Raw genomic sequence first — 230,686 nt, forward strand, 5'->3', positions numbered from 1 at the left:
CCGGACGCACCTTACCAAACTTACTGTGATCGACCACCAGAACGTGATGCTGCGCCATCGACATCGCCCAATGTTTCACCGGCAGCTCTTCCAGGTTAAAACAGGTCGCGCCTTTCTCAATGTGAACGCCCGCAGCGGAATAAAAAGCGATATCCGGACACAGGTTATTTAGCGTTTCCTGGAAATCAAGCGGTTTAAAAATGGCATTGCTGGCATGGAATTCGCCACCACACAGAATGACGCGGCACTGCGGCTTTTCCTGCAGCACCAGAAATGTATTTAGCGAGTAGCAGATTGCGGTAAAAGGCAATTCATTGTCGATAGCTTCAATGATCCACGGCGTGGTGGTACCACAGTCGAAAAAGAGGGTCTGGTGCGCCTGCACGAGGCTTGCGGCCAACTGAGCGGCGCGGCGTTTTTCATCAACCAGCCGGGATTTTTGATCGCTGATTAAATAGTGATTTGCGCTGCGGGGTTCCAGAACAATATAGCCCCCGAGTAGTACGACGGGAGCGTCGTTATTATTCAGATCGCGACGAATGGTCATCTCAGATACGCCCAGCAGCGTCGCGGCTTCTTTTAGATGTAGTTTATCGCTGCGTTTCAGCGCCTGCAGTAATTGACCAATACGCTCGTCGCGTCGAGTTTCCATAGTTCCCCTGGAGAGTAGAATAAGTGCTCAGTGCCGCGCTTAATACTACTCTTTTTACCGTGGGTTAGTCACGCACCCAGCCTTTACGGATAGGTAACGCGAAACAGATGCGATAGCAATTCTGCAAGCCGAGGTACAGGGTTTCGCCAAACCGTTGCCAGATCATCTGGGCGCTCAGGCAACCGATCAGTCCGGCAAGTAAGCCTCCCAGCATATCCAGCGGCCAGTGTACGCCAAGGTAAACTCGCGACCAGGCAATCGCCACGGCAACGACCATCAGTAGAGCGCCCGTCCACAGGCGATGCCAGAACAGGAAAGCCAGTGCAAAAGTAAAGATAACCGTACCATGATCGCTCGGGAAAGAGTCATCTGCCGCATGATGCAGGAAGTTGTAACCGATGTGGTTTACAAACGGGCGATCGTGAGGGAACAGATGTCCCATCAGCCAGGAAATAGTCAGGCCGACCGCCAGCGCAATCGCCATTTTTATGACCAACTGACGCTGGAGGGTAACCTGGGCGCGAGGCCCCCAAAGCCAGAGCACAACGGCTAACAGCGGTACGATGTTAATCAGATCTTTGGCAATGAAAATGGCAAGCGATATCATCCATTGTGCAGAGTCCGGCGTGGCATTGATGAGATAAAAAAGTGAGTTGTTCAGATTTTCCAGCATAACGTCCAGACTCAGCGTAATGGTTAAAAAGGCCCATGGGAGCGAGAGCATAAAATTGCTTTCACGGGATAAAAAGCGGTCTTGTCTTATTTGTCTGCTAAATGACTATTTTTGAGACAATTAATGAGACTTATTGAGCATGATAGCGACCACAACTTAAATTAACCTTAAAGCAAAATCTTCTTGAGCAAATGAATGTAAAAATGTGCGCATTTTGCTTTCAAAACACATAATTCACTATCACCAGTACGGCGCATTTATTACACTTTGCGCGATTTTTCTATAGCTAAGAGACTGCATGCAGAACCGTTTATCTTCAGGCGCCCGTTTGGGGCGTCAGGCATTACTTTTCCCTCTCTGTCTGGTGCTTTACGAATTCTCTACTTATATCGGCAACGATATGATCCAGCCTGGAATGTTGGCGGTGGTGGAGCAATACAATGCAGGATTAGATTGGGTACCCACATCCATGACCGCCTATCTGGCTGGCGGCATGTTTTTACAGTGGCTGTTAGGACCGCTATCGGATCGTGTTGGGCGTCGTCCGGTGATGCTAACCGGCGTGCTCTGGTTCATTGTGACCTGCCTTGCGACCCTGCTTGCGCAGAATATTGAACAGTTTACTTTCCTGCGTTTTTTACAAGGGATAAGCCTGTGCTTCATTGGCGCAGTGGGCTACGCCGCCATACAGGAGTCGTTTGAAGAAGCGGTCTGCATAAAAATTACCGCGCTGATGGCAAACGTGGCGCTAATTGCACCGCTGCTGGGACCATTAGTTGGCGCAGCCTGGGTGCATGTTCTGCCGTGGGAAGGCATGTTTATCTTGTTTGCAGCTCTTGCGGCCATCTCCTTTTTTGGTTTGCAACGTGCGATGCCGGAAACAGCAACCCGGATGGGCGAAAAGCTGTCCATTAAAGAGCTGGGTAAAGATTATAAACTGGTGCTCAGAAACGTACGTTTTGTTGCAGGTGCGCTGGCACTGGGTTTTGTCAGTCTGCCGTTATTGGCCTGGATTGCGCAATCCCCAATTATTATCATTAGCGGTGAACACCTCAGCAGTTACGAATATGGTCTGTTGCAGGTGCCGATTTTTGGTGCGCTGATTGCCGGTAACCTGGTGCTGGCTCGTTTGACCTCGCGAAAAACGGTGCGTTCGCTGATTATTATGGGTGGCTGGCCAATCGCTGTCGGGCTGATTATTGCCGCTGCGGCCACGGTGGTGTCATCCCATGCATATCTTTGGATGACGGCGGGTTTGAGCATCTATGCGTTTGGTATTGGCGTGGCGAATGCGGGGCTGGTCCGTCTGACGTTGTTTGCCAGTGAAATGAGTAAAGGAACAGTTTCTGCCGCCATGGGCATGCTGCAGATGCTGATTTTTACCGTCGGTATTGAACTAAGTAAACACGCTTATCTGTTGGGAGGCAACGGCTTGTTCAGCCTGTTCAATCTGGCAAGCGGCGTGCTATGGCTGATTCTGATGGTTATCTTCCTGAAAGATAAATGGGTAGGGGATTCCCGGGAAGGCTAAAGCCCGGTTGTCCGGGCCTGGCAGAAACTTAGTGGTGATCGTCAATCTGATGTTCGATAACCATACCTTCACCGACGCTGGCAACATGTCGCGCATAAGGATGTGCGCGATAAACAGGCACCGGGGCAGGTGGCGGGGCGACATACACCGTTTGTGGCGTGGTAGCCACGCTGACCGCCTGCGGCACGCTGACGGAAGAGGGCACGACCACCACTTTATAACCGCTTGGTACATCAACGGTAACGCTTTGCGCGAATGCTGTTCCCGCAAAACCCAGCAACAATGTTGCTAACAGTACACTTTTTTTCATAATCCGCTCGCCTGAAATATTCACTGGAAGTAATAATCCAGCGGGTTAACTTGAGGCGGATTATGAATAGATCATGCCATCATTTTGTTGCCGTCTGTGCTGAGGTGTTAATGCGTAAATGGTGCTTCATTGTTTAACACGCGGTCGATAATATCCAGGACGCCCTCTTCGTTGTTCGATCCCGCGCGATATTTCGCCGCCTGGATAACCGGTTCATGGGCGTTCGCCATTGCAAAACTAAACCCTGCCTGGCGCAGCATCTCGATATCATTTCCGCCATCGCCAAACACGACAACCTCATCGTCGGTAATATTCCAGCGTTGTTGCAGCAGACGCAGACCGTTTGCTTTATGCACGCCGGGAATAATTAAATCGATGCTGCCGTAGCCGGTATGTACCGGAACCATAATATCGCCAATCGCCTCATGAAGATCTGCCTGCACCTGTGGAATGCGATCGTCGGAGATATTCAGGCCAAATTTGAAGAATACATCGTTGATGTTGTCGAAGTTATCGACAAATTCAAGACGATGATAGTACATGGCGGAAACAGCCTTATGTTCATCGCTGTACTGCTTCAGCGTATAAGCGCTGCTTTTACCGCAGGCGATAATATCAATGTCCGTACGTGTCAGCAGATGTTCCACGATGGCCTGAAAATCGTCTTTTGCCAGTTCGCCGTTAAAGACATCTTCCCCTTCACTGACCACCCAACCGCCGTTTTCGGCAACAAAGGAGATTTCACTGGCCAGCTCGGGGAAAAAGGAGATGAGCTGGTAATACTGGTTGCCGCTGGCGACCACAAAGCGGATGCCTTGTTCTTTCATCTGGCGGTATTGCGCCATAAACCGTTCACGATTATAGGTTTTTTGATCGCTTAAAAATGTGCCGTCCATGTCGACCGCAATTAACTTAATAGCCATTAGCTGTTCTCCATCACAGTGGTATTTTTGAGATCGGGTTTCGCCACCGCTTTTGCGACGATGGCGGCAACAAGCACCAGCGTCAGCACCACCAACATAGCGCTGCGCAGGCCGTAGTGTTCACCAAGGTATCCCAGCAGCGGCGGTCCAACCAGGAACGCCAGATAGCCGGTGGTTGCGACAACGCTGACGCGGGTTGGCGCATCAGGGCCAGTGTCGCTGGCAGCCGAAATGGTCAGTGGGAAGCCGAGCGACGCGCCGAGCCCCCACAGAATAACGGAAACTCCGGCCACCCATGTACTGTCGACAAAAATAATCAGGCTAATCCCGAGTGCGCCCATTAGCGCACTGGCGCGTACCACCGTGACGCGGCTGTAACGGTCGATGAACCAGCCGCCGGTAAATCGGCCAACCGTCATGCCCAGCGTAAATCCGGCATAAATAAGCGAGCCTGATGTCGGGCTAAACCCGTGTCCGTCCACCATCAGCAGTGGAAGCCAGTCGTTGGCGGAACCTTCAGCAAATGCCATTGCGAGCACCACGACGCCAATCAGCAATAACTGGATATCGCGATAAAAAGGCAGTCCTTTTTCACCGGAGGGAGAACCATCAGCGGCATTTTTACCCGTGCCGTCAGGAATCGCTTTGATGGCGATAAAGATAGGAGTGATAGCTACCAGCGCCGCCAGCAGAATATGCGCGGTTGCCGGGACGCTGAAGGCGGTAAGCATCATCCCGACTCCTGCGCCCGCCAGCGTTCCCAGGCTGTAAAAACCATGCATCATCGGCAGCACGGTTTTATTCATTTCGCGTTCAACCGCCGCACCTTCGACGTTGATGGCCACTTCTGCTGCGCCAAAACTGGCGCCAAACACGGCCAGACCAAATGCGAAAAGCCAGGCGGAATGCAGCCAGAGCGCCACGCTGAGGATAGCCATTCCAATGACCGCACATGACATGGTAGTGCGGATCACTTTGCGCGTGCCAAATCGTTTCACCAGCCAGGCCGAACAAAGAATGCCACTCATCGAACCAATAGAGAGTCCAAACAGCACCGCGCCCATTTCGGCGGTAGAGATGGAGAGAATATCTCTGATGGCAGGGGTACGCGTTGCCCAGGAGGCCATTAATAATCCTGGTAAAAAGAAGAACGTGAACAGCGCCCAGGTGCGACGTCTTAAGGCTTTGCGTGATGAGATGCCAGTCATGAATTCGAGCCAAAGAAAAGAGGAAAGAAGACAACATTAGCAAGGTTGTGTACATTTGTACACAAATGCAAGAAGAGGAAATGCAGTGCGACGTGCAAACGATCCGCAGCGGCGGGAAAAAATAGTTCAGGCCACCCTTAAGGCGATAGTAATCCATGGTATTCATGGGGTTACACACCGTAAAATCGCTATGATTGCCGAGGTGCCACTGGGCTCAATGACCTATTATTTTGCGGGAATAGATGATCTGCTGTTGGAGGCATTCAGCTGTTTTACGCATACTATGTCTCAGCAGTACCAGGATTTTTTTGCCGACGTTGCTGATGCGCAGGCGGCCTGCCATGCGATTACCGATATGATTTACGGCTCCCAGGTCACAACGCCTGATAATATGGAGCTTATGTATCAGCTGTATGCTTTCGCCAGCCGTAATCCAGCGTTGAAAACGGTGATGCAGAACTGGATGCTACGCAGCCAACAAACGTTAGAGCAGTGGTTTGATCCGGTTACGGCGCGGGCGCTGGATGCGTTTATTGAAGGAATGACGCTGCATTTTGTCACGGATAAAAAACCGCTGCAGCGAGAAGATATTCTGATGATGGTGGAGCGTATTGCCGAATTGCCGCAAAGATAAAATCCTCAAAATGGTTTGTCGAGGCGGGTAACGGCCTGACGTAAAAAATCAATGACTTTTACCGCCTCTGGCGTCAACGGTCGGGCGGCTATTTTTACCGTCCCGACATCCATATAAGTAATAAAATCATCAATCGTTCTGTGCATGACGCGCAGACCATCCAGTGACCACGGGCGATACACCAGGTCGGATAAAATGGTTATCCCTCTGCCTTTTGCAACCAGACTTCTTATTGCTTCAAAAGAGTTGCTGCGAAAACTGATATTGGGCGTATAGCCACGCTGCTGCCAGTAATCGATGATTACGTCAGGGTACTTATCGGTTTCCAGTAGTAAAAATGGTAGTTTCTCGACGTCTATTAAACGGATCGATGCCTGGCTCTGTAGCGGATGCCCAATAGACGTCCACAGGCGGCGCTGTGAACGAATAAATGTTTCGATCTCCAGGTCGTTATCATGGTTGATATTTGAGGTCAGAAGCAGGCAAAAATCGACCTTTTGTTCCCGTAGCGCCTGTACCAGTTCCGGTGCAGTAGCTTCATAAAACACGATCTCCAGCAAAGGGAAACGTCGTTCAATATCGTTGAGTATATCCGGGATAAGATAGGCAGAGAGCGTTTCAGCAATGCCTATGCGCACCGTGCCGGTGAGAATTTCGCTCCTGTCATGCAGGGCACCAATAGCCGAGTGGCTACTGTTGATGATGTTGCAGGCATGTGCCAGAAAGCGCTCGCCCTCAGCGGTGAGCTTCACACCTTTGGGATAACGTACAAATAGCTGCACGTCTAATGCTTCTTCCAGGTTCCGCATGGCAATGGTCATTGATGACTGAGAAATATGACAGCGTGCAGCAGCTTTGGAAATTTGTAATGTTTCTGCAAGCGCGATGTAAAACTCAAGTTGCCTTAGCGTAAATTTCATAGTTTTAATCTATGCAGATGGATAAAAACGTTATATTAGCATTCATTCTCACGCCGCCGTAGCCTTGTGGTCATACCGTACAACTGACAATAAGGCGCAAATATGCCCTATCTTTTACTCAGTCTGGCTGCCTGTTTTTGGGGTGGGAATTATGTGATTGGTCATCTCTTGGTCGCTGAAGTTAATCCCATCGTTTTATCAGCGGCACGCTGGGTATTTACCGCGTTATTATTGATGACGCTCTATTTTCGTCAGGTCACAGAGCAATGGCCGGTGATGAAAAAATCCTTTGGTACTATCGTCTTCCTTGCGCTTTGTGGTCAGGTTCTTTTCCCCTTAACGTTGTATATCGGCTTGCAATATACAACCTCGCTTAATGCCGCGATTTATATGTCCACCACCCCGGCGCTCGTACTGTTAATCAATAAGTTCTTTTTTAAAGAGCGGATTTCTGCGCGAAATATAGCTGGTGTGATCCTGAGTACTGTTGGTGTTATATGGCTGGTGTCGCAGGGTGATATGATAAATGCGCGGGTATTTGCGCATCTGAATCAGGGCGATTTCTGGACCATGGGGTCAGCGTTAAGTTGGGCCGTCTATTGTGCTTTTTTACGCATTAAACCGCGTGAGGTAAAGGGAAACGCCTTTGTCGCAGTGAGCGCGCTGTTAGGTGCGATTGTACTTATTCCGGTACTGGCTTTGGAGTTGATACGCAATGGTATGCCGGGATGGAATAGCTATGCCAATACAGGCTTTGTGACTGGGCTGGCATATCTTGTTATTTTTCCTTCGTGGCTGTCATATCTATTATGGAACAAAGGGATTAGCGCCATTGGCGCAACGCGTGGAGAGATCTATTCACACTTGATCCCATTGAGTGGCGGATTATTTAGTGTGATGTTTTTGCACGTCACTCTGCATTCATATCATCTGGTGAGCGCGTTGGTTATTATGTGCGGTATAGCATTGTGTTCCCGTCCGAGTGCAAAAAAAGGCTCGCAGCAGCGCGTGGCGTGAAAAGCGGGTAAATTAGCTTATGGTGGCGCCCCCGGTAATATTTACCACTGTGGCGGTCATGGCGCTGGCATGGTCTGAAGCGAGAAAGGTTGTAACCTCAGCGATTTGTGCAAGCGTAGGCAGGCGCGCGAGCATGGTACTTTGCGCCGCCCCCCCTAACCATTGATCGACGGTTAAACCCATTGACTGTGCTTTAGCGGTGAAAATTTCTCCGGTATAGGAGCCAGTCGCTACAGCATCCACAATCGCATGCGACCGCACGCCGACGACACGAATGTTTATTGGTCCCGTCTCGCTGGCGAGCGCCTTAATAAAAGCCTCTGTTCCTGCACAGCCGACGATATGGCCGAGATGCCCGGGCATCGCCATCGGGGCTGCGGGCGCAACGATGGTGAGAATAACGCCTGCTCGATTGCCGCCCATGTGCGGCGTTACGGCTTTTGCGATATTGAACTGCGCCGCAAGAAAAGGGGTGATACCGCTCATAAACTCAGAGAGGGATAATGCATCGATGCGCTTGCCCTGTTCGTGCATAAATCCCGTTGCGTTAACCACCACATCTATTCCACCGGTTTGCTGTACAAGGCGGGTAACTTCCTTCGATGCGTTGTGCTCGTCGAGTACATCGGTGATAAAGGTTTCGACTGTACCACCCGCCGTTCGGATGCCACTGGCGGTCCAATCCAGCTTTTCCTGACGGCGCGCGCCCAGATACACATGGGCCCCTTCGCGCGCCATAGTATGCGCAACTGCACTACCAATAGCGCCGCTGCCACCGAAGATCACTGCGACTTTGCCTGAGAGTAACATAGCAACCCCATCACCATTTAGCACCGAGTAAAGTATGTGCCATAACGGGTATGCTGCAAATTTGAGAAAGCGTTTCCGGGGAACCTCACTCAGCGATGAAAATCAGGTTATGTCGGGGACATTGCTGCTATAGATCTTATAGCAGCAATGTCTATCAGCTCATTTTAACGTCGATAAGTGACTGTAAGTGTTTGATATTTCTTTAACATGTATATCATTATCAAAATTATCAAAAGCAAGTACATCATCCAGATGCTGGTATTTAGCTCAATTAAAAAACTACCGACACCTCCGATGACTGACGGAATAACCAGCGAGGCGGCTCCCATCAACGCAGAGGTCGCTCCCAGGTTGGTGCGCTGGCTGGACATGGTCAGGTAGGTATAGAGTGATTCGAACATCCCTCCAGCAAACATCAGGATAATAAAGAAGAATATAAAAATATTGACGTGATAACTAAGTATTATTAATGGAATACACAGTACAATAAATGAGGCGATGATTTTCAGCCACGAATTCAAAATTTGCGGCGCAGACCTTTTCTTAAGAAGTTTACCTGATAATGCAGCCCCCAGCAGTAGGAAGCCTCCAATAATTGATGAAAGCACACCAAATTGCGTTGATGAGTATCCAAACGTAACCATAAAAATAAATGGGGAGGCTGTGACATAGCAATAAATCAGCGAAAATGACAGACCAAGAGACAGACAAGGTAGATAAAATCGAGGTTGTTTGCTGATCTCTTTATACGTATTAAATGATGATTTTAATGAATAGGCAACCCTTCTCTCATGGCTGAGTGTTTCAGGGAAGTTAAAATAAACGTATATTAACGTTATAATAGCATAGCCACATATCATTAAAAAAATTGCGCGCCATCCCCATAAGTCATTAATTACCCCTCCCAGCAGGGGCGAAGCAATGGGAACGACACCTTCGATAGTGATGATGATGGCATACAGCGTCGCGGCCACTGAACCACGAGTTACATCTCGAACTGCGCTGATTGCTGTAACCAGCGTTATTGATATAGAAAGACCTTGTATGACACGGATCGCCAGAAACATAACCAGACCGGTTGAGAGCGTGAGACAATATGTTGTCACGCCATAAATAACCGCACCTGTAAGCATAATTTTTCGCCGGCCAATAGCATCAGATAATGGACCAAAAATTAGCTGTCCAAAACCAATGCATAGGGTATAAACCATAATCGACAACTGCGTGGTTGAGACATTTTTTTCAAATTCTTTTGCGATGTCGGGAATTGAAGGTAAATAAGTGTCCACTCCCAGAATTCCCATTATCGTCAACATGGCCAGGCCGACAGTAAAGTAAATTATGTTCTTTCTATGAATAACAGTTTGCAGCTTCATTACTTATCACCATGAGTAAATTAAAAGCATGAAAAAGTTCACTATTTAAATAGAGATGTTGTGGATAATTATCGTGTAGGCAATAAAACAGAGTTGAAATGAACTGTCAAACTTTTGACTCAAAAAATTGAGATATGAGTCACAGGTATATAGCCATAATTTTCGATGGTAGGGTTCCAGTTAAATTTAATTGTGTTTGATTGCCAGGCAGCACGAGGAACCATAAGTACACTGACTTCGAATACGGGCATACTGCTGGTGTTGGTGTTGGTGTTGGTGTTGGTGTTGGTGTTGGTGTTGGTGTTGGTGTTGGTGTTGGTGTTGGCGTTGGTGTTGGTGTTGGTGTACGTGATTGATTTTTTCAGTAGTAAATTTCAGACAACAAAAAACCCATCAACCTTGAACCAAAACGGCGGGGTTGATGGGCTCCACAAATTGGGGACATCAAAGAAAAGCAGTGGCAATAGTTATGACTGACGCCTTGAAGAAAAGTTCTGCTTAACTGCAAAAATTTTTCGTTTAAGGGTAAATTTCAGCGCTAACCAAGGCCGGGCCAGACAATGACGATCAGCGTCCCCGCTAATGTCAGCAGCACGTTGGCGATTGCGTAGGTCCCGGCATAACCTAATGCGGGGATATTGCTGCGTGCCGTATCGCTGATGATTTCCATTGCCGGAGCGCAGGTTCGTGCCCCCATCATGGCGCCAAACAACAGAGCGCGGTTCATACGTAATACGTAAGCACCGAACAAGAAACAGATGACAACCGGCACCAGGCTGACAACCAGACCGGCAATCAACATTTGGCCACCGACGACACCAAGGCCATTGCCAATGCCGCTGCCCGCGCTTAAACCGACACCTGCCATAAAGACCATCAGGCCAAACTCTTTCACCATGTTCAGCGCACCCTGTGGGATGTAGCCAAACGTTGGGTGGTTGGCACGCAGGAAGCCCAGCATGATCCCCGCGAACAGCAGTCCAGCCGCATTCCCGATGCCGAAGCTGAAATTACTGAACTGGAAGGTGATCATCCCGATCATCAGACCGATGATAAAGAAAGCGCAGAAGGCCAGCAGATCGGTCACCTGACTGTGAATCGAAATGAAGCCGATACGATCGGCAATGGTTTTCACGCGGCGAGCATCTCCGCTGACCTGCAATACGTCACCTTTATTGAGCACGACGTTGTCATCAATCGGCATTTCAATCTGGCTACGGATCACGCGGTTGAGGAAACAACCGTGATCGGTCAATTTCAACTGTGCCAGGCGACGACCAACGGCATTATGGTTTTTCACTACAATTTCTTCAGTGACGATGCGCATATCGAGCAGATCGCGATCGAACACCTCTTTACCGTTACGGAAGCTGGGATCGAGGCGGGCATGTGCGTCCGGATAACCCACCAGGGCTATCTCATCGCCCATTTGCAGCACTGCATCACCATCCGGATTCGCCAGGATGCCGTTGCGACGGATACGTTCAATGTAACAACCGGTCTGACGATAAATACCCAGTTCGCGCAGATTTTTACCATCGGCCCATGCCACCAGCTCCGGGCCTACGCGATAGGCGCGAATGACCGGCAGATAAACCTTACGCGTGGCGTCGGTGTCCAGACCGCGTTCGCGTGCGATTTGTTGGGCGCTGGTTTGTAGATCCTGATGCTGAAGTTTTGGCAGGTAGCGGGCGCCGACAATCAGGCTGACCAGACCAATCAAATAGGTGAGCGCATAACCGAGACTTAGGTTGTCGAGAGCGGTCGACAGTTGTGTTCCTGTCATCCCCGAGTGGCGCAAGGTGTCACCTGCGCCGACCAGCACTGGCGTTGAGGTCATTGAGCCGGCCAGCATACCTGCCGTCAGGCCGATGTCCCAGCCAAATAGCTTACCCAGCCCCAGGGCGATCAGCATTGCGCTGCCGACCATCACCAGAGCAAGCATTAGATAATTTTTCCCATCGCGAAAAAAAATCGAAAAAAAGTTGGGGCCGGCTTCGACGCCGACACAAAAAATAAACAGCATAAAGCCGAGATTTAATGCATCGGTGTTAATACTAAAGTGCTGCTGGCCTAATAATAGGGACACCACTAAAACGCCAATGGAATTACCGAGTTGGACTGAACCCAGGCGCAATTTACCCAGACATAAGCCCAGAGCCAGGACCACAAATAATAACAGGATGTAATTCCCATTTAACAAATCTGCGACGTTTATATTCACGGAGGCTAACTTCTTGTTTACTAGTAAGCTATTGAAAGAAATGGCAATTTACGCTAATGTTTTTGCCAGAAATTAAGGGGGCGACAGCGTCATACACAGCCCCGAATAATGCAGCGTAACAATATATGCGGCTAGTTTAATCTCATTACGTATCAACGGCTATAAGAATCGTGTGAGTGTGTTTTTGGCATGGAATGCCAGGTTACTTTATCTGACTGGACGCCTGTAGGCGAAAAGAGTGTTCGATAGAGAATGTGTCAGGAGGAACGATTGAAACATAAGCAAAGTTGGGCGGGTGCGGTCTGTTGCTTTGTGCTCTTTATTGTAGTGTGTCTTTCGTTAACGCTGAACGTGAAAGGGGCATTCAGAGCGGCAGGGCATCCTGAGGTCGGATTATTATTTTTCATCCTGCCTGGTGCTGCAGCAAGCTTTTTCTCCCATCGTCGGGAGGTGCTCAAACCCCTTCTTGGTGCAATGTTGGCGGCGCCGTGCTGTCTGTTACTGATGCGGTTCGTTTTTATGCCGACGCGTTCATTGTGGCAAGAGCTGGCGTGGTTGTTTAGTGCAGTGTTTTGGTGCGCGCTTGGCGCATTATGTTTTTTGTTTATCAGCAGCTTGTTCACTCAGCATCAACGACGGAAAAAGAACTAATAACGCCCTCCAGCGGAGGGCGTAGAAACAGCTATCAGGCGAACAGATTCATGTTCTCTTTTGCCCACGCTTCAAAATCCGTGCAGCCGCCGATGTGTTTTTGATCAACAAAAATCTGCGGTACGGTTTCAACTGGCTTACCTACCGTCTTTTCCAGATCGGCCTTCGTAATACCTTCGGCATGGATATCAATGTAGCGGAAGTTAAAATCGTCATGCTCATTGCTTAATTTTTCTGCTAATTCTTTTGCGCGCACGCAATATGGGCACCCCGGACGACCAAAAATAACGGCAAACATCTCTCTCTCCTCGAACTTATCAGGCCGGATGGCAATACTTGTTATGATGCCGCGATTTGTGACGGATGGAAAGCAGGTTCAGCCTGTTGCTTTGATATCCTCAAGCTATAACTGTTAAACACGACAAGGTGGAACGTTTTATAATGAAAGCCATTTCGCCGGGAGGCCGCTTATGCGCACAATTGGTGTATTACCCAAAAGCGTATTGATGCTGGAAATAATAGGGATGGTTTTGTTATCGCTGGCGCTGCTATCGCTTAACGATTACCTCTCCTTACCCGCACCGCTTAACAGCCCGTTAGCCTGTGTGGTAATGATATTTCTGGGCGTGCTGCTGATGCTTCCCGCCGCGGTGGGATTAACGTGGCGTATTGCTAAGATGCTGGCGCCGCAGCTGATGTCACAAGCCCCCGGCGATTCTTCCCGTTCAGACAGAGATAAAAGAGATGACGCCAACCATTGATTTATTACGTAGCCACCGTTCCATTCGCCATTTCACCGATGATGCTATTTCGGATGCACAGCGAGAGGCGATCATTGCCGCCGCTCAGGGGACGTCAAGCTCGAGTTTTTTGCAGTGCACGACCATCGTTCGCATCACGGACAAAGCCCTGCGCGAATCACTGGCTACCTTATCCGGCGGACAAAAACATGTGGCGCGGGCTGCGGAGTTCTGGGTGTTTTGCGCTGATTTTAATCGGCATCTGCAGATTTGTCCTGACGCGCAACTTGGGCTGGCGGAACAACTGCTGCTGGGTGTGGTTGATACTGCGATGATGGCGCAAAATGCGTTAACAGCGGCAGAATCGTTGGGACTTGGCGGTGTGTTTATTGGCGGTTTGCGTAACAATATTGAACCGGTTACCGAACTGCTGAAGCTTCCGCAACACGTTCTGCCGTTGTTTGGCTTGTGCCTGGGCTGGCCTGCGGATAACCCGGATATCAAGCCGCGTCTGCCGGCGTCGCTGGTGGTGCACGAAAACCAGTATCAGCCACTCAACAGCGAGGTTTTGTCGCAATATGATGAGCAGCTTGCGCAGTATTATCTGACTCGTGCTAGCAATGCGCGTCGCGATACCTGGAGCGATCATATTCGCCGTACCATTATCAAAGAAAGTCGCCCCTTTATCCTGGAATATTTGCATAAACAGGGATGGGCCACGCGCTAAAGATTTTAACCCAGTGTATGATATGCCAGCTTCAACCAGGTCATTCAGAGAGGTACAGGGTGAAAATTGCCATTTTGTCCCGGGACGGAACGCTCTATTCTTGTAAGCGCCTGCGCGAAGCGGCGATGCAGCGCGGTCACCTGGTAGAAATTATCGATCCCCTTTCTTGCTATATGAACATTAGCCCGGCGGCGTCCTCAATTCATTACAAGGGCCGTCAGCTTCCCCATTTCGACGCGGTGATCCCAAGGATTGGTTCGGCGATTACCTTTTATGGTACGGCGGCGTTGCGCCAGTTTGAGATGTTAGGTAGCTATCCGCTGAATGAGTCGGTAGCGATTACGCGGGCGCGCGATAAGCTGCGTTCGCTGCAGTTGCTGGCGCGTCAGGGGATTGATTTGCCCATCACCGGAATAGCTCACTCTCCGGATGATACCAGCGACATGATTGACATGGTTGGTGGTGCGCCGCTGGTGGTGAAACTCGTTGAAGGCACGCAGGGGATTGGCGTGGTCCTGGCGGAAACTCGGCAGGCCGCAGAAAGCGTAGTGGATGCTTTTCGTGGGTTGAATGCCCATATCCTGGTTCAGGAATATATCAAAGAAGCGAAAGGACGAGATATTCGCTGTTTTGTGGTGGGTGACGAGGTGGTGGCCGCCATTGAACGCCGGGCGAAAGAGGGCGATTTTCGGTCTAATCTCCATCGTGGCGGGGTCGCCACGATTGCGAATATCACGCCTCGTGAAAGAGAAATTGCGCTCAAAGCCGCGCAGACTATGGGTCTGGACGTTGCAGGCGTTGATATTCTGCGCGCTGAACGTGGGCCGCTGGTCATGGAAGTCAACGCGTCTCCTGGACTGGAAGGGGTGGAGAAAACTACCGGAATAGACATTGCCTGCAAGATGATCCAGTGGATCGAGCGTCACGCTACTCCTGAATTTTGCCTTAAAATCGGCGGCTAAGCACAATATCGATTGCTGTCGTAGTATGACACGCGCTTTTTGCGTAAGCTGTGCCGGTATTTTTTTCATCAATTGAGGTCGCACATTATTATGACATCACTGGTCGTTCCCACTCTGGATACGTTGCGTCAATGGCTCGACGACCTGGGCATGAGTTTTTTTGAATGCGATACCTGTCAGGCACTGCATTTACCGCACATGCAGAATTTTGACGGCATCTTTGATGCAAAAGTTGATTTGGTTGATAACGTCATTCTGTTTTCCGCGATGGCAGAAGTCAGACCTTCTGCTCTGCTGCCCCTGGCCGCCGATCTGTCCGCGATTAACGCCAGTTCACTAACGGTGAAAGCCTTTCTGGATATGCAGGATGATAATCTGCCAAAGCTGGTGGTTTGCCAGTCTTTATCCGTTATGCCGGGCGTGACGTTTGAGCAGTTTGAATATTTTATTCGCCAGAGCGAAGAACAAATATCGATGGTGATCCTCGAAGCTGGCGCGCATCAACTGTTATTTAACGCTGAAGAAGATGGGCAAAACAGCAGCGCTGAAGTTCATTTCCTCCATTAATTCTTCCTGCATCAGGACATATATTGCGCAGCCGCTGCCAGAGCGGTTGCGTATTGCCATTTTTTATTCTGTATTTAACCTTTCGTTAAAGAATTATTCACCTGTGTTCGACGCCTTCCGCTTTACGTCATAGACAATTCCTGCATAAAAAATTGATAAAAGACGTTTTTTAATCTGGGCTATATCCACAAATCCTGGCTAAAGTTATTCTTGCAAAGCGTATCAACCCCCTCATTCAAACAGCCCCTTGTGACCTGACCTGCGGGCGCAATGCATGTTGAATGCATGGGCAGATACCAGCGCGCAATGGCGGCGTGAGGAGAGGCCTCTCTTTTCATAGGTGCCGCATGAAAGAATATGCACGTTTCTTGCATATCATTAGAGTGTGACATTTTTGTTCGTTTGTTAACGAACTTTCAGAAGGAAAGAGATTATGACCGCCTTAAATAAAAAATGGTTATCAGGCCTGGTTGCGGGTGCTCTGATGGCCATCTCTGCCGGCACGCTCGCTGCTGAACAAAAAACGCTGCATATTTATAACTGGTCTGATTATATTGCCCCGGATACGGTGGCTAATTTCGAAAAAGAGACCGGAATTAAAGTTATCTATGACGTATTTGATTCTAATGAAGTACTGGAAGGTAAGCTCATGGCTGGCAGCACCGGCTTTGATCTTGTCGTTCCATCCGCCAGTTTCCTTGAGCGTCAACTGACCGCAGGCGTCTTCCAGCCGCTGGATAAGAGCAAATTGCCGGGCTGGAAAAACCTCGATCCAGAACTGCTGAAGCTGGTGGGCAAACACGATCCGGACAACAAGTTCGCGATGCCGTATATGTGGGCAACCACCGGCATTGGTTATAACGTCGATAAAGTCAAAGAGGTGCTGGGGCCGGATGCGCCGGTCAATAGCTGGGATTTGATCCTCAAACCAGAAAACCTGGAAAAACTCAAAAGCTGCGGTGTCTCCTTCCTCGATGCCCCCGAGGAAGTGTTTGCCACCGTGCTGAATTATTTGGGCAAAGATCCAAACAGTACTAAAGCGGATGATTACACCGGACCAGCAACAGAGCTGCTGTTGAAACTGCGTCCGAATATTCGCTACTTCCACTCTTCACAGTACATTAACGACCTGGCAAACGGTGATACCTGTGTGGCGATTGGCTGGGCGGGTGACGTATGGCAGGCGGCAAACCGTGCGAAAGAAGCGAAAAATGGCGTCAATATTTCTTTCTCAATTCCGAAGGAAGGTGCGATGGCCTTCTTTGACGTGTTCGCGATGCCAGCCGATGCGAAAAACAAAGACGAAGCCTATCAGTTCCTTAACTACCTGTTGCGTCCTGATGTGATTGCGCATATTTCCGACCACGTGTTCTATGCCAATGCCAACAAAGAAGCGACAGCACTGGTTAGCCAGGAAGTTCGCGACAATCCTGGTATTTACCCGCCTGCGGATGTCCGCGACAAGCTGTTCACGTTGAAAGTTCAGGATCCGAAGATCGATCGTGTCCGTACTCGCGCCTGGACGAAGGTAAAAAGCGGGAAATAACCCGATGTACGGGACGTGACCTGGCAGGATTTACGCCTGCCGGGCAGTGCCGATCCCGGACACACAAAACCCGGCAATACGCACCACCGTGGTGCGTTATTTGCACCGTTTATTTGTTTTATGCCGGAGAGCACCAGAGTGAATGATGCAACCCCACGCCCACAGGCGAAAATCCGCAAGGCGCTGACCCCGCTGCTCGAAATTCGCAACCTGACCAAGTCATTTGACGGTCAGCATGTCGTCGATGACGTCAATCTTACTATCTATAAAGGTGAAATATTTGCGCTGCTCGGTGCGTCCGGCTGTGGTAAATCGACCCTGCTGCGGATGCTGGCGGGATTTGAGCTGCCGACAACCGGGCAAATTATGCTTGATGGCGTCGATTTAGCGCATGTCCCGCCTTATCTGCGCCCGATTAATATGATGTTTCAGTCTTATGCCTTGTTTCCGCACATGACGGTAGAACAGAACATTGCCTTTGGCCTCAAGCAGGACAAACTGCCAAAGGCTGAAATCGCCAGTCGGGTGAATGAGATGTTGGGCCTGGTGCATATGCAAGAGTTTGCCAAACGTAAGCCGCATCAGCTTTCTGGCGGTCAACGCCAGCGTGTGGCGTTGGCGCGTAGCCTGGCGAAACGCCCGAAACTGCTGCTGTTGGATGAACCGATGGGAGCGCTGGATAAAAAGCTCCGTGACCGCATGCAACTGGAAGTGGTGGATATCCTTGAGCGCGTCGGCGTGACCTGCGTGATGGTGACGCACGATCAGGAAGAAGCCATGACCATGGCAGGGCGCATTGCGATCATGAACCGTGGAAAATTTGTGCAGATCGGCGAGCCGGAAGAGATCTACGAGCACCCGACCACGCGTTACAGCGCAGAATTTATCGGTTCGGTGAACGTCTTTGAGGGGTTGCTGAAAGAACGTCAGGAAGATGGTTTGATTATTGAGTCTCCAGGCCTGATGCATCCGCTGAAAGTGGACGCCGATGCTTCTGTTGTCGATAACGTTCCGGTGTATGTTGCGCTGCGTCCGGAAAAAATCATGCTCTGCGAAGCCACTCCGCCAGAAGGATACAACTTCGCGGTAGGTGAAGTGGCGCACATTGCCTATCTGGGCGATTTGTCGGTGTACCACGTGCGTTTGAAAAGCGGCCAGATGCTGAGCGCCCAGCTACAAAATGAACATCGTTATCGTAAAGGCTTACCCACCTGGGGTGACGAAGTCCGTTTATGTTGGGATGCGGACAGCTGTGTGGTGTTGACGGTTTAAGGAGCGAAGATGAGTACACTTGAACCTCCGGCTCGCGTGGATAAAGCGGGGCGATTCACGCTGTTTATGTCGCGGCTGCAAATGAAGCACGGGCGCAAGCTGGTGATCGCGCTGCCGTATGTGTGGCTATTGCTGCTGTTTCTGCTGCCGTTTTTGATCGTCTTCAAAATCAGTTTGGCTGAAATGGCACGTGCTATTCCGCCGTATACCGACCTCGTTTCATGGGCTGACGATCAGCTATCCATCACGCTCAACTTAGGTAATTTCCTGCAACTGACGGACGATCCGCTCTATTTTGATGCGTACCTGCAATCTTTGCAGGTGGCGGGGATTTCGACGCTATTTTGCCTGCTACTGGGATATCCGCTGGCATGGGCGGTGGCGCACAGCAAACCCTCAACGCGTAATATCCTGTTGCTGCTGGTGATCCTACCGTCCTGGACCTCGTTTTTGATTCGCGTGTACGCCTGGATGGGGATCCTGAAAAATAACGGCGTACTGAACAACTTCCTGCTGTGGCTGGGGGTTATCGATCAACCATTGACGATTCTGCACACCAATCTGGCGGTCTATATCGGAATTGTTTACGCCTATTTGCCTTTTATGGTGCTGCCGATTTATACCGCGTTGACGCGGATCGATTATTCGCTGGTGGAAGCGGCGCTGGATTTAGGTGCCCGGCCGTTGAAAACCTTCTTTAGCGTGATCGTGCCGTTGACTAAGGGCGGGATTATTGCCGGATCAATGCTGGTGTTTATTCCGGCTGTTGGGGAGTTCGTGATCCCTGAACTGTTGGGTGGCCCGGACAGCATCATGATTGGTCGTGTACTTTGGCAGGAGTTTTTCAATAACCGCGACTGGCCGGTGGCTTCTGCTGTCGCCATTATTATGCTGCTGTTACTGATTGTGCCGATCATGTGGTTCCACAAATATCAGCAAAAAAGCGTAGGGGAACACGGATGAATAACTTACCTGTCGTTCGCTCACCGTGGCGTATCTTTATTCTGGTGCTGGGTTTTACCTTTCTGTACGCGCCGATGTTGATGTTGGTTATCTATTCGTTTAACAGCTCCAAGCTGGTGACGGTGTGGGCGGGATGGTCAACGCGTTGGTATGGTGAACTTTTCCACGATAGCGCGATGATAAGCGCCGTCGGGATGAGCTTAACGATTGCTGCTGGTGCTGCGACGATGGCAGCAATCCTCGGCACCATAGCTGCCGTAGTGATGGTGCGCTTTGGTCGTTTTCGCGGTTCCAATGGCTTCGCCTTTATGATCACCGCGCCGCTGGTTATGCCGGATGTCATTACCGGTTTGTCGCTGTTGCTGCTGTTTGTGGCTTTGGCGCACGCCATCGGCTGGCCAGCGGATCGCGGTATGTTGACCATCTGGTTGGCGCACGTCACTTTCTGTACAGCGTACGTGGCGGTCGTTATCTCTTCACGTTTGCGCGAACTGGATCATTCCATTGAGGAAGCGGCGATGGATCTTGGCGCCACGCCGCTGAAGGTCTTTTTCGTCATCACGCTACCGATGATTATGCCAGCAGTGATCTCCGGGTGGTTACTGGCCTTTACGCTGTCGCTCGATGACCTGGTTATTGCCAGCTTTGTCTCTGGTCCCGGTGCTACAACATTACCCATGCTGGTGTTTTCCAGCGTACGTATGGGGGTTAATCCGGAGATCAACGCACTGGCGACGCTGATACTTGGCGTGGTAGGAATTATCGGATTTATCGCGTGGTATCTGATGGCGCGAACAGAAAAACAACGGATTCGCGATATCCAACGTGCAAGACGTGGCTGAAAAAACTAAAATCTGCCAACCTGTCTATTCGGCGCAGCTGTGGTGGCTACGCCGTTTTCATGGAAGACGACGCGTTGGGATTTTTTAAGAAATCATCCACATCACATGCCCGCTTAAACGTCCCTGCTTTGGTGCAGGTGGCGGCGCTGGCTATTATCATGATCCGCTGTCTCGATCTGTTGATGATTTTTAATACGCTCGGGTTGCGTGGAACCAGTGAGTTTATTCATCGTAGCGTACAGACCTGGAATTTAACGCTGGTGTTTCTGGCTAGCCTGGTGATGCTGTTTATCGAAATTTACTGCGCATTTTCGTTGGTAAAAGGTCGGAACTGGGCACGCTGGATTTATCTGCTGACCCAGATTATCGCCAGTGTCTATCTGTGGGCAGCCTCGTTGGGCTACGGATATCCGGAACTGTTCAGTATTGCGGGAGAGTCTAAACGTGAAATCCTGCATACCCTGGTGATGCAAAAACTGCCCGATATGTTGGTGTTGCTGCTGCTTTTTGTTCCTGCATCCAGCAGGCGGTTCTTCCGCTTGCAATAACGTGTATAATTTTGGCCCCCGGTTAATTTGTAGGTTTTTGTATGCAGTGCGCACTTTATGACGCCGAACGCTGTCGCTCCTGTCAGTGGATAACACAGCCAGTCGCCGATCAACTCTTCGCCAAAACAGCCGATCTGCAAAATCTGCTGGCCGATAATCCGGTCGGTGAATGGTGCGCGCCAGTCAGCGGCCCGGAAAGCGCTTTTCGTAATAAAGCAAAAATGGTGGTTAGCGGCAGCGTAGAGAAACCGCTGTTGGGAATGCTGCATCGTGACGGTATACCTGAGGATTTGTGCGACTGTCCGCTTTATCCTGAGTCTTTTGCGCCCGTGTTTGCCACACTCAAACCGTTTATCGCCCGTGCGGGATTAACGCCCTATAACGTGGCGCGAAAACGCGGGGAGCTGAAGTATCTGCTGTTAACAGAAAGCCGGTTCGATGGCGGCATGATGCTGCGTTTTGTCCTGCGTTCCGACGCGAAACTGGCACAACTGCGCGCGGCGCTACCATGGCTGCAGGCACAGCTTCCGCAGTTAAAAGTGATCACTGCCAATATACAGCCTGTGCATATGGCAATTATGGAAGGGGAGAGTGAAATCTACCTGACGGAACAACAGGCGCTGGCGGAGCGTTTTAACGATGTACCGTTGTGGATTCGCCCGCAGAGCTTCTTCCAGACCAACCCGGTAGTGGCGGGGCAGTTGTATGCCACGGCGCGCGACTGGGTGCGTCAGCTTCCGGTTAATCACATGTGGGATCTGTTTTGCGGTGTTGGGGGCTTTGGTCTGCACTGCGCCACGCCGCAGATGAAACTGACGGGGATTGAAATCGCGCCAGAGGCGATTGCCTGTGCGAAACAGTCTGCGCAGGAGCTTGGGTTACAAAATCTGCATTTTCAGGCCCTGGATTCGACTCAGTTTGCCACCGCCCAGGGCGAAGTACCGGACCTGGTGCTGGTGAATCCGCCGCGTCGGGGAATTGGCAAACCGCTGTGTGATTTTCTTTCTCACATGGCACCGCGTTTTATCATTTATTCCAGCTGTAATGCGCAAACCATGGCGAAGGATATTCGTGAGTTACCAGGGTATCGCATTGAGCGCGTCCAGCTTTTCGATATGTTCCCACACACCGCGCATTATGAGGTTTTAACGCTGCTCAGCCGACAATAACGACCATGCCTGATGGCGCTTCGCTTAACAGGCCGAGCTGCCGGAATGCCGCATCCTGCAAACAGGCCCGTGATTTTGATCGTGATCGGCAGTGCAATGGTGTAGTCAGCCAGTGGTAAGGTCTGACATCCGGAAAGCATTGCTAATGTGCATGTTATCGCGCTGTGGATGGCGGGCTTTCCGTGCGTGAAAGGCATGATATTGCAGTCGCGTTGCGCGAGGCTGTAATGGAAGAAAAATACATACTGGACGTGATAACTCATCATTGATTCGTATCAGGGGGAAGGTCAAGCTTTTAATTCACTGGCTATCGCTGTAGTGAATTTAGTTATGTGCGAGCGTAGGGAAGTTTGTAATCTTGCCAGCAACCGAATGAGATAATTATGAGTGATATCCAAGAGGTAACTCCTGATAGCGGTTGGGTGATAAAAATAATGCTTTCTGACGTTATTTTTTAGGACTATCCGGGATAGTACTTTGCTGTAAGGCATCGCTCCCTCAAAATAGTTCACAGAGGTATTCACTGACAACTATGTGTTTCTATATACGCAGGGTTAAATACTGAAATGTTACCTAAAAGCGGCCTCTCGGGACTTTTTTCTGGCGAGTAACTGAGCGCCAATATACGCACGAATGCACTGCGTATCTCTGAATTTATCCCCACTACTTATCCATGCTATTGGATGAGTGACTGTGCCTTTGGAGTTAAAGAAAAATTTTAATGCGACAGAATTATCGGTAGATTTCATTATTGCCTGGTTTTCTTTTTAATTAATGGAAATGAATGTAATGTTTATTTTGCTAAGAATTTTTAGGGGGTATTTTGTGTTTTTATTTTAAATATCCATGCTTGGTGTTTTATTTTAAGGTGATTTTAATATTTTGCATTATAAAAAAGCAGTATCATGTCCCAGGGGGAAGTTATAATGCGCTATAGCTATCATTACATAATACGCTCAGGCGTAATTCTGTCATGATGGCTAAAAAAAGGGAGTCGCAGGCGACTCCCACCAGAAAGAAAATAAAACATAAAGGTCTTTAAAAACCTCATAGTTAGCGCGGTCAGTTATGCCATATTAGTCGATAGTGCAAAACTGATCTGCATCAACAATTAACGTTATTGTCATCTGGTCGGTGGAGTGGGTTTTTGATGTGGCCCCAGTCTGGTGCTGTACCGCTTAGAAAACGCCAGTTCCGGGCCGGCAGTCATGCTCGCCAGGTTGTCCGGGGCATCACTTTCCGCCATCATAGTTATTGTGCAGGCCTGACCACCTGGCTGAAGGTCTAAGTTGTGGTGGTACGGGATAAGAGCGCATGACGCCACCCCGAGCCTGAAATACGGCGGTTCCTGCACGGTCATGTCGATTGTGATGACCTGACCGGTATGTGCCGGTACAGGATGCACGATCGAAGGTTTCACCTCTTAAAAACCAGAAGGAGTCATTCCTATGACACGACGTCGTTTTCTAACCGCCCGGGAGGTTACGGGCATGATGGAGGCCGTCCGCAACGGCAATAACGGAGCCCGGGACTACTGCCTTATTCTCATGGCATTTCGTCATGGTATGCGTATCAGTGAGTTATTAGGTCTACGATACAGAGATATGGATCTCGAGGCCGGACGAATGAGCGTTAACCGTCTGAAGAACGGATTTTCTACGGTACACCCGCTGATAGATGATGAACTGGATGCGATCCGCACATGGACACGGGTACGCAGCACCTGGAGGCATGCTGCCAGTACGGATACTGTTTTTATTTCACGAAAGGGAACGATGCTTTCGAGGCAACAGGCCTACCGTATCATTCGCGCTGCTGGAGAGTTGGCAGGTGCCGTTACCTGCACCACGCCGCATATGTTGCGTCATGCCTGCGGGTATGAACTGGCGGAACGGGGCACGGATACGCGTCTGATTCAGGATTATCTGGGGCATCGGAATATTCGTCACACTGTACGCTATACGGCCAGCAATGCAGCGCGATTCAATGGGTTGTGGGAACGCGAAAGAATCAGTAGAGATGATATTGGAAAGCGAATTAAAACTGGTCAATTGGGACCAATTTGTGCACATCTTAATAGCAAGACTATTTGCAAGGCAATCCCTCAGCCAGTTTTTTTCTAAAAAAAACCTCAATTAATTGATTTTAAATATTTTATTTATTTAGTCACAGTTTTATCTCGCCCATCAGATACCACTTCCTTGTGGAATATTATTTAACACTCTAAATAAAAACGCAAAATACTATCATTTAAAATCAGGTGTAAATTCTGATTTTATCTGTTATTGCGTCTGTGTAAGGTGTTATATCCTTTTTTTTGTCTAATTTTAAGTGATATATGCCAATGAGTCAAAATGGTCCCAACTGTTCCTATTTTAGGTCAAAAAAACATCGCTGTGAGGGTTTGAAAGGAAGGGGATAAGCAAAATGATTGAAAATTAAAATTTTACGGTTTGTAAAATTTGTGCGGTAGCTTTGTATTTATTCAAGTAAGAGTCCATCAGTAATCCTGTTAATTAATAATAGAGTTGCTGATGGTTTCTTCCATCGAAAAATACATCGCAAATAATATCAAAAAGCATGCTTAATATCAGCATCCTAATAAGGAATATGAAATGAAAAAATTACTGAAGGTCTCCACACTGACTCTGGCGGTATTATCGGGATCAGCGTTTGCAGCACCAAATAGTGGTGATGTCCAGTTTATTGGAGCTGTTGTTGACACAACTTGCGACATTGTGCCGCTTGCAGATACTGGTGCAGTAAGTAGCGTTGTTCAATTGGGTAATGTTACAACTTCTACAAAAGCGGCTGGTTCTGGTTCTAACCAAAGTCCGGTAGTGAATTTTTCTCTGAAACCGAAGGCGGGCACTACCTGTAATCCAGTTGCTATGAGTAATGCCTCTTTTGCATTTTCTGGACCTCTGGAAGCCTCTGGACTGGTACCTCAAAGCGGAACAGCAACCGATGCCATCGTAAAATTGCGTGCAGTAAATGCAGTTGGAGGTGCTCATGATATCGATAAAACCCGCACGACATCAGATGTAACATTGACTGATTTGAATGACCCTGCCAAAGGCGCGCAATTTACTGCGCAACTGATAGGTGGTACCCAGGCAGGCGATTACCGCTCTGCTCTTGCTTACGTAGTTTCTTACAACTAAGTCATTTCAATCCCTGCCCGTACTAAGCGGTATAAGTACGAGGCAGGGTCTTCCTCTATTAAAGCAATTTTATTCTTGTTCTTCTCTTTTGCTCTGAAGGCAGGTCTGTGTGAGTACAAAATATAACATAGCAAGAAAACAACCTGCGCTGTCTCTTCTGGCACTAAGCATTTGTTCTTCCTTTGCATCTGCCACCGAACTGAATATGGCATTTCTACAGGGAATCACAGATGTGCCCTCTGTTCTGAAAGACGGTGTAAAATACCCTGCAGGTCAATACTACGTCGACGTTTCTCTCAACGGATCCCGCACCGGACGAATGCCATTTGAGATTAGCGCGGAAGATGAGCAGGCTGGACAACCCTGCTTCAGCCCGGAATGGCTCCACAGTGCGGGTATCTTTTTTAAACCGGAAGCTTACCAGGATACATTTGATTCCATTCGCGGCTGTTATTCAATTGGAAAGAAAATGGCCTCTAAAGTCAATTTTGACCTTGGAGCTCAATCTCTGGATTTCAGTATCCCTCAGGCGTGGATGACAGAAAAAAATGATGCTACGCGCTGGGACTATGGCATAAATGGTCTGCGTCTGAAGTACAGTGGTAACTTTAATCAAAACGTTCAAAATAAGAATAATAGCTACAGCAATGATTCGATCAATGCTTATGGTAGTTTCAATTCGAGCCTCAATATTGGCCGCTGGATTTTATCCAGCGACATGAATGCTAAACGCAATTTGTGGGGAAATGAATTCGCCACGAATAATCTTACCCTTTCCACCGCTATTAGCCAGGTTAAAGGAGATTTACTGCTCGGGCGTTCACAGACAAGAACTGAGTTATTCAGCGACTTTAGTTTTTATGGAATATCATTGCGTTCTAATAGCAACATGCGCTCATGGCTCACCCGCGGCTATGCCCCAGTTATCTCCGGAGTAGCCTCTACCACATCAAGAATTACAGTGACTCAGGGTGGGTATACAATTTATTCTCGCGTGATACCTCCAGGTCCATATCGTCTCGATGACATCAATTCTACCAGTAACGGAAATATGGTTGTAACAGTAGAGGATAATAGTGGTCGTAAAACTGTAACTGAATATCCTGTAGCAACCCTGCCTTCGCTTCTACGTCCTGGAGAATATAATTACAATTTTGCTGTTGGACAGCGTAACGACTCTAATCGTTTAGGGGATGCTTTCTCCTCAGGGTATGGCACTTTTGGCCTGGCCAGCTTCGACTGGGGGTTACCAACGACCACGCTTAATATCGCTACTCTGCTGCATAACAGTTATCAGGCTGCCGGAGTTGGGCTTACGCAATCAATGGGAGAACTCGGCGCTGTCGCGTTAAGTGTAAATGGGGCGCGGGCTGAGTATGATAATAACTCTCAACGCCAGGGAATAAGCGCAACATTAAAATATGCAAAAAGTTTCACTAACCAGACAGATATTCAGTTACTGACGTACAGGTATCAGAGCCCTGGATATACCGAATTTGTGAACTGGAATCCTAAGGACGAAATAGGACGAAAGATTTATGATCCGGATGGCCTGGGCTTTAATGAACACTACATTTGGTTTGATGGCAAAGAGAAGGCGCGATATGAAGCCCGACTGTCCCATCGGATAGATAACATTTATATTAACAGCGCGTTCTGGCAGCAATCTTACTGGAATCGTAACACCGATGCTATTGGAGCATCATTGTCCGTCAACACCACAATACTTGACGGGGTATCGCTCTACATTAACGGAAACTATTCACGTAATGCATGGTCAACTACAGATGAGTATTCAGGTGCCCTGGGTGTAAGCATCCCGTTTACGCTGGGAGGTATTCGTCATAACAGCAGTAATTCAGTCGGCTATAGCCGATACAATGGTACCTCTTTTAATACCAACATATCGGCCGCTCTGGACGAACGCCTTAGTTACAGTGTTAATGCTGGAATGGATGAACACAGTAATAATACAGTTGGTGCATCGGCTAGTTATGCCTTTGACCGAATTCAGACTAACTTAGCAGTTTCACAAAGCCGAGATGCAACCACTTTATCCGGAAATCTCTCTGGTACAGCCATTGCCACGAGGCAAACGGGTCTACTGCTCACAAGAGAATCTTCAGACACTGTAGCCGTTGTCAGAATTAGAGATACACCAGGAGTGACATTCAATGGTTCACTTCCAACTAACAGCAGCGGAAATACTGTGCTTTACCTGACAGGATATAACCCTACAACGATAAGCATTAATCCGGAAAACGTACCGGAAAGCGCTGAGTTGCTCAATACTTCCTATAATGTTGTTCCAACAGAAAAAGCAATTATCTACCGCGAATTTGATTTCCAGAAAGTGCGGCGTTATATCGTTCGGTTACGTGATATGCAGGGTAATGAAATTACTGGTGGAAACGCAACCACGGAGCAGGGGCTGGATGCTGGTTTTGTCACGCGTAATGGCGTTTTGCTGATGAATCTGCTCTCCGCCCCGAAAACTATTACAGTAAGTCAAAGTACTGGAAAAATATGTCGATTTAGTGCGGTAGGGTTGAAGGAAAATATAGGAACAGTTCAGGAGGTTCGTTGTGAATAGTATTAAGAAGTTTTTTAAGTTAGCAGTCATGACGACGTCTATGACATTATTTTTTGCTGGTTATGCCATAGCTGCTTTTACTCTTAATGGAACTCGTTTTATTTATGAAGAAGGGAAGAAAAATATTTCCTTTGAAGTAAGTAGCAGCTCAGATGATATCTATGGAGCTCAGGTGTGGATTGAAAATATATCGCAGAGTAAAGCGGATGTTTTTATAGTACCGTCTCCACCATTTTTTAGGATTGGGCCGAGAGGTAAACAGATAGTACGATTAATGAATGTAAACCCGACTTTGCCGTCAGATAAGGAATCTTTATTTCGTCTTAATGTTCAAGAGATTCCGCCAAAACCCAAAGAAACTGATGGTAGCGTGATCGCCATAGCAATGAATACCCAGGTTAAGCTGATTTACCGCCCAAAAGCTCTGGCTGAAGGACGTAAAAATGCAGAAAAACAGCTGGTTTTGTCGAATCGGGATGGAAGGGTCTGGATAAAGAACCCGACACCCTACTATTTTGCGGTCACGAAACTGAAAAGCCAGGGGAAAGAGATCGAGCTAAATGCGGATGTGCAGCGTGCACTTGCACAACTGGCCCCGTACTCAGAAGTGAATACCGGGCACACAAATCTTAAAGACGTAAGTGTTATAGCCCTTAACGATTGGGGCGGCGCGGTGAAATATGATATTAAATAACCAACTGTTTAACATATTTATGTGTATCATCCTGCTCTCGGTCTTTAATTCCGCGAACGCTGTCACTACCAGTAACCGGGTTACTGTTACGGCAAGATTCACCACACCTCCGTGTACATTGACAATGCCTGATCGTGTAAACCTGGGGGCGATTTTACCCGGTGCGCAGAGTTATCCCCCATTCATTATCCGGCTGGATTGTCCACTGCCAGCAGCTATAACTGCGTTATATGCTGAAATTGTTCAGGGAAGTCTGAGCGCGGGGAGCAATAATCGCGTTGATATGACCGGGCCAGCAGGAAGTTCCGGAACCCCCGTAAAACTGTGGTTGACAGATAATGATGGGAAAGAAGTCATGCTGGACGGGAGTGGTTCCTCTGAAGAGAGTGGTCGCTTTTGCTCAGGCACAGGAAGTCGCAACTGTACTATCACGCCAAATACGGAAGTAGAAATAGATACCCCACGTGGCCTAACCAGCGCCATGTTAAGATTCAATGTTATTGTTCCATAGAAAAATTATGACTAATCTATATATTGTGTTTGTTATATAAAATTAATTTTATGTTTTTTAAAATAATCGTGTTGAGTGTGATATGAATAATAAAATAATGGCATTTCTGAGCCTGATATCAATTATTGGATTCAAAACATATGCGGCTACTTATACCTATTTTTCACCTGTTGGACGGCTGGTGGGACCTACAATAACTGCGAAAGCCCAGCAGAAAATATATCCTAATGATGTGAATGCAATATTAGCTTATGTTAAGAGAACGCCAACTATCACAATGAATATTGGAAGTGGAAGGGATGTTCGCATGATATCTGGTTTTCCTGATAAGGTTGGGTTGTTATGGAACAATACCAATGCAGCATTTGCTATCTGTGATGTTGGTAGTGATGGCGCGGCAATAGAAAGTAGTTGTACTTCTGAAATTTCGTCAATTTACCATATCACAAATTATAACGATTATCTTTTGCCAAGGGTTAATTTCCCACCAGGTTTGAAAACAGGTGACACATATACGCTTACTCCTTTTTTTGAATGGACGGTAGCTAAAAATATGACAATAGAGACTGATGATAATCCCGGTGAGAAAAGTGTTGATGTCATCATGACACTGACAGATATGAATACCCTGGCGCGTTCACCTTGCGGGATAACATGCGCAAGTAATACGGTGAGCGGGGGGGCGTTAGGCGGAGGGGAAATAGTTGCTCCTCCTTTGGTCCCGGTTCAGGCATCATTGTCAATTACGGGGCCGACATCTTTAAACTGTTCTGCAATATTGCCTTCATCCTGTGTTGTAACTGGCGATTTCAGTATAAGTACCGCCGTTCCGGCCAGGTTTAGTGTCCAGAATGACTCAGATAAATGTGGTGAAAATCCAGTATCAGTTCAGGCTAAAAGTGGTGGGCAGGAGATATCGGTTGGATTTTCTGATGGGTACAAAACCAAATCGGCAAGCACTGAAAAGATACAACTCGAGTATGTAATAAAGCCAACGCAAAATACGCTGCCAGGTGAAGTTTGTCAGGTTGCTTCTACGCTAATATTAACCACTGACTAGTATTGAAGTATGTCTGCATTTGAATAAAATTTTAATGATGGTATGGATACTAAAGAAATTGATCATCTCAACTAAAGATGATGGATTTAAAATATTATTAATTATAATTATTAACACCATTCTATAATGGTTTTTATTAATCAAGGAGTTTGGGTGGGATTGTAATTAAATTTTTGTTTTGTGCATATGATTAATGTGGAACAGCATTTTGAACATCGCTGTCCTTTTTAGATTGATTGGTAATAAGTATTGAGTGTGAAGTGCTTAAGAGGGGAGATAAAAGTAGTAGTGAATGATATGCGTGAGTTAATGATTTTTATCTTTAAGATTACTTAGCGAAATGTTGTGACTGAATGATGGTGTTATATTGATATAAGCTTGTTGCTATCAATTTTCATTAAGGTGTCAATTATTGTTGGTTTATAATTTACTGAATAGTTAACAGGAGGTATAAATGATTCATGTTATTACGAAGGATAACTATTTTTTTTTAGGAATACAAGCTGCGATCGGTGATGAAGAAATTAATCTCATAAATAGCATTGAATGTTTAGCTGATACAGAGTTGCCTCGAGATGTTCTTGTTATTGATACCTTTCTTACCGGGAGTTTTACACCGGATAGCTTAAAGAAACTATGCAAATTAAAATTCCAACGTATTGTTTTTTTCTCCATGTTAAAAGTTACTTGCCTGCCATTATTATCTACTGTTTATTTTGTTTCAAGAAATACAAGCCCTTCAAAGGTAATTGATCTGCTGATGCGAGAAGTTAACAGAACATTCAACGAGTTGCCCTCTTACAGTATGAGACAGCTCATAGTGGCCCAATTATGCCTTGGAAATATGGAACAGAGACAGGCTTTGGATATGTTAGGTATATCGAGTAAAACGTATGAAGCAGACAAGTATCGGTTGATGTTGCAGATGAGAATACGAAAATGGTATCACATCGTGAAACTACCTATTTTCAATCATTTAAGTACTCTTACTATACTGCTGTCATTATCACAATGACAGCTACTATATTTGAAGATCTTTTCTAAAAGATAGTAAGATAGTTGGTATTAACTATTTGTCATATACTTCTATTATATATAATACATCTTAATGTCCAGAATTTGAAATTGTAATGATTCAAAATGACGCCTGAATCGAAATTTTTAAAGCTGCACGCCATTGTTTTAAATATATTATTAATTTTGTGCTGAATATTTTACTCCAGAATTATTACTTTAACGTTGTTACAGTTTGTAAAAGACGTTAGCCATACTCGAGTGTCATTTAATGTAATTCATATGTTTTGGATACCAATATCTAATTTTTCAGCTCGTTCAGAAAAGCCTGGCCTGAGTATCTCATCTCCCGCCAGTTATGGTGAGTGGGCATATTCAAATATGCAGGACAGAGCAGGTGCTAAGCTATAAGCAGATTATACAGTACTGCTTTGGGAGAGAGTTTATTATATCTGTTGAAAATCAAAACCCCTGTCCTTATTCAGACACACAGATCATAACTGGTGATGTTGGGGAGTTAAATAACCAAGTATTCTTATTTATTTTTTTTATAATGATATAATCACTGCTTTTGGAGGCGGCATTCAGATTTATATCGTCATTATGAAACTCATTCATGTCATCCCGTAAAAGTATTTTCATGTTTTGTGACTTAACTTTGAACATACCTTTTTGGATATCTATAACGTCGTAAGTAAATTCAATCTCCCTGTTTATAATATAATACTTTTTTTCAGTTACTATCTTTCCCGTGATATTAGCCACCCCCGTATAATCACTGAAAAAATGTACGGAAATGGTACCTGCAGCATGATTCCCTGATGCTGTGTTTTTTTCAAATGTTGACTGGCACTGTAGATCCGTACCAGACTGATGACGAATAAACCACCAGGTTAGACCTGCCAGCATAAAAAGAATGACAAGACTGATTATGATTTTTTTCATCCGGCCACGTCCACTCTGTTATGACAATGAGTAAAATAGTCAGGTTTTTCTTTTTCACACGAAACAATAAGTTTGTCCTCTTTTTTCCCAGCATGGTTAAAAATGAATACATCCTGATTCTTATTGCAGCTTTCTGCAACGAACTCAATAGGTGGAGCCTTTATTGAAGGATTTCCGGATAACATATATACATTACATTCAGGCGGATATCCGGAAATTTTAATCAGTGGTGCAGACGCTGTAATGGTATCGCTGAAGTAAATGAGGTAAGTTGCTAAGCCAAGAGATATAACAAATAAAATGTATATCGGATAATATAAGTGACTGTTAAAAAAATCATTAAATAAACTTTTTATTCTGCTGTTTTTTTTTCCGGCAAAACTGACATATGTCTTGACGTCGATAACAGGGTTAAACATAAAACCGATTTTTGGGATAGTAATGATCGCATCATCGGGTAATCCTGCCTGTACAAGAGTTTTTCTTAAGATGCTGATGTACTGGTTTAAATTACTGTGAGAAGAACGCAGTCCATGTTCATCCCAGACGGTCCTGAAAAGATAGTCTCGCTCCACGGGGCTTCCGCGTTCAGTGATGAGAACCAAAAGTAATCTGCGAGCTGGTGCCGCCATCAAAACGGAAACATTAAGTGACGGGTTTTCCAGATACCCGTCTTCTTCATTAAAAGTCACTTCTTTATTAATAATGAACATATTTCCAGAGAACCTGACGATGTAAAGGAATACCAGGAACATAGCTTACCGCCAGAAGCGGTAGTCGCCATTAACATGCAATTCCGTTCTGGATTGGTTGTAAAGGTTCCGTTTTGCTTTCTGAAAAATGAGTATGTGCTATAGGTGAAAATTTGTATACCCCTTGCTGATAAAAATTTATACCAGAATAAAAATATAAATTACGGCAATAAAAAAGATAAAAATGTTGTATATTTCATTATTGCGGAATTATGTGTTAATTGTGGAATTGTTTAATTACCATATTGACTCCGAAAATAACTTCTGGATTTTTTAATGAAAACAAGGCGCTATATCACACAGGAAGAATGGAATGCAGTAATGAGTGTTATTCCTGAATACAATGATTATGTCAGGGACAGATGTATACTGATTATGATGTATATCCATGGGCTCAGGGTGAGTGAACTTGCAAACATACAGCTTTCAAGTCTCTCTCTGGAAAGTAGCGAGATCTATATCCGGAGAATAAAGAATGGGTTCTCAACAACACATCCTGTTCAGAAAGAAGAGAAAATATGGTTATTACGATGGCTAGATATACGAAAAACGAAACTGAATGGTAAGGATTTGCCCTGGCTTTTTATTTCGTCCAGAAGAAGCAGAATATCTCGTCAGCAGGTATACTCGCTGGTCAGATACTATGGCGAGCTGGCTGGTTTACCTATTAAATTGCATCCTCATGTACTCAGGCACTCATGTGGTTATGCCCTGGCTAATCAAGGCCTGGATACCCGACTGATTCAGGACTATTTAGGGCACCGGAATATTCGTCATACCGTGCATTATACCGCTGCTAACTGTAAGCGCTTTTCACGTGTCTGGTCACTGGGGAGCGAAGATATTTTTTAATGACCGTGGCATCAGTATATTGATAATTTTCATTAAAATATCAATGTGATTAGTTATGGTTTTTATCTTTGAGCAGGTAGATCCCTTTTTCATTGTTGTGTGGAGCTGTGAGTGTCTGATGTGTATGTCTATACTAAAAGTATTGTCTTTTTCGCGTCAGAGAATACAGAGTCTTTTTCTGTATAAACTAGTTTTAAATTAGCTGGCTTTATTTTAGTGTCAAATGTTAATTGATTCAGGGGAGGTAGCTTAATTGCTATAGAACGAATTGAATCAAAAATAAAACAGGAAAACGTGATGTGTGAATTATTGTATCCTAGTAATGAACTATTATCGGGAATTCGTTTACCAGAAAGTGCCATGATTGCGGGAGAAGAACATTTAGCATTACGTTTCCTGGAAGGAATGAAAGCGGAGCCCCTGATCAGTTTCCATTCTGGTCAAATTACGGGATACGAATTTCTTAGTCAGCTTTCTGCTGGTATCTGTAGTGAGACTTTTTTTCGCCAACAGTCTGCAGGTTCACTGGCAGAGTTATTTTTACTTCAGCTACGCCTGAGTTCAGGTTTGACTACCAAAAAACGTTTTTTGAATCTCCCTGTCAGGGTGCTTGTCAGGAGATCTTTGTGTGAGATTATTTGTCGCAATAATCTGAATGGTATTGTCGTGGAGATCCAGGATCCTGAACATTTGACAGACCTCTGCTCTGAGGAACAGGATTATTTGCGTCAAAACCTGAATCACTTACTGTTTGCAGGTGCTGAAGTTTATGCTGACGATGTCAGCCCGGCATGGATGAAAACACTGTTCGGGAGGAAATTACCCCTGTCGGGTATGAAAGTCTCACGACAACAGTTTCTGTCTCAAATAGATAACTATACGTTCTCTCACCCGAGGCTTCATCCATCGAGTGATTCAGCCACTTGTCTGGTGGCAGAAGGCATCGAAACACCAGAGCAGTGCATGCTGGCTATTATGCTTGGTTTTACTCATGGTCAGGGATGGCTCTGGCCGGTAAATGTATGGCGCTTTGTGCTGGAGCGGTCATCTTAGCTATATTCTCTTTCTCAGGGCGATCACAGATCCCTCATTGTGTCCGTCCGGAAAGAGTCAAATTTGCTGCAGAAGTGGATGAAAGCCGGACTTTTTTCACCGTTGAAATAAGTTCTCAATAAACTGGGAAAAGAACACATCAGAAAAAGAATATACGCAGGCAAAACCAATTTTACGTCTTAAGTGATTAATTTTGAAATGAATGTGGCGGTGAGGGGCGCCGCGTTCGCAGTCTGTCCAACTGGCTGCGCCAGTAGTCGAACCCCGGTCCGGGCTTCTCATCCCCGCCAGGCTGTGCATTATGCGAAAAAAAAGCCCGTACTTGCGTACGAGCTCTTCTTTAAATATGGCGGTGAGGCGGGGATTCGAACCCCGGATACGTTGCCGTATACACACTTTCCAGGCGTGCTCCTTCAGCCACTCGGACACCTCACCATATTGTATTGCTGCCTGACCGCTTGGGGGGCAACGGGGCGCTACTATAGGGAGTTGCGCTAAAACGGTCAAGCAGAATTTACGTGTTCACTCTCGTTTGGTTACGCAATGTACATATTCCTCCGCCCGGGCAGGCGCGGAGGATAAGATTAGCGCTTAGAGTCCAGTTTTTCGCCGTTAGTCACAACTTCCTGGGCTTTGCTGTAACTCTCGATCAGCAACTGATAAGCCGGGAAGATCTTGGTATACACTTCCGCCCATTCAGCGGCGTCTTCACGGTTCCATGTCCCCTGAATTTCAGACGCGACGGCGGCGGTATCCATCGGGACGACGCCAGTCTGAACAACACGAGCCAGGGTGATTTCCTGCGCCATTTTGCTGTAAGTACCGGAAGCGTCGATCACTGCGAAAACTTTGTAGCCTTCCGCAACCGCGCTGATGGCCGGGAAAGCCATGCACACGCTGGTGATCGTACCGGCGATGATCAGCGTCTTACGACCCGTTGCTTTGACGGCTTTCACGAAGTCTTCGTTATCCCAGGCGTTGATTTCACCTTTACGCGCTACGTATTGGGCATGTGGCGCATTGGCGTGGATCTCTGGGATCAACGGACCGTTAGGCCCCTGTGGTACAGATGCCGTGGTAATCACCGGCATCTTCGCCAGCGTTGCCATTTTAGCCAGCGCGGCGGCACGCGCACGCAGTTCTGGCATGGGCATATCGCCGACGGTCTGGAACAGCCCGCTTTGATGATCAATAAGCAGCATGACGGAATCATTCACATCGATGACCGGACGTGAGCCATTAAAGTTTGCAGGACTGGACATATTCTTCTCCTTCGATTCAGATTTGGCCAAAGCGGCCTGAGTTAAAATCGCGTACGGCTTCGGCGATTTCTTGCTTCGTGTTCATTACAAATGGACCGTAACCCACAATCGGCTCGTTCAACGGTTCGCCAGACAGCAGCAGCACGCAGGCATCGCTGGTGGCTTCAATGTGTAGCGTTTTCCCCTGCTGGCTGAACACCACCAGTTGCGCTTCGCCGGCAGGCGTGGTGCCGTTCACAGTGATATTCCCTTTCAGTACCACCAGAGCGGTACTCCATCCTTCCGGTTGGGAAAACGTAAGTTGATGATTACGTTGCAGGCGCATATCCCATACATTCAGTGGTGAAAAGGTATGTGCCGGGCCTTTTGTCTCTTGATAGTTACCTGCAATCACGCGCACGCTGCCTGCGTCATCTGGCAGGGCGACTGCGGGAATAACATCGCTACTGATGCCCTGATAGCCGGGCACGGCCATTTTGTCTTTTGCCGGAAGATTGACCCACAGCTGCACCATTTCCAGTTCGCCACCCTGGCGGGTAAATTCAGGTGAGTGGAACTCTTCGTGCAATATCCCTGCACCCGCGGTCATCCACTGCACGTCGCCGGGGCCGATAATGCCGCCGCGACCGGTTGAATCACGGTGTTCAACTTCGCCGCTGTAAACGATGGTCACCGTCTCAAAACCACGGTGAGGGTGCTCGCCTACGCCGCGTTTTTCATTACCTGGCGCGAATGTATGTGGACCGGCGTAATCCAGCAGCAGGAACGGACTTAACTGTTCTGCATGAGACTGGTAAGAGAACATCGAGCGAACCGGAAATCCATCGCCCACCCAGTGCGGGCGAGGTGCGGTGTAGACGCCTGTGACTTGTTTCATATATGTCTCCTCGGTGGCGTTGTCTTGATGTTAATAAGCTTATATTCGTGACAGCGAGCTGAGTAGTCGCTAAAATAGTCCTCACTGTCTCATAAATAGGACAATAAGATGACAAAGCCGGATCTCAATGATTTTGCATGGTTTGTACATGTTGTAGAGGAAGGGGGATTCGCGGCGGCGGGTCGGGCGCTTGATGAACCGAAATCAAAACTGAGCCGACGGATAGCGCAACTGGAAGAGCGGTTGGGGGTACGACTGATTCAGCGAACCACCCGGCAGTTTAACGTGACTGAAGTTGGGCAAACCTTTTACGAACATTGTAAGGCGATGCTGGTGGAAGCGCAGGCGGCACAGGATGCCATTGCCGCGCTGCAGGTTGAACCTCGTGGGATTGTGAAGCTGACGTGCCCGGTTACGTTGCTGCATGTGCATATCGGACCAATGCTTGCCCGCTTTATGGCGCGTTATCCTGACGTATCAGTGCAACTGGAGGCCACGAACCGCCGTGTTGATGTGGTTGGAGAAGGTCTGGACGTGGCGATTCGCGTCAGGCCTCGACCATTAGAAGATAGCGATCTGGTGATGCGAGTTCTGGCGGACAGGGGGCATCGTTTGTATGCCAGTCCGCAGCTAATCGAGAAAATGGGAGCGCTACATTCTCCGGCTGAATTGACTCGCTGGCCGGGTCTGAGCCTGGCCTCCGGTAAACATGTGCATCGTTGGGAGTTATTTGGCCCGCAGGAAGCACGTGCGGAGGTACACTTCGCGCCACGAATGATCACCACCGATATGCTTGCGCTACGTGAAGCTGCTGTTGCCGGTGTAGGGGTTGTGCAACTTCCTCAGTTGATGGTAAAAGATCAATTAGCTGCAGGCGAGCTGGTGGCATTACTCGACGGCTGGGAACCGAAGCGAGAAATTATTCACGCAGTCTTTCCATCACGCAGGGGATTATTGCCGTCAGTGCGCGCATTAGTCGATTTCTTAACGGAAGAATATGCGCGGATGATTGAGGATTAAATACCTGGCCTCAGCCCACAAAAAAGGCCGGTTAAACCGACCTTTTATTATCTGGACGCCGTTCAGGCGTTAAAAACAATCAGCGACTACGGAAGACAATGCGGCCTTTGCTCAGGTCGTACGGGGTCAGCTCAACAGTCACTTTGTCGCCCGTCAGGATGCGGATATAGTTTTTACGCATTTTACCGGAGATGTGTGCAGTAACCACGTGACCGTTTTCTAACTCTACGCGGAACATGGTATTAGGTAACGTATCGAGAACGGTACCCTGCATTTCAATATTGTCTTCTTTGGCCATCTAATCCTCTGGGGTATCACTACCGTAATTTGAACCGGCAAGATAATGCCGAAGTTCTTTTAATAAGTAAAGATTTGTGCGTTTAAAACACAGCAAATCGGGTTTGGCGCATTACTCTAACCACACACGGCAAAGCCGCACTTAAAGCGCAACGTGTAAGGGAACGAGGAGATAAACGATAGGCGTTGCCTGACGCGAACTGTTCCTTAACGGCGGCGGGGTAATGGGCTAAACCAACTCTGCGCGACAATTATAACACCCCGACAAAAAATGTGCCGAAAACATTCACTTCTGAGGCGAAAATAACGTCCTGGGAACCCAGAAATGGCTCGGTAGCCGCTGCTGGCGCAGTCTGCTCAGGTGTTCAAGGTACTCCCGACGCGGCGTTTCGACGGCGCCCAGCGAGGCTGTGTGGCTATTTAATACCTGGCAGTCGATTAATTTTCCGCCCTGATTTACAAATTCAGCGCAAAAAACGAGCAGTGCTATTTTGGACGCATTTTCCTGACGGCTGAACATCGATTCGCCACAAAACAACGTACCTTGTGCCACGCCATACATACCGCCCACTAATTCATTTTGTCGCCACACTTCGATTGAGTGCGCATGCCCCAGTTCGTGCAGGCGGTGGTATGCGTCCACCACATCATGCGTAATCCAGGTACCTTCTTCCCGGTCATTCGCACAGCCTTCAATCACCTGCCCAAACGCGTAATTGAGCGTCACGCGATAAGGCGAATTTTTATGAAAGCGCTTCATGCTGCGGCTGAGGTGAAATTTGTCGGGCCAAAGAACAGCGCGCGGATCGGGCGACCACCAAAGGATAGGGTCGCCAGGCGAAAACCACGGGAAAATACCGCGCTGGTAGGCCATCAGCAGACGGGCAGGGCAAAGGTCACCGCCAAGCGCCAACAAGCCATTAGGCTCGCGTAAAGCGCCTTCCGGTGACGGGAAGGCTATAGAATGTCGGGACAGTTGCACCAGGCGCATGACAGCGAAACTCCACTACGCGAGTTTGATCGTTCAATAATAGCTTACAGACGTTGCTTAAACTGGTAATAACGCCCCTGCCTGGCTAACAGATCTGCGTGATTACCTTGCTCAATAATTTGTCCGTTGTCCATTACTATTATTTGATCAAAACGCGACAGCCCGCGCAGTCGGTGTGTAACCATCAGGACGGTTTTATCGCGCATCACATCGCTAATTAATTCAAGCATTTGGCTCTCTGTGGTGGCATCAAGCCCTTCGGTGGGTTCATCCAGCAGCATCAGCGGAGCATCGTGCAATAAGGCGCGGGCGATAGCCAGACGACGGAGCTCGCCGCCTGAAAGTTGACGACCGCCTTCGCCCAGCCAGGCGTTAAGGCCATCACCTTCAAGCAGTTTCTCCAGCCCGACGCGGCGCAATACTGCGGACAATGCGTCGTCGCTGGCGTGTGGTGCTGCCAGCAGCAGATTGTCGCGAAGCGTCGCGCTGAACAGGTGTACGCGCTGTGGCACGACGCTGATGCTCTGGCGCAGCGCGGTTTCAGTGAGGGCTGCAATCGGCTGTTCATTAATCAGGATTTCGCCGCACTGCGGATCCCATGCGCGGGTCAGCAATTGTAGCAGCGTTGATTTACCACAGCCGGTACGACCGAGAATCGCAATGTGTTCACCGGGCGTGGCCTGCAGGGAAAGGGTATCGAGCGCTTTTTGCGCCTGTCCCGGGTAGCTGAATGATACGTCGCGTAGCGTAAGAGTCACCTGCCCGGAAATCGTCGAGCCGGTATCCGGGAAGGCGACTTCCGGCTGCTGTTCAGTCAGTTCGGTGATGCGCAGCGCAGAGGCAATAACCTGGCCGAGATGCTGAAACGCGCCGGTTACTGGTGCTAACGCTTCGAACGCAGCAAGCGCACAGAAGACAAAGAGTGCGATCAGCGCGCCGGGTTGGGTATTGCCGCCCACGCCACCGGAGGCCATCCATAGCATCATAATCACCGCCAGCGCACCGACTAACAGCATCACCGCTTGTGATAATGCCGTTAATTCAGACTGACGTCGCTGGGCTTCATGCCACTGCAACTCAGTCGCTTCCATTTGCGCGCGATAACGTTCACTGGCACCAAAAATGGTCAATTCAGCCTGGCCCTGTAGCCAGGATGTTAACTGCTGACGATATTGCCCACGCAGATGCGTCAGACTTTGTCCGGTGCTTTTGCCTGCCTGATAAAAGAGCGGTGGCAGGATAAATAAGGTCAGCAGCATAATGCCACCGAGGGTGACAGCCAGCGTGAAATCGAGAACGCTTAACCCCAGCGTAACCACCATGATGACGACAAAAGCGCCCACCAGTGGGGAGATCACGCGTAAGTACAGATGATCGAGCGTGTCGACGTCAGCCACCACGCGGTTGAGCAATTCACCCTGTCCATAACGGGACAGGCCAGCAGGGGAGAGCGGCAGTAGTTTGCTGAAGGTATAAATACGCAAATGTTGCAACACGCGGAATGTCGCATCGTGGCTGACCAGACGCTCGAAATAACGACCCGCGGTACGGGTGATCGCCGCACCGCGTACGCCTGCGGCAGGGAGCATATAGTTAAAGCTGTAAATCCCGGTGACGCCAACCACTGCCGAAGCGGACAGGAACCAACCTGAAAGCGTCAGCAAGCCAATGCTTGCCAGCAGCGTGACGATGGCCAGAACGATCCCTAACGTTAACATCCATTTGTGACGTTTATACAGCGTCAGATAAGGTAGCAAAGCGCGCATTCAGATGTCCTCCTGACGATGAGCCAGTAATGTCGCAAACGCCCCGTTGGCTGCGCCCAGTTCGGTCCAGGTACCTTGTTCAACGATCTGCCCATCCTGCATCACCCAGATAACGTTCCAGTCGGCAAGATCTTCCAACTGATGCGTCACCATCAGCGTGGTCTGGCGGCGCGATGCCGCGTTCAACGCTTGCATCACGCGTTGTTCGCTGTGTGCATCAAGGCTGGCGGCGGGTTCGTCCAGCAGCAGTAACTGACACGGATTGAGTAAGGCGCGAGCCACGGCAACGCGCTGTGCTTGTCCAACGGAAAGTCGAGCCGCCTGATCGCCCACTGGCGTATCCACACCCTGCGGCAGCAGCGGTAAAAACTCGCTGACCCAGGCGCTGTCGAGTGCAGCTTGCAGCTGTTCTTCGCTGGCATCTGGGCGAGCCAGTAGCACGTTTTCACGTAACGTGGAGGCAGGAAGCTGAGGGTTTTGCCCGACCCATGACAGTTGTTTGCGCCAAGAGTCAGGCGACAGGTCGCGCAGTTCAAAGCCGTTAATTCGCAGCGAACCTTGATAAGAGAGGAAACCGGACAGGACATTGAGCAGAGAACTTTTGCCGGAGCCGCTGCGTCCAACCAGCACCGCGCGTTGACCAGCCGCCAACGCAAAATTGAGCGGACCGGCCAGCACTTTGCCTTCCGGCGAGGTGATGACCAGATCTCGTGCTTCAATTGACACGGCGTCTTTTGTCGCCAGCTCAATATCGCCACGTTCAGGATGAGCCAACGGGGTTTCCATAAAGGTTTTCAGGCTGTCCGCAGCCCCCACTGCTTGCGCTTTAGCGTGATAAAACGTGCCCAGATCGCGCAAGGGCTGGAAAAACTCCGGAGCCAGAATGAGCGCGAGGAAGCCTGCCGCCAGCGTGACGCCCGTCCCGTAGTGGCCGAAATCAAGTTCTCCAAGGTAGGAAAAACCAAAGTAAACCGCGACAAGCGCAATAGAAAGCGAGGTAAAGAATTCAAGGACACCGGATGACAGGAACGCCAGGCGCAGCACTTCCATGGTGCGTTGGCGGAAATCTTGCGACGCAGCACGGATGCTTTCCGTTTCGGCTTCACCGCGACCAAATATTCTTAGCGTCTCCATGCCCCGCAAGCGATCGAGGAAATGACCGCTGAGGCGGGCAAGAGCCTGAAAATTGCGGCGGTTAGCATCGGCTGCGCCCATACCGACCATTGCCATGAACAATGGGATCAACGGGGCAGTTCCAAGCAGAATAAGAGCGGCCACCCAGTTTGAGGGGAATACCGCCGCCACAATTAATAAGGGGACGCACACAGCCAGCGCCATTTGCGGCAGATAACGCGCATAGTAATCATGCATATCGTCAATCTGCTCCAGGATCAACGTGGCCCAACTCCCGGCCGGTTTGCCTTGTATCCAGGCCGGACCTGCCTGTTGTAGACGGTCAAGCACCTGGCGGCGAATTTCAAAGCGAATATGCTGCCCTGCGTGAAACCCGACCCGTTCGCGTAACCAGACGACCCATGCCCGCAGGATGAAAATCAATACCAGTACGATGAAAGGAAGCAGAAGCGCTTCTCGGGGAATATTGGCCATGATCATATGGTCCAGAATTCGGGCCATGAGCCAGGCCTGAGCGACGATTAACAGTCCGCTCACGAACCCCAACAGGCGCGAAATGTTCAGCCATCGTTGGGAAATTACACTTTGCTGTTTTAACCAGCGGGTCAGCTCTTTTTGACGGGTTTTATTCATTGCACGCTTAGCAGGTGAGTTATTGGAATTTTTGGGCAGGGCAATGTTACAACGAGGCAAAAATAAAGGCGACTTATAGTCGCCTTTTTTACTTTTGTTACTGATTTGTAAAACTTATTTGTTAGCGTCCGCAAGTCCGTCGAGATAACGTTCTGCATCAAGTGCGGCCATACAGCCCGTGCCCGCAGAGGTAATCGCCTGGCGATAAATATGGTCCATCACATCACCAGCTGCGAAAACACCCGGAATGCTGGTTTGGGTGACATTGCCATGAATACCGGACTGAACTTTGATGTAGCCGTTTTCTAGTTCAAGCTGACCGTCGAAAATAGCGGTATTCGGGCTGTGGCCGATAGCGACAAACAGCCCGGCAACGTCCAGTGATTCCACGTTGTCAGTGTTTTGCGTATCGCGCAGGCGCAGTCCGGTTACGCCCATTTGATCGCCGGTCACTTCTTCCAGCGTACGGTGGGTGTGCAGCACAATGTTGCCGTTCTCAACTTTATCCATCAAACGTTTGATGAGAATTTTCTCCGCGCGGAAGCTGTCGCGACGGTGAATCAAATGCACTTCAGATGCGATATTCGCCAGATACAGCGCTTCTTCAACAGCAGTGTTGCCGCCGCCGATCACCGCAACTTTTTGGTTACGATAGAAGAAACCGTCGCAGGTCGCGCAGGCGGAAACGCCACGGCCTTTAAATGCTTCTTCTGAAGGCAGACCCAGGTAACGTGCTGAAGCGCCGGTGGCGATGATCAGTGCGTCACAGGTGTATTCACCACTGTCGCCGGTCAGACGGAAAGGACGGTTTTGCAGATCAACTTTGCTGATGTGATCAAAAATGATTTCAGTGTCAAATTTGGTTGCATGTTCGTGCATACGCTCCATCAGCAGTGGGCCAGTAAGATCGTGCGGATCGCCAGGCCAGTTTTCCACTTCTGTTGTTGTGGTCAACTGACCACCTTTTTCCATACCGGTAATCAGGACCGGTTGCAGGTTAGCGCGTGCAGCGTAGACCGCAGCGGTATATCCCGCAGGGCCTGAGCCCAGAATAAGAAGTTTACTGTGTTTGGTTGCGCCCATGAGATCCCCATAGTTGTTGGCAGGCAATGAGCAGGATTGTAGGGAATTTACAGACGTAAAAAAAGAGTATGGCGATTTTGTTAACAATATGTGTAATAGCAGAAACCGATGAGCGGGGGTAATTATCCGTAATACTATAACGATTTCTACTTAAAATCGGTCAGTTATAAGGTGATAAAATGACGATTTTCCATCACTGCGAATGAATAACTGGCATGTTGTACTAAAAATCGATGTTTTGCTTTGACAATCACCTGCTGTTTTGCGAAAACATTCAAGGAAGAAAAAAACTGTGTCATGTATGTGCTGCATAATCATGCATGTAGATACCATGTTTACCGTGTTAGCGAAATCTACGCATGGTGTGGACAGATGCCATTCGTGATGTCGATAGCCGCCGACAGGCAACGGTCTTCTCACCATAAACCCAGGCATTGCGAACCGAAAATCCCTCTGGGTTGCGGTTAATTTTGATGGGTAGCGACTCTGAACAGTGATGTTAGTAGAGTCAGGCAGGAGTAGGGAAGGAATACAGAGAGACAATAATAATGGTAGATAGTAAGAAGCGCCCTGGCAAAGATCTCGACCGTATTGATCGTAACATTCTTAATGAGCTGCAAAAGGATGGGCGTATTTCTAACGTCGAGCTTTCTAAACGTGTGGGACTTTCACCAACGCCCTGCCTTGAGCGTGTGCGTCGGTTGGAAAGACAGGGTTTTATTCAGGGCTATACAGCGCTGTTAAACCCGCATTATCTGGATGCATCACTTCTGGTTTTTGTTGAGATTACTCTGAATCGTGGCGCCCCGGATGTGTTTGAACAATTTAACTCTGCAGTACAAAAACTTGAAGAAATTCAAGAGTGTCATTTGGTTTCCGGTGATTTCGACTATTTGCTGAAAACACGCGTACCGGATATGTCGGCATACCGTAAGCTGTTGGGGGAAACCCTGCTGCGTCTGCCTGGCGTGAATGACACACGTACTTATGTAGTAATGGAAGAAGTCAAACAGAGCAATCGTCTGGTAATTAAGACGCGCTAACACGGAACAGGTGCAAAATCGACGTAGTTTGATTACACTCCTGTTAATCCATACAGCAACAGTGCCGGGGTAACCCGGTGCTGTTGTCCGTTTTAGCATCGGGCAGGAAAAGCCTAAAACCTGGAGAGCCGTTTTTGAGCCAGGAATACACTGAAGACAAAGACGTCACATTGACGAAGTTAAGCAGCGGGCGCCGACTTCTGGAAGCGCTACTGATCCTTATTGCCCTTTTTGCCGTCTGGTTGATGGCAGCCTTACTCAGCTTTAATCCTTCGGATCCCAGTTGGTCGCAAACGGCGTGGCATGAACCAATTCATAATCTGGGCGGAATACCCGGCGCATGGCTGGCAGACACGCTGTTCTTTATTTTTGGCATCATGGCCTACACCATTCCCGTCATCATTGTTGGCGGCTGTTGGTTTGCATGGCGACACCAGGCCAGCGACGAATACGTCGATTATTTTGCCGTTTCGCTGCGCATTATTGGCGTTTTGGCGCTGATTCTCACATCCTGCGGACTTGCCGCAATCAATGCCGATGACATCTGGTATTTCGCCTCTGGCGGCGTGATTGGCAGCTTGCTCAGTACTACCCTGCAACCATTACTGCACAGCAGCGGCGGTACGTTGACGTTATTGTGCATTTGGGCTGCTGGATTAACGCTATTTACCGGTTGGTCGTGGGTTAGCATTGCGGAAAAACTGGGCGGTTGGTTACTCAATATCCTGACGTTTGCCAGCAACCGTACCCGCCGTGACGATACCTGGGTCGATGACGAAGAATATGAAGATGAAGACGAATCTATCGACGCCGCTGATGGTAAACCTCATGAATCGCGCCGGGCTCGTATTCTTCGTGGTGCGTTAGCGCGCCGTAAGCGTCTGGCAGAGAAGTTTACCAACCCACTGGGCCGTCATACTGATGCCGCGCTGTTCTCCGGCAAACGCATGGATGATGAAGACGAAATTGAATACAGCGCCCGCGGTGTTGTGGCCGATCCTAACGATGTGCTGTTTTCCGGCAATCGCGCGACGTTGCCTGAATATGACGAACTGGACCCGCTGCTGAATGGTCATTCGGTAACAGAGCCTGTGGCCGCCGCAGCTGCAGCAACAACGGCTGCGCAGGCCTGGAGCGCGCCGGTTGATCCGCTGCTGCAAACGTCGCCAGTGACCAACCCCGTTATGGAACAAGCGGCCCCAGCTGTAGCCTGGCAATCCGCGCCAGGCGCGCAAACCGGGGATGCGGTGATTGCGCCAGCACCTGAAGGTTATCCGCAGCCAACCCAGTACGCGCAGCCACCGGTACAGCAACAGTATGAACCCTGGCAGCAGCCGGTAGTGGAGCAGAGTCCTCAGCCACAATATTATGCGCCACAGACCGCGGAACCCACATATGCGCAGCCCCTCGCGCCGCAAGCGCAGGCATTTACCGCGGAGCAAAACTGGCAGCCGGAACCTGTTTACCAACCGGAACCACTGCAGCAACCTGTCAATCAACAGGAGTCAACTTTACAACAGAACGCCGCATTCCAGCAGCCTGCTTATCAGCCGGAGCCAGTGCAGCAACCTGTTTATCATCAGGAATCAACTTTTCAACAGAGCGCTCCGTTCCAGCAGCCTGTGGTTGAACAACCGACGGTGATGGAACCTGAGCCAGTGGTTGAAGAGGTTAAACCGACTCGTCCGCCGCTTTACTATTTTGAAGAAGTTGAAGAGAAACGTGCGCGTGAGCGTGAGCAACTGGCTGCCTGGTATCAACCGATACCAGAGCCGGTTCAGGAGCCTGAACGTGTTAAGCCGTCTATGCCATCTATGCCGACGGCTACATCCATTCCGCCCGTTGAGTCTGTTGCTGCCGTTGCGCCGCTGGCCGCAGGCGTAAAAAGCGCCGCTTTGGGGGCGGGGGCCGCTGCCGCAGCGCCTGTCTTTAGCCTTGCGGGTGGCGGTGCGCCGCGTCCACAGGTGAAAGAGGGTATTGGTCCGCAGTTACCGCGTCCGAATCGTGTGCGCGTGCCTACTCGTCGGGAATTGGCGTCGTATGGCATCAAACTGCCGTCACAGCGTATGGCTGAAGAGAAAGCCCGCGAAGAGCAGCTTGATACAGATGCGTACAGTGACGATGAAATTGATGCCATGCAGCAAGATGAGCTGGCACGTCAGTTTGCCCAGTCGCAGCAGCACCGCTATGGCGAAGAATATCAGGATGATACCCATCAAACTGATGACGAAGATTCAGCTGCAGAAGCGGAACTGGCTCGCCAGTTTGCCTCTTCCCAGCAGCAACGTTATTCTGGTGAGCAGCCAGCCGGAGCGAATCCGTTTTCTCTCGATGACTTTGAATTTTCGCCAATGAAAACGCTGGTGGAAGAGGGGCCGCATGAGCCGCTGTTTACGCCTGGCGTGATGCCGGAGCCTGTGCCACAGTACCAGGAACCTGTTGCACCGCAGCAGCATTATCAGCAGCCAGCGCAGCCTGTCGCACCGCAGCAGCATTATCAGCATCCAGCGCAGCCTGTTGCACCGCAGCAGCATTATCAGCAGCCAGCGCAGCCTGTTGCACCGCAGCAGCATTATCAGCAGCCAGCGCAGCCTGTCGCACCGCAGCAGCATTATCAGCAGCCAGCGCAACCTGTTACACCGCCGCCGCAGGATAGCCTGATCCATCCGCTCCTGATGCGCAATGGCGATAGCCGTCCGGCGCACCGTCCAAACACGCCGCTGCCATCGTTAGATCTGCTCACACCGCCGCCGAGCGAAGTTGAGCCAATTGATACATTCGCGCTGGAGCAAATGGCACGTCTGGTGGAAGCGCGTCTGGCGGATTTCCGCATTAAAGCCGATGTGGTGAACTATTCCCCAGGCCCGGTGATAACCCGCTTTGAGCTTAATCTTGCTCCTGGGGTTAAAGCGGCACGTATTTCCAACCTGTCGCGCGATCTGGCGCGTTCGTTGTCTACCGCAGCGGTACGTGTTGTCGAGGTTATTCCGGGCAAACCGTATGTCGGACTGGAGTTACCGAACAAAAAACGTCAAACCGTTTATCTGCGCGAAGTGTTGGATAACACCAAATTCCGTGATAACTCATCTCCGCTGACCGTGGTGTTGGGTAAAGATATTGCGGGCGAACCGGTGGTGGCCGATCTGGCGAAAATGCCGCACCTGCTGGTGGCAGGGACAACCGGTTCCGGTAAGTCTGTTGGGGTGAACGCCATGATCCTCAGCATGCTGTACAAGGCGCAGCCGGAAGACGTTCGCTTTATCATGATTGACCCGAAAATGCTGGAACTGTCAGTTTATGAAGGCATTCCGCATCTGCTGACTGAAGTTGTGACCGACATGAAAGATGCTGCTAACGCCTTGCGCTGGAGCGTCAATGAAATGGAACGTCGCTACAAGCTGATGTCGGCGCTTGGGGTGCGTAACCTTGCTGGTTATAACGAGAAAATAGCCGAAGCAGCCCGCATGGGTCGTCCGATTCCGGACCCATACTGGAAGCCGGGCGACAGCATGGATGTTCAGCATCCAGTGCTGGAAAAACTGCCGTATATCGTTGTGTTGGTAGATGAATTCGCCGACCTGATGATGACCGTAGGTAAAAAGGTGGAAGAACTGATTGCTCGCCTGGCACAAAAAGCGCGTGCGGCAGGGATACATCTGGTACTGGCGACCCAGCGACCGTCGGTCGACGTTATCACCGGTCTGATTAAAGCGAATATTCCAACGCGTATCGCCTTTACCGTCTCCAGTAAAATTGACTCGCGTACCATTCTTGACCAGGGCGGAGCGGAATCGCTGTTAGGTATGGGGGACATGCTTTATTCCGCACCAAACTCGACGATCCCTGTGCGTGTTCACGGCGCCTTTGTTCGTGATGAAGAAGTTCACGCGGTGGTTCAGGACTGGAAGGCGCGCGGTCGTCCGCAATACGTTGACGGCATTACCTCTGACAGCGAAAGCGAAGGCGGCGGTGGCGGCTTTGATGGTGGCGAAGAGTTGGATCCGCTGTTCGATCAGGCGGTAAACTTTGTGACCCAGAAACGCAAAGCCTCAATCTCCGGCGTCCAGCGTCAGTTCCGCATCGGTTACAACCGAGCTGCGCGCATCATCGAACAAATGGAAGCGCAGGGAATTGTCAGCGAACAAGGACATAATGGTAATCGTGAAGTGCTGGCTCCGCCGCCCTTCGAATGATTGCAAAGTTAAGTAATTCAGTATTTTCTACTTTCCTCATGCTGATTTTTGGCCTGAAATGGATAGCAGAGGGATCTCCCCGTTGGGAGTGACGTATTTTGAGGAATAACGATGAAAAGAATCGCAATCACCTGTGCATTACTGTCTAGCTTTGTGGTGAGCAGCGTCTGGGCTGACGCTGCCAGCGACCTGAAAAGCCGCCTGGATAAAGTCAGTAGCTTCCATGCCAGCTTTACTCAGAAGGTCACGGACGGTAGCGGCGCAGCAGTGCAAGAAGGTCAGGGTGATTTATGGGTTAAACGTCCTAATCTGTTTAACTGGCATATGACGCAGCCTGACGAGAGTATCCTGGTTTCCGATGGGAAAACGCTGTGGTTCTTTAACCCGTTTGTTGAACAGGCGACCGCGACCTGGCTGAAAGACGCCACTGGCAATACGCCGTTCATGCTGATTGCACGTAACCAGGCCAGCGACTGGCAGCAGTACAACATTAAGCAAAACGGTGATGATTTCGTACTGACGCCTAAAACCAGTAGCGGTAACCTGAAGCAGTTTACGATCAATGTTGGGCGTGACGGGACGATCCACCAGTTTAGCGCCGTTGAACAAGACGATCAGCGCAGCAGTTATCAGCTGAAATCTCAGCAGAATGGTGCGATCGAACCTTCCAAATTCACCTTTACCCCGCCGCAAGGTGTAACGGTTGACGATCAACGTAAGTAGAGGCGTGTGAGTGAGCAATCTGTCGCTCGACTTTTCTGATAATACTTTTCAGCCACTGGCCGCGCGCATGCGGCCAGAAAATTTAGCGCAGTATATCGGACAGCAGCATCTGCTGGCTGCGGGTAAGCCTTTGCCACGCGCTATCGAGGCAGGGCATCTGCACTCCATGATTTTATGGGGACCACCGGGAACGGGCAAAACCACCCTTGCCGAAGTTATTGCCCGTTACGCCAACGCTGATGTTGAACGCATTTCGGCGGTTACGTCTGGTGTGAAAGAAATTCGTGAAGCGATTGAGCGTGCGCGGCAGAACCGTAACGCTGGTCGGCGTACGATCCTGTTTGTGGACGAAGTTCACCGTTTTAATAAAAGCCAACAGGATGCATTTTTACCGCATATTGAAGACGGAACCATCACGTTTATTGGCGCGACAACAGAAAACCCCTCGTTTGAGCTGAACTCAGCGCTGCTATCACGTGCACGCGTTTACTTACTGAAATCGTTAACCACCGACGATATTGAACTGGTACTGGACCAGGCGATGTCAGACAAAGCGCGGGGCTACGGCGGACAGGATATCGTACTCCCGCCTGAGACGCGTCGGGCGATTGCCGAACTGGTTAATGGTGACGCGCGCCGGGCGCTGAATACGCTGGAAATGATGGCCGATATGGCCGAAGTTGATGATTCCGGCAAGCGCATATTGAAAGCAGAATTGCTCACTGAAATTGCCGGTGAACGCAGCGCGCGTTTCGATAATAAAGGCGATCGTTTTTACGATCTCATCTCCGCATTACACAAGTCGGTACGCGGGAGTGCACCGGATGCGGCGCTTTATTGGTATGCACGTATTATCACCGCTGGTGGTGATCCGCTGTACGTTGCCCGCCGCTGTCTGGCGATTGCCTCTGAAGATGTTGGTAATGCCGATCCTCGCGCTATGCAAGTGGCGATTTCTGCATGGGATTGCTTTACTCGCGTGGGGCCAGCTGAAGGCGAACGCGCGATTGCTCAGGCGATTGTTTATCTGGCCTGTGCGCCGAAGAGTAATGCAGTTTACACCGCCTTTAAAGCCGCACTTGCTGATGCCCGTGAACGTCCGGATTACGACGTGCCGGTCCACCTGCGTAATGCGCCGACTAAGCTGATGAAAGAGATGGGCTACGGTCAGGAATATCGTTACGCCCATGATGAGCCAAATGCATATGCGGCCGGAGAAGAGTACTTCCCGCAGGAAATGGCACAAACGCGCTATTATCATCCCACAAACAGAGGTCTTGAAGGCAAGATTGGCGAAAAGCTCGCCTGGCTCGCCGGACAGGATCAAAATAGCCCTATAAAACGCTACCGTTAGTGTTATCGTTGCGGTAATGTTGTCTCTGTATCCCTGTGACCGCAGGCTGTGGTCACTTTCTCCTATTTTAATTCGATAAGCACAGGATAAGCATGCTCGATCCCAATCTGCTGCGTAATGAGCCAGACGCAGTCGCAGAAAAACTGGCAAGCCGGGGCTTTAAGCTGGATGTAGATAAGCTGCGCGCTCTTGAAGAGCGTCGTAAAGTTCTGCAGGTACAAACTGAAAACCTGCAGGCAGAGCGTAACTCTCGATCGAAATCCATCGGCCAGGCAAAAGCGCGCGGGGAAGATATCGAGTCTTTACGTCTGGAAGTGAACAAACTGGGCGAAGAGCTGGATGCCGCGAAAGCTGAACTTGATACCTTACAGGCTGAGATCCGCGATATTGCGCTGACTATTCCTAACCTGCCAGCAGACGAAGTTCCGGTGGGTAAAGATGAAAATGATAACGTCGAAGTCAGCCGCTGGGGTACACCGCGCGAGTTCGATTTCGAGGTGCGCGATCACGTTACCCTGGGTGAAATGCACACGGGTCTTGATTTCGCTGCGGCGGTTAAGCTGACCGGCTCTCGTTTCGTTGTTATGAAAGGCCAGATTGCGCGTATGCACCGAGCGCTGTCCCAGTTCATGCTTGATCTGCACACTGAGCAGCATGGTTACAGCGAAAACTATGTCCCGTATCTGGTTAACCATGACACCCTGTACGGCACAGGCCAATTACCGAAATTTGCTGGCGACTTGTTCCACACGCGTCCGTTGGATGAAGAAGCTGACAGCAGCAACTATGCGCTGATCCCAACGGCAGAAGTGCCGCTGACAAACCTGGTACGTGACGAAATCATCGACGAAGATGCGCTGCCGATCAAAATGACTGCGCATACGCCGTGCTTCCGTTCTGAAGCAGGTTCTTACGGCCGTGACACTCGTGGTCTGATCCGTATGCACCAGTTCGATAAAGTTGAGATGGTGCAGATTGTTCGTCCAGAAGATTCGATGGATGCGCTGGAAGAGATGACCGGTCATGCTGAGAAGGTCCTGCAACTGCTGGGTCTGCCGTATCGCAAGATCATCCTGTGCACTGGCGACATGGGCTTCGGCGCATGCAAAACCTACGATCTGGAAGTATGGATCCCGGCACAGAATACCTATCGCGAAATCTCTTCTTGCTCCAACGTGTGGGATTTCCAGGCTCGTCGCATGCAGGCGCGTTGTCGCAGCAAATCCGACAAAAAGACCCGTTTAGTGCATACGCTGAATGGTTCTGGTCTGGCGGTAGGACGTACGCTGGTTGCGGTAATGGAAAACTATCAGCAGGCTGATGGCCGCATTCAGGTTCCGGAAGTATTGCGTCCGTACATGAATGGCCTGGAATTCATCGGTTAAGCTACTTTTCTCTGCTAAAAAAGCGCCTCAGGGCGCTTTTTTTACACCTGTTTGACGCTGGACAATAACACCTACTCATTCAGGAGTAATACTGCCTTCGAACGAAGGTTGGTATTTATCACTGCCTTTCTGCAAATTCATTACCTACCTGTCTGTATATCGATAGTAACGTTATATAAAAATATATACAACGAATATTTGCCTTTTGTTTATTGTGAGCAGCAGAGTGAGCCACTATGAAAACTAAGATCCCCGATGCCGTACTGGCAGCTGAGGTTAGTCGCCGCGGTCTGGTGAAAACGACGGCGATAGGCGGGCTGGCGGTGGCCAGTAGCGCGTTTACCCTGCCATTTACCCGTATTGCAAATGCCGCAGAGGCCCTTAATCCAAAACAGATTAATGAGAAAGTGATCTGGAGCGCGTGTACGGTGAACTGTGGTAGCCGTTGCCCGCTGCGTATGCATGTGGTAGACGGTGAAATAAAGTATGTCGAAACCGACAACACCGGTGATGACAACTATGATGGTCTGCACCAGGTACGCGCCTGTCTGCGTGGGCGCTCCATGCGTCGTCGCGTCTATAATCCCGATCGTCTGAAATATCCGATGAAACGCGTCGGTAAGCGCGGTGAAGGTAAGTTTGAGCGTATCAGCTGGGATGAAGCCTACGAAATCATTGCCAGTAATATGCAGCGTCTTATTAAAGACTACGGCAACGAGTCTATCTATCTGAACTATGGTACCGGTACGCTGGGGGGCACCATGACGCGCTCCTGGCCGCCGGGCAAAACGTTGGTGGCACGGTTGATGAACTGCTGTGGCGGTTACCTGAACCACTACGGGGATTACTCTTCTGCGCAGATCGCTGCCGGGTTGAACTATACCTATGGCGGTTGGGCAGACGGCAACAGCCCGTCCGACATTGAAAACAGCAAGCTGGTGGTCCTGTTTGGTAATAACCCTGGTGAAACGCGTATGAGCGGGGGCGGGGTAACCTATTACCTTGAACAGGCGCGACAGAAATCCAATGCTCGTATGATTATTATCGATCCCCGCTACACGGATACCGGCGCGGGCCGAGAAGATGAATGGATCCCGATCCGTCCAGGCACCGATGCGGCGCTGGTTAATGGTCTGGCGTATGTCCTGATCACCGAAAACATGGTTGATCAACCGTTCCTCGACAAATACTGCGTGGGTTACGACGAGAAAACCTTACCGGCCGACGCGCCTAAGAACGGTCACTATAAGGCATATATTCTTGGGCAGGGCAAAGATGGTATTGCCAAGACGCCTGAGTGGGCGGCGCAGATTACTGGCATTCCCGCTGAACGTATTGTCAAACTGGCTCGTGAAATTGGTAGCGAAAAACCGGCATACATCAGTCAGGGGTGGGGGCCGCAGCGTCACGCCAATGGTGAAATAGCGACTCGCGCTATTTCTATGCTGGCTATCCTGACCGGTAACGTTGGCATCAACGGCGGCAATAGCGGGGCACGTGAAGGCTCATACAGTTTGCCGTTTGAGCGTATGCCTACGTTGGAAAACCCTGTAGAAACCAGCATCTCGATGTTTATGTGGACGGACGCGATTGAGCGAGGCCCGGAGATGACGGCCCTGCGTGACGGTGTGCGCGGCAAAGACAAGCTTGATGTTCCCATTAAGATGATCTGGAACTATGCTGGTAACTGTTTAATTAACCAGCACTCTGACATCAACCGTACGCATGAAATCCTGCAGGATGAGAAGAAGTGCGAGATGATCGTCGTCATCGACTGTCATATGACTTCCTCGGCTAAATATGCGGATATTTTGCTACCGGATTGCACTGCCTCCGAACAGATGGACTTCGCGCTGGATGCCTCATGCGGGAATATGTCCTATGTGATTTTCACCGACCAGGCAATCAAACCACGCTTCGAATGCAAGACTATCTACCAGATGACCAGTGAACTGGCGAAACGCCTTGGCGTTGAGCAGCAGTTTACAGAAGGTCGAACTCAGGAAGAGTGGATGCGCCATCTCTACGAGCAGTCACGCAAAGCGATTCCTGAACTGCCAACGTTTGAAGAATTCCGTAAGCAAGGGATCTTTAAACAGCGCGACCCACAAGGGCATCACGTCGCGTACAAAGCGTTCCGCGAAGATCCTAACGCTAATCCGTTGACCACCCCGTCAGGTAAGATCGAAATTTATTCGCAACAGCTTGCCGAGATTGCGGCAACCTGGGAACTGCCGGAAGGTGATGTGATCGATCCGTTGCCGATTTATACCCCTGGATTTGAAAGCCTGAACGATCCGTTGGTGGAGAAATTCCCTCTGCAACTGACCGGCTTCCATTACAAGTCTCGTGTCCATTCGACCTATGGCAACGTGGATGTTCTAAAAGCATCCTGCCGTCAGGAAATGTGGATCAACCCTATGGATGCGCAGCGACGCGGCATTAACAACGGCGACAAGGTGCGTATCTTTAACGATCGTGGTGAAGTGCATATCGAGGCGAAAGTGACGCCGCGTATGATGCCTGGTGTGGTGGCATTAGGCGAAGGCGCCTGGTATGACCCGGATGCAAAACGCGTGGATCAGGGCGGTTGCATTAACGTCCTGACAACTCAGCGTCCGTCTCCTCTCGCGAAGGGGAACCCGTCACACACGAACCTTGTTCAGGTTGAAAAGGCGTAAGGAGTAACCGATGACAACCCAGTATGGATTTTTTATTGATTCCAGCCGTTGCACCGGTTGCAAAACCTGCGAACTGGCCTGCAAAGATTTCAAAAATTTAACCCCGGAGGTCAGCTTCCGCCGCATTTATGAGTATGCAGGCGGTGACTGGCAGGAGGACAACGGCGTCTGGCATCAGAATGTCTTTGCCTATTACCTCTCCATTGCCTGTAACCACTGTGAGGATCCGGCCTGTACCAAGGTATGTCCGAGCGGCGCGATGCACAAACGTGAAGATGGTTTTGTCGTTGTCGATGAAGACGTGTGCATTGGCTGTCGGTATTGCCACATGGCCTGTCCTTACGGTGCGCCGCAGTACAATGCTGAAAAAGGGCATATGACAAAATGTGACGGCTGCCATGAGCGTGTCGCTGAAGGCAAGAAACCTATCTGTGTCGAATCCTGCCCGTTGCGTGCGCTGGATTTTGGCCCGATTGAAGAGCTGCGCAAAAAGCATGGTTCCCTGGCTGCGGTTGCGCCACTGCCGGGTGCGCACTTTACCAAACCAAGTATTGTCATCAAACCTAACGCCAATAGCCGCCCGACCGGGGATACCACAGGTTATCTGGCTAATCCGAAGGAGGTGTAAGATGGGAAGTGGATGGCATGAATGGCCGCTGATGATCTTCACGGTCTTCGGACAGTGTGTGGTTGGTGGCTTTATTGTTCTGGCGCTGGCGCTGATGAAAGGGGACTTACGTCCTGAAACGCAGCAGCGCGTGATCGCCTGCATGTTTGGACTGTGGGTATTGATGGGTATTGGCTTTATTGCTTCTATGCTTCATCTGGGCTCGCCGATGCGCGCCTTTAACTCACTCAATCGTGTAGGGTCTTCGGCGTTGAGTAACGAAATTGCCAGCGGCTCCATCTTCTTTGCCGTTGGTGGTATCGGCTGGCTGCTGGCCACGTTGAAAAAAATGTCGCCCGCGTTACGCAATCTGTGGTTAGTTGTCACCATGGTACTGGGCGTGATTTTTGTCTGGATGATGGTACGTGTGTATAACACTATCGATACTGTGCCGACCTGGTACAGCGTCTGGACACCGTTGGGCTTCTTCCTGACGATGTTTATGGGCGGTCCGCTGCTGGGGTATCTGTTACTGAGAATTGCCGGTGTTGACGGTTGGGCGATGCGCTTGCTGCCGGCTATCTCAGTGCTTGCACTGGTGGTGAGCGCCATCATGTCAGTAATGCAGGGGGCTGAACTGGCGACGATCCACAGTTCGATTCAGCAGGCGTCTGCGCTGGTTCCGGATTACGGATCGCTCATGGCGTGGCGGATTGTGGCGCTGGCATTAGCGCTGTGCTGCTGGATTGTACCGCAAGTGAAGGGTTACCAGCCTGCAGTTCCGTTGCTTTCCGTCGCATTTATTCTGTTGCTTGTTGGAGAGTTAATAGGTCGTGGCGTGTTCTACGGCCTGCATATGACCGTTGGTATGGCGGTAGCGAGCTAAATGATAAACCGGGGCTTAGCCCCGGTTTTTTACTTCTGTTTCGTTAACGTGTCGTAGCTGGTCATCAGATTGCGATAATCGGGGATGTGGTTAGAGAACAACGTTGCCAGCCCCTCGATATCGTTGCGCCAGTCGCGGTGCAGCTCGCATGCGACGCCAAACCACGTCATCAGTTGAGCACCGGCCTGCGACATCCGATCCCATGCTGAATGGCGGGTAATTTCATTAAATGTGCCTGAGGCATCGGTGACAACAAAGACGTCAAAACCTTCTTCAATAGCCGAGAGCGCAGGGAAGGCAACGCAAACTTCCGTCACGACGCCGGCGATAATCAGCTGTTTTTTGCCGGTCGCTTTCACCGCTTTCACGAAATCTTCATTATCCCACGCGTTAATGTTTCCGGGGCGAGCAATATAGGGCGCGTCGGGAAATTGCGCTTTTAGCTCCGGCACCAGCGGCCCATTGGGTCCGGTCTCAAAACTGGTTGTCAGAATGGTCGGGAGTTTGAAGTATTTTGCTAAGTCACCGAGGGCAAGCACGTTATTTTTAAATTTATCGGGATCGATATCCCGAACCAGAGAGAGCAGGCCAGCCTGATGGTCGACCAGCAGTACTGCCGCATTATCTTTATCAAGTCTCACGTAAGGTTTAGTCATGATATTTCTCCTGTTCAGCATCAGTGGGGAAAATTTGATGAGTTTAAGTCTACAGAGAGAGCGAAATTTGGATTAGATAGGTAAAAAGGAACTCACAGTTCTATTTTGAGGACAATGCAGGTTTGCATCCCGCATAGAGTTTAGTAAGAAATAAAAGCACGGGGAGTCCATGAAATTTTTCGACTGAACGGAACGCGAGATTTTTGTTTTAGATCAATAAAAACAAGCAGATGTGTTTTTAAGCTTTTTATCTATTCACATTAAGAATCAGTAATGCAAATCGATCGGCCAGAAAGCGCCACAGCCCTCTGATTACGCCGATTGACAATGTTTTTGGCAGTGGCATGATGCGCATGAAATTTGAACTTCCTCACGGTTTTTATTCATGTCCACCTATACTCGTCCCGTCATGCTGCTGCTGTGCGGGCTGCTTCTGTTGACCCTGGCGATCGCCGTGTTAAACACGCTCGTCCCGCTTTGGCTCGCCCATGAAAACCTGCCCACCTGGCAGGTAGGCGTGGTGAGCTCGTCTTACTTTACCGGTAATCTGGTAGGGACGTTGTTGACCGGGTATTTAATCAAACACCTTGGCTTTAATCGCAGCTATTACATCGCCTCGTTTATTTTTGCTGCGGGTTGTGTCGGGTTGGGGATTATGGTGGGATTCTGGAGCTGGATGACCTGGCGCTTTATCGCCGGTGTTGGCTGCGCCATGATTTGGGTGGTGGTGGAAAGCGCGCTGATGTGCAGCGGGACTTCGCGTAATCGCGGACGTTTACTTGCCGCCTATATGATGATCTATTATGTGGGGACGTTTTTAGGCCAGCTGCTGGTGAGTAAAGTATCCACGGAATTGATGAACGTCCTGCCGTGGGTGACAGGGACTATCCTGGCTGGTGTTTTGCCACTGCTCTTTACTCGCATTGCCAATCAGCAGGGTGATGAGCAGAAGTCCACACCTATTGTCTCCATGCTGAAACTGCGACAGGCGCGCCTGGGCGTGAATGGCTGTATCATTTCCGGGATTGTGCTGGGGTCTTTGTATGGCCTGATGCCGCTGTATCTCAACCATCAGGGAGTGAGCAACGCCAGTATTGGCTTCTGGATGGCTGTTCTGGTTAGTGCCGGAATTCTGGGACAGTGGCCGATTGGCCGCCTGGCGGATAAGCTGGGACGCCTGTTGGTTTTACGCGTCCAGGTTTTCGTGGTCATCGTTGGCAGTATCGCCATGCTAAATCAGGCGGCGATGGCGCCCGCATTGTTTATGTTGGGTGCTGCAGGTTTTACCCTCTATCCGGTGGCGATGGCCTGGGCCTGTGAAAAGGTGGAACATCATCAGCTGGTCGCCATGAATCAGGCATTGTTATTAAGCTATACCGTGGGCAGCCTGCTTGGTCCTTCATTTACCGCGATGCTGATGCAAAATTATTCAGATAGCTTGCTGTTTATCATGATCGCCAGCGTATCGTTTATTTATTTACTGATGCTGTTACGTAAAACGGGCCATACGCCCAATTCTATTGCGCATGTTTGATCTGATTTAACACAAACCGACCAGGTTCCCATACATATTGTTTATGTATGCTTTATGTGGACCTGGTATTATTTAATCGCACGCATCTGTCCTGAAAATAAAGTGTGCAGAAGGTTATAGTTTTACATCCCGCCGTTTCCGCTCGTTCATTTTAACGCGCATAATCCCACGCCTTATATATTAATACTCAAAAAGCTTCTACGAAGGATCGCGTATGGCTGGTGTGCAGGAAAAACAATTGCGATGGTACAACATCGCATTGATGTCGTTTATCACCGTTTGGGGTTTTGGCAACGTTGTTAACAACTATGCTAATCAGGGACTGGTTGTTGTCTCCTCATGGATATTTATTTTTGCGCTCTATTTTATTCCCTATGCGCTGATTGTTGGACAACTTGGTTCTACCTTTAAAGATGGGAAAGGCGGGGTCAGTACCTGGATTAAGCACACGATGGGGCCAGGCCTTGCCTATCTTGCTGCATGGACCTATTGGGTCGTGCATATTCCTTATCTGGCGCAAAAGCCGCAGGCCATTCTGATTGCGCTGGGATGGGCGCTAAAAGGCGATGGGTCACTGATAAAAGAGTATACCGTTGTGGCCCTGCAAGGACTGACGCTGGCGCTATTTGCCTTTTTCATGTGGGTTGCGTCCCGTGGTATGAAATCACTGAAAATTGTGGGCTCAGTGGCGGGCATCGCGATGTTCGTGATGTCTATTCTGTATGTCGTGATGGCGGTAACTGCTCCGGCGATCACCGATGTGCAGATAGCAACAACCAATATCACATGGGAATCGTTCATCCCGCATATCGATTTTACCTATATTACCACGATCTCAATGCTGGTCTTTGCCGTTGGCGGCGCCGAGAAAATATCACCTTACGTTAATCAGACACGTAATCCGGGCAAAGAATTTCCGAAAGGGATGCTCGTCCTGGCGGTGATGGTGGCAGTGTGTGCGATCCTCGGGTCGCTGGCCATGGGGATGATGTTTGACTCCCGGCATATTCCTGATGATCTCATGACCAATGGTCAATATTACGCCTTCCAGAAATTGGGCGAGTATTATGGTATGGGTAACTCGCTGATGGTTATTTACGCTATTGCCAACACATTAGGACAGATCGCGGCATTAGTATTTTCTATTGATGCACCGCTTAAAGTTCTGCTGGGCGATGCGGATCGTAAATATATTCCGGAAAGCCTGTGTAAAACCAATGCCTCGGGGACACCGGTCAATGGTTATATTCTGACGCTGGTGCTGGTAGCGATTTTGATTATGTTGCCAACCCTGGGGATTGGCGACATGAACAATCTCTACAAGTGGTTGCTAAATCTCAATTCAGTCGTGATGCCATTGCGTTATCTATGGGTGTTTGTGGCGTTTATTGCTGTTATTCGCCTGGCGCAGAAGTATAAGCCGGAATATGTCTTTATCCGGAATCGATCGCTGGCGATGACGGTGGGGATCTGGTGCTTCGCTTTTACCGCATTTGCTTGTCTGACCGGGATCTTCCCGAAAATGGAAGCCTTTACCCCTGAGTGGACATTCCAGCTCACGCTGAATATCGTGACGCCGTTTGTGCTGGTAGGATTGGGGTTGATTTTCCCGCTACTGGCGAGAAGAGGGCGCTAAGGTAGAGTCTGGTGGGTAACGGGTCCGTTACCCACCATAAATATCAATACATCACTTTATGTCCATATTGCTCGAGAATGCCTTTCACGCGCTCCATGGTCTCTTTCTTCGGCGGCTTAACGCCGTCCAGCTTGTACTCTTCACCCATCGCCACCCATTTGTGCTTGCCCAGTTCGTGGTAAGGCAGCAGCTCGATTTTTTCGACGTTGCCCATATCGCGGGTAAACTCGCCCAAGCGGTGTGCGGAATCATCATCGTCAGACCAGCCAGGCACGACTACGTAGCGGATCCAAACCTTGATATCTTTGTTAGACAAATAGCGGGCGAACTCCAGCGTACGATGGTTAGATACGCCTACCAGATTCTGATGGATTTCATCGTTCATCTGTTTGAGATCGAGCATCACCAGGTCGGTGACTTCCAGCAGTTCATCAATCACCGGATCGTAGCGGCGAACAAAACCGTTGGTATCCAGACAGGTATGAATGCCTTCTTTTTTACAGGCGCGGAACCAGTCACGTACGAATTCAGCTTGCAGGATAGCCTCACCGCCGGACGCTGTCACACCGCCGCCGGAAGCGTTCATAAAGTGGCGATAGGTCACGACCTCTTTCATTAATTCATCGACGGTGACTTCTTTACCGCCGTGCGTATCCCATGTGTCGCGGTTGTGGCAATACAGGCAGCGCATCAGGCAGCCCTGGAAAAAGGTAATAAAACGTATGCCCGGGCCATCAACAGTGCCACAGGATTCAAAGGAGTGAATGCGACCAATAACTGACATTGCGGTGTTTCTCCAGGTGTGGCCCATCCGGGGCCAGTGTTAGTGCACAGTTATTAACTGTGTCGAGTCTGTTTTGGCTGATATCCATAAGTATAGATAGCTGACAAAGCAGGCTATTAAAAAGGCCCCACTTACGTGGAGCCTTTATTGTACGCTTTTTAAAGTACGATTTCAGTCAAAACCAATTACATGGTCTGAGTGAAGGTACGAGTAATAACGTCCTGCTGCTGTTCTTTAGTCAGGGAGTTAAAACGTACTGCGTAGCCAGAAACACGGATGGTCAGCTGCGGATATTTTTCCGGATGTTCCATCGCATCCAGCAGCATTTCACGGTTCATGACGTTCACGTTCAGGTGCTGACCACCTTCGATGGATGCTTCGTGGTGGAAGTAGCCATCCATCAGACCAGCCAGGTTGGTCTTACGGACTTCGTCGTCTTTACCCAGTGCGTTCGGAACGATAGAGAAGGTGTAAGAGATACCATCTTTAGCGTATGCAAACGGCAGTTTAGCAACGGAGGTCAGAGAGGCAACAGCACCTTTCTGGTCACGACCGTGCATTGGGTTAGCACCCGGTCCGAATGGCGCGCCAGCACGACGACCGTCTGGGGTGTTACCCGTTTTCTTACCATAAACCACGTTAGAGGTGATGGTCAGAACAGACTGAGTCGGGATAGCGTTACGATAAGTAGTCAGTTTCTGAATTTTCTTCATGAAACGTTCTACCAGATCAACCGCCATGTCATCAACGCGAGAGTCGTTGTTACCAAACTGCGGGTATTCGCCTTCGATTTCGAAGTCGATAGCCAGACCGTCTTCGTCACGAATCGGCTTAACTTTCGCATATTTGATTGCAGACAGGGAGTCAGCAGCGACGGACAGACCAGCGATACCACACGCCATGGTGCGGATAACGTCACGGTCATGCAGTGCCATCAGAGAGGCTTCGTAGCTGTACTTGTCGTGCATGTAATGGATAACGTTCAGTGCGGTGACGTACTGTTTAGCCAGCCAGTCCATGAAGTGATCCATGCGGTCCATCACTTCGTCGAAGTTCAGAACGTCGCCTTTGATCGGTTCAGATTTAGGACCAACCTGCATTTTCAGTTTTTCATCAACGCCGCCGTTGATTGCGTACAGCATGGTTTTCGCCAGGTTTGCACGCGCACCGAAGAACTGCATTTGTTTACCAACAACCATCGGGCTTACGCAGCAAGCGATAGCGTAATCGTCGTTGTTGAAGTCCGGACGCATCAGGTCATCGTTCTCGTACTGCAGAGAAGAGGTGTCGATGGACACTTTAGCGGCGAATTTCTTGAAGTTCAGAGGCAGTTTTTCAGACCACAGAACGGTGATGTTCGGCTCCGGAGAAGGACCCATGGTGTACAGGGTGTTCAGGAAGCGGAAGCTGTTTTTGGTAACCAGAGTACGGCCATCAACGCCCATACCACCGATAGATTCAGTTGCCCAGATTGGGTCACCGGAGAACAGTTCATCGTATTCTGGGGTACGCAGGAAGCGAACCATACGCAGTTTCATGACCAGGTGGTCAATCATTTCCTGAGCGTCTTGTTCGGTGATTTTGCCTGCTTTCAGATCGCGTTCGATGTAAGCATCCAGGAAGGTGGATACGCGACCGAAGGACATTGCTGCGCCGTTCTGAGATTTAACCGCGGCCAGGTAGCCGAAGTAAGTCCACTGGATAGCTTCCTGAGCGTTGGTAGCCGGACCAGAGATATCGCAGCCATATTTAGCAGCCATTTCTTTGATCTGACCCAGTGCGCGGTGCTGTTCAGCGATTTCTTCACGCAGACGGATAGTTGCTTCCAGGTTTACGCCGTTTTCCAGATCGGACTGCAGAGAGACGAACTGAGCGTATTTGTCTTTCATCAGGTAGTCGATACCGTACAGCGCAACGCGACGGTAGTCACCGATGATACGGCCACGGCCATACGCATCTGGCAGACCAGTCAGAACACCGGATTTACGGCAGTTCAGAATGTCTTTGGTGTAAACATCGAATACGCCCTGGTTGTGGGTTTTGCGGTATTCGGTGAAGATTTTTTTCAGCATCGGGTCCAGTTCGCGGTTGTACGCTTTGCAGGAACCTTCAACCATTTTGATGCCGCCAAACGGAATGATCGCACGTTTCAGCGGAGCTTCAGTCTGCAGACCAACAATTTTCTCGAGCGCTTTGTTGATGTAGCCAGCGTCGTGAGAAGTGATGGTAGAAGCAACGGAGGTGTCAAAGTCAACAGGCGCGTGAGTGCGGTTTTCCTGTTTAACGCCTTCCATCACGCTGTCCCACAGTGCAGTGGTCGCATCAGTTGCGCCAGCCAGGAAGGACTCGTCACCCTCATATGGAGTGTAGTTTTTCTGAATGAAGTCACGTACGTTTACTTCATTCTGCCAGTCACCTTTGGTAAAACCTTCCCAGGCTGTGGCTAACTTTTCATTAAGCTCGGACATGTAACACCTACCTTCTTAAGTGGATTTTTTATTTACTGCGTGTAATGGGCATCATCAGATTAATGATGATCGTTACCACGCAGATAAATGACCCAGTATGTCAACCCGACCAACAAACCGCCGCCGATAATGTTACCGATCGTAACCGGAATCAGGTTATCGGTGATGAAATTCATCACGGTCAGGTGAGAAAAATTCTCCGGAGAAGACCCAACAGCGGTCCAGAATTCCGGGGTGGCGAAATCGCGTATTACAATACCCATAGGGATCATAAACATGTTTGCGATACTGTGCTCAAAACCGCTGGCAACAAACATTGCGACCGGTAATACCATGATAAACGCTTTGTCCATCAGGCTGCGGCCAGAGTAGCTCATCCATACCGCCAGGCACACCATCAGGTTAGCCAGGATGCCAAGGCTTACTGCCTCAACAAAAGTATGGTGCACTTTGTGGTCGGCTGTTTGCAGGACGTTGAGCCCCCACGCGCCGTTGGCGGTCATGTATTCGCCGGAAAGCCACATCAGTAGCACGAAGAGCAAGCAACCCACCAGGTTACCGACATACACGTTAAGCCAGTTTTTAGCCAATTGGCCCCAGGTAATACGACCACTGGCTTTTGCTACGACAATCAATACGGTTGAGGTGAAGAGGTCTGCGCCGCAGACAACGCAAAGAATCAGCCCCAGGGAAAAGCAGATACCACCTACTAATTTTGCCATGCCGAAAGGCATAGTTCCGGTACCGGTTGTTGCGGTGATATAGAAAACAAAGGCAATTGAAATGAATACACCGGCAGTAATTGCCAGATAGAACGTCTTAAGCGGATGTTTCGTTGCTTTATAGACGCCTGCTTCTTCGGCAACTTTGGCCATTGCAGCAGGAAGAATAAGATCAAAAGGGTTGTCAGCTTTCACACTAACTCTCTCTTTATTAAGTCGGCGACGAGATACTAACAAAGCATTATAGATGAGAATTTGATATAGATCATATCTCGCCTGGCTTATAGGCCCGTAAGACGCATGGTTTTTATGCAATTACGGAGTAACTTGTTGATTATTCACATAAAAATAAATTTTAAAAATTATAAAGTGAGTTGAATTTTTTCTTTTTGTCTCCTGTTAGACGGTTAATTAAAATGGAGTAATTGAGATAAAAAACTGCATTAATACGCTAATTTTTTTAATATCAACTACTAATATTTAACCTTGTTTTTACATTTATTTTCCGATTTGACCAAAATAAAAAAACAGGGCGCTCAAAGCGCCCCGTAATATATCCCAGACAAAACTTTTAGCCTACTTAGCGCAGGCTGACTGTCATTATTTTGACCAATGTGCCGCTTTCGCGCGCTGTAGTTTTTCATAGGCTTTCAGCAGAGACTGATGCGCCGGGAAAGCCTGCAGATCGCTATCAACGGTTTGCAACCCGTAGAATGGCGCTTCGCCACTCAATGCTGCACTTGCCGCTTCAACCGCCTCGGCACCGTACATGCGGACAAACGCATTCAGATATTGCAGCGGCTGACGATCTTCTTCCTGAGAGAGCAGAAGCAGCGTTTGCAGACAGCGGTAGTAGTTGGCACGTTCAGCGCTAAAGACGGAGGCATTGAATTCCATCGTCCATTCTGTCCAGACCAGCGCCTGCTCCAGGTCGCCACCGGCCAGCGCCAGCATCACTTTTAGCTCGCCAATACGCAGGGTGTACCAACCGTTATCCGCGCCGGTTGCCAGACCAAGTAGTTCGCGGACGCGGGTGAAGTCGTCAAAGCCTTCTTCATCCAGTTGTTCGATCAGGTTGAGATAGTCTTCTTTATCCCATTCACTTCCCGGCAGAGAGAGGATGGTGTCACGCAGATGGGCGCCCATGGCGTTGTTGGCTAACCACAGATCTTCAGCCGGGTAGATGTCAGACATTCCCGGAACAATAATGCGGCAGGCGTAAACGCTCAGATGCTCATAGTCGGCGATATACACTTCTTTATCTTCAGCATTGAAGATAGCCATCAGGGTGGCGAACTCTTCTTCCGTGGTGCCAGAGAAATTCCAGTCAACGAACGGATAGTCGGCATCCTGCTTGAACAGATCCCATGAAATCAGACCGCTGGAATCAATGAAGTGGGTTTCAAGGTTAGTGTGTTCAGCCACTTCTTCGTCGTCAAAAGTCGGTGGGGTGAAGACATCAAGGTCTTTCAGACCACGGCCCTGTAACAGTTCAGTGACGGTACGCTCCAGTGCTACGCCGAAATCCGGGTGCGCGCCGAAGGAGGCAAAGCAGGTACCGTTCGCCGGGTTGAACAGGACAACGCAAATCACCGGATACTTGCCGCCCAGCGAGCCATCGTAGGCGAAAATTGGGAAACCTTCCGCTTCCAGTTTGGCGATGGACTCCACCACAGCCGGATAGCGCGCCATGACTTCGGCCGGGATTTCCGGCAGGCTGATGCTTTCCGCAATAATGCGGTTCTTCACATGACGCTCAAAGACTTCAGACAGGCCCTGAACGCGAGCTTCGTTTCGCGTGTTACCCGCAGACATGCCGTTAGAAACATACAGGTTGCCGATAATATTCATCGGTATATAGACGGTCTGGTTATCAGACTGGCGGGTAAACGGCAGACCGCAGACGCCACGTTCTTCATTACCGGACTGTAGATCGATAAGCATGCTGCCAGTCAGTTCGTTTTCTGGATCGTAAAACGCTCGCAGTCGTGCATCCAGCAGACCTTCTGGTACATCGTCGTTTTCAGTCAGCGGGAACCATTTTTCGTTCGGGTAATGCACGAACGGACCGTTGGCGATGGTTTCACCCAGCCAGAAATCCGCAAAGAAGTAGTTAGTCGACAGACGCTCAAAGTATTCGCCCAACGCGGAAGCCAGTGCCGCTTTTTTTGTCGCGCCTTTCCCGTTGGTAAAGCACAACGCGCATTCTTTGTCGCGAATATGTACAGACCAGACGTTAGGGACGGGATTCAACCACGAGGCTTCCTCAATTTGAAAACCAAGGTCGAGCAATTTTTGCTGGAAGCGAGCGATGGAGTCTTCCAGAGCGGCATCTTTGCCGGGGATAAATGTTTGCGTCATGAAAATCACTTTTGTCGTACGGAAAGCGCGCAATGATACGGGTTTTCAATGAACGGCGCTATCGTCGCCGGATTCCAGGCGTAAATAAAAGCATTAGCTATGCTTTCTTACAGCCAACCACGTTTAGAGCATATTAATGAAAGCATTCGATTTACACCGTATGGCGCTTGATAAAGTGCCGATGGATTTTCTGGGCGAAGTTGCTTTGCGCAGCCTCTATACCTTTATATTGGTTTTTCTGTTTTTAAAAATCACCGGACGTCGCGGCGTACGTCAGATGTCGCTTTTTGAAGTCCTGATCATCCTTACGCTGGGTTCCGCAGCGGGAGACGTGGCGTTTTATGATGATGTTCCAATGCTGCCGGTGCTGGTGGTCTTTATTACCCTTGCAGTGCTGTACCGGTTGGTAATGTGGTTGATGGCACACAGCGAAAAAATGGAGGATTTGCTGGAGGGGAAGCCCGTTGTGATCATTGAGGATGGTGAGCTGGCATGGTCAAAGCTCAATAGCGCCAATATGACGGAATTCGAGTTCTTTATGGAATTGCGTTTGAACGGCGTAGAGCAATTAGGACAGGTGAAACTGGCCATTCTGGAAACGAACGGGCAAATCAGCGTCTATTTCTATGCCAATGAAGATGTAAAGCCGGGACTCAGTATTCTGCCAAAACGCTGTACGCAACGCTTTAAGATAATGCCTGAAGCTGGGGACTATGCCTGCATACGTTGCAGTGAAGTGGTGCAAATGAATGCCGGCGATCATCAATTATGCCCGCGCTGTGCAAATCCAGAATGGTCGAAGGCCAGTCGGGCAAAACGGGTTACCTGACAGCGAAAATCTCGGTTTTTACCCGTCAATCCGATAGATTCTGTTGTGTGACCAACGACACATTTTTACCTTGGTCATTTTTACCCATTGCGGCGCGTGTCACTGAATGATAAAACCGATATCCACAGGAATAACTTATACCAATATCTGTCACCGGATTATCGTCAATGACAGGATGTTGATTGGACAACAACACAACGTGGTGAGGGGAAATGGCTCAGGTCTTCAATTTTAGTTCAGGTCCGGCAATGCTACCGGCAGAAGTACTTAAACTGGCTCAACAGGATCTTCGCGACTGGAACGGTCTTGGCACGTCGGTGATGGAAATTAGCCACCGTGGCAAAGAATTCATTCAAGTCGCAGAGGAAGCAGAGCAGGATTTTCGCGATCTTCTCAGTATCCCCTCCAACTATAAAGTGTTGTTCTGCCATGGCGGTGGCCGTGGGCAATTCGCGGGTATCCCGTTAAATATTCTGGGTGACAAAACCACGGCGGATTACGTGGATGCTGGGTATTGGGCCGCCAGTGCAATTAAAGAAGCGAAGAAGTACTGTACGCCAAACGTTATCGACGCCAAAGTCACCGTTGACGGACTGCGTGCCGTTAAGCCGATGAGTGAATGGCAGCTTTCTGACAATGCGGCGTACTTGCACTATTGCCCGAATGAAACCATCGATGGCATTGCGATCGATGAAACGCCGAATTTTGCCAGCGACGTGGTGGTTACGGCGGATCTGTCCTCGACCATTCTTTCCGCACCGATTGACGTTAGCCGCTATGGCGTAATTTATGCCGGAGCGCAGAAAAACATTGGCCCGGCGGGGCTGACGATTGTCATCGTGCGTGAAGATTTGCTGGGTAAGGCCCATGTGTCTTGCCCGTCAATCCTCGATTATACCGTGCTGAATGACAACGACTCCATGTTTAATACGCCGCCAACTTTTGCCTGGTATCTGTCTGGCCTGGTCTTTAAATGGCTGAAAGAGCAGGGCGGTGTTAACGCGATGGATAAAATTAACCAGCAAAAAGCGGAACTGCTGTATGGCGTAATCGATAACAGCGATTTCTACCGTAATGACGTGGCGAAATCGAACCGTTCTCGCATGAACGTCCCGTTCCAGTTGGCTGATAGCACGCTGGATAAACTCTTCCTGGAAGAGTCTTTCGCTGCGGGCCTGCATGCGCTGAAAGGGCATCGTGTGGTCGGCGGTATGCGCGCGTCCATCTACAATGCAATGCCGCTGGAAGGTGTAAAAGCGCTGACCGATTTCATGGTCGATTTCGAGCGTCGCCGCGGTTAATCAGCTTTATTTTCATCCCCACAGCCAACCTGTGGGGTTTTTATGTCTGTTTTTGAGAGTCGAGTTTCATGGAATCCCTGACGTTACAACCCATTGCGCGGGTGGATGGCACCATCAATCTGCCTGGATCCAAAAGTGTTTCTAACCGCGCTTTGCTGCTGGCTGCATTAGCAAATGGCACCACTGTTCTGACCAACCTGTTGGACAGCGATGATGTCCGCCATATGCTTAATGCTCTGAATGCGTTAGGGATTATCTATACCCTTTCAGCCGATCGCACGCGTTGCGAGATAATCGGTAATGGCGGTGCGCTGCATGCAGAAGGTGCTGTGGAGCTGTTCCTTGGCAATGCCGGAACCGCAATGCGCCCGCTGGCCGCAGCGCTGTGCCTGGGCAACAATGACATCGTGCTCACGGGCGAACCGCGCATGAAAGAGCGCCCGATTGGTCATTTGGTTGATGCGCTACGCCAGGGCGGAGCCAACATTGAATACCTGGAGCAGGAAAACTATCCGCCTTTACGTCTGCGCGGTGGTTTCACCGGAGGACAGGTTGAGGTTGACGGCAGCGTATCCAGCCAGTTCCTCACGGCATTGCTGATGACTGCGCCGCTGGCGCGGCAGGACACGACGATCGTCATTAAAGGCGAGCTGGTATCCAAACCTTACATTGATATCACACTGAACCTGATGAAAACGTTTGGTGTTGAAATTGAGAATCAGAACTACCAGCGCTTTGTCGTGCAGGGTCAGCAGCAGTATCAGTCGCCGGGTGCATATCTGGTTGAAGGTGATGCTTCATCAGCTTCCTATTTTCTCGCGGCAGGCGCTATTAAAGGCGGTACGGTAAAAGTCACCGGGATTGGCCGCAACAGTATGCAGGGTGATATTCGCTTCGCTGATGTACTGGAAAAAATGGGGGCGAAAATCACCTGGGGTGATGACTTTATTGCCTGTACTCACGGTGAGCTGAATGCAGTAGATATGGATATGAACCATATTCCCGATGCGGCGATGACCATTGCCACGGCTGCGTTGTTCGCTAAAGGCACCACGACCTTACGTAATATCTACAACTGGCGCGTCAAAGAGACCGACCGCCTGTTCGCGATGGCGACCGAGTTGCGTAAAGTGGGGGCGACGGTGGAAGAGGGCGAGGACTATATTCGCGTTACACCACCAGCGACGTTACAGTTTGCAGATATCGCGACCTACAACGATCACCGCATGGCGATGTGTTTCTCGCTGGTGGCGTTGTCTGACACGCCGGTAACCATTCTGGACCCTAAATGTACTGCCAAAACCTTCCCGGATTATTTCGAACAGCTGGCGCGTATTAGTACACCTGTCTGATTTTATTGCCGCACCCTTGTGTGCGGCACATTCCGTCATCTCCGGCTGTCTATTTATTCTACACTCAGCTTCAATGATTCTGCATTTTTCACACAAAGATAACGATCGTTGTCGTTGGCGCGTATAATGCGCGGCGTTCACGTTAACGTATGCCCGTTTAAGGAGAAAAAGATGACGGCAATTGCCCCGGTTATTACCATTGATGGCCCAAGCGGTGCAGGAAAAGGCACCTTGTGCAAGGCAATGGCGGAAGCATTGCAGTGGCATCTGTTAGATTCAGGCGCGATCTACCGCGTACTGGCGCTCGCAGCGTTGCATCACCATGTTGATGTCACTTCTGAAGATGCTCTGGTACCGCTTGCCTCACACCTGGATGTGCGTTTTATCTCAACGGACGGCAACCTGGAAGTCATTCTGGAAGGCGAAGATGTTAGCGGCGAAATCCGCACCCAGGAAGTGGCGAATGCAGCCTCTCAGGTCGCTGCGTTTCCTCGCGTGCGCGAAGCGCTGTTACGCCGTCAACGCGCATTTCGTGAAGCGCCTGGCCTGATTGCCGACGGGCGTGACATGGGAACCGTGGTGTTCCCGGATGCTCCGGTGAAAATTTTTCTGGACGCCTCCTCGCAAGAACGTGCGCACAGACGTATGCTACAGTTGCAGGAAAAGGGCTTTAGTGTTAACTTTGAACGCCTTTTGGCCGAGATCGAAGAACGCGATTACCGCGATCGTAATCGTGCTGTAGCGCCGCTTGTTCCCGCTGCTGATGCTTTAGTTTTGGATTCAACCCGATTAAGCATTGAGCAAGTGATTGAAAAAGCGTTACAATACGCGCGCCAAAAACTGGCTCTCGCTTAAGTGCGACCGAATTTGCAGTACCCCCGTTGCAATGGATTGACAGCGGGTATGTTAAACAACCCCATCCGGCACGGAGCCAGGTGGACGTTAAATATGAAACCTGAAGATTAAACATGACTGAATCTTTTGCTCAACTGTTTGAAGAATCCTTAAAAGAAATCGAAACCCGTCCGGGTTCCATCGTTCGTGGTGTTGTTGTTGCTATCGACAAAGACGTAGTACTGGTTGACGCTGGTCTGAAATCTGAGTCCGCCATTCCGGCAGAGCAGTTCAAAAACGCCCAGGGCGAGCTGGAAATCCAGGTTGGTGACGAAGTTGACGTTGCTCTGGATGCAGTAGAAGACGGCTTCGGTGAAACCCTGCTGTCCCGTGAAAAAGCTAAACGTCACGAAGCTTGGATCACGCTGGAAAAAGCTTACGAAGAAGCTGCAACCGTTACTGGTGTTATCAATGGCAAAGTCAAGGGTGGCTTCACTGTTGAGCTGAATGGTATTCGCGCGTTCCTGCCGGGTTCTCTGGTAGACGTTCGTCCGGTCCGCGACACGCTGCACCTGGAAGGCAAAGAGCTTGAATTCAAAGTAATCAAGCTGGATCAGAAGCGTAACAACGTTGTTGTTTCCCGTCGTGCCGTTATCGAATCCGAAAACAGCGCAGAACGCGATCAGCTGCTGGAAAACCTGCAGGAAGGCATGGAAGTTAAAGGTATCGTTAAGAACCTCACTGACTACGGTGCATTCGTTGATCTGGGTGGCGTTGACGGCCTGCTGCACATCACCGACATGGCATGGAAACGCGTTAAGCATCCGAGCGAAATCGTAAACGTTGGCGACGAAATCACTGTTAAAGTGCTGAAGTTCGACCGCGAGCGTACTCGTGTATCTCTGGGCCTGAAACAGCTGGGCGAAGATCCATGGGTAGCTATCGCTAAGCGTTATCCGGAAGGTACCAAACTGACTGGTCGCGTGACCAACCTGACTGACTACGGCTGCTTCGTTGAAATCGAAGAAGGCGTTGAAGGCCTGGTTCACGTTTCCGAAATGGATTGGACCAACAAAAACATCCACCCGTCCAAAGTTGTTAACGTTGGCGACGTAGTGGAAGTTATGGTTCTGGATATCGACGAAGAACGTCGTCGTATCTCCCTGGGTCTGAAGCAGTGCAAAAACAACCCATGGCAGCAGTTCGCGGAAACCCACAACAAGGGCGACCGTGTTGAAGGTAAAATCAAGTCTATCACTGACTTCGGTATCTTCATCGGCCTGGACGGCGGCATCGACGGCCTGGTTCACCTGTCTGACATCTCCTGGAACGTTGCAGGCGAAGAAGCAGTTCGTGAATACAAAAAAGGCGACGAAATCGCAGCCGTTGTTCTGCAGGTTGACGCAGAGCGTGAGCGTATCTCTCTGGGCGTTAAACAACTCGCAGAAGATCCGTTCAACAACTGGGTTGCACTGAACAAGAAAGGCGCAATCGTAAACGGTAAAGTCACTGCAGTTGACGCTAAAGGCGCAACCGTAGAACTGGCTGACGGCGTTGAAGGTTACCTGCGCGCTTCTGAAGCTTCCCGTGACCGCGTTGAAGATGCAACTCTGGTTCTGAGCGTAGGCGACGACGTTGAAGCGAAATTCACCGGCGTTGATCGTAAGAACCGTGCAATCAGCCTGTCTGTTCGTGCTAAAGACGAAGCTGATGAGAAAGATGCAATCGCAACTGTTAACAAACAGGAAGATGCTAACTTCTCTAACAACGCAATGGCTGAAGCTTTCAAAGCAGCTAAAGGCGAGTAATATCGAGTGCTCTAAATCCTTTGTGCTGTTAACAGCACAAAGGGTGACGAGTAGCTTGACAGATTACAGGATTCGTCCTGTAATCAATGACAAAGGGCGGCTACGGCCGCCCTTAATCAATGCAGCAGCTAATTATGCCTTTAAGGAACCGGAGGAATCATGACCAAGTCAGAATTGATTGAAAGACTTGCAACCCAGCAACCTCATATTCCCGCGAAAGCGGTTGAAGATGCAGTTAAAGAGATGCTGGAACATATGGCCTCGACTCTTGCGCAGGGCGAGCGTATTGAAATCCGCGGTTTCGGCAGCTTCTCTTTGCATTACCGCGCACCACGCACCGGACGTAATCCGAAGACCGGCGATAAAGTGGACCTGGAAGGAAAATACGTTCCGCACTTTAAACCAGGTAAAGAACTGCGCGATCGCGCCAATATTTACGGTTAAGTTTTTAGCGAAACTTAACGCCGAGAAAAGCACCCGCATGGGTGCTTTTTTCATTTCTGTTTGCTAATTCCGGAATCCTCATCCCAGTTAATTTGTACGTTACTTCCGCCGCTAAATGTCAGCGGAACGCACGCCGTATAACGATAAATTGTTGCCAGACAACTGTCGAAGAGTGCTGCACACTCCCTGCTACAGGGAGGTAATTGATGAAAATAACAACGGTTAGTACGTGCGCATTATTCGGCATTCTCCCGCTTATATTATTACCTGTGCTGCCAGGCATGCTGTGCATCAGCGTTGTATTTTGTCTGGCGTGTGTACTCTGTCTTTTTTCCTGTAGGCATTTGCGTTTTGCCGGAATAACCCTACTGTTCTTTCTTTGGGGCATCCTGGCAGCAAAAGATGCTCTGTGGGCTGGTAATACGCTCCCTGCGAAAACCCAGCAAGCTGTTGTGCGGATAACCGGAACTGACAATATGACGACGCACTATGGTCAGATTACGCATCTGCAGGGGAAACGCCTCTTTCCCTCCGTCGGAATTATCCTGTATGGACAGTACTTACCTGGTGACGTTTGTGCGGGTCAGACATGGGCGATGACGCTGAAGGTCCGTGCCGTACACGGCCAATTGAACGAGGGAGGATTTGATAGCCAGCGTTATGCGTTGGCGCAGCACCAACCCTTGACGGGACGATTTTCGCAGGCCTCGGTTATCACACCACAATGTAGCCTGCGAGCGCAGTATCTTGCCTCGTTGAAAACCACGCTTGCTGATTTCTCCTGGCAGCAGGTCATACTGGGGCTGGGAATGGGGGAGCGCTTGTCCGTGTCGCAAGAGGTGAAATACATTATGCGTGATACCGGCACGGCGCATTTGATGGCGATTTCCGGGCTGCATATTGCATTTGCCGCCCTTCTGGCTGCAGGAATAATTCGCGCGGGCCAATTTTTCATGCCAACCAGGTGGATTTGCTGGCAGATTCCGTTAGTAGGGGGGATCGTCTGTGCAACATTCTATGCCTGGCTAACGGGGTTGCAACCCCCGGCATTACGGACGGTTGTTGCGCTGCTGGTCTGGGGGGCGCTAAAACTCAGCGGCAGGCAGTGGAATGGATGGTCGGTGTGGATCTGTTGTCTGGCAGCCATTCTGGTGGTAGATCCTGTCGCCGTTCTTTCACAAAGTCTGTGGTTGTCTGCTTTTGCCGTTGCAGCGCTGCTGTTCTGGTATCAATGGGTTCCTGCGCCAAATTGGCCGTTATCGTTCGTTGGACGTCAATTCCTGGCGCTTGCTCATCTGCAACTGGGCATTACGCTTCTGCTTCTGCCGGTGCAAATCGCGATGTTCCACGGTTTCAGTCTGACCTCTTTTCTGGCGAATTTGTTTGCCGTACCGCTGGTCACGTTTATTGCCGTACCCTTGATATTAGCAGGCATGATCGTGCATTTAACCGGGCTGGTGATGGTTGAATCGGGCCTGTGGTTTTTAGCCGATCGCTCTCTGGCGCTGCTGTTTTGGGGACTCAGGAGCCTGCCTGAAGGGTGGACCAATATTGATGCACGTTGGCAAGGGTTTGCATTTTTACCCGGACTGACGATCATCGCATGGCGACTAAATATCTTGCGTACGCTACCGGTGGTCTGTTTCACGGTGCTGATTATATTGAGTGGGCCATTCTGGCGTACCTCACGTACTGATGTGTGGCAAGTGCATATGCTGGATGTCGGGCAGGGGCTGGCGATGGTGATTGAGCGTAATGGGAAAGCGCTGCTTTATGATACAGGTCTGGCATGGCCTGAAGGTGATAGCGCGCAACAGCTGATTATTCCCTGGTTACGCTGGCACAATCTGGAGCCGGAAGGGGTAATTTTAAGCCATGAGCATATGGATCACCGGGGCGGGTTAGGCTCGCTGCAGAAAGCCTGGCCGTCGCTATGGATAAGAAGTCCGCTAGGTTGGGAAGGGCATCTGCCCTGTTTTCGCGGGGAAAGTTGGCGATGGCAAGGATTAACCTTTAGTGCGCACTGGCCGGTGCGTGGCAATACAGATGTAGGGAATAACCACTCTTGCGTGGTTAAAGTTGATGATGGGTATCAGAGTATTCTGCTGACCGGCGATATTGAGTCTCCCGCTGAACAAAAAATGCTAAGTCACTACTGGCAGCATCTGCAGTCTACGGTGGTGCAGGTTCCACATCATGGCAGCAATACCTCATCATCACTGGCGTTGATTCAGCGGGTCGGCGGACAGGCTGCGTTAGCCTCAGCATCCCGTTACAATGCCTGGCGTCTACCGTCCTGGAAGGTGAAACAGCGTTATCAACAACAAAATTATCAATGGCTGGATACACCACATCAGGGGCAGATCACGCTGGATTTCTATCAAAACAACTGGCGAATACACAGCTTGCGGGATCAGATTTTACCTCGTTGGTATCATCAGTGGTTTGGCGTGTCGGAGGATAACGGGTAGAATATGCGGCTATTCTAACAAATGCCGGTTTTTTGAATGCATAACGATAAAGATCTCTCTACGTGGCAGACGTTTCGCCGACTATGGCCAACCATAGCGCCTTTTAAATCGGGTCTGATCGTGGCGGGTATAGCGTTAGTCCTTAACGCGGCCAGCGATACCTTCATGTTATCGCTCCTTAAGCCATTACTGGATGATGGTTTTGGTAAAACCGATCGCTCAGTGCTGCTGTGGATGCCGCTGGTGGTCATTGGACTGATGATAGTTCGTGGCTTAACCAGCTATGTCTCCAGCTACTGTATCTCATGGGTGTCAGGCAAAGTGGTTATGACCATGCGCCGCCGCCTCTTTGGTCACATGATGGGCATGCCGGTCTCCTTCTTTGATAAGCAGTCTACAGGTACGCTGCTGTCACGTATTACCTATGATTCAGAGCAGGTCGCGTCATCATCTTCTGGCGCGCTAATCACCGTGGTACGTGAAGGTGCCTCGATTATTGGCCTGTTTATCATGATGTTCTATTACAGCTGGCAGCTGTCATTGATCCTGATTGTGCTGGCGCCAATTGTGTCAGTGGCAATCCGAGTGGTTTCCAAGCGCTTTCGTAACATCAGTAAAAACATGCAAAACACCATGGGGCAGGTTACGACCAGTGCGGAGCAGATGCTGAAAGGCCACAAAGAAGTTTTGATTTTTGGTGGCCAGGAAGTCGAAACCAAGCGCTTTGATAAAGTCAGCAACAAGATGCGTCTGCAGGGGATGAAGATGGTTTCTGCCTCTTCTATCTCTGACCCTATCATCCAGCTGATTGCGTCTTTGGCGCTGGCCTTCGTGTTATATGCGGCCAGCTTCCCAAGCGTAATGGAAAACCTGACGGCAGGGACAATTACCGTTGTCTTCTCCTCAATGATCGCGCTGATGCGTCCGTTAAAATCGCTGACTAACGTCAACGCGCAGTTCCAGCGCGGTATGGCAGCATGCCAGACTTTATTTACTATTCTGGATAGCGAACAGGAAAAAGATGAAGGTAAACGCGTTATCGAACGTGCGACCGGCGATCTCGAGTTCCGCAATGTGACTTTCACCTATCCAGGACGTGAAGCACCGGCTCTGCGCGACATCAACCTGAACATTCCAGCGGGCAAAACCGTTGCTCTGGTTGGCCGTTCGGGATCTGGTAAATCCACCATCGCCAGCCTGATTACGCGCTTCTACGATATCGATGAAGGGCAGATTCTGATGGACGGACACGATCTGCGCGAATATACCCTGGCGTCCCTGCGCGATCAGGTCGCGTTGGTTTCGCAGAATGTGCATCTGTTTAACGATACCGTCGCCAACAACATCGCCTACGCGCGTACCGATATGTACAGTCGCGAGCAGATCGAAAAAGCGGCACAGATGGCCTACGCCATGGATTTCATCAATAAGATGGATAATGGGCTGGATACGGTGATTGGCGAAAACGGCGTCCTGCTTTCCGGTGGCCAGCGCCAGCGCATCGCTATCGCCCGCGCCTTGTTGCGTGACAGCCCGATTCTGATCCTTGATGAAGCAACGTCGGCTCTCGATACCGAATCCGAACGCGCGATTCAGGCTGCTCTGGATGAACTTCAGAAAAACCGTACTTCCCTGGTGATTGCTCACCGTCTTTCTACCATTGAACAAGCGGACGAAATCATCGTGGTGGAAGACGGTATTATTGTTGAACGTGGAACCCATAGCGAGCTGATTGAGCAGCGCGGGGTCTATGCGCAATTACACAAAATGCAATTCGGCCAATGATCGCACGAATCTGGTCTGGTGAGTCGCCACTGTGGCGGCTGTTACTTCCACTCTCCTGGCTGTATGGCCTGGTGAGTGGCGGGATCCGCCTATGCTACAAGCTTGGGCTGAAACGCGCATGGCGCGCGCCAGTACCGGTTGTGGTGGTCGGAAACCTTACAGCCGGCGGCAATGGCAAAACACCGGTGGTAATTTGGCTGGTTGAACAACTGCAGCAACGCGGGATTCGCGTGGGCGTAGTGTCGCGTGGTTACGGTGGGAAAGCGGCTGCTTACCCGTTGTTATTGACTGCAGAGACCACCACCGCAGAAGCGGGTGATGAACCGGTGCTGATAGCCCAACGTACCGGCGTGCCGGTAGCGGTATCCCCGGTAAGATCGGATGCGGTAAAAGCCATTTTGGCCCATCACGACGTGCAGATCATTGTGACGGACGATGGTCTACAGCATTATCGTCTGGCGCGGGATGTTGAAATCGTGGTTATTGATGGTGAACGTCGGTTTGGCAATGGCTGGTGGCTTCCCGCAGGCCCAATGCGGGAACGCGCAGGTCGCCTTAAATCGGTAGATGCGACTATTGTGAACGGTGGAGTTGCGCAGCCAGGGGAAATCCCGATGCGACTTGAACCTGGACTGGCGGTTAATTTACGCACGGGCGAACGCCGCGATGTGGCGCTCCTGCCCAATATTGTCGCTATGGCGGGCATCGGCCATCCACCGCGTTTTTTCGCCACACTGGAAGCGTGTGGGGCCAGAGTGCAAAAATGTATCGCGCTGGCAGACCATCAGTCTCTGACCTACAGTGAGGTCAGCGCGCTTGCCAACCCCGGACAAACGCTGGTGATGACGGAAAAAGATGCGGTTAAATGTCGTGCATTTGCTGATGAAAACTGGTGGTATTTACCGGTTGACGCTCATTTGTCAGGCGACCGGCCTGACGTGTTGCTGGATAGCTTAATCTCGCTGACTCGCTAACGGGTTCATACTGCGGCAGCGAATCATTTATGAGGCCATAAATGTCGTTGCCGCGTCTTTCTCTGACGGATGCCCGCCATCTTCACCTTGCGGCCCAGGGGCTGCTGAAAAAAACACGCCACCGGGCAACGCCTGCAGATATTCTTCCCACCATTTCGCGCATGTCGTTACTGCAAATCGATACCATCAATATTGTCGCGCGTAGCCCCTATCTGGTGCTGTTTAGTCGTTTGGGCAATTACTCGCCCCAGTGGCTGGATGACTCACTCCTGCAGGGCGAATTGATCGAATACTGGGCGCATGAGGCCTGCTTTTTGCCACGCAGCGACTTTATGCTGATCCGCCACCGCATGCTGGCCCCGGAGAAAATGGGCTGGAAGTATCAAGCGGCGTGGATGAAAGAACATGCGCAGGAGATCGAGCAACTGCTCCAGCACATCCAGCATAACGGAGCAGTACGCTCTGTCGATTTTGAGCATCCGCGCAAGGGTGCCAGCGGCTGGTGGGAATGGAAACCGCACAAACGCCATCTTGAAGGCTTGTTCACTGCCGGGAAAGTCATGGTAGTTGAACGGCGTAATTTCCAGCGCGTGTATGATTTAACCCATCGCGTCATGCCGCACTGGGATGATGAACGCGACCTACTTTCGCGGGAAGATGCTGAAAGCGTCATGCTGGATAACAGCGCCCGCAGTCTGGGGATTTTTCGCGAACAGTGGCTGGCAGACTATTACCGACTGAAGCGCCCGGCGCTAAAAAGCTGGTGTGAGGTGCGTAAAGAACAGCAACAAATTATTCCTGTCGACGTTGAAGGGCTAGGAACGCTATGGCTGCATAGTCACCTTCAGCCGCAGTTGGAACAGGCGCTGGCGGGTAAATTAACGGCGACCCATAGCGCTGTTTTATCGCCTTTTGATCCGGTGGTTTGGGATCGTAAACGGGCAGAGCAGCTATTCGACTTTAGCTATCGGCTGGAATGCTATACGCCAGCGCCGAAACGTCAATATGGTTATTTTGTCTTGCCGTTGCTGCATCACGGGCAGTTGGTTGGGCGGATGGATGCCAAAATGCACCGCAAAACGGGCGTACTGGAGGTTATTTCGCTGTGGTTGCAGGATGGCGTCAAACCAGGGGGCACTTTGCGAAACGGATTGTTTCAGGCGATTGATGATTTTGCCCGCTGGCAGCAGGCAACTCGCGTAACGCTGGGGCGCTATCCTGAAGGTTTATTTGCTGATGCACGCCATGGTTGGGAAATAGACCCAGCCCTGTAAGCGATTATGTTAATATTTACGGATTCACAATCCGGTCCATCTGGAGGAACTATGGATCATCGTCTGCTTGAAATCATTGCCTGCCCGGTATGCAATGGCAAACTCTGGTTTAACCAGGAAAAACAGGAACTGATTTGTAAACTGGATAACCTTGCTTTCCCATTGCGTGATGGCATTCCCGTGTTACTGGAAACCGAAGCCCGCATTCTGACTGCTGATGAGAGTAAATCATGAGTTTTGTGGTCATTATTCCTGCGCGTTATGCGTCCACTCGTCTGCCGGGCAAGCCGCTACTGGATATCAACGGCAAGCCAATGATCGTGCATGTCCTGGAGCGTGCGCGTGAATCTGGCGCCGAACGCATCATCGTTGCGACCGATCACGAAGATGTTGCTCGCGCGGTAGAAGCGGTAGGCGGTGAAGTATGTATGACTCGCGCGGATCACCAGTCCGGTACGGAGCGCCTGGCGGAAGTTGTCGAGAAATGTGGCTTTAGCGACGATACCGTTATTGTGAACGTTCAGGGTGATGAGCCGATGATCCCGGCGGTCATTATTCGCCAGGTCGCTGAGAATCTGGCGCAGCGCCAGGTTGGTATGGCGACCCTTGCAGCCCCGATTCACAGCGCGGAAGAGGCCTTTAATCCGAATGCGGTAAAAGTTGTTCTGGACGCCGAAGGGTATGCGCTCTATTTTTCACGCGCGACCATTCCGTGGGATCGTGACCGTTTCGCCAAAAGCCTGGAAACGGTGGGTGACACCTTCCTGCGTCATTTGGGTATTTACGGCTATCGTGCCGGGTTTATCCGCCGCTATGTTAACTGGCAGCCCAGCCCGCTTGAGCATATTGAAATGCTGGAGCAGTTACGCGTGCTGTGGTACGGCGAAAAAATTCACGTTGCCGTCGCAAAAGAAGTCCCCGGAACCGGCGTAGACACTGCCGAAGACCTTGAACGCGTGCGCGCTGAAATGCGTTAGTTTTTCTCATGACACTCCCCCCGGTGATGTGAATTTTTGGGAGGAGTGTCGTATCGTTACGTTTTCCCTCCACTTTTCTTTTCATCAATTGATCTCATCCGGGTGACATCTGTCTGCACGACGCTCATTATGAAAGCAGTAGCATTAATGAGGGCAATCTGAAATGGAACAGTTGCGTGCCGAACTCAGCCATCTGCTGGGCGAAAAACTCAGTCGTATAGAATGCGTGAATGAAAAAGTGGATACGGCCCTGTGGGCACTGTACGACAGCCAGGGAAATCCAATGCCGCTGATGGCAAGAAGTTTCACTACGCCGGGTATGGCGCAGCAGCTGGCATGGAAAACTTCGATGCTGGCGCGCAGTGGAACGGTACGTATGCCCGTTATTTATGGAGTCTTAACGCACGAGGAGCATCCCGGTCCCGATGTGCTACTGCTTGAACGTTTACGCGGGGTGCCGGTTGAAGCGCCAGCCCGAACGCCCGAACGTTGGGAACATTTAAAGGATCAGATTGTAGAAGGTCTGCTGTCATGGCATCGGCAGGATAGCCGTGGCTGCGTGGGAATGGTGGATAACACGCAAGAGAATGTCTGGCCATCCTGGTATCGTCAACGAGTTGAGGTGCTGTGGACTACGTTAAGTCAGTTCAACAATACCGGGCTGACGATGCAGGACAAGCGGATCCTGTTTCGGACCCGCGAGTGTTTGCCCGCTTTATTTGAAGGATTCAATGATAACTGCGTGTTGATCCATGGTAATTTCAGTTTACGCAGCATGCTTAAAGACGCCCGTAGCGATCAGCTTCTGGCCATGGTGGGGCCCGGTTTGATGCTGTGGGCACCCAGGGAATATGAATTGTTCCGTTTAATGGATAATGCGCTGGCGGAAAGCCTGCTATGGCAATACCTGCAGCGCGCGCCAGTAGCGGAGTCGTTCATCTGGCGGCGCTGGTTATATGTGTTATGGGATGAGGTGGCGCAACTGGTTAACACCGGGCGTTTTAATCGTTCCAACTTTGACCTGGCTACGAAATCACTGCTGCCGTGGCTCGCCTGAACCTTTTAGCCACTGCCATATGCGCCCCAGCGTTTCGTAACCCGCGCGGTCGCTATGCATCAGCCAGATGGGTGAAGGAATCGCGCGTTCCCACGGATTAAGCGGAGAATCAATCGCTAACTGATTAGCTGGCGCTGGCAAAGGATGTAACCCGGCCTGCTGGAAGAAGATCATCGCTCGCGGCAAGTGTGAGGCTGAGGTTACCAGCAGGAACGGCGCGTTACCGATGGCCTGTTTAACCGCGGCGGCTTCTTCTTCGGTATCTTTCGGTTGATCCAGGGTGATTATTTCATCGGCTGGCACCCCCAGCGACTGCGCAACGCGTGCACCAGCTTCTGCGGTACTGACGTTATTAGTTTTTGCGGCAGCGCCAGTAAAGATAAGCTTAGATCCCGGGTTTGCGCGCCATAGGCGAATACCTTCACTCAGGCGTGGAAGGCTGTTGTTGATCAGGTTTGAACTTGGTGCCCACTGCGGATTCCAGGTATATCCGCCCCCCAACACCACAATGTACTCCACTTTTTGTGTATCCTGCCAGGTTGGATAACTATCCTCAATCGGTTTCAACAAGCTATCGGCGACGGGCTGCAAACTTAAAAGTAACAGCGCCAGCCAACTCAGGCTAATACACACTTTCCCTGTTTTTTGAAAACGGCTAAACCAGATCAGTGCCAGGCCTATACCCATCATAATTAGCATCAGCGGCAGCGGCAGCATCATACCGCCCATCACTTTCTTCAGCGTAAAAAGCATGCTTTTTGGTTCCTTTTTTAACCATACAGCAGGGGATCTGCAGGGATATTACACCAGGAAGGTTCCTTCTTGGCGTGGGTGTGACAAAATAGCGGTTTTACTTAGTCACCCTAAAGCCAGTATGTGGAGAGCCCGATGCGGGATCGCAATTTTGATGACATTGCAGAGAAGTTTTCCCGTAACATTTACGGCACCACCAAAGGTCAACTAAGGCAGGCTATCCTTTGGCAGGATCTGGATCGATTACTGGACTCGTTCGGTGAGCAAAAACTGCACATTCTGGATGCCGGTGGTGGTGAAGGGCAAACGGCCATTAAAATGGCAGAACGTGGACATTTTGTCACATTATGCGATCTGTCAGGCGAGATGATCGCTCGTGCGCAACAGGCGACAGAGGCAAAAGGTGTGAGCGGAAACATGCATTTTATACAATGCGCCGCTCAGGATGTTGCTTCGCATTTGGAAAGCCCGGTTGATCTGATATTGTTTCATGCTGTGCTGGAGTGGGTGACAGATCCGGTCGGCGTGTTGCAGAGTTTATGGTCAGTGCTGCGTTCTGGCGGCGCGCTGTCGTTAATGTTCTACAATGCTAACGGTCTGTTGATGCACAACATGGTCGCAGGGAACTTTGACTATGTTCAGGTGGGGATGCCGAAACGTAAAAAGCGTACGCTTTCACCGGATTACCCACGCGATCCGGGGCAGGTCTACCAGTGGCTGGAAGAGATCGGTTGGCAAATTACCGGTAAAACGGGCGTCCGCGTGTTTCATGATTATCTGCGAGATAAGCACAAACAGCATGACGATTACGAAATGTTACTTGAGTTAGAAACGCGCTATTGCCGTCAGGAACCGTATATCAGCCTTGGGCGCTATATTCACGTCACCGCGATTAAACGTCCGGCCCGAGCCGCAGATGCAAGGATAATTTATGAGTGAATTTTCCCAGACAGTCCCCGAACTGGTTGCCTGGGCCAGAAAAAATGACTTCTCCATCTCTCTGCCGGTAGACCGACTTTCGTTCCTGCTGGCTGTCGCCACACTGAACGGTGAGCGACTCGACGGCGAGATGAGTGAAGGTGAGCTGGTGGATGCGTTCCGCCATGTGAGTGATGCGTTTGAGCAAACCAGCGAAACCATCGGCGTGCGCGCCAACAACGCGATCAACGATATGGTGCGTCAACGTCTGCTGAACCGCTTTACCAGCGAGCAGGCTGAAGGCAACGCCATTTATCGTTTAACGCCGCTCGGAATTGGCATCACGGATTACTATATTCGACAGCGCGAATTCTCTACGCTGCGTCTTTCCATGCAGCTGTCAATTGTTGCCGGTGAACTGAAGCGCGCGGCGGATGCGGCGGAAGAAGGTGGCGATGAGTTTCACTGGCATCGCAACGTCTACGCGCCATTGAAATATTCGGTGGCGGAGATTTTCGACAGCATCGATCTGACTCAGCGCATCATGGATGAACAGCAGCAGCAGGTAAAAGACGATATCGCGCAGTTGCTGAACAAAGACTGGCGAGCGGCGATTTCCAGCTGTGAACTGCTGCTTTCTGAAACGTCTGGTACGCTGCGTGAATTGCAAGATACGCTGGAAGCGGCAGGGGATAAGCTACAGGCTAACCTGTTACGCATTCAGGACGCCACAATGACGCATGACGATCTGCATTTTGTCGACCGGCTGGTGTTTGACTTACAAAGCAAGCTCGATCGCATTATCAGTTGGGGCCAGCAATCCATTGATTTGTGGATCGGTTACGATCGACATGTGCATAAGTTTATCCGTACCGCGATCGATATGGATAAAAACCGCGTCTTTGCCCAGCGTCTGCGCCAGTCTGTGCAGACATACTTTGACGAACCGTGGGCGCTGACCTATGCCAACGCCGATCGTCTGCTGGATATGCGCGACGAAGAGATGCTACTGCGTGACGAAGAGGTCACTGGTGAGCTTCCGGCCGATCTGGAATACGAAGAATTTAACGAAATCCGTGAACAGCTGGCGGCGATCATCGAAGAACAGCTGGCTATCTACAAATCCAGACAAACACCACTGGATCTCGGTTTGGTCGTGCGCGAGTATCTGGCGCAATACCCACGTGCCCGTCACTTCGACGTTGCGCGTATTGTTATTGATCAGGCGGTACGTCTTGGCGTAGCGCAAGCAGATTTCACCGGACTGCCCGCAAAATGGCAGCCGATTAATGATTACGGAGCCAAGGTACAGGCGCATGTCATTGACAAATATTGAACAAGTGATGCCGGTAAAGCTGGCGCAGGCGCTGGCGAACCCGTTATTTCCAGCGCTGGATAGCGCCTTACGTTCAGGCCGACATATCGGCCTGGATGAACTGGATAATCATGCCTTCCTGATGGATTTTCAGGAATATTTTGAAGAGTTTTACAGCCGCTATAACGTGGAATTGATCCGTGCGCCGGAGGGGTTCTTCTACCTTCGTCCACGTTCAACGACGCTCATTCCCCGTTCGGTTCTGTCTGAACTGGACATGATGGTCGGTAAAATTCTTTGTTATCTCTACCTCAGCCCGGAACGCCTGGCGAACGAAGGGATTTTTACCCAGCAAGAGCTGTATGACGAGCTGCTGACGCTGGCGGATGAAGCCAAACTGCTGAAGCTGGTGAACAACCGTTCAACCGGTTCGGACGTTGATCGCCAGAAACTCCAGGAAAAGGTTCGTTCTTCGCTAAACCGCCTGCGCCGTTTAGGCATGGTGTGGTTTATGGGTCATGACAGCAGCAAATTCCGAATTACGGAATCAGTCTTCCGCTTTGGCGCGGATGTGCGCAGCGGTGACGATCCGCGCGAAGCACAGCGTCGCTTAATTCGTGATGGCGAAGCGATGCCGGTCGAGAACCGCCTGCAGCTCAACGATGAGCCCGAAGAGAATCAGCCGGACAGTGGAGAAGAAGAATAATGATTGAACGCGGTAAATTTCGCTCACTTACGCTGATTAACTGGAATGGTTTTTTTGCCCGTACGTTCGACCTTGATGAACTGGTTACCACGCTGTCAGGCGGTAACGGTGCGGGTAAATCCACTACCATGGCGGCATTTGTTACGGCGCTTATCCCTGACTTGACCCTGCTGCATTTCCGTAACACCACCGAAGCCGGTGCAACCAGCGGTTCACGTGATAAAGGCCTGCACGGTAAGCTGAAAGCGGGTGTCTGTTACTCAATGCTTGACGTCCTCAACTCGCGCCATCAGCGTGTGGTCGTGGGTGTGCGTCTGCAGCAGGTTGCTGGCCGCGATCGTAAAGTGGATATCAAACCGTTTGCCATTCAGGGACTGCCGATGTCCGTGCAGCCAACCCAACTGGTAACGGAAACACTGAATGAACGCCAGGCGCGCGTGCTGCCCCTCTCTGAGCTGAAAGAGAAGCTTGATGAGATGGAAGGCGTGCAGTTTAAGCAGTTCAACTCGATAACCGATTATCACTCGCTGATGTTCGATCTGGGCATCATCGCCCGTCGTCTGCGCTCAGCCTCAGACCGCAGTAAGTTCTATCGCCTGATTGAAGCATCGCTGTACGGCGGGATCTCCAGCGCCATTACCCGCTCGCTGCGTGACTACCTGCTACCGGAAAACGGTGGGGTGCGTAAAGCGTTCCAGGATATGGAAGCTGCGCTACGTGAAAACCGCATGACGCTGGAAGCGATTCGCGTAACCCAGTCTGATCGCGACCTGTTTAAGCATTTGATCAGCGAGGCGACCAACTATGTGGCCGCAGATTATATGCGCCACGCCAACGAACGTCGTATCCATCTTGACAAAGCGCTGGAATATCGCCGTGAGCTGCATACCTCACGCAAGCAACTGGCCGCAGAGCAGTATAAGCATGTGGATATGGCGCGTGAACTGGGTGAGCATAACGGCGCTGAAGGCGATCTGGAAGCCGATTATCAGGCTGCGAGCGATCACCTGAATCTGGTGCAAACCGCGCTGCGTCAGCAGGAAAAAATTGAACGCTACGAAGCGGATCTCGAAGAACTGCAGGTTCGTCTCGAAGAACAAAATGAGGTGGTCGCGGAAGCCGTTGACCGCCAGGATGAAAACGAAGCCCGCGCGGAAGCCGCCGAACTGGAAGTAGATGAGCTAAAAAGCCAGCTTGCCGATTACCAGCAAGCGCTGGATGTCCAGCAAACGCGCGCCATCCAGTACACTCAGGCGATTCAGGCGCTAAATCGGGCGAAAGAGCTCTGTCACTTACCGGATCTGACGCCCGACAGTGCTGTCGAATGGCTGGAGACGTTCCAGGCGAAAGAGCAGGAAGCCACGGAAAAACTGCTAACGCTGGAACAAAAAATGAGCGTGGCACAAACCGCGCACAGCCAGTTCGAGCAGGCTTATCAGCTGGTGGCGGCTATCAACGGTCCGCTGGCGCGCGGTGAAGCCTGGAGCGTGGCGCGCGAACTGTTGCGGGAAGGTGTTGAGCAGCGCCATCTGGCGGAGCAGGTTCAGCCGTTACGTATGCGCCTCAGCGAGCTGGAGCAGCGTCTGCGCGAACAGCAAGACGCCGAGCGTCTGCTGGCTGAATTCTGCAAGCGTCAGGGTAAACAGTTCGACATCGATGAGCTGGAAGCGCTGCACCAGGAGCTGGAAGCACGTATCGCCGCCTTGTCTGACAGCGTCTCTTCTGCCAGCGAACAACGTATGACGTTGCGTCAGGAGCAGGAGCAACTTCAGTCTCGTATCCAGCATCTGATGAAGCGTGCGCCTGTCTGGCTGGCCGCGCAAAATAGCCTGAGCCAGCTTAGCGAGCAGTGTGGCGAAGAATTTACCTCCAGCCAGGACGTCACCGAGTACCTGCAACAGTTGCTGGAGCGCGAGCGTGAAGCCATTGTTGAGCGTGATGAAGTCGGCGCGCGCAAAAATGCGGTTGATGAAGAGATTGAACGTTTAAGTCAGCCGGGCGGGGCGGAAGATCAGCGTCTGAACGCGCTGGCGGAACGCTTCGGCGGCGTTCTGCTGTCTGAAATCTATGACGATGTTAGCCTTGAAGATGCGCCGTACTTCTCTGCGCTGTACGGTCCTTCGCGTCATGCTATCGTGGTGCCGGATCTGTCGCTGATCACCGAACAGCTTGAAGGACTGACGGATTGTCCGGAAGATCTCTATTTCATCGAAGGGGATCCGCAGTCGTTTGATGACAGCGTTTTCAGCGTTGATGAGCTGGAAAAAGCGGTAGTAGTAAAAACCGCCGAGCGTCAATGGCGTTATTCCCGCTTCCCGACGGTGCCGATTTTTGGTCGTGCCGCGCGCGAAAGCCGTATCGAAACCCTGCATGCCGAGCGTGAAGGGCTGTCTGAACGTTTTGCAACGCTCTCCTTTGACGTCCAGAAAACCCAACGTCTGCACCAGGCGTTTAGCCGCTTTATCGGCAGCCATCTTTCGGTGGCGTTTGAAGCCGACCCGGAAGCGGAAATTCGTCAACTGAATGGCCGTCGCGTTGAACTGGAACGTGCGCTGACCAATCATGAAAATGATAATCAGCAAAGCCGTATGCAGTTTGAACAGGCGAAAGAGGGGGTTTCTGCTCTTAACCGTCTGCTGCCGCGTTTGAATCTGTTGGCAGATGACACGTTGGCCGATCGTGTGGACGAAATTCGTGAGCGTCTGGATGAAGCCCAGGAAGCAGCGCGTTTTGTGCAGCAGCACGGCAATCAGTTAGCCAAACTGGAGCCGATGGTTTCGGTTCTGCAAAATGACCCTGAGCAGTTTGAACAACTGAAGGAAGACTACGCATATTCCCAGCAGATGCAGCGCGATGCGCGTCAGCAGGCTTTTGCCCTGGCCGAAGTGGTGCAGCGCCGGGCGCACTTTAGCTATTCCGACTCGGCCGAAATGCTGAGTGGTAACAGCGATCTAAACGAAAAACTGCGTGAACGTCTTGAACAGGCGGAAGCTGAACGTACCCGCGCCCGTGAAGCTTTGCGCAGCCACGCCGCGCAGTTAAGCCAGTACAATCAGGTCATGGCGTCGCTGAAAAGCTCGTACGACACCAAAAAAGAGCTGCTTAACGATTTACAACGTGAACTGCAGGACATTGGCGTTCGCGCGGACAGCGGTGCCGAAGAGCGTGCGCGTATCCGTCGTGATGAACTGCATGCGCAGCTCAGTAACAACCGCGCTCGTCGCAACCAACTGGAAAAAGCGCTGACCTTCTGCGAAGCGGAGATGGATAACCTGACCCGCAAGCTGCGCAAGCTGGAACGCGATTATTTTGAGATGCGCGAGCAGGTGGTTACTGCGAAAGCGGGATGGTGTGCGGTAATGCGAATGGTGAAAGACAACGGTGTTGAACGTCGTCTGCACCGTCGTGAATTGGCGTATCTGTCCGGTGATGAACTGCGCTCTATGTCGGATAAGGCGCTCGGCGCGCTGCGTCTGGCCGTTGCGGATAACGAACATCTGCGCGATGTGCTGCGCATGTCTGAAGATCCAAAACGTCCAGAGCGTAAAATTCAGTTCTTTGTCGCGGTTTACCAACATCTGCGTGAACGTATTCGCCAGGATATTATCCGTACCGACGATCCGGTTGAAGCCATCGAACAGATGGAGATTGAACTGAGCCGTCTGACGGAAGAATTAACCTCCCGCGAACAGAAGCTGGCGATCAGCTCTCGCAGCGTGGCGAATATTATTCGTAAGACGATCCAGCGCGAACAGAACCGTATTCGCATGCTGAACCAGGGGCTGCAAAGCGTGTCGTTTGGCCAGGTAAACAGCGTGCGTCTGAACGTCAACGTACGTGAGACCCATGCCACCTTGCTGGACGTACTTTCCGAGCAGCATGAGCAGCACCAGGATCTGTTTAACAGCAATCGTCTGACCTTCTCTGAAGCGCTGGCGAAGCTGTATCAACGTCTGAATCCGCAGATTGACATGGGACAGCGTACGCCGCAAACCATAGGTGAAGAGCTGTTGGACTACCGTAACTATCTGGAGATGGAAGTTGAGGTAAACCGAGGTTCTGACGGTTGGCTGCGTGCTGAATCAGGCGCGTTGTCAACGGGGGAAGCGATCGGTACCGGGATGTCTATTCTGGTGATGGTCGTACAAAGCTGGGAAGATGAAGGGCGTAGACTGCGCGGGAAAGATATTTCTCCTTGCCGTCTGCTGTTCCTTGACGAAGCTGCGCGACTTGATGCGCGCTCTATCGCGACCCTGTTTGAACTGTGCGAACGTCTGCAAATGCAGCTGATTATCGCCGCGCCGGAAAACATCAGCCCGGAGAAAGGCACAACCTACAAACTGGTGCGTAAAGTCTTCCAGAACACTGAACACGTTCACGTGGTTGGTCTGCGTGGGTTTGCGCCTCAGTTACCTGAGCCGCTGCCAGGGACCGAAGATGCCTCCTCGCAGGCAAGCTGAATAAAAAGGCGGTCAAATGACCGCCTTTCTTCTTTTCCGAAAAGTCTCAATTGCAGGTGCAATTTCTTTTAACTTCTTTACATTATACCAGGTAAAACATTGGCGAAGTTTATATACTGAAGTTAAGCCTGACGGGTATGCAGGCTTACTCGTCATACTTCAGTTGTATTGGCGTCTACAGGCGTTCCACACCCGGTTAATGGTGCCTGGCTATAGAGTATGATAAAGAAAACAGGGGGCAAGGGATGTTGCTTAATAAAATGTATGGTCGTCGGCTGTCGGCAATCAGTTTGTGCCTGGCCGTAACATTCGCTCCACTGTTCAATGCGCAGGCCGATGAGCCTGAAATGATCCCTGGCGATAGCTCAGCGAGCGTCAGTGAACAGCCAACAGCGTTATCGCAACCGCAGGTACAATCTTCCGCGACGGCTATCATGGCGGGAATTCAACCGCTGCCGCAGGGCGTGTCCGTTGATCAAGCCCGCGCCGAATTACAATCTCAACTTCCAGCGGGCTTCACGCCGGTTTATATGAACCAGCTGGAACTGCTGTATGCCGCACGCGAAATGAAACCGATGTGGGAAAATCGTGATGCGGTAAAAGCCTTTCAGCAACAGTTAGCCGAGGTGGCGATTGCCGGGTTTCAGCCGCAGTTTACCTCCTGGGTTGCGCTTCTGACTGACCCGGCAGTGTCCGGCCAGGCGCGAGACATTGTGCTGTCTGATGCAATGATGGGATATCTGCACTTTATAGCCAATATTCCCGTTAAAGGAAATCGCTGGCTCTATAGCGATAAGCCCTATGCGCTGACGACGCCGCCGATTTCCGTGATCAACCAGTGGCAGGTCGCGCTGGATAACGGCCAACTGACGTCGTTCGTCGCCAGCCTGGCGCCACAGCATCCGCAGTACGCCGTAATGCATGACTCACTACTCAAGCTGGTGAGCGATACGCAACCCTGGCCACGGTTAACCAGTACCGCGACGCTGCGTCCGGGAGAGTGGAGTAACGACATTCCCGCGCTGCGTGAAATTTTGCGCCGTACTGGAATGCTGGGGTCTGCCGTCAGTACGTCTGCTAAAGAAGGTCGTAGCGCTTACGATCGTGAACTTGTCGACGCGGTAAAGCGGTTTCAGACATGGCAGGGGCTTGGCGCCGATGGCGCGATTGGCCCTGCGACGCGTGACTGGCTGAACGTAACGCCTGCTCAGCGTGCGGGAGTGCTGGCGTTAAATATTCAACGCTTGCGCCTGCTGCCGAGCGATCTGTCTACCGGTATCATGGTAAACATTCCTGCCTACTCGCTGGTTTATTATCAGAACGGAAATCAGGTGCTAGCCTCGCGCGTTATCGTCGGGCGCCCCGATCGTAAAACGCCGATGATGAGCAGTGCGCTGAATAATGTGGTCGTTAACCCGCCGTGGAATGTGCCGCCGACGCTGGCCCGAAAAGATATCTTGCCTAAATTATGGAATGATCCGGGGTATCTTGAACGCCATGGCTATACCGTGATGCGCGGCTGGAACAGTAAAGAGACGATAGATCCGTGGCAGGTTGACTGGGCCACCATCACCGCCTCTAATTTGCCGTTCCGCTTCCAGCAGGCTCCGGGTGCACGTAACTCGCTCGGGCGCTATAAATTCAATATGCCGAGTTCGGATGCTATTTATCTGCACGATACGCCGAACCACAATCTGTTCCAGAAGGATACGCGGGCGTTAAGCTCCGGCTGCGTACGTGTGAATAAGGCATCTGAGTTAGCGAATATGCTGCTACATGATGCGGGATGGAATGATACGCGCATCTCGGATGCCCTGAAGCAAGGGGATACGCGATACGTGAATATCCGGCAGAATATTCCGGTTAACCTCTATTATCTGACCGCATTTGTTGGCCCGGATGGCCGCACGCAGTATCGTACAGATATTTACAATTACGATCTGACAGCGCGATCCAGTGCACAAATTGTGTCAAAAGCTGAACAATTAATCAGATAAATGAAGCAGTTCGAGGAAAATGATTGTCGTAAGTTATGCGGGAAACGGGGCGGAATGGCTGTAAGCCCCGTGTTTCCTGGGGTTGGGAGCCTTGACGTGGACTACTTAGCCAGATAAGGTTTCTCGCGTGCGCTAGAGCATACATACGATAACATTGACCTTGTAGACCTTAATACCATGGACAAATTTGACGCTAATCGCCGCAAACTGCTGGCGCTTGGTGGTATTGCCCTCGGCGCTGCCATCCTGCCTACGCCCGCGTTTGCCACTCTTTCCACCCCACGTCCGCGTATATTGACTCTGAATAACCTGCATACCGGTGAGTCAATAAAAGCAGAGTTTTTTGATGGCAGGGGCTATATTCAGGACGAATTAGCAAAACTTAACCACTTTTTCCGTGATTTTCGGGCCAATAAAGTGAAATCCATTGACCCGGGATTGTTTGATCAACTCTTCCGTCTGCAGGGCCTGCTGGGCACGCGTAAACCCGTACAGCTAATCTCAGGCTATCGCTCTATCGATACCAATAACGAACTCCGTGCACGCAGCCGGGGTGTGGCAAAGAAAAGCTACCACACCAAAGGCCAGGCCATGGATTTCCATATTGAAGGCATCGCATTAAGCAATATTCGCAAAGCTGCGTTATCTATGCGCGCAGGTGGTGTAGGATACTACCCCAGCAGTAACTTTGTGCATATCGACACCGGGCCTGCCCGGCACTGGTGATCCATAAGCTTAATGAAACAGGAGCTGTATGAACTATCGTATTATTCCGGTCACTGCATTCGCCCAGAACTGCTCGTTAATCTGGTGTGAGCAGACTCGTCTGGCCGCGCTTGTCGATCCCGGCGGTGATGCCGAGAAAATCAAACAGGAAGTGGATGCCAGCGGTCTGACGCTTATGCAGATTCTGCTTACCCACGGTCATCTTGACCATGTAGGGGCAGCGGCTGAACTGGCACAGCATTATGGTGTTCCGGTTATTGGTCCGGAAAAAGAAGATGAGTTCTGGTTACAGGGACTCCCAGCTCAGAGCCGCATGTTTGGCCTGGGCGATTGTGAGCCGCTGACGCCCGATCGCTGGCTGAATGAAGGCGACAGAGTAAGCGTTGGTAACGTGACGTTACAGGTGCTGCATTGCCCGGGCCACACGCCGGGACATGTGGTTTTCTTTGATGAGCAATCAAAGTTACTGATTTCTGGTGATGTGATTTTTAAAGGCGGCGTAGGGCGCAGCGATTTTCCACGCGGAGATCACAACCAATTGATTGATTCGATTAAACGTAAACTTTTACCATTGGGTGATGACGTGACGTTTATTCCGGGTCACGGCCCACTTTCTACACTGGGTAACGAACGGCTACATAACCCGTTCCTGCAGGATGAAATGCCCGTCTGGTAACACCGCAGATAAATAAAAAGGCCGCGATTGCGGCCTTTTTTATGCGCGATAAATTACAGTACTGCGACAATCGCTTCGCACAGCGGTGCCATGTTATCTGGCGTCATTCCTGCGACGTTTACACGCCCGGAAGCGACGGCATAGACACCAAACTCTTCACGCAGACGCAGAACCTGTTCTTTTGTCAGGCCGCTGAAAGAGAACATGCCGTTCTGTTTGATGATAAAGCTGAAGTCGCTGTTCGCACCTTTTTCCTGCAGCGTATTCACGAACAGTAAACGCATGCGCTGAATGCGTTGGCGCATATCAGTCAGTTCCTGTTCCCAGATAGCCCGCAACGCGTCGTTGCTCAGAATCGTGGCAACTACGGATGCTCCGTGGGCTGGCGGGTTGGAATAGTTAGCGCGAATGGCGGATTTCATCTGACTAAACGCACGGTCGACGGTTTCAGCATCAGCTGCAACCAGCGTACAGGCGCCTACGCGCTCATTGTAAAGACCAAAGTTCTTGGAGTAGGAACTGGCGACAATCAGCTCTTTGTGCAGCGCGGCGAACGCGCGCAGACCTTCGGCATCTTCTTCCAGACCGCGGGCAAAGCCCTGGTATGCGAAGTCAAACAGCGGCAACCATCCTTTTTCGACAGAAAGCTGAGCCAACGTTTGCCACTGTTCAAGCGTAGGATCGATACCGGTTGGGTTATGGCAGCAGCCGTGGAACAGTACTACATCGCCAGCCTGCGCTTCGCTGAGGCTTGCCAGCAGCGCATCAAAGTCTAATGAGTGGTTCGCTGCATCATAATAGTTGTATTCACGAACTTCCAGACCGGCAGAGTTAAAGACGCTCTTATGGTTCGGCCAGCTTGGATTGCTCACCCATACGCGTTTAGTCGACGTATTTTTTGCGAGGAAATCAGCTGCCACTCGCAGTGCGCCAGTGCCGCCAGGAGTCTGTGCTGTACGTGCGCGCTTATCAATGATAAGCGAACTCGTTTTACCAAACAGTAATTCCTGAGTGCAACGACCAAACTCTGGAATACCGTCAATGCCAAGGTAATTTTTGGTGGTTTCATTTTCCAGTATATATTGCTCGGCTTTTTTAACGCTGGTCAGTACTGGCGTTTTGCCTGTCTCATCTTTATATACACCGATCCCGAGGTTTATTTTTCCAGGGCGATCATCGGCACGAAACAAATCAGCCAGACCCAAAATGGGGTCGGCAGGAGCAGCGGTAATGTTCTCAAACATGACGAGGTTCCATAGTGATTACAGAAGGGAAGTCCGCTATCAGGTTAACGGTAGATTTACAAAATGCCAACCGTTACTGGCGAAAAGCTGAGGTGTTTTTTTAAGACGCAAGAATCCGCTGGCAGATATAAAAAAACAGGACCGAAGTCCTGTTTTTAAGGCATTTAACAAAGAGGTCTGCTATTAGAACTGGTAAACGATACCAACTGCAACGATGTCGTCAGAGTTCACGCCCAGTTTGTTGTCAGAATCGATTTGGTTAATCTTGTAGTCAACATAGGTGGACATGTTTTTGTTGAAGTAGTAGGTCGCACCTACTTCGAAGTAATCGACCAGATCCACATCACCGATACCTTCTACGTCTTTCGCTTTAGACTTGTTGTAGGAGAGGGACGGACGCAGGCCGAAATCGAACTGGTACTGAGCAACGACGAATACGTCTTCAGTTTTGTTCGCAAAACCGCTGTTACCAGCACCTGAGATGCGGGTCGCGTTACGGGTTTCACCGTAGTTAGCTGCCAGGTAGATGTTGTTAGCATCGTATTTCACGCCGGTCGCCCACTGCTCAGCTTTTTTACCGCCATTGCCGTAGAAAGAGTTTTCCTGCGCGTTGGTGCGGTCAGCTGCGCCGTAAGCACCCACGATACCGAAACCATCCATTTCGTAGCTTACAGAACCGCCAACGCCGTCGCCGTTAGAGCGACCGGTATTGCCATCACGTTCGTTTTTACCCAAATACTGGATACCGAAGTTCAGACCGTCAACCAGACCGAAGAAGTTGGAGTTACGGTAGGTTGCAACACCACCAACACGACCAACGAAGAAGTTGTCGCTGTATGCGGTATCACCACCAAATTCTGGCAGCATATCGGTGTAACCCAGAGCATCGTAAACGATACCGTAGTTACGACCGTAGTCGAAAGAACCCAGGTCTGCGTATTTCAGACCAGCGAATGCCAGACGGGTTTTGTTGCCGTTCTGAGCGTCACTACCGCCTTCAGAGTTGTTACCGGCAAAGTTGTATTCCCACTGACCGTAACCGGACAGCTCGGAGTTAATCTGAGTTTCCCCTTTGAAACCAAGACGAGCATAAGTCTGATCGCCATCGTCAGCAGCGCTGTCAGAAAAATAATGCAGACCAACGGTTTTACCGTAGATATCCAGCTTGTTACCATCTTTGTTGTAAACTTCTGCAGCGTTAGCTGCCCCGGCTACCAGCAGAGCAGGGATAACCACTGCCAGAATATTGCGCTTCATCATTATTTATTACCCTCATTGGTTTTTATATGACACCTGCCACTGCCGCCAATAAATTCCGTCAATTAAAATTTACGGAACTATTGATGAGAGTTTGGTGTCTTTATGTGTCTGACAGGCATCTTTCCATTCAAACTATCGTTTCGCTACCGTCAAAGTGCTACAAATATAAAGATTTGGTTTCAGAAAGAAAAAATGTGTAACAAAATGTTGTTTTTGTGCAACTTTGTGAACAACGTCAAACTTCAGATGTCTCTGCACTAAAATTCACCGCTTTTAATTCTATTTATATGATTTTCTTATGTTTAATTTTGATAAGGCATTTTTTGCTGTGTTGCATCGCAAAGATCCGGTTTTCCAGATGGCTATTTTTGGACGTCTGGAATGCTGTGCGCGTGGTCATAAAGTGTACTATTTAATCAGAAAATGCTAATCCACAATAAAAGTGCTGATTTTTTTTTGTGCGAATGTGTTGCGGTGAAATAATAAGTAACAGGAAAAGGGAAAGTTGTGTTTTAAGTGAAGAGTCCCATCGTGGGGAAACGGGTACAAAAAAGGCCAGCAGTGCTGGCCTTTGAATCAAACATTCAGGTTTAGAAAGTGGCGTTACGCGGTGTACGCGGGAATGGGATAACGTCACGGACGTTTTGTACGCCAGTAACGTAAGCGATTAAACGCTCAAAGCCCAAACCGAAGCCGGAATGCGGAACGGTACCGTAGCGACGCAGGTCGCGATACCACCAGTAATCTTCTTTATTCAGACCCATTTCCAGCATGCGGGCATCCAGTACGTCCAGACGTTCTTCACGCTGAGAACCACCGATGATTTCACCGATTCCCGGGGCCAGAACGTCCATTGCCGCAACGGTTTTACCATCTTCATTAAGGCGCATATAAAACGCTTTGATATCTTTCGGGTAGTTTTTAACTACGACCGGCGCTTTAAAGTGCTCTTCAGCAAGATAACGCTCATGCTCGGAAGAGAGATCCACACCCCAGTAAACCGGGTTTTCGAACTTTTTGCCGCATTTTTCCAGAATGCTCACCGCGTCGGTATAGTCCACTTGTGCGAAGTCAGCGTCAATAAAACGTTCCAGGCGCGAAATCGCATCTTTGTCGACACGTTCAGCGAAGAATTTCATATCATCCGCACGCTCTGCCAATACGGCTTTGAACGCGTATTTCAGCATCGCTTCAGCCAGACCTGCAACATCGTTCAGGTCGGCGAACGCCACTTCGGGTTCCAGCATCCAGAACTCTGCCAGGTGACGACTGGTGTTAGAGTTTTCCGCACGGAAAGTCGGACCAAAGGTATAAATTTTGGACAGGGCGCAGGCGTAAGTTTCGCCGTTTAACTGACCGGAAACGGTCAGGAACGCTTCCTTACCAAAGAAGTCTTTATCGAAATCGACTTTACCCTGATCGTTACGCGGCAGGTTTTCCAGATCCAGCGTAGAAACACGGAACATTTCACCCGCACCTTCCGTATCGGAAGCGGTGATCAGCGGAGTCGATACCCAGAAGAAACCCTGCTCGTGGAAGAAGCGATGCAGCGCTTGCGCCAGCGTATGACGTACGCGCGCTACCGCACCAATCATATTGGTACGCGGACGCATGTGCGCCACTTCACGCAGATATTCAATGCTATGACGCTTAGCCGCCATTGGGTAGGTATCAGGATCTTCAACCCAGCCCGCGACTTCAACCTCAGTGGCCTGAATTTCAAAGCTCTGTCCTTGCCCAGGGGATGCAACGACTTTACCCGTTACAATAACTGAACAACCTGTCGTCAGGCGCAGTACGTCCTGATTGTAATTGGGCAGAGAATTATTGATGACGGCCTGTACAGGATCAAAGCAGGAACCGTCATAAACGGCGAGGAAGGAGATGCCAGCTTTTGAATCTCGGCGGGTACGCACCCATCCGCGCACGGTGACTTCGCTGTCAACGGCTACGCGGCCCTGGAGTACGTCGGCTACAGGCACAACGCTCATAATATTCTCTCTGTTAATAGTCGGATATATAAACACATGTCCACCCGTAATGGGGGGATACCTATGTTACCTGGCATCTGCAATCAGACAAGCAGAATTAGTAGCTGGAGTGAAAGATTTCGGAAATAAATGCGAATTAGGGAGCCCAAATGGCTCCCTGGAAGGTTTAACTGGCTTTTTTAATATGCGGGAGATCGAAGGCTTTGCGCAGCGCACGAACAAACGCTTTATCGTGGCAGATGGTTTTACCCGGGCTGTCAGATAACTTCGCCACTGGTTTGCCGTTACATTCCACCAGCTTGATGACTATATTGAGCGGCTTAACCTGGGGAATATCACAGGTTAGTCGTGTCCCAATGCCAAAACTCAACTGCACACGAGAAGAGAAGTGGCGGTAGAGCTCAATCGCTTTTTTCAGATCGAGGTTATCTGAAAACACCAGCGTTTTGCTCAGCGGGTCAATGCCCAGTTTTTCATAATGGGCGATGGCTTTTTCACCCCATTCCACCGGATCGCCTGAGTCATGGCGTAAACCCTGGTAGCGGGTCGCAAACTCGACGCCAAAGTCGCGTAGAAACGCATCCATGGTGATGCAATCTGTCAGCGCGATGCCGAGTTGGTCAGGGTATTCATTTAACCAGGCGGCCAGAGCAACGCGCTGGCTGGTGGCAAGCTCGGGGCTGATTTGCTGATGAGCCTGGAACCACTCATGCGCCTGCGTACCCATTGGTGTTAATGACAGGCGGCGGGCGAGATCGTAGTTGCTGGTACCGACAAACCAGGACTCTTGCTGCAGGCGTTTAACAATAGCCTGCTGGACTTCACGTGAAAAACGACGACGCGTGCCGAAATCCATCAGATGGAAGCGGGACATATCGACATCTTTTGTTAAAGCAGAGAATTCTACTAGTTTACTTTCCAACTCATCGAGTGCCTGTGGGACGCCTGATTCAGGCGAACGGTAATGGTGTACCAGCTCGCTTATTACCGCCAACAGCGGAACTTCCCACATGATCACTTCGCGCCATGGACCAGTTAAGCGAATGTTCAACTTACCGTTATCATTGGTGACGCAAACCTGTTCCGGGTTATAGCGGAAATCACGTAACCAGGTAAGGTAATCAGCTTTGAAGAAAGGCAGGCCGGAGAGCCACTGGTACTCGTCCTCCTGCAGTCGCAGGTGCTGCATAGCATTCACCTGCTCACGAATAGAATCGGCATAAATACCGAGCAGGTCATCGCCACGGCAACGAAATTCAGCCGCTACTTGTACATCATAGTAGTGGTGAAAAACGGCTTGCTGCATATGCAACTTATAAGCGTCTGTATCCAGCAGCGAGTGCAGAACAGGAGAAGCGAATTGTGTCATAGGTGCGCAGTAGCATCCTCTCACGGGAGCGTTTAGTACAATAAACAACTAAGAAAACCGCTGGAGTATACCCTGTTTAGCGATTTATTGAACCCCGATCACACCATAAGCTGTCTTTCTGGTCGAGGGCAATTCGTGCCGCGTGTTATAAAAATGTAGCAAAAAGGGCGTTTGTGCCTGAAAAGATGAACATTCTGCGTAGCGCGATTTACGCAACAGGAATAGACTGAAGCCGAGACTCTACCAAAGATGCTAAAGGTTTTTTTATGACACAACAGCCACAAGCCAAATACCGCCACGATTATCGTGCTCCGGATTACCAGATTACTGATATTGACTTGACCTTTGACCTGGATGCTGAAAAAACCGTGGTCACCGCAGTGAGCCAGGCTGTCCGTCATGGCGCGTCCGACGCGCCCCTGCACCTGAATGGCGAAGATTTGACCCTGGTGTCAATCCACGTGAATGATGAACCGTGGCAAGCATATAAAGAAGAAGAGGGCGCTCTGGTCATCAATCAACTGCCGGAACGTTTTACGCTGCGTATCGTGAATGAAATTAGCCCAGCGGCGAATACCGCGCTGGAAGGGCTTTACAAGTCAGGAGATGCGCTGTGTACCCAGTGCGAAGCAGAAGGTTTCCGCCATATTACCTGGTATCTTGATCGCCCGGACGTGCTGGCGCGCTTTACTACCAAAATTATCGCTGATAAAACCCAATATCCGTTCCTGCTTTCCAACGGCAACCGCGTGGCGCAGGGCGAACTGGAAAACGGTCGCCATTGGGTTCAGTGGCAGGATCCCTTCCCTAAACCGTGCTATCTGTTTGCGCTGGTAGCGGGTGATTTCGACGTGCTGCGTGACACTTTTACCACCCGCTCCGGGCGTGAAGTGGCACTGGAACTGTACGTCGATCGCGGCAACCTGGACCGCGCGCCGTGGGCGATGACCTCGCTGAAAAACTCCATGAAATGGGATGAAGAGCGTTTTGGCCTCGAATATGACCTCGACATCTATATGATTGTCGCCGTGGATTTCTTCAACATGGGCGCGATGGAGAATAAAGGACTGAACATCTTTAACTCCAAATACGTGCTGGCACGTACCGATACCGCTACTGACAAAGACTACCTCGATATTGAGCGCGTCATTGGGCACGAATATTTCCATAACTGGACTGGCAACCGCGTGACCTGTCGCGACTGGTTCCAGTTGAGCCTGAAAGAGGGGTTAACCGTGTTTCGCGATCAGGAATTCAGTTCCGATCTTGGCTCACGTGCGGTAAACCGTATCAGCAATGTGCGTACCATGCGCGGTCTGCAGTTTGCTGAGGACGCCAGCCCGATGGCGCATCCTATCCGCCCGGATATGGTTATCGAAATGAACAATTTCTATACCCTGACCGTGTATGAGAAGGGGGCAGAAGTCATTCGTATGATCCACACCCTGTTGGGTGAGGCTAACTTCCAGAAAGGGATGCAGCTGTACTTTGAGCGTCATGATGGCAGCGCTGCAACCTGTGATGATTTTGTGCAGGCGATGGAGGATGCGTCCAACGTCGATCTCTCGCATTTCCGCCGCTGGTACAGTCAGTCCGGTACGCCGATTTTGACCGTGCGTGATGACTATAACCCATCAACGGAAGAGTACACGCTGACTATCAGCCAGCGCACGCCGGTCACGCCGGATCAGGCAGAAAAACAACCGCTGCATATTCCTTTCGCCCTCGAGTTGTATGACAACGAAGGGAAAGTGATCCCGTTACAAAAAGGCGGGCACTCGGTGAATTCAGTACTCAACGTTACCCAGGCAGAGCAGACGTTTGTCTTTGATAACGTCTACTTCCAGCCGGTACCCGCGCTGCTGTGCGAATTCTCCGCGCCGGTGAAACTGGAATATAAATGGAGCGATCAGCAACTTACCTTCCTGATGCGTCATGCGCGTAACGATTTTTCTCGTTGGGATGCGGCGCAAAGCCTGCTGGCGACCTATATTAAGCTCAACGTTGCCCGTCATCAGCAGGGACAGCCGCTGTCACTGCCGGTACACGTGGCCGATGCATTCCGCGCGATTTTACTGGATGAGAAAATCGATCCGGCGCTGGCGGCTGAGATCCTGACGCTGCCTTCGGTAAATGAAATCGCCGAACTGTTCGACATCATCGATCCGGTGGCGATAACAGAAGTACGTGAAGCTTTAACCCGCACGCTGGCGGCAGAGCTGGCGGATGAATTCCTCGCCATCTATAACGCTAATCATCTTGATGAGTACCGCGTAGAGCATGCCGATATTGGCAAGCGTACGCTGCGCAACGCCTGCCTGCGATTCCTGGCCTTTGGCGAAACCCATCTGGCTGATACGCTGGTCAGCAAGCAGTACCGTGAAGCGAACAATATGACCGATGCGCTGGCGGCGTTGTCTGCGGCAGTAGCGGCGCAACTTCCTTGCCGTGACGCGCTGATGCAGGAGTATGACGATAAGTGGCACCATGACGGTCTGGTGATGGATAAATGGTTTATCCTGCAATCTACCAGCCCGGCGGATAATGTACTGGAAACGGTACGCGGCCTGTTGAAGCATCGCTCCTTTAGCATGAGCAACCCGAATCGCATCCGTTCGCTGATCGGTGCCTTTGCAGGTAGCAACCCGGCGGCATTTCATGCGGAAGATGGCAGCGGCTATCAGTTCCTGGTCGACATGCTGACTGAGCTCAATAGCCGTAACCCGCAGGTAGCGTCACGTCTGATTGAGCCGCTGATTCGTTTAAAACGTTATGATGCAAAACGTCAGGCGAAGATGCGTGCGGCGCTGGAACAGTTGAAAGGCCTGGAGAATCTCTCCGGCGATCTGTTCGAGAAGATAGCTAAAGCATTAGCCTGATAATATTGCCGGATGGGGCCGGCCTACCATTCACGTGTAGGCCGGATAAGCGGTAGCGCCATCCGGCATTTTTAACCATGCCTGCGTAGCTGAACTTCATTTTCGCCACGTTGCATCACCCGGTTCAACACCTCAGCTTCCAGTTCTGCCAGACGCACTGAACCAATCCGGCGTGGTCGCGCAATATCCACCGTTAAATCCAGTCCGATTTTTCCGTCTTCAATGAGCAATACGCGATCGGCCATTGCTACTGCTTCGCTGACATCATGGGTGACTAACAATACGGTAAAGCCGTGTTCCTGCCATAAAGAGACAATCAGATCCTGCATCTCAAGGCGGGTTAACGCATCCAGCGCGCCGAGGGGTTCATCCAACAGCAGCAGACCGGGGCGGTGAATTAAAGCCCGCGCCAGGGCCACGCGCTGTTTTTGTCCACCAGAAAGGGCCGCAGGCCATTCCTGGGCACGACTCTCCAGTCCAACTGCGGCCAGCGCATCTCGCGCTGCATTGTGCCAGTGACCTTTCAGACCCAGACCGACGTTATCGGTAACCGTCTTCCATGGTAGCAGACGCGCATCCTGAAACATCATTCGTGTATCATCCTGAATCTCTGCCAGCGGTGTGGTTCCGGCGAGTAATGCGCCTGAGGTGGGCGACTCCAACCCAGCCAGCAGGCGCAGTAACGTGCTTTTACCTCCGCCGCTGCGACCGACCACGGCAACGAACTGTCCGGCTGGAATATGCAAATCTAACTGATTGAGCACCGTATTGGCGGCGTATTGTTTCGTCACGGCGCTCAGCAAAAGCGGTGTGCCCTGGTTCAGGCGAGCGGTGTTCATACATTAGTTTCCTTTAAATGGTAAGCCGGGTTCCAGCGTAGCCAGATACGTTCCAGTAATTGCGCGCTGACATCGGCAAGTTTGCCGAGCAGGGCGTAGAGAATAATGGCTACCACGACTACATCGGTTTGCAGAAATTCACGAGCATTCATTGCCAGGTAGCCAATACCGGCATCAGCCGAAATAGTTTCCGCAACAATGAGCGTCAGCCACATCAACCCGAGAGCAAAACGTACGCCGACCATAATCGAGGGCAGGGCACCGGGGAGGATCACATGAATAAACAGTGAAAAGCCGGATAACCCATAGCTGCGCGCCATCTCTACCAGCCCGCGATCGATGTTACGGATCCCATGCCAGGTGTTGATGTAAATCGGGAACAGCGTGCCCAGCGCGACGAGAAAGATCTTGGCGGACTCATCAATACCGAACCATAAAATGACCAGTGGGATCAGCGCCAGATGCGGGACGTTACGCAGCATCTGCACCGACGTGTCCAGCAGGCGTTCTCCCCAACGCGAAAGGCCGCTTATCAGCCCCAGCGTCAGGCCAATTGATCCACCGATGGAGAATCCGATCAGCGCCCGCCAGGCGCTGATCGCCAGATGCTGCCAAAGTTCGCCGCTGGCTGAAAGCGTCCAGAAAGCTTCGATCACGCCCTCCGGTGAGGGCAGTATGCGGGTGGACAGCCAGCCCATTGATGATGCGAGCTGCCAGAGTGCCACCAGACCGAGCGGTAAAAACCAGGGCGCGAGGCGCAATAACCATTTGTTTTTCGGCGTTGCCATTAGCCGCTCCTTAGCTTTGTGCGACTTTGCGCGGGATGAATTCATTCGCAACCGCTTCGCCTTGCTGTTGCAGGCGCTGTGGTTGCGGAATTTCTGGTATCGCGACATCCAGATGTGGGAACAGCAGCTCACCGACCTTGTACGCCTCTTCCAGATGCGGATACCCGGACAGCACAAAACTGTCGATTCCCAGCGCGGCATACTCGTTAATACGCGCTGCGACCGTAGGGCCATCTCCAACCAGGGCGGTCCCTGCGCCACCGCGCACCAGTCCTACTCCTGCCCACAGGTTCGGGCTAATTTCCAGTTTGTCGCGCTTACCGTTGTGCAGTGCAGCCATTCGCTGCTGACCAACCGAATCCGTTTTTGAGAAGGCGGCCTGGGCTTTGGCGATGGTGTCGTCATCCAGATGGGCTATCAGACGATCCGCAGCCTGCCACGCCTCTTGTGTTGTCTCTCGTACGATCACATGCAGACGAATACCAAAGCGGATCTTGCGCCCGAGCGCCGCCGCTTTGGCCCGTACTTGTTCAATCTTCTGTTTCACCTGTTCAGGCGGTTCGCCCCAGGTCAGGTAGAGATCAACCTGCTCGGCAGCCAGATCTTGTGCGACATCAGACGAGCCGCCGAAATAGAGTGGAGGATGCGGCTGCTGGATCGGCGGGAAGAACAGTTTTGCCCCGCGGACATGAATATATTTGCCGTTGAAATCCACGGTTTCACCTTGCAGTAAGCGTCGCCAGACCTGAGTAAATTCGCCAGAGGCTTCATAGCGCTCGGTGTGATCGAGGAACACGCTGTCGCCAGCCAACTCCTGCGGATCGCTACCGGTCACCAGGTTAAATAGCGCCCGACCATTAGAAAGCCTGTCGAGCGTTGCTGCCTGACGCGCGGCAACCGTCGGTGAGGTGACGCTTGGACGCAGCGCGACCAGAAATTTTAATCGCTGAGTAACCGGGATCATCGAGGCGGCCACCAGCCAGGCATCTTCGCAGGAGCGCCCGGTGGGGATCAGCACACCGGTAAATCCCAGACGATCGGCCGTTTGCGCAATTTGTTGCAGATAACCATGATCGACCGGGCGCGAACCCTCTTCCGTTCCAAGATAATGACCGTCACCGTGGGTGGGTAAAAACCAGAACATGTTCAGACTCATAATTTTTCTCCTGCCTGCTGAGTGGGTTGCCAGATACGCTGGCGAATATCGATTTTTTTCGGCACCAGACGGTTGTCATAAAACAGATTGGCGGTTTGTTGCTGCAATGCGGCAACAGAGTCGCTGATGGGTGTAATGGTGGTTGGCGGGCGGTGATCCAGATAGGACGCAATCACCGGTTCGGGCAGACCCATGGTTTTAGCCAGCAGGGTGATGCTTTGCTGGCGCTGGCTGAGGGTTAACGCATCGGCCTGGCTAAAGGTATTCAGTACGTCAAGAACAAAAGCGCCATTTTTCTCGGCATAAGGACGAGCGGCGAGATAAAACGAACCGGTCTGCTTCAGATCTGAGCCGTCTTTGAGCACGCGCACATCACCTTGCAGTAACGCGGCGGAATAGTAGGGATCCCAGATAGCCCATGCCTCAACGTTTCCTTGCTGGAAGGCCGCTCGCGCATCGGCGGGGGTCAGATAAGTCGGTTGAATATCGGTAAATTTCAGCCCGGCCTGTTGCAGCGCTCGGAGCAGTAAATTGTGGGCGCTTGACCCTTTCTGGAATGCGACTTTATGTCCTTTAAGCTGCGCGACGTTCTGAATCGGGCTATCTTTTGGCACCAGAATCACTTCAGCTTTCGGTTTGGGGGGCTCAACGCCCACGTACACCAGATCGGCTCCGGCAGCCTGGGCGAATATTGGTGGAATGTCACCCGTACTGCCGAGATCGATACTGCCGATATTCAAGGCTTCCAGCATTTGCGGCCCGGCTGGGAACTCAACCCACGAGATTTTGGTCTGTGGATAGCGCTTTTCCAACAATTGATGGCTTTTTGCCAGCACCATACTGACGCTTCCTTTCTGATAGCCGATACGCAGGGCATCGGGCGCAGACTCTGCGGCATACGCCAGCGTTGACAGTGACAGCAACCCGGCCAGTGCGAGCCATGATCTGTGGCGCTTGAGCAAATTAAGCATGGGCAGTACCCCGCAGTGTGTTCAGTTGGGGGCGTTGGATATCGCGACGATGCAATGCCAGCCAGAAGGTGTCGAGCGCACTGTCCAGGCGCTGCTGCAGGTTGGGCGTAAACTGCGGTTTATGCTGATAATCGATGACCTGTGAATCATCGGCAAATACGCCGTGCAGGATCTCCTGGGCTTTTAACGTACTTAGTACCGGTTTCAGCGCGTAATCGACGGCCAGTAAATGCGCCACGCTGCCGCCGGTCGCCAGCGGCAACACCACTTTTCCTTCCAGCGCCCGCTCGGGAAGCAGATCGAGCAGCGTTTTCAGTACGCCAGAGTAAGCGGCTTTGTAGATCGGCGTGGCGACAATCAGCCCGTCAGCATCCTGCAATTGTTCGCTGAATGTCTTCAGCGTCGGACTATCAAAACGGGCACAGATGAGGTCTTCCGGGGCAAAGTTATGCAGGTTCCAGTGAAAGACTTCGACATCCTGACCATTGAGTTTTTCTCGGGCATATTCCAGTAACGCGCTGGAGCGAGAGGGAAAGCGTGGGCTTCCCGCCAGAGTAATGACGCGCATAATTTTAATCTCCACTTATAACTAATTGTTTGCCTTTGTTTAACATTGATAACAATTTTTGCAGTCTGGCAGAGAGGCTCTGTTTATCGAAATGATTTATGCGGGATAGAAAAGTTGAAAAATGGATAAAATGAGTGAGACAGGAAAACGATTGCTATTTATTGCCGCAGGTCAATTCCCTTTTTGCTCACGATCGCACATAATACGCCCCCGGTTTGCACACCGGGAATCCAGGAGAGTTCATGTACTACCCCTTCGTTCGTAAAGCCCTTTTTCAGCTCGATCCAGAGCGCGCTCATGAATTGACATTCCAGCAATTACGTCGCATTACCGGCACGCCGCTTGAAGCGCTTGTCCGCCAGAAGGTACCTGCAAAACCGGTTACCTGTATGGGGCTGACGTTTAAAAATCCGCTCGGGCTTGCTGCCGGACTGGATAAAGACGGGGAGTGTATTGATGCGCTCGGCGCGATGGGATTCGGTTCCATTGAGATTGGTACCGTAACGCCGCGTCCTCAGCCGGGTAACGATAAACCGCGTCTGTTCCGTCTGGTTGATGCAGAAGGTTTGATCAACCGCATGGGGTTTAATAACCTGGGTGTTGATAACCTGGTTGAGAACGTTAAAAAATCGCATTTTGACGGTATTCTGGGGATTAATATTGGCAAGAATAAAGATACCCCGGTAGAGAATGGCAAAGATGACTATCTGATTTGTATGGAAAAAGTCTATGCTTATGCGGGTTATATCGCGATTAATATCTCTTCACCGAATACACCGGGATTACGTACGCTGCAATACGGTGAGGCGCTGGACGATCTCCTGACGGCAATTAAAAATAAGCAAAATGATCTGCAAGCGATCCACCATAAATATGTTCCGGTGGCGGTAAAGATCGCGCCGGATCTTTCTGTGGAAGAACTGATCCAGGTTGCTGACAGTTTAGTTCGGCATAATATTGATGGCGTAATTGCGACTAACACCACGCTCGATCGCTCTCTCGTTCAGGGAATGAAAAATTGCGATCAAATGGGTGGTCTTAGCGGGCGACCATTGCAATTAAAAAGTACAGAAATTATTCGCCAGTTGTCTCAGGAATTAAAAGGTCAACTGCCGATTATCGGAGTTGGTGGTATCGACTCGGTCATCGCCGCACGTGAGAAAATAGCTGCCGGTGCTTCACTGGTGCAGATTTATTCGGGCTTTATTTTTAAAGGTCCGCCGCTGATAAAAGAAATCGTCACCAATATCTGAATGCTACCTTAATCACAATCCAGGGCTTTATTTCTGGCCCTGGTTGTTTTATATTCCTTTACTGTTGCTTATTTAAACATTCTGAGCTTTTATTATTAAGGCAATAAGCGAAGCGGCAAAAGGATACTGTCGTAATGGCGATGATTAAGGAAAGGAGAGAAACTGATGCGAATTAAACCCGACGATAACTGGCGCTGGTATTATGATGAAGAGCACGATCGTATGATGCTCGATTTAGCCAATGGCATGTTATTCCGTTCGCGTTTTGCTCGTAAAATGCTCACTCCCGATGCATTTTCACCGTCGGGTTTTTGTGTTGATGACGCCGCGCTTTATTTTTCCTTTGAAGAAAAATGTCGCTATCTGGATTTAGCCAAAGAACAAAAAGCGGAACTGGTGCTCAATGCACTGGTGGCGATTCGTTATCTTAAACCACAAATGCCAAAAAGCTGGCACTTTGTCGCGCACGGTATTAACTGGTCGCCAACCGTGGGGGATGCCGCCTGTGTGGATTTAAGCGATACCGATGAACAGGTAAACCTGTTAGTGGTCGAGCCGGGTGAAAACGCCGCGCTTTGTCTGCTTGCACAACCTGGCGTGGTTATTGCTGGAAGAACCATGCAGCTTGGTGACGCGATTAAAATAATGAATGACAGACTGAAACCGCAGGTCGTTGTTGACAGTTTCAGCCTTGAGCAGGCGGTTTAACTCTCCAGCCTGATTGTCGTTTTCGGAACACAACTGCAGCACAGAATTGTCCCGTCATCTCCTATCGCTGATTTTTTCAGCGGGTTAACTTCGCCTTCTACCAGTCGAATTCGACAACATCCGCAAATCCCTGCCCGACATGAATAGGGAATCCGGATACCCTGATTTTCCAACTGTTCAAGCAATACCTGTTGATTATTGCCACGGAAGGTCTGCCCCTGCCAGTCAATCAGTACCGTGGCATCAGGCTGTTGTTCCTGTGCGGTATCATCTGACTCCGCCGCGCCGTATGCTCTGGCGGGGCCGGTTGCCAAAATTTCGACGTCATCGCCAACGCGAATCACGCCGCTGTTGCGCGCGATGAGATTCTGGCCGAAATCAACATCGCCGTTATCCACGGCCGTGCGGAAAGTTTGCAGCGTGGCGAGCGGCTCGCCAGACGGATGTTTCTGGCCTTTCTCTGGGCTGACGGTGGTGAATATGCATCGGCTACAAGGTTTTGCCACATCAAAAATGACGTCGCCAATGCGAATCACTTTCCAGGTATCTTCTTCCCAGGCGCCAGCCCCTGAAATCACCAGATTAGGGCGAAACTGTTCCATTTTCACGCTTGCCGGGCAGCGTTGCTGCAGATCGCGCAGCGACGCTTCATTGGTCAGCAGGTAGGGATAACCGTCGGCGAAGGATAAAGGAACATCATCGTGGCGCTTCACCCGACGCGTCAATTGTGGGCCAACCCAGCGCAGCTGCACGTCACGGGAGAAAAAGCTGCTCAGCCATTGGTTGATAGCGGATGGCGCGATACGCGCGGTAAAATGGTTTCCCCACACTTCTGTCGGCGCATCCTGGGTGGCGAAATCGGCAAATCGCACCAGCGCGCTGCTGCCGTCTGGCGCCGTAAGATGCAGTCCATCGTGGAAAGGGGAAGGGGTAAAGCGGACCATTTGCGGGAACTGTCGGGCAGTAATGAACGTTCCGTCGGCTTCGGTAATCATAAATATACGGTCAAAGGCGAGGCCGCTGACGTCTGCCAGGGCGTGCGTGAGCCCAATTCCACGCATAGATTTAACCGGATGAATAAAAAGTCGGGTCAACGTTACCACTGTACAGCCCCTCGAGCGAAAATAAGCCTTCAACTTTATGACATACAGCCCATATTAGCTATAATGCGCAGCAATTTTATTGGAGTAAAAGTGACATTATGAATTCTCTGTTTGCCAGTACGGCCCGCGGGCTGGAAGAGCTGTTAAAAACTGAACTGGAAAACCTCGGCGCGCTGGAGTGCCAGGTCGTTCAGGGTGGGGTCCATTTTAAGGGCGACACGCGGCTTGTTTACCAGAGCCTGATGTGGAGCCGCCTGGCCTCGCGCATTATCCTGCCGATGGGAGAGTGCAAGGTCTACAGCGATCTTGATCTGTACCTCGGTGTTCAGGCAATCGACTGGACAGAGATATTTAATCCTGGTGCGACGTTTGCCGTCCATTTTAGTGGCCTGAACGAGACCATTCGTAACAGTCAGTACGGCGCGCTGAAGGTCAAGGATGCGATTGTCGATGCCTTCACCCGTAAAAATCTGCCGCGTCCAAATGTGGATCGTGAATCTCCGGATCTGCGCATCAACGTCTGGTTGAACAAAGATACCGCCAGCATTGCGCTCGATCTTAGCGGTGACGGTTTGCATCAGCGTGGTTATCGCGATCGCGCTGGCCAGGCGCCGATCAAAGAGACGCTGGCTGCGGCCATCGTTATGCGTTCTGGCTGGCAGCCAGGCACACCGTTGCTCGATCCGATGTGCGGCTCCGGCACGCTGCTGATTGAAGCTGCGATGTGGGCAACCGATCGTGCGCCGGGCTTGCACCGTGGGTACTGGGGTTTTAGCGGTTGGGCGCAGCACGATGAAGTCGTCTGGCAAGAAGTCAAAGCCGAAGCACAGGTGCGTGCGCGTAAAGGGCTGGCTGACTACTCCTCGCATTTCTATGGTTCCGACAGCGATGCGCGGGTAATTGAAAAAGCGCGCAGTAACGCCCGCCGCGCGGGTATTGCCGACCTGATGACGTTTGACGTTAAAGATGTTGCCAAACTGAGCAATCCGCTGCCGAAAGGACCGTATGGTACGGTTATCAGTAACCCACCATACGGCGAACGTCTGGATAGCGAACCGGCGCTGATAGCCCTGCACAGCCTGCTGGGGCGGACGATGAAAAACCAGTTTGGCGGCTGGAATTTGTCGTTGTTTAGCGCCTCGCCGGATCTGCTCAGCAGCCTGCAATTACGTGCCGACAAGCAGTTCAAAGCGAAAAACGGCCCGCTGGATTGTGTACAGAAGAACTATCACGTTGCAGAGACCACCGCGGACAGCAAGCCTGCCACGGTCGCGGAAGATTATGCCAACCGCCTGCGCAAGAACATCAAGAAGCTGGAAAAATGGGCGCGCCAGGAAGGCATTGAATGCTATCGCCTGTATGACGCTGACCTGCCGGAATACAATGTTGCAGTTGACCGTTACGGCGACTGGGTTGTGGTTCAGGAATATGCTCCGCCGAAGACGGTTGATGCACAAAAAGCACGTCAACGCCTGTTCGACATTATCGCCGCAACGCTGTCGGTCCTGGAAATCGCGCCGAATAAACTGGTGCTGAAAACCCGTGAACGGCAGAAAGGGAAGAATCAGTATCAGAAGATGAATGAGAAGGGTGAATTCATTGAGGTAAGCGAGTACAACGCGCGCCTGTGGGTCAACCTGACAGACTATCTTGATACCGGTTTGTTCCTCGATCATCGTATTGCACGCCGCATGCTCGGTCAGATGAGTAAAGGTAAGGATTTCCTTAACCTGTTCTCCTACACCGGCAGCGCCAGCGTACATGCAGGATTGGGCGGTGCGCGTAGCACCACGACGGTTGATATGTCGCGCACCTACCTGGAATGGGCGGAGCGTAACCTGCGTCTGAATGGCCTGAGTGGCCGCGCGCACCGTTTAATTCAGGCCGATTGCCTGGGCTGGCTGCGCGAAGCCAATGAACAGTTTGATCTGATTTTCATCGATCCGCCGACGTTCTCTAACTCAAAACGTATGGAAGACTCGTTTGACGTACAGCGCGATCATCTGGCGTTGATGAAAGATCTAAAACGCCTGCTGCGTAAAGACGGCACAATCATGTTCTCCAACAACAAACGTGGATTCCGTATGGATCTCGACGGTCTGGCAGCACTGGGATTGAAAGCACAAGAAATTACTCAAAAAACGCTTTCCCAGGATTTTGCCCGTAACCGTCAGATCCACAACTGCTGGCTGATTACCGCAGCCTGAAAGGAAAATTAAATGTCATTAATCAGTATGCATGGTGCATGGCTGTCGTTCAGCGATGCGCCGCTTCTCGATAATGCTGAACTGCATATCGAAGATAACGAGCGCGTCTGTCTGGTTGGCCGTAATGGCGCAGGCAAATCGACGCTAATGAAGATCCTGAATCGTGAACAGGGTCTTGACGATGGGCGTATTATTTATGAGCAGGATCTGGTTGTGGCGCGTCTGCAGCAGGATCCGCCGCGCAACGTGCAGGGTAGCGTCTACGATTTCGTCGCTGAAGGAATTGCAGAACAGGCAGTTTACCTCAAGCGTTATCACGATATCTCGCATCTGGTGATCGCCGATCCGAGTGATAAAAACCTTCAGGAACTGGCGAAGGTTCAGGAACAGCTGGATCACCGCAATCTGTGGCAGCTGGAAAACCGTATTAATGAAGTACTGGAACAGCTTGGCCTTGAAGCAGACATGGAGCTGGCATCGCTTTCCGGCGGCTGGCTACGTAAGGCGGCGCTGGGCCGCGCGTTAGTGAGTAACCCGCGCGTATTGCTGCTGGATGAACCGACGAACCACCTGGATATTGAAACCATTGACTGGCTGGAAGGGTTCCTGAAAACCTTCAATGGGACAATCATTTTTATTTCCCACGACCGTTCGTTTATCCGCAATATGGCGACGCGCATTGTCGATCTTGACCGCGGCAAGCTGGTTACCTATCCGGGTAACTACGATCAGTATCTGCTGGATAAAGAAGAAGCATTACGCGTAGAAGAGTTACAAAACGCGGAATTTGATCGCAAGTTGGCACAGGAAGAAGTCTGGATCCGTCAGGGTATCAAAGCGCGTCGTACGCGTAACGAAGGTCGCGTGCGTGCGCTGAAAGCCATGCGTCGCGAGCGTGGTGAACGTCGCGAAGTGATGGGCACAGCGAAGATGCAGGTCGAAGAGGCAAGCCGTTCTGGCAAGATTGTCTTTGAGATGGAGAATGTTGATTACCAGGTTGACGGAAAGCAACTGGTGAAAGATTTCTCCGCGCAGGTGCAGCGTAGCGACAAGATCGCGCTAATCGGACCTAACGGCTGCGGCAAAACTACGCTGTTGAAGCTGATGTTAGGTCAGCTTCAGGCTGACAGTGGACGCATTCATGTTGGAACTAAGCTGGAAGTGGCATATTTCGATCAGCATCGCGCCGAACTGGATCCGGATAAAACCGTGATGGACAACCTTGCTGAAGGTAAGCAAGAGGTGATGGTTAACGGCAAACCCCGCCACGTGCTGGGCTACCTTCAGGATTTCATGTTCCATCCGAAACGCGCGATGACGCCAGTACGCGCGCTCTCTGGCGGGGAACGCAATCGCCTGCTGTTGGCGCGTTTGTTCCTGAAACCCAGCAATTTGTTAATTCTCGATGAACCCACGAACGATCTGGACGTCGAAACGCTGGAACTGCTTGAAGAATTGATTGATAGCTATCAGGGCACTGTGCTGCTGGTGAGCCACGACCGTCAGTTTGTCGATAATACCGTGACCGAATGCTGGATCTTCGAAGGCGGCGGTAAAATTGGCCGTTATGTCGGCGGTTATCATGATGCGCGCAGTCAACAATCGCAGTATGTGGCGTTTAAGCAGCCAGTTGCGAAAAAAACAGAGGAACCTGCTGCTCCTAAAGCAGAAATTGTCAAACGCAGCACCAGCAAACTAAGCTATAAACTGCAGCGCGAACTGGAGCAACTCCCCGCGCTGCTTGAAGAACTGGAAGCTAAGCTGGAAGCCTTACAGGCTCAGGTTGCTGACGCCACGTTTTTCAGTCAGCCGCACGAGCAAACGCAGCAGGTATTGGCTAATCTGAACGAAGCGGAACAAGAACTTGAGCAAGCCTTTGAGCGCTGGGAGTATCTTGAGTCTTTGAAGAATGGCGCATAATTAAAGGAGCACATATGTGCGAACATCACCATGCCGCGAAGCATATTTTGTGCTCGCAGTGTGACATGCTGGTGGCGTTACCTCGCCTGGAGCATGGTCAGAAAGCGGCATGTCCACGATGTGGCACTACGTTAACCGTTGAGTGGGACGCCCCCCGGCAGCGTCCCACTGCCTATGTTTTAGCCGCACTATTTATGCTGCTGCTGTCAAACCTCTTTCCCTTTGTGAATATGAACGTCGCAGGGGTGAGTAGTGAAGTGACACTGCTGCAAATCCCGAGCGTGCTCTTTTCTGAAGATTACGCCAGTCTCGGCACCTTCTTTATCTTATTCGTACAGCTGGTTCCGGCCTTTTGTCTGCTGACGATCCTGCTACTGGTAAACCGCGCTCAGATGCCTGATCGGCTTAAAGCATGGCTGGCGCGTATTTTGTTTCAGTTAAAAAGCTGGGGAATGGCAGAAATCTTCCTCGCGGGCGTGCTGGTGAGCTTTGTTAAGCTGATGGCCTATGGCGATATCGGCGTAGGTAGCAGCTTCATCCCGTGGTGTTTGTTTTGTGTACTCCAATTGCGGGCGTTCCAGTGTGTGGACCGCCGTTGGCTGTGGGATGATATTGCTCCTATGCCAGCTATCGAACAGGAATTAAAGCCTGGTGTGCCTGGAATCCGGCAGGGTTTGCGCTCTTGCTCTTGCTGCACTGCTATTCTTCCCGCTGACGAATTAGTATGTCCGCGATGTCAGGCGAAAGGTTATGCGCGGCGTAAAAACAGTCTGCAATGGACGTTGGCATTACTGTTTACGTCTATCATGCTTTATCTTCCTGCCAATATTCTGCCGATTATGATCACCGACCTGCTCGGGTCAAAATTGCCATCGACGATCCTTGAGGGGGTAGTTTTAATCTGGAGTGAAGGTTCTTACCCGGTGGCAGCGGTTATCTTTATTGCCAGTATTATGGTGCCGACCTTAAAAATGATCGCGATTGCCTGGTTGTGTTGGGATGCTAAGGGGCACGGCAAACGCGACAGTGAACGGATGCATTTTATTTATGAGGTTGTAGAATTTGTTGGTCGCTGGTCAATGATCGACGTTTTTGTAATTGCCGTACTCTCTGCGCTGGTGCGCATGGGGGGGTTAATGAACATTTATCCTGCAATGGGTGCTTTGATGTTTGCTTTAGTCGTCATTATGACAATGTTTTCTGCGATGACATTTGATCCGCGTCTGTCGTGGGACCGTGAACCAGAACCAGATCATGAGGAGTCCTGACAGCATGGAATCTAAAAGTGGGGAAGCCAAAGTGCAGAAGGTAAAAAACTGGTCTCCGGTATGGATATTCCCAATCGTCACTGCGCTCATTGGTGCATGGGTGCTGTTTTATCATTACAGCCATCAGGGACCAGAAGTTACGCTGATCACCACCAATGCCGAAGGCATTGAGGGGGGGAAAACGACAATTAAGAGCCGCAGCGTAGATGTCGGCGTCGTTGAAAGCGCTACCCTGACGGATGATTTGACCCATGTGCAGATTAAAGCCCGTCTTAATTCCGGTATGGAAAAGCTGCTGCATAAAGATTCTGTCTTTTGGGTGGTGAAGCCGCAGATAGGGCGTGAAGGTATCAGCGGTCTGGGTACGTTGTTGTCTGGGGTATATATTGAACTGCAGCCCGGCAATAAAGGCAGCAAACTGGAAAATTACCAGTTGCTGGACTCGCCGCCGCTGGCTCCGCCGGATGCCAAGGGGATCCGTGTGGTGCTTGACAGCAAAAAAGCCGGACAGCTTAGTCCGGGCGATCCAGTGTTATTCCGTGGATACCGCGTAGGTTCTGTTGAGACCAGTACCTTTGATCCGCAAAAGCGAAGCATTAGTTATCAACTTTTCATCAATGCGCCTAACGATCGCTTGGTCACCAGCAATGTGCGCTTCTGGAAAGACAGCGGGATCGCGGTCGATCTGACGTCTGCGGGAATGCGTGTAGAAATGGGATCGCTGACGACGCTGTTTGGTGGCGGCGTGAGTTTCGACGTCCCAGAGGGGCTGGACCAGGGGCAACCCGTCGCGGAAAAAACCGCGTTTAATTTGTACGACGATCAAAAGAGTATTCAGGATTCTCTGTATACCGACCATATCGATTATCTGATGTTCTTTAAGGATTCTATTCGCGGTCTACAGCCGGGCGCGCCGGTAGAATTCCGTGGGATCCGTTTAGGAACCGTCGGCAAAGTGCCTTTCTTTGCGCCAGGTTTACGCCAGGCATTCAATGACGATTACCGTATCCCGGTGTTGATTCGTATTGAACCGGAACGTCTGAAAGCGCAGCTTGGCGAGAGCACCGACGTGGGGGCTCATCTGACGGATCTGCTGAACCGTGGGTTAAGAGCTTCTCTGAAGACCGGGAACCTGGTAACAGGGGCACTGTATGTGGATCTGGACTTCTATCCTAAAGATCCACCGTTAAAAGGCATTCGTGAGTTTGACGGCTACCAAATCATTCCGACCGTGAGTGGAGGGCTGGCGCAAATCCAGCAGCGTCTGATGGAGGCGTTGGATAAGATTAATAATCTGCCGTTGAACCCAATGATTGAGCAGGCGACTACGACTCTGTCGGAAAGTCAGCGCACGATGAAACATCTGCAAACTACGCTGGATAACATGAATAAGATTACTTCCAGCCAGTCAATGCAGCAGCTTCCGGGGGATATGCAGAACACATTGCGCGAACTGAATCGGAGTATGCAGGGCTTCCAGCCGGGCTCCGCTGCCTACAACAAGATGGTGGCAGATATGCAACGTCTTGATCAGGTTCTGCGTGAGCTGCAGCCGGTACTGAAAACGCTGAACGATAAGAGCAACGCGCTGGTGTTTGAAGCGAAGGATAAAAAAGATCCAGAGCCGAAGAGGGCGAAACAATGAAAAAGTGGCTAGTGGTGATGATGGCGTTCTGGCTGACGTCATGTAGCTCCAGCGGAGAAAATAAAAGCTATTACCAGCTTCCTATTGCACAGGGTGGGGTACAGAGCACAACTAACCAGGGGAATCGTCTGTTGTGGGTTGAGCAGATTTCGGTACCTGACTACCTGGCGGGTAATGGCGTGGTATACCAGACCAGCGATGTAAAATACGTGATCGCCAATAATAATCTCTGGGCCAGTCCACTAGACCAGCAACTGCGTAACACGCTAGTGGCGAATCTCAGCACCCAATTACCGGGATGGGTTGTTGCTTCTCAACCATTGGGAAGCGTACAGGACACTCTTAACGTCACCGTGACAGGCTTCCAGGGGCGCTATGATGGGAAGGTAATTGTAAGTGGGGAGTGGTTGCTGAATCATCAGGGTCAGTTAATTAAACGTCCGTTCCACATCGAAGCGGTGCAGACTCAGGATGGTTACGATGAAATGGTGAAGGTGCTGGCCAGTGCCTGGAGCCAGGAAGCGACGGCTATTGCTCAGGAGCTGAAACGCCTGCCTTAAGCTTAAATAATTGTAAATTATGCCGCCTCTGGTTCATTGCCCGGGGCGGTTTTTTTTATTTTTTTAGCCGTGGAGATAGCTGTTCTGACTGACTATTTTGTACAAATGATTTTTCGGGTAGCTCACAAATATGACACTGGCGTGAATTTTGCGCATTGACGGGTCTGATGTTTAGGGGTATTCGTTTAGTGTGATTGCACACTTAGTAATCACTGTTTTCTTTTCCACCAGACCTAAAGATGAGGGAAACGAGGCATGAAGAGACAAAAACGAGATCGCCTGGAACGGGCACATCAACGTGGTTATCAGGCCGGCATTGCCGGACGCTCAAAAGAAATGTGTCCCTATCAGACGCTGAATCAGAGGTCATACTGGCTGGGAGGCTGGCGAGAAGCCATGGGGGATAGGGTTTTAATGGCCTGATTCTGTCTCTTTAGATAAAAGAAACCTCCGCAGAGCGGAGGTTTCGCCTTTTTGCCCACCAGACAAGACGAATAAACGTTAATGACTGGCAGATACACGGACCTGGATTAGAACGCGGAAGTATCCTGGAACAGACCCACTTTCAGATCGTTTGCGGTATAGATCAGACGACCATCAACCAGCACTTCACCATCAGCCAGGCCCATGATCAGGCGACGGTTAACGATGCGTTTGAAGTGAATGCGGTAAGTCACTTTCTTCGCGGTCGGCAGAACCTGGCCGGTGAATTTAACTTCGCCTACGCCCAGCGCGCGGCCTTTACCTTCGCCACCCAGCCAGCCGAGATAGAATCCAACCAACTGCCACATGGCATCAAGACCCAGGCAGCCTGGCATCACCGGATCGCCGATAAAGTGGCATCCGAAGAACCACAGGTCCGGGTTGATATCCAGTTCAGCTTCAACATAACCTTTGTCAAAGTTGCCGCCAGTTTCGGTCATCTTGATGACACGGTCCATCATCAGCATGCTTGGTGCAGGCAGTTGTGGCCCTTTTGCGCCAAACAGCTCACCGCGACCAGAGGCAAGAAGGTCTTCTTTTGTATAGGATTCGCGTTTATCTACCATGTTCTCTGTAAGCCTTATTTTATTGAAGCACGCAGGATAGCTAACACGTGTACGCTGAACAAGTCCGATCAGTTCGGAATAATCCAGTTCAGCCAACGTAGCGGCCAGGGAAAACGGTGACGACCTTCCTGTTGCGTTGCCGTAGCAATACGCTCCTGGATAGTTTGCATCAACGTTGTCTGACCTTCACCATCCCACACCAGATTTAACAACAGTGGCAGCGCATCGGTCACGTCGTCCACCGCCCAGATAGTGAATTTTTCTTCTTCTACAGCCTGTAGCAGCGTGGGCTGCAGGCTCAGATGTCTGACATTAGCTGAAGGAATAATAACGCCCTGCTTGCCGGTCAGCTCACGCTGCTGGCAGATGGCGAAGAAACCTTCAATTTTCTCGTTCAGACCACCAACAGGTTGCGCGCGACCAAACTGATCGACAGAACCGGTAATGGCGATGCTTTGATTAACAGGAACGTCGGCGAGGGCGCTAATCAATGCGCACAATTCGGCCATGGATGCGCTGTCGCCGTCGACTTCGCTGTACGATTGCTCAAAGGTCAGTGAGGCGGAGAAGGGGATTTGCTGTTCAAGCTGGAGTTCCGACATCAGGAACGCCTGCATAATCATCATGCCCTTGGCATGAATATTTCCGCCGAGTTCGGCTTTGCGCTCAATATCCGTAAATTCGCCATCGCCAATATGCACCACACAGCTGATACGTGAAGGCTCACCAAACGCGCGCGGATGTCCAGGGAATTCAATCACCGACAGGGCGTTAATTTGGCCAATACGCTCGCCTTCCGTCTCAATAAGGATCTGTTCCTGAAGGATCTCATCTTGCATACGTTCAGCCAGGAAACCTTCTCGCCATTCTCGCTGAGCAAGCATCAGGCCAAACTGCTCAGCGTTGCAGGTGTCGCTCTCGCATAACGGAGCCACTTCTTTGAACTGCCGGATTATCCATAATGGATTAAGCGGCAATGTATCCTGTTCGCCGGTGTAGCGCACGGCTTCACGAATCAGTACCTGCCAGGCATCAGGAGCGGGATAAGGTAAATGGTTACGCGTAGCGGTATGCGTTACCCACTGACACCACTGCGTCATGGTTTCGGCATCCACTATCTGCAGATTATCTTCAAACTCGCTATAAATAGCCTGCTCAGCCAGTTCTGGCTCCATTTCCTGGAAGTCTGCCAGTGATTCACGTTCACCCACTAATATCACTTTCAGTTTGAGCGGCATAGGTGGAACGGAGACAGGAAGTGGGCGCGACTCATCAAAAGCTACCCAGTCAAAACGCTCGTGGCTGACAATGGCTTTCAGGCGCATCCACAGCAGCGGCTGGGCCAACAGCGTGCGCAATGAAATAACCAGCACGCCACCGTTAGCCTGATGTACAAGTCCTGGCTGCAGGGTCACTTCGCCATTGAACTGACGCAGGCAGCCAAATAGCTGTTCGGCTTCAACCCAGTCAGCGCTGACTACCTGAGTTAACGTTGCAAAATTGTCTTCTGCTTTCTCAGCTGTACGATAGCGAATAGTGTGACCGGAGATATCATAATGACCTCCGGTCAGACTTTCGGCATCCGTGTGCAGCGTACGTGCTGCTGCTGCAATAAGGTTGAGATACTCAAGCTCTTCCGGCGCTTTTACCAGCATGAACGAGGACGTCGTCCAGTGCTGAAGAAGCTGTTCTAACGCAAATTGTAAACGCGGTTGAGTATCGCTAAGTAAGGTGTCGGTGTCGTCAGTGACGTGCGGCTGTGCAAATACTTCCTGATAACTGTCGGTATCAGGAACCAGATCACGCCATGCAAGTTTCGTAATGGTCAAAGTTGATGTTTTTTAGTCTGTTGTAAAAAACGCGATTATACCGTAACCATCATCACTGCACACGTGGAAAGCGCCGGGAAACGAATGTGATGACGCGCGGCAGTTCACAGGCTGGATATTCTTTTCTTCAGATGCCGAAAAAGCTGATATTCTGATAAGAGTTACACGGTAACATTGAGATCGCAATGAAATATCAACAACTTGAAAACCTTGAAAGCGGCTGGAAATGGAAGTATCTGGTGAAGAAGCATCGTGAGGGGGAGTTAATCACCCGTTACGTAGAGGCCAGCGCTGCCAAAGAAGCCGTTGATTTATTGCTAACCCTCGAAAATGAACCGGTTCGGGTCAATACCTGGATTGAAAAACACATGAACCCGGCGCTGCTAAATCGTATGAAACAAACCATACGAGCAAGGCGTAAACGGCATTTTAATGCTGAGCATCAGCATACGCGCAAAAAATCAATCGATCTGGAATTTATGGTCTGGCAGCGCTTAGCGGGGCTTGCGCAGCGGCGTGGTAAAACGCTTTCTGAAACTATTGTGCAACTCATTGAAGATGCAGAGCATAAAGAGAAGTACGCGAACAAAATGTCGACATTGAAGCAGGATTTACAGGCGTTGCTGGGAAAAGAATAGCGGTAGGGTGTGGTTCGGCGTAACGTTCTGGTGCGTTTTTAACGAAAAACAGCTGAAAAAAAACCCCGCAAAGCGGGGTTTTTTACTAGACGATAACTTAAGCCTGAGGCTGAGTTACAACGTCTTTGATACCTTTAACTTCGATCTCAACACGACGATCCGGAGCCAGGCAGTCGATCAGTGCAGCGCGAGCTTTCACGTTGTCACAGGTGTTGCCAGTAACAGGGTTGGATTCGCCCATACCACGTGCAGAGATTTTGTCAGAAGGAATACCCTTAGAGATCAGGTAATCAACAACGGACTGAGCACGTTTCTCGGACAGACCCTGGTTGTAAGCGTCAGAACCGATGCGGTCAGTGAAGCCCAGAACCACTACGGAACCGTCTTTCGGATCCAGGTTGCTCAGCTGGCTGTACATCTGGTCCAGAGCCTGCTGGCCTTCTGGTTTCAGAGTTGCTTTGTTGAAGTTGAACAGAACGTCAGACTTCAGAGTGAAGTGTTTGGTCTGTACTTCTGGAGCTGGAGCCGGAGCCGGAGCAACTACTGGAGCTACAGTTTCCTGACCGAAACGGTAAGAAACGCCAACGCTCAGCAGGCCGTTATCCGGACGACCACCAACGGTGTTCGCGTCACCGATGTTGTTGGTCCACTGGTATTCCAGACGGGTAGCGATTTCAGGAGTAATTGCATACTCTACGCCACCAGCGAATACTGGGGATACACCAGTGTCGTGGTCTTTGAAACCTTCGTTGTTTTTAGCGTCTGCACGCCAAACCATACCACCCAGACGGGTATAAACGTCCAGATCGTCAGTGATTGGGTAACCCAGTTTAGCGGTCAGTTGAACGCCCTGAGCTTTGAAAGCGCCGTTTTGATGAGTAGCGTCGGTGTAGCCTTTGTACGGCATACGACCTAACCAGTCGTAACCCATTTCAAAACCAACGTACGGGTTAACCTGATAACCACCGAACGCACCAGCACCCAGTTGGCTTTCGTGGGTAGGACCGGCGTTGTTGATCTGGTTGTTACCAATGTCATGGTACTGAGACCAGCCCATTTTAGCACCAGCGTACCAGGTGTTATCTTTCGGAGCGGCCTGCGCCACGGTAGCGAAACCAGCCAGTGCCACTGCAATTGCGATAGCTGTCTTTTTCATTTTTTGCGCCTCGTTATCATCCAAAATTCGCCATGAATATCTCCGAAGAGAGATAACACGGTTAAATCCTTCACCCGGGGACCAGTTCAATAGTTACTCTACCGATATCTGCGGCTTACGCCGAGCACCCCTGGCGATGTAAAGTCTACAACGTAGTTGAAAACTTACAAGTGTGAAGTCCGTCAGGCATATGAAAAAAAAAGGCTTGTATACACAATATTTAACATTTTTGGATGAATAAATGTACTGAGGATATCCTGAAAACCGCTTCAGACAAGCGTTCTCACGAAAAACCCGTTAAGGCTCAAAACCAAATTGAGACATGAAAAAAAATTCCAGGATAAATCCTAATTTTACTTAATGATACAAATTCGAGTGAATTTTTAGCCCGGAATGCTGTCTCCCCGCAAGTGTCTGAGCGCGAACAGGACGCATAATAAACCCCATCGCATTACCTTCATCTGCCGCTTTTACCAGTTCGGCATGTTCATCTTCGGTTAACTCCTCCGTCAGCCAGCCGATAACGACGCTGTAGTTGCCCGTGCGCAGTGCTCGAACCATAGATTCCAGCGTATTGCAGGGAGAGAGCTGACTAATTTGCATGACTTTCGTCAATGGAAGCCCGGCCGACTGTACCCACTCCCGACTTAATTTTTGCTGAGGTGTCAGCCACAGCTGCCAGCGGGATTGCTGCCCTAACTGTTGCAGGAGTGGAAGCAGCAGGAGCTGTGTCATCATGGGCTGGTCTTCGCGATAGACCACTTCACTGATAAGCCCAGTGGTAGCGTTCTCTGACGACACGCGCGCAATGCTGCTTGATGCAGAAGAGAACGACGAAGAACGATTTGCATAACCTGAAGTGTACATAATCAATCCAGCCCTGTGAGTTACTGTATGGATATACAGTAACCCTGCCATCAATAAAGATCAACCTTATTTTCGGAAACAGGTTCGCAATTTTTAGTCGCCGTCACGGGAAAAATTAAATTCATCTTGCCCCATTCGAATAAGTTGCCTATTTTCGTCATTAACGGATCTGCTACTGAAAATCATTTGGTTACGTTATGATTTAAAAGGATTTTTATGAAAGAACTTTCTTATGCAAGGATCTATAAATCTCAAGAATATCTGGCTTCTTTGGGGGCGATTCACTATCGCTCATTGTTTGGCAGCTACAGTCTGACTGTTGGGGATACGGTCTTTGCCATGGTTGCCAGCGGTGAACTATATCTTCGGGCATGTGAGCAGAGCGCTCAGTACTGTGTAAAAAACTCTCCTGTCTGGCTGACATTTATCAAGCGCGGACGTCCGGTTGTACTCAATTATTACCAGGTGAACGATGCCCTGTGGCAAAACCAGCCGCAGTTGGTGATGCTATCACGCTATTCGCTGGATGCAGCTGTTAAGGAAAAACAGAGCCGCTTTGCACAACATCGTCTGCGGGAGCTACCCAATATGACGTTTCATCTGGAGACTCTGCTAAATGAAGCAGGAATTAAAGATGAGGGGACATTGCGTTCGCTGGGAGCACAAATGTGCTGGCTGAAACTTCGGCAAAATAACCCCGCCTTGACGGTAAAAATACTCTACGCCCTTGAAGGAGCGGTCGGGGGAGTGCATGAAGCCGCGCTCCCGGCGACGCGTCGCCGGGAGCTGGTAGAGTGGGTGAGTTCTCTTACGTCGAAACTGGGGTATTAGAGGGCAGCACGGCAATTTGCTGCTGTAATCGCCGGATCTCCGGGAGTAAGGCAATCAATAGTCCAACTTGCTGTATGACCAGCGGCTCTTTACTGTCCGAACGCGGCTCAAGACGCTGAATTCGCTGCTTCAGTCCCTCCAGTGCCTGGTATACGCGCTGCTCGTCAGCGGGTTGATGGTGAAGCGCATCATCAACATAGCAGACGGCATCGTCTAGCAATGCCAGGACCTCCGGATTGGTTAGCTGTTCGCGATGCGCGCCCAATGCGGAAATATAGCTGGTAAACGTATGGTTCAGACACAGCAAGCGGAACGCCGTTTCGCGCGTTTGGGCCGTGACGTCCGGTTCACTCGACATGTTCGACACCACGGAGGCCAGTTCCGCGTCACGATTGTGCGCGTCCCTCCGGGCGATACGGTATGTAAGGCGATTATCGCGACCCTGATGATATTGTTCGAGTATTGCATCAAGATAACGACAGTTTGCATCAGTCGCCCGTTCAATCACCCGCGGCAGATTACGAAAACGCCAGTCTGGCCAGATAAAGCTGACAGCAGCCCAGGCGATAGCGCAACCAATCAGCGTATCAATGACACGCGGCAGTGCGACCTCAAAACCTTCACCAAGCAGGTTAAAGCACAGTAGCACCAGCAGCGTGATAAACATTGTGGCATGCGCATACTGGACGTTGCGAAAAGCAAAAAACAGTACGCCGGTGATCACTAAAAGTATCAATTGCCCTTCGAGAGAAGGCACAAACCACAGGATCGGTAAACCAATAGCGATCCCGACGAGTGTACCGATAACCCTCAGCGCCAGGCGATGTCGCGTTGCGTTGTAGTTTGGCTGACAGACAAACAGGCTGGTCAACAGGATCCAGTACCCGTGGTTCATACCTGTTATCTGGATAATGGCATAGCCGACGCAGAGCACCAGCGACATACGGATAGCATGGCGAAACAGGGCGGACTCGGGCGTGAAATTACGACTCAGACGTAACCAGATATCACTGAACCCATGCGGACTGTCATCAGCAAGCTGATTTTCAGACTCATTGCGTGAGAGTACCTGAGCCTGTTCGGACTCAATAGTAGCCAACTGGGCATCGATGGCTCGCAGATTCGACAGCAAAAATCCCAACGTGTTGAGCAGATCGGCTGGCTCACCACTGGCACGCATGCGCTCAAGCGCAGCATCTATATGGGTGAAAACGCGCTCAAAGTGTGGGTCGTGCTGATAAGGTGTGCGCAATAAAATACAACGGGACAGCTGTGAACAGGCTTGCCCCTGCATCGACATCAGACGCTGGAAGCGGAACATCACATCGCTGTGGCGGAAATGATCGCGCAGCGTTTGGTACTGAATATGCGAGGAGCTGGCGCGTTCATGGATATCCTGCGCCACAAAATAGTAATGTAGCGTACGGCGAGTTCCCCGTTGCCCGCGGTCGCCGCGCAGGCGAGTCAGTAACGACACCTTCGTCTGGTTTAACGTCGCCATCAGTTGCCCATTCGCGAGAGCTAAATCATACAACGGTGCCTGGCTTTCATCTTCTATATCGGGATCAAACAGACGCGATTTCAGTTCCAGATAGTGCGCTAACTGTTCGTAGCTACGTGCCAGATTATCCTGCAAGGGACGGATGGGGAACAGAAGATGCCCGGTCAGTGTTAACAGGTTGTACCAAATAGCGCCAGCGAGCAGCAGGATCGGTTGCTGATACCACTGATCGTAAAGCGAAGTGCCAAGCATCGTGTAAATGGCGATCAGCAACGCGCCAAAAGCGATGGTTGCATAGCGTTGACCTAATCCACCCAGTAATATAAAGCCGCTGGTGGAGAGCGTTAACCCAATGGCAAACAGCCATGGCCATGGGAAGAGCAGTTCGACAGAAGCCGAGGCAATAAAAAAGCAGACCAACGTAATAATCAAATTGCGTAGCCGGCCTGCAAGACGATCGTCCAGGTCGGTCAGTGCGGCAGCAACCATACCCAGCGTGAGCGGGATGGTTAGTTTAACGTCGCCCAGCCACCAGGGCAGTGCCGTTGTGCCGCAGAGCGCGATAAAAATCCGCACGTAGTACAGCCAGGTGCTGTTCCAGGTATAGCGTTTGAGCAGAGGACTTAACATAAAGGCCATCGGTCCTGATTATTCAAAGCGACGACGCGCATTGGCTTCACGTGCTGCACGAGCAACTTCTACTGATACCACCCGGCGACCAACTGGCCAGAGTGCAATTGCGGCGATTTTAAAATTCGCGATGCCAACCGGAATACCGATGATGGTAATGCACTGGGCAATACCGGAGACAATGTGCATCAGGCACAGCCACCAGCCGAAGAAAATCAGCCAGAAAATATTGAGCACTGTGCCGCCGGTATTCAACAAAACGTTTTTACCTGCCGGGTTCAGTTCATCGACATGAATTGCTTCGTTGCCATAAGGAAACAGCGAGAGTCGGGTTATCTCCCAACATGAACGGGTCAAGGGTAGAGTAAAAATAAGCACAATACTGACCAGCGTAGCCAGTAACCAGGCTAAGGTGGTGGCGAAGCCCCCGAGCACAAAATTTAAAATATTCAGAACAGTACGCATAAACCCTCGGTTAACTCTGGTTTTCTGTGATTTCGGCAATTGTAACGTTTTTTTGGGCTGGAGCACGTTTTCTCTGGCGGTTACACTGATAAGTAAACCTCTTCGTGTGGATCCGCCTGAGTCTTATGGAACTGAAAGCAACTTCTCTTGGAAAACGTCTGGCACAACACCCTTACGATCGGGCTGTTATTCTCAATGCCGGGATTAAAGTTTCCGGCGATCGTCACGAGTATCTTATTCCCTTCAATCAGTTACTGGCTATTCATTGTAAACGCGGCCTGGTATGGGGCGAGCTGGAGTTTGTGCTCCCGGATGATAAGGTGGTGCGACTTCACGGTACAGAGTGGGCGGAGACGCAGCGTTTCCATCACCACTTGAACGCACTCTGGCAGCAGTGGAGTCAGGAAATGAGCGCCGTCGCTGCGGGAGTTTTACAGCAACAGCTGGATGCGATCGCGGCACGTACCAGTGATAACAAATGGCTGACGCGCGAACAAACGACAGGGCTGCAGCAGCAGATCCGTCGTGCCTTTGCCGCGCTACCACTTCCAATCAACCGACTGGAAGAATTTGATAATTGCCGTGAGGCGTTGCACCAATGCCAGGCATGGTTGAAGGACATTGAAGCCTGTCGCCTAAAGCACAATCAAGCCTATACCGAAGCAATGCTGGAAGAGCATGCCGAGTTTTTCCAGCAAATTGAATCCTCACCGCTGAATCCGGCCCAGGCGCGTGCTGTGGTCAACGGTGAGCAATCCTTATTGGTCCTTGCTGGGGCGGGAAGCGGCAAAACATCCGTATTGGTCGCCCGTGCGGGCTGGTTGCTTGCGCGAGGAGAGGCAGCGGCTGAACAGATCCTGCTGCTGGCGTTTGGACGAAAAGCGGCCCAGGAGATGGACGATCGGATCCGTGAACGCCTGCATACGCAAGACGTCACCGCGCGCACGTTTCATTCGCTGGCGCTGCACATTATTTCGCAGGGCAGCAAAAAAGTTCCGACGGTTAGCAAGCTGGAAAATGATGCCGCCGCTCGCAGTAAACTCTTTATAACGACCTGGCGTCAGCAGTGCAGCGAGAAAAAAGCTCAGGCCAAAGGCTGGCGGCAATGGTTAGAAGAAGAGATGCAGTGGTCTGTACCCGAAGGCAACTTCTGGGATGACGAAAAATTACAGCGCCGTCTGGCTTCCCGGCTGGATCGTTGGGTTAGCCTGATGCGTATGCATGGCGGAGCGCAGGCGGAGATGATTGCCACTGCGCCAGAAGAGATCCGCGATCTGTTCAGTAAACGCATTAAGCTGATGTCGCCCCTGCTCAAGGCCTGGAAGAGCGCGCTGAAGGATGAGAATGCCGTCGATTTTTCCGGGTTGATTCATCAGGCTATCGTTATTCTGGAGAAGGGGCGGTTTATCAGCCCGTGGAAGCACATTCTGGTCGATGAATTTCAGGATATTTCTCCTCAGCGTGCCGCTCTGTTAGCCGCCCTGCGTAAGCAGAACTCACAGACTACGCTGTTCGCCGTGGGGGATGACTGGCAGGCCATTTATCGCTTTAGCGGGGCGCAACTTTCGTTGACTACCGCATTTCAGCAAAACTTCGGCGAGGGCGATCGTTGCAATCTGGACACGACTTACCGTTTTAACAATCGTATTGGTGAAGTTGCAAACCAGTTTATCCAGCGAAACCCTCACCAACTTACGAAACCGCTCAACAGTCTGATGACCGGTGATAAAAAAGCCGTCACGTTGCTCGATGAAAATCAGCTGGATCTGCTGCTGGATAAGTTGTCAGGGTTTGTGAAGACTGAAGAGCGGATTTTGGTGTTGGCGCGATACCATCATCTGAAACCAGCGAGTCTGGAGAAAGCGGCCACCCGCTGGCCTAAGCTACAGCTGGACTTTATGACTATCCATGCCAGCAAAGGACAGCAGGCGGATTACGTCATTATTGTGGGGCTTCACGACGGTAATGATGGTTTTCCAGCTCCGGCCCGCGAGTCGATTATGGAAGAGGCGTTGCTCCCGGCGGTGGAAGATTTTCCGGATGCAGAAGAGAGACGCCTGCTGTATGTGGCGCTAACACGTGCGCGGCATCGGGTATGGCTGCTATTTAATAAAGAAACACCCTCATGCTTTGTTGATGAGCTTAAGCAACTGGATGTTCCGGTTATCCGAAAACCCTGAAACGCAGGCGGCGGTAGCCACCTGCTTGGGATCATTTGAGGCGTTCTGCAAGATAGCGGGCGTAATCTGGGATCAAGATGTCCGCAGCATCGTTGAAGTTTGGCGACTGAATAATAAAATCGGCCGTCGACACGTTGGTGGCGACCGGGATATTCCATACCGTCGCCAGACGCAGCAGGGCTTTGACATCCGGATCGTGTGGTACGGCGTTGAGCGGATCCCAGAAGAAGATCAGCACATCAATTTTCCCTTCTGAAATGAGCGCGCCCACCTGCTGGTCACCGCCCATTGGGCCGCTCAGCATGGCGTTGACGTCCATTCCGGTCGCGCGTTGGATTAAGTTTCCTGTCGTCCCGGTGGCATACAGAACATGCTTTTCCAGCAAGGGTTGGTGGCGTTCCACCCAGCTCATCAACATCTTTTTACAGTGATCGTGTGCAACCAACGCAATATGCTTACGCGCTGGCAATGTGCGAGTCGTTAATTCCATAGTACAGCTCCCAAGTTAACCTGGTTACAGAGTACTGGAAGCGCTTGACGCTGCAAGAGAAAGACCAAAAAAATGCGATGCGAAGATAAATGTCATGAAGGAGGTTGTTTTTGGGCCCATTGCAAAAAGTTACTTCGCGTTTGCGCGTCAGCCTGTTGGAACCAATATTTTAAGCGCTGTTCGGTCAGCGTTTGCGACTGAGGCGGCACGCGATCCAGTTCAGAAACCCCGGATAGCAGAGAGCTGTCATCGGCCATCATTGTGGCGAATTGTGGCAACGAAGCATGTTTAGCCGCTTTGTTATAGCGTTCTGTTTCCATTTCATAATCCACGGTTTTCGCCGTGGAGGTGATGGACAGAATATCCAGCTTGACGGGGATAGGCATAGAGTCCCCATCCAGCAGTTCCACGCGGGGAACCTCATCGAAACGAGCGGCATCCAGCTCATTGTTCAGACGCGGGAGGTGAAAATTAACCTGACTGACGAGTTGGGTATCAAAGCTTATGACCAGCGGGGATGAGATATAGAGACGTTCTTCGTGGCTGGACAGACGAATGGATTTTTCTACGCGAAACACGAGCTGGTGCCGACCATTTTCCAGCTCAATACTGTCGGCACCACGTAGTAATGAGCTGGAGACTTTTTTTCCGTCGAGCACCAGCAGGTCAATATCATTTGACAGACGTAAAGAGGTAGCAAAAACGGTTACCGGCAAACACAGGGCTATTAAGGCTGTCACAATGCCGGTTTTCATAGGTTTCTCCTGACCAGAAATTATCTGTATAAGATGTATCTAAATTTTTCGATAATCATGTTTACTAACATATAGACATATTTTTGAGTTTAGCTCTCATACGCCAGTATGGGATGAATGGTTGCGTGCTCAGGTTTGTCGTACACTTTGCTAAACAGCCTGGAGGAAAACGATGAAAGAGACCGATATTGCTGGCATTTTGACAACGACCCGCACGATTGCACTGGTGGGAGCAAGTGATAAACCCGATCGCCCAAGCTATCGGGTCATGAAATATTTACTTGACCAGGGCTATCACGTTATCCCTGTTTCGCCGAAGGTTGCCGGGAAAACGCTGCTGGGACAACAGGGCTATGCGACGCTGGCGGATGTGCCTGAGAAAGTGGATATGGTTGATGTCTTTCGTAATTCAGAAGCGGCGTGGGGCGTTGCTCAGGAAGCTATCGCCATCGGTGCGAAGACACTGTGGATGCAGCTTGGCGTGATTAACGAGCAGGCGGCCGTGTTGGCGCGTGACGCAGGGCTGATGGTGGTAATGGATCGCTGTCCGGCGATTGAGATCCCGCGTTTGGGGTTGGCGAAGTAAATTCGTGCGGATGATTGGATACGAATCCGGCCTACGACAGATATCGTTGTAGGCCGGGTAAATGCGATCAGTTACGCAGGCGCGGAGCCTGAAGCTGTTTACGGATTGTTCGCGCCAGTTCATCCATTGACGGTTGCTCCGGATGTTCTTCCTGTAGCTCGCTACTCAGCTGTGCTTCGGCCAGATACGTATGTACGGGCAGGCCATTATCGTCTTCCATCACCACGTGATACCAGGGAGCGGCGCGAAGTTCGTCGTTGACCGCCAACTCATCGGCTGACGGCTCATCAAGCGAATATTCCGGGTCGATATCCACGACCACTCCGAGGTAACCTAACAGGGAATGGCGGACCTGCTGGCCGATACCGAATTTGCTGGCAATCATAGTCACCTCCCGGGAAATAGATACCCTCTATGTAAGGGTAATATTCCACTTTTCAAGTTACATGATGCGACAGGCAAACCCTTTCAGATACAGCCCTTCCGGGTAGGTAGCGATCACCGGGTGATCGGCGGCCTGACGGAACTGCTCTATAAATTGTACATCACGACCAGCATCTATTGCGGCATCAGCGATGATTTTCTGAAATAAATCGGTGGTCATCAGCCCGGAACAGGAGAAAGTCAGCAGTACGCCGCCCGGATTGAGTAATTGAATCGCCAGCATATTAATGTCTTTATAACCGCGGCAGGCGCCCATCAACTGGCTTTTGTTTTCGACAAATTTAGGCGGATCCATGACGATGACATCAAATTTCTCACCGCGATCGCGATAGGCGCGCAGCAGTTTGAACACGTCATCACGCACGAACTCGGCTTTGTTCAGCTCCAGTTTGTTCAGTTCCACGTTCTGGCGGGCAATATCAAGCGCCTCCTGGGAGGTGTCGACGCTGACTACCTGACGGCATCCACCCATTAATGCTGAGACAGCAAAGCCGCCGGTATAAGAGAAACAGTTCAGGACACGTTTGTTTTCCACGTAACGACGCGTGGCCAGGCGACTGTCGCGTTGATCGAGGTAATAGCCAGTTTTGTGACCGTGCTGAATATCAACCAGTAGCTTCATGCCGTGCTCTTCAATCGGCAGCAGAGCAGGCGGCAATTCGCCTGTTACAGGCCCTTGGGTCAGCTCCATACCTTCTTTTTTGCGCACAGCGACATCGCTACGGTCATAAATTGCGCAGTCCGGGAAAACAATTTGCAAGGCGCTGATCAGCGCCGCACGTTGATATTCAGCACCAGCGCTGAGCAACTGTAATACCAGGAAGTTACCAAAGCGGTCAATAGTGATGCCTGGCAAGCCATCAGATTCGCCAGCGATCAGACGGTAGCTGTCCAGGCCATCTTTGCTTGCCAGCCAGTCACGCCATGTCTGTGCTTTCTGCAGACGACGAGTGAAGAAATCAATATCGATGGATTCAGACTTGTCAAAGGTCCAGACGCGCGCGCGGATCTGTGACGCAGGTGAGAACGCGCCGCGCGCTAACCATTTACCCTGGTGATCAACAATATCAACGGTTTCACCAAGGTTGGCTTTGCCTTCCATACGGGCGACAGCACCGGAAAATACCCACGGATGGCGGCGAACTAAGGACTTTTCGCGCCCTTTGGCTAACACTAAACGAGGATAATGTAGAGTTGTAGATTCAGTCATGCGGAGCAACCTCTCACAAACAGTGACGCGGGCTGGAGTAAAATACCAGCCTGAAACCATTAAAATAAAATGGCGCGTAGAGTAGCACAGATGATGAGGTCAATCATCAGCGCATGGCGCTGAGCGTTTCGGCACAAAACGCTATCGCAGAGGCACAGTTTCTTTTATGCCCACCGTTTACATTGCTATTTCTTAATGAGAAAAAGGAAATACAATGAAAGCTATCTTCTCTCTGGCTACCGCCGCCATTGTCGCGCTGAGTTTTGATGCCTCTGCAGCCTCGGCGTTTCGCCTCACCAGCACCGACATACCCGCTAACCTGCAATTAACGCAAAAACAGGTGTTTAAGGGGTTTGGCTGCAGTGGTGACAATATCTCCCCGCAGCTGAGCTGGCAAAATCCGCCAACTGATGCCAAAAGTTTTGCCATTACGCTGTTTGATCCCGATGCGCCAACGGGAAGCGGCTGGTGGCACTGGACCATTGTGAATATTCCGGCCCAGGTGCATTCGCTTCCTGGCGGGGCCAGCACGAATAAGATACCCGCAGGAGCTGTTCAGGGACGTAATGATTTCGGTTATGCTGGATTTGGGGGCGCCTGCCCGCCGCCGGGCGATAAACCTCACCGCTATCAGTTTACCGTGTGGGCGTTAAATACCGACGCGTTGCCAATTGACAGTAATGCCAGCGGCGCGCTGGTCGGTTTTATGCTGAACAGCCATGTGATTGCCAAAGCTGAATTAACCGCGACGTACGCAAGATAAAAGAGGATGAACGGGTGCAGGAGGTACATTTTCGCCATAACAATCTTACCACCGCAGAGGTGCGTTCCGGCCATTTGCACCGCCTGCACCGGGTAAAACTGTTTTCTGCTGCTATTTGCCACATTACGCAGGGAAGTAAGGTCATTATTCAGGACGAAAACCGCCTGGTTGCGGGGCCGGGCGAGCTGATTATCATCCCAGCCAATACGCCTCTGGAGATTATTAATCAGCCGGAGCAGGGGGCATTTCGCTCGGATTTGCTGTTGCTGTCGACAAATATCATTACCGCGTTTAAAAATAACTGGGTCGAGGATTTCCCACCGGCAAAGTTGACATCGCTCTGCACGCCCATGAGCAGCGGTTTGGCATTTATGTGGGAAAGCTTGCTGGATGCAGTACGCCAGAATTTACCGGCAAAATTGCAGGAGCATCAGGCGATGGGATTATTGCTGGCGTTACTGCACGATGGTGTGGCGGGACCACTGCTTATCGAGCGTCGATTTAATCTAACCGAACAGGTGCGACAACTTATTATGTTATCCCCTGCTAAGCTATGGACAGCTCAGGAAATTGCCGGTCATCTTTCCATCGGTACCTCAACGCTACGCAGACGATTGCAGATGGAGTCGCAGAGTTATCGGCAAATCGTAGAGGAAGTGCGTATGTCCTGCGCACTCTCTCAGCTGCAATCGACCACGCTGCCGATTGGTGAAATTGCGTTACGCTGTGGTTATCTGTCAGGTTCACGGTTTACCGCAAGATTTCGCCAGCATTATGGATGCCTGCCGAAGCAGGTGCGTTGAGGCATCGGGAACTGTTTCTTCATTTATGTTGATAAGGAGAACCGCCATGTCGAAAGTCTGCATCATCGCCTGGGTTTATGGCCGGGTTCAGGGGGTAGGATTTCGCTACACCACCCAGCATGAAGCGCAACGCCTCGGACTGACCGGCTACGCAAAGAATATGGATGATGGCAGCGTAGAGGTTGTTGCCTGTGGCGAAAGTGAGCAAGTGGAACAACTGATGAAGTGGTTGAAAGCCGGAGGACCGCGTAGCGCCAGAGTTGACCGGATCCTCAGCGAACCGCACCGCCCTGGCGACGAGCTAAAAGGATTTAGTATCCGCTATTAAATGCATTTCACCGGTTTCGGCAGGCCGGCAATTTTAGTCGCCTGCTTAGCCGGACCTTTCGGAAACAGGCGGTAGAGATAACGGCTGTTGCCTTTCTCTTCGCCAAACTTGTTGGCCATCGCTTTTACCAGCATGCGTATAGCGGGGGAGGTATTAAACTCCAGATAAAACTCGCGAACAAAACGCACAACTTCCCAGTGTTCCGCGGACAGCGTAATACCTTCGTTTTCGGCAATGGCAGCCGCCAGCGGCTCGCTCCATTCGGTAGTATCTTTTAGATAGCCTTCGCTATCGGTACTGATTTCTTTACCTTCAAAGATCAACATAATTTGTCACTGCGTTAGTCAAACTGGCGGCAGTTTACCAAAAAAGAAAGCCCCGCATAAGCGGGGCTGGATAATGCGTGTTGACACCTTAATCGCGGCTGGCGAAGCCCAGAATGCTCAGCAGGCTGACGAAGATGTTGTACAGCGAAACGTACAGGCTAACGGTGGCACGGATGTAGTTGGTTTCACCGCCACGGATGATATTGCTGGTTTCAAACAGGATTGCACCTGAAGAAATCAGGATAAACACCGCGCTGATCGCCAAATGTAACGCCGGCAGCTGCAGGAAGATATTCGCAACCATACCAATCAGCACCACCACGATACCTGCCATCAGCATACCGCCGAGGAAGGACATATCTTTACGCGTGGTCAGCACATAGGCCGAGCAGCTGAAGAAGACCAGCGCCGTACCGCCCAAAGCCATGGCGATAACATCACCCATGCCTGCAGACAGGTAAGTGTTCAGTATCGGTCCCAGAATGTAGCCCAGGAATCCGGTGAAAGCGAAAGCGGACAGAATACCGACCGGTTTATCCGCCGTTTTATAGGTCAGGAACATCAGACCATACATACCCACCAGCGTCAGGATAAGTCCCGGAGAAGGCAACATCAGTACGGTACTGGCGGTCGCCGTGAGCGCTGAAAACGCCAGCGTAAGGCTGAGCAGGAAATAGGTATTGCGCAGCACCTTATGTGTGCTGAGTAGCGATGTACGATCGCGTGAAGAACTAATAATACGATCCATGAGTCACTCTCTTATGACAGATGTAATTAATGATGAAGGATAATGAAATCAAGGGGAATGACACAGCGGTTTTACCCATCTTTACGCATTTTAACCCGCCAGGCTTAAGCATATTATTTCAACAAAAGCTCCCGAATCAGATGTTAGCACTGTATGTGAAAAAATGTCAGATCCACCTCTGCCAGGTAACTGAAAAATATTGCGTTATTCCCGAATCTCTCTGACAGTGACTGAGGTGTCTACAAAAACAGAGCGATAAGGTAAAGGGAATGATTCAACACAAATCGAAGATATTGACGTTTACGCTGTTGGCTGTCTGTTTGATGTCTATCAACGGCGTGACGAGGGCGGCAAATGTGCCTGCAGGTACACTACTTGCAGAAAAACAGGAGCTGGTCAGGAACAACGGCAGTGAGCCAGCGTCGCTGGATCCGCATAAAGTCGAAAGCAACGTTGAGTTTAATTTAATCAGTGATATGTTCGACGGGCTGGTGGCAGTTAAGCCGGATGGCTCTATTGAACCCCGTCTTGCCGCGTCCTGGGAGAACAAAGACAACACCGTGTGGACCTTTCATTTGCGTCCGGGCATAACCTGGTCAGATGGGTCAGCTATTACCGCGCAGGATGTTGTCTGGAGCTGGCAGCGTCTGGTCTCTGTACAAACGGCTTCCCCTTATTCTTCGTATCTGGGCAATATGCATGTTGCGAACGCCGTCGATATTGCTCAAGGGAAAAAAGATCCTGCCATGCTAGGAGTCAAAGCCCTCGATGATAGCACGCTGGAAATTACTCTTACGCAGCCGACGGCGGCGTTTCTGGCGATGCTGGCGCACCCGTCTCTGGTTCCACTGGATAAAGTGCTGATAGGCCGCTTTGGCGATAAGTGGACCCGACCAGAACATTTTGTCAGTAGCGGACCGTACAAATTGTCGCAGTGGGTGGTCAATGAGCGCATTGTTGCCGAGCGTAACCCACATTACTGGGACGATCAGCACACGGTCATTAATAAGGTTACCTATTTGCCTATCAGTTCAGAGTCTGCTGACGTTAACCGCTATAAGGCCGGTGAAATTGACATCGTGTATAGCGTACCGGTCAATCAATTCGCGCAGCTGAAAAAGACGATGGGTGATGAACTTCATGTCTCACCTCAGCTTTCAACCTATTACTATCAGTTCAATACGACCCGAGCGCCGTTTAATGACCCGCGCGTGCGTCGTGCGCTGAATATGGCGTTAGATAAAGACATCATTGCACAAAAGGTAATGGGGCAGGGGCAACGTGCGGCGTGGCTTATCAGCCAGCCGGAAATAGGGGGAGTACAACTGCATGCGCCGGAATATGCGTCGTGGCCGTTTGAAAAACGTATCACTGAAGCGAAGAAGCTGCTAGCTGAAGCCGGTTTTGGCCCCGAGCATCCGCTTAGTTTAAATCTGCTCTATAACACGTTTGAAACCCATCAGCGTATTGCTATTGCCGCATCATCAATGTGGAAGAAAAACCTCGGCGTAGAGGCGAAGCTGCAAAATCAGGAATGGAAAACCATGCTGGACACCATGCATGCCGGTAATTTTGACGTCGTACGTTACGCGTGGATCGCTGACTATGATGATGCTTCAAGTTTCCTCAACATCTTCCGTACCGGAGATAGCGAAAACACCACCGGCTACAGCAATCCCGCCTTTGATGAAGCGATGCGTAATGCAGCGAAAGCAACTTCGCTCCAGGAGCGAGGCAAATATTACCAGCAGGCTGAAGACCTTTTAGGGGCAGATGTGCCAGCGATTCCGGTTTACCACTATGTTCGCACGCATCTGGTGAAGCCGTGGGTGGGGGGATTCGCACCGGATAACCGCGGAAACTACTACACCAAAGATATGTACATCAAAAAACTTTAAGCGCTGGAGCCCGTATTTGTGCTGAATAAACGGTCAATTTGTTGTTATTTAAGTCAATTAACAGCATTTTGGCTGTTTTTCAGGCAAACGAACACATTGGTGCTTTACAGGTCCGTTCGGGATGTTTATAGTGCGCCTCATTGGAAGCGTGGCCGAGCGGTTGAAGGCACCGGTCTTGAAAACCGGCGACCCGAAAGGGTTCTAGAGTTCGAATCTCTACGCTTCCGCCAAATTCGAAACCCAAGTCGTTATGCGACTTGGGTTTTTTGTTTTTTATCCGTTTCCATTATGCCATTGCCGTCCGGATTGCACTGGTGGGCATGAGAATTCATCAGACTTAGCATTCCGACTTCCCTGAGAGCTTGTTCATTTGACGACAACAGTACAGCTGAATCTGTGTTGTCTTCATTGTTATCGAAAATGATCCTGCTGTTGCAACAGATGTTGCCCTGTAGCCAATCGTTCAGATATTGAGAGCGGTTTCAGTGGTTAATTGGGCATGAAAATAGCTGGTGATTACTGAGGATGGTTACCAGTCGAAGGTGGCAAAGCCAGGCAGTACTTAGCCCGAGGTCGGTTCTGTGAGAAAGATGATCTCGTTTAATATGTGATTTTTTCACGATACAAATACTAACCGGTGATTTCATGATGTGTATATCCTCGCGTTCAGTGGAGCAGCGCAGACAGACCCTTTGCAGTATTGCCTTTGGCGCTTGACCTGCGTCCGTGAATATGAGGCTGGCAGGTCCCTCACAGGCCAGATACCGTTGTGACGGCCTCTTACCCATGTCAACGCCATGATCTTTGACCATTCTGTCTTAACTGGAAGTAGATATTTGACGGCGTGGGGGAAAGCATCTCGATACCCACCCCTGACACACATTGAGCAGTGCTGGAGTATGGATTTTGTGTCGGATAGTCTGGTTAACGGAAACCGTTTCCATGCACTGACTGTAGAGAATAATTTTAATCAGAAATGTCAGGCGTTCCATGCCAAAATATCATTGAAGACTGAGGACGTTGTCAGCGCAATAAAAGCGCTGAGAATGCAGGATAAGTGCCTGCTGGTATGTATTAAGACAGAAAACGGCAGCGAGTTTATCTCAGATCAGTCTGGATAAATGGGCATATGAACAATGTAATCACGATGTACTTTTCCTTCCTGAAAACTGACAGATAACCCGTTTGTAAAGTATCTGAAAGGTAAAGTGCCTTGATTTATCACCAGACTGATTCTGCAATCAAACTATCTATAGAAGGTGGTTATTTAACATGAGTCACAAAACGAAACGTTTAAATATTTTGGTGATACAAAATGAGATTTTGCCTAGTTTAAATGTGATGAATCTTATATATTCATAAATAATTTAAAGGATATAATTCCAACACAAAACTTAATGATAATACGAGCCATTGATGGCGAGGAAAAATTTATAATATTTTAATATTGGTCTCGTTGTTTATCACTGTGATGATCACTGAAGATAAAATCATTGCGACACTTTTTTTATATTCAATCCGGGCATCGCGGACACCAGGGAAAAGTCTATTTCGATTATATAGAGTCGGGGTTGGAGGTCGTTAGAATAATTGTTTTTCATATTTATATGTCGTTTTTAATTGATGGCATTTAAGTTCCCCGAAATAACTTTGCAATTTAATCAATAAGTCAATATTTACATTGGCAGCATCAGCGTGCTACACGTTTTATCATTGTCTTTTTTTACCTGCTGATTATTGGATTTTTAAAAAAGATCTGACACCTTGACTGATTACAGAAAATCATGAGATTTTGGTACTTACATTACAAATTTAATACTATTTAAAATAATCATGATCCTGACAGTGGTAGAGTCGTTAACTCTGAAAATGTTCTAGTAATGTGAAATATATATACTCCTGCCACAATGTTGCAACGACTACAGTGATTGACTGCCAAAGTAGAACGCGTGATGAAATGGTATGACAACACGAAATAGTGCTGGAGAACATGACAAAGGATACAGACGCAAGGGTAAGCCGATGACAAAGATAGTCCCAAACACATTTTGTTTGTACAGCAATATCACGTTCAGCGCCCTGGTGGATGAACTGAATGATGAGTTCAGGCGTTTACAGCCAGGGCGGGACACTATGTGTGTGATGTTCACGGACGGGGATGCGGCTACACCACTACGAGTCAATCCTGCCTGCCGGAAAACGTTTTTTATTGTATCATTGGTCCGGTCGGTTTTAGACGTGTCGCCCAGTATACATGCTGGTGCGGACCTGGTCGTCAGTAAAAAAATACAACCAGCAGCGTTAAAACAGCAGATGTTGCGGGCACTGAGAGCTCGTGAGACAAACCGTTTTCGTCCTGCTAAAGAATGGAAACGAAAATGCGCTTCCATTACTGAACAGCAGGTTCTGGCGTTGCTTCTGCATGGCTATCCTACATCGCAGGTAGCTGAAAGGATGAATCTGACGGTGCAGGCTGTTAGCCGTTATCGGATATTGGCTGTGAAGCGTGCTGGGCTCAGGAACTTTAACGAACTGGTGCTGGACCACATAAAATACAACAGAGTACTGCCAGCTCTGTCTGGGAAAGGGAGCCGTGTATCAGCGAAATGAAATCATGTGACTGTAGTGACTTGTACTGGTACCTGCCACGTGTAAAGCAACGTTATATACTGTGTGTAAAAATCATAATTAATGAAATCATATTATAACCAATAGTATTAAGTGTAGTTGCGACTTTATGCCCAATAGGATGCCATTATTCAATAAGTCATCTAACTGAATCTGACAATATGATCCCCGTATGGCTAACGCTTCTAAAATCAGTGATAGCAATAACTATACCTTTAACAAAAATACAGATATTAACTAAATCGATTTTAGGACGTTATTACGACTAAGAAATTTCGTTAATAGCTGTCGTGAAGATAAATCAATATCCGAAACTAAGTTATTGAATAGTTGCTTTTTGTGGTTTATTTATTAAATAGTAGAGAATAATGATTTTCTTATTACACTTTAACCCTAATCAAGGCCAGTGCTTCATAATGGAATGATTTATTTAATTAGCGACGCCCGAAAAGGATGCCATGAGCCTAGCAATCAAAATTATCCTGATTATTTTAGTTTTGTTTTTTTGTTTTCGTGAATATGCTGCGATGTCTAAGAAGTCATGTGAATGGAAGTTGAGAATGAAAGATGAATGGTTAAATGAGATAGTCTGGATGGTGTGTCTCATTCTATGCCTTTTGTTTTTTTGGGGAATGCTTTATGTTTCCTCAATGGTGATATATGAATTGGTTATTAATGGTGGGAAGTTTCATTTTCGATACGGCAATAATCTATTGCCTCCCAGTACTTATTGTCTTTTATTTATATAAGAACACAATATAGTGTTCAAAAGAGTATTGCACGGACGCATGCTACCACTGCACATCCCGGCGCGCGAATGTCATTCCAGCGTTCATTTTAATGGGGGCTGTGAGATATCTTTTTTGGGCTAGATTTGATGCACTTGTTGGAACTAAAGTTGCGTACATTACTCCTTGATTAAGGAGCGCTTTACTACCGCCCGGTTGAATTCTGCAATTTTGTGCAGATACCCCTCGGACTGTTCATGAGAAAAGACTTTATATTTCGAACCAGGTTGGATTGGATAAAGTGAAAACGACTGGCCTGCCAATGATGGCATCTCGCGCAGCCGCCTTCAGGAAGATCACTGTTGTGCGCGCCCGGTAATTTTTTGGCGCGTATCCTCATTGAGAATTTCGCGCAGCTGCATGAACAAGGGATGCGTGCTGGTGTACTCCTGACCATAAGTAAGATTAAATGCATAATTGAAGTCTGGCGGATTAATCCCCTGGTTGTGCTGGAGGATCGTTTCGAGTTTGTCGAGTGCCTTGACGGCTCTGGCTTCCGGTGAAGCGGCACATTCGTATTCCTGCCAGAGTGACAGAATTTCCTCCCGTTGCTTTTCACCAAGCGCACGAGTGAGATGCAACAGCGCGTCTTTCTCCTGTTCTCCCTTATCCGGGTGCAGATCCCGCTCGACAGCGGGAATATCACCATGGATTGCTTCTCCCAGATCGTGAACGAGACACATCTTGAGAACTCTGAGCATATCTACCCCTGCTAATTCATCCTCAAAGATCATGGCCATCAGGCTCAGGCGCCACGAGTGCTCGGCCGTGCTCTCCGTTCTACCGGTAGAGGTATGCGCACTACGAAGCACACTTTTGAGTTTTTCTGCCTCCTGAAGGAAGCTCAAACGCTCTTTAATTTTTACAATATCCATGTCTTGCCCTTACCGGTCGTTGAGGATAGATATTCTATAGCCAGAGTGTTCCCGCGTGAAACAACTTGTCATGTTCGAGAGAAGCACAGATGAATGACATATAGCGACCGCTTTGGGTGAGAAACTGACATTGTAGTGGCCTATCTTTCCTGTTTTTTTGCTCTGGTTCTTGCTCTAAGGAGAGATTGTAGTGTCGTTTGTACATCAGAATCGGATATCATTATCTACTATTCAGGGCGCTTTGGCTGAGTTTGAGAGTTCATCCCCTCAATAAAGACTGCTTTTGAGGGCTAAAATAAATTACAATGTTCGATTGTTGAAATGTTGAGTTAATTAAAAGTATACTTTACTTGTGGGGTCATATGTATCGTAGCGGCTTTCCAAAAACACTGAGGTATAATAGCGACTTGCTGATTGTGTTATATCTCCTTTTAAAGTTGAAGAATGTAAAGGCGGTAGCGGCTCAACTTCACCTTACCCCACCAGCAGTCAGTCAGAAATTATCACGACTAAGGGAAATCTTTAACGATCCTTTGTTGGTACGAAGTAAAAAAGGGATGATTTTAACAACCCTAAGTGAAGTTCTTCTTCCAAGTCTTGAAAGTATTGTGCTGAAAATTGAAAGTTTCTACAACATCAGCGAATACTACAACAATACAATTATTCCATTAAAAAGAGAGTATGTGCTATCGGTTAATGCGGATACTCATTTTTACGAGGATATTGGGTTTCTTGATGCCTGTGTGCAAGAATCAGGTGGCGATCTCGATGTCTCTTTCTCTATCTTATTGAGGGATGATAATTCCATTCATGATTTACTTTCAGCGAAACTTGATTTTTATTTTGGCAATGTGAATGTATTGGAAGATAATTTAACGCGTATAAAGGTAAGCGACCTGGAATACTCATTCGCGGTAGGGAAGCATCATCCTCTTGCAGGGAAGAAAATAAAACTATCGTCAATTGATGAATTAAATGAGTTTAAATACATAGCCTTGTTAAGTTTACCGGAAAAACTAGAGGAAAAGTATAATGATGTTTTTGGTCGTGAGCCATTTAGACCCTTCATCAAAATACAATCAATCAGAACGATTGCTGACTTTTTGAATCGAAGTGATTACTTTTCTTTTTTAACCGTCCGTTCAATAAATAAGCTGGGATTATCACGCGTTTATGTCGGCACTGAAAGTATATTCTTACAGCAATATTTGTACTGGCATAAAAATATGGAAAATGATAGCTTTCATAGATATTTGAGAAATTCTTTTATTGAAACTTTATCAAAGAAAGATGTATGACATTAACTACGTAATGTCGGCAAGGGGGACAGGTGAATACGCACAATGTGTCGGTTGAATATTTTTCCGGCCAGATACCTATCCTTCGATTGTCCCGGTCATAACAGCCGTGGTCGTGCCGCGAACGTTGGCTCCTCCGTTCGGTTATCTATTCTTTTACACCCGGTTTACGGACCTCATACGCCTGAGTTAGCTAAAGCGCGCGAGAGCAGTAACCCATCGATATCTGTCATCTCCTTTAAGGTTCTGACCATGGTAATAAATTTGAGCAGAAAATAAACGCAGGGGAAAACCTCAAAAGACGATCTTGTTCATCAGATTCAACAAATTAGAGGTATTGCCTATCTCGATTTGTGAAGATTACGGATAACAATACGTAAATAAATAAGGATGTTGTATATGAATTTCAGGCCATAAGAATCCTTGTAGAAAATTTGCTCCGCAACGAGTTGCGACTCTCTGTTGCTGGATATTTTCAATACCTTCTACTGTTACATTTTGAGTTAGCGTATGGCAATCGTATATAAATTGCCGTAAGTGTTCGGGCGTTTCGCTGAGAGTCCAGAACGCATGTTTATCGATTTTAATCCCATCAAATTTAAAAAGAAGTGAAGAAACGTCATCAAATAACGCTGGCGCAATGTCATCCAGCCAGATGGGGATATCGTTAGCACGAATCAGGTTTAGGTTGTGATTTAACACACGTGCCGCCGAGGGAGAAAGGCGACTAATATTTTCCGGATCCTGTAGTTCAATAATTATGTTGTTATGTAGTTCTGGCAGAAGCTGTTCTATAGCAAACATATCGCTTAATAAGGCAACGGGTAAGTTTAAATAATAACGAGAATAATCATTTCGCTGTTTGATTATATTTAACTGCTGTACCAATAGGGTTTGATGTGAGGCGGCACTCAGCGACGAAAAAAATGTCTCGCAATCCTGGGCAGGTAAAGGACCACTCAGGACTTCATAACCGTGAATTATCCGTTTTGTGACAGAATAAATTGGTTGTAAACGTAGCATTACGTGCATCATGTTCTCTTATCAGCAGCGCACTTAAAAGCTGCGGTTGCCTTTAACGATATTGCCATCATCATCAATCAATTCAAATGTAGCTCGCTTTGGCTCACCTAAGGAAACAATATCTGCATTGATTATTTTGGCGCTAAAGGGTGATAGCATTCCCGGATCAATTGTTTGCATGCTCTTTTCTCCTACCAGACTTAATGAGCGATAGGTTGCAAAATATGGCGTTGGATTACTTATCTTTATTGCCAGTCTACCCGGCATTCTTTGTGGCTCTATCTTTTGTTCTTCAACGACTTTATCTGGTGAAGGAGACAAGTTTTCCGGGCGGAAAAACAGTTTAAGCTGCAAACGAACCGCAACTTTTACCGCTGATAAACTGGCTGGTAGTTTCGTCTCTACTGGCGAGATTTCATACATATTCAGCCAGTATAATGATTCGCGATCGGTTGCCTGAGGTATGTGAGTGGCCAGTAGTCGGAGATTTTTTTTCTCTTGTGGTTCCAGACGAAAAACGGCAGGTAAAGGAATTACTGGAACGTTGTCTACCGTTTCCGGCGTATTTTTCAAGTCACCATTATCCACCCACGTTTGTACGATCACCGGATAACTATTATTGTTAGCCAGCAGTAACGAGCGTTCTCGATCGGACGCTGAAAACACCACTCGAGAGGACTCGATGGTCATCCCTGCCTGACAGACATTGCCGAGTAACAGGAGATGCAGAAGATATATTCTTAGCTTTTTCATTATTGTACCTGGATGATCACCTGTGCTGTTGCATTAAACTTACCCGGCGTAATGGTTTTCCCCGGTAAAGCCTTAAACGTGGCGTTTATTGTTTTTGTGTAGGTTGTAACTCCATTCACCACTGAACCTGCGGAAGCATCATCCAGCACCGGATACCATCCGACCGCATTGCCACCTAATACCGCTCCGCTGAGCGTGCTGAGGAGATTCAGCGGCGAGCCGTTGGCTCGGGTAAACTGGATGCCCACACCGGTAGCGATATTTGGAGAAGAGTTGTAATTATCGGAAAGGAGATAACTGACGCCGGAACCTGCCGTACCGAAGCCTTCCGAAACAGCGGCAGCGGCGTTAGCTGGATTGACCAGAATTCCCATCGCGGTCTGATTTGCGGCAACACCGCTGACAAAGGCACCAACACCCGTATTGGCTGGACTTCCCGTTTGACAGTTAAAACGGATAGCTATAGGTTTCTGCCGTGTTACGCCCGACGAAAGTTCTGAAACAGAAATTGTCGGAAAAACGACAGTTGGCGTCACGTTTGTCACCGAACAGGTCGCTGAACGACGGATATATATACGGTTATACAAATTTACAGCGCCGGGCCAGGCATTATACCAACCACTATATTGTGAGTTTGAGTCGCTGCCGATGGTCAGACCGGATGAAAAGCCTCCTCCCTGGAATGCAATGTAGGTGGCTGGCTGTGAATGTGGGTAAATACCTGTAAATACCGCTCCCGCGCTTCTGTCGAGTCGAAAGAGCTCAATCCTGGTGTCACTGAAGTCTTTGGCTTTTACCAAAATCCAGCCCAAAGAATCACGATCGAGATTAGTTAGCGGTCTGGATTTCCAGTAACGGCTGTAATATTCACCGGTCACCATATTGGTTGCACGTAGTGCCATTCCGCTGGCATAGGTTTGATAGCTTTCCGGTAACCCGTTGCTTGCACCGACTTCGACTTGTCCACCATATGTTGAGTCACCGTTAGTGGCATAGTATTCATACAACTTGCCGTCTTCGCTGGCAGTACAACGAAATAGAATTTGGTCGCTGTTGTAGGACTGAGCGCCGGATTGCAAGACGTTGACAACGCCGGAAGCGATCAAAGTCCCATTTGGTTGAAAAGTACTGTTATTAATATTTATTACCGTGGGTAATGTCCCTGCAGAACCCGATGAATCGGTAGCTCCATCCCAGTTCGCCGCCGTGCCTTTTCCTGGCTCGGTGTAATAATTAGAGCTTGAGTTAGTATTAGTCGTAGTGATTCGATAGCAGGCGGCCCATGTAGGCTCAACCAGCAGCAACGCAAACAGCATCAGAAACGCCACAGATATTCTATTATTCATGATTTATTTCCCATCAGATACTGATGCATGGCAGGTCGAGTCTGTAAAGGGACTGCGATATATCGGTGTCCTGTAAGTCATACTTTAAGAGACATTGTTCGGATGGCGATTCACCCCATTTCACACGCAGCGTTCCTTTTTTCTTTGGTGCGCGGGCATACACCTGATTTCCCTGGCCGACGAGACCAATAACAGTGTCTTTACTGTCATAAACATCCGCCCCTAACGGGAGACTTCCTTCAGCTTTTCGCTGGATCTTGATTAACAGGGGATATCCGACCAATGTTCTGAAGCGCACCTTGACGACTGCTCCGGCATAAGGTGCTACGCGTTGCTGGTTTTCGGCCAACTCCGCGCTCTGGTTTTTTATACCTTTGGCGTCGAGGCCGATATCGTTGTACCGATAAGGCACCAACGAAGGGACAATGGCATATCCAAAGTTGTTAATTTTTGCCCCCATACCGTTTTGAACCTCTGCGCCATCTACACCTTCAGCTTCGATAACACCAAAAGTATCGCCAAGGTAGGGACCAAGTGTAACGCCACCAGAATGGGCAACCAGAGCACCACGTAAGCTTGCCCCCCCTTGGGTGTAATCACGACTATGTGATGCGCTACCGTTAACTGTGACCCAAGGCAATTGTTGGGTGACGTTTGCGCCTACGGTAGTGCCGGTTCCTGCGTTGTCATAAGCCCCATTCACGGTGTAACTAAGTGCTTGATTTTCTCCCAGCGTCCCAGTGAGTGAACTTTGATAAAAGGTGCTGCTATCGTCTCCGGATTGGTGGCTTACGCCAGTGGTCAGAATAGGCGAACGAGAACCTTCACCAAACGGGACCGTGATTGAAAACATCAGGGTGTTTTGCGTACGACCAGAATAACCAGAAGCATTATTGCTATAGCCTTGTGAAGACTGCACGCCATAACGAGTGCTGCCGGTTTGCTGCCTGCTCAACGAGAGGTTATAACTGACTGAACCCCAGCTATTGGAGTATCCCATCTGATACTGCGTGTCGCGGCTACGACGGTCACGATAATCGCTGGTTGAACCAGAAACGTAGAGTTGCCCGTAGCTGGATAGCCCCTGACTTATTGTCAGTACGAACTGATTTTTCTGTTGATAGGTGCTGGAATTCCATGTGCCGTTGCGATCGTGCGCATCGCGCAAACCTAGTACATCGCCGAGATCGCGGTAGCCATCGGTCGAGTATCGATAGCCCGCCAACGCGACAGTAGTTGCCGTCGGAGAAAATGTACGACTATAGGTGGCTCCCAGACGCCAGCCATTAAGGTTTTCACCCAGAATATCCGCTCGCGAATAAACGGCATTCAAACCCAGCGCCCCTAACTGATTAGTGAAGACAAAACCGCCCAGCAAAGACTGATACCCCTGCGAAATTCGTACACCACTATTCGCCGTTATGGCATTGCTTAAGCCAGTTTGCCACGTCAGATCGGTGAAATTTGCGTCACTGTCGCCAATGTCCCGTACCTGCCCGGCAGAGAAATTCACATGGGAACGTCCAGGCCGCATGGAGTTTGGCACGGCAGAAAATGGTACGGTAAATGACGAAATACGCCCATCGGCTTCCTGAATTTCAACAACTAAATCCCCTTCATAACTGGTGGGGTAAAGGTCATCAATGACAAATGCTCCCGGCGTCACGGTGGTTTGATAAATTTTATTGCCTGATTGAGACACAGTGACTTTTGCTGCAGTAGATGCAATACCGCGAATTGTTGGTGCATAGCCTCGTTGAGATTCCGGCAACATACGATCGTCCGTTTCCAACTGGAGTCCGCGAAATCCAATACTGCTAAACAGATTGCCAGAGGTATAACTGTCGCCCAGTGTCAGTTGACTGCGCAAGGCCATGATAGGTCTCTGAACATAAGTTCGTAGTGGTGTCCAGTGGTTGCTGCCTGGACCTGAATCGCTAGAATAACGGTTATAGTTTGCCTGGTGGCGGAATTGCCACAACCCCAGGTTTAACCCGGCGTTGAGGCCTAAATAAGTAGATTCTGACGTCTGACCAGACGTATCAGTGCGATAGTAGTTCGTATCATAATTCGCAAACGCGACTGTTTCTCCCGCAGACAAATCGCCTGCAGAAACTTTGCCACGAGGGGTACGCACCATGAGTGCCTGAGGAATAAATAAATCCAGTCGTAACCTCGCAAAGTCAAAATGGTTTGACGAATCTTTAATCTGACTTTCCAGCGTTGCACATTGCGCCGTATGATCTACTGGCGTAATACTCTGTGGGTCGACGCCACCTTTGGTTAACAGTTCTTGCGATAGGCAAGGAGATACCTTTCCCTGAGCATTGGGCGCAAAAACGAGCGATTCTCGGGAATAGAAATTACCGTTAATAAAAATATCGACCTGATACGTACCAGCGGCAACGCTATTTGCATGGTTAAACCGCGCAATGATCTGTTGGTCTTTTGCGTTACCAAGCAGCATGGCATCATCAAACTGATATTGGTTTTCAGCCTCCAGTTGAGTTTCGGAAAACGCAAAAGATGGACATAAAATTAGAGCGATGAGTAAGCATTTGATAGGAATTCTCCGCCCCGAAATAAGACGGAAATAAACCTGACTACTTGGTACATTGCTATGCAAAGTTTTAGCTTCTGGAATGTACAGCATCCATTCCTCCAGTAATTGAATAAACTCTGCACTCAGAGTTGAAAAGTTAGTTTTTGAGTGGAGCTTCAGCACTCGTATGACCACCGTAGTCATTCACCAAAGTAAATTTAACTTTCAACGGTTTTGAAGAAAGCCGGCTATTTTTAGCGACCCAAAGCATTTGAGTTTTGGGAGCAACCATACTGGCAGGAAAAGCAATTTTCTGTGTACCAGCAATAACGTCTGCACTAATGAAAGAGGCATAATAACCTGAATCATTAATCACGGTGAGCTGTACATTTCCACGTTCTTCTTTAACGGAAAAATGAATCTGATTCACCACGTCATCAACACTGCCAATGATCGTTTTTGGTCTGTAAAATATTTTATTTCTGTTTCTCAGAACGACGACCATTTGGTTTTGTGCTTTGGCCATATTCTTCGGTGGAATTTGCACAAAGTTAAGATAAAAAACAGATTCGCGATCTTGAGGTAGATTCTTTCCAGTAAAAAAAAGGCGCACCGATTGACCTGTTCTGGGTTCAATACGAAATAAAGCGGGCACCGCCATAAAAGGGCCATCGGCATTATCTGGGGTAGATGCTGGATTATTTTTATCTGACCAGATTTGCATTATATAGGGAATGTTATCATTATTAGTAAATTGTAAGGTTTCAGATTGAGCATCCCCTGGATAAATGACCCTGGTGTTGAGCATTACCACACTAGCCATTACTGGCGTGGTTACTGTTAAAACTAATGCAGCCCACAATAGCGCGTTGAGGATTTTTCTTGGCATTATAATTTCTCGTGTATAAATACCCCTTCCATAAACTGGAAGGGGATTGGTGCTTATTGGTAAGACACAGCGTACTGTACGCTTCCCAGAACTGAGCCAGCGGTAGCAACGCCTTCGGCATAGTATTCAACTGCAAAGTCATAGGATGCTGAAGTTGCGTTAGCTGCAAGGTTTAAGCCAGGAGAGCCAGTTTGACCTGTCAGATCTAACGGTGTAGTTGGGTTTGCAGGATCAACCAGTTGTAATGAAACATTCGTTGCGCTACCGGAGTTTCCCATACGACCATTACTGGTCAGGTTATTTCCGACAAATACCGTTTTGATCGCGGTTGCAGAGGTGGTAGCTGTACAACCACTCAGAGAAACAGCGAAAGGCGTTTGGCCCGCGGTCTGACCGGAAGCAGCCAGGGCAGATTTAGGCACCGTAGGCAAAAGAACCAGCGGTGAAGAGGCATTGCCGTTAATACTAACAACGCACGTTTGATCGGCTACTTCACCCTGAAAACGAATAGTGTTATCCGCCACTGCTGAAGCCGAGATAGCAACAGTACAAATGAGAGCTAGCGTCATTCTTTTCATATTTAATTTTCCTTATTTCTGAATCAAGCATATAACAATGTTATTTGCCAATATATAACTACACTTTTACGTCTCTCTCATTAATGCAATGTCTTAATTAAAAAGCCAGCAAAATCCGTTATTGAAATGGGTAACTGTATGTTTATTAAGGTGTTTAATGAAACTACATGATCAATATTTGTATTCGATATATTTTTAACTGCAACGCCTCCTATTCAATCAGGTTCTCACCAACAAGTATCTTATATAACTCACTAATTGACCTGACGTTAAATTTTGCATAAATATTAGAACGATGCGTCGATACCGTCTTTACGCTGATAAATAGTAAGTCGGAAATTTCTGAGCTACTTCTTCCTTTCATTATTAGCTTCAGGATTTCACTCTCTCGACTTGAAAGTGAAAGGTAATGAAGCGCATTCTTTTCTTTCCTTCTATAGCTTTCATTCGATTCTTTTGCTAACAATATGTTAAGTTCGTGATTTATAATGCTTGAGTAGATCTCTACTGGATCATTTCTTTTTAGTACAATATCGCAGAAGGTATTATAAAAATAAGCATTATGCTTATAGTCCCAGTGACTGCATATCGCCACAGTTTTTACAGTTCGATGAAGCTTTGCTATTTTCTCAATTACCCTAATTTTTTCCGAAAAAAAAACGGCATCAAAATCAAATATGATCAATGAACTGTTTTCATTTTTCAATAGGCTCCTGAAAACCTCATTCAGGTCTATGACATCTGTAAGAATAAAGTTTACCTTCTGATAAGTTGGAAGCTTCCTGATTTCTGATAGTAGATTACTCAGCGCAAATTTCAGGAGATTATCTTCACTAAACACGATGAAATTAATGTTCAAATTTGACAAATAATGCGTCCTATCACCAGTTATCGGTAATGTCATTAATATCCTCACTTTGTATATGTAATTATCTTATTTTGATTAAGTCTGCGTATATAAGAAAATACCCATTTGAACTAGGAATCATCTCATCCACCAGGATGAGATGTATAAAGTTCTTGTTATGTAGTCTATGTTGAGCCAGGAACCAGTAGGCTTTTATAAAATGGTTTTATCCTAAAATCAATGCAATGCTAAATCAGAGGCCTTTTGTATACTCCAGATAAACTCAGACAGAACCTATGCTATTTAATGATGAACATGCTCTTTAATGAGTATATTCTTTGTGACAGTTGTCGACTTTTTTCTGTAGCAGACGCCTATCTATGTTCCAGTATTCATCTCGTAACGCCCATTAAAACTCTTTGGTTCAGCGCCTCAACGGTTCTGCTAGTTGTCGGATAACCAAAAAACAACGCTATAACTACTGATTACCCAGATAATTCTTAATAGATTACCCACACTCAGGCCAGCCACTTAATATAATGATTGTTATTTAACACATTTATAACAAAATACTTCTAACTACGTTAGAAGAGGTTGCAACATTGACTAATAGCAGATGCTCTATTGCAAATTCTTTGTGGTGTGGTTCCATTTCCCCACGCCAGAGGAGCAGTTATATACGACGGCAATCGACGCATCTGTGTTCCTGTGTAATCGTCTTTACTTCGGTCTTTTCATGTCATCACTGTTTACATTATCTATAAAAAGTGACAGTTAGAGATAGTGCGTTTACGACAGAGATCATGGATATAAAATCCAATATTCGAATCTCGCGACGAATACTCATTCATATCGCACCGTGTTAACCAGTGGGAAGCTGGCTAACTATTGTTCTCATAACTCGTATTGCGCCTAATGTGTAACTATTTTGCTGTTAAGCCGCGAAGTACAAAAGTGTTAAATCCTAAATAATGCATAGAAATTTCGTTACGCAATAAATATTACATTTTAAATGAAGTTAGTGAAAGTTATTTTTTCTAACTGAGGGGATAAGGATTATTTATTTCATCATAATTTTTACTGTTATATTAATGAAAATGTTTTATAAGAAAATAACTTTTACAATGGTCTAACCACGTCATAAATTAACAATCTAAACTCCTCCTGAGTTTTTATTAAGTTCAGATAATATGGAAGAAACATTTACTCGGTGTCAACTTATCCAGTAATTCGCTCGAAAATTATCATTTGTATTTTTATAACAACCTTTCTGTGATTACATGTTCATTATCCAACATACTGAACTATAAGGTGACAATAATTATTACTGTGATGAGACAAGCTCAATACCAACCACGGGTTCATCTGTTACCGCCAACGTGCTCTGTGATCCTTCTCACGTAATGTAAATTTAGCTTCAGGCGCTCCAGTTACACTCATCCGATGCTTCAAAAAATATAATTTTTTTATAAGGTTAGACCGTTATATAAGAAAGCGCCCAGAACAAATGGGTGTTTTCTTATATATAAGACAATAACAATAAAAGATAATAACAAAAATAAAATAGGGATATTTAATAACGTTATTATAAACAATAACCGAAGACATAACTCATTGATATAAAAACTAACCTGGCATTTTTTTAAGAATAGCGCCATGAGACAGGATGCAGGCAATTCATATATCCGAAATATAGAAACCTTTTATTCATCAAATGGTGAATTTTAAGAGTTACATTTTTACAACATTTAATTCCTTCCGGGAGATGACTGAACATATGAACATTTCACGTATGCGCAACATTAACTCAGTAATATTTAATAAAAAACTGCTTGCCAGTTTGATTACTCTTTTTGTTAGTCCGGCCTATGCTGCAGGAGCATGTGACTATATCTCACCAGTGGCTCCTGTTCCTGGAGTAACCTGTTCATTAGTCGATGACTGGAGGAATATTAATATTAACAATGATATTCTTAAAAGTGATAACCTTGCCCCTGCTTATCATTTTGAGTCTTACCATGCCGATAACATTACTTACAAAACAGTTATTAATCTGGAAGATGGGAAAACAATTACGTCAGATGTTACAGGCATTATGGCTTTAGGGTTTCCTTTGGCGTCATATGACTCTCATGGAGAGCCATATGTAAATGCAGAGCAAATTGAAATTAATGTTTCAGGGAATATATATACTGGTAGATCCACCGATATTGATGGTTCTGCACCACAAGAACCAATTGTAGGGCCTTCTGGCTCTATGATCTTTGCCGAGAATAATATTCGAGAGACACAACATTCGGGTATTTATATGGCGGGGGCTTCTGGTATGCTCTTAGGTTTGGGTGTTGTACATCAGAACGTAGATAGTCAGATTATCAATAAAAGCGCCAGCAAGGATACTGCGGCTGTTTATATTAAGGCTCTCGAATCCCGCGTTACAACCTCCGGTATTATTCGTTCTCAGGTTGGCGATGCAGTACGACTACAAGATACAGGCCCCGTTTATAATTATAGCAGCGGGGGATATGTCATTCACGACCCAGAAAATATTTTTGACGTTAAACTTCAGGCTGGTAGCGTCGTTGAGGGGGGAGCTGAAGGGGCTGGTCTGAAAATTATCGGTGGCGCTACCTCTAATATTATTATTGATGCAGGTGCAACATTGGGGGCTCTATCAGACATTGCTATTAGCGCTGATGGTTATGAACATTATGGTTATAATGATTATGGTGAATTTGTATCGCGTCATTATACGGGCGCGGAGACAAACATCACGAATGCAGGAAGTCTGAATGGTGTTATTCAACTGACTAGCGGAAAAGATACCTTCATTAATGAAGTGACTGGTGTCTGGAATGTTAGAGAGTGGTCAGATTCTGATCGTGATGGCATCAGGGATACCATTGCACCTGTGGCAACAAGTGACTTTGGTGGTGGAACAACAGAGTTAATCAATCGTGGACAAATTATACTGGCGGCCAACAGTGATGGAACCCCTAACGATGCACTCTTTCAAAATCTGAATACATTTAAAAACCAGGGTCGATTGACATTGGCCAACGGTGTTGCAGGCGATCGGTTCATAATTGGAGGTGATTACATTGGCGATCAAGGTGTAATTGAACTTGATACTCATCTTGGAAGCGACGACTCTCCGTCAGACAGAGTGATTATTAATGGCTCGACATCAGGTCAAACCTATCTATCGGTTAATAATATTGGCGGGAAAGGTGCTCAGACAGTTGAAGGCATCAAGGTTATTGAAGTCCAGGGGGCCTCATTAGGTGAATTTGTACAGCAAGGCCGTATTGTCGGTGGTGCATACGAGTACTATCTGCATAAAAATGGTGTGAACGACCAAAATGGAGATTGGTACTTGCGATCGCAACTTCCTGCAATAATACCGCCGACTACGGACCCAGTACCACCTATTACTGACCCAGTACCGCCAACTACTGACCCAGTACCACTTACCCCTATTAACAGGCCCGAACCTGGCAGTTATATGTTTAATCATATGGCAACAAATACTCTCTTTTTGCTACGTCTACACGACCGCTCAGGGGAGACTCAATATACAGATATCCTGACAGGAGAGGACAAAGTAACCAGTTTGTGGTTACGCCAAACTGGTGGACACAACCGAGCCAGTGACAACAGCCAGCAGTTGAAAAATCAGGGGAATCGCTATGTCACTCAGATTGGGGGAGATATCGCTCAATGGAGTAGCGATGGCCTGGATCGCTGGCATCTCGGCCTGATGTCGGGATATGCGAGACAAAATAGCAATACAGTATCTGAATACTCTGAATATACATCCAGCGGCTCCGTTGAAGGGTACAGTGTGGGTCTTTACGGTACGTGGTATGCCAATAATAAGGATAAAACAGGTAGCTATATTGATACATGGGCACTTTATAACTGGTTTGATAACGAGGTTAAAGGTGAGCAACTCGCAACGGAAAAATACAAATCCCGTGGGATCACTGCCTCACTTGAAGCGGGCTATACTTACAAGCTAGGAGAAAGATACAGTAATGGTGATAAATACTTTCTTCAGCCCAAAATTCAGCTTGTGTGGATGAATGTCAGAGCTGACGAGCACACAGAGCGCAACGGTTCGCGAATCTCATTTGAAGGCGATGGTAATATTCAGAGCAGAGTTGGTGTCCGGGCTTATATCAATGGTCACAACACGATTGATAACGGGAAAGATCGCCAATTCCAGCCGTTTGTTGAAACGAACTGGATCCATAACACCCGAGCTTTTGGTGTAACTGTCAATAACGACTATAACAATATTGATGGAACTAAAAACATTGCTGAATTGAAGGTGGGGGTCGAAGGACAACTGTCCAAAAACGTGGATTTGTGGGGCAATGTGGCACAACAGCTGGGAGATAATGGTTACAGCGACACCCAGGCTATGTTGAGCCTTAAATACCGTTTCTGACCACAAAGGAAATCAGTCAAGCTTGTTATAGTTGACTGATTTCATGATTAACCTATTGATATTGCTACATGCATCTCAGATTGTACAACAGGAACAACTATGCAACCTCGGGTTTTAATTGTTACAACTGAAGCTCCTGATATATTTTTCAGTGGCCTTAGCTTCTTTAATCAAGAGTTTTGGGCGGAGTTAAAACGTCGCAACTATCCTTTTAAAGTTTTATATCTGAATAACCAAAAAACACGACCATCCCAATTGGCTGACTATGAGGTAATAGTTGAGCCTGCTTTACCTTTTGATTCATCGTTTGAGTCTCTTGTATTAAACGTAGCATGGAGTACATCACAGAAAATCGCTCCAATTTTGAAGGAATTCAATCCAGATGTTATCTCTGTACACGAGAATACTCCATTGCTTCCGTTCTATTTCGAATTGGAACGTGTTCAGTTCACTCTGCATTCAAGCTATATAGGCATGCAGCATTATCTAACCCGGACGCAAAAAGGTATGCAGAATTATTGGGAACAACGAATCGCCGTCAGGCAAAGTGGTGCTCTCATATTGCATAGTAATTGGGCTCATCGTTCAGTTATTGATTTTGTATCCGCTGATAGTATTACACCCAATATCTTTCCTATCGGCGTTGACTTCACTCACTACCCGACAAAGAAAATACATCATCCTGAAGGGAAGATTGTCATTAGCTTTTTTGGACGTTTTACTGATATTGTTAAAAACTTTTATGTTTTTCGCGATGCTATCAACACATTACCTTCGTCATATCGAAATCGCGTGGAAGCAAGAGTCTATGGCCCTGAAAAAATCCCTGATTATTTGGTAAATGAGGGGTTTAAAGGACTGACATTCGTTCAGGGAGAAGATAAAAAACAAGCGCTGGCTGAAACTGATATTGTCGTTTTCCCAAGTATACAAGAAAGCTACGGAATAGTGGGGCTGGAAGCATTACTATCAAACTGCGCGCTTATCGCTACACCAGGGTTAGGTATGGATAGCTATATGAAATCTGAATATAGCTGTGAACCAACGGTTTCCGCGATACAGAATAAGATTATAGGCTATTTATCAAATGTGAAAAAACTGCGTAGCGATCAAGCTGAGAATACTTTTCGAAATAGCGTCAACCGCTCTGAGTTTACTCTTGGGAAAATGACTGAGTCGTATATAAAAGTCTGGAAGGAACTGTATGAAAAAAATTTAGCATCATCATTCGGCAATAAATAGAAAGTTGATAATCACAAAGATGAGAAAAAGTTGTACCCAATACCACGACACTTTTTTCTGATTATGTGTTCTTCTGAGAAAAAGATTGGCAGTGACGGTAAGGTAGCTAAATTTCCAGCAACCACCGCATTGAGCGGCATTGATGATTACGAGTTAGAATCAGTCTTGCATCGGGGAAGTCTGCAGAAAGAAGAAAATTTCTGAGCCCACTTTCTACATCTATGGACTCCCCGTTTTGTACGTACAGAATTTTGTTTTGCGTTGTAGCTTTCATCTATCCGGCCAGGAAGATCACTTTTCGCATTTACTTTTCGTAAAAATGAGGTGAGTGGCATATCGGATAAAATGCTCTGCTTATGCGCAGGAGGGGAAAACAAGCTCCCTGTGCAACCCCCCGCATCTAACTCTCAGAAATGAGAGGCCGATCCTCTGAGCAGGACTTTTGTCCTCAATCCTCTTCAAACGTCTGGTTACAATCCCTGCATATCTCCAATACTCATAATTCAGGAATTGTTATGACTGCACATATTAATGCTAAAGCGGGTGATTTTGCGCCAACCGTGATTATGCCGGGCGATCCGCTGCGCGCTAAATTTATTGCCGAAAATTATCTTATGGATTACCGCGAAGTTACCAACGTGCGCAATATGCTGGGCTATACCGGTCTTTATTTTGGGCAACCTGTTTCGGTGATGGGACACGGCATGGGTATTCCGTCTATGACGCTATACGCCCATGAGTTGGTACATGATTTTGATGTGAAGAGAATTATTCGCGTTGGTAGCCTGGGGGCAACACAACAGCATGTAAAAATGCGCGACATTATCCTGGCTCTTGCTGCCGGAACGGACTCTGTCACAAATTTAAAACGTAGCGCGGGCTACACGATGGCGACATCCGCTCACTTCCCATTACTACAACAAGCGTGGATGCTGGCGCAGAAGGCCGGGATTGACATTAAAGTCGGCAATATTTTTAGTGGCGATCTCTATTACGATCCTGACGAAAACCTCATTCCGGCACTGGAAAAGTTTGGTGTACTGGGTGTGGATATGGAAGTGGCCGGCTTATACGCCTTAGCACACCAATTTAATATTGAAGCACTGGCTATTTTAACGGTGTCCGATCATTGCCTGACAGGCGAAGAAACCACGGCAGAGGAACGACAATTAACCTTTAAAAATATGATTGAGCTGGCGCTAAATACAGCCGTTACGGCTTAGCATAGGCTTTTAATTGAACCAATCAGGGATGTCATTATATGAAGAATAAAATAGCGCTTACACTGATTAGTTTTCTGGCAAATTTTATTATGGCGGGGTTTGCCAGTCAGTTTGGAATGCTGATTGAACCGATTGCGGTACGTTACAGTGCTGATGTGAATACCGTTGCTTCGATATTTTCGCTGCTTAACGGTGGGGCGTTAGCTGGGACCATTGCTGCCTTTTTCCTGATAGAAAAAATTGGCGTCAAGCGAATGACGTTTATTATCTATTCGATAGTGTTCCTTTGCGCTCTGGCAATGCACTTAAGCCCTGGCTTATGGCCAGTGATGGTCGCCATGACTCTGGTGGGATTCTGCGGTGGGATTGGTCTGTGCGTGGCGGGAACGATTGTCGTTTCGGTGTGGCAGGATCGCATTCAAAGTACGATGCTGGTGGTGCAAGACGCCACCTTTAACGTCGCAGGCGTTGTTTTCCCGCTGATCACCACCTTCGCCCTGACGCACAATATGTCATGGAGTTACAGCTATCTGAGCGTTGGTATGGTGGCCTTACTTACGTTAGGTGTTGTGGCGCTCACTCGTTTTACTGCCTGTGAAACCGCACCTGCGGAGGATCGGACAGACGCGGTGAAATCTGAGTGGAACCCAGGGATTATCAGCGGAGGAATTGGTCTGTTCTTAGGTATGTTGGCGTTGTATACCTTCCTGACCTGGGCACCATTATTTGTGAAGAACAAATTTGGCATTCCTTTTGAAGAAGCTGGCAATATTATTACGCAATACTGGGGAGCGGCGTTGGTTGGGGCGTTAGTATCAACCGTCATTGTTTCTCGTGTAAGGATACATTATTTCCTGTTGAGTATTATATTGCTCGCTTGCGTAATTACTACCATTATTGTATCGAAAGAAAATATCTCCGGACTTGATTATCTGGCATATAGTTACGGATTTGTTTGTGCGGCGCTGTATAACTCCTTCATCGCCTATGGAGTTTCATTTGTGAAGCGCGCAAGTAGTCAGAACGTTTCTTATATTTTAATTAGCGGTAGCGCCGGGGCCATGTTTAGTCCAGCGATCAGTGCGTTAATGGAAAAAACAATGGGATTGCAGAAAATCATGTACGCAATACCAGTATTATATTTAATTATCTTTATCATGTTGATAGGTACATTAAGACTTAAACGTAACAAAGTGCAGTAATAACACTTACCTCTCTAATTAGATAGTCAGTCGCCACACCATTTATTTGGTGGGGTGGCACTCAACCTTGCTCAAAGGAATTGAAAATGCTGAAGAATAAATTAATGATTAAAAAAGCTGTTCTGGGCGCAGTCGTTGCTATGAGCTGTACGCAAGCGCTTGCTGCTGATTATACCGATGGCAACATCCGAAAAAATGATTTTAACTGGATGCAGATGAACTTAATGCAAAGTGTGGATGCGAAAGTGCCATATGGTATTCGTAATGACACTTATCTGGAACTGGAGTTTGGGGCACGTTCCGGAATTATCGATCTGTATGGTTATGTCGATTTCTTCGATATTTTGGACCGCAAGCAGGATGACCGCCACGGCGGCGATAACTTCTTCGCCAAGATATCCCCACGGTTTTCCCTGGATGCTCTTTTTAATAAGGATTTATCCGTTGGGCCGTTTAACGAATTCTATATCGCAACGGTAAATAACATTGGCGACCGGGAGTTATTTGAGCATTATGTCGGTCTGGGCACGGATGTTAAGGTTCCGTGGTTTGGCCTTGTGGGAATGAACATCTATGCGCATTATGTGCGAGAAAACTACGGTGCGGATAATGAAGGCAAGTGGGATGGCTATATGTTCTCGACCAACTGGTCGACGCCGTTCTATACCTTTGCCAACGGCAGCTACCTGAATTATCAGGGTTACTTTGACTATCAGTTCGCCGCTAACAAGATTGCTAATCAACCGTTATACAGCAATAACGCGATTGAATGGTATAACGGCATCTACTGGCATTCAGAGCATTATGCGGTAGGTTATGGCCTTAAGTATTTCCGTAACATGGCATTGATGGAAAATCACGGTGGAGCAGGGCGCACCACCGGACTCGGTCACTATTTCAACCTCAGCTATAAATTCTGATTGTGCTGAACTGACACACTTACCCTCTTTGCGGGGATGGTGTGTCAGTCAATGATGTCATTGCCGAGGAATTTTCGTAGCCCATCCAGATCCTTAATTTCCAGTCCTTGTTTCGTGCGCGTTACCAACCCGGCATCCGTCAGGGCTTTAACCGCCCGCCGATAGACCCGATCGGTGGTACCGAATCGTTCTGCTTCCTGATATTTTTTATGGAAACCATCCATCGGTTGTTTGTTCTGATGCTGGCGATACAGGTCATACGCCACGTTATGAACGATAGGGTAGAGCATCCGGTGCAGGAAGATTTCCAGCATATCCTGATAATCAATCGCCATCGCACTGGCAAAAAATATCGCCAGTCTGGGATGTTGGTTCAGCGCTTCTTCCAGACGTTCGCAGCTACACACCGCCACGGTCAGCGGCTCTTCGGCCACGATATCGAGCTGGCAGCGATACCCGGTAAAAAACTCCATTTCACCAAACAGTTGCTCATCGCATTCCATTGCGCCAAGCTGAAAACGGCGACCATTTTCCGCACTGTAACGCAGGGAAATTCTCCCTGATTGCACCATGATAAGTCGATCGACTACCTGTCCCTGGTGATAGAGATACTCATCTTCGTGGATAATCTGCGTTTCAGAGAGTAGCTCCTGGAATATCTTCTCAATTAAGGCATCATCCTGCTGCCAGATATTGTGAAAACGACCTTTTGTGAGGGGCTTAAGCTGCATGACTCAACGTCTTAGTGTTTGCGAAAATTCTTATCACTGACTGTATGCTATCTACTGCTTAATGTCATTAAGAGCAGGTTTCGGACAATAAAAGGGCCAGCCCCATGCCGGCCCTGAGAATTTAAGGATGACTGATAAAACGAGACAACCGCTGGCGCAGGAGGCGATTTTCCTGCCGCAGTTGAACGTTCTCTTCCAGCAACGTCAACGCAACGGCTATTCCTGGCCAGTCAAGCTCCAGTTCCTGACGCAGGCGCACCGCGCGACGCATTATGGTTAGCGCATGATCGTCGAACGTTTCGTCTTCATGGGGTTCTATCACTCCTAAGCCGACAATCTCATGCAGCTCCTCTTCTGATACCCCGGTGTACAGACAAAATTCGGTAATAGTAAAGGTGACGGTGACGTTAGCCATTATGCTTTCCCCCACTCTTTGCGCGGATCAAAGGACTTTTGTGCATCCGCCAGTTGCTGCCACAGGGCGGCGCTGGTGTCGTCTGGTTTTGGCGGCATGACGATTTTGATCACTGCATACAAATCGCCAGTGTGTTTTTTACTTACCAGGCCCTTGCCCTTAATGCGTAACCGCTGCCCGGCCTGGCTACCCGCTGGAATGGTCAGCAGGATGCTCTCTTTTAGCGTAGGAACCGTTACTTTCGCGCCCAATGCGGCTTCCCATGGTGCCAGAGGAACCACCACTTCAAGATCCTGATTAACGATGTCGAACAGCGGATGCGGTGCAATATGAATTACCAGCCACAAGTCACCGTTCGGCCCACCGTTTTCACCTGGGGTGCCCTGGCCTTTAAGACGGATACGCTGACCGTTGCCGACGCCAGCCGGAATTTTCACATTCAGCGTTTTGGGAATTTCACGTTCTACCATGCCGAATGCGTTGTAGACCGGCAGGTTGTAACTGATCGTGCGGCTATGCTCAGTAAGCGTTTCTTCCAGGAACACCGCAACTTCAATTTCAATATCGTGTCCGCGGCTGGCATGACGCTGGCGCGGCTGGTGTGCATGCTGACCAAAAATGGAGGAGAAGATATCGTCGAAATCTTCGGCGCTGTAGCTTTGCCCCTCACCTTGCTGGAATTGACGGTTGAACTGTGGGTCGTTGCGATGCTGCCACAGCTGGTCGTACTCGGCACGTCGCTGTTCATCACTCAGGACTTCCCAGGCTTCAGCAACCTCTTTAAACCGGGCCTCAGCGTCAGTCTCTTTGCTGACATCAGGATGATATTTACGGGCGAGTCGACGATAGGCGGTCTTGATTGTCTTGAGATCGTCTGTCGGTTTCACGCCCATAATGGCGTAATAATCCTTTAATTCCATAGCGTTCTCTCGTGTAAATCAACACTTGAAGAAGGTGTACCCCGACAACAGGTAACACCGCTAAGTTTAGGGTAATCCTGATAACGGCGAATGCCAACCGGGAAGAAAGGATATTGGTATAAATGATGTGATTGCGCACCACCAACAGCACTTTTTGCCAGTTGTGTGGTGCGAAAAGTGAGATTAGCGAAAGGTCAGGATTTGGTGATCAGATAGCGGACCGTATCTGCGTAGCTCTTCACAAAAGAGTTCAGGTCATCCGATTTCAGTCCTTTCGGATTGATCATATATTTACCGTTGATAAAAATGGCGGGCACACCGGTTAAATCTACAGCTTTAGCCATTTCTTGCTGTTTTGCGGTTAGTGATTTCACGGCAAAACTGTTCCATGCGGCATCATAATCACTGGCGCTGACGCCCGCGCTGATAAATACGTTACGAATATCGTCCGCTGTTTTAATGGTTTGTTTTTTCTGCACGGCATCAAAAAGCAACGGTTTAACTTTATCTTGTACATTCAACAGCATGGCGACGGACCAGGCATGCGTCATGTCTTGCCCCAACGGGCCTAAAAAGTCGACATGGTATTCGGTGAGTTTTACATCAGCAGGCAAGACTTTTTTCACGTTATCGGTGATTTCAAAAACTTCATCGTACTGATAACAGGAAGGGCAATAGAATGAGAAAAACTTCAATGCAGCTGGTGCGGAAGCGACAGGTTTTTCCAGTGAGATGAACTCTTTGCCGTCGGTAAATGATGCTGCCTGGGCGCTCATTGTAAAAAGTAACGCAATCAGGGGTAATAAATATTTTTTCATTTCCATATACTCTAAATAACATTTAACAAACAAATTTCGGCGAATGAATACACCATTCATTGCGTCTGGCTATAATACGATAATGACCTGAAAATGCGCTGACCCTTACTTTCATTTACGCATTCGTAAGTTGTGGTCATTATTTATGTGCAGTCATAGAAATACTCACGGGTATTCTTCGCAAATAGTGAATAATAACTTCCGTGATATTTATGTGGTTATTTTTAGCAATGTTATAGTGTAATGAATAAAGGCGAAAATAGAGTCATTATCATTTCGCTTGTAAAACGTGAGTGGTAAGGCGTTGCGCATACATTATGCCAAAGTATCTGAAAGATTTTCTTGTCGCACAGGAATGAATAGGGTAAGTGTCAGAGACGAGCAACCAAATGGATATCGTTATGATTGACCGCCTGGATCACCTGGTACTGACCACCAATAATGAAGAGGCTTGCGTACGTTTTTATGTCGAACTATTAGGAATGAGGCTGGAAACTTTCGCGCAAGGGCGCAAAGCCTTCGTCTTTGGTAATCAAAAGATTAACCTCCACATTCGGGGAAAAGAGTTTGAACCCAAAGCTTATCTACCTACACCGGGGGCGCTGGATCTGTGTTTTATCACCACGCGTACGCTGGATGAAGTGATGGCAACGTTTCAAACGCATGGGATCGATATCGTTGAGGGACCGGTGGCGCGCACTGGCGCGACAGGAGCGATTCGCTCGGTTTACATCAGAGATCCCGATCTTAATCTGATTGAAATTGCGGTATATCCAGCCGACAGCAGGACATAACTTTACAGCACAAAGGTTGCCAAAACCTGGCGAGTGGTTAAGATAACTCGCATCAATCAGTGAGGGTATAATGGCGAAACGTCAACGGATGGGATGGTGGTTCCTCTGTCTGGCATGTGTTGTGGTGATGGTTTGCACCGCACAACGCATGGCAGGTCTGCATGCGTTGCAGATGAACACTGTTGCCGCCAGCATTGTCGTAAGCGCACCCGCTCAGACCGATGAGGCCTCACCCGTTACCCCGTGTGAACTGAGCGCGAAGTCGTTACTTGCCGCACCTCCTGTACTGTTTGAAGGCGCTATTCTGGTGCTGTGTCTGCTTTTGTCGCTGCTGGCGCCAGTGCGGGCATTTCGTTTGCCTTTTTTCCCACCGCGAGCCATCTCGCCCCCCACTCTCAGGGTACATCTGCGATTTTGTGTCTTCCGTGAATGACAGAACAGCTGTTGCTGACTGTTAGATAATTATTCACGGAGAAAATTTATGATGACTGTTTTCAGGCAGGCGTTGTTCTGTCTGTTATTGCTATGGCTGCCCGTATCCTGGGCGGCTGAACCCGGCTGGCTGCGTTCACCCGATAACGATCACGCCAGCGTACGGTTACGCGCTGATACGTCCGCTGGTGGCGAAACCCGTCTGTTGCTGGATGTTAAACTGGAAGATGGCTGGAAAACTTACTGGCGTTCGCCGGGTGAGGGCGGGGTCGCACCTTCTGTCGCCTGGCAAGGGGAAATGCCCGTGGTCGACTGGTTCTGGCCAACCCCTGCACGCTTTGAAGTTGCAAACATTACTACCCAGGGGTATCACGATCAGGTGACGTTCCCAATGGTTGTGCGCGGCAGATCACCTGCCACGCTCAACGGTATTTTGACGCTATCTACCTGTAGCAACGTATGCCTGCTGACGGATTTTCCCTTTTCCGTGACGCCCACAGCTCAGGACCCGGCTTTTGCGCATGACTATGCTCAGGCGATGGGGCAGGTTCCGCTGGCCAGCGGCCTGACCGATGCTCTGAGCGCCGGCGCGCGGGCGGGAGAGTTAGTCGTCGAAGCTCATCGCCAGGGCGGCTGGACTCAGCCTGAACTTTTTCTGGATACCGTTGATGATGCGGATTTTGGTATGCCGCAAATTCACGTCGAAGGTGAGACCCTACGCGCTACGGTACCTGTTCATGACGGTTGGGGGGAAGGCGCGCCGGATTTACGCGGTAAGTCAGTCACGCTGGTTCTGGCGGATAACGGTGTTGCCCAGGAAAGTCGTCTTACGATTGGCGAAGCCCCGGTTATTGAAAACGCCTCACTCCCGTTGTGGCAGGTGGTGTTAATGGCGTTATTGGGCGGTTTGATTCTCAACCTGATGCCCTGTGTGTTACCGGTTCTGGGCATGAAGCTGGGCTCAATTTTGCTTGTTGAGGAAAAAAGCCGTCGCCAGATCCGCCGTCAGTTTCTGGCATCGGTAGCCGGAATACTGGTTTCCTTTATGGCCCTGGCGCTATTGATGACGGTGTTGCGTTTAACCAATCAGGCGCTCGGCTGGGGGATCCAGTTTCAGAATCCGTGGTTCATTGGCGTGATGGTATTGGTGATGCTGACGTTCAGTGCCAGCCTGTTTGGTTGGTTTGAATTCCGCCTGCCGTCGGCGATGACCACGACGCTGGCGACTCACGGCGGCAACGGCCTGTCGGGACATTTCTGGCAAGGCGCATTTGCGACGCTGCTTGCTACGCCGTGCAGCGCCCCGTTTCTGGGAACAGCGGTGGCGGTAGCTTTAACCGCTTCGCTGCCAACATTGTGGGGGCTGTTTATCGCACTTGGGGTGGGGATGAGCTTGCCGTGGCTGCTCGTGGCCCTGCGTCCCGGTCTGGCGCTGCGTTTGCCGCGTCCAGGGCGCTGGATGAATATTTTGCGGCGTCTGCTCGGTGTGATGATGCTGGGTTCGGCTATCTGGCTTGCGACACTGCTGCTCCCGCATTTAGGGTTTGGTGGGCAAAGTGGCGCGAAAGAAAGCGTGAACTGGCAACCGCTAAGCGAGCAGGCGATAGAGGATGCACTGGCGCAACATAAGCGCGTGTTCATTGACGTGACTGCCGACTGGTGCATTACCTGTAAAGTAAATAAATACAACGTCTTGAATACAGATGACGTACAAGCCGCTTTACAACAACCGGATGTGGTGGCGTTGCGCGGCGACTGGACGCTCCCTTCTGAAGCCATCACCGAATTTCTCAAAAAACGCGGCCAGGTTGCTGTGCCGTATAACCAAATTTATGGCCCCGGTCTGCCGGAAGGCCAGGCGTTACCCACGTTGTTAACCCGCGATGCGGTACTGCAAACGCTGACCAATGCCCAAGGAGTCACTCCATGAAGATGATGATTGTTCTGCTGTTAACCCTGTTTTCTGCCGTCAGCGTAGCGAAAGAGCCGGCACCGTTTACTCCGGAACAGGAAAAGCAAATTGAAGCATTAATTCAGGAAGCCCTGTTCAACGATCCCAACAGCCCGCGGATTGGCGCAAAGCAGGCAAAACTGACCCTGATAAACTTCACTGATTACAACTGCCCATACTGCAAGCAACTGGATCCGATGCTGGAAAAAATAGTGCAGAAATACCCTGACGTGGCGGTAGTGATTAAACCGTTACCGTTTAAAGGGGAAAGTTCGGAACTTGCGGCGCGGACCGTGCTGACTACCTGGCGTGAGCATCCGCAGCAGTTTCCGGCGCTACATGAAAAACTGATGCAGAAGAAAGGTTACCATACCGACGTCAGCATCAAACAGGCGCAGGAAAGAGCGGGTGTCAATCCGGTGACGTTGGACGCCCAAAGTGCGGAAACGCTGAGCACTAACCTGCAATTGGCGCGGCTGGTGGGTGTGCAGGGAACTCCCGCAACGATTATTGGCGATGAACTTATTCCCGGTGCAGTGCCGTGGGAAACTCTTGAGGAAGTGGTAAAAGAAAAGCTGGCGGCGGCCAATGCTCAGTAAGCTGCGCCGCTGGCTGCGCGAAGGACTGATTTTACTGGCGCTGTTGGCAGGGACGATGCTACTGATGGATGTCTGGCGCGCGCCGCAGGTCCCTGCCTCTTTTGACAGCACGCCTTTGCAAACGCTGGAGGGGGAAACCGTCACCCTGGCGACGCTCAGTAAAGACAAACCAGTGTTGCTCTATTTCTGGGCGAGCTGGTGCGGTGTATGTCGCTTTACAACGCCGGAAGTTGCCAGACTGCGTTCAGAAGGGGAAAACGTGATGACCATTGCGTTACGCTCCGGAAGTGAAGCCGAGGTATCTCGCTGGCTGTTGCATAAAGGCGTGGAGTTTCCGGTGATCAATGATGCGAACGGAGCCATCTCCCGTAGTTGGGATATTAGCGTCACACCGACATTGGTGGTGATGTCACAAGGACGGGTAGTATCAACAACCAGCGGTTGGACCAGCTACTGGGGCATGAAGTTTCGGTTGTGGTGGGCGAAAACGTTCTGATATTCGTGCCGGGGAAACCCGGCATTTTTTTATCATTCCCCGTAAATGGGAAGACATATTTCGTTGCCTGGCGAAGCTGGCACGGCGTTCAACGTCCAGAATAGGTTATCTTCGCTTTTCAGGAAAATTGAAAGTGAGTTCGGCGTTAAAACAACGCGGTAGATGATTCGTTTTGCGAAAGCGTTCCCGGAAAAATGTCATATTTCTGTCACACTCTGTTGTGATTGATAACAACAAGAGGTCGTAGGGATGAATAAATCGTTAATCGCCGCAGCCGTGGCAGGGGCTGTATTACTGTCTACCGCCGCGCAGGCTCAGACCGCGCCGGAAGGCTATCAGCTTCAACAAGTATTGATGATGAGTCGGCATAACTTACGCGCACCTTTAGCCAATAACGGCAGCGTTCTTGAACAGTCCACCCCCAAGCAATGGCCAGAATGGGATGTCCCCGGCGGACAACTGACTACTAAAGGCGGTGTGCTGGAAATCTATATGGGCCACTATATGCGGGAGTGGCTGGCAGAGCAGGGGATGGTGAAATCGGGCGAATGTCCGGCACCGGATACAGTCTATACCTATGCTAACAGTCTGCAGCGTACGGTCGCCACGGCGCAGTTCTTTGTCACCGGCGCTTTCCCTGGTTGTGACGTTCCGGTTCATCATCAGGAAAAAATGGGTACCATGGATCCCACCTTTAACCCGGTGATCACCGATGATTCTGCCGCCTTCAGCCAGCAGGCCGTTCAGGCAATGGAGAAAGAGCGTAGCAAAATGCAGCTCAACAACAGCTATCAGTTGCTTGAGCAAATGACCGACTACAAGGACTCACCGTCCTGTAAAGAAAAGCAGCAGTGTTCCCTGACCGATGCCAAAGATACGTTCAGCGCGAAATATCAGCAGGAGCCTGGTGTTTCGGGGCCGCTGAAGGTGGGGAATTCGCTGGTTGATGCCTTCACGTTGCAATATTACGAAGGTTTCCCGATGGACCAGGTCGCCTGGGGCGAGATTAAATCCGATCAACAATGGAAGGTATTGTCGAAGCTGAAAAACGGCTATCAGGACAGCCTGTTCACCTCCCCTGAAGTGGCGCAGAACGTCGCCAAACCGCTGGTGAAATATATTGATAATGCGTTGGTTACGGAACGCGTGAAAGCGCCGAAAATTACCGTGTTGGTGGGCCATGACTCAAACATCGCATCGCTGCTCACTGCGCTGGATTTCAAACCATACCAGCTTCACGATCAGAACGAGCGTACGCCGATTGGCGGGAAGATAGTCTTCCAGCGCTGGCATGACAGTAACGCGAATCGTGACCTGATGAAGATCGAGTACGTGTATCAGAGCTCGCAGCAGTTACGTAATGCTGAGGCCCTGACGCTGAAGTCTCCGGCGCAGCGCGTAACGCTGGAGCTGAAAGGATGTCCGATAGATGCGGATGGTTTTTGTCCGATAGATAAGTTCGACAGCGTATTGAATGAGGCGGCGAAGTAAAAGAAAAACTCCCCCGCGAGCGCGGGGGAGTCAGAGCGCTAGACGTTTTTGCGTTCGATAGTCTGTTCACCCCAAAAGAGCGAATCTTTGTCTGTTTTCTCAAAGGCTTTGATGAGTACTTCGTCGCTACCTTCTTCCCAAATTTTTTCCGCCAGTTTCTCGTCATAATTCGCGACTTCAAAAATGGCTTCGGCTATTTCCGGCGATGTATTGCGCAGACTTGCCCATTCACCGACGTGATGAGCTTTCGCTTCTTGAGTTGGCATTCGAATCCTCCTGTTGAAGATTAGCCGTTGAGTTTTACTGCCAGACCCGCGACATATTCACCCTGATAGCGGGCGATAGATAATTCTTCCTGACTTGGCTGGCGAGAGCCGTCGCCTCCGGCGATGGTCGTTGCGCCGTAAGGTGTACCGCCGCGAACTTGAGAGACATCAAACAGTTCTTGCGCCGCGTAACCGATGGGCACAATCACCATCCCATGGTGGGCAAGCGTAGTCCAGGTTGAGGTGATGGTTTGTTCCTGGCCACCACCGGTGCCCGTTGAGCTGAATACGCTGGCGAGTTTGCCGTACAGGCCGCCAGAAGCCCACAGTCCGCCAGTCTGGTCGAGGAAGGTGCGCATCTGACCGGACATATTGCCAAAGCGTGTCGGGGTACCAAAAATAATGGCGTCGTAATCAGCCAGTTCTTGCGGGGTTGCGACTGGTGCGTTTTGGGTTTTGCCGCCAGCCTTGAGGAAAATCTCAGGCTGCATGGTCTCTGGTACGCGCTTAATAATCACTTCCGCACCATCTACCTTATTTGCGCCTTCTGCGACTGCATGGGCCATAGTTTCAATGTGTCCGTACATGGAATAATAAAGCACCAGAACTTTTGCCATTTTACACTACTCCTCGAGTTAACCGTGTCCGTAGCGATTCGCTACCTACATTTAAAGATATGACGTACTGTCAGGAGTGCAAATTTCACAATCATTTCTTTGATTTATAACAATTTTTACACAACCACGTTTTGTAGCAAAATGATACATATTTAAACGCGCTGATTTCAGTAATGATAAGAAAGGCTTATTGATTTCTTGTGGTGATTATTTGTATATCGCCACTTATCCTGTTGCAGAATATTACAGCCAGCCATTGTTCAGGCCATGCTTCACTATGCTTAATCCCACGCAGTTATTTTCAGGGCATCGCCCATAACGCTGCGTAAGGTATCACTCCTCAGTACCTATGCAATATGATGTCTAAACAATGACGGAGGTCAGTAATGGCAAACCATCGGGGCGGTTCCGGTAACTTTGCGGAAGACCGCGAAAGAGCATCAGAAGCAGGTCGAAAAGGTGGCCAGCACAGCGGGGGCAACTTTAAGAATGACCCGCAACGCGCTTCAGAGGCAGGCAAAAAAGGGGGCAAAAATAGCCACGGCAACAACAAATCGTAATTGCCAGGTTATCTGTCAGATATAGCGTGACGGCTGAGGATCAGAGTCAGACGTTACGAAGCCACCGCCGCCGGGTTTTTCCGGCGGTTTTTTTTATCTGCAAGGTTGAACTGTAACAAAACGCAACGCAGACTAACGATATTCAGTTAATCGGGTGTCTCATGTCATTACTTTCTCGTTATTCCTTCTCTGTTAAACCTCAGGAAGCGATCCTTATTGTGATCACCATGTTCTGGGGTGGCACGTTTCTGGCGGTGCAATATGCCGTTACCCTGAGCGGACCTTTTTTCTTTGTTGGCGTACGTTTTGCCACCGCTGCGCTGGCGGTCGCGCTTTTGTCGTTACGCACATTGCATCAGCTAACGTGGCTGGAATTCAAAGCAGGGGTGGCAATCGGTATCGCCATTGCGCTGGGCTATAGTCTGCAAACCTGGGGACTACAGTTTATTCCCAGCAGTAAATCGGCGTTTATTACTGCGATGTACGTGCCGTTGGTACCGCTTTTACAATGGTTGTGTCTGGGACGTATGCCCGGACTGATGCCGTGTATCGGTATTGTTCTGGCCTTTATCGGGTTGATTTTCCTTGCCGGGCCGGGAGGCAATGTGTTGGCTTTAGGCGAAGGGGAGTGGATAACGCTCGCTGGCGCGGTGGCGATTGCGGCGGAAATTATCCTGATTAGCGCGTGGGCGGGAAAAGTGGATGTGCGGCGGGTAACAGTGGTACAACTGGCAACTGCTTCTATCGTGGCGTTTATTGCGATGGCCCCTGCCGGAGAGTCCGTACCGTCGATGTCTACCGGATTGCTGGTTGTGGCGTTGGGGCTGGGGATTTTCAGTGCGATTATCCAGGTTACCATGAACTGGGCGCAGCGCAGCGTTTCGCCGACGCGCGCGACGGTCATTTATACCGGCGAGCCGGTATGGGCAGGGATCTTTGGTCGTCTGGCGGGGGAACGCTTACCGCTCCTGGCTTTGCTCGGCGCGGCCTTCATTATTGTTGGCGTGCTGGTCAGTGAACTAAAGTTCAAAAAGAAAAAAACGGTGGTACAAGAGGTACCGCCGGAGTCGCTTTAATTTAACCATTCACCGCGTGATTTGGTATGCTGACGCCCTCACAAGAAGGAGAGGGCGCATGGTTCAACGCGCAGAGAAAAAAACAGGTAAGCGCTCGCAGGCCGTCAGTGCAAAACGCCAGGCCATATTAACCGCGGCATTAAATATCTTCTCCCAATATGGGATCCACGGCACGCGCCTCGAACAGGTCGCTGAGCAGGCGGGGGTGTCAAAAACCAATCTGCTTTATTACTACTCGTCAAAAGAGGTGCTTTATATTGCCGTTTTACGGCAAATCCTCGACATCTGGCTGGCACCGTTGAAGGCGTTTCGCGAAGACTTTGCGCCGCTGGTGGCCATCAAAGAATATATTCGTCTTAAGCTGGAAGTGTCCCGGGATTACCCTCAGGCGTCACGGCTGTTTTGTATGGAGATGCTGGCAGGCGCACCGTTGTTGATGGCTGAATTAACGGGCGATCTCAAAACGCTGATTGATGAGAAGTCCGCGCTGATCGCCGGGTGGATTAAAAGCGGGAAGCTGGCGCCGGTCGATCCGCACCATCTGATTTTTATGATTTGGGCATCAACCCAGCATTACGCCGATTTTGCTCCACAGGTGGAGGCGGTGACGGGCGCAACGCTGCGTGATGAAGCCTTTTTTAACCAAACCGTTGAGAGCGTGCAGCGAATGATTATTGAAGGGATCCGCGTGCGTTAACCGGCCGGCGGTAACGGACAGCTTAAATCACCTTCTTCGCACTGTAAGAGCGAGGCGAGAAACGCTTCGCGCTCGTTGGTTTTATCCGTCAGGCACTGGCTGGATATCATCGCCTGGACACTGCCGCCTTCGGTACCGGAACTGATTAACGCACAGTCCGCATCGCGCAAGGTTATCCATGCGTTTTGCGCTTTTTTCAGTAAATCGCGCTGGGTTGGGGCGGCGCGCTTCAGCGCATTCTGATAGGTTTCATTCAGTTTGGCATCTGCCGTCTTAAACTGTCCTGCCGCACAGGTGTTCATTTCAATCTGCGTGTTCGCGCTGGCGCAGTCATCCGCCAGTACCTGGCCGCTAAGCAGCAGCGCTGCACATGTCAGTAAAATTCGTTTCATGTTTCCCTCTGACTTTACAAAAAAGGCCCCGTTACCGGAGCCTTAATTAACCACAACCTTAACCGATTGTCATCAGGCTGGCGTTCCCCCCGGCAGCGGCGGTATTGACGCTCAGGGAGCGCTCAATGTACAGCCTCTCCAGCAGAATATTGCTTTCGCCGCGGGCAAAGCCCTGGACCGAGACAATCGCCCCTTCGCGGGCCGCCACCGCTTCGCACAATGCGCGAAGCTGATCGGAATCACCGTGGAAAATAACGGCATCAAACGGCTGCGAGGTGATGTTGTCTGCTTTGGCAAACTGAATGCGCCCGGAAACCTCAGTTGGCAGGCATTTTGCCAGGTCGCGATGGAATGCATCATCAGGCCACAGGATTAAGCTACCTACGGAAGCCACGGCGGCAACCTGTACCAGTGCATCTTGTTCGTCATCGGCAATACATAGCACGCGTTCGCGCGGCAACAGCGTCCAGGTATTGCGCTCGCCGGTGGGGCCTGGCAGCAGACGTTGGGTACCGGCTTGCGCCAGTTCGCCAAACTGCTGGCAGAGCGCACGCAGCGATGGACGATCGGTTGCCCATTCACTGAGCGCTTCCAGCGGCTGAATGAGTGCAGTTTTTAGCTGCGCATCAACCGGGTAGTCTGCATCCTGACGCGCAAGCGTGATGCCTAACGCATTTTCCGGACGGTTAGCCAGCAGGCGATACAGATACAGCGGTCCACCTGCTTTTGGCCCGGTTCCTGACAAGCCTTCGCCGCCGAATGGCTGCACGCCGACGACGGCACCGACCATATTGCGGTTAACGTACAAGTTACCCACATGTGCCGATCCCGTGACCTGGGCAATGGTTTCATCGATACGGGTGTGCACACCCAACGTCAGGCCGTAGCCGGAGGCATTAATTTGCTCAATGAGGCTGCCCAGATTGTTACGGGTGAAACGCACGACATGCAGTACCGGGCCGAACACCTCTTTTTGTAATTCGTCGAAGCTTTCCAGCTCGATAAGCGTTGGCGCGATAAAGGTACCTGTTTGCCATTCACGGGCATCGTCGCTGTTTTCACGCACGGCCTGGAATACCGGACGTCCTTTGGCGCGCATAGACTGAATGTGGCGCTCAATATTGTTTTTCGCTTCTTCATCGATAACCGGCCCGATATCGGTCGTCAGGCGGCCCGGGTTGCCCATGCGGCATTCCGCCATCGCGCCGCGCAGCATTTTCAGCGTGTGGTCGGCCACATCATCCTGCAGACACAGGACGCGCAGCGCGGAGCAGCGCTGTCCGGCACTGTCAAATGCAGAGGCCAGGACGTCGACCACGACCTGTTCCGTCAGGGCGGAGGAGTCGACAATCATTGCGTTCATCCCACCCGTTTCGGCGATAAGTGGGATTGGGCGCCCCTGAGCATCAAGGCGGGTTGCGATATTGCGTTGTAACAGCGTGGCGACTTCTGTGGAGCCGGTAAACATCACGCCGCGAACGCGCTCATCGGAAGTGAGCTGCGCCCCAACGGTTTCACCCTGACCGGGCAACAGTTGCACCACGCCCGGAGGGACTCCCGCTTCAAGCAAGATTGCGATGCCCTGAGCGGCAATCAGCGGGGTTTGTTCTGCCGGTTTCGCCAGCACGCTATTGCCCGCTGCCAGCGCGGCGGCAATCTGTCCGGTGAAAATAGCCAGCGGGAAGTTCCATGGGCTGATACAGACCACCGGGCCTAATGGACGATGAGTTTCATTATCAAAGTCATCGCGGACCTGGCCGGCATAATAGTGCAGGAAGTCGACCGCTTCGCGTACTTCCGCAATGGCGTTGCTGAAGGTTTTACCTGCTTCACGCACCAGGATGCCAATCAACTGCTGCATCTGACCTTCCATCAGCACGGCGGCGCGATGCAAAATAGCGGCGCGCTCCTGGGGCGGCGTGGCGAACCAGATCGGCGCGTTATTTACCGCGTTCTGCAACGCCAGTTCCACTTCGCTGTGTGTCGCTTCACGCACGTAACCGACAATGTCTTTCGGTTCAGCCGGGTTGACGACTGGCGTCATTTCACCGTCAGCGACTGGTTGTTCGAGCATTGGTTTGGCGTGCCATTTTTGTAGCGCGCTGTTGAGCAGGGCAGAAGACAGCGAGGCCAGACGATGTTCGTTAGCTAAATCCAGTCCGCCTGAGTTTTCCCTGCCTTTACCGTACAGGTCTCGCGGCAGGGCAATCTTCGGATGCGGCAGCCCGGCCTGACCTTCCTGCTGTGCCAGTTTTTCAACGGCTTCGACAGGATCAGCAACCAGTTCATCCAGCGGCAGGGTGGTGTCTGCAATACGGTTGACGAATGAGGTGTTGGCGCCGTTTTCCAGCAGACGACGCACCAGGTACGCCAGCAGCGTTTCGTGCGTGCCGACCGGCGCATAAATGCGGCATGGACGGTTCAACTTGCCATCAGCGACTTTGCCGGTGACCTGCTCATATAGCGGCTCACCCATGCCGTGCAGGCACTGGAACTCGTACTGCCCTGGGTAGTAGTTTTGACCCGCTAACTGATAAATGGCCGCCAGCGTATGGGCGTTGTGGGTGGCAAACTGTGGGTAGATCAGGTTGGGGACGGCCAGCAGTTTTTTCGCACAGGCCAGATAGGAGACGTCGGTGTACACCTTACGGGTGTAGACCGGATACCCCTCAAGACCGTCCATCTGAGCGCGTTTGATTTCGCTATCCCAGTACGCGCCTTTGACCAGGCGGATCATCAGTCGGCGGCGGCTGCGTGTAGCCAGATCAATGAGATAATCAATCACATACGGGCAGCGCTTCTGGTAAGCCTGGATTACAAAGCCAATCCCGTTCCAGCCCGCCAGCTCAGGTTCAAAGCACAGTTTTTCCAGCAGATCGAGGGAGATCTCCAGTCGGTCGGCTTCTTCAGCGTCAATGTTAATGCCGATATCGTACTGACGTGCCAGAAGAGTAAGCGATTTCAGTCGAGGATAGAGCTCGTCCATGACGCGGTCATACTGCGCGCGGCTATAACGTGGATGCAGCGCCGACAGTTTGATAGAAATACCTGGTCCTTCATAGATACCACGACCGTTCGAGGCTTTACCAATGGCGTGGATCGCCTGTTGGTATGAAACCATATAAGCCTGAGCATCAGCGGCGGTCAGCGCCGCTTCGCCCAGCATGTCATAAGAGTAGCGGAAGCCTTTTTCTTCCAGTTTACGCGCATTAGCCAGCGCTTCGGCGATGGTCTCCCCGGTGACAAACTGCTCACCCATTAAGCGCATTGCCATATCGACGCCTTTACGCACCAGCGGTTCACCGCTCTTGCCGATAATACGGTTCAGTGAGCGTGAGAGACTGGCTTCGTTATGCGTAGAAACCAAACGACCGGTAAACAACAACCCCCAGGTCGCCGCGTTGACGAACAGGGACGGGCTGCGTCCAATGTGCGACTGCCAGTTACCGTTGCTGATTTTGTCGCGGATTAACGCATCGCGGGTTGCCTTATCAGGAATACGCAACAAGGCTTCGGCCAGACACATTAGCGCGACACCTTCCTGCGAAGAAAGAGAGAACTCCTGCAATAAACCCTGTACCATCCCGGCGCGCCCGCTGGCGGTCTTCTGGTTGCGCAGTTTATCGGCCAGGCTGTACGCCAGCTTATGCGCCTGCTCGGCGATGGGCTGCGGCAGGCGAGCCTGCTCCATCAGCATTGGCACTGCGTCGGTTTCGGCACGGCGGTACGCGGCGGTAATTGCTGCGCGTGAAACAGACTGTGGCAGGATCTGTTCGGCGAACTCCAGGAAAGGCTGATACGCTTCATTCTGCAGCGTGGTGGATTCCTCACCCTCATTCGCAGCGCCCGCCAGCAGAGCTGGCAGTTCAGGAAGCGCATCGTCATTTTCCAGTCTTTCGAGATAATTAAAGATGGCTTGCTTAATCAGCCAGTGTGGTGTGCGATCGATTCGTGATGCTGCTGTTTTAATACGCTCGCGAGTGGCGTCATCCAGCTTAACCCCCATCGTGGTGGTTCCCATGCCATTTACTCCTGTTGTACTTAAATACGGGTCTGATAGTTACCGAGAAATATCCACCATGTTGCAACTTTGTGCAACCATGTTAAATGTGACTTGGTTTGCAAGCTTGGAAATGAATGAAATGTTAATAAATATGATCGTTATGCCAGGGACTGAAAAAGTTACTGAATCTTTTTCTCTGCGGTAGTTAACACTTTTAAAAGGTGCAACCAAAAAAAATGTGAGAGAGTGCAACCTACAGAAAAATGCTATCTACTCTGGATTAAATTTGATGTAAATGGTGTGTTAAATCGATTGTGAATAACCATCGCTTCCGGCAGGATACGGTCGCCTGGTAAACATAGATATCTTTGCCACGTTCCGGCAGGGTAATAAAACGGCAAGCCACGGCATTGCTGATACATAATTTTGGAGAGTTTTGATGGCTATTAGCACACCGATGTTAGTGACATTCTGTGTCTATATTTTCGGCATGATATTGATAGGGTTTATTGCATGGCGTTCGACCAAAAACTTTGACGATTACATTCTTGGTGGGCGCAGTCTGGGTCCATTCGTGACCGCGTTATCCGCCGGGGCATCTGACATGAGCGGCTGGCTGCTGATGGGGCTGCCTGGCGCAATTTTCCTGTCGGGGATTTCAGAAAGCTGGATCGCTATCGGTCTTATTTTGGGCGCATGGATCAACTGGAAACTGGTGGCCGGACGTTTACGCGTACACACCGAATACAATAACAATGCACTGACGTTACCGGATTACTTTACCGGACGCTTTGAAGATAAAAGCCGGATTCTGCGTATTATCTCCGCGCTGGTTATTCTGCTGTTTTTCACCATCTATTGTGCTTCCGGTATTGTGGCAGGGGCGCGTCTGTTTGAAAGCACCTTTGGTATGAGCTACGAAACCGCGCTGTGGGCGGGGGCGGCCGCGACTATCATTTACACCTTTATCGGTGGTTTCCTGGCGGTAAGCTGGACCGATACTGTCCAGGCCAGCCTGATGATTTTCGCCCTGCTCCTGACGCCGGTGATGGTTATTATTGGCGTGGGTGGGTTCGATGATTCACTGGAAGTGATTAAACAAAAGAGCATTGAGAACGTGGACATGTTCAAAGGGCTGAATTTTGTTGCCATCATTTCGCTGATGGGCTGGGGTCTGGGCTATTTCGGTCAGCCGCATATTCTGGCGCGCTTTATGGCGGCAGATTCTCATCATAGTATTGTTCATGCTCGCCGTATCAGTATGACCTGGATGATCCTCTGTCTGGCAGGAGCAGTTGCCGTTGGCTTCTTTGGTATCGCTTACTTTAACAACAATCCGACGTTGGCCGGTGCCGTTAATCAGAACGCCGAGCGCGTGTTTATTGAACTGGCGCAAATCCTGTTCAACCCGTGGATTGCCGGTATTCTGCTGTCTGCGATCCTCGCTGCGGTGATGTCGACGCTGAGCTGCCAGCTGTTGGTATGCTCGAGTGCAATCACTGAAGATTTGTACAAAGCGTTCCTGCGTAAAAATGCCAGCCAGAAAGAGCTGGTTTGGATTGGTCGCATCATGGTGCTGGTCGTGGCGCTGGTGTCTATCGCGCTGGCGGCGAACCCGGAGAACCGCGTGCTGGGCCTGGTAAGCTACGCCTGGGCGGGCTTCGGCGCGGCGTTTGGCCCGGTGGTTCTGTTCTCGGTAATGTGGTCGCGTATGACCCGCAACGGCGCGCTGGCAGGGATGATCATCGGCGCGGTAACGGTAATCGTCTGGAAGCAGTTCGCCTGGCTGGGTCTGTATGAAATCATCCCGGGCTTTGTTTTCGGCAGCATCGGGATTGTGGTCTTCAGCCTGTTGGGTAAAGCACCTTCAACTGCTATGCAGCAACGTTTTGCCGAGGCTGACGCCCATTATCACTCAGCTCCGCCATCGCGTTTACAGGCAGAATAATTTATCTCCTGTCCCTGAAGCCCGCCGTGCGCGGGCTTTTTATTGCGCCCCCGCAAACCTGCATAACCATTACCCGCCTAACTGTTTACATTAAGTCATCATTCTCAAAACATTCTGCTTGAGTTTTTCTTTGCTGTAATGATAATCACTATCACTGTAATTTACTTTTCTTTTCATCAATTGACCGAGAATAACGTTTAAGGGTTCTTCGCATGTTTGTTCCATTTCTCATTATGTTGCGCGAAGGGTTAGAGGCCGCGCTGATTGTCAGCCTGATTGCCAGCTACCTGAAACGGACTCAGCGTGGTCGATGGATTGGGGTGATGTGGATTGGTGTTCTGCTGGCGGCGGCATTATGCCTGGCGTTAGGGATTTTCATCAACGAAACCACCGGTGAATTTCCGCAAAAAGAACAGGAGCTGTTTGAAGGCATCGTGGCGGTCATTGCCGTGGTGATCCTCACCTGGATGGTGTTCTGGATGCGTAAAATTTCCCGCAACGTCAAAGTCCAGCTTGAACAGGCTGTAGATAACGCGTTGCAACGCGGTAATCATCACGGCTGGGCGCTGGTGATGATGGTCTTTTTTGCTGTTGCGCGAGAAGGGCTGGAATCGGTGTTCTTCCTGCTGGCGGCATTCCAGCAGGATGTCGGCATCTGGCCGCCGTTAGGCGCGATGTTGGGACTGGCTACCGCAGTGGTACTGGGATACCTGATTTACCTCGGCGGCATTCGCCTCAACCTCGGGGCATTCTTTAAATGGACCAGCCTGTTCATTTTGCTGGTAGCTGCCGGTCTTGCCGCTGGGGCGATCCGCGCTTTCCACGAAGCCGGATTGTGGAATCATTTTCAGGATGTGGCGTTCGACATGAGTAGCGTGCTTTCGACGCATTCGCTGTTTGGCACATTAATGGAAGGTATTTTCGGTTATCAGGAAGCGCCAAGCGTCAGTGAAGTTGCTGTCTGGTTTATCTACCTGATTCCAGCTTTGGTTATGTTTGCACTACCGCCGCGCTCAGGTACTACGGCATCGCGTACCGCACCCTGATAAAAATGCGATGCAGAATATTTTTTAGTTACAACATACTTATTAAAGGGCCAGGTTATGACGCTTCATTTTCGCCGTAGTGCGCTGCAGTTGGGTATTGCTGTGCTGTTTGCATCCGCTTTTTCTGCTCAAGCCGCCGATATTCCGCAGGTAAAAGTCACGGTTAACGACAAACAGTGTGAGCCGATGACCCTCACGGTTAACGCCGGGAAAACGCAATTCATCATCCAGAACCATAGTCAGAAAGCGCTGGAGTGGGAAATTCTTAAAGGCGTCATGGTGGTTGAAGAGCGTGAAAACATTGCGCCAGGCTTTAGCCAGAAAATGACGGCTAATCTGCAGCCTGGCGAATATGAGATGACCTGTGGTCTGTTGACTAACCCGAAAGGCAAACTGATCGTAAAAGGTAGCGCAACGGCGGATGCTGCGCAGAGCGATGCTCTACTGAGCCTGGACGGTGCGATTACCGGATACAAAGCCTATGTGACAGCAGAAACCGCGCAGCTGGTTACGGGGACTAAAGCCTTCACCGATGCGATTAAAGCCGGCGATGTGGAAAAAGCGAAATCGCTGTATGCGCCAACGCGTCAGCATTATGAGCGTATTGAACCGATTGCTGAATTGTTCTCCGATCTCGACGGCAGCATCGATGCCCGTGAAGACGACTACGAGCAAAAAGCCGCTGATCCTAATTTCACCGGTTTCCACCGCCTGGAAAAAGCGCTGTTTGGCGACAATACCACCAAGGGTATGGATAAATACGCCGATCAGTTGAACAGTGACGTTATCGATCTGCAAACGCGCATTAGCGCACTGGCCTTCCCACCGTCAAAAGTGGTTGGCGGGGCAGCCGGTTTGATTGAAGAAGTCGCTGCCAGCAAAATCAGCGGGGAAGAAGATCGCTACAGCCATACCGATCTGTGGGATTTCCAGGCCAACGTCGATGGCGCACAGAAAATTGTCGATCTCCTGCGTCCTCAGTTACAAAAATCCAATGCTGAACTGCTGGCGAAGGTGGATGCGAACTTCAAAAAAGTCGATAGCATTCTGAGTAAGTACCGTACCAAAGACGGTTTTGAAACTTATGACAAACTGACCGATGCCGATCGCAATGCGCTGAAAGGGCCGATCACGACGCTGGCGGAAGATTTGTCGCAATTACGCGGTGTTCTGGGCCTGGATTAAGCACTATGCAGCAAGATTATGAAAACGGCGTGAGCGAACCGTCACGCCGACGTTTACTGAAAGGGATGGGCGCTCTGGGTGGGGCGCTGGCGCTGGCGGGTGGGTGTCCGGTTGCTCACGCGCAAAAACCACAAAGCGCGCCGGGAACGCTGTCCCCTGATGCGCGTAGCGAAGCGCAGCCGTTTTATGGTCAGCATCAGGCTGGGATCCTGACGCCGCAGCAGGCATCAATGATGCTGGTGGCGTTCGATGTGCTCGCCAGCGATAAAGCCGATCTTGAACGTTTGTTCCGGTTACTGACCAGCCGATTTGCGTTTCTGACTACCGGCGGGCCGGCGCCGGATACGCCGAATCCGCGTCTCCCCCCTATGGATTCCGGTATCCTCGGCGCATATATTGCACCAGACAACCTGACGATGACGTTATCAGTCGGCTCCTCGCTATTTGATGAACGTTATGGTCTGAAATCGCAGATGCCGAAAAAGCTGCAAAAAATGACCCGCTTCCCGAATGATTCGCTGGATGCGGCGCTGTGTCATGGTGATTTGCTGCTGCAGATTTGTGCCAACACGCAGGACACCGTCATCCATGCGCTGCGCGATATTATTAAACATACGCCTGATCTCCTCAGCGTACGTTGGAAACGTGAAGGGTTTATTTCCGACCACGGCGCGCGCAGTAAGGGTAAAGAGACCCCGGTCAACTTACTTGGCTTTAAGGACGGCACCGCGAATCCTGACGCTACGAATGCGAAGTTGATGCAAGAGGTCGTGTGGGTGACGGATGGGCAGGGTGAACCCGCGTGGGCGCAAGGTGGGAGTTATCAGGCCGTCAGGCTCATTCAGTTCCGCGTTGAGTTCTGGGATCGTACGCCGCTACAAGAGCAGCAAACGATTTTTGGTCGCGATAAACATACCGGCGCGCCGCTGGGTATGCGGCACGAGCACGATGTGCCTGACTATGCCAACGATCCTGACGGTGAGGTGATTGCGCTCGACAGCCATATCCGTCTGGCAAATCCTCGCACCAAAGAGACTGACTCCAGTTTGATGATGCGCCGTGGCTATAGCTATTCACTCGGCGTGACCAGTTCCGGTCAGCTGGATATGGGACTGTTGTTTGTTTGCTATCAGCATGACCTGGAAAAAGGTTTTTTGACGGTGCAGAAACGTCTGAACGGCGAAGCACTCGAAGAGTATGTCAAACCGATTGGTGGGGGATACTTCTTTGCTTTGCCGGGCGTCAAAACCGCAGACCATTATCTGGGACAGGCCCTGATCGAAGCCTGATGATGATGCCCCGCAGTAAAGCGGGGCTTTTCTGACATCTTCATGAATGAACAAATTATTTTTTATGCTTGGTGCGTGACTGAAATATTTCTGTCATCTCTCTGCAAGAGACTGTCTCTGGTGATAAGATAGACATTAAGTTAACGACAAGTAAAAATATTGTTGCATTAGCAAAAGATTATGATGTACTTATAAGTATTAGCGGTAGTTCCCGGCGGTGATGGTTGTTCACTATGGAGATCGCGAATGGAAAAGTCCTGCATTGGACATGTTTTTCACAATAGCAGCTGTACCCTACGCGGACGTTTCTCTTCCGGTAGCCTCCTCGTCACCGCTAAATCTCTCTCTCATTCACTTCTTCTCCTTGTAACTGACACCCTGTACGGTGCGCGTAGCCGTGTGTGGCGTCTTATCCGAAAGCAAGCAATGGCTTACAAGGAAGCCAACCCTCAGATGTTCGTGCGCATAATCGTGCCGCCAACGGCGCGTGTGATGTATACCTACAACTCAAGGTGCTATCCATGGGAAGACAAAAAGCAGTGATCAAAGCTCGTCGTGAAGCAAAACGTGTGCTGAGGCGGGATTCGCGTAGTCATAAACAACGTGAAGATGAGTCGGTCACATCGCTTGTGCAGATGGGCGGCGTAGAAGCGATCGGTATGGCGCGTGATAGTCGCGATGCCACGCCAATCACGGCGCGAAATGAGGCTCAGGCGCACTACCTGAATGCTATCGAGAGTAAACAGCTGATCTTCGCCACCGGTGAAGCCGGGTGTGGTAAAACCTGGATCAGCGCAGCAAAAGCAGCAGAGGCCCTGATCCACAAAGACGTGGACCGGATCATTGTAACCCGTCCAGTTCTGCAAGCTGATGAAGACCTCGGCTTCTTACCTGGAGATGTTTCTGAGAAGTTCGCTCCCTATTTTCGCCCAGTGTATGACGTACTGGTGAAGCGCCTGGGAGCCTCCTTCATGCAATATTGCCTGCGACCTGAGATTGGTAAGGTGGAAATCGCACCGTTCGCCTATATGCGTGGACGTACATTTGAAAATGCAGTGGTCATTCTTGACGAGGCTCAGAACGTTACTGCTGCGCAAATGAAGATGTTTTTAACTCGCCTCGGGGAGAATGTGACGGTGATTGTGAATGGGGATGTGACCCAGTGCGATCTACCTGCGCACGTTCGCTCAGGGCTAAGCGATGCGCTGGCCCGTTTCGAAGAAGATGATATGGTTGGTATAGTTCGTTTCAATAAAGACGATTGCGTCCGTTCGGCGCTCTGTCAGCGGACGCTCAACGCTTACAACTGATAAGTACTCCGTCTCCAGAGCCCGGGAAACCGGGCTTTGTTATTTGTTAACGGTATTACAGAATATCTTTTATAGCTGCCGTCGTCATTGTTGCTTCAAATGGGATCAGCTCAACTTTTGCGATACCTGACTGTTGGAAGGGATCCTGGTTGAGGTAGTTTTTAAGTTTTTCAGTATCATCACATTTTGCCAATATCACGCCACCAGAACGTGGGATTTTAGGACCTGAAGTCAGGAATAAACCCTCGGCATAACCCTTTTTCAGCCACTCGACGTGTGCAGGAAGTAGGCTATCAACTTCATTTAACGGTTTGACATAGGTTAAAACGACCACACTAATAACGCTCATTTTATTGTCCATGTATACATGCGGGATACCACGGTAGCATGCGACTCAATAGAGATAGAATATTTTATTGGGGTTGCCAGGGGATTTAATGCTATTCCGGACGGATCACATACGAAAAAAAGTCTGTGCTTGCGTACGAGATCTTGTTTAAAGATGGCGGTGAAGGGAACTGCTAAATATGAAGACAAAGGTGTGCTACACGGCGCGCTGATAGTCAATCCTGATACTCTCCGCCTCCTGGTTCTTCTTGATGACAGCTACAGAAAACAGTTTGCTCAGTTGTCAAAAACACAACTGCTTATCCTGGACTGTCTGAGCATAACACTCACCGGTTGGGATGAAAGGTGAACCAACGAGATATGCTGGTACAGGTTGACACAAAATGAATAGTGGAGCTGATAAATTAATGTTAGGGCATGTTAAGAAATAACGCGTTCACGTTCCTCAGAAGCGAAATATACACAAGTTGTAAAAACTGGCGGCTGTTGTAGATTTTGCGCAGTTGGCGTCCTGAAAATGCAGGGGATTCGCGGTTGTGGAATAAACTCTAATTGAGATAGATTCTTAATTTAATAAATATGGCGATATTAAATGAATTAATGTTTTATATTATAAAACATCATTTTAATGCTCTTGATGTTATTGTTTGATGTGATTAGTATGCAGACGTGAATTTAATCTTGATTAATTCATTTTCTATTTTTAGTTAAAACTAACGGAATATTTCATATATGAAAATTAATAAACTTGTCATTGCTGTGGGAGTAGGTTTGGTAATGGCTTCAGGTAGCGCCTTAGCTTTGCCGGGTGCTGACTCTGGTCATGGTACCGTGACTTTTACGGGGACCATTATTGATGCGCCGTGCTCCATTGCCCCTGACTCTATCGATCAGACTGTTAGTCTGGGACAGATCTCTAACAAGGTGTTGGAAGGTGGCGGCAAGTCAACACCGGTTCCTTTCCAGATCAAACTGGAAGATTGTAATGTCGAATCGCTGACAGATAAAACAGTAACGACAACGTTTGATGGTACTCCGGCCGGTTCTGCAACGGATCTGTTTGCCATTGCAGGTACTGCTTCTGGCGCAGGCGTTGCCGTTACTGCTGACGATGGCGTTCCCGTGACATTAGGTGAAGCGGCCTCAACCACTGGTATTATGAGCGGTGACAACGAGCTGAATTTTGCCGCCTATCTGACCGCGTTGGATGCTTCGAGCGCCATCGTTCCAGGTGACTTCACTTCTGTAGCAAACTTCACTCTGGCTTATAACTAAGTACTGAGTAAACGAAAAGGGGAGCAATCCCCTTTTATCAATTCTGATAAATAAAGGTTAAATGTATGGGGCGGCTTTTTATTATTGATAAGTTTAGCCTGCATTTACCTATTTTATTATTGACGCCAGCTTGGGTGGGGGCGACAGATTTTGGACATGGTAATGTCAATGTCGGTGGTTCGATTGTTGATACTCCTTGTGCTATTGATACCGAAAGCCAGGATCAGACTGTGCTTATGCCGACGATGACGGTTGGTTCTATATTAGGACAAAACAAGAAGAATAAAAAAGATTTTTTTATTAAGTTAATCAACTGCGACACAGTTTCAGTGAATAAACCAGATCATCAATGGGGATATTATAGTATTACATTCTATGGTGATAATACCAGCCAAACGTACCCTTCGAGATTATTTGATGTAAAAGGTGAGGCAAAGGGAGTTGGGCTGGCGATAAGAACAGTTGCGGGTGAGCAAGCTACTCCAGGGGCTTCCTTTGATAATCACATGATAGCTAAGGGCGAGAACATACTGGCGTACTCCATGTATTTAGAATCAAATGGGCAAAAGATTAAGCGTGGTACTTATAGTGCAGTGATTCGATTCGCCATGAATTATTATTAATATTATGACTCATTATTTTCAATACATTTCCTTTTCAGGTGAAAAATTGTTTATGTTTTTCATTCTGATTATATACTCTAATTGTAGTAATGCAGCGCAAGAACAAATTGAATTTAATACAGATGTCTTGGATGTTGCTGATCGCTCCTCAGTGGATTTGTCGAAGTTTTCTGCTGGTGGTTACATTATGCCAGGCAAATATCCGATGGTTATTCAGATCGGTGAGAGTACCTTGCCTGAGCAGTTGGTTGAATTTTATGCTGAGTCCGATGATAAGAGTTTACCCTGTGTCAATAAAGACATTGTTGATTCTTTAGGGTTTAAGAAGAAGTTTCTTAGCGATCTAAAGTGGGTTCGTGATAATCAATGCTTAGATTTGTCTAGCCTCAAGGGATTTAGTGCGAAAGGCGATCTGTCGGCGGGGGCATTATACATTAATGTTCCTCAGGCTTATGTTGAGTATGTGGATGAAAACTGGGAGCCTTCCGCACGTTGGGATGAGGGACTTTCCGGTGTCATGCTTGATTACAACATTAATGCGCAGCGGCAATATATCTATCAGGGCGATAATTCAACGAACGTTAGTGCCAATGGAGTATTAGGGTTGAATGCTGGTCCCTGGCGCCTACGTGCCGACTGGCAGGAACAGTATGAGAAAAGTAAGTTCGTGACGGATTCTCAGTTCGATTTTTCGCGTTTTTATGCCTATCGAGCCTTAAAGGATCTGCAACTGAAGTTGGTTTTGGGAGAGGATTATTTTCGTTCGGATGTATTTGATTCGTTTCGTTTTGCAGGGCTAAGTGTGCGCTCGGATGACAGCATGTTACCGCCAGGCCTGCGGGGATATGCGCCGGAGGTGAGAGGGATTGCGCAAAGTAACGCCAAGGTAACGGTGAGCCAAAAGGGTCGGATAATCTATCAAACGCAAGTGGCAGCCGGGCCGTTCCGTATTCAGGATTTGGGGGATACGGTGAACGGTAAGCTCGACGTCAAGGTGCAGGAAGAGGATGGTTCGGTCAATACGTTCCAGGTCGATACTGCCTACGTGCCTTATCTGACTCGTCCGGGAACTGTACGCTATAAATTTGCCTCCGGGCGACCAAGCAACATGGATCATAGTGTTGAAGGTCCATTGTTTGCCTCTACAGAGGCGACCTATGGGGTGAATAATGGTTGGTCAATCTATGGTGGGGGGCTCTTTGCAAAGGATTACGGAATTGGTGCTGTGGGGATTGGCCGCGATTTATTGACTTTCGGGGCAATATCGCTGGATATCTCTCAGTCGAAAGCGCAGGTTAGGGAGTACTCCCTGTCGGGAAGATCGTATCGCATTAACTATTCGAAGACTTTTAGTGATTACGATAGCCAGATAACGTTTGCCGGATATCGCTTTTCCGATAAAGACTTCCTGAGTATGGATCAGTTTATCGATCTGTTACGCGATGATGCTATCTATTCGAGGGGGAGGGAACTTTACACTGTCACATTTAATCAGCAATTAAAAAAACTAAATCTAAACTTTTTTCTTAACTACAGTCGCCAGACTTACTGGGATCGACAGCCCGACAGCACCTACAGTCTGACTGTTTCTCGTTATTTTGATATTGGTAATTTTAAGAATGTGAATGTCAGTTTATCGGCGACGAAGACCAAGAATAATTATCAAAATGATGAGACTTCATATTATCTCGGTATGTCGATTCCTATCGGCGATCGTGGAAGTATAGGCTATAACCTGCAAGAAGATAGAGGCAAGGTATCCACGGGTTTAAGTTATTACAATGCTATTGACGATAATAACTCTTACCAGGTTAGAGCTGGATTAGACAATGGCGATCGCTCGCGGGCGAGCGGTTACTTTCAACATGATGGTGACATGGCTTCAGTCACGGCGTCGGCGGGGTATTACAACCAGAGTTATCGCAGTTTGGGGCTTTCCATGGAGGGGGGGGTGACTGCAACGACACAAGGGATTGCTCTGCATCGCATCAATAGCCCGGGTGATACTCGGATTATGTTGGATACAGGGGTGGCAGGGATCCCGGTACGTGCTGAGTATGGCGGGGTCATCTTTACTAACCGTTTCGGCAAGGCCGTTAGTCCCGATGTCCAGAGTTATTATAAGAATAGTTATTATATCGATTTAAATAAATTACCTGAAAACGCCGAGGCTATTGTTTCGCTCAAACAGTCGGCCCTGACGGAAGGTGCTATTGGTTATCAATCCTTTAATGTGTTAGCCGGTAGTAAGGCAATGGCGGTAATCCGCTTTGCCGATGGGAGTTATCCACCGTTCGGCGCGATGGCGAGCAATTTGAAAGATATCTCTACAGGTATGGTCGCGGATAATGGCGTGATATGGCTGGCCGGGATGAACCCTGATGAAACAATGAAAGTTGCCTGGGGGGATGGGAATACATGTGAATTCACCTTGCCGCATGAGATCCCCACTACGTTTGACACTAAATTACTGTTGTTATGTAAATGATATAGGTTGAATTTTAATGAACTTAAAAAAACAGCTGTCGATGACCTTGATTAGCGTTCTGTATGCACTGTCTGGCTACGCTCATGCGGCAATTGCCCTGGATCGGACGCGCATTGTGTTTAATGGTGACGCTTCATCTATGAGCGTCAATATTCAGAATCATAATAAACAGCTACCCTATTTAGCGCAGGCATGGGCAGAGGATTCCCAGGGGAAAAAGATCACCTCGCCATTGACTATTCTGCCTCCTTTGCAGCGCGTTGAACCGGGAGCAAAGAGCCAGGTAAAATTGCAGCTGACCAACGAGGCGGCCAGAGGGTTACCTCAAGACAGAGAGAGTCTTTTTTTCTTTAACTTGAGAGAGATTCCACCTAAAAGCAATAAGCCTAATACGTTGCAGATTGCCTTGCAGACAAAAATCAAGATTTTTTATCGACCGAAAGCTATCGTCATTAAGGACTATGGCGATCCTTTTCAAAAGGGGATAACTATTGAGCGCAAGGGGAATAAACTCGTGGTTAATAACCCGACACCTTATAACGTAACTATTGCTTATGCTTCTAATTCAGAGAAGGGAAAAGCGCTTGGCGGGTTTGAGCCCATCATGATTGCACCGAAGTCGAGTGCCGATTATAAGGGAGATGAGAAGGCGTTGGGGAGCACGCCAGTTCTGACGTATATCAATGACTTTGGTGGCCGACCGAAACTGGTGTTTGGCTGTAGCGGAAGCCAGTGTAAAGTCACATCGAATATTAACGGTTAATGTGTGATTGAAACGGCGCGATATTGGTGGCTTTTATCGGTGGAGGCATATGATTAGCTCCTATATAAAGAGACTGTATATTGTACTCGCGTCTCTGATGATCACGGTGAGTGTTAATGCCAGAGCCCTTGACTCGCTGGCCATTGATGGTGAGCATGGGACTTTAAATGTAATTGGTGAGTTAGTCGAAGGGGCATGCTGGATCGATAATGGCTCGGTGTATCAACAAATCGAGCTGGGTGAAGTGAACTTTGCCGAACTGGCTGATGAGAATGCGAATATTCAGCCTCGCCGATTCTTTATCGCCTTGCGTGATTGCATTTATTATTCTGGAGATATGCGTGACGCGCGTAACGGTAATCTGACGACGAACAGCATGCAGCCTATTGTTAAGATCTCATTTGCTACAGTACAAGAACAAGAGCAAAAAAACGTTATCGAGGTCGAAGGCATGGCACAGGGCATCTCTTTACGATTGAGTGACTCGCAATATCGTCCTGTCTATTTGAATGATAATAATAGGCCCTACGTCATCAATTCTATCAATGATAAGCTTATTTATAATGTGCAAGTTGTACGTAATAACCATAAGTTGATCGCCGGACCTTACCGTGCGACGCTTAACTTTAAGTTGGATTACGATTGACGAATTATAAGGCAGGGGGAGGTATTTATTGGAGGGGACGTGCTATGATGTACAGGATGTTTTTATTTATACTGTTATCCAGCGTTACCATTATTAGCAGGGCCGATACGAGAAAGTTAAATTTTTCTACTGGTATTAATATATCGGGGACTGTAATTTCGACCGGAGCTTGTAGTTTTAATAAGACTGAGCTCGATATCAATTTTGGTGACGTATATATTGCTGATTTGGTAGGAGATAGCAACCGTAAAGACATTGGCTATACCCTTAGCTGTACGGGTGACTATGCGTATAGCGATATTCAGTTACATATATCGGGCACTGTGAGTAGTAGTGATAGGTCTCTTTTAGCAACAAATGTACCAGGCGTCGGTATTAAGCTATTTCGTGATAATATTCAACTTAAGCCAGATGAAATAATTTCACTCGGTGACGATCCATCCATAGCACCTAAATTAAGGGCTGCGGTAGTTATTGGTGATGCCGATGTTTCTAAGTTAAATGGTGTGAGGTTTTTTACCTCTGCAACCTTGACTGTGGCATTTAATTAAGTGAAGGGGGCGTTTTAATGAGGACGTTGATGCTTTGTTTAGGCCTGTGGATATTAATAATGCCAGTTAGTCAAGCAATAACTTCTGATAATCATCTAACAGGTGATACGACTAATTTAAGATTCTATGGAGTATTAAAAAGAAAACCATGCCATATTAATGGTGACAGTTTGATAAATATCGATTTTGGAAAAGTAAGGATCAAAAAAATAGATGGATTAAATTATAAACAAAAAATCCCTTACTCCATCACATGCGAAGAGTATTCTCCAGAGTTAAAGCTGACTCTGGCGATTAATGGAGCCAGTTATTTCGAGAAGTCCGTGCTAACGACAACGGTAGATGGGTTAGGCTTAAAATTACTTGCTAACGGTGCAGACTTTGAAATGAATAAACCAGTTCAGATTAATTTCGATTCGGGAAGTCTAATCCTTGAGGCGGTTCCCGTGCAGAAACCAGGTGCAACGCTACCTGAGAAAGCTTTTAGCGCCACGGCGACGCTACTCGCAGAGTATTTATAAGGGGGAGACATGAGTATTAGAATCAGTTTGCTTATGTTGATTTGTTTAATAGATATGGCGGGAATACATTCGGCTCAGGCAGATGATAACTTAAAGTTTAGTGGTTTTTTAGTTATGGATCCATGTGAACTGGACCCAGATACCTCTGATGTTGAGGTATCTTTTGGAACCATTGTCGACAAGTATTTGTATTTGAACCAGAGAACGCATAGCCAACAATTTGTTATTAATTTAAAAGATTGTGATATTGACTCTGGAAACATCGTACAGATGACGTTTAGCGGTACACCGAGCACAGAATTACCTGGTTATATTGTTCCATCGTCCGGTGAGAAGACGGGTATCGCCGTGGGTATGGAGCGCGTCGTCAATGACGGTTCTGGCCCAATCGTACAGTTGTTACCCTTTAATGAGGCTATGCCGACCTCGCCACTGTTTAATGGTACGACGACGTTGAGATTTCGTGCTTTTATACAGGGAATACCTAGCGCGATTGCCTCGCATAGTATTGTTCGCGGTAACTTTAGCGCCGTAGCAACCTTTACTATCGAGTACCCCTGAGGCTGGTATGACGATTAATCTACTGCGAAGCTATACCTATAAGAATGCAATATGCCTACTGATTGCATTGTACTTCCTGGTTCTGATGCATATCTATTTACCAAACCGAGGCGGAAATGGCCTGAATCTTCCTCTCAATATCTTTGCATGGCTGTGGATCTGTATGTTGATGTGCGTAATTGCGTTCAGTGGCAATCGAGGCCGCTTTATCTATCCGCGTTACATCAGCGCTATGGTTTTGGGGGGCTTTCTGCTGACGGTTCCCCTGTTTTGGGCCAGCCGCGCAGGCATGATGAATGCTGTCTGGCGAGTAATGGCATTATGGGGTGGGCTGTTTATTTACGTCCTGCTATACCAATTGAGATTATGTTTCACGCAAAAGATCAGGGTAATGTGGGCGATCTTCGGCGCTACCGTGATTGAAGCGGTTGTCTCCTTATGGCAGATCGGTCAATTGCTGATGGGAGCGGGAAGCCGCCCCGGCGGAATTTTTCAACAAGTTAACGTACTGGCTTCTTTTCTTGCGACGGGGCTGGCCATCTCTTTTATCCTCTATTCGATGAGTAAGCCAGCTTGGGTGAGGGCTTTCCTGGCACTTAGCCAGATTATGATATCTCTGATTTTGGTGATGTTGTCATCGCGAGTCGGCTGGTTGGCGGGGATAGTGGTCTATACACTGTATTTAGGCCGTTATCTGACCAGACGGCACGATACGGTTGCTGCTGTCTTGTTGTACCCTTTGCTCGGCGCGGGAGTGGGCATCGGGATCATGTATGCCGTGCAACAAGGTTGGTGGGTTTTGGACGGCTTATTGGTTGATAAGCAGATGTCGAGCCACTTGCGATGGATCCTTTTGATTGCCACTTGGTCAATGATAAAGGCCCATTTACTCACCGGGGTGGGATATGGTGAATACGCCTATACCTTATTACGTACCCTCTCTGCACCCCAGGCGCAAGAGGCCTGGCGGGTGACACACCCGCATAATGAAATTCTATATTGGTGGGTTGAAGGAGGAATATTAGCACTTGTTGGGATCGGTTGTATCATCTATGGGATTCTGCGTCAGGCGACCAGACCTAAATGTAATGAGAATTACTTATGGCTATATGTGATGCTTCCCATTGCTTTGCATACAATGACCGAATTTCCCTTTTATCTGTCAATGCCGCATTTATTTATTTCTTTGCTGTGCATCTCTTTCTTGCGTGATGATGGAAGACCTATTCTCAGGGGGCGCGCATGCCTGCTTAGAATAACTTTTGGCGTTGTTTTTTTTCTTCTCGCTGCGATTTTTATCTTTATGCTACAGGCTAATTTCTATTTATATCAGTTTGAGCGTAGTGGGATGAAGAATAAAGACTATCTGGCACGAATCGATATGCCCATGCTTCAATGGGAGCGCTATCAGTTCGATCGACATATCAGTATGTTGTTGAGTTATAATGCTACGCGAAATGATCAATTACTAATCGAGTTTGAGCGTTGGGCCCGTGACTATAGCGACCGAAATAACGATCGAAATGTCTGTTGGACGAGGGTGAATATTGCGAAGCATTTTCGATTGGCAGATAAATATTCCGCACTGAAAAGAGAGTGTACTGTACTTTATCCTTAGTGAGGGTCATATACTATGTTTTTCAACACTATTTATGAGAATGGTATATTTTATTTCCAGGATAGATTTGCATTAACTGAGTTTTAATATATTACTTAACAATTTTGTTCTTGTGGAGGGGCTATAGGTGATTAAATCATTGGTATATATTTTTTTCGTGGTTGTGACTTTAGTCACACCCCCAGTATCTGCAAGTTATTTATCTGGTGATCCGGGTGATGCGGGGTGTGGGAGCACCTCTGGAATTGCTTGTGTTAAAAGAGGTCCAGCTAATAATTATGTCACTGCCGTACCACATGTATTCGATGTAGTAATGAATGGTAATCCTGCTGTTTGGGCTAAATCAAACGCAATTAAAATTGCACTTGGTGTTCGTCAAAGTTCAGTGGGTACCAATACGTATACGGACTCAAATAAGTATACTTGGCTGACTGCATCCCATGATTTGTCTAAGTCCGCGGGGCCGCTTAAACCCATGAAATGGGTTTATATAGATCAAACCGATCCCGGTTACTTAGCTCAGGGCATCGCTTATTATTACCCTCAGCTTGGTTCTACGATTACTACGGGTGTGGGTAGTGTTTATTGCGTGGGTTTATTCTATGACACTGGTATTGGTAACCCCACGGGTATTTCTGGTTTAGTGGAAGGCTTTGGTTGTAAGAGTGATATGGGGGGCTCAGAAAGTAAACCTCCGATCGAAAAATGTGTAGCGACTAGTACGCTGAATATTGATTTTGGTGAGGTTGATAGAGCCGGTATAACGAATACTGGAGCCTACGAAAAATCTGTTAAATTGAGTATTAACTGTAGTGGGGTCTCCGTGCTTCCCGTTCATACTTTTCAGGCCAAATTAAGTGGTACAGGAGTAACATGGGCTGGTGGACAGCTTAAGACTTCCAACCCCGCACTTGGTGTGAAGTTTAATATTGCGGGCAAGGACGTCAATGCAAATTCTTCACCCTTCGATCTTGGGTCAACAAGCGGTGGGGCGCTAAATGTGACAGTAAAGGCGGCCTTAGCCAAGAATCCAAGCGTAATTACACGTGATATTGCTACCGGTAGTTTTAACGCGAATGCGACATTAATTATTGAAGAAAAATAATTGTTTCATATTTTTATATGATGAACTACCCGTATTCCTGGTATATGGTGTTTATCCAGTTTTGAGCGTATGCACTTAACCGGTCTTAGCACCAACTTCCAGAGCTGAATGATGCCAGGGACAGAAGCAATGATAAATAACAAGATGCTTTTCGCTATCTCCTGCGGAAAAAAAGCCTTGTATGTCGCTTTTTCTGGGGGGCTGGTACTGGCCGTAACTCTGGCAACTGTGACCTGGTGGTCTGTCGAATCCCTCCGGAAAGACACTCTCACACGTATAAATTTTGCACAACATCACATTGACACCATTATTTCAAATGCCAGAGCGGTGGCGAATGTGACCCGAAATCTTGCCGGGATGCCCTGTACCGGAAACACACTTTCCCAGCTCCGTCATGATGTAATCCGCACACCGAATGTGCGCGCTATCGACCTGGTACGTCAGGGTCGCATTTACTGCACTTCGCTGTATGGCGCAACAGATGAACCCGACAGGCTCTCCCTCCCGTCTGCCCGGAACAACCTGCAGTTGCTTCCCGGTAACACAGCCACACCGCATTTATCTGTGCTGGTATACCGTACTACCCAGCCCAAGGGCACGTTACTTATTAGTATTGACGGGTATTTTGTTGCTGAAACGCTCTTTGCGATTCGTACACTCCCTTTGGTTTATTTTCAGGTCGGGAATACTCTGATGTCGAAATCCGGCCAAATCCTGACACCTGCGCAACTCCCCGCCGGGAAACGCGAGTTCATTACATCTCCGGACTGGTCTTACCGGCTTGTTATCGTCACGCCGACGGGGACACTGTTCGGCAACATCGTGCATAACTACTGGAGGAGTATGTTGGTTTGCCTGCTGCTTGCTTTGGCGGCCTCACTTCTGTGTTACCGGATATTGACTCGCCCTCTGACGCCTGTGGAGCAATTACAAAACGCGCTGGCACGCCATGAATTCGTGCCATATATTCAGCCGATCGTCGATATCACTACACATCGCATTAAAGGTGGTGAGATTTTAATTCGCTGGAAACATCCGGAAGCAGGCCTCATCCCTCCGGACCAGTTTATCCCGCTGGCGGAAACCTCAGGTCTGATTGTGCCCATGACGCGGCAGTTGTTTGCAGATACAGGCCGCTTTTTTCAGGCGCACACAGCCCGGCTTCCAGCCGGTTTTCACCTGGGATTCAATATCAGCAAGTCTCACCTTGCAGACCGTCACCTCATGGAGGATTGTCAGAATATCCTGGCCGAGTTGTTGCCCTGCAGGGCAGAGCTGGTCCTCGAGTTACTGGAACGGGATACCGCTGAATGCACTGCTGAAATGAAAACTGCGTTCAGCAAATTAAAGCAGGAGGGGATAAAGTTCGCGCTTGACGATTTTGGAACCGGATATTCGACGCACGCCTGTCTGCAGAATTTCAGTACCGATTATATCAAGATAGACAAAAGCTTTATTCAGATGGCAGGTGTTGATGATATATCCCGGCATATTGTAGACAACGTCATTGCATTGGCAGAAAGTCTGAATATCAATATTATCGCTGAAGGCGTTGAAACTGCGTCGCAGGAGGCATATTTACAGGGGCGTAATGTGAAATATCTGCAAGGCTATCGCTATGGCCGTCCGGTTTCTCTGGATCAATTTGTAAAGAACCACCTGAGTGGTGGCGACGGACCGTTTTTCACAGGTTCACCGGCGTTGGCATATCAGGCTGAACAATAAGTCGGAATACTGCGCACTGATATGACGTCTTTACACCAGTCGCGTTATCCGACAAATCCGCGATGAGCGCTCATTTTCTCGAACAATCTAATCAGGGGCTACGCGGCCCGTAATGCTGCGCTGGCGTTGCATCAGGGAGAGTGGGTGGTGTCCTGAATGCGGATGATGGTATTGCTGACGAGTTTATTGAACCCCGGTGGCGGACGACAGTTGCGACACAGAGCGACGTGGTGCTATTCAATGTCTGGCATTCTGTTACAGAGCACAACTGAAGGGTCGTACACACCCGGCCACTCTGCTGGCAGAGTTTCACAGGCTACGACTGGATATTTAGCAATGAGACTTTCATCACGCACCGGGCGGATTATTATGATGTTCGTGCGATGATCTATATCGGTGTAATAACAGAAATCATCAGACGGGCGAAACGGGACGGTGTGAGATAAAAAAATCCCCAACGGAGATGATGGGGAAGGTAGTGTTTGAAGTTGTGTTGTTATTATCTGTCGTCAATGTGTTAGCACGTATGATTTTAATTTGATATATAAGTGGTAATCAAATTAAATATTTTAATTGTCATTATTATAATGGAGTAAAGCAAGGTTTATTGAGTAAAAACTTCAGACTCCTACAGCAACAAAATTTCACAAATGTCAGCTGGTTTTATATTCCGGCCTTTTTCAGCTACCGGCACGGGTTACCACTAGCGCTGGGGGGACGGCGTCCTGCAGCTGAATGCCGGACTGAATCATCTGTCTGGGATCCTGGTTAACGAAAGTGCCCAGGCTATGCTGATTGTCATCATCACCGCCCTGGCCACCGTTTCTCGGTTCTGCCGGCGCGAAATTCTTCCTCAGGAAGGACGATTCCCGCTGTATCGGTTTGATTATGGCGCTTATATTGGGGCGACTGCTGTATGATCCGGATATCTTACTCGTTCGAACCTTCAAGTTCGGATGGTATGTATGCACGCCAAAGTTCAGTATCGGCATCATTATACTGTTTATGTAAGCCGGCATATGTCACCTAATCCCGAACAGTGCTGCGAGTGAACAGTTACGGAGGAAAATGCCATTCTGGCCAGGAATCCGTCTTTTATCTTCATTTTTCCTTCTTGGGGCTCCTCTATGGCTGCGTCAGTATGCCGAATCTGGAAAAGAGTATAATTAGTAGTTTTAATTTCCTTATTAATCATCGATTTTGCGATTTATTAATATATGGAATTAATAATTATCATGTAATGAATGAAGTATTTGTCATGAAAAACATTTTTTTGTTAAAAAACAAAATGCAAAACGGGTAATTATGCACTCGTGACCCAGAGAAAAGGGGGTTAGTTTGGTGACAAAAGAACGTGATGAAACGATCGCGCTGGAAGCGGTAGAAGAATATTTAAACAACATCGACTGGATTAACGATGAGATAAGAGCAACTCTAAATTATGCGATAGAGGCGATGATAAGCACTGCGGAAAAGCACGAAAGTAGAATGTTCAAAATTGTGATGGCGCAGGAAGGAAGGAGGACTGCCTGGGGGCATGAGTTAATCGAAGAAATGGAGCATATCCCGTAACCGTAACGTAGTTTATTAACTAAAACATTCAAAATGATAAATATGAAAAATATCCAGAGCAGAGATGAAAAAGTATATCGTAGAATGGTGAGTGATACGATGGTTGGGTTCATGAACACAATGGGTGATCTCAGTGATGAAGCAAAAGACGATTTGCTTTCGATCATAGTGGAAGCTATGGAGACGAATGCTAACGAAGACGAAGAAAGCAGGAGAAAAATAAATCTGAAGGTACATGAGGTATCAAAGGAATACAACATTCCGATACTTAACATCTTTTCTGTTATTTCAATGGTTTTCATAGATTTCGAGTACTAAAATATTCCCAGTTAAAGCTCATGGGAATGTTATTTTCAATAAAGAAAGGAGGGAAGGATGTCTTCATGCAAAGAGGAAGATGATATGTGTAAGAGGATCGTCGCGAGAACAGTAGCTGAATGTCTTAATAGCATTGATAACCTTCATGATGGGGCTAAGGAAGGATTAACCTATGTTATAGCAAGGTTGGTTGATAACCCTGATTCAAATGATGAAATGAAAAAGAACATCATTGCGATATCCAGAGAATACAATATCAGCGAGGGGGCGCTTTTTGTCCTTATTACAGATATATTCACTGTGTGTGAGATGGTGCTAACGCATAAGGAAAGGTGTGGGGAAGTAATCCACTAAGTGCGGGTAAAACGTTGCTTACAATTCGTGCCAGTTACACTGTATTTTATCTTACAAGCTGTAATGCTAACTTCTATGAGAAATGAAGCCAGGGTAAACATAGAAAAAACTACTGAACACAAAATCCCTGCTCTATGGAAAGCCTACCTGTATCTCAAGAGTAGACTGATGGGGTTGTTGGCCGATTTTTTACAAGATATCCAGTGTATAACACCAAAAAAATTTACATATCCTGTCAATAATTTTTCCTGGCATATCTCTTGAGTGTTTTTTTGACTACTAAGTAGGTGGGTAATGATTAAGCAATTGTATTATTTGACAGGGTTAATCTCTGTTATGGTCATGATGCATACGGCGTGGAGCAGCTTCTTACTTCAAAGAAAAACAGTGAAGTGCGTCAGGAGTTCATTTTTTATAAAAATTGAGATGTTATTTGTGATGGTGTCTGTTTTATTGATTCATTGTATGGAAGCATCCATTTTTGCAATATTTTATTATGTTAATGATGCTTTGCCAGATATGGAAACATCCATGTATTTTTCACTGGCCAGTTATGCAACTGTTGGTTACGGTGATGTACTTTTACCTGAGGGGTTCCGATTAACTGGGGCGGCTGAAGGACTTGTTGGTACATTAATGGTTAGCTGGACGGTAGCCACATTAATTAGCTACTTTGGTGATAAAAAATAATGCGATAATCAGACCTTTTGTAAAGAGCTTGGTTTTTGGATTGCTTGCGGCACCTTTTAGTTCACTTGGCTGAACGAAATTAATATGAACGTAACATCGTTTATACAGGGGGGGAGTTGAAAGGGATTTCCAATATTGACTGTGCATCAGATATGATGAAATTGTGGCAAGTGACAGCCAGAAAGGATTAAACTGGACAGCAATTACATCATTGAATCAGTGAGTTAAAAAGAAAAAAAAGCCTCAACCCAAAAAGGTTGAGGCAATAAAACTTCAAAGGAAAGTAAGAACAGTTCACCTACTCATATACGCAAAACTATATTGCCAGTGTAATGCTTATCTTGCAAATTAATTGTGTTAAATATCTTTATTAATATTCCTGGGGCGAGGGGGGATTGTAAATAACAATGAATCTACACCTCAGAGCCATTTATGGACGGACCTCATGACAATAGACATTTTATGCTCTTGTAACAAAACCTGTTCGAGAGTCTCAGGGCTTATATCATCAAGGTGACAGTGGTGTCAGACCCAGTTGTAGAACACTTCAATGTAATCGAAGATCAGAGCCCGGGTTTTATAGAACCGTTTTCAAAACCTCTGCCAGAGTATCCGCTCAGATTCGAACACACAATGACTTCACTGTCTGGTTTTCGACGCAATGTCAATTATTGGGTTAAGTTACATATTAACAGCAACAGGTGCTGTTGCGATGGATAAAACAGCTGGGGGAGCTATTGCCGGGGCTACCGTTGGCGCTGGTGCCGGTGGAATGATCGGTAAGGCAGCTCGATAGGATTAAAATCACTAATATGTAGTGAATCCCCTGAGCGGTGGGGCAAAACAATGCTCTAACGAACACGTAATAGCACTGTGGCTGACCAAAAACTCACCGGTTAATCTCGGTACCGTAACACCTGTTCATCAATGTTTCATTGTAGTGAGCCTCATTCTTTCCAGCTAATTCTGAATATAACATAGTTCGCGTTTACCTGAAAATGTGGTTGCTTTCGCAAAGTTGTCTAATGACCGCATTACGGAATTACGCTTTACGCTAATTTTTTATATTGTTGTCTGGAACATCCAAACGTATTCTCAGTTAAGTACCCTTATTAATATTCTTTTAGGCGTCTTTACAATGCTACTCTCTACCTGCCACTGATTTTTTAATTGCTTTCTGGTGCTTCTGTTTCACTTACCTAAGAAGTTAAAATTATGGGGTTTTATTATAAATCATTATAATTAATCTCAATAATAATGGTGATTAAAATTAATCCGTTTCTTGTGCGGAACTTAAAGATTAACTTGTGCTATATATATGGCGTAATGTATTGCATTAAGCGTGGCTGGGATATTATCAAATGATAGCGTACATCCAGTGTTAACGTTAGTGGAATACGAAGGAGATGTAATAACAGAGGTTGTGCACCTCGCTCAATCTCATCAATATCTAGCATGGTTTTATAAAATAAAGGATCCTAAAACATGAAAAGAAAAGCACTGGCTCTGGTTATTCCCGCATTACTGGGAATGGGGACAGCACATGCTGCAGAAGTGTACAATAAAGATGGCAACAAGCTTGATCTCTACGGTAAGGTAGATGGCCTGCATTACTTTTCTGATGACTCAAATAATGATGGAGATCAATCGTATGTTCGATTTGGTTTCAGAGGTGAGACACAGATTTCCGAACAACTGACTGGTTATGGTCAGTGGGAATACCAGATGCAGGCTAATCAAACCGAGAATGGCGGTAATGATTCATGGACTCGTGTTGCCTTTGCTGGTCTGAAATTTGGTGATTACGGTTCATTCGATTATGGCCGTAATTATGGCGTACTGTATGACATTGAAGCGTGGACCGATACATTACCTGAGTTTGGTGGTGATTCTTACTCCAAAGCCGATAACTTTATGACTCATCGTGCAAGTGGCCTGGCAACCTATCGAAATGGCAATTTCTTTGGTCTGGTTGATGGTTTGGCCTTTGCTTTACAGTACCAAGGTGCTAACGAAAATCAGTCACCTGAACAAGAAGGTACAGGTAACGGCGGTGACCGCAATATGAAGAGCTCTAACGGCGACGGCTTTGGTATCTCATCTACTTATGATATTGGCATGGGCTTCAGTGCCGGCGCGGCTTACAGTACGTCCGATCGTACCAGTGAGCAAACGAGCAAGTCTACTGCGGGCGGCGACAAAGCGGATGCGTGGACCGTTGGTGCGAAATATGATGCAAACAACATCTATTTCGCAACGATGTACTCGGAAACTCGCAACATGACGCCTTATGGTGACAGCAGTAATACCATAGCCAACAAAACGCAGAACTTTGAAGTTACCGCGCAATACCAATTCGACTTTGGTCTGCGTCCGGCGGTATCCTTCCTGATGTCTAAAGGTAAAGATCTGACTCTGCGAGGAAATGCAACAGGCCCTGCGGGAACCAGCGGCGATAAAGATCTTGTTAAATATGTTGATGTAGGCGCAACCTACTACTTCAATAAAAATATGTCTACCTACGTTGATTACAAGATCAATCTGTTGGACGAAGATGATTCATTCTACGAGAGTAATGGTATCGGTACTGATGATATTGTTGCATTAGGATTGGTTTACCAGTTCTAGTTTCCAAGAAAATTATTCATTTAAAGCAATTATCAAAAGAAGAACCAGTGGTTCTTCTTTTTTATGGTCACCCCTAAGATGGACGCCAGCGTTAGAAAATACAGTTTAATTGATTTCTTTTTGGCGTGGTTAAGCATAATAGCTATGAATGTTAATAATTTTACAGCTGGAATACTCTACGTTAAGCTTGTCTTTGCCACTGTTTGCTATATATTTTGATATTTATTTTATTTTTGCCTCAAACGTATGTTTGAGGCTTTTTTATATTCTCTAATCATATAAAAACAATGTCATTTATTTTATTTGATTCTTGGGTTGGTTATGAGTTATTTTTATGCAAAATACATTTCCAGCAATATTAAAGAGTGATGTGTTTTATTAAATGAATATAAGTTATGTATAGAATTATTAATTGTACTCATGATAATAATGAATATTAATGACTTGCAAAATGAGCATAAAAAAATATCATATAAGAATATTTGTGAAAGAAAACTATTTAATAGGTAGTAAAATGAATTTAAAAAAAAGGCACATTATATTACCATTAACATTGTTACTTACAAACTGCATCATTGTTTCTGCGCGAGCGGAACTGTCATTAGGTACCGGGATTATTGCATTAAATACTCCCTATAAGGACTATGACATGCAAACCACCCCGTTTCCTGTCATTAATTACAAAGGCGACAATTTCTGGATAAATGGACTGGGGGCGGGTTACTATCTCTTCAATGATGCCACAGATAAATTGTCGATTATTGGTTATTATGATCCTACACAATTTAAGCATGACGATAGCGATAGCCGGGAAATGCGGCGTTTACTAACACGTAAAGGAACAATGATGGCCGGGCTTTCATATGTTCACAAAACGCGTTATGGATCGTTAAGAGCTGCCTTAGCTGGCGATGTACTCGATAACAGCGATGGGATGGTTGTCGACATGGCTTGGTTGTACCGCTATGAAAATGGAGCATTCACAATTACCCCTGCAATAGGTTTCAAATGGAACAGTGATAATCAGAATGATTATTATTATGGAGTGTCAAAATACGAATCAAAACGTAGTGGAATTAACACGTATACTCCAGATGCAAGTATCAATCCTTATGCTGAATTATCAGTCAGTTATGAGTTTTTATCCAACTGGAATATATATGGTGTAGGTCGCTGGACACGTTTAAGTGATGAAATAACTGACAGTCCAATGGTGGAAGATTCTTGGGATAGTATATTGTCTATGGGCATTACATATACCTTTTGAGTATTTTTTAGCAAGCGACTTACGAGTATACTGTTTAAGATGTTCTGCACCCTTTATCATACTCATGATAAAGGGTGCATAAACCCTCCATTACCAATGATGTAAATGATACTTACATTTAGTTTTAAGAAAATATGCTGATAATAATTAATAAAATGTTATGCTTCATAACATAAATTTTCTAGTGCAAAGGGAATCATATGTTGCAAAATAATTTTTCAAAAGTAATCAGGAGTGATATCAACTTATTAGTTACTTTATATTTTTTATTGGAAAACAGGCAAGTGAGTAGAACTGCAAAACAACTATATATAGGTCAGTCTGCAGTTAGCCATCAGCTAAATCGTTTGCGTGAAATGTTTGATGATCAATTATTAGTTCGAACCGCAGCAGGGATGATGCTAACTCCCTTTGCTGAACAAATCTATCCGACACTTGGAAATGTTGTTGCTGACCTTGAGGTATTGCTAAAAAAGAAGAATAAAAATTTACATCCACATCCAATAAAGGATATCTATAGAATATGTGTGCCTGAAGATACTTATATTGAGGATGTATCTGTACTATTTTATGATTTTGCTCATGATGAAAATATTCGTGATAATGTAACCTTCGAAGTTTTTAATAGATATGATTCTTGCATTTCAGATTTAAATGAGGGGAAAATTGACTTTTTCTTTGGTTCCAGCGACAATTTATCAGGAGCTATATGCTCCAGTAAATTAATAGAAACAGAATTTTGCCTGGCAGTTAGAGCAGATCACCCTCTGGCAAATAAAACAGTTCAACTTGCAGATATAGTTAAATATCCTTGGATAGATATTCTTTTTCGAGAAAAAGCCAATTCTTATGCGAATGAACATTGGGGAGAGGCAATTAATAACATGAGGTGTGTATTAAAAACATCTTCAGCGAATGCGGCAATTACGTTGCTAAGTCATTCTGATGCAATATGTTCATTATCTGATGATATTATTAATAAGCGTGGGCTTGCCCAAGTAAAAACTAAGAATAAAATAAAAATCACAAATTATCTTTACTGGCATAAAATTATGGGTGATGACATTTTTCATCGTTATATTCGTGAGGGGTTAATTAGTAGGTATGTTTCTGAAAATATCAATGCAAGAAAATAAATAGCACACAGAACTTACCAACTATTTCTCTATTACTTCTTTGGTAGCTTCAGGCGCTACCAAAGAAGTAATTAATGCTATTGATGAAGTTAATTTATTATATTTAACTATGATGGTGGGTGTTTCACTGAGTGCAAGTGTGATAATACGAAGCATGGTGGTTGGTGGTATTTTTGTAATGAGTTACTAATTCTCTTGATGAGATGAACAGGAGAAGTATAATATGATGGGAAATATGAGATTATTATTAACGAATGATAATTCTCCAGCAGCCATAGGGGTTTGTAACATCTTAGAGAATCTACCGTCGCGTAGCATTTTGTCTAATAAACATATTTTTGTTATGACTGGTGGGCTTCCTTATACTGAAAAACAACATAAAATTATTACACAAGTCATCACAGATCCTTCCATGATAGTAATCATTATTGAGCTTAGATCTAGAGCATTATCAAACTATCATCTGCACCTTCAGCGTGATTATGTCTATTATTTGGATGGAACAATTAGTCTTCAGGCGATCACCAGTCATCTTAAAAACATTTTGAATAGTGTTGCGGATGAAGTAAAAAATAACTTTGGGGCACTGCCGGAACAATCTATTGTCGATAGAGTTACCATTGCCGAAAAAGCGTCCATTGTGGGAATGCTTTCTAATCAAAGTTGCAAATTATATGCTGAAACATATGGGCTCAGTATAAGGTCGGTCAGCGAGGACAGGCGGAACGTGATTGTAAAATTTGGTACATGTAGTCCAGCATTATTACATGCCCAACTCTGTGTGGATAGTGCCTTCGAAAATAATATTGTAAAGGCTACATTTAATGAGAAGGGTACTGCCAGTTCAATATACTATGCAAGGATATTGCAAGATCTAATTACTCTTGAAGGCATCAAAGTTCTTCGCGATCTTTAATAAAAAAACGTATATCTAAAACTATCAAAAACTGTTGTAAGTATCCCGCATAATCGTGCCATTCACATTTAGAGATCCTCCGGCATAATCGCACTTGAGATGATGCCAGAGCATAGGGTGGCAGTTTCACAAACTGGTACAACGTTGAACATAAACATAGTGGGATAAAATATATCACGCCAGAAGAACGCCATCAAAGTCTGGACGAGAAAATGCTGGCAGCCAGAAAATCGGTCTGTTAATTAGCCTGGGCGCTCATCCTGAACATTAGAGTAAGCAACTACGTCACTGGGACTACATATCAGAAGTTTATTTGAACCCTGAAAAAGAAACGTCATAACGTAATTTTATTGCATTAAGCGACAATTTCTATGACAAACGCCGTTGCTCACCGATCTCCTTCATGGTAATACGCAGTTATGCTGCTTTGACGTTAAATTAAAGAACAGTAAATTTAGCGCCGATTCAAATCTCCATTTAAACTGGCGCACATACCAGCCATCACTACTTCACGGTCCACGCCTCGCTGTACTCCTTTTCCTGGAACAATTCCGCCAGCCCGCTGATTTGCTTTAGTCTCAGCACTTCGTCAGCATCCATGCCTAACTCTTCAGAAATTCGGGCATCACCCCAGCCCAGTTTATACAGGTCCTGTACAATCGCACTCATTGCGGCTATATGATGTTTTCCTCTGGCACGATTATGACGGATGGTTGCTGCAATGCGATCGGCCGGTTTCAGGTTTCGTTCCGTTACCAGCGTAACAGGGAGATAACCATTCAGTTTTTTCCGCAGCACAGGTTTAGATTTGCCCAGAGAATAACGATGGAAGCCATCAATGATGGCATAGCCTTTAGCACACGCTGTCACAACAACAGGCTGGGTATACCCATCGGTTTCAAGGGACCGCTGAAGCAGTTTTTTTTCCGGGGGAGCCATGACATTTGGATTATAATCATTGGGATGTAGTGCCGTTGACTGAATCCAGAGCACACAGTCAACCGGTTCACCTGAAAACGGACTATGTTGATGTAGTGCTTTTTTAAAGGTGTTAAGCACTTCAATTTTTTGCTTCTCGTCAATTATATTTTCGAAAAAAGTATCAACTTCAGCCAGTAAATCTTTTAAAGACATCATTATATTATTCCCCATTGCTGACGCTTTTGTTTCATTCGCTCAAGGTAACGCTTGTAATGTCGGGGGGCGTTGGGGCTGAAAGAAAGTCGCTGGCACCAGAAATCATTTCTTATTAGTGTCTTGCATATTCTTCGCCAGGACGGAATATCTTTACAACCCAGGTCCTTTTCTTGCTCGTCAGGAATGCCGTGCGGCCAGTCGTGCTCCAGATACCACTTGAGATAAATCGCCAGCTTGTTCCGGTAATGTTCTGCTGTGTGTTCGGGCATGCTTTCCAGTAAAAAATAGGCATAACTTTCCCAGGTGTGATGTTCTGGTTTGGTGATGCTTTTATGTAGTGCAAAAAATTCCCCGCTCTGACTTCCGTAACAGGCTCCACTGTTCGCGCCAGCTACCCGGTAACACATCCGCTCCCAGGTATCAGGTTCCAGAACATGGTAAAGCCAGAGGCCTCGTCTTTGTTCAGGTCCAAAAGGTTCACACACGCGCATACTTCCAAGAGGAACTCCTGCCTGGTACATTAAATCATACAGTGAGTTATATGCTTTGTTCTCTTTGGCACAGTACGTCCATATATCACTGGCTTTCCAGTCATAAAGGGGATAGGCAGTATAATACGTACCTTCAACTGATGCTGTTGTCCACGGTTTGTCATCGGCGTAGCGCAATTTCGAGTGCGAGCTGATGGCCATCATTCGGTGCAGTGATTCATCAGCCCGTATACCCACGAGTATAATCTGGGAATAATCGCCATTCTTTTTTGTCAGCCAGCGGGAGAATGCGGGGATGAATTCCTCGAATGTCATTGCATGTTTGTAAAAGGAGAAAAAAGACTCATCCGTGATAGCACCATGTGGTGGTTTTCGAACCCACTGAGCGCCCGGTGCCCAGGCCACCCATTCGGGCTCATGCTGGGATACTCCACTGACAGTCGTCATGGGGAGTGCCACCCAGTAGAAATTATCAATAACATCAGCGTACAGATGTTTCATCTTTTCGATATGCTCAATAGTCAGAGAAAATTGCGCTTCCCAATCGATGAACAGTACCGATATTTTCCTTTTTTGTCTTCTTGCAGACTCAGCGACAAGATGCAGGAGTACTGTCGAATCTTTGCCCCCAGAAAAAGAAACACAGATATGCCTGAATGTATCAAATGTCCATGAGATGCGTTTGCGGGCAGCGGAAAGAACAGTGATTCCTTTGAAACTTTTGTTCACAAATAAACACCTGGCATTTTTGAAGATTTTAATAAAATAAATTATTACTTTTCTTATTTCAATGTTATTTGTATTCATAGAGAGCATGAATATAAATAACATTACTTCATGTCGGAGTGTGGTAGAATCACCGAGGATATAAGATTTTATTTTGTGAGTTACTCATTGTTTTATATTGATGATGACTGATTCTCTGTACGAAGAAAAAAAATATATCATCATGATGAGAATGCTATAAATAATATTTATATTATCACGCGATATTTATTGATACTTAACTCAGTACGTGTATTGAATATTTATTCTATCTTTAATGGGTTGAATAATAATGATTAATTAACAATCTAAGATTATATCCGGTTATGCGTTTAAATTTAGTTTCTTTTTTACTCTTTATTTTTGCATCTTCAGCGTCGAATATTGCGGGGGAAACTAGCGTTATCAAATTCGAGGGTAATGTCGTTGTGGATACCCGCAGCCTGGCCTCGGCGTCAAAAAATCAGTCTGTTCCTCTGGGTGATGTATCCGCAAATGCATTTACAGGCACCGGCACCACAACCAGGGACACGGCATTCTCTATCGTACTGGACGACTGTGACATAACAATTGCAAAGACGTCGACAATTTGGAAGAACTTCCTCTTTCAGGAATAAATCATGTCTGTCTCATTTTTTACTAAAAAGTGGGTGGTATCAGTATTACTGGCCGGGGGGTTCCCGGCAATGGCCTATGCAGGCGGCGGTATCGTGCTGGGCTGAACCCGTATTATCTATCCTGCCGATCAAAAAGAAGCCAGCATTTCGGTGCGTAACACGTCGGACACGTCCCGCTTTTTGGTGCAGTCCCGGGCAGAAGACCGCAACGGTAAAAAGGCTGACGATTTTATCATCACTCCACCGCTTTATGTCAGCAATCCGGGGAGTGAGAACACCCTGCGTCTGATGAATGCCGGTCCCGCTCTACCGTCTGACCGTGAAACCCTCTTTATATCTCTCGGTCAAAGCCATTCCGGCTGTTGATAAATCCGGGACTGCAGGGAAAAACGTTCTGATGCTGTCGGCCGCCACCCGTATAAAGCTGTTTGTCCGTCCGGCTGGTCTGAAACCGTCCCCGAAAGAAGCGGTGTCAAAACTGACCTTCAGCCGTAATGGCAGGCAGATCACCATCACTTATCCTGTTGCCAGTGCCTGCAGATAGCATTGCCACTGTTTTTTGCTGGTGAAAATCTGTATCGACGGAGCCTCAAACGATTTCTGTTATGTGGCAATGCTCACACATAAATATCACAGATGGCGATAGTTTGGAGATGCAGAAGAGAGCTATCTGCGATGTGTTTAACGTATCCCGGGATGTTTAATGTTTCCAGAGTATCGAGAGTTAATTACACGTTTAAAAACACAGCACCCACGTTTTCAGTCACTGTTTGAGAAGCACAACGCGCTTGATCATGAAATAGCACGACTGGAAGGTGAAGATGGACACGGGTATGGACAGGAGGTGGCAAAGCTGAAAAAAGAAAAGCTACAAACTAAAGATGCAATGTATCAGATACTCCTCGAAGTGAGTTCAAAATCCTGATAGCGAAATTTCTACTATCCTGAGGCCCCGCAATCGCGGGGCTTTTTTGATACTGAAGCGAAAATAAGATGGATTTTTTTCATTCGATTCAACTCTGACAGTTGAAGAAAAAAACGGAGGGAAATTTTTTGACTGGGGACCTGACAGGCTCAGGAAAGAGACTGAATTTTAAAGATAAAAATTATTATAATAAATGGCAATCATTATCATTTGATGGTGAATTAATCCTGGTGACCAGTTACCGATGCTGCCACTCGACCTTTCCATTCCTCATACTGAACCCTGTTTTAAAAAGTACTCCAGGCTGACAGCTCTGCCACGAAGAGTAGCGGTAAATGAAAGAAGAGGTGGCTGTGTTGAAAAGCTGGAGACAATCACACGGAGCAGCGATGGCTGGCCGGAGGGCAGGAATTAACCGTTCCACGACGCCTGTCATTCTGGAAATGCCTGGACACTATCAATGATGTGTTTACACGCCTTTTTCTTTATATCTTTCTGAGGATAACCGTGATGTGATTTAAGTGCCTGCCGGGCTCGAGAGCGATCTTACCAGCGCGTCCCGTTTTCTTATGTGTCAAAGAGTTAAATAAACTGAAACTGTAATTATTAAGAAATATAAAAGTTTGATTAAACAGTATATTCATAAAGAATTTTAAACTAAAACCACCGTTAACAGGTGGTTTTAGTTAGGTTTTTATTTAATATTTGCGGCTTCCATTGTTTGCTTGAGCGCGTCAAGTCCTTGTTTACATGTCATTTCCTGACTTTCTGCTGGCAGGTTTTTAATCTGTGTAAAAGACTGTTCGAATTGCTGTGACAACATATCTATCTGAGTTTGCTGAGTACCCATTTCTTTCATTTTAATTAAGTATGAATCCATCTGCTTTTTATAAGATTCGCATGATTCTGAAGTGGCAGCAAGGGCACTGTTTACAAATAATAAACTCAGGGAGAGGATGATGATTTTTTTCACTGATTATTTCCTTGTTGATAAGAGTAAATCTGCAACATGTATGGGATAACGTTAGTTTGTCACCCAGAATCCAGTCTGGGTAATGCTTATATGCCAAATTAATAGCAAAAAAAATATGATATGCCGCAAATTAATATTCTGTTCAAAGGTGATCAGATGAGCAGGAAAACTCCTGGTATTATTGATTTTTCATTAATCCGATATTTGAAAATTGTAAGCCGCGGTGTTTGGCGCTGCAGTACCATATTGGGCCCGGATAGCTGGACACCCTGGCGGCATTCTGCACCATGTAGCTCTCGACATTAACAAGACCTGCTGCCCATGAACTCCCGTGCTGACACTTCAATGGCATTAACATATAGCAGAGATAACCATCATTTGAATTAGTCTGATTTTTATTGACCCTCTGTCAAATCTCGTCCCAGGTCGCTACGGTATCGTTATATTTCCTTCCTGAGAATTCAGTCATGGTTTTTGTTAACGAGAAATTACTCCCCGAAGGCCGCGCCTGCAATGACTTTGGGCGTGAGCAAGTCGCTTTCCACAATCACTCACGCCTGGAAAAACCACTTCCACCGCTGCGGCTACTCCATGGTGAAGCATGCTTCAAGAGAAAATCTGATTCTGGCGCTGCCTTATATGAAATTAAAGAGAAATACAATATTATTGAGATAAAATGATGATGGCAAGTAATAATGAAGATATTAAAGATGGTATTAAATTCAAAAAATACAATTTTTTTTGATAAGCGATTTGATTGTTTTTTTGCAACTGCAATCTATTCGCAAGTAATCGGTTCAATTATTAATGAATTTTGCGATTCAATAATTTTAAAAACAATAGTTATCCCTCTGTTTTTAGTGGCTATATTTTCTGTTCTATATTCTTTCTATCTTAATAACTATCTTGAGCCAATAAGAAGGAAAATTCAAAATGTATCAAAAGGAGAGGTTGTTGCGGCAATATTTGATAATGTTGAATTTTATCTAATCACTTTTTCATTAATTGTGTATGACATTAAATCTATGTTTGACATTATTTTCTTATTCTTAAAAGGCTAATGGAGGAATATCGCCATGCTAATAGCGGGATATACAGGAAAACAGCGCTGAAACCGGTTAACGTGTTTAGAAAAAGAATGGAAAAAAACATGAAGAATAATTACCCAGCCGTTTTTGAAACGGGTGATATCGTTTTTACCTGTATCGGAGCGTCCTTGTTCCGTGAAGTGTCGACCGCCTCGCGGTGCTGGTGCAACCATGTCGGGATCATCACCGGATATCATGGTGATGATTATCAGGTGGCTGAAAGCCGTATTCCCCTCTCCGGCATCACTACTCTGTCGGCATTCATTCAGCGTTCTGCCGGACAACGTTATGCCGTGCGTCGTCTGCAGGGAGGGCTGACCGTGGAACAAAAGCTGGCAGTGATGCAGCAGGTCCCCACACGTCTGCATAAACTGTACCATACGGGGTTTGACTACGAGTGTTCCCGGCAATTTTGTTCAAAGTTCGTGTTTGATATTTACAGAGAGGCGTTGGGTGTTCAGGTTGGCAGCGTGGAGACCTTTGGCCAGTTACTGAAAAATAACCCGGGAGCCGATCTGCTGTTCTGGCGGTTCTGGTTCCTGGGCGCCATTCCGTGGGACAGAAAAACGGTCACACCCGCCAGTTTATGGCAGCATCCGGGGCTTGAGGGGATTTATGACAGTCCCAGATAGTCGCTTTCTGTTCGGGCGTGTAGTAAATGAGCGTTCTTCGTTTTATTGCAACGTCCCCCTTTGATTAAGGATAGCGTTGCATAGACCCGTTGAACTCACAGCTCTCAGCGGACGTTCGTATAATTGTTGGCCGACGTGGAATGGCAGCAGCGCTTTTGATGGGACGTCGCATTCATCAGCCTGTTTCCGAGCAGAGTAACGTCATTATCTTACATCTGATTTTGCAGAAGAATCATGATTTCCTCATTTATATGGTCCAACAAGGCATACCGTCTCCGGTATTCCGCGCGTTTTTTACTGGCAAGCTCATTAAATGACTTACGCTCTACAGAAATTGGCAACTTATACCACTTACCGTATGGACGACCAGCAACTGATTCCCAAAAATCACTGTACAGGGCAACAAAGTATTTACGTTTCTTATACCGGTATCGCCATTGCCTGAAAACATGGCTCTGTTCACTGACTGCTAAAATATCAGTGATTTCACAGCAACGCATCAATGAACAAAGTGCCTCAAAAACGATCCGCTTAGGGAATAGTCCATAGCAGGCTTTAGTAGCGTCCCGAATAATGTCTGGACCAATATTTTTTGGCGCCCCCTGCAAACCGCCAATAAATGCACAATGTCCTTTTTTTGACGGGATAACCGAGAAGGACAATCGGGCCACCGGGATGTTGTTAAAACTAAGAGACAACATCAGTTCGCCTTCACGATCAAAACCGCCTGAAGAACAGTGAATATTAAAATCCTCACCATTTTTTCCGGTGAATTGAACCAATAGCACATCTTTGTCTGGTAATAAAAACGCCTGTTGTTTCATTGGTAAACTTTGGACAAAACGGTAGTGTCCGACAATGTTTTTCCTTCGATTTCGTGCCAACCCTCCTTTATACAAATAGGGACGATGAATTTTTGCTGGTAACGTAGGTTGCATCTCCAGAATCTTATCAATTGATTTAAGAGAAAGTAATTCTTGATAATATCGAACACTGGAGACTGGACTTATCATAGAGCGTAAAAGATACATGAGTCGAAATTTTTTGTTCTTCCATTTGCCATGTAACGGGTCACGTGCCAATAAAGTTTTGTTAAAAAAGCTTAGGTATGATGTATTTTTCATAAGTATTTATCATTAAGCCAGGATGTATAAATTCATTTACGTGCAAGGTGTAAATGCTGGAGTCTCTACACTGTTTTGTTAATGCGAAAAATTACTGTTAAATGAATTCATGTCTGACATGCCAGTTTTATTGATAATCATTAGGGTGCTCTCTCGTTAGCCTGTCCTGATAAAACAATTTTTTCATTCTACAGAGAGGAACATATATATTTGTTAAACAAAATGTGTTTTACAAACATATCGCTGTTCATTGAGTAAACTGGTGAGTTGAGTTGTCAACAACATAGCGAAGTAAATCATGTGCTTCAGCGAACATGGGGGAATGCACGATTTTGAACGACAGGACAAATTTCTGAACGATGACGGCTAACTTAATTGGATGTAATCCCGCGAAATATGCCGATTTTCGTAGATTAAGTTCAAATTGAATATCTTAAATGGGGGGGCGTCATTCCTGACTTCTTTCCGGATATAATGCCCTGTATATTTTTGGTAACTTTTTGTGCTGAAAGGCGTTCGCTTTGTATGTTTATGAAACTGGTCAGCAAAAAAATACCAGGGGAGACCTGATTCGTTGGCGTTTTATATAATCTCGATAAATGACGGGGTAATCTTGAGTAAACAAACTCGAGTTGTTTACTCATTCATATCTGAGCGCGTGTTCCAGTAAAACGAAAATGCATACTGAGTTATACACTCAGCATGTACATTACCGTAAAGTGCCTTCCGGATGATTCCTTTTAGCTCCTGGAGGATAACGTCGGTAATGATAGCAAAGACTCTCAAATATACATAGCAATAATCCAAACCATACTGCTGAAAAACACAATAACTCGGGGTAATTAATAACCTCTCTAAATATAAGTATGGCAATGAGAAATTGCAGTGATGGCTCTATATACTGTGCAAGACCTGTCACAATAAGGGATGTATGATTTAACGCTACCGCAAATAACACTAACGGGATGACTGTAACGGGAGCGGTTAATATATAAAGAAAGACAGGGATATCAGATGATGTTGTTATACTAGAGTCAGTATATATAAAAATGATAATAGCGACAGGCAGAGCCCAGAATGTTTCAAGTGTGATTGAGGTTATTGCATCGTAATGGATAAATTTACGCGCCAGTCCGTACAATGCAAAAGAAAACCCCATGATTAGCGCCAGTGAAGGGAAACTGTTCGCGGAAATAATCTGATAGGCAAGACCACATACCCCGGATATTACCGCTATAAGCTGAAATAATGATAGTTTTTCTTTAAGGAAAATACAGCCAAGGGAAATGACAATAAGTGGATTGATAAAATATCCCAGACTGGCATCAAGTACTTTATGATTTGTTAGTGCATAAATAAAAGCTGACCACGAAATTACCATTAACAAACCTGCTATCATGCAGGATATGAAGGATTTTTTATCTTTCAGTAAATCGCGAAAAAACGTTCTCTTACGAAATAACAGTCTTATTGGCAGTAATAGAGGTATAGACCAGAAAACTCTGTACATCAAAATCTCAGCAAGGGCTCCGCCGGACAGATATTGATAAAACAATGGGATCAGGCCCCATAATATAAATGCCAGAACAACAACTGCGGGTCCATTTCGCAGAAACTTTACCATTTATGTGTATCCTTGCTTGCCATACCGACATGTCCTTCTGAAGAGCATTTTCAGCCCTTCATTCTGGCTCGTACCTGCTCTTAAGAGCAAAGTTTTCTGTTACAGAACTCAATCTCATTTACAGTCAGGTTGATATAAAAAATAAGGTCAATTTTATCATAGTCGTATCGGTAAATGATGATAAAAATCAATGGGAAGACTTCCGATTTGTATCGCGGACTGATGGAGGACATTTCTGAGCAGCCACAGGTAATGCGGCCATTCTCGTTGACCCAACAGCTTGCTGATATCTCAGCACTAATCGGGAGTATTGGCGGGCCAACTGTGCAGGACTGGGCAATGGGTGATGGCTTCTGTTGCCCGCGATAAGTGGAGCAGAAACCTTGAGTGGGGCGATATCCCCGCTATCAGCGAAGAGAACATTATCAGTACCTTTAAGCCGTTGCATTGCAGCAAAGATAAAATAAAAATCCTATGCTAATTAATAATATGCATTCGTAATATGGCGGTGAGGCGGGGATTGACTCGCTTAGCTCGCCCTGCGGGCAGCCTGTTCGCTGCACTCGCAGTCTGTCCAACTGGCTGCGCCAGTAGTCGAACCCCGGTCCGGGCTTCTCATCCCCGCCATGCTGTGCATTATGCGAAAAAAAAGCCTGTACTTGCGTACGAGCTCTTCTTTAAATATGGCGGTGAGGCGGGGATTGACTCGCTTCGCTCGCCCTGCGGGCAGCCTGCTCGCTGCACTCGCAGTCTGTCCAACTGGCTGCGCCAGTAGTCGAACCCCGGTCCGGGCTTCTCATCCCCGCCATGCTGTGCATTATGCGAAAAAAAAGCCCGTACTTGCGTACGAGCTCTTCTTTAAATATGGCGGTGAGGCGGGGATTCGAACCCCGGATACGTTGCCGTATACACACTTTCCAGGCGTGCTCCTTCAGCCACTCGGACACCTCACCATATTGTTGTTCCTGTGCTACCGGAACGGGCGCTAATTTAGGGAAATACCGCTGCGGCGTCAATCAACTTTTTGAAAAAAACGTGCATTTACACAAACTTCAATCAATATGGAGCTTAAATAAGCGGGAATTGTTTTTTTTGCCAGCATCCTAAAATTTGCTACTCTGATGTTCCCTCTAAAAATGATGATTATAAGTGCGAGAAAGCTCCGCATAACAATGTTCAGGAGACAATATGGATATAATTTTCTATCACCCAACATTCGATACGAACTGGTGGCTTAAGGCGCTGATAAAGGCCATTCCTGGAGCGAACGTTCGGCAGTGGAAAGCGGGTGATAATGCCCATGCAGACTATGCGCTGGTCTGGCATCCTCCGGTTGAAATGCTCGCCGGACGAAAATTAAAAGCTGTATTTGCGCTGGGCGCGGGCGTCGATTCTATCCTCAGTAAACTCAACACTCATCCGGAAATGCTGGATGCCTCAATCCCGCTTTTCCGTCTGGAAGATACGGGTATGGGCCTGCAAATGCAGGAATATGCGGTCAGTCAGGTACTGCACTGGTTTCGTCGCTTTGATGATTACCAGGCATTAAAAAACCAGGCGAAATGGCAACCTTTGCCAGAATATACCCGCGATGAGTTTACCGTCGGGATCATGGGGGCCGGTGTTTTAGGGGCGAAAGTTGCAGAAAGTCTGCAAACATGGGGCTTCCCGCTGCGCTGCTGGAGTCGTACGCGTAAATCCTGGTCTGGTGTGGAAAGCTTTGCCGGTACTGAAGAGTTAGGCGCGTTTCTGAGTCAGACACGCGTGCTTATCAACCTTCTACCCAATACGGCAGAAACCGTGGGCATCATTAACGCGGAGTTACTCAACCAATTGCAGGATGGCGCTTACGTGCTGAACCTGGCGCGTGGCGTTCATCTCAATGAAGACGATCTCCTGGCATCGCTGGACAGTGGCAAGGTGAAAGGTGCCATGCTGGATGTCTATAGCCGTGAACCGCTGCCGGAAACCAGCCCTCTATGGAAACATCCACGTGTGGCCATGACACCGCATATTGCTGCCGTAACACGTCCGGCAGAGGCGGTGGACTATATCTCCCGCACGATTTTGGATCTTGAGAGCGGGAAATCTGTTACGGGTCAGGTCGATCGCGTGCGAGGCTACTAAAGCCAAGCCAGTCGATGCCGGGTTTCAGCTAAATACCCGTCATACTTCAAGCTGCATGTGCGTTGGCTGCGGTTGTTCACCCGAATAACTTACTACAGTAAGCTCATCGGGTATCACCCCCTTGCCGCCAGCCTGCAACTCGAATTATTTAGGGTATTATTGGCGACGATACCTGCTATCCTTGACGGAAAATGACTACAGGAGAGAGTTATGTATCCCGTTGACCTGCATATGCATACCGTCGCCAGCACCCACGCTTACAGCACCTTAAGTGATTACATCGCTGAAGCCCGTCGCAAAGGCATCAAGTTGTTTGCCATTACTGATCATGGACCGGATATGGCGGATGCGCCTCATCACTGGCACTTTATTAATATGCGCATTTGGCCACGTGTTGTGGATGGCGTAGGGATCCTGCGCGGCATTGAGGCGAATATTAAGAATATTGAAGGTGAAATTGACTGTTCAGGTCCTATGTTTACCTCTCTGGATCTGATCATTGCGGGTTTCCATGAGCCGGTTTTTGCACCTCACGATAAAGACACGAATACCAAGGCGATGATAGCCACGATGGCCAGCGGCAATGTGCATATCATCAGCCATCCGGGGAATCCAAAGTATCCCGTTGATATAACAGCAATTGCACAGGCTGCAGCAAAATATCAGGTCGCGCTGGAAATCAATAACTCCTCGTTTTTACATTCGCGTAAGGGTAGTGAGGATAATTGTCGCGCGGTTGCTGCGGCAGTACGGGATGCCGGCGGCTGGGTAGCGTTAGGATCGGATTCACACACTGCTTTCACGTTGGGAGAATTTGGCGAATGCCGTAAAATTCTCGATGATGTGAATTTCCCGGAAGACAGAATTTTAAACGTCACACCCAAACGCCTGTTGGCGTTTCTGGAATCGCGAGGCATGGAGCCGATCGCGGAATTTGCTGAACTGTAATTGTTACTAACTGGAATATATCAATGAACGAGTTTTCTATCCTGTGCCGTGTACTGGGCTCGCTGTTTTACCGCCAACCGCAGGACCCTTTACTGGTTCCCCTGTTTACCCTGATTAGTGAAGGTAAACTGTCCGCCAGCTGGCCGCTGGAACAGGATGAACTGTTGGCCCGTCTGCAAAAGAGCTGCGATATGTCTCAGCTGGCTGCGGATTACAATGCGCTGTTTGTCGGTGACGAGTGTGCGGTGTCGCCTTATCGTAGCGCCTGGGTAGAAGGGGCGAAAGAATCCGATGTTCGCGCATTTCTTTCTGCTCGCGGAATGCCGCTGGCAGATACGCCGGCAGATCACATTGGTACGTTGTTGCTGGCGGCATCCTGGCTTGAAGACCAGTCTGCGGAAGATGAAAGCGAAGCGCTTGAAACGTTGTTTGTAGAATACCTGCTGCCCTGGTGTGGTACGTTCCTTGGCAAAGTTGAAGCGCACGCCAGCACGCCGTTCTGGCGTACGATGGCGCCATTAACGCGCGATGCGATTAGTGCAATGTGGGACGAATTGCAGGAAGATACGGACGAATAAATGTGATTTAGATCACTTTAAACTGCAACACAAATTAGGCTCTTGCATAATTTGTGTGCACGATCTCATTCCTATGCCGTTTTTCTGCTAAGATACGCGGCATGAACATACTTCTCTCAATTGCAATCACAACGGGCATCCTCTCCGGGATCTGGGGATGGGTGGCTGTTTCTCTTGGCTTACTCAGTTGGGCTGGCTTTCTGGGCTGCACGGCCTATTTCGCCTGTCCGCAGGGTGGACTGAAAGGGCTGTGGATCTCGGCGTGTACGCTGCTAAGCGGTGTGGTGTGGGCGTTGGTGATTATTAACGGTAGCGCGCTCGCCCCGCATATGGACATCATTGGTTATGTCATGACGGGAATTGTCGCGTTTCTGATGTGTATTCAGGCAAAGCAATGGTTGCTTTCATTTGTGCCAGGCACGTTTATTGGCGCATGCGCGACGTTTGCAGGGCAGGGGGACTGGCATCTGGTCGTGCCATCTCTGGCGCTGGGTCTGGTATTCGGCTATGCGATGAAAAACAGCGGATTGTGGCTGGCGTCTCGTCGTGAGAATCGAATATCGTCGACGCTGACCAGTAAATAAAAAAAGCGTGAGGGTATGCCTCACGCTTTTTGTACCTTCCCGACCACTCAGGATTCCGGAGGTACCGACATATGGCGGTATTTTACCAGAATGTCATTATCAACTTGTTTCTTATCCTGCAAATCCCACAACCCGCGATCAATCCCGTCATTAATCAGGAAGATAACGCCGGTTTCAATCGCTGACATCAGGCAAAGCATAACCGGTTCGTTAGAGGTATAGCCAATTTCACCTTCCAACAAACGCTGGTAGTCAATAAAGCGGAATACCCCAGCCTGGACTTCATAAGACAGGATGGTTTTGCTGGTATTCACCGATGAGAGGATTTCACCGGTACTGACGTTAACCACGCGCAGGTTTACCGCTATCTGGTCGAGTTGATATTGCGTATCGGCACCAATACCGAAATAGCGTGCCCCAACGCCACCCGACTTAACGTTGCTTTCGTATCCAATAATGGACCCTTCCACCATGATGTTAGCCGCGGTTAATGACTGCAGTGGTATCCGGTTATTCACGGCAACGGTACCGTTTTCCTGCGCCGCACGAATAATTTTTCGTTCATTCAATAAGTTCTGTAACCCCTGACGTTCCAGCGGTATGAACCAACGAGAATCTTTCAATGCGGTGACGAGCATCGCCGTGGCGCTTTGCGGGACGGCGGTTGAGAAGTTACTTGCCGGATAAGGTTTGAACTGGCCAGTCTCATCCTGAATATTGTATACCGACACAAAAATCTTACCTGTAGGCATGGGCAGATGTGTCAAGTCTTTATAGCTTTGAGCCCGGGGCATTAATGTCGGCTTCGCGGCTTCTTTCGGCGGGGCTGTTAAACATCCGCTGAGTAAAATTACTGCCACCATGATAAGTAAGCGCTGCATGATTTTTTCCTTTCGTGGCTATAATTTAGAAATCCGTCGACTGATTTTGTAAACCCGACACTTCAATAGTCGACGTTCTCCCCGTTTTCCTGTCCGTGACATTCAATTGCAGTTGTCCATCCCGGTTGGCGATATCAACGATAAAATCGCTGGTTACCATCCTTCCCGGCTTACCGGTATTGATATTGGTGAGCAAACCACCGAGTATTTGCGACTGTATCGCCTGGGTAAAGTTATCCAGCGCTGATGGGGTTTCAATCCCGTAGTCGCCAGCACTCGGGTCCTTATACGAGTTTTGCGCCTGGGCGCTGTTCAGTAAAAAAGAGCCGTTGTTTGGGTTGCCACCAAAGTTAGGGTTGCGGAACTGGAACGTCATGTTTCCGGCCCAACTTAATGGTGAAATCAGCATGAGCAAAACCACTGCATGTTTGACACGCATGAAAGCCTCCGGACAAAATCATGTTTTAGAATTCATCGCGCGCTAAATCGCTCGTGCTTAATAGTGTTTGATCTATTTGCCGACGATTTAATGCTTCCTCAGTTTCTGCCAATGCGAAGACCACAATTTTGTCGAAGTCTCTTTTCGTCGGGAATAAAAAAGTCTGGAAGATAACGTCCTGATTGACAGTTATGGTGATCCAGCTTCCCCAACGTGCACTGGGCCTTTCATTAATGGTTAAGTTTCCTGTGTACTTACTTTCCCACTTGTCACTAAAGGCCCGATAAAAATCATGGCCAATGGAAGAGACAGTGTGGTCAGTCAACAGTCCGGGAACCTCCACCTCTACAGCCGCGTGTAGATTCCCGGCAGCAAGGAACAGATTTGCTGCCACAATCCAGGTCAAATAGCGTTTCATGGCTTTATCGCCTGAGGTTATCATTGGCCCACGAAACCGCCTGCGTACGATTTTTGACAGCTATCTTTTTGAAAAGATTATAAAGATGTGTTTTCACCGTATTTTCACTGATAAATAGTGAACGCGCGATTTCAATATTTGAGGCGCCAATACGCAGTTTATTAAGGATCTCTTTTTCACGGTGCGTAAGTAATGCCGACTCCGTGCTGTTATAGCGGTAGTTCCCGGAATGCGTGATTAGGTAGCTGGCGAGCTTTTGTGAAAAGTAGCATTCGCCACGCAATACACCTTGTAATCCGCTGACGACACGCTGCTCATCTTCCGTTGCGTAGAATACGCCATTGATATGCGGCCAGTTTTCAATATCCCGATAAGGATAATCATCTGGGGTATTCAATAATAAAGTCTTTATGCTGTTGTTTTTTCTGCTCAAATTATCTTGCCAGTAATGGATCAGTTTCTTATCTGCCTCCATCATATCCAGTAGAACAATGCAGCTGGAGGAAATATCATCCAGAGAACGTTGAATATTATGTAGTTTTCCGGTTAACGCCAGCGATTGTTTTAAATGCTGTAACAACGCAGTTGCCTGCAGGGAAGGTTTTGTGATCAACAATAATGTATGACCATGAATACTATGGACTTCATTAAACATGATGAAACTCCACTTTTTTAGTCGCACACCTGACAGTTGCCCCACCTAAAATAGAGACCCCAGAAGTACTGACAGATGTTGCACTGCTGTGTAGAAATAAAATATCGACCCAACGGGGTGAAAATATTAAAACAAATGGACTTCAACTGATTTCAATCTAGCCATTACAAATCTTAAAGCAAGTGTTAAACATGTTACAGGATGTAAATTTATATATTAAAATGTGATTTTTGAGTTTTTCAGGAGTTTAGATTTGATAGTAAAGTTGTACATTTTAGCTTTATTGCATAGATTTAAAAAATCATACAAATTATAATATGTTATTGATTAATAATGATTAAATTTATGATTAGATGGTTTTTTATTTCTAGTGAATTCAGATTTTTTTGTCTCACTTGAAGTTGGACAATTTTAGATGAAAAAAAATGACAGTTGTCACGACTTGTACCGTTAACTATCGAAGTACCTCGCTACGAAGCCCAGAAAACACGGAAAGCGCGTTTTTTGTGTTACTGCATAGAAATTCATTTTCCGGGTTAAAAAAGAAATAAAATCCAGAGCTGCAACGGTGTTGTTCACTGTTAATTAGTACTTTGGGGTGAATCTTAATATAAAAATACAACTGGCGGGTGAGTTATTTAAAATGTTTCCGCAGACATACTCTTCATCGTAACGTGGCGTTAACAAATGTAAGTCATGTTAACAACAATTTGAGTGGTAATTAATTTTACTTTATGTACGACCAGGTCCAGGGTGACAACATGAAAAACAAGTTGTTATTTATGATGTTTACAATGCTGGGTGTGCCTGGGATTGCAGCCGCGACGACAAGTTATGATTTGGCTAATTCAGAATATAACTTTGCGGTAAATGAATTAAGTAAGTCTTCATTTAATCAGGCAGCCATTATTGGTCAGGTTGGCACTGCGAACAGTGCAAATACTCGCCAGGGGGGCTCGAAGTTATTGTCAGTCATTTCGCAAGAAGGTTCTGGTAATCGGGCGAAAACAGACCAGACGGGATCATATAACTTTGCATATATTGATCAAACGGGTAGTTCCAATGATGCGAGTATTAAACAAGGTTCATACGGTAATACGGCGATGATTATCCAGAAAGGTTCTGGTAATAAAGCCAATATTACCCAGTACGGTACACAAAAAACAGCAGTTGTGGTGCAGAGACAGTCGCAAATGGCAATTCGCGTGACTCAACGCTAATCCATTAACGACGTTTAAATCAATCCGATGGGGGTTTACCATGAAACTTTTAAAAGTGGCAGCATTCGCAGCAATCGTTGTTTCTGGCAGTGCTCTGGCTGGTGTTGTTCCGCAATGGGGCGGCAATCATCATGGTGGCGGCAGTAATTATGGCCCAGACTCTTCACTGAGTATCTATCAATATGGGTCAAGCAACTCTGCGAATGCTTTGCAAAGTGATGCGCGTAAATCAGATGTCACCATCACACAACACGGGCGTGGTAACGGAGCTGTTGTTGGCCAGGGTGCTGATGACAGTACTATCAGCCTGAAACAGACCGGCTTCCAGAACAGTGCCACTATCGATCAGTGGAATGCAAAAAATGCTGATATTAGCGTGACCCAGTTCGGGGGCCGCAACGGTGCGTTGGTTAATCAGACAGCTTCTGACTCCAATGTGCTGATTCAGCAGGTTGGCTTTGGCAACAACGCTACTGCTAACCAACACTAATTCAGTTTTCTGACTGATAATAAACAGGGCGTGAGCCCTGTTTTTTTTCGGGAGAATATGATGCATACGCTCTTACTCATTGCCGCGCTGGCAAATCAAATAACATTCAATACAACTCAGCAAGGTGATATCTACACCATTATTCCTCAGGTGACGTTAGCTCAACCGTGCGTATGTGAGGTACAAGTCCTTGCCATACGTAAAGGGCAGGGGGGGCAAAGTCAATCGCAGCAGAAAACAAGCCTTTCAGTCCCCGCTAATCGGCCGATTGAATTAACCAAACTGAGTTTTAATATTTCACCTGAGGATTCGGTCAAAATTATCGTTACCGTTTCGGATGGGCAGTCTCTGCATCTGTCTCAGCAATGGCCAGACTCAAACAGTCACCCATGATTTTTTTGCTGTATTTGCATTAAGGGTGTGGCTGGGAATGCACTGCTGTTCTATGAATATAGAAACGTGTAAACGTTTTAATTTGATCGTTAATCACAGCGGTGAAGGATCATTTCGATCCCTCAAGGATGGCTAATCATTGAGGAACCCTTATGTGTACATTATTAAAGCGTTTTCTAAGTATCAGCTTGTGCAGCATTTCTCTTTTTACCCTCCCCGCAATGGCGCAGCAAATCTCAACCGGCGGGATTATTCATTTTCGCGGTGCAATAGTTGAATCACCTTGCGATGTTAACGCTCGGCATCAGCAAATTGAATTGTCATGTATGCGCGACGGCACCACTCGTAATAGTCTCTACAATCAGCAACAGGTCGCGACTGCCCCTCAAAATGTGCAGCAAATTGCCACAGTCAAAATGCACTATCTCAATGAACAGAAAAACATGGCAATTCTTAACATTGAATATAAATGAATCATTCTGGCGTACATATGCACACGTGTGGTTAAAAAGTGAGATTTCCGGGAAAACCCTGCTGTACACTTAGCAAATAGTGTTTTGTCAGGGGGGAACTTATGCAATCACGTGTTCATGTGTTACATGGCGATATTACAACGATCGCTGTTGATGTGATTGTCAACGCAGCGAATCCATCGCTATTGGGCGGCGGTGGCGTCGATGGTGCAATCCATCGCGCTGCCGGACCTGCGTTGCTGGCGGCCTGCAAGCAGGTTATCCAGCAACAGGGTGAATGCCCAACAGGTCATGCGGTGATCACCCTGGCGGGAAATTTGCCCGCCAAAGCGGTGATCCACACAGTGGGGCCCGTCTGGCAGGGCGGCGATCATCATGAAGCTGAACGCCTCGAAGAGGCTTACTTGAATAGCTTGCAACTAGCCTTAGCCAATGGCTATCAGTCCATTGCTTTTCCGGCAATCAGCACCGGGGCTTATGGTTATCCCCGCGCGGCGGCAGCAGAAATAGCGGTAAATACGGTGCTGAAATTTATTACCCGCCGCGCACTGCCCGATCAAATCTTCTTCGTGTGTTTTGATGAAGAAAGCGCCCAACTTTACAAGAGATTGCTGACCCAGCAAGACGATGCTAACACGGACTGATATGACGCGACTTGAGCGTGCCATCACGCCACTTTGTGAAAACCACCCGGGAGAATGCGGCATTCTTGCGCTGGATGACAGCCTCGATGCGTTTGCTGCTCGTTATCGGTTAACGGAAATGGCAGAGCGTACTCTGGATGTGCAGTATTACATCTGGGAAAGCGACATGTCCGGGCTATTGCTCTTTTCCGTGCTGCTGGCTGCGGCGAAGCGTGGCGTACGTGTGCGTTTGCTGCTGGATGATAATAATACGCCAGGGCTGGATGACACGCTGCGCCTGCTGGATAGCCACCCGAATATAGAAGTTCGCCTGTTTAACCCTTTTTCGTTTCGCATTCTGCGTGCCCTCGGCTATTTAACTGACTTTGCCCGACTTAATCGGCGTATGCACAATAAAAGTTATACCGCTGATGGCGTGGTGACCCTCGTGGGTGGGCGTAATATTGGCGATGCCTATTTTGGCGCGGGAAAACAACCGCTGTTTTCGGATCTGGACGTCATGGCTATTGGGCCGGTGGTTAAAGATGTCGCCGATGATTTTGAGCGTTACTGGCATTGCCGCTCGGTTTCAACGTTAAAAAATGTGCTTGAGATGTCTGAGCCTGATTCTGTGCGCCATATTGAGCTGCCCGAATCCTGGTATAACGATGATATTACCCGTCGTTATCAGCATAAGCTGGAAACCAGCCAGTTTATGACCCATCTTGATCAACGGTCGCTGCCGCTGGTTTGGGCAAAAACGCGTTTGCTGAGTGATGATCCTGCAAAAGGAGAAGGGAAAGCACCGCGTCACTCGCTGTTACCACAGCGTTTGTTTGACGTGATGGGTTCGCCGACCGAACGTATTGATATCATTTCAGCCTACTTTGTGCCGACTCGCGCCGGTGTAGCGCAGCTCCTGAAACTGGTAAGAAAAGGCGTCAAGATCGCCATTTTAACCAATTCACTGGCGGCGAATGATGTGGCAATCGTTCATGCTGGCTATGCACGCTGGAGAAAAAAACTGCTGCGCTACGGCGTGGAATTATACGAACTCAAACCGAACCTTGATCGCGTCCCGGTCGTTCACGATCGTGGGTTAACCGGTAATTCAGGTTCCAGCCTGCATGCGAAAACCTTCAGCATTGACGATCGCAAAGTGTTTATTGGCTCGCTTAATTTTGATCCCCGTTCAACACTGCTTAATACGGAAATGGGATTTGTGATTGAAAGTGAAGTGCTGGCAGAGTTGATTCATAAGCGGTTTATGCAAAGCCAGCGAGATATGGCCTGGCAACTACGCCTCGACCGTTGGGGAAGAATTAATTGGGTCGACCGACTTTCTGGCAGTGAACAGGTACTGAAAAAAGAACCCGCCACAGGATTCTGGAAGCGGGTGCTGGTCAAGCTGGCGTCAGTGTTACCCATTGAGTGGTTGCTCTGAATCACTCAATGGTTGAAAGAAAAACTAACGGGCTACGGCCTTGTTTTTATCCTGCTTAACGGGGGGTTTACCCGAAAAGAGAAACTTCAGCACCGGTATGCGTAAATGGATTTCGTACAGTATTACCGCAATCCCGACCACAAACAGTAGACCACAGAGAAAACCCAGCAGATTCGACGAGATATGCGGAGTAATGTAAGCGCCAAAAAACAGTGTTAACGGATGATGCACCAGATAGATAAACAGGGATGCGTTGACAAAATAGGTCACGCGGGCTGACTGGAAATTCAGTAAGCGGTGACCAAGTGAAAAGACGACGTTCACCATCCACAAGCCCATGACCATGGTAATGACATATTCAGATTCATACATCCAGGCATCACCGTTACCATAGCGCTGATTGAGCAGATAGGCGACAAATGCGCATGCGGCTCCCAGCGTGCAACCGCGCGACGGTGTGGTAAACAGCGCTTTCAAATTAGGATTGATAAACGCCAGCGCGCCGAGCATAAAGAAAGGCACATAGAACAGCGTTTGCATAACGACAAAATTGAACATACCGTCGCTGAGAATCGAAGGATAAAAGATGAAAATAGTCCTTCTGACGGCGGCATAACCGATACCAAGCACTGCAAAAATCAACGTTAATTTTGTCATCGACACCGAAGGCGAACTGCCGATGTCGCTTTGCGTTAATCTGTTTTTCATCTGGGTGAACATCCACATGCTTACGGTCGTTAACACCACCAGAACCAGTAAAAACCACAGATGGGAAATCAGCTCCCAGGCCAGCGCATTGTATTTCTCGTAGCTGCTGAGAGTATGCCAGCTGTCTGCTTTTCCTTTCACGTACTGCAGCATGATAAATTGCGGTAGCGTAAGCAATGGAATCGCAGTTAGCATCGGGATCCCCACGCGTTCCACACGTACTTTCCACCAGCGCTTTAACGGATAGCGTAGAAATAGCATGTAGGAAAAATAACCCGAAATGACAAAGAAGACTTGCATGCGAAAAGCATGGATAAAGTCATTAAACAAGGTCAACCACCACGATGGTTCTGCGCTGTTCACATGCCAGGTGTGGGTGGAGTAGATCAATGAAATATGGAACGGGATCCCTAACAACATTAGCCAGGCACGGATGGAGTCAAGAAAATATTCGCGTGGTGGTGATACAGAGCTCATAGACAGTTATGTATTCTCAGACTTTTCGTCTTATCCCTAAGACGAATAATGGTTACATTCGAAGGCAACCCTACACGAAGTCTAACAACCTGTCTCCAGGATAAGCACGCAAAGTGAAAACAGGCAGACGAACCTGCTTAAACCATAAGCCAGCGCGCGAACAATACAGGGATTCAGTTGTCGGAATACCCGATTATCCATTAAAATGGATCGGATCAATATAAGCACACAAAGGGGGAAGTGCTTACTAATTATGAAACATAAACTACAAATGATGAAAATGCGTTGGTTGGGTGCAGCAGTCATGTTAACGCTGTACACATCATCGAGCTGGGCATTCAGCATTGATGATGTTGCAAAACAAGCTCAATCCTTAGCCGATAAAGGCTATGAGGCGCCAAAAAGTAACTTGCCCTCCGTTTTCCGCGACATGAAATATGCGGATTATCAGCAGATCCAGTTTAATCATGATAAAGCCTACTGGAGCAATCTTAAGACCCCATTTAAGCTCGAGTTCTACCACCAGGGTATGTACTTCGACACGCCGGTCAAAATCAACGAAGTGACCGCTACTGCGGTGAAAAGAATCAAATACAGCCCAGATTACTTTAATTTCGGCGATGTTCAGCATGATAAAGACACGGTAAAAGATCTCGGTTTCGCCGGGTTCAAAGTGCTGTATCCGATCAACAGCAAAGATAAAAACGACGAAATCGTCAGTATGCTCGGTGCCAGCTATTTCCGTGTTCTGGGTGCAGGCCAGGTCTACGGCCTTTCTGCGCGCGGTCTCGCGATAGATACCGCTCTGCCTTCTGGTGAAGAATTTCCCCGCTTTCGTGAGTTTTGGATCGAGCGTCCGAAACCAACTGATAAACGTTTAACCATTTATGCCTTACTGGATTCTCCGCGTGCAACCGGAGCGTATCGCTTTGTCATCATTCCTGGTCGTGACACGGTAGTCGATGTTCAGTCCAAGGTCTATCTGCGCGACAAAGTGGGCAAACTTGGCGTTGCACCGTTAACCAGTATGTTCCTGTACGGTCCAAACCAGCCTTCTCCGACGACTAACTATCGTCCAGAACTGCATGACTCTAACGGTTTGTCCATCCACGCTGGCAACGGCGAATGGATTTGGCGTCCGCTGAATAACCCGAAACATCTCGCGGTGAGCAGCTTTGCTATGGAAAATCCGCAAGGTTTCGGTCTGTTGCAGCGTGGCCGTCAGTTCTCGCGTTTTGAAGACATCGACGATCGCTACGATCTGCGCCCAAGCGCCTGGATCACGCCAAAAGGCGATTGGGGCAAAGGTAAGATTGAGTTAGTTGAAATTCCAACTAACGATGAAACGAACGATAACATCGTTGCGTACTGGACGCCGGATCAACTGCCTGAAGCCGGTAAAGAAATGAACTTTAAATATACCCTGACGTTCACGCGCGATGAAGACAAGCTTCATGCGCCTGATAATGCCTGGGTACAACAGACCCGTCGTTCTACCGGTGATGTTAAACAGTCCAACCTGATTCGTCAGCCTGACGGTACCATCGCGTTTGTGGTGGACTTTACTGGCACCGATATGAAAAAGCTGCCGCAGGATACGCCTGTTACCGCACAAACCAGTATTGGCGACAACGGTGAAATCGTTGAAAACACCGTGCGCTACAATCCGGTCACTAAAGGTTGGCGTTTGGTATTGCGCGTGAAAGTGAAAGATGTGAAGAAAACCACTGAAATGCGTGCTGCCCTGGTCAATGCCGATCAGACGCTGAGTGAAACCTGGAGCTACCAGTTACCTGCCAATGAATAAGACAACTGAGTATATTGATGCAATGCCGCTTTCGGATATCGAAAAAGCGGCACTGCCGAAAACTGACATCCGCGCCGTTCATCAGGCGCTGGATGCTGAGCATCGTACGTACTCGCGCGAAGATGATTCACCGCAGGGTTCTGTAAAAGCTCGCCTTGAGCAAGCATGGCCGGATTCTTTGGCTAAAGATCAGTTGATTAAGGACGATGAAGGGCGCGATCAGCTACAGGCGATGCCAAAAGCAACGCGCACCTCTATGTTCCCCGATCCCTGGCGTACCAACCCGGTCGGCCGTTTTTGGGATCGTCTGCGAGGGCGTGATGTGACGCCGCGTTATCTTTCTCGTTTGACGAAAGAAGAACAAGTGAGCGAGCAAAAATGGCGTACCGTTGGCACCATTCGTCGCTATACGCTGTTGATCTTAACACTAGCGCAAACGGTCGTCGCAACCTGGTATATGAAGACAATCCTTCCGTACCAGGGGTGGGCATTCATTAATCCTGCAGACATGATGGGGCAGGATTTGTGGGTCTCCTTTATGCAACTGCTGCCTTACATGCTCCAGACCGGCATCCTTATTTTGTTTGCCGTGCTTTTCTGTTGGGTATCAGCGGGGTTCTGGACCGCGCTGATGGGCTTCCTGCAACTGCTGATTGGACGAGATAAGTACAGTATCTCTGCCTCAACGGTAGGGGATGAACCGCTGAATCCTGAACACCGTACCGCGTTGATTATGCCTATCTGTAACGAGGACGTTGACCGCGTTTTCGCGGGACTTCGTGCCACGTGGGAGTCGGTCAAAGCAACGGGCAATGCTGAGCATTTCGATGTTTACATCCTGAGCGACAGCTACAACCCCGATATCTGCGTAGCAGAACAAAAAGCGTGGATGGAGCTGATTGCCGAAGTGCAGGGCGAGGGGCAAATTTTCTACCGTCGTCGTCGTCGTCGCGTGAAGCGTAAAAGCGGCAACATTGATGACTTCTGCCGTCGCTGGGGAAATCAGTACAGCTACATGGTAGTGCTGGACGCGGACTCCGTAATGAGCGGTGACTGTCTGAGCGGACTGGTACGCCTGATGGAAGCCAATCCGAATGCCGGGATTATCCAGTCTTCACCGAAGGCTTCCGGTATGGATACGCTGTATGCGCGCTGCCAGCAGTTTGCGACCCGTGTGTATGGGCCGCTGTTCACTGCCGGACTTCACTTCTGGCAGTTAGGCGAATCACACTACTGGGGCCACAACGCAATTATCCGCGTGAAGCCGTTTATCGAGCACTGTGCGCTTGCGCCGTTACCGGGCGAAGGCTCGTTTGCGGGCTCGATCCTCTCCCATGACTTCGTGGAAGCGGCGTTGATGCGGCGTGCCGGCTGGGGCGTGTGGATTGCTTACGATCTGCCGGGCTCTTATGAAGAGCTGCCACCGAACCTGCTGGATGAACTCAAGCGTGACCGACGCTGGTGCCACGGCAACCTGATGAACTTCCGTCTGTTCCTGGTTAAGGGGATGCACCCGGTTCACCGCGCGGTATTCCTGACCGGCGTTATGTCCTATCTGTCCGCGCCGCTCTGGTTTATGTTCCTCGCGCTGTCTACGGCATTACAGGTGGTTCACGCGTTAACGGAACCGCAGTACTTCCTGCAACCACGCCAGTTGTTCCCGGTATGGCCGCAGTGGCGTCCTGAACTGGCGATCGCACTGTTTGCTTCGACGATGGTGCTGCTGTTCCTGCCGAAGCTGCTGAGTATTTTGCTCATCTGGTGTAAAGGGACGAAAGAGTACGGTGGGTTCATCCGCGTTACGCTGTCGCTGCTGCTGGAGGTTCTGTTCTCCGTGCTGCTGGCACCGGTGCGTATGCTGTTCCATACCGTCTTCGTCGTGAGCGCTTTCCTCGGATGGGAAGTCGTGTGGAATTCCCCGCAGCGTGATGACGATTCCACCCCGTGGGGGGAAGCGTTTATGCGTCACGGCTCTCAGTTACTACTGGGGCTGGTGTGGGCTGTGGGTATGGCCTGGCTGGATCTGCGTTTCCTGTTCTGGTTGGCACCGATCGTTTTCTCGCTGATCCTGTCGCCGTTTGTTTCCGTGATTTCCAGTCGTTCCACGGTTGGGTTACGTACCAAGCGCTGGAAGCTGTTCCTGATCCCGGAAGAATATTCTCCGCCGCAGGTGTTGGTAGATACAGATACCTACCTGGTGATGAACCGCAATCGTACGCTGAACGACGGCTTTATGCATGCGGTGTTTAACCCGTCGTTTAACGCTCTGGCAACGGCAATGGCGACTGCGCGTCACCGTGCCAGCAACGTGCTTGAGATAGCCCGCGACCGTCATGTGGAGCAGGCGCTGAACGAAACGCCGGAGAAACTGAACCGTGACCGCCGCCTGGTCTTGTTGAGCGATCCAGTAACGATGGCGCGATTACATTACCGCGTCTGGAATTCACCTGATAAGTATTCTTCTTGGGTGAATTACTATCAGGGGCTGACTCTGAACCCGCTGGCGCTCAGGAAAGAATAAGCGTTCTATGACGTGAAAATACCGGCCTGGTGCCGGTATTTTTTTATACTGAATAAAAGAGTCGGGAGGTATCAGGTGCGAATATTAGCAGTGGGGATCATGGTGTTCTTCCTGAGCGGATGCGGCAGTATTATTAGCCGAACCATCCCAGGACAAGGGCACGGAAACCAATACTATCCGGGCGTGCAATGGGATGTCCGCGACTCCGCATGGCGTTACGTCACCATTCTCGACCTGCCTTTTTCGCTGGTGTTTGATACGTTGCTGCTACCGCTCGATATTCATCATGGACCTTACGAGTAACTATCGCTCATCCCATTCATCGGCTGCGGTTTGACCCTCTTCAGTATCAAGGGGAGGTTCCAGCTGGAATTCACCTTCATCCCATTCATGAAGGGTGTTTTCTTCCTGCCACTCCTGACGGATTTCAATCTCGTCATAGTCGCCATCAAAAACGCTCTGCGCCGCTTCACCGCTCAGCATTGGCAGACATTCGCCTTCATCACTCTCTTCGTCAGCAAAAAATTCCGCCTGCCACATGATGTCCCCATCCTGTAGCACGTATTTTTGTACGTTTAACTGCCCGACACTGGCTTCGTCAGGTTCAAGATCGGGGTTATCTGCCAAAAATTGTTCACGAGCGGCATCAATGGCTTCTTCCAGCGTAGCATAAAAATACATGTTATTCTCTGCCATAAGTTTCTCCAAAAGTGAACAAAAAAAATGGTGATGATTCAATCTATAGACCTCGATTCGAAGAGCGTCAAACCGTTAGTACAGGTAACTATCTATTGCAGGGTATCAAGTCTGATTCAAATCGATGGTTATGGTTTGCAGAGACAACAAGATGCGATAAGGGCGTATCTTGAAGATTTTGATGTTCCGAAGGAGCTA

General features: G+C 48.7%; 206 protein-coding genes, 3 tRNA genes, 2 other RNA genes and 3 pseudogenes (2 of these 214 cut by a window edge). 132 read left to right on the forward strand and 82 right to left on the reverse strand.

Annotation, left to right across the window (positions count from 1 at the left end; genetic code table 11):
• Both deoR and ybjG read right to left on the reverse strand, forming a co-directional pair.
• A protein-coding gene (gene deoR, locus On2M_RS11970) for a DNA-binding transcriptional repressor DeoR (RefSeq protein WP_151225005.1) crosses the window boundary here: on the reverse strand, positions 1–652 show its 5' portion. It extends 107 nt beyond the left edge of the window; the window shows 652 of its 759 coding nt (coding positions 1–652); it begins with the start codon at positions 650–652; the stop codon falls past the left edge of the window.
• 64 nt (positions 653–716) lie between these two features.
• Positions 717–1,325 (reverse strand): undecaprenyl-diphosphate phosphatase, encoded by a 609-nt coding sequence (ybjG, locus tag On2M_RS11975; protein WP_187253026.1) that lies wholly within the window; start codon positions 1,323–1,325, stop codon positions 717–719.
• 298 nt (positions 1,326–1,623) lie between these two features.
• Between ybjG and On2M_RS11980 the strand changes: the two genes are divergently transcribed.
• A complete protein-coding gene (locus tag On2M_RS11980) occupies positions 1,624–2,856 on the forward strand; it encodes an MFS transporter (protein WP_210904871.1) in 1,233 nt (410 codons plus the stop codon).
• Between the two features lie 28 nt (positions 2,857–2,884).
• Here the strand turns inward: On2M_RS11980 and On2M_RS11985 are convergent, their stop codons facing one another.
• From On2M_RS11985 to On2M_RS11995, 3 genes are all read right to left on the reverse strand, one after another.
• Complete coding sequence (locus On2M_RS11985) at positions 2,885–3,166, reverse strand: hypothetical protein (protein ID WP_210904872.1); 282 nt, start codon at positions 3,164–3,166, stop codon at positions 2,885–2,887.
• 107 nt (positions 3,167–3,273) lie between these two features.
• Positions 3,274–4,089: a Cof-type HAD-IIB family hydrolase gene (locus On2M_RS11990; RefSeq protein ID WP_151225006.1), complete on the reverse strand. Its 816-nt coding sequence runs from the start codon at positions 4,087–4,089 to the stop codon at positions 3,274–3,276.
• Positions 4,089–5,297: an MFS transporter gene (locus tag On2M_RS11995; protein WP_210904873.1), complete on the reverse strand. Its 1,209-nt coding sequence runs from the start codon at positions 5,295–5,297 to the stop codon at positions 4,089–4,091. The genes On2M_RS11990 and On2M_RS11995 overlap by 1 nt, the downstream gene beginning before the upstream one ends.
• A gap of 85 nt (positions 5,298–5,382) precedes the next feature.
• Between On2M_RS11995 and On2M_RS12000 the strand changes: the two genes are divergently transcribed.
• Entirely contained in the window at positions 5,383–5,931 is a 549-nt protein-coding gene (locus On2M_RS12000; RefSeq protein ID WP_032936378.1) for a TetR/AcrR family transcriptional regulator, read from the forward strand.
• 5 nt (positions 5,932–5,936) lie between these two features.
• Here the strand turns inward: On2M_RS12000 and On2M_RS12005 are convergent, their stop codons facing one another.
• Positions 5,937–6,851, reverse strand: coding sequence for a LysR family transcriptional regulator (locus On2M_RS12005; RefSeq protein WP_210904874.1), 915 nt, complete (start codon positions 6,849–6,851; stop codon positions 5,937–5,939).
• 102 nt (positions 6,852–6,953) lie between these two features.
• Between On2M_RS12005 and On2M_RS12010 the strand changes: the two genes are divergently transcribed.
• Positions 6,954–7,868 (forward strand): DMT family transporter, encoded by a 915-nt coding sequence (locus tag On2M_RS12010; RefSeq protein ID WP_003836945.1) that lies wholly within the window; start codon positions 6,954–6,956, stop codon positions 7,866–7,868.
• A 12-nt stretch (positions 7,869–7,880) separates the two neighbouring features.
• Here On2M_RS12010 and On2M_RS12015 read toward each other — a convergent pair whose 3' ends face one another.
• Together On2M_RS12015 and On2M_RS12020 are read right to left on the reverse strand one after the other, a co-directional pair.
• Positions 7,881–8,678 (reverse strand): SDR family oxidoreductase, encoded by a 798-nt coding sequence (locus On2M_RS12015; RefSeq protein WP_210904875.1) that lies wholly within the window; start codon positions 8,676–8,678, stop codon positions 7,881–7,883.
• A 164-nt stretch (positions 8,679–8,842) separates the two neighbouring features.
• Positions 8,843–10,054 (reverse strand): multidrug effflux MFS transporter, encoded by a 1,212-nt coding sequence (locus On2M_RS12020; RefSeq protein WP_210904876.1) that lies wholly within the window; start codon positions 10,052–10,054, stop codon positions 8,843–8,845.
• 165 nt (positions 10,055–10,219) lie between these two features.
• Between On2M_RS12020 and On2M_RS12025 the strand changes: the two genes are divergently transcribed.
• On the forward strand, positions 10,220–10,531 hold the full coding sequence (locus On2M_RS12025) for a hypothetical protein (protein ID WP_210904877.1): 312 nt from the start codon (positions 10,220–10,222) through the stop codon (positions 10,529–10,531).
• A 61-nt stretch (positions 10,532–10,592) separates the two neighbouring features.
• On the opposite strand, the gene On2M_RS12030 is transcribed toward On2M_RS12025, so the two are convergent.
• Complete coding sequence (locus On2M_RS12030) at positions 10,593–12,278, reverse strand: aspartate:alanine antiporter (protein WP_187252731.1); 1,686 nt, start codon at positions 12,276–12,278, stop codon at positions 10,593–10,595.
• Positions 12,279–12,548: 270 nt separating this feature from the next.
• Between On2M_RS12030 and On2M_RS12035 the strand changes: the two genes are divergently transcribed.
• The gene (locus tag On2M_RS12035; RefSeq protein ID WP_151219645.1) at positions 12,549–12,929 is read left to right on the forward strand and encodes an inner membrane protein YbjM; all 381 of its coding nucleotides are present in this window, start codon (positions 12,549–12,551) and stop codon (positions 12,927–12,929) included.
• Positions 12,930–12,963: 34 nt separating this feature from the next.
• Here the strand turns inward: On2M_RS12035 and On2M_RS12040 are convergent, their stop codons facing one another.
• Positions 12,964–13,227 (reverse strand): GrxA family glutaredoxin, encoded by a 264-nt coding sequence (locus On2M_RS12040; protein WP_016152408.1) that lies wholly within the window; start codon positions 13,225–13,227, stop codon positions 12,964–12,966.
• Positions 13,228–13,399: 172 nt separating this feature from the next.
• On the opposite strand from On2M_RS12040, the gene On2M_RS12045 reads away from it, so the two are divergent.
• From On2M_RS12045 to On2M_RS12125, 17 genes are all read left to right on the forward strand, one after another.
• On the forward strand, positions 13,400–13,690 hold the full coding sequence (locus On2M_RS12045; protein ID WP_151219646.1) for a YbjC family protein: 291 nt from the start codon (positions 13,400–13,402) through the stop codon (positions 13,688–13,690).
• Positions 13,674–14,396 carry a nitroreductase NfsA gene (gene nfsA, locus On2M_RS12050; RefSeq protein ID WP_151219647.1) on the forward strand — a complete coding sequence of 241 codons (723 nt, stop codon included), beginning with the start codon at positions 13,674–13,676 and terminating at the stop codon, positions 14,394–14,396. Before On2M_RS12045 ends, nfsA begins: the two co-directional genes overlap by 17 nt.
• Before the next feature lie 59 nt (positions 14,397–14,455).
• Positions 14,456–15,358, forward strand: a complete 903-nt coding sequence (gene rimK, locus On2M_RS12055) for a 30S ribosomal protein S6--L-glutamate ligase (protein ID WP_151219648.1) — start codon at positions 14,456–14,458, stop codon at positions 15,356–15,358.
• 90 nt (positions 15,359–15,448) lie between these two features.
• On the forward strand, positions 15,449–15,925 hold the full coding sequence (locus On2M_RS12060) for a YbjN domain-containing protein (protein ID WP_151219649.1): 477 nt from the start codon (positions 15,449–15,451) through the stop codon (positions 15,923–15,925).
• A gap of 433 nt (positions 15,926–16,358) precedes the next feature.
• Complete coding sequence (potF, locus tag On2M_RS12065) at positions 16,359–17,471, forward strand: spermidine/putrescine ABC transporter substrate-binding protein PotF (RefSeq protein WP_210904878.1); 1,113 nt, start codon at positions 16,359–16,361, stop codon at positions 17,469–17,471.
• A 138-nt stretch (positions 17,472–17,609) separates the two neighbouring features.
• Entirely contained in the window at positions 17,610–18,743 is a 1,134-nt protein-coding gene (gene potG, locus On2M_RS12070) for a putrescine ABC transporter ATP-binding subunit PotG (protein WP_210905242.1), read from the forward strand.
• Positions 18,744–18,752: 9 nt separating this feature from the next.
• Positions 18,753–19,706: a putrescine ABC transporter permease PotH gene (potH, locus tag On2M_RS12075; protein ID WP_151219651.1), complete on the forward strand. Its 954-nt coding sequence runs from the start codon at positions 18,753–18,755 to the stop codon at positions 19,704–19,706.
• Positions 19,703–20,548 (forward strand): putrescine ABC transporter permease PotI, encoded by an 846-nt coding sequence (gene potI, locus On2M_RS12080; RefSeq protein WP_003831669.1) that lies wholly within the window; start codon positions 19,703–19,705, stop codon positions 20,546–20,548. Before potH ends, potI begins: the two co-directional genes overlap by 4 nt.
• A gap of 59 nt (positions 20,549–20,607) precedes the next feature.
• On the forward strand, positions 20,608–21,096 hold the full coding sequence (locus On2M_RS12085; protein ID WP_151219652.1) for a YbjO family protein: 489 nt from the start codon (positions 20,608–20,610) through the stop codon (positions 21,094–21,096).
• Between the two features lie 41 nt (positions 21,097–21,137).
• Entirely contained in the window at positions 21,138–22,265 is a 1,128-nt protein-coding gene (rlmC, locus tag On2M_RS12090) for a 23S rRNA (uracil(747)-C(5))-methyltransferase RlmC (protein WP_187260378.1), read from the forward strand.
• A 1,448-nt stretch (positions 22,266–23,713) separates the two neighbouring features.
• Positions 23,714–24,388: a tyrosine-type DNA invertase gene (locus On2M_RS12095; RefSeq protein ID WP_187260376.1), complete on the forward strand. Its 675-nt coding sequence runs from the start codon at positions 23,714–23,716 to the stop codon at positions 24,386–24,388.
• Between the two features lie 492 nt (positions 24,389–24,880).
• Positions 24,881–25,429: a fimbrial protein PefA gene (locus On2M_RS12100; protein WP_187260375.1), complete on the forward strand. Its 549-nt coding sequence runs from the start codon at positions 24,881–24,883 to the stop codon at positions 25,427–25,429.
• 109 nt (positions 25,430–25,538) lie between these two features.
• Positions 25,539–28,022, forward strand: a complete 2,484-nt coding sequence (gene pefC, locus On2M_RS12105) for a PefC/AfrB family outer membrane usher protein (protein ID WP_210904879.1) — start codon at positions 25,539–25,541, stop codon at positions 28,020–28,022.
• A gap of 28 nt (positions 28,023–28,050) precedes the next feature.
• Entirely contained in the window at positions 28,051–28,716 is a 666-nt protein-coding gene (locus tag On2M_RS12110) for a fimbrial chaperone (protein ID WP_210905243.1), read from the forward strand.
• A 124-nt stretch (positions 28,717–28,840) separates the two neighbouring features.
• Entirely contained in the window at positions 28,841–29,227 is a 387-nt protein-coding gene (locus On2M_RS12115) for a fimbrial protein (RefSeq protein WP_187260373.1), read from the forward strand.
• Positions 29,228–29,309: 82 nt separating this feature from the next.
• On the forward strand, positions 29,310–30,287 hold the full coding sequence (locus tag On2M_RS12120) for a hypothetical protein (RefSeq protein WP_210904880.1): 978 nt from the start codon (positions 29,310–29,312) through the stop codon (positions 30,285–30,287).
• Positions 30,288–30,741: 454 nt separating this feature from the next.
• Positions 30,742–31,302, forward strand: a complete 561-nt coding sequence (locus tag On2M_RS12125; protein ID WP_210904881.1) for a hypothetical protein — start codon at positions 30,742–30,744, stop codon at positions 31,300–31,302.
• A gap of 476 nt (positions 31,303–31,778) precedes the next feature.
• On the opposite strand, the gene On2M_RS12130 is transcribed toward On2M_RS12125, so the two are convergent.
• Positions 31,779–32,246, reverse strand: a complete 468-nt coding sequence (locus On2M_RS12130) for a FidL-like protein (protein ID WP_187260370.1) — start codon at positions 32,244–32,246, stop codon at positions 31,779–31,781.
• Complete coding sequence (locus On2M_RS12135) at positions 32,243–32,959, reverse strand: winged helix-turn-helix domain-containing protein (RefSeq protein WP_210904882.1); 717 nt, start codon at positions 32,957–32,959, stop codon at positions 32,243–32,245. The genes On2M_RS12130 and On2M_RS12135 overlap by 4 nt, the downstream gene beginning before the upstream one ends.
• A gap of 315 nt (positions 32,960–33,274) precedes the next feature.
• Here On2M_RS12135 and On2M_RS12140 point away from each other — a divergent pair, with 315 nt between their 5' ends.
• Positions 33,275–33,850 carry a tyrosine-type recombinase/integrase gene (locus On2M_RS12140; RefSeq protein ID WP_187260368.1) on the forward strand — a complete coding sequence of 192 codons (576 nt, stop codon included), beginning with the start codon at positions 33,275–33,277 and terminating at the stop codon, positions 33,848–33,850.
• Between the two features lie 297 nt (positions 33,851–34,147).
• Positions 34,148–34,903 carry an EAL domain-containing protein gene (locus On2M_RS12145; protein ID WP_210904883.1) on the forward strand — a complete coding sequence of 252 codons (756 nt, stop codon included), beginning with the start codon at positions 34,148–34,150 and terminating at the stop codon, positions 34,901–34,903.
• 347 nt (positions 34,904–35,250) lie between these two features.
• On the opposite strand, the gene On2M_RS12150 is transcribed toward On2M_RS12145, so the two are convergent.
• The 3 genes from On2M_RS12150 to On2M_RS12160 form a co-directional block, all read right to left on the reverse strand.
• Positions 35,251–35,338, reverse strand: a tRNA-Ser gene (locus On2M_RS12150).
• Positions 35,339–35,487: 149 nt separating this feature from the next.
• Positions 35,488–36,165 (reverse strand): isochorismatase family protein, encoded by a 678-nt coding sequence (locus On2M_RS12155; protein ID WP_151218812.1) that lies wholly within the window; start codon positions 36,163–36,165, stop codon positions 35,488–35,490.
• Between the two features lie 16 nt (positions 36,166–36,181).
• On the reverse strand, positions 36,182–37,042 hold the full coding sequence (locus tag On2M_RS12160; protein WP_210904884.1) for a pirin family protein: 861 nt from the start codon (positions 37,040–37,042) through the stop codon (positions 36,182–36,184).
• 108 nt (positions 37,043–37,150) lie between these two features.
• Here On2M_RS12160 and On2M_RS12165 point away from each other — a divergent pair, with 108 nt between their 5' ends.
• Complete coding sequence (locus On2M_RS12165; RefSeq protein WP_210904885.1) at positions 37,151–38,062, forward strand: LysR family transcriptional regulator; 912 nt, start codon at positions 37,151–37,153, stop codon at positions 38,060–38,062.
• A 79-nt stretch (positions 38,063–38,141) separates the two neighbouring features.
• On the opposite strand, the gene infA is transcribed toward On2M_RS12165, so the two are convergent.
• The 6 genes and pseudogenes from infA to trxB all read right to left on the reverse strand — a co-directional run bounded on the left by infA (position 38,142) and on the right by trxB (position 43,966).
• A complete protein-coding gene (gene infA / locus On2M_RS12170; protein ID WP_002211347.1) occupies positions 38,142–38,360 on the reverse strand; it encodes a translation initiation factor IF-1 in 219 nt (72 codons plus the stop codon).
• A pseudogene (locus tag On2M_RS12175) lies at positions 38,288–38,645 on the reverse strand (hypothetical protein). The gene infA and the pseudogene On2M_RS12175 overlap by 73 nt, the downstream one beginning before the upstream one ends.
• Positions 38,646–39,350, reverse strand: coding sequence for a leucyl/phenylalanyl-tRNA--protein transferase (aat, locus tag On2M_RS12180; RefSeq protein WP_210904886.1), 705 nt, complete (start codon positions 39,348–39,350; stop codon positions 38,646–38,648). It abuts the pseudogene before it with no gap.
• A 44-nt stretch (positions 39,351–39,394) separates the two neighbouring features.
• Positions 39,395–41,116, reverse strand: coding sequence for a cysteine/glutathione ABC transporter ATP-binding protein/permease CydC (gene cydC, locus On2M_RS12185; protein WP_210904887.1), 1,722 nt, complete (start codon positions 41,114–41,116; stop codon positions 39,395–39,397).
• Positions 41,117–42,883, reverse strand: a complete 1,767-nt coding sequence (cydD, locus tag On2M_RS12190; RefSeq protein WP_187259769.1) for a cysteine/glutathione ABC transporter permease/ATP-binding protein CydD — start codon at positions 42,881–42,883, stop codon at positions 41,117–41,119.
• Between the two features lie 114 nt (positions 42,884–42,997).
• The gene (gene trxB, locus On2M_RS12195) at positions 42,998–43,966 is read right to left on the reverse strand and encodes a thioredoxin-disulfide reductase (RefSeq protein ID WP_210904888.1); all 969 of its coding nucleotides are present in this window, start codon (positions 43,964–43,966) and stop codon (positions 42,998–43,000) included.
• Positions 43,967–44,514: 548 nt separating this feature from the next.
• On the opposite strand from trxB, the gene lrp reads away from it, so the two are divergent.
• The 8 genes from lrp to On2M_RS12235 all read left to right on the forward strand — a co-directional run bounded on the left by lrp (position 44,515) and on the right by On2M_RS12235 (position 56,838).
• Positions 44,515–45,009, forward strand: a complete 495-nt coding sequence (lrp, locus tag On2M_RS12200) for a leucine-responsive transcriptional regulator Lrp (RefSeq protein ID WP_002439523.1) — start codon at positions 44,515–44,517, stop codon at positions 45,007–45,009.
• A 134-nt stretch (positions 45,010–45,143) separates the two neighbouring features.
• Positions 45,144–49,202 (forward strand): DNA translocase FtsK, encoded by a 4,059-nt coding sequence (ftsK, locus tag On2M_RS12205; protein ID WP_210904889.1) that lies wholly within the window; start codon positions 45,144–45,146, stop codon positions 49,200–49,202.
• A 111-nt stretch (positions 49,203–49,313) separates the two neighbouring features.
• Positions 49,314–49,925 carry an outer membrane lipoprotein chaperone LolA gene (lolA, locus tag On2M_RS12210; RefSeq protein ID WP_003831898.1) on the forward strand — a complete coding sequence of 204 codons (612 nt, stop codon included), beginning with the start codon at positions 49,314–49,316 and terminating at the stop codon, positions 49,923–49,925.
• A gap of 10 nt (positions 49,926–49,935) precedes the next feature.
• Positions 49,936–51,279, forward strand: a complete 1,344-nt coding sequence (gene rarA, locus On2M_RS12215; protein ID WP_151217914.1) for a replication-associated recombination protein RarA — start codon at positions 49,936–49,938, stop codon at positions 51,277–51,279.
• Between the two features lie 92 nt (positions 51,280–51,371).
• Positions 51,372–52,664, forward strand: a complete 1,293-nt coding sequence (gene serS / locus On2M_RS12220; protein ID WP_003836908.1) for a serine--tRNA ligase — start codon at positions 51,372–51,374, stop codon at positions 52,662–52,664.
• Positions 52,665–52,900: 236 nt separating this feature from the next.
• Positions 52,901–55,345: a dimethylsulfoxide reductase subunit A gene (dmsA, locus tag On2M_RS12225; protein WP_210904890.1), complete on the forward strand. Its 2,445-nt coding sequence runs from the start codon at positions 52,901–52,903 to the stop codon at positions 55,343–55,345.
• A 10-nt stretch (positions 55,346–55,355) separates the two neighbouring features.
• Positions 55,356–55,973: a DMSO/selenate family reductase complex B subunit gene (locus On2M_RS12230; RefSeq protein ID WP_151217916.1), complete on the forward strand. Its 618-nt coding sequence runs from the start codon at positions 55,356–55,358 to the stop codon at positions 55,971–55,973.
• Position 55,974: 1 nt separating this feature from the next.
• Positions 55,975–56,838 carry a dimethyl sulfoxide reductase anchor subunit family protein gene (locus On2M_RS12235; protein ID WP_187252723.1) on the forward strand — a complete coding sequence of 288 codons (864 nt, stop codon included), beginning with the start codon at positions 55,975–55,977 and terminating at the stop codon, positions 56,836–56,838.
• A gap of 29 nt (positions 56,839–56,867) precedes the next feature.
• On the opposite strand, the gene ycaC is transcribed toward On2M_RS12235, so the two are convergent.
• On the reverse strand, positions 56,868–57,494 hold the full coding sequence (gene ycaC, locus On2M_RS12240; protein WP_016152433.1) for an isochorismate family cysteine hydrolase YcaC: 627 nt from the start codon (positions 57,492–57,494) through the stop codon (positions 56,868–56,870).
• Positions 57,495–57,879: 385 nt separating this feature from the next.
• Between ycaC and On2M_RS12245 the strand changes: the two genes are divergently transcribed.
• Positions 57,880–59,028: an MFS transporter gene (locus On2M_RS12245; RefSeq protein ID WP_187259766.1), complete on the forward strand. Its 1,149-nt coding sequence runs from the start codon at positions 57,880–57,882 to the stop codon at positions 59,026–59,028.
• Positions 59,029–59,242: 214 nt separating this feature from the next.
• On the forward strand, positions 59,243–60,664 hold the full coding sequence (locus On2M_RS12250) for an amino acid permease (RefSeq protein WP_210904891.1): 1,422 nt from the start codon (positions 59,243–59,245) through the stop codon (positions 60,662–60,664).
• Between the two features lie 43 nt (positions 60,665–60,707).
• Here the strand turns inward: On2M_RS12250 and pflA are convergent, their stop codons facing one another.
• The 4 genes from pflA to ycaO form a co-directional block, all read right to left on the reverse strand.
• On the reverse strand, positions 60,708–61,448 hold the full coding sequence (gene pflA / locus On2M_RS12255) for a pyruvate formate lyase 1-activating protein (RefSeq protein WP_003035751.1): 741 nt from the start codon (positions 61,446–61,448) through the stop codon (positions 60,708–60,710).
• Between the two features lie 185 nt (positions 61,449–61,633).
• Positions 61,634–63,916 carry a formate C-acetyltransferase gene (gene pflB / locus On2M_RS12260; RefSeq protein WP_003035753.1) on the reverse strand — a complete coding sequence of 761 codons (2,283 nt, stop codon included), beginning with the start codon at positions 63,914–63,916 and terminating at the stop codon, positions 61,634–61,636.
• Positions 63,917–63,975: 59 nt separating this feature from the next.
• Positions 63,976–64,833: a formate transporter FocA gene (gene focA / locus On2M_RS12265; protein ID WP_003035756.1), complete on the reverse strand. Its 858-nt coding sequence runs from the start codon at positions 64,831–64,833 to the stop codon at positions 63,976–63,978.
• A gap of 405 nt (positions 64,834–65,238) precedes the next feature.
• Positions 65,239–66,999, reverse strand: coding sequence for a 30S ribosomal protein S12 methylthiotransferase accessory factor YcaO (ycaO, locus tag On2M_RS12270; protein ID WP_187252722.1), 1,761 nt, complete (start codon positions 66,997–66,999; stop codon positions 65,239–65,241).
• 136 nt (positions 67,000–67,135) lie between these two features.
• Between ycaO and On2M_RS12275 the strand changes: the two genes are divergently transcribed.
• From On2M_RS12275 to On2M_RS12335, 13 genes are all read left to right on the forward strand, one after another.
• Positions 67,136–67,828, forward strand: a complete 693-nt coding sequence (locus tag On2M_RS12275; RefSeq protein ID WP_151225128.1) for a DUF421 domain-containing protein — start codon at positions 67,136–67,138, stop codon at positions 67,826–67,828.
• Between the two features lie 212 nt (positions 67,829–68,040).
• A complete protein-coding gene (gene serC / locus On2M_RS12280; protein ID WP_151217919.1) occupies positions 68,041–69,129 on the forward strand; it encodes a 3-phosphoserine/phosphohydroxythreonine transaminase in 1,089 nt (362 codons plus the stop codon).
• Between the two features lie 68 nt (positions 69,130–69,197).
• A complete protein-coding gene (aroA, locus tag On2M_RS12285; protein WP_187259762.1) occupies positions 69,198–70,481 on the forward strand; it encodes a 3-phosphoshikimate 1-carboxyvinyltransferase in 1,284 nt (427 codons plus the stop codon).
• Positions 70,482–70,652: 171 nt separating this feature from the next.
• Entirely contained in the window at positions 70,653–71,336 is a 684-nt protein-coding gene (gene cmk, locus On2M_RS12290) for a (d)CMP kinase (protein WP_005123561.1), read from the forward strand.
• Positions 71,337–71,449: 113 nt separating this feature from the next.
• Positions 71,450–73,123, forward strand: coding sequence for a 30S ribosomal protein S1 (gene rpsA / locus On2M_RS12295; RefSeq protein WP_003035776.1), 1,674 nt, complete (start codon positions 71,450–71,452; stop codon positions 73,121–73,123).
• 159 nt (positions 73,124–73,282) lie between these two features.
• Positions 73,283–73,567 carry an integration host factor subunit beta gene (gene ihfB, locus On2M_RS12300; protein ID WP_003035780.1) on the forward strand — a complete coding sequence of 95 codons (285 nt, stop codon included), beginning with the start codon at positions 73,283–73,285 and terminating at the stop codon, positions 73,565–73,567.
• 206 nt (positions 73,568–73,773) lie between these two features.
• Positions 73,774–76,038 carry a ComEC family protein gene (locus tag On2M_RS12305; protein WP_151225130.1) on the forward strand — a complete coding sequence of 755 codons (2,265 nt, stop codon included), beginning with the start codon at positions 73,774–73,776 and terminating at the stop codon, positions 76,036–76,038.
• Positions 76,039–76,074: 36 nt separating this feature from the next.
• The gene (gene msbA, locus On2M_RS12310; protein ID WP_151217921.1) at positions 76,075–77,823 is read left to right on the forward strand and encodes a lipid A ABC transporter ATP-binding protein/permease MsbA; all 1,749 of its coding nucleotides are present in this window, start codon (positions 76,075–76,077) and stop codon (positions 77,821–77,823) included.
• Complete coding sequence (gene lpxK, locus On2M_RS12315) at positions 77,820–78,797, forward strand: tetraacyldisaccharide 4'-kinase (protein ID WP_151217922.1); 978 nt, start codon at positions 77,820–77,822, stop codon at positions 78,795–78,797. Before msbA ends, lpxK begins: the two co-directional genes overlap by 4 nt.
• Before the next feature lie 41 nt (positions 78,798–78,838).
• Positions 78,839–80,071, forward strand: coding sequence for a winged helix-turn-helix domain-containing protein (locus On2M_RS12320; protein ID WP_210904892.1), 1,233 nt, complete (start codon positions 78,839–78,841; stop codon positions 80,069–80,071).
• Positions 80,072–80,122: 51 nt separating this feature from the next.
• The gene (gene ycaR, locus On2M_RS12325; protein WP_151217924.1) at positions 80,123–80,305 is read left to right on the forward strand and encodes a protein YcaR; all 183 of its coding nucleotides are present in this window, start codon (positions 80,123–80,125) and stop codon (positions 80,303–80,305) included.
• A complete protein-coding gene (kdsB, locus tag On2M_RS12330; protein ID WP_016152452.1) occupies positions 80,302–81,048 on the forward strand; it encodes a 3-deoxy-manno-octulosonate cytidylyltransferase in 747 nt (248 codons plus the stop codon). Before ycaR ends, kdsB begins: the two co-directional genes overlap by 4 nt.
• Positions 81,049–81,211: 163 nt before the next feature.
• A complete protein-coding gene (locus On2M_RS12335) occupies positions 81,212–82,105 on the forward strand; it encodes a YcbJ family phosphotransferase (RefSeq protein ID WP_151217925.1) in 894 nt (297 codons plus the stop codon).
• Here On2M_RS12335 and elyC read toward each other — a convergent pair.
• Entirely contained in the window at positions 82,082–82,858 is a 777-nt protein-coding gene (elyC, locus tag On2M_RS12340; protein WP_210904893.1) for an envelope biogenesis factor ElyC, read from the reverse strand. The two genes, On2M_RS12335 and elyC, sit on opposite strands and share 24 nt — an antisense overlap.
• Before the next feature lie 135 nt (positions 82,859–82,993).
• Between elyC and cmoM the strand changes: the two genes are divergently transcribed.
• The 7 genes from cmoM (at position 82,994) to On2M_RS12375 (ending at position 93,656) form a co-directional block, all read left to right on the forward strand.
• Positions 82,994–83,797, forward strand: a complete 804-nt coding sequence (cmoM, locus tag On2M_RS12345; protein ID WP_210904894.1) for a tRNA uridine 5-oxyacetic acid(34) methyltransferase CmoM — start codon at positions 82,994–82,996, stop codon at positions 83,795–83,797.
• Complete coding sequence (gene mukF, locus On2M_RS12350) at positions 83,790–85,112, forward strand: chromosome partition protein MukF (protein WP_151217928.1); 1,323 nt, start codon at positions 83,790–83,792, stop codon at positions 85,110–85,112. Before cmoM ends, mukF begins: the two co-directional genes overlap by 8 nt.
• Positions 85,093–85,797: a chromosome partition protein MukE gene (mukE, locus tag On2M_RS12355; RefSeq protein WP_016152457.1), complete on the forward strand. Its 705-nt coding sequence runs from the start codon at positions 85,093–85,095 to the stop codon at positions 85,795–85,797. The genes mukF and mukE overlap by 20 nt, the downstream gene beginning before the upstream one ends.
• Entirely contained in the window at positions 85,797–90,257 is a 4,461-nt protein-coding gene (gene mukB, locus On2M_RS12360) for a chromosome partition protein MukB (RefSeq protein WP_210904895.1), read from the forward strand. Before mukE ends, mukB begins: the two co-directional genes overlap by 1 nt.
• Before the next feature lie 245 nt (positions 90,258–90,502).
• Positions 90,503–92,254, forward strand: coding sequence for a L,D-transpeptidase (ldtD, locus tag On2M_RS12365; protein WP_210904896.1), 1,752 nt, complete (start codon positions 90,503–90,505; stop codon positions 92,252–92,254).
• A gap of 177 nt (positions 92,255–92,431) precedes the next feature.
• The gene (locus tag On2M_RS12370; RefSeq protein WP_003831948.1) at positions 92,432–92,980 is read left to right on the forward strand and encodes a YcbK family protein; all 549 of its coding nucleotides are present in this window, start codon (positions 92,432–92,434) and stop codon (positions 92,978–92,980) included.
• Positions 92,981–93,008: 28 nt separating this feature from the next.
• Positions 93,009–93,656 carry an MBL fold metallo-hydrolase gene (locus tag On2M_RS12375; protein WP_065944967.1) on the forward strand — a complete coding sequence of 216 codons (648 nt, stop codon included), beginning with the start codon at positions 93,009–93,011 and terminating at the stop codon, positions 93,654–93,656.
• Between the two features lie 53 nt (positions 93,657–93,709).
• Here On2M_RS12375 and aspC read toward each other — a convergent pair whose 3' ends face one another.
• The 4 genes from aspC to pncB all read right to left on the reverse strand — a co-directional run bounded on the left by aspC (position 93,710) and on the right by pncB (position 99,520).
• Entirely contained in the window at positions 93,710–94,900 is a 1,191-nt protein-coding gene (aspC, locus tag On2M_RS12380) for an aspartate transaminase (protein WP_151217931.1), read from the reverse strand.
• A gap of 183 nt (positions 94,901–95,083) precedes the next feature.
• The gene (gene ompF, locus On2M_RS12385; RefSeq protein ID WP_016149871.1) at positions 95,084–96,160 is read right to left on the reverse strand and encodes a porin OmpF; all 1,077 of its coding nucleotides are present in this window, start codon (positions 96,158–96,160) and stop codon (positions 95,084–95,086) included.
• Between the two features lie 590 nt (positions 96,161–96,750).
• Positions 96,751–98,151, reverse strand: coding sequence for an asparagine--tRNA ligase (gene asnS, locus On2M_RS12390; protein WP_151217932.1), 1,401 nt, complete (start codon positions 98,149–98,151; stop codon positions 96,751–96,753).
• 166 nt (positions 98,152–98,317) lie between these two features.
• Positions 98,318–99,520: a nicotinate phosphoribosyltransferase gene (gene pncB / locus On2M_RS12395; RefSeq protein WP_151217933.1), complete on the reverse strand. Its 1,203-nt coding sequence runs from the start codon at positions 99,518–99,520 to the stop codon at positions 98,318–98,320.
• Positions 99,521–99,786: 266 nt separating this feature from the next.
• Between pncB and pepN the strand changes: the two genes are divergently transcribed.
• Positions 99,787–102,399: an aminopeptidase N gene (pepN, locus tag On2M_RS12400; RefSeq protein WP_210904897.1), complete on the forward strand. Its 2,613-nt coding sequence runs from the start codon at positions 99,787–99,789 to the stop codon at positions 102,397–102,399.
• Between the two features lie 71 nt (positions 102,400–102,470).
• On the opposite strand, the gene ssuB is transcribed toward pepN, so the two are convergent.
• The 5 genes from ssuB to ssuE are packed head-to-tail and all read right to left on the reverse strand — an operon-like array spanning position 102,471 to position 106,721.
• Positions 102,471–103,238, reverse strand: a complete 768-nt coding sequence (gene ssuB / locus On2M_RS12405) for an aliphatic sulfonates ABC transporter ATP-binding protein (RefSeq protein WP_210904898.1) — start codon at positions 103,236–103,238, stop codon at positions 102,471–102,473.
• A complete protein-coding gene (gene ssuC / locus On2M_RS12410; protein ID WP_210904899.1) occupies positions 103,235–104,026 on the reverse strand; it encodes an aliphatic sulfonate ABC transporter permease SsuC in 792 nt (263 codons plus the stop codon). The genes ssuB and ssuC overlap by 4 nt, the downstream gene beginning before the upstream one ends.
• A 10-nt stretch (positions 104,027–104,036) precedes the next feature.
• Complete coding sequence (gene ssuD, locus On2M_RS12415) at positions 104,037–105,182, reverse strand: FMNH2-dependent alkanesulfonate monooxygenase (protein ID WP_210904900.1); 1,146 nt, start codon at positions 105,180–105,182, stop codon at positions 104,037–104,039.
• A complete protein-coding gene (locus On2M_RS12420; protein ID WP_210904901.1) occupies positions 105,179–106,153 on the reverse strand; it encodes a sulfonate ABC transporter substrate-binding protein in 975 nt (324 codons plus the stop codon). Before On2M_RS12420 ends, ssuD begins: the two co-directional genes overlap by 4 nt.
• Complete coding sequence (gene ssuE / locus On2M_RS12425; protein WP_151225150.1) at positions 106,146–106,721, reverse strand: NADPH-dependent FMN reductase; 576 nt, start codon at positions 106,719–106,721, stop codon at positions 106,146–106,148. The genes On2M_RS12420 and ssuE overlap by 8 nt, the downstream gene beginning before the upstream one ends.
• Before the next feature lie 242 nt (positions 106,722–106,963).
• Here ssuE and pyrD point away from each other — a divergent pair, with 242 nt between their 5' ends.
• Together pyrD and zapC are read left to right on the forward strand one after the other, a co-directional pair.
• Positions 106,964–107,974, forward strand: coding sequence for a quinone-dependent dihydroorotate dehydrogenase (pyrD, locus tag On2M_RS12430; protein ID WP_016152472.1), 1,011 nt, complete (start codon positions 106,964–106,966; stop codon positions 107,972–107,974).
• 165 nt (positions 107,975–108,139) lie between these two features.
• On the forward strand, positions 108,140–108,682 hold the full coding sequence (gene zapC, locus On2M_RS12435) for a cell division protein ZapC (RefSeq protein WP_151217940.1): 543 nt from the start codon (positions 108,140–108,142) through the stop codon (positions 108,680–108,682).
• On the opposite strand, the gene On2M_RS12440 is transcribed toward zapC, so the two are convergent.
• Positions 108,679–109,785, reverse strand: a complete 1,107-nt coding sequence (locus On2M_RS12440) for a YcbX family protein (RefSeq protein ID WP_151217941.1) — start codon at positions 109,783–109,785, stop codon at positions 108,679–108,681. The genes zapC and On2M_RS12440 overlap by 4 nt on opposite strands.
• 98 nt (positions 109,786–109,883) lie before the next feature.
• Here On2M_RS12440 and rlmKL point away from each other — a divergent pair, with 98 nt between their 5' ends.
• The 6 genes from rlmKL to rmf all read left to right on the forward strand — a co-directional run bounded on the left by rlmKL (position 109,884) and on the right by rmf (position 117,808).
• Complete coding sequence (rlmKL, locus tag On2M_RS12445) at positions 109,884–111,992, forward strand: bifunctional 23S rRNA (guanine(2069)-N(7))-methyltransferase RlmK/23S rRNA (guanine(2445)-N(2))-methyltransferase RlmL (RefSeq protein WP_210904902.1); 2,109 nt, start codon at positions 109,884–109,886, stop codon at positions 111,990–111,992.
• Between the two features lie 12 nt (positions 111,993–112,004).
• Positions 112,005–113,912, forward strand: a complete 1,908-nt coding sequence (locus tag On2M_RS12450; RefSeq protein WP_210904903.1) for an ABC transporter ATP-binding protein — start codon at positions 112,005–112,007, stop codon at positions 113,910–113,912.
• Between the two features lie 14 nt (positions 113,913–113,926).
• Complete coding sequence (gene pqiA / locus On2M_RS12455; protein ID WP_151217944.1) at positions 113,927–115,180, forward strand: membrane integrity-associated transporter subunit PqiA; 1,254 nt, start codon at positions 113,927–113,929, stop codon at positions 115,178–115,180.
• Positions 115,181–115,184: 4 nt separating this feature from the next.
• Entirely contained in the window at positions 115,185–116,825 is a 1,641-nt protein-coding gene (gene pqiB / locus On2M_RS12460) for an intermembrane transport protein PqiB (protein WP_151217945.1), read from the forward strand.
• On the forward strand, positions 116,822–117,385 hold the full coding sequence (pqiC, locus tag On2M_RS12465; protein ID WP_151225156.1) for a membrane integrity-associated transporter subunit PqiC: 564 nt from the start codon (positions 116,822–116,824) through the stop codon (positions 117,383–117,385). The genes pqiB and pqiC overlap by 4 nt, the downstream gene beginning before the upstream one ends.
• Positions 117,386–117,640: 255 nt before the next feature.
• Positions 117,641–117,808 carry a ribosome modulation factor gene (gene rmf, locus On2M_RS12470; protein WP_003035871.1) on the forward strand — a complete coding sequence of 56 codons (168 nt, stop codon included), beginning with the start codon at positions 117,641–117,643 and terminating at the stop codon, positions 117,806–117,808.
• Between the two features lie 107 nt (positions 117,809–117,915).
• Here rmf and fabA read toward each other — a convergent pair whose 3' ends face one another.
• Entirely contained in the window at positions 117,916–118,434 is a 519-nt protein-coding gene (gene fabA, locus On2M_RS12475) for a bifunctional 3-hydroxydecanoyl-ACP dehydratase/trans-2-decenoyl-ACP isomerase (protein WP_003035875.1), read from the reverse strand.
• Positions 118,435–118,502: 68 nt separating this feature from the next.
• Positions 118,503–120,263 carry a Lon protease family protein gene (locus On2M_RS12480; RefSeq protein WP_151225158.1) on the reverse strand — a complete coding sequence of 587 codons (1,761 nt, stop codon included), beginning with the start codon at positions 120,261–120,263 and terminating at the stop codon, positions 118,503–118,505.
• A gap of 185 nt (positions 120,264–120,448) precedes the next feature.
• Here On2M_RS12480 and matP point away from each other — a divergent pair, with 185 nt between their 5' ends.
• Complete coding sequence (gene matP / locus On2M_RS12485; protein WP_151217948.1) at positions 120,449–120,901, forward strand: macrodomain Ter protein MatP; 453 nt, start codon at positions 120,449–120,451, stop codon at positions 120,899–120,901.
• A gap of 97 nt (positions 120,902–120,998) precedes the next feature.
• On the opposite strand, the gene ompA is transcribed toward matP, so the two are convergent.
• Entirely contained in the window at positions 120,999–122,057 is a 1,059-nt protein-coding gene (gene ompA, locus On2M_RS12490; RefSeq protein WP_151217949.1) for a porin OmpA, read from the reverse strand.
• Between the two features lie 357 nt (positions 122,058–122,414).
• Positions 122,415–122,924 carry an SOS-induced cell division inhibitor SulA gene (sulA, locus tag On2M_RS12495; RefSeq protein ID WP_151217950.1) on the reverse strand — a complete coding sequence of 170 codons (510 nt, stop codon included), beginning with the start codon at positions 122,922–122,924 and terminating at the stop codon, positions 122,415–122,417.
• 216 nt (positions 122,925–123,140) lie between these two features.
• On the opposite strand from sulA, the gene On2M_RS12500 reads away from it, so the two are divergent.
• Positions 123,141–123,755 carry a TfoX/Sxy family DNA transformation protein gene (locus tag On2M_RS12500; protein ID WP_151225160.1) on the forward strand — a complete coding sequence of 205 codons (615 nt, stop codon included), beginning with the start codon at positions 123,141–123,143 and terminating at the stop codon, positions 123,753–123,755.
• Here the strand turns inward: On2M_RS12500 and yccS are convergent.
• Together yccS and On2M_RS12510 are read right to left on the reverse strand one after the other, a co-directional pair.
• A complete protein-coding gene (yccS, locus tag On2M_RS12505; protein WP_210904904.1) occupies positions 123,733–125,886 on the reverse strand; it encodes a YccS family putative transporter in 2,154 nt (717 codons plus the stop codon). The two genes, On2M_RS12500 and yccS, sit on opposite strands and share 23 nt — an antisense overlap.
• A gap of 18 nt (positions 125,887–125,904) precedes the next feature.
• Entirely contained in the window at positions 125,905–126,351 is a 447-nt protein-coding gene (locus On2M_RS12510; RefSeq protein ID WP_016152485.1) for a YccF domain-containing protein, read from the reverse strand.
• A gap of 125 nt (positions 126,352–126,476) precedes the next feature.
• On the opposite strand from On2M_RS12510, the gene helD reads away from it, so the two are divergent.
• Positions 126,477–128,531, forward strand: coding sequence for a DNA helicase IV (helD, locus tag On2M_RS12515; protein WP_210904905.1), 2,055 nt, complete (start codon positions 126,477–126,479; stop codon positions 128,529–128,531).
• Between the two features lie 31 nt (positions 128,532–128,562).
• Here helD and mgsA read toward each other — a convergent pair whose 3' ends face one another.
• Both mgsA and On2M_RS12525 read right to left on the reverse strand, forming a co-directional pair.
• Positions 128,563–129,021, reverse strand: coding sequence for a methylglyoxal synthase (mgsA, locus tag On2M_RS12520; protein WP_114682373.1), 459 nt, complete (start codon positions 129,019–129,021; stop codon positions 128,563–128,565).
• Positions 129,022–129,113: 92 nt separating this feature from the next.
• Entirely contained in the window at positions 129,114–129,776 is a 663-nt protein-coding gene (locus tag On2M_RS12525; RefSeq protein WP_151217953.1) for a DUF2057 family protein, read from the reverse strand.
• A gap of 172 nt (positions 129,777–129,948) precedes the next feature.
• On the opposite strand from On2M_RS12525, the gene On2M_RS12530 reads away from it, so the two are divergent.
• A complete protein-coding gene (locus tag On2M_RS12530) occupies positions 129,949–130,362 on the forward strand; it encodes a CoA-binding protein (protein WP_151217954.1) in 414 nt (137 codons plus the stop codon).
• Between the two features lie 67 nt (positions 130,363–130,429).
• Here the strand turns inward: On2M_RS12530 and hspQ are convergent, their stop codons facing one another.
• Together hspQ and rlmI are read right to left on the reverse strand one after the other, a co-directional pair.
• Positions 130,430–130,747: a heat shock protein HspQ gene (hspQ, locus tag On2M_RS12535; RefSeq protein ID WP_043015794.1), complete on the reverse strand. Its 318-nt coding sequence runs from the start codon at positions 130,745–130,747 to the stop codon at positions 130,430–130,432.
• 57 nt (positions 130,748–130,804) lie between these two features.
• Positions 130,805–132,016, reverse strand: a complete 1,212-nt coding sequence (gene rlmI, locus On2M_RS12540; protein ID WP_187259703.1) for a 23S rRNA (cytosine(1962)-C(5))-methyltransferase RlmI — start codon at positions 132,014–132,016, stop codon at positions 130,805–130,807.
• A 214-nt stretch (positions 132,017–132,230) separates the two neighbouring features.
• Here rlmI and On2M_RS12545 point away from each other — a divergent pair, with 214 nt between their 5' ends.
• The 3 genes from On2M_RS12545 to yccX are packed head-to-tail and all read left to right on the forward strand — an operon-like array spanning position 132,231 to position 133,910.
• A complete protein-coding gene (locus On2M_RS12545) occupies positions 132,231–132,779 on the forward strand; it encodes a YbhB/YbcL family Raf kinase inhibitor-like protein (RefSeq protein WP_187252698.1) in 549 nt (182 codons plus the stop codon).
• A 14-nt stretch (positions 132,780–132,793) separates the two neighbouring features.
• Complete coding sequence (locus tag On2M_RS12550; protein WP_210904906.1) at positions 132,794–133,582, forward strand: AraC family transcriptional regulator; 789 nt, start codon at positions 132,794–132,796, stop codon at positions 133,580–133,582.
• A gap of 46 nt (positions 133,583–133,628) precedes the next feature.
• On the forward strand, positions 133,629–133,910 hold the full coding sequence (gene yccX / locus On2M_RS12555; RefSeq protein WP_151217958.1) for an acylphosphatase: 282 nt from the start codon (positions 133,629–133,631) through the stop codon (positions 133,908–133,910).
• Here yccX and tusE read toward each other — a convergent pair.
• Both tusE and yccA read right to left on the reverse strand, forming a co-directional pair.
• The gene (gene tusE / locus On2M_RS12560; protein WP_151217959.1) at positions 133,907–134,236 is read right to left on the reverse strand and encodes a sulfurtransferase TusE; all 330 of its coding nucleotides are present in this window, start codon (positions 134,234–134,236) and stop codon (positions 133,907–133,909) included. The two genes, yccX and tusE, sit on opposite strands and share 4 nt — an antisense overlap.
• An 88-nt stretch (positions 134,237–134,324) precedes the next feature.
• Positions 134,325–134,984, reverse strand: coding sequence for an FtsH protease modulator YccA (gene yccA, locus On2M_RS12565; protein ID WP_016152501.1), 660 nt, complete (start codon positions 134,982–134,984; stop codon positions 134,325–134,327).
• A gap of 269 nt (positions 134,985–135,253) precedes the next feature.
• Between yccA and On2M_RS12570 the strand changes: the two genes are divergently transcribed.
• Together On2M_RS12570 and On2M_RS12575 are read left to right on the forward strand one after the other, a co-directional pair.
• Complete coding sequence (locus On2M_RS12570; protein ID WP_210904907.1) at positions 135,254–136,882, forward strand: ABC transporter substrate-binding protein; 1,629 nt, start codon at positions 135,254–135,256, stop codon at positions 136,880–136,882.
• Positions 136,883–137,024: 142 nt separating this feature from the next.
• Positions 137,025–137,112, forward strand: a tRNA-Ser gene (locus tag On2M_RS12575).
• Between the two features lie 18 nt (positions 137,113–137,130).
• Here On2M_RS12575 and On2M_RS24425 read toward each other — a convergent pair.
• Positions 137,131–137,399 (reverse strand): annotated as a pseudogene (locus On2M_RS24425) (hypothetical protein).
• Between the two features lie 1,505 nt (positions 137,400–138,904).
• Between On2M_RS24425 and On2M_RS12580 the strand changes: the two are divergent.
• Positions 138,905–139,492, forward strand: a complete 588-nt coding sequence (locus tag On2M_RS12580) for a response regulator transcription factor (RefSeq protein ID WP_210904908.1) — start codon at positions 138,905–138,907, stop codon at positions 139,490–139,492.
• A 1,102-nt stretch (positions 139,493–140,594) separates the two neighbouring features.
• Here the strand turns inward: On2M_RS12580 and On2M_RS12585 are convergent.
• Entirely contained in the window at positions 140,595–141,173 is a 579-nt protein-coding gene (locus tag On2M_RS12585) for an HD domain-containing protein (protein ID WP_151217962.1), read from the reverse strand.
• Positions 141,174–141,535: 362 nt separating this feature from the next.
• Between On2M_RS12585 and On2M_RS12590 the strand changes: the two genes are divergently transcribed.
• Entirely contained in the window at positions 141,536–142,471 is a 936-nt protein-coding gene (locus On2M_RS12590; RefSeq protein WP_151217963.1) for a LysR family transcriptional regulator, read from the forward strand.
• A 360-nt stretch (positions 142,472–142,831) separates the two neighbouring features.
• Here On2M_RS12590 and On2M_RS12595 read toward each other — a convergent pair whose 3' ends face one another.
• The 7 genes from On2M_RS12595 to On2M_RS12625 form a co-directional block, all read right to left on the reverse strand.
• Complete coding sequence (locus On2M_RS12595) at positions 142,832–143,494, reverse strand: EAL domain-containing protein (RefSeq protein WP_210904909.1); 663 nt, start codon at positions 143,492–143,494, stop codon at positions 142,832–142,834.
• A 33-nt stretch (positions 143,495–143,527) separates the two neighbouring features.
• Positions 143,528–144,247, reverse strand: a complete 720-nt coding sequence (locus On2M_RS12600; protein ID WP_187259697.1) for a molecular chaperone — start codon at positions 144,245–144,247, stop codon at positions 143,528–143,530.
• Positions 144,247–145,593, reverse strand: a complete 1,347-nt coding sequence (locus tag On2M_RS12605) for a fimbrial protein (protein WP_210904910.1) — start codon at positions 145,591–145,593, stop codon at positions 144,247–144,249. The genes On2M_RS12600 and On2M_RS12605 overlap by 1 nt, the downstream gene beginning before the upstream one ends.
• 13 nt (positions 145,594–145,606) lie before the next feature.
• Positions 145,607–148,339: a fimbria/pilus outer membrane usher protein gene (locus On2M_RS12610; protein WP_348772785.1), complete on the reverse strand. Its 2,733-nt coding sequence runs from the start codon at positions 148,337–148,339 to the stop codon at positions 145,607–145,609.
• The gene (locus On2M_RS12615) at positions 148,293–149,024 is read right to left on the reverse strand and encodes a molecular chaperone (protein ID WP_247604983.1); all 732 of its coding nucleotides are present in this window, start codon (positions 149,022–149,024) and stop codon (positions 148,293–148,295) included. The genes On2M_RS12610 and On2M_RS12615 overlap by 47 nt, the downstream gene beginning before the upstream one ends.
• A 53-nt stretch (positions 149,025–149,077) precedes the next feature.
• Positions 149,078–149,602 carry a fimbrial protein gene (locus On2M_RS12620; RefSeq protein ID WP_210904912.1) on the reverse strand — a complete coding sequence of 175 codons (525 nt, stop codon included), beginning with the start codon at positions 149,600–149,602 and terminating at the stop codon, positions 149,078–149,080.
• A gap of 211 nt (positions 149,603–149,813) precedes the next feature.
• Positions 149,814–150,506, reverse strand: coding sequence for a LuxR C-terminal-related transcriptional regulator (locus tag On2M_RS12625; protein WP_151217968.1), 693 nt, complete (start codon positions 150,504–150,506; stop codon positions 149,814–149,816).
• Between the two features lie 1,720 nt (positions 150,507–152,226).
• Here On2M_RS12625 and On2M_RS12630 point away from each other — a divergent pair.
• Both On2M_RS12630 and On2M_RS12635 read left to right on the forward strand, forming a co-directional pair.
• Entirely contained in the window at positions 152,227–154,902 is a 2,676-nt protein-coding gene (locus On2M_RS12630) for an autotransporter outer membrane beta-barrel domain-containing protein (RefSeq protein ID WP_247604984.1), read from the forward strand.
• Positions 154,903–155,001: 99 nt separating this feature from the next.
• Positions 155,002–156,144 carry a glycosyltransferase family 4 protein gene (locus On2M_RS12635; RefSeq protein WP_151217970.1) on the forward strand — a complete coding sequence of 381 codons (1,143 nt, stop codon included), beginning with the start codon at positions 155,002–155,004 and terminating at the stop codon, positions 156,142–156,144.
• A 263-nt stretch (positions 156,145–156,407) separates the two neighbouring features.
• Here On2M_RS12635 and On2M_RS24430 read toward each other — a convergent pair.
• Positions 156,408–156,537, reverse strand: a pseudogene (locus On2M_RS24430) (integrase); the annotation flags it as partial.
• A 122-nt stretch (positions 156,538–156,659) separates the two neighbouring features.
• Between On2M_RS24430 and deoD the strand changes: the two are divergent.
• From deoD to On2M_RS12650, 3 genes are all read left to right on the forward strand, one after another.
• Positions 156,660–157,367: a purine-nucleoside phosphorylase gene (gene deoD / locus On2M_RS12640; protein WP_151217971.1), complete on the forward strand. Its 708-nt coding sequence runs from the start codon at positions 156,660–156,662 to the stop codon at positions 157,365–157,367.
• Between the two features lie 38 nt (positions 157,368–157,405).
• Complete coding sequence (gene tsgA / locus On2M_RS12645; RefSeq protein ID WP_151225181.1) at positions 157,406–158,569, forward strand: MFS transporter TsgA; 1,164 nt, start codon at positions 157,406–157,408, stop codon at positions 158,567–158,569.
• An 86-nt stretch (positions 158,570–158,655) separates the two neighbouring features.
• A complete protein-coding gene (locus tag On2M_RS12650) occupies positions 158,656–159,489 on the forward strand; it encodes an outer membrane protein OmpK (RefSeq protein WP_151217973.1) in 834 nt (277 codons plus the stop codon).
• Between the two features lie 44 nt (positions 159,490–159,533).
• Here On2M_RS12650 and On2M_RS12655 read toward each other — a convergent pair whose 3' ends face one another.
• The 4 genes from On2M_RS12655 to dsbA all read right to left on the reverse strand — a co-directional run bounded on the left by On2M_RS12655 (position 159,534) and on the right by dsbA (position 162,373).
• Complete coding sequence (locus tag On2M_RS12655; protein ID WP_151217974.1) at positions 159,534–160,220, reverse strand: Crp/Fnr family transcriptional regulator; 687 nt, start codon at positions 160,218–160,220, stop codon at positions 159,534–159,536.
• Positions 160,221–160,341: 121 nt separating this feature from the next.
• On the reverse strand, positions 160,342–160,635 hold the full coding sequence (gene cbpM / locus On2M_RS12660; protein WP_151217975.1) for a chaperone modulator CbpM: 294 nt from the start codon (positions 160,633–160,635) through the stop codon (positions 160,342–160,344).
• Positions 160,635–161,555, reverse strand: coding sequence for a curved DNA-binding protein (gene cbpA / locus On2M_RS12665; protein ID WP_151217976.1), 921 nt, complete (start codon positions 161,553–161,555; stop codon positions 160,635–160,637). The genes cbpM and cbpA overlap by 1 nt, the downstream gene beginning before the upstream one ends.
• A 194-nt stretch (positions 161,556–161,749) precedes the next feature.
• A complete protein-coding gene (gene dsbA / locus On2M_RS12670; RefSeq protein ID WP_151217977.1) occupies positions 161,750–162,373 on the reverse strand; it encodes a thiol:disulfide interchange protein DsbA in 624 nt (207 codons plus the stop codon).
• 389 nt (positions 162,374–162,762) lie between these two features.
• On the opposite strand from dsbA, the gene On2M_RS12675 reads away from it, so the two are divergent.
• The 6 genes from On2M_RS12675 to agp all read left to right on the forward strand — a co-directional run bounded on the left by On2M_RS12675 (position 162,763) and on the right by agp (position 168,136).
• Entirely contained in the window at positions 162,763–163,167 is a 405-nt protein-coding gene (locus On2M_RS12675) for a VOC family protein (protein WP_151217978.1), read from the forward strand.
• Between the two features lie 70 nt (positions 163,168–163,237).
• Complete coding sequence (locus tag On2M_RS12680) at positions 163,238–163,600, forward strand: copper resistance protein (RefSeq protein ID WP_151217979.1); 363 nt, start codon at positions 163,238–163,240, stop codon at positions 163,598–163,600.
• Positions 163,601–163,648: 48 nt separating this feature from the next.
• Positions 163,649–165,529 (forward strand): protein-disulfide reductase DsbD domain-containing protein, encoded by a 1,881-nt coding sequence (locus On2M_RS12685; RefSeq protein WP_210904913.1) that lies wholly within the window; start codon positions 163,649–163,651, stop codon positions 165,527–165,529.
• A complete protein-coding gene (locus On2M_RS12690) occupies positions 165,526–166,149 on the forward strand; it encodes a DsbA family protein (protein ID WP_151217980.1) in 624 nt (207 codons plus the stop codon). The genes On2M_RS12685 and On2M_RS12690 overlap by 4 nt, the downstream gene beginning before the upstream one ends.
• Positions 166,139–166,645 (forward strand): protein disulfide oxidoreductase, encoded by a 507-nt coding sequence (locus On2M_RS12695; RefSeq protein WP_210904914.1) that lies wholly within the window; start codon positions 166,139–166,141, stop codon positions 166,643–166,645. The genes On2M_RS12690 and On2M_RS12695 overlap by 11 nt, the downstream gene beginning before the upstream one ends.
• A gap of 249 nt (positions 166,646–166,894) precedes the next feature.
• Positions 166,895–168,136, forward strand: coding sequence for a bifunctional glucose-1-phosphatase/inositol phosphatase (agp, locus tag On2M_RS12700; protein WP_187259688.1), 1,242 nt, complete (start codon positions 166,895–166,897; stop codon positions 168,134–168,136).
• 38 nt (positions 168,137–168,174) lie between these two features.
• Here agp and On2M_RS12705 read toward each other — a convergent pair whose 3' ends face one another.
• Both On2M_RS12705 and wrbA read right to left on the reverse strand, forming a co-directional pair.
• Positions 168,175–168,402, reverse strand: coding sequence for a YccJ family protein (locus On2M_RS12705; protein ID WP_061067654.1), 228 nt, complete (start codon positions 168,400–168,402; stop codon positions 168,175–168,177).
• Between the two features lie 20 nt (positions 168,403–168,422).
• A complete protein-coding gene (wrbA, locus tag On2M_RS12710; RefSeq protein ID WP_003832057.1) occupies positions 168,423–169,019 on the reverse strand; it encodes an NAD(P)H:quinone oxidoreductase in 597 nt (198 codons plus the stop codon).
• A 386-nt stretch (positions 169,020–169,405) separates the two neighbouring features.
• Here wrbA and On2M_RS12715 point away from each other — a divergent pair, with 386 nt between their 5' ends.
• The 3 genes from On2M_RS12715 to rutR all read left to right on the forward strand — a co-directional run bounded on the left by On2M_RS12715 (position 169,406) and on the right by rutR (position 171,352).
• Positions 169,406–169,579, forward strand: a complete 174-nt coding sequence (locus tag On2M_RS12715; protein ID WP_003036022.1) for a general stress protein — start codon at positions 169,406–169,408, stop codon at positions 169,577–169,579.
• Between the two features lie 161 nt (positions 169,580–169,740).
• Positions 169,741–170,655, forward strand: coding sequence for a DMT family transporter (locus tag On2M_RS12720; protein ID WP_187259687.1), 915 nt, complete (start codon positions 169,741–169,743; stop codon positions 170,653–170,655).
• A 58-nt stretch (positions 170,656–170,713) separates the two neighbouring features.
• The gene (gene rutR, locus On2M_RS12725; RefSeq protein ID WP_151217983.1) at positions 170,714–171,352 is read left to right on the forward strand and encodes an HTH-type transcriptional regulator RutR; all 639 of its coding nucleotides are present in this window, start codon (positions 170,714–170,716) and stop codon (positions 171,350–171,352) included.
• On the opposite strand, the gene On2M_RS12730 is transcribed toward rutR, so the two are convergent.
• Both On2M_RS12730 and putA read right to left on the reverse strand, forming a co-directional pair.
• Positions 171,349–171,744 (reverse strand): lysozyme inhibitor LprI family protein, encoded by a 396-nt coding sequence (locus tag On2M_RS12730; protein ID WP_151217984.1) that lies wholly within the window; start codon positions 171,742–171,744, stop codon positions 171,349–171,351. The two genes, rutR and On2M_RS12730, sit on opposite strands and share 4 nt — an antisense overlap.
• Before the next feature lie 58 nt (positions 171,745–171,802).
• Positions 171,803–175,765 carry a trifunctional transcriptional regulator/proline dehydrogenase/L-glutamate gamma-semialdehyde dehydrogenase gene (gene putA / locus On2M_RS12735; protein ID WP_187259685.1) on the reverse strand — a complete coding sequence of 1,321 codons (3,963 nt, stop codon included), beginning with the start codon at positions 175,763–175,765 and terminating at the stop codon, positions 171,803–171,805.
• Between the two features lie 421 nt (positions 175,766–176,186).
• Here putA and putP point away from each other — a divergent pair, with 421 nt between their 5' ends.
• The 5 genes from putP (at position 176,187) to phoH (ending at position 182,525) form a co-directional block, all read left to right on the forward strand.
• Positions 176,187–177,695 (forward strand): sodium/proline symporter PutP, encoded by a 1,509-nt coding sequence (putP, locus tag On2M_RS12740; RefSeq protein ID WP_210904915.1) that lies wholly within the window; start codon positions 176,187–176,189, stop codon positions 177,693–177,695.
• Between the two features lie 212 nt (positions 177,696–177,907).
• Complete coding sequence (gene efeU / locus On2M_RS12745) at positions 177,908–178,741, forward strand: iron uptake transporter permease EfeU (RefSeq protein ID WP_210904916.1); 834 nt, start codon at positions 177,908–177,910, stop codon at positions 178,739–178,741.
• A 57-nt stretch (positions 178,742–178,798) separates the two neighbouring features.
• Positions 178,799–179,926: an iron uptake system protein EfeO gene (gene efeO, locus On2M_RS12750; protein ID WP_210904917.1), complete on the forward strand. Its 1,128-nt coding sequence runs from the start codon at positions 178,799–178,801 to the stop codon at positions 179,924–179,926.
• 5 nt (positions 179,927–179,931) lie between these two features.
• Positions 179,932–181,215, forward strand: coding sequence for an iron uptake transporter deferrochelatase/peroxidase subunit (gene efeB, locus On2M_RS12755; RefSeq protein ID WP_210904918.1), 1,284 nt, complete (start codon positions 179,932–179,934; stop codon positions 181,213–181,215).
• A 521-nt stretch (positions 181,216–181,736) separates the two neighbouring features.
• Positions 181,737–182,525, forward strand: coding sequence for a phosphate starvation-inducible protein PhoH (gene phoH / locus On2M_RS12760; RefSeq protein ID WP_003036052.1), 789 nt, complete (start codon positions 181,737–181,739; stop codon positions 182,523–182,525).
• Between the two features lie 55 nt (positions 182,526–182,580).
• Here the strand turns inward: phoH and On2M_RS12765 are convergent, their stop codons facing one another.
• Positions 182,581–182,874: a YciI family protein gene (locus On2M_RS12765; protein WP_151217989.1), complete on the reverse strand. Its 294-nt coding sequence runs from the start codon at positions 182,872–182,874 to the stop codon at positions 182,581–182,583.
• A 731-nt stretch (positions 182,875–183,605) separates the two neighbouring features.
• Between On2M_RS12765 and On2M_RS12770 the strand changes: the two genes are divergently transcribed.
• The 19 genes from On2M_RS12770 (at position 183,606) to On2M_RS12860 (ending at position 203,630) form a co-directional block, all read left to right on the forward strand.
• The gene (locus tag On2M_RS12770) at positions 183,606–184,148 is read left to right on the forward strand and encodes a fimbrial protein (RefSeq protein WP_151217990.1); all 543 of its coding nucleotides are present in this window, start codon (positions 183,606–183,608) and stop codon (positions 184,146–184,148) included.
• A gap of 65 nt (positions 184,149–184,213) precedes the next feature.
• Positions 184,214–184,771 carry a fimbrial protein gene (locus On2M_RS12775; RefSeq protein ID WP_210904919.1) on the forward strand — a complete coding sequence of 186 codons (558 nt, stop codon included), beginning with the start codon at positions 184,214–184,216 and terminating at the stop codon, positions 184,769–184,771.
• Between the two features lie 52 nt (positions 184,772–184,823).
• Positions 184,824–187,259 carry a fimbria/pilus outer membrane usher protein gene (locus On2M_RS12780; RefSeq protein WP_210904920.1) on the forward strand — a complete coding sequence of 812 codons (2,436 nt, stop codon included), beginning with the start codon at positions 184,824–184,826 and terminating at the stop codon, positions 187,257–187,259.
• Positions 187,260–187,275: 16 nt separating this feature from the next.
• Positions 187,276–188,022, forward strand: a complete 747-nt coding sequence (locus On2M_RS12785) for a fimbria/pilus periplasmic chaperone (RefSeq protein WP_210904921.1) — start codon at positions 187,276–187,278, stop codon at positions 188,020–188,022.
• Between the two features lie 49 nt (positions 188,023–188,071).
• Positions 188,072–188,668 (forward strand): fimbrial protein, encoded by a 597-nt coding sequence (locus tag On2M_RS12790; RefSeq protein WP_151217996.1) that lies wholly within the window; start codon positions 188,072–188,074, stop codon positions 188,666–188,668.
• Between the two features lie 44 nt (positions 188,669–188,712).
• Positions 188,713–189,219, forward strand: a complete 507-nt coding sequence (locus On2M_RS12795) for a fimbrial protein (protein ID WP_210904922.1) — start codon at positions 188,713–188,715, stop codon at positions 189,217–189,219.
• 59 nt (positions 189,220–189,278) lie between these two features.
• Positions 189,279–189,740 carry a fimbrial protein gene (locus tag On2M_RS12800; protein ID WP_187259677.1) on the forward strand — a complete coding sequence of 154 codons (462 nt, stop codon included), beginning with the start codon at positions 189,279–189,281 and terminating at the stop codon, positions 189,738–189,740.
• Between the two features lie 9 nt (positions 189,741–189,749).
• Positions 189,750–190,301: a fimbrial protein gene (locus On2M_RS12805; protein WP_247604985.1), complete on the forward strand. Its 552-nt coding sequence runs from the start codon at positions 189,750–189,752 to the stop codon at positions 190,299–190,301.
• A gap of 7 nt (positions 190,302–190,308) precedes the next feature.
• Complete coding sequence (locus On2M_RS12810) at positions 190,309–191,919, forward strand: Wzy polymerase domain-containing protein (RefSeq protein ID WP_210904923.1); 1,611 nt, start codon at positions 190,309–190,311, stop codon at positions 191,917–191,919.
• Positions 191,920–192,046: 127 nt separating this feature from the next.
• Complete coding sequence (locus On2M_RS24435) at positions 192,047–193,024, forward strand: fimbrial protein (RefSeq protein ID WP_210904924.1); 978 nt, start codon at positions 192,047–192,049, stop codon at positions 193,022–193,024.
• A gap of 129 nt (positions 193,025–193,153) precedes the next feature.
• Positions 193,154–194,749, forward strand: coding sequence for an EAL domain-containing protein (locus On2M_RS12820; protein ID WP_210904925.1), 1,596 nt, complete (start codon positions 193,154–193,156; stop codon positions 194,747–194,749).
• A 1,341-nt stretch (positions 194,750–196,090) separates the two neighbouring features.
• Positions 196,091–196,321, forward strand: coding sequence for a hypothetical protein (locus On2M_RS12825; protein WP_210904926.1), 231 nt, complete (start codon positions 196,091–196,093; stop codon positions 196,319–196,321).
• A 42-nt stretch (positions 196,322–196,363) separates the two neighbouring features.
• Complete coding sequence (locus On2M_RS12830; RefSeq protein ID WP_151218002.1) at positions 196,364–196,639, forward strand: hypothetical protein; 276 nt, start codon at positions 196,364–196,366, stop codon at positions 196,637–196,639.
• A gap of 57 nt (positions 196,640–196,696) precedes the next feature.
• On the forward strand, positions 196,697–196,993 hold the full coding sequence (locus On2M_RS12835; protein WP_151218003.1) for a hypothetical protein: 297 nt from the start codon (positions 196,697–196,699) through the stop codon (positions 196,991–196,993).
• 294 nt (positions 196,994–197,287) lie between these two features.
• Positions 197,288–197,683 (forward strand): ion channel, encoded by a 396-nt coding sequence (locus On2M_RS12840; protein ID WP_151218004.1) that lies wholly within the window; start codon positions 197,288–197,290, stop codon positions 197,681–197,683.
• Between the two features lie 1,485 nt (positions 197,684–199,168).
• Positions 199,169–200,311: a porin OmpC gene (gene ompC, locus On2M_RS12845; RefSeq protein WP_151218005.1), complete on the forward strand. Its 1,143-nt coding sequence runs from the start codon at positions 199,169–199,171 to the stop codon at positions 200,309–200,311.
• Positions 200,312–200,795: 484 nt separating this feature from the next.
• The gene (locus tag On2M_RS12850) at positions 200,796–201,578 is read left to right on the forward strand and encodes a MipA/OmpV family protein (RefSeq protein ID WP_255588352.1); all 783 of its coding nucleotides are present in this window, start codon (positions 200,796–200,798) and stop codon (positions 201,576–201,578) included.
• A gap of 200 nt (positions 201,579–201,778) precedes the next feature.
• Complete coding sequence (locus On2M_RS12855) at positions 201,779–202,714, forward strand: LysR family transcriptional regulator (protein ID WP_210904927.1); 936 nt, start codon at positions 201,779–201,781, stop codon at positions 202,712–202,714.
• Between the two features lie 223 nt (positions 202,715–202,937).
• Entirely contained in the window at positions 202,938–203,630 is a 693-nt protein-coding gene (locus tag On2M_RS12860) for a hypothetical protein (protein WP_210904928.1), read from the forward strand.
• A gap of 504 nt (positions 203,631–204,134) precedes the next feature.
• Here On2M_RS12860 and On2M_RS12865 read toward each other — a convergent pair.
• Both On2M_RS12865 and On2M_RS12870 read right to left on the reverse strand, forming a co-directional pair.
• Positions 204,135–204,764 carry a ParB/RepB/Spo0J family partition protein gene (locus On2M_RS12865; RefSeq protein WP_151225212.1) on the reverse strand — a complete coding sequence of 210 codons (630 nt, stop codon included), beginning with the start codon at positions 204,762–204,764 and terminating at the stop codon, positions 204,135–204,137.
• Positions 204,765–204,766: 2 nt separating this feature from the next.
• Positions 204,767–206,065: a DUF3440 domain-containing protein gene (locus tag On2M_RS12870; protein ID WP_151218803.1), complete on the reverse strand. Its 1,299-nt coding sequence runs from the start codon at positions 206,063–206,065 to the stop codon at positions 204,767–204,769.
• A gap of 867 nt (positions 206,066–206,932) precedes the next feature.
• Here On2M_RS12870 and On2M_RS12880 point away from each other — a divergent pair.
• Both On2M_RS12880 and On2M_RS12885 read left to right on the forward strand, forming a co-directional pair.
• Complete coding sequence (locus tag On2M_RS12880; protein ID WP_210904929.1) at positions 206,933–207,184, forward strand: fimbria/pilus periplasmic chaperone; 252 nt, start codon at positions 206,933–206,935, stop codon at positions 207,182–207,184.
• Positions 207,185–207,343: 159 nt separating this feature from the next.
• Positions 207,344–207,565: a YdcH family protein gene (locus tag On2M_RS12885; protein ID WP_151218806.1), complete on the forward strand. Its 222-nt coding sequence runs from the start codon at positions 207,344–207,346 to the stop codon at positions 207,563–207,565.
• A gap of 694 nt (positions 207,566–208,259) precedes the next feature.
• On the opposite strand, the gene On2M_RS12890 is transcribed toward On2M_RS12885, so the two are convergent.
• Positions 208,260–208,538 (reverse strand): DUF5339 domain-containing protein, encoded by a 279-nt coding sequence (locus tag On2M_RS12890; protein ID WP_151218808.1) that lies wholly within the window; start codon positions 208,536–208,538, stop codon positions 208,260–208,262.
• A gap of 467 nt (positions 208,539–209,005) precedes the next feature.
• Here On2M_RS12890 and On2M_RS12895 point away from each other — a divergent pair, with 467 nt between their 5' ends.
• From On2M_RS12895 to On2M_RS12905, 3 genes are all read left to right on the forward strand, one after another.
• On the forward strand, positions 209,006–209,218 hold the full coding sequence (locus tag On2M_RS12895; protein WP_210904930.1) for a hypothetical protein: 213 nt from the start codon (positions 209,006–209,008) through the stop codon (positions 209,216–209,218).
• Positions 209,219–209,233: 15 nt separating this feature from the next.
• The gene (locus tag On2M_RS12900; RefSeq protein ID WP_210904931.1) at positions 209,234–209,599 is read left to right on the forward strand and encodes a hypothetical protein; all 366 of its coding nucleotides are present in this window, start codon (positions 209,234–209,236) and stop codon (positions 209,597–209,599) included.
• An 89-nt stretch (positions 209,600–209,688) separates the two neighbouring features.
• On the forward strand, positions 209,689–210,258 hold the full coding sequence (locus On2M_RS12905; RefSeq protein WP_210904932.1) for a YebB family permuted papain-like enzyme: 570 nt from the start codon (positions 209,689–209,691) through the stop codon (positions 210,256–210,258).
• 209 nt (positions 210,259–210,467) lie between these two features.
• Here On2M_RS12905 and On2M_RS12910 read toward each other — a convergent pair whose 3' ends face one another.
• From On2M_RS12910 to On2M_RS12930, 5 genes are all read right to left on the reverse strand, one after another.
• The gene (locus tag On2M_RS12910; protein ID WP_210904933.1) at positions 210,468–211,382 is read right to left on the reverse strand and encodes a VirK/YbjX family protein; all 915 of its coding nucleotides are present in this window, start codon (positions 211,380–211,382) and stop codon (positions 210,468–210,470) included.
• A gap of 709 nt (positions 211,383–212,091) precedes the next feature.
• A complete protein-coding gene (gene rarD, locus On2M_RS12915; protein WP_210904934.1) occupies positions 212,092–213,006 on the reverse strand; it encodes an EamA family transporter RarD in 915 nt (304 codons plus the stop codon).
• 503 nt (positions 213,007–213,509) lie between these two features.
• A non-coding RNA gene (locus On2M_RS12920) (RtT sRNA) lies at positions 213,510–213,646 on the reverse strand.
• A 44-nt stretch (positions 213,647–213,690) separates the two neighbouring features.
• Positions 213,691–213,827, reverse strand: a non-coding RNA gene (locus On2M_RS12925) — RtT sRNA.
• A gap of 44 nt (positions 213,828–213,871) precedes the next feature.
• A tRNA-Ser gene (locus tag On2M_RS12930) sits at positions 213,872–213,959 on the reverse strand.
• Positions 213,960–214,194: 235 nt separating this feature from the next.
• Between On2M_RS12930 and ghrA the strand changes: the two genes are divergently transcribed.
• The 4 genes from ghrA to On2M_RS12950 all read left to right on the forward strand — a co-directional run bounded on the left by ghrA (position 214,195) and on the right by On2M_RS12950 (position 217,243).
• Positions 214,195–215,133 (forward strand): glyoxylate/hydroxypyruvate reductase GhrA, encoded by a 939-nt coding sequence (gene ghrA, locus On2M_RS12935; protein WP_151219654.1) that lies wholly within the window; start codon positions 214,195–214,197, stop codon positions 215,131–215,133.
• A 210-nt stretch (positions 215,134–215,343) separates the two neighbouring features.
• Positions 215,344–216,081: a phosphatase gene (locus On2M_RS12940; protein WP_151219655.1), complete on the forward strand. Its 738-nt coding sequence runs from the start codon at positions 215,344–215,346 to the stop codon at positions 216,079–216,081.
• A gap of 23 nt (positions 216,082–216,104) precedes the next feature.
• Positions 216,105–216,659, forward strand: a complete 555-nt coding sequence (locus tag On2M_RS12945) for a molecular chaperone (RefSeq protein ID WP_151219656.1) — start codon at positions 216,105–216,107, stop codon at positions 216,657–216,659.
• 101 nt (positions 216,660–216,760) lie between these two features.
• The gene (locus tag On2M_RS12950; RefSeq protein WP_151219657.1) at positions 216,761–217,243 is read left to right on the forward strand and encodes a DUF1097 domain-containing protein; all 483 of its coding nucleotides are present in this window, start codon (positions 216,761–216,763) and stop codon (positions 217,241–217,243) included.
• Positions 217,244–217,290: 47 nt separating this feature from the next.
• Here On2M_RS12950 and csgG read toward each other — a convergent pair whose 3' ends face one another.
• Genes csgG through csgD form a run of 4 tightly spaced genes read right to left on the reverse strand, consistent with a single transcriptional unit; the run spans position 217,291 to position 219,636 of the window.
• Positions 217,291–218,124, reverse strand: a complete 834-nt coding sequence (csgG, locus tag On2M_RS12955) for a curli production assembly/transport protein CsgG (protein ID WP_151219658.1) — start codon at positions 218,122–218,124, stop codon at positions 217,291–217,293.
• A 25-nt stretch (positions 218,125–218,149) separates the two neighbouring features.
• Positions 218,150–218,563, reverse strand: coding sequence for a curli production assembly/transport protein CsgF (gene csgF, locus On2M_RS12960; RefSeq protein ID WP_003036084.1), 414 nt, complete (start codon positions 218,561–218,563; stop codon positions 218,150–218,152).
• Between the two features lie 25 nt (positions 218,564–218,588).
• On the reverse strand, positions 218,589–218,981 hold the full coding sequence (csgE, locus tag On2M_RS12965; protein WP_016152600.1) for a curli production assembly/transport protein CsgE: 393 nt from the start codon (positions 218,979–218,981) through the stop codon (positions 218,589–218,591).
• 4 nt (positions 218,982–218,985) lie between these two features.
• The gene (gene csgD, locus On2M_RS12970; protein WP_151219659.1) at positions 218,986–219,636 is read right to left on the reverse strand and encodes a biofilm master transcriptional regulator CsgD; all 651 of its coding nucleotides are present in this window, start codon (positions 219,634–219,636) and stop codon (positions 218,986–218,988) included.
• Positions 219,637–220,397: 761 nt separating this feature from the next.
• Between csgD and csgB the strand changes: the two genes are divergently transcribed.
• From csgB to On2M_RS13000, 6 genes are all read left to right on the forward strand, one after another.
• Positions 220,398–220,856, forward strand: coding sequence for a curli minor subunit CsgB (csgB, locus tag On2M_RS12975; protein ID WP_210904935.1), 459 nt, complete (start codon positions 220,398–220,400; stop codon positions 220,854–220,856).
• 40 nt (positions 220,857–220,896) lie between these two features.
• On the forward strand, positions 220,897–221,346 hold the full coding sequence (gene csgA, locus On2M_RS12980) for a curli major subunit CsgA (protein ID WP_151219661.1): 450 nt from the start codon (positions 220,897–220,899) through the stop codon (positions 221,344–221,346).
• A 60-nt stretch (positions 221,347–221,406) separates the two neighbouring features.
• Entirely contained in the window at positions 221,407–221,739 is a 333-nt protein-coding gene (gene csgC / locus On2M_RS12985; protein ID WP_187253023.1) for a curli assembly chaperone CsgC, read from the forward strand.
• Positions 221,740–221,891: 152 nt separating this feature from the next.
• On the forward strand, positions 221,892–222,212 hold the full coding sequence (locus tag On2M_RS12990; RefSeq protein WP_187252664.1) for a type 1 fimbrial protein: 321 nt from the start codon (positions 221,892–221,894) through the stop codon (positions 222,210–222,212).
• A gap of 101 nt (positions 222,213–222,313) precedes the next feature.
• Complete coding sequence (gene ymdB / locus On2M_RS12995; RefSeq protein WP_151219663.1) at positions 222,314–222,856, forward strand: O-acetyl-ADP-ribose deacetylase; 543 nt, start codon at positions 222,314–222,316, stop codon at positions 222,854–222,856.
• A complete protein-coding gene (locus tag On2M_RS13000) occupies positions 222,840–224,279 on the forward strand; it encodes a phospholipase D family protein (RefSeq protein WP_151225222.1) in 1,440 nt (479 codons plus the stop codon). Before ymdB ends, On2M_RS13000 begins: the two co-directional genes overlap by 17 nt.
• A gap of 24 nt (positions 224,280–224,303) precedes the next feature.
• Here On2M_RS13000 and mdoC read toward each other — a convergent pair whose 3' ends face one another.
• Positions 224,304–225,464 (reverse strand): glucans biosynthesis protein MdoC, encoded by a 1,161-nt coding sequence (mdoC, locus tag On2M_RS13005; RefSeq protein ID WP_151219665.1) that lies wholly within the window; start codon positions 225,462–225,464, stop codon positions 224,304–224,306.
• Positions 225,465–225,735: 271 nt separating this feature from the next.
• Between mdoC and mdoG the strand changes: the two genes are divergently transcribed.
• The 3 genes from mdoG (at position 225,736) to On2M_RS13020 (ending at position 230,095) form a co-directional block, all read left to right on the forward strand.
• Positions 225,736–227,271: a glucans biosynthesis protein MdoG gene (gene mdoG / locus On2M_RS13010; protein ID WP_151219666.1), complete on the forward strand. Its 1,536-nt coding sequence runs from the start codon at positions 225,736–225,738 to the stop codon at positions 227,269–227,271.
• Positions 227,264–229,792, forward strand: coding sequence for a glucans biosynthesis glucosyltransferase MdoH (gene mdoH, locus On2M_RS13015; protein WP_210904936.1), 2,529 nt, complete (start codon positions 227,264–227,266; stop codon positions 229,790–229,792). Before mdoG ends, mdoH begins: the two co-directional genes overlap by 8 nt.
• Positions 229,793–229,867: 75 nt before the next feature.
• Positions 229,868–230,095 carry a YceK/YidQ family lipoprotein gene (locus On2M_RS13020; RefSeq protein WP_087052693.1) on the forward strand — a complete coding sequence of 76 codons (228 nt, stop codon included), beginning with the start codon at positions 229,868–229,870 and terminating at the stop codon, positions 230,093–230,095.
• Here On2M_RS13020 and On2M_RS13025 read toward each other — a convergent pair whose 3' ends face one another.
• Positions 230,096–230,473: a MysB family protein gene (locus On2M_RS13025; protein ID WP_210905246.1), complete on the reverse strand. Its 378-nt coding sequence runs from the start codon at positions 230,471–230,473 to the stop codon at positions 230,096–230,098.
• Positions 230,474–230,515: 42 nt separating this feature from the next.
• Here On2M_RS13025 and On2M_RS13030 point away from each other — a divergent pair, with 42 nt between their 5' ends.
• A protein-coding gene (locus tag On2M_RS13030) for a recombinase family protein (protein ID WP_210904937.1) crosses the window boundary here: on the forward strand, positions 230,516–230,686 show its 5' end (the start). 1,650 nt of this gene lie beyond the right edge of the window; 171 of the gene's 1,821 nt are visible here — the first part of the coding sequence; the start codon lies at positions 230,516–230,518; the stop codon falls past the right edge of the window.

The sequence above is a fragment of the Citrobacter sp. On2M genome (assembly GCF_018035235.1).
Lineage (GTDB): Bacteria > Pseudomonadota > Gammaproteobacteria > Enterobacterales > Enterobacteriaceae > Citrobacter > Citrobacter meridianamericanus.

What these genes read in the sequence shown, in the direction of transcription:
- hspQ (WP_043015794.1), bottom strand. Translation starts at nt 130,747, where the DNA reads ATGATTGCCAGCAAATTCGGTATCGGCCAGCAGGTCCGCCATTCCCTG.
- pyrD (WP_016152472.1), top strand. Translation starts at nt 106,964, where the DNA reads ATGTACTACCCCTTCGTTCGTAAAGCCCTTTTTCAGCTCGATCCAGAG.
- rlmC (WP_187260378.1), top strand. Translation starts at nt 21,138, where the DNA reads ATGCAGTGCGCACTTTATGACGCCGAACGCTGTCGCTCCTGTCAGTGG.
- On2M_RS13000 (WP_151225222.1), top strand. Translation starts at nt 222,840, where the DNA reads ATGCTAACACGGACTGATATGACGCGACTTGAGCGTGCCATCACGCCA.
- csgG (WP_151219658.1), bottom strand. Translation starts at nt 218,124, where the DNA reads ATGCAGCGCTTACTTATCATGGTGGCAGTAATTTTACTCAGCGGATGT.
- cmoM (WP_210904894.1), top strand. Translation starts at nt 82,994, where the DNA reads ATGCGGGATCGCAATTTTGATGACATTGCAGAGAAGTTTTCCCGTAAC.
- On2M_RS12910 (WP_210904933.1), bottom strand. Translation starts at nt 211,382, where the DNA reads ATGAAAAATACATCATACCTAAGCTTTTTTAACAAAACTTTATTGGCA.
- On2M_RS12530 (WP_151217954.1), top strand. Translation starts at nt 129,949, where the DNA reads ATGAAAGAGACCGATATTGCTGGCATTTTGACAACGACCCGCACGATT.
- On2M_RS12580 (WP_210904908.1), top strand. Translation starts at nt 138,905, where the DNA reads ATGACAAAGATAGTCCCAAACACATTTTGTTTGTACAGCAATATCACG.
- On2M_RS12855 (WP_210904927.1), top strand. Translation starts at nt 201,779, where the DNA reads ATGTTGCAAAATAATTTTTCAAAAGTAATCAGGAGTGATATCAACTTA.
- On2M_RS12275 (WP_151225128.1), top strand. Translation starts at nt 67,136, where the DNA reads ATGAAAGCATTCGATTTACACCGTATGGCGCTTGATAAAGTGCCGATG.
- On2M_RS12100 (WP_187260375.1), top strand. Translation starts at nt 24,881, where the DNA reads ATGAAAAAATTACTGAAGGTCTCCACACTGACTCTGGCGGTATTATCG.
- On2M_RS12160 (WP_210904884.1), bottom strand. Translation starts at nt 37,042, where the DNA reads ATGAAACAAGTCACAGGCGTCTACACCGCACCTCGCCCGCACTGGGTG.
- phoH (WP_003036052.1), top strand. Translation starts at nt 181,737, where the DNA reads ATGGGAAGACAAAAAGCAGTGATCAAAGCTCGTCGTGAAGCAAAACGT.
- On2M_RS12125 (WP_210904881.1), top strand. Translation starts at nt 30,742, where the DNA reads ATGATTCATGTTATTACGAAGGATAACTATTTTTTTTTAGGAATACAA.
- pqiA (WP_151217944.1), top strand. Translation starts at nt 113,927, where the DNA reads ATGTGCGAACATCACCATGCCGCGAAGCATATTTTGTGCTCGCAGTGT.
- On2M_RS12015 (WP_210904875.1), bottom strand. Translation starts at nt 8,678, where the DNA reads ATGTTACTCTCAGGCAAAGTCGCAGTGATCTTCGGTGGCAGCGGCGCT.
- On2M_RS12250 (WP_210904891.1), top strand. Translation starts at nt 59,243, where the DNA reads ATGGCTGGTGTGCAGGAAAAACAATTGCGATGGTACAACATCGCATTG.
- infA (WP_002211347.1), bottom strand. Translation starts at nt 38,360, where the DNA reads ATGGCCAAAGAAGACAATATTGAAATGCAGGGTACCGTTCTCGATACG.
- mdoG (WP_151219666.1), top strand. Translation starts at nt 225,736, where the DNA reads ATGATGAAAATGCGTTGGTTGGGTGCAGCAGTCATGTTAACGCTGTAC.
- On2M_RS12790 (WP_151217996.1), top strand. Translation starts at nt 188,072, where the DNA reads ATGATTAGCTCCTATATAAAGAGACTGTATATTGTACTCGCGTCTCTG.
- efeB (WP_210904918.1), top strand. Translation starts at nt 179,932, where the DNA reads ATGCAGCAAGATTATGAAAACGGCGTGAGCGAACCGTCACGCCGACGT.
- zapC (WP_151217940.1), top strand. Translation starts at nt 108,140, where the DNA reads ATGCGAATTAAACCCGACGATAACTGGCGCTGGTATTATGATGAAGAG.
- ycaR (WP_151217924.1), top strand. Translation starts at nt 80,123, where the DNA reads ATGGATCATCGTCTGCTTGAAATCATTGCCTGCCCGGTATGCAATGGC.
- On2M_RS12840 (WP_151218004.1), top strand. Translation starts at nt 197,288, where the DNA reads ATGATTAAGCAATTGTATTATTTGACAGGGTTAATCTCTGTTATGGTC.
- On2M_RS12990 (WP_187252664.1), top strand. Translation starts at nt 221,892, where the DNA reads ATGTGTACATTATTAAAGCGTTTTCTAAGTATCAGCTTGTGCAGCATT.
- On2M_RS12085 (WP_151219652.1), top strand. Translation starts at nt 20,608, where the DNA reads ATGGAAGACGACGCGTTGGGATTTTTTAAGAAATCATCCACATCACAT.
- On2M_RS12800 (WP_187259677.1), top strand. Translation starts at nt 189,279, where the DNA reads ATGCCAGTTAGTCAAGCAATAACTTCTGATAATCATCTAACAGGTGAT.
- On2M_RS13025 (WP_210905246.1), bottom strand. Translation starts at nt 230,473, where the DNA reads ATGTATTTTTATGCTACGCTGGAAGAAGCCATTGATGCCGCTCGTGAA.
- On2M_RS12145 (WP_210904883.1), top strand. Translation starts at nt 34,148, where the DNA reads ATGTGTGAATTATTGTATCCTAGTAATGAACTATTATCGGGAATTCGT.
- msbA (WP_151217921.1), top strand. Translation starts at nt 76,075, where the DNA reads ATGCATAACGATAAAGATCTCTCTACGTGGCAGACGTTTCGCCGACTA.
- On2M_RS12600 (WP_187259697.1), bottom strand. Translation starts at nt 144,247, where the DNA reads ATGAAAAAGCTAAGAATATATCTTCTGCATCTCCTGTTACTCGGCAAT.
- On2M_RS12765 (WP_151217989.1), bottom strand. Translation starts at nt 182,874, where the DNA reads ATGAGCGTTATTAGTGTGGTCGTTTTAACCTATGTCAAACCGTTAAAT.
- On2M_RS11990 (WP_151225006.1), bottom strand. Translation starts at nt 4,089, where the DNA reads ATGGCTATTAAGTTAATTGCGGTCGACATGGACGGCACATTTTTAAGC.
- trxB (WP_210904888.1), bottom strand. Translation starts at nt 43,966, where the DNA reads ATGGGCGCAACCAAACACAGTAAACTTCTTATTCTGGGCTCAGGCCCT.
- On2M_RS12420 (WP_210904901.1), bottom strand. Translation starts at nt 106,153, where the DNA reads ATGCTTAATTTGCTCAAGCGCCACAGATCATGGCTCGCACTGGCCGGG.
- rpsA (WP_003035776.1), top strand. Translation starts at nt 71,450, where the DNA reads ATGACTGAATCTTTTGCTCAACTGTTTGAAGAATCCTTAAAAGAAATC.
- aat (WP_210904886.1), bottom strand. Translation starts at nt 39,350, where the DNA reads ATGCGCCTGGTGCAACTGTCCCGACATTCTATAGCCTTCCCGTCACCG.
- On2M_RS12230 (WP_151217916.1), top strand. Translation starts at nt 55,356, where the DNA reads ATGACAACCCAGTATGGATTTTTTATTGATTCCAGCCGTTGCACCGGT.
- matP (WP_151217948.1), top strand. Translation starts at nt 120,449, where the DNA reads ATGAAATATCAACAACTTGAAAACCTTGAAAGCGGCTGGAAATGGAAG.
- On2M_RS12610 (WP_348772785.1), bottom strand. Translation starts at nt 148,339, where the DNA reads ATGACTACGGTGGTCATACGAGTGCTGAAGCTCCACTCAAAAACTAAC.
- mukF (WP_151217928.1), top strand. Translation starts at nt 83,790, where the DNA reads ATGAGTGAATTTTCCCAGACAGTCCCCGAACTGGTTGCCTGGGCCAGA.
- On2M_RS12155 (WP_151218812.1), bottom strand. Translation starts at nt 36,165, where the DNA reads ATGTCCAGTCCTGCAAACTTTAATGGCTCACGTCCGGTCATCGATGTG.
- tsgA (WP_151225181.1), top strand. Translation starts at nt 157,406, where the DNA reads ATGAAGAATAAAATAGCGCTTACACTGATTAGTTTTCTGGCAAATTTT.
- putP (WP_210904915.1), top strand. Translation starts at nt 176,187, where the DNA reads ATGGCTATTAGCACACCGATGTTAGTGACATTCTGTGTCTATATTTTC.
- ghrA (WP_151219654.1), top strand. Translation starts at nt 214,195, where the DNA reads ATGGATATAATTTTCTATCACCCAACATTCGATACGAACTGGTGGCTT.
- efeU (WP_210904916.1), top strand. Translation starts at nt 177,908, where the DNA reads ATGTTTGTTCCATTTCTCATTATGTTGCGCGAAGGGTTAGAGGCCGCG.
- On2M_RS12025 (WP_210904877.1), top strand. Translation starts at nt 10,220, where the DNA reads ATGGTAGGGTTCCAGTTAAATTTAATTGTGTTTGATTGCCAGGCAGCA.
- On2M_RS12320 (WP_210904892.1), top strand. Translation starts at nt 78,839, where the DNA reads ATGTCGTTGCCGCGTCTTTCTCTGACGGATGCCCGCCATCTTCACCTT.
- yccX (WP_151217958.1), top strand. Translation starts at nt 133,629, where the DNA reads ATGTCGAAAGTCTGCATCATCGCCTGGGTTTATGGCCGGGTTCAGGGG.
- On2M_RS12945 (WP_151219656.1), top strand. Translation starts at nt 216,105, where the DNA reads ATGAACGAGTTTTCTATCCTGTGCCGTGTACTGGGCTCGCTGTTTTAC.
- pqiC (WP_151225156.1), top strand. Translation starts at nt 116,822, where the DNA reads ATGAAAAAGTGGCTAGTGGTGATGATGGCGTTCTGGCTGACGTCATGT.
- On2M_RS12060 (WP_151219649.1), top strand. Translation starts at nt 15,449, where the DNA reads ATGACATCACTGGTCGTTCCCACTCTGGATACGTTGCGTCAATGGCTC.
- On2M_RS12940 (WP_151219655.1), top strand. Translation starts at nt 215,344, where the DNA reads ATGTATCCCGTTGACCTGCATATGCATACCGTCGCCAGCACCCACGCT.
- On2M_RS12140 (WP_187260368.1), top strand. Translation starts at nt 33,275, where the DNA reads ATGAAAACAAGGCGCTATATCACACAGGAAGAATGGAATGCAGTAATG.
- On2M_RS12335 (WP_151217925.1), top strand. Translation starts at nt 81,212, where the DNA reads ATGGAACAGTTGCGTGCCGAACTCAGCCATCTGCTGGGCGAAAAACTC.
- nfsA (WP_151219647.1), top strand. Translation starts at nt 13,674, where the DNA reads ATGACGCCAACCATTGATTTATTACGTAGCCACCGTTCCATTCGCCAT.
- pflB (WP_003035753.1), bottom strand. Translation starts at nt 63,916, where the DNA reads ATGTCCGAGCTTAATGAAAAGTTAGCCACAGCCTGGGAAGGTTTTACC.
- On2M_RS12605 (WP_210904910.1), bottom strand. Translation starts at nt 145,593, where the DNA reads ATGAATAATAGAATATCTGTGGCGTTTCTGATGCTGTTTGCGTTGCTG.
- On2M_RS12450 (WP_210904903.1), top strand. Translation starts at nt 112,005, where the DNA reads ATGTCATTAATCAGTATGCATGGTGCATGGCTGTCGTTCAGCGATGCG.
- On2M_RS12950 (WP_151219657.1), top strand. Translation starts at nt 216,761, where the DNA reads ATGAACATACTTCTCTCAATTGCAATCACAACGGGCATCCTCTCCGGG.
- ldtD (WP_210904896.1), top strand. Translation starts at nt 90,503, where the DNA reads ATGTTGCTTAATAAAATGTATGGTCGTCGGCTGTCGGCAATCAGTTTG.
- cbpA (WP_151217976.1), bottom strand. Translation starts at nt 161,555, where the DNA reads ATGGAATTAAAGGATTATTACGCCATTATGGGCGTGAAACCGACAGAC.
- On2M_RS12895 (WP_210904930.1), top strand. Translation starts at nt 209,006, where the DNA reads ATGGTTTTTGTTAACGAGAAATTACTCCCCGAAGGCCGCGCCTGCAAT.
- On2M_RS12110 (WP_210905243.1), top strand. Translation starts at nt 28,051, where the DNA reads ATGACGACGTCTATGACATTATTTTTTGCTGGTTATGCCATAGCTGCT.
- ybjG (WP_187253026.1), bottom strand. Translation starts at nt 1,325, where the DNA reads ATGCTGGAAAATCTGAACAACTCACTTTTTTATCTCATCAATGCCACG.
- pflA (WP_003035751.1), bottom strand. Translation starts at nt 61,448, where the DNA reads ATGTCAGTTATTGGTCGCATTCACTCCTTTGAATCCTGTGGCACTGTT.
- On2M_RS11985 (WP_210904872.1), bottom strand. Translation starts at nt 3,166, where the DNA reads ATGAAAAAAAGTGTACTGTTAGCAACATTGTTGCTGGGTTTTGCGGGA.
- On2M_RS12690 (WP_151217980.1), top strand. Translation starts at nt 165,526, where the DNA reads ATGAAGATGATGATTGTTCTGCTGTTAACCCTGTTTTCTGCCGTCAGC.
- csgA (WP_151219661.1), top strand. Translation starts at nt 220,897, where the DNA reads ATGAAACTTTTAAAAGTGGCAGCATTCGCAGCAATCGTTGTTTCTGGC.
- serS (WP_003836908.1), top strand. Translation starts at nt 51,372, where the DNA reads ATGCTCGATCCCAATCTGCTGCGTAATGAGCCAGACGCAGTCGCAGAA.
- rutR (WP_151217983.1), top strand. Translation starts at nt 170,714, where the DNA reads ATGGTTCAACGCGCAGAGAAAAAAACAGGTAAGCGCTCGCAGGCCGTC.
- cbpM (WP_151217975.1), bottom strand. Translation starts at nt 160,635, where the DNA reads ATGGCTAACGTCACCGTCACCTTTACTATTACCGAATTTTGTCTGTAC.
- potF (WP_210904878.1), top strand. Translation starts at nt 16,359, where the DNA reads ATGACCGCCTTAAATAAAAAATGGTTATCAGGCCTGGTTGCGGGTGCT.
- potH (WP_151219651.1), top strand. Translation starts at nt 18,753, where the DNA reads ATGAGTACACTTGAACCTCCGGCTCGCGTGGATAAAGCGGGGCGATTC.
- tusE (WP_151217959.1), bottom strand. Translation starts at nt 134,236, where the DNA reads ATGTTGATCTTTGAAGGTAAAGAAATCAGTACCGATAGCGAAGGCTAT.
- On2M_RS12595 (WP_210904909.1), bottom strand. Translation starts at nt 143,494, where the DNA reads ATGCTACGTTTACAACCAATTTATTCTGTCACAAAACGGATAATTCAC.
- On2M_RS12885 (WP_151218806.1), top strand. Translation starts at nt 207,344, where the DNA reads ATGTTTCCAGAGTATCGAGAGTTAATTACACGTTTAAAAACACAGCAC.
- cydD (WP_187259769.1), bottom strand. Translation starts at nt 42,883, where the DNA reads ATGAATAAAACCCGTCAAAAAGAGCTGACCCGCTGGTTAAAACAGCAA.
- elyC (WP_210904893.1), bottom strand. Translation starts at nt 82,858, where the DNA reads ATGCTTTTTACGCTGAAGAAAGTGATGGGCGGTATGATGCTGCCGCTG.
- On2M_RS12545 (WP_187252698.1), top strand. Translation starts at nt 132,231, where the DNA reads ATGAAAGCTATCTTCTCTCTGGCTACCGCCGCCATTGTCGCGCTGAGT.
- On2M_RS12095 (WP_187260376.1), top strand. Translation starts at nt 23,714, where the DNA reads ATGACACGACGTCGTTTTCTAACCGCCCGGGAGGTTACGGGCATGATG.
- On2M_RS12585 (WP_151217962.1), bottom strand. Translation starts at nt 141,173, where the DNA reads ATGGATATTGTAAAAATTAAAGAGCGTTTGAGCTTCCTTCAGGAGGCA.
- yccA (WP_016152501.1), bottom strand. Translation starts at nt 134,984, where the DNA reads ATGGATCGTATTATTAGTTCTTCACGCGATCGTACATCGCTACTCAGC.
- lrp (WP_002439523.1), top strand. Translation starts at nt 44,515, where the DNA reads ATGGTAGATAGTAAGAAGCGCCCTGGCAAAGATCTCGACCGTATTGAT.
- mukE (WP_016152457.1), top strand. Translation starts at nt 85,093, where the DNA reads ATGTCATTGACAAATATTGAACAAGTGATGCCGGTAAAGCTGGCGCAG.
- On2M_RS12500 (WP_151225160.1), top strand. Translation starts at nt 123,141, where the DNA reads ATGAAAGAACTTTCTTATGCAAGGATCTATAAATCTCAAGAATATCTG.
- On2M_RS12135 (WP_210904882.1), bottom strand. Translation starts at nt 32,959, where the DNA reads ATGTTCATTATTAATAAAGAAGTGACTTTTAATGAAGAAGACGGGTAT.
- csgE (WP_016152600.1), bottom strand. Translation starts at nt 218,981, where the DNA reads ATGAAACGCTATTTGACCTGGATTGTGGCAGCAAATCTGTTCCTTGCT.
- pncB (WP_151217933.1), bottom strand. Translation starts at nt 99,520, where the DNA reads ATGACACAATTCGCTTCTCCTGTTCTGCACTCGCTGCTGGATACAGAC.
- On2M_RS12245 (WP_187259766.1), top strand. Translation starts at nt 57,880, where the DNA reads ATGTCCACCTATACTCGTCCCGTCATGCTGCTGCTGTGCGGGCTGCTT.
- ssuD (WP_210904900.1), bottom strand. Translation starts at nt 105,182, where the DNA reads ATGAGTCTGAACATGTTCTGGTTTTTACCCACCCACGGTGACGGTCAT.
- ompF (WP_016149871.1), bottom strand. Translation starts at nt 96,160, where the DNA reads ATGATGAAGCGCAATATTCTGGCAGTGGTTATCCCTGCTCTGCTGGTA.
- rmf (WP_003035871.1), top strand. Translation starts at nt 117,641, where the DNA reads ATGAAGAGACAAAAACGAGATCGCCTGGAACGGGCACATCAACGTGGT.
- dsbA (WP_151217977.1), bottom strand. Translation starts at nt 162,373, where the DNA reads ATGAAAAAATATTTATTACCCCTGATTGCGTTACTTTTTACAATGAGC.
- ssuE (WP_151225150.1), bottom strand. Translation starts at nt 106,721, where the DNA reads ATGCGCGTCATTACTCTGGCGGGAAGCCCACGCTTTCCCTCTCGCTCC.
- On2M_RS12570 (WP_210904907.1), top strand. Translation starts at nt 135,254, where the DNA reads ATGATTCAACACAAATCGAAGATATTGACGTTTACGCTGTTGGCTGTC.
- On2M_RS12870 (WP_151218803.1), bottom strand. Translation starts at nt 206,065, where the DNA reads ATGAATACAAATAACATTGAAATAAGAAAAGTAATAATTTATTTTATT.
- csgF (WP_003036084.1), bottom strand. Translation starts at nt 218,563, where the DNA reads ATGCGTGTCAAACATGCAGTGGTTTTGCTCATGCTGATTTCACCATTA.
- agp (WP_187259688.1), top strand. Translation starts at nt 166,895, where the DNA reads ATGAATAAATCGTTAATCGCCGCAGCCGTGGCAGGGGCTGTATTACTG.
- mdoH (WP_210904936.1), top strand. Translation starts at nt 227,264, where the DNA reads ATGAATAAGACAACTGAGTATATTGATGCAATGCCGCTTTCGGATATC.
- serC (WP_151217919.1), top strand. Translation starts at nt 68,041, where the DNA reads ATGGCTCAGGTCTTCAATTTTAGTTCAGGTCCGGCAATGCTACCGGCA.
- On2M_RS12720 (WP_187259687.1), top strand. Translation starts at nt 169,741, where the DNA reads ATGTCATTACTTTCTCGTTATTCCTTCTCTGTTAAACCTCAGGAAGCG.
- rlmKL (WP_210904902.1), top strand. Translation starts at nt 109,884, where the DNA reads ATGAATTCTCTGTTTGCCAGTACGGCCCGCGGGCTGGAAGAGCTGTTA.
- On2M_RS12905 (WP_210904932.1), top strand. Translation starts at nt 209,689, where the DNA reads ATGAAGAATAATTACCCAGCCGTTTTTGAAACGGGTGATATCGTTTTT.
- On2M_RS12010 (WP_003836945.1), top strand. Translation starts at nt 6,954, where the DNA reads ATGCCCTATCTTTTACTCAGTCTGGCTGCCTGTTTTTGGGGTGGGAAT.
- On2M_RS12120 (WP_210904880.1), top strand. Translation starts at nt 29,310, where the DNA reads ATGAATAATAAAATAATGGCATTTCTGAGCCTGATATCAATTATTGGA.
- ihfB (WP_003035780.1), top strand. Translation starts at nt 73,283, where the DNA reads ATGACCAAGTCAGAATTGATTGAAAGACTTGCAACCCAGCAACCTCAT.
- On2M_RS12830 (WP_151218002.1), top strand. Translation starts at nt 196,364, where the DNA reads ATGAAAAATATCCAGAGCAGAGATGAAAAAGTATATCGTAGAATGGTG.
- aroA (WP_187259762.1), top strand. Translation starts at nt 69,198, where the DNA reads ATGGAATCCCTGACGTTACAACCCATTGCGCGGGTGGATGGCACCATC.
- On2M_RS12525 (WP_151217953.1), bottom strand. Translation starts at nt 129,776, where the DNA reads ATGAAAACCGGCATTGTGACAGCCTTAATAGCCCTGTGTTTGCCGGTA.
- On2M_RS12820 (WP_210904925.1), top strand. Translation starts at nt 193,154, where the DNA reads ATGATAAATAACAAGATGCTTTTCGCTATCTCCTGCGGAAAAAAAGCC.
- On2M_RS12115 (WP_187260373.1), top strand. Translation starts at nt 28,841, where the DNA reads ATGCCTGATCGTGTAAACCTGGGGGCGATTTTACCCGGTGCGCAGAGT.
- ymdB (WP_151219663.1), top strand. Translation starts at nt 222,314, where the DNA reads ATGCAATCACGTGTTCATGTGTTACATGGCGATATTACAACGATCGCT.
- sulA (WP_151217950.1), bottom strand. Translation starts at nt 122,924, where the DNA reads ATGTACACTTCAGGTTATGCAAATCGTTCTTCGTCGTTCTCTTCTGCA.
- helD (WP_210904905.1), top strand. Translation starts at nt 126,477, where the DNA reads ATGGAACTGAAAGCAACTTCTCTTGGAAAACGTCTGGCACAACACCCT.
- On2M_RS12780 (WP_210904920.1), top strand. Translation starts at nt 184,824, where the DNA reads ATGTTTTTCATTCTGATTATATACTCTAATTGTAGTAATGCAGCGCAA.
- rarD (WP_210904934.1), bottom strand. Translation starts at nt 213,006, where the DNA reads ATGGTAAAGTTTCTGCGAAATGGACCCGCAGTTGTTGTTCTGGCATTT.
- asnS (WP_151217932.1), bottom strand. Translation starts at nt 98,151, where the DNA reads ATGAGCGTTGTGCCTGTAGCCGACGTACTCCAGGGCCGCGTAGCCGTT.
- ompC (WP_151218005.1), top strand. Translation starts at nt 199,169, where the DNA reads ATGAAAAGAAAAGCACTGGCTCTGGTTATTCCCGCATTACTGGGAATG.
- mdoC (WP_151219665.1), bottom strand. Translation starts at nt 225,464, where the DNA reads ATGAGCTCTGTATCACCACCACGCGAATATTTTCTTGACTCCATCCGT.
- On2M_RS12775 (WP_210904919.1), top strand. Translation starts at nt 184,214, where the DNA reads ATGGGGCGGCTTTTTATTATTGATAAGTTTAGCCTGCATTTACCTATT.
- On2M_RS12375 (WP_065944967.1), top strand. Translation starts at nt 93,009, where the DNA reads ATGAACTATCGTATTATTCCGGTCACTGCATTCGCCCAGAACTGCTCG.
- wrbA (WP_003832057.1), bottom strand. Translation starts at nt 169,019, where the DNA reads ATGGCAAAAGTTCTGGTGCTTTATTATTCCATGTACGGACACATTGAA.
- csgC (WP_187253023.1), top strand. Translation starts at nt 221,407, where the DNA reads ATGCATACGCTCTTACTCATTGCCGCGCTGGCAAATCAAATAACATTC.
- On2M_RS12040 (WP_016152408.1), bottom strand. Translation starts at nt 13,227, where the DNA reads ATGTTTGCCGTTATTTTTGGTCGTCCGGGGTGCCCATATTGCGTGCGC.
- ssuC (WP_210904899.1), bottom strand. Translation starts at nt 104,026, where the DNA reads ATGGCAACGCCGAAAAACAAATGGTTATTGCGCCTCGCGCCCTGGTTT.
- On2M_RS12730 (WP_151217984.1), bottom strand. Translation starts at nt 171,744, where the DNA reads ATGAAACGAATTTTACTGACATGTGCAGCGCTGCTGCTTAGCGGCCAG.
- efeO (WP_210904917.1), top strand. Translation starts at nt 178,799, where the DNA reads ATGACGCTTCATTTTCGCCGTAGTGCGCTGCAGTTGGGTATTGCTGTG.
- On2M_RS12795 (WP_210904922.1), top strand. Translation starts at nt 188,713, where the DNA reads ATGATGTACAGGATGTTTTTATTTATACTGTTATCCAGCGTTACCATT.
- On2M_RS12045 (WP_151219646.1), top strand. Translation starts at nt 13,400, where the DNA reads ATGCGCACAATTGGTGTATTACCCAAAAGCGTATTGATGCTGGAAATA.
- On2M_RS11995 (WP_210904873.1), bottom strand. Translation starts at nt 5,297, where the DNA reads ATGACTGGCATCTCATCACGCAAAGCCTTAAGACGTCGCACCTGGGCG.
- On2M_RS12005 (WP_210904874.1), bottom strand. Translation starts at nt 6,851, where the DNA reads ATGAAATTTACGCTAAGGCAACTTGAGTTTTACATCGCGCTTGCAGAA.
- On2M_RS12860 (WP_210904928.1), top strand. Translation starts at nt 202,938, where the DNA reads ATGATGGGAAATATGAGATTATTATTAACGAATGATAATTCTCCAGCA.
- On2M_RS12630 (WP_247604984.1), top strand. Translation starts at nt 152,227, where the DNA reads ATGAACATTTCACGTATGCGCAACATTAACTCAGTAATATTTAATAAA.
- On2M_RS12695 (WP_210904914.1), top strand. Translation starts at nt 166,139, where the DNA reads ATGCTCAGTAAGCTGCGCCGCTGGCTGCGCGAAGGACTGATTTTACTG.
- On2M_RS12305 (WP_151225130.1), top strand. Translation starts at nt 73,774, where the DNA reads ATGAAAATAACAACGGTTAGTACGTGCGCATTATTCGGCATTCTCCCG.
- On2M_RS12900 (WP_210904931.1), top strand. Translation starts at nt 209,234, where the DNA reads ATGAAGATATTAAAGATGGTATTAAATTCAAAAAATACAATTTTTTTT.
- cydC (WP_210904887.1), bottom strand. Translation starts at nt 41,116, where the DNA reads ATGCGCGCTTTGCTACCTTATCTGACGCTGTATAAACGTCACAAATGG.
- On2M_RS12675 (WP_151217978.1), top strand. Translation starts at nt 162,763, where the DNA reads ATGGATATCGTTATGATTGACCGCCTGGATCACCTGGTACTGACCACC.
- ssuB (WP_210904898.1), bottom strand. Translation starts at nt 103,238, where the DNA reads ATGAACACCGCTCGCCTGAACCAGGGCACACCGCTTTTGCTGAGCGCC.
- aspC (WP_151217931.1), bottom strand. Translation starts at nt 94,900, where the DNA reads ATGTTTGAGAACATTACCGCTGCTCCTGCCGACCCCATTTTGGGTCTG.
- On2M_RS12625 (WP_151217968.1), bottom strand. Translation starts at nt 150,506, where the DNA reads ATGACATTACCGATAACTGGTGATAGGACGCATTATTTGTCAAATTTG.
- On2M_RS12865 (WP_151225212.1), bottom strand. Translation starts at nt 204,764, where the DNA reads ATGTCTTTAAAAGATTTACTGGCTGAAGTTGATACTTTTTTCGAAAAT.
- On2M_RS12650 (WP_151217973.1), top strand. Translation starts at nt 158,656, where the DNA reads ATGCTGAAGAATAAATTAATGATTAAAAAAGCTGTTCTGGGCGCAGTC.
- cmk (WP_005123561.1), top strand. Translation starts at nt 70,653, where the DNA reads ATGACGGCAATTGCCCCGGTTATTACCATTGATGGCCCAAGCGGTGCA.
- kdsB (WP_016152452.1), top strand. Translation starts at nt 80,302, where the DNA reads ATGAGTTTTGTGGTCATTATTCCTGCGCGTTATGCGTCCACTCGTCTG.
- dmsA (WP_210904890.1), top strand. Translation starts at nt 52,901, where the DNA reads ATGAAAACTAAGATCCCCGATGCCGTACTGGCAGCTGAGGTTAGTCGC.
- On2M_RS12235 (WP_187252723.1), top strand. Translation starts at nt 55,975, where the DNA reads ATGGGAAGTGGATGGCATGAATGGCCGCTGATGATCTTCACGGTCTTC.
- On2M_RS12770 (WP_151217990.1), top strand. Translation starts at nt 183,606, where the DNA reads ATGAAAATTAATAAACTTGTCATTGCTGTGGGAGTAGGTTTGGTAATG.
- On2M_RS12510 (WP_016152485.1), bottom strand. Translation starts at nt 126,351, where the DNA reads ATGCGTACTGTTCTGAATATTTTAAATTTTGTGCTCGGGGGCTTCGCC.
- On2M_RS12685 (WP_210904913.1), top strand. Translation starts at nt 163,649, where the DNA reads ATGATGACTGTTTTCAGGCAGGCGTTGTTCTGTCTGTTATTGCTATGG.
- On2M_RS12715 (WP_003036022.1), top strand. Translation starts at nt 169,406, where the DNA reads ATGGCAAACCATCGGGGCGGTTCCGGTAACTTTGCGGAAGACCGCGAA.
- On2M_RS12590 (WP_151217963.1), top strand. Translation starts at nt 141,536, where the DNA reads ATGTATCGTAGCGGCTTTCCAAAAACACTGAGGTATAATAGCGACTTG.
- yccS (WP_210904904.1), bottom strand. Translation starts at nt 125,886, where the DNA reads ATGTTAAGTCCTCTGCTCAAACGCTATACCTGGAACAGCACCTGGCTG.
- On2M_RS12835 (WP_151218003.1), top strand. Translation starts at nt 196,697, where the DNA reads ATGTCTTCATGCAAAGAGGAAGATGATATGTGTAAGAGGATCGTCGCG.
- On2M_RS12810 (WP_210904923.1), top strand. Translation starts at nt 190,309, where the DNA reads ATGACGATTAATCTACTGCGAAGCTATACCTATAAGAATGCAATATGC.
- lolA (WP_003831898.1), top strand. Translation starts at nt 49,314, where the DNA reads ATGAAAAGAATCGCAATCACCTGTGCATTACTGTCTAGCTTTGTGGTG.
- On2M_RS12130 (WP_187260370.1), bottom strand. Translation starts at nt 32,246, where the DNA reads ATGAAAAAAATCATAATCAGTCTTGTCATTCTTTTTATGCTGGCAGGT.
- potI (WP_003831669.1), top strand. Translation starts at nt 19,703, where the DNA reads ATGAATAACTTACCTGTCGTTCGCTCACCGTGGCGTATCTTTATTCTG.
- fabA (WP_003035875.1), bottom strand. Translation starts at nt 118,434, where the DNA reads ATGGTAGATAAACGCGAATCCTATACAAAAGAAGACCTTCTTGCCTCT.
- mgsA (WP_114682373.1), bottom strand. Translation starts at nt 129,021, where the DNA reads ATGGAATTAACGACTCGCACATTGCCAGCGCGTAAGCATATTGCGTTG.
- On2M_RS12370 (WP_003831948.1), top strand. Translation starts at nt 92,432, where the DNA reads ATGGACAAATTTGACGCTAATCGCCGCAAACTGCTGGCGCTTGGTGGT.
- On2M_RS12705 (WP_061067654.1), bottom strand. Translation starts at nt 168,402, where the DNA reads ATGCCAACTCAAGAAGCGAAAGCTCATCACGTCGGTGAATGGGCAAGT.
- On2M_RS12165 (WP_210904885.1), top strand. Translation starts at nt 37,151, where the DNA reads ATGACAAAGCCGGATCTCAATGATTTTGCATGGTTTGTACATGTTGTA.
- pepN (WP_210904897.1), top strand. Translation starts at nt 99,787, where the DNA reads ATGACACAACAGCCACAAGCCAAATACCGCCACGATTATCGTGCTCCG.
- On2M_RS12615 (WP_247604983.1), bottom strand. Translation starts at nt 149,024, where the DNA reads ATGCCAAGAAAAATCCTCAACGCGCTATTGTGGGCTGCATTAGTTTTA.
- ycaO (WP_187252722.1), bottom strand. Translation starts at nt 66,999, where the DNA reads ATGACGCAAACATTTATCCCCGGCAAAGATGCCGCTCTGGAAGACTCC.
- On2M_RS12635 (WP_151217970.1), top strand. Translation starts at nt 155,002, where the DNA reads ATGCAACCTCGGGTTTTAATTGTTACAACTGAAGCTCCTGATATATTT.
- pqiB (WP_151217945.1), top strand. Translation starts at nt 115,185, where the DNA reads ATGGAATCTAAAAGTGGGGAAGCCAAAGTGCAGAAGGTAAAAAACTGG.
- deoD (WP_151217971.1), top strand. Translation starts at nt 156,660, where the DNA reads ATGACTGCACATATTAATGCTAAAGCGGGTGATTTTGCGCCAACCGTG.
- ycaC (WP_016152433.1), bottom strand. Translation starts at nt 57,494, where the DNA reads ATGACTAAACCTTACGTGAGACTTGATAAAGATAATGCGGCAGTACTG.
- On2M_RS12620 (WP_210904912.1), bottom strand. Translation starts at nt 149,602, where the DNA reads ATGAAAAGAATGACGCTAGCTCTCATTTGTACTGTTGCTATCTCGGCT.
- ompA (WP_151217949.1), bottom strand. Translation starts at nt 122,057, where the DNA reads ATGAAAAAGACAGCTATCGCAATTGCAGTGGCACTGGCTGGTTTCGCT.
- On2M_RS12020 (WP_210904876.1), bottom strand. Translation starts at nt 10,054, where the DNA reads ATGAAGCTGCAAACTGTTATTCATAGAAAGAACATAATTTACTTTACT.
- On2M_RS12880 (WP_210904929.1), top strand. Translation starts at nt 206,933, where the DNA reads ATGCCGGTCCCGCTCTACCGTCTGACCGTGAAACCCTCTTTATATCTC.
- On2M_RS12680 (WP_151217979.1), top strand. Translation starts at nt 163,238, where the DNA reads ATGGCGAAACGTCAACGGATGGGATGGTGGTTCCTCTGTCTGGCATGT.
- putA (WP_187259685.1), bottom strand. Translation starts at nt 175,765, where the DNA reads ATGGGAACCACCACGATGGGGGTTAAGCTGGATGACGCCACTCGCGAG.
- On2M_RS12785 (WP_210904921.1), top strand. Translation starts at nt 187,276, where the DNA reads ATGAACTTAAAAAAACAGCTGTCGATGACCTTGATTAGCGTTCTGTAT.
- lpxK (WP_151217922.1), top strand. Translation starts at nt 77,820, where the DNA reads ATGATCGCACGAATCTGGTCTGGTGAGTCGCCACTGTGGCGGCTGTTA.
- mukB (WP_210904895.1), top strand. Translation starts at nt 85,797, where the DNA reads ATGATTGAACGCGGTAAATTTCGCTCACTTACGCTGATTAACTGGAAT.
- On2M_RS12655 (WP_151217974.1), bottom strand. Translation starts at nt 160,220, where the DNA reads ATGCAGCTTAAGCCCCTCACAAAAGGTCGTTTTCACAATATCTGGCAG.
- On2M_RS12805 (WP_247604985.1), top strand. Translation starts at nt 189,750, where the DNA reads ATGAGTATTAGAATCAGTTTGCTTATGTTGATTTGTTTAATAGATATG.
- csgB (WP_210904935.1), top strand. Translation starts at nt 220,398, where the DNA reads ATGAAAAACAAGTTGTTATTTATGATGTTTACAATGCTGGGTGTGCCT.
- On2M_RS11980 (WP_210904871.1), top strand. Translation starts at nt 1,624, where the DNA reads ATGCAGAACCGTTTATCTTCAGGCGCCCGTTTGGGGCGTCAGGCATTA.
- rlmI (WP_187259703.1), bottom strand. Translation starts at nt 132,016, where the DNA reads ATGACTGAATCTACAACTCTACATTATCCTCGTTTAGTGTTAGCCAAA.
- csgD (WP_151219659.1), bottom strand. Translation starts at nt 219,636, where the DNA reads ATGTTTAATGAAGTCCATAGTATTCATGGTCATACATTATTGTTGATC.